Below are 167,776 nucleotides of genomic sequence, written 5' to 3'. Positions count from 1 at the left end.
CTTTACGGGGTCACTTCAGAATGTGGCTTTTTTTGTGCCTGCTGCTTTTGTATTTAATGGGAAGATATTTCGGATATTTTTTAGAAGCACAAAAACAACAAAGCGATTTCTCCAACGAGAGAAACCGCCATCATTTTAATCTTTGTATTGAAACGAACGAACAGCTACAAGTTATGTAGGATGTGAAACAAGATAAGCAGAGCTGCAAACTAGAGCTAAGAGCTCAGCGCGTTATCTCGGCATAGGGTAGTGATAATGTCAGTGATAGCTAATACGATCGTCGACTTCACCTTTTGATTATGTCGCCCCAAGAACATTTCAAGCATTGGGCCAGACATCGTTTCCACCATCTCCGCGTCATATTCGATAGGCATAATACGCTGAATCGCGTGCACCTTGTTGAGCTCAAATATCACATCAACTTCTGTAAAGCTGGTGTCTTCACCCTGTATTTTCGCCCACTCTTTCAAGGTAACGAAAACCTCTAGATCGTCGTAGAGTTCTTTACTGATCACGCCAAGTCCGAGTAGCAACTTAGCACGAATCATGATCTCGCCTAACGGCCCACCACTGTTGAGAAGTGGCTCGACAACGAACTTAATTGCAGTGTCGTCTTTCTTAAAGATGTTTTTTAATACGGCATCTACCGTGTCGTCCAATGCATCATAAGCAGCCATTAGGCAGGCGCTAGCACTCTCAGCTTCCGAAAGGGCTTCGAGTAATTCAGTTTCATGGCTTGTTTGTATTGGCATAACGGCTCGACAATAAGAAAGTGCCACTGGTGTGGCACTTTGATGGTTTATCATTTCAATGCTAGATAAGCTTCTTCCGCTAGTTTAACAACTTCTGAGTCACTATTCAGCTCAGAATAATGCGCTAATGTCTCAGCAAAGCCTTTTTCTGCGAACATTGCTTGAAGTTCAACCGCTTGTGGGTCGTCTTCGTTCTTGTAATGGAACGCAGCAGCGATTGCTTTTACTAGGTGAGCATTCGGTAGGCCGTACTCTAATGTACCGTTTAGAGGCTTAACTAGGCGGTCTTGCGGGCTCAGTTTACGAATTGGCTGACGACCAACGCGGTCTACTTCATCACGTAGGAACGGGTTAGCAAAACGACCTAGAATCTTTTGGATGTAGGCAGCGTGTGCTTCTGGATCAAAGCCGTAACGCTTAATCAGAACCGCACCACTCTCTTCCATCGTCGCTGTTACTTCAGCGCGGATTACGTCATCTTCGATAGAGTCTTTAATAGTCTCATGACCTGCAAGCACACCAAGGTATGCCGTTACCAAGTGACCTGTGTTTAGCGTGAACAGTTTACGCTCAACGAAAGCCATTAGGTTATCAGTGCATTCCATTCCTGGGATGTTTGGAATCTCACCTTTGAATTGTGTTTGATCTACGATCCACTCGCTGAACGTTTCAACCGTTACCGCTAGAGGATCTGTTTCGCCCGCTTCTGCCGGTGGAACAATACGGTCAACCGCAGAATCAACAAAGCCAATGTGCTCTTCAGTGAACGCTTTCATTTCATCAGAAAGGTGCTCTAACACGGCTGCTTTTAATTGGCTAGTACCGCGAACCATGTTCTCTGCCGCGATGATGTTCATTGGTGCAGTGTTGTTTGCTGCTGCACGCTTTTCAATGCCTTGAGCGATAGACTTAGAGATGATTTTAAGAACAGTAGGGCCAACGGCTGTCGTCACAAGATCAGACTCAGCGATGCAATCTACTACAGCGCTTGTCGCTGAGTTTACTGCTGTCACGTTCTTAACCACTTCGACAACACACTCTTCGCCAACAATCTTAACTGGGTATTCTTGGCGTTCAATTAACGCATTTACAACCGTTTCATTTACGTCAGCAAACGTAACCTTCATACCTGCATCAGAAAGAAGCTTACCAATGAAACCACGACCGATATTACCTGCACCAAAATGTAACGCTTTCATAATTTTGACCTTATAAATATTTGAATCTAGATAGCTAACGGCTCAACAACATACCTTGACGATGTGCCTTAGGCATTAAGCAGTAAGCTATTCAGACTGAATCTTGTAAGAAAGATTAAGACCGAAATGAGGCCAGTAGGGGGATACTGGCCTCCTTCACTCAGGAGCTTGACTAGAGCTTTTTAGTTTCCGTTGAGAATACGTAGAACATCAGCAGGGTTTGTTGTGTTCTGTAAGCATTCCACAGCTTCTTCATCATCGAGTGAATTGGTAATCGCCATCAGCACCATGTTGTGCTCATCGCCTTGTGCGGCAATACCGATAACCATCTTCGCGATATCATCTTCATCTTCGCCCCACTGAATACCTTCAGGGTACTGACAGAAAACAATGCCGGTTTTTTGTACATATTGTTTCGCTTCGATTGTGCCGTGTGGCACAGCGATAGACTCACCTAGGTAAGTAGACACAAGCTCTTCACGAGCAAACATGCCGTCTACGTATTCCGGTGATACGTTGCCAAGTTTTACTAATTGTTCGCCAGCAAACTTGATTGCGTCTTCTTTCTGAGTCGCTTTTAGGCCAAGGAAGATGCTGTCGTCTGTCAGTGCAAGCTTGTTGCCTTCTTGTGCTGCAGCTACAGCAGGCGCCGGAGCTTCTACTTTCGCTTCACCACTTTGAGCATCGACAAGCTCAGCAACTAGTTGGTCGTATACGCCGCCGTCTAGGAAGTTGCTTAGAGACATATGCATCGCACCTGGCACAGTGCTACGAGCACGGTCTGTTAGGTCTTTATGCGTAATAACGATTTGCGAATCAGCCGGTAGGTTGTTGATTGCGTAGTTGGTCACTTCAATGTCTAGGCCAGCTGTTGCTACTTTCTTACGTAGTAGACCCGCACCCATTGCACTTGAACCCATACCCGCATCACACGCTACATAAACTGCTTTTACATCCGCTAGGTTTACGTTTGCTTCTGATGCTGCACCTTTAGAAGACGCTTTCATGTCTTTCATTTGTGCAGAAGCTTTCTCTAGTGAATCTTCCTCATCATCTTGCGCTGATGTTTTAAGAAGGATTGACGCTACAACAAACGATACTGCCGTTGCTGCGATAACCGATAGAATCACGCCGATGTAAGAGCCTTTTGGCGTCATCAGTAAGACTGCGAAGATAGAACCTGGAGATGCTGGAGAGATAAGGCCAGAATCGAACACTACGTTAGTGAATACACCCGCCATACCACCTGCGATTACCGCAAGAATTAGACGTGGGTTCATTAGAACGTAAGGGAAGTAAATTTCGTGGATACCACCTAGGAAGTGGATGATAGATGCACCAGCAGCAGATTGCTTCGCGCTACCTTTACCAAACACCATGTAAGCAAGTAGAAGACCAAAACCAGGACCTGGGTTTGCTTCGATTAAGAAGAAGATTGAACGACCAATCTCTTCAGATTGCTGGATACCTAGTGGAGAGAAGATACCGTGGTTGATTGCGTTATTTAGGAATAGAATTTTCGCAGGTTCAACAAAAATAGATGCTAGAGGTAATGCACCTGCTTCTACCATTGCGTTTACGCCAGCAGCAAGTCCGCCAGATAGAATCTTAACCGCAGGACCAATCACGATGAACGCGACGATCGCACAGATCATGCCGATGATACCCGCAGAGAAGTTATTCACTAGCATTTCGAAACCACTCTTCACTTTACCGTGAACAGCTTCATCGAATTTCTTAATTGCGATACCACCTAGTGGACCCACAATCATTGCACCCATGAACATTGGGATATCAGTACCAACGATAACACCCATTGTCGTGATGGCACCCACTACCGCACCGCGGTCACCACCAACCATTTTACCACCGGTGTAACCAATCAATAGTGGCAATAGGTATGTAATCATAGGGCCAACCATTGATGCTAACGTTTCGTTAGGCCACCAACCGGTTGGGATGAATAGTGCAGTAATGAAACCCCACGCAATAAATGCGCCGATGTTTGGCATTACCATATTGGATAAGAAACGACCAAAGTTTTGAACCTTAATCTTTGCTTCTGGTGATAACATAGGTAGAACCCCGTAATGTATTGGTTGGTCAAATGACCGAAAGTGTGTACTCAAAAGTCGATTAAAATGTATCACAACATTTCCAAAATGCACCTTAGCCCAACTTTCGTGACAACCATCACACACGAAAAACACTTTAGGGTTAACAAGAGCACTTTAGATCACAAAAACACCATGAATTTAAATTACAAAGCCAAATTAATGAGAATAAATATCATTAACACAAGATCTAGATCACACTTTATTTTGTAATACTTAAAAATAAATAGTGATCGGAATCACATTTAATAAAATATAGCATCTAAGATCTATATAAACCGTATAAAAGAACATCGTGTCACGTATATAAAATATGCACCCAGATGAGCAAAATCGAGATACCTGTAATTTAATTACAGGTTGAGCTGCATTTTGCTAAACATACAAAACGAGACCTAACGCTCTACTAAAAACATAGACCACTGAACTGCAGTTAGCATTGATAGATGTGATATGGTATTTACCAACGCTATCGCATCATATATATATCCAACACCCATCAGCTGATCACTCCGCTATTTGAGAAAAGACTATGTCAGACAAAATTTCCACATCCGCACTCGCTAAACAAAAAGGCATAGAAGCTAAAGCTTTATTTAGCGATCTAAAAACAGCGGGCTATATAGTGCGTTCACAAGAGCGTTGGATTCTCACAGAACGGGGAGAAAGCTTTGGTGGGGAATATGTCGAACACAAGAAGTTTGGTGTCTTTATTGTCTGGCCAGAGAAACTGCTTATCGATTTGGACTCATTCTCAGGAAAAACACTCACCGCCACCCAGCTTGGCAGTGCCTTTCAACTCAGCGCAAAGAAAATCAACTTACTGCTCAACGAGCTTGGTTGGATAACAAAAGAAGAAGACGGTTGGCATGTCACCTCTACAGGCTTAAAAGCCGGAGGTGAACAAAGAGAAGACAAAGCGACTCAAAACTTATTCGTGGTATGGCACGACTCATTGGTTCGCAATAAACGTTTAAAGCAGTCTGTTGTTGAATTCCTAGGGCATGATGCTGAAAGCCACTCGACCGATGTGTCATTCTCCAGTTTTCGTCAGAAATTTGAGGCGAAGCACCGAAGCTTAGACGGGCATTATGTTCGATCAAAGGGAGAGCTGATCATTGATAACTGGCTTTATATGGCAGGAGTGGTCCATGCGTACGAGCGTCCGCTTCCGATATCAAAAGAAGTGATCAGCGATTTTTATCTACCAAGTGGCAAAGTATACATCCAGTTCTGGGGAACTGATTCTGCGCCAATCGCCGAAAATAAACGTGAAGCTACGAGAAAAATCTATGAAGAGCATGGTTTTGGTTTAATCGAAATCACGCCAGAAGATATCCCCAACCTAGACAGCGTACTTCCGCCATTATTGCGCCAATATGGTATCAAAGCGTACTAAGCTACTGAATCTAGAGATTCCACCTCCATTAAGATCACACTTATTGAATCATTATGGACATTATTAACCATAGTGATTTGATATGTTCGCTATTTTTCCCGAGTCATTCTTCTATTATCTTACACCCATCGACTTGAGCTACCGCAGATACTCGATTTATTGGGGCATGTTCGATAACTATTTAGACGTTCAATCTATTGAGATTCGTTTAAATTGGTTATCCGTTTATTGTTGACGTAACTGAACATAAAACCCTACAACATTTATTATTGATAGATATTAGGATTCAACATGACTCATCCAATCATTACTGATCTAAACACTCGTTACACAGCTAAAAAATACGATGCAGAAAAGCGCATCTCTGCGGAAGACATGGAAGTAATCAAAGAAGCACTTCGCTTGTCAGCTTCTTCTATCAACTCTCAGCCTTGGAAATTCATCATCATTGAGAGTGACGCAGCAAAACAACGCTTCCACAATACTTTCGAAAACATGTTCCAGTTTAACCAACCACATGCGAAAGAAGCGTCACACACGATCCTGTTTGCTCACGATCCTAAGTACACTAAAGAGAAATTCGCGAAGCGTGCTGATACAGAAGTAAGCTCTGGTCACTTACCAGCTGAAATGTACGAGCAATTCTTAGGTGCTTACGCATTCGCAGAAATGAACACAGACGAAACAGGTTTCAACGGTAACTGGACTAAGTCTCAAGTTTACATCGCACTAGGTAACACACTGCACACACTAGCTCGTCTAGGTATCGCTTCAACACCTATGGAAGGTGTAGATGCAGCTATGATCAGCGAAGAGTTTGCTGACGAACTAGAAGGTCACGTTGTTGATGTAGCGCTAGCTATCGGCTACCACAAAGACGGCGAAGACTACAACTACGGCAAACCAAAAGCGCGCCTAGCTCTTGATGAAGTCGTTACAACACTTTAGGGCGTGTTGACCTTTCGTGGTTAAATTTTGTTCGGATGGGGACGCCTAGTCAAAAGCGTTTTAATCGCGGCGAGGGAGAAGTAGCCTAGTCATTCTAAGCAAACCTCCCTCAACAAAGAGTAAAACGCTTTTTGCGGTGGCGCCCAGCCCGAACCCTTCGGGCAGCGTTTGCTGGTCATTTCTACTGCGTTATCGGCTTCTCATGTAGGCTAGCTACACATCGATGCCTCTGCCTTGTATAAATACCCAGCAACTCACTGCAAAAATCAGCTCGAAAGATCAACACGCCCTAGTTATTGATGTGACAGAGCCCTAACCGCAGGGGTATCAGGCAAGAAAACCTCGATAAACAAGAACAAAAAAAGCCAGTCAACAGACTGGCTTTCTTGTATTCATCTTAGTGCGATAAGCACATTGCGTTTAAGTAAAGGCGAACATTAACCGATAAACGAGATGTAACCCTGAAGGATAATCAGGTTAACGATATCGATAAAGAAGGCACCAACAATTGGCACCACCATGAACGCCTGTGGTGAAGGACCAAAACGGTTCACCAAAGAGCCCATGTTCATTACCGCTGTTGGTGTTGCACCTAGGCCGAAACCACAGTGACCACCTGCCATAACCGCTGCGTCGTAGTTAGAACCCATTACTTTGAACGTCACAAAGTAAGAGAAGATACCTAACACAACCGCCTGAACCGCAAGGATAACCAAGAACGGAATCGCAAGGTCAAATATGTTCCAAAGCTTAAGGCTCATTAGCGCCATTGCTAGGAACAGTGACAATGACACCGTACCAAGAATATCGACCGTTTCGCTGTCAGTCTTATGCAGCTTAGTCACTTCAAACACGTTAGTGATGAACACACCGATAAACAACGCGTAAACGAAGTCAGGAATCATCAACCAAGAAATTTCAAAAGTCGCCACCCACTGCTCTAGGTACTTCGCACCCGTGATACAGATAAGAAGGATGAACAACACTTCAATCACCTTCTTCGCCGTCACTTTGTCTTCTTCATACTCGTTGTAAGTAACAAGTTCAGGGAAGCGTTCATGTGTTTGCGTGCCAGTGCCGTACTCAGATTCAAGCTGGTTTTTATCAATCAGCTTTTGCGCCACTGGGCTACCGATAATACCACCGATGATCAAACCAAAGGTCGCTGAAGCCATCGCGATTTCTAGCGTATTTGCAATGCCAAACGTGTCTGCAAAAGTTTGAGACCAAGCCGCGCCTGTGCCGTGACCGCCCGAAAGGGTGATAGAGCCAGCAATCAAACCCATCAAGGGTTCAAGGCCTAGTGCCGTAGCTAAGGTTACGCCTACACCGTTTTGGATAATGATGTAAACCGACGCTACCCCTAAGAATAGGAATACCTTAGCACCACCTTTTATCAGCTGCGTGTAGTTCGCCGCAAGACCGACCGTTGCAAAGAACATCAACATAAACGTGTTCTGCAGGGGCAAGGAAAACTCAAGATCAAGGCCGTTAAAGTGCAGGGCTGTAATAGCAAAAGCGACAATCAAGCCGCCGACAATGGGCTCTGGAATGTTGTACTTTTTGAGAATCGGAAGCTTTGCATTGACGAAATGACCTAGAAACAAAACACTAATCGCGATTAGGAAGGATTCTAGTGGTCCAATTGAAATTAATTGATTCATATAACCTCTATTTTTTTACGTTCTCATCTTCCCTAATGAGTCTAGTTTTATCTGTAATTATTTGTGCTGCTCTACCTATATTTATACAAACTGGAGAGAAAGTGTGGATTCGAAAAGCGAACACATTACTGCGATCGCTTAGTACCATGTTAGTAGCACGTTAACTTTTATAGGAGATAAAAGGATTTGTGACAACAATCACCTCCTAAAAGTTGAAAACGGCGTGAGTATCTATGCCGCTGACTCTGCTTTCTTAATACCTAAAAAAGCAAAAAGGAGCTATTTTTAGCTCCTCTTTCATCACCATCGCTGGTAATTAGAATTTTTTCGGTGCGTAACCAGTCATAACCTCAATGCGAAGTTCTTTACCGATCTTCGTCATTGGGTGAACAATTACGAGTCCTTTAACAGACTTTTTAAGTTTACCCATATCCGCTTGCTCAGCCTTAGTGATCTCACGGCTAAATGGCATATCAACCAGAGACTTACGCTCTTGGTTCACATCATAGCTTTCTTTGTGTTTAAGCTGGGCTATTTTCTTAGTTAGCTTCTTAATCTCTTCCTCGAACTGACGAACAACAGGACGATCATTACGAGTTTTAGCAGCATCTAACTTGTGGCGACACTTGTCTAGACGGTTGTTAATTTGTTGAAGTTCGTTTTTAACACTCATAATAATTTCCTAAGATTAAACAAGCCAATTCGGATTGGGGCGCGGAGTATAGCACAAGGGTTGTGTTGAACCGAAATTTATCTGTTAATTACCAATAGAAACGAATCACATCGACACCGCTCATTCAGCTTACTTATTCTTTGTGGCGAATCTCTAAGCGGATTATTCATTGATAGGATAGCGCCTACTTCAAAAATTGCAGTCCTCGATGCATCAAAATTCCGTCTAAACTTATACTCTAATGCAATAACTAAATCAGGGTACACAGCTTGGAGTTGTTACCCCCAGCACGACTCTGAATCGCAACGTAATCACAAGGATAGCCGATGACATTATTGAAACGAACATTGACCTGCAGCCTAGCCCTGAGTGCAATGTTTGCCACAACTTATGCATCTAGTGAACAAGCCACCCAAAGTAACCTAATCGTCGAGTACTCTACACCGCAAAATACCGAAGAAGAGCAGCTCAAACGAGAGATTCAAAGCAGTGGCGTTAATGACACCGTGGTCGACCTATCAAACCAACTCTTCATGTTTGAGAAGCCATTAACCATTCAATATGGCGGGGAAGAAGGACCACTCTACGATCCACAAACCCATCAAGTACTGATCCCTTACAGTTTTTACGCTGAGTCACTCAATTACTTTGAGAAGAACCAATACGAAAAAGAGTATGGGAAATCTGCGCAAACCGGCGCTATTGATACCTTGCTGCACACCCTGCTACACGAGACTGGGCATGCGTATATCGAAGATCAGAACATTGCCATATTGGGTAAAGAAGAAGATGCGGTTGATAACCTAGCAACCGTGCTACTGCTTAACTACGTAGAGCATGGGGCCGACGCTGCTATCAGCGCTGCAGACATGTTCGCTTTCGAGTCAGAAGACCGCCCAGAGTATTACGACTTGGGGGAATACATCGACGAGCACAGTTTCGACCTGCAGCGTTACTTCTCCACGTTATGCTTGGTGTATGGCAGCGATCCCGATGCCTATAAGAACTTGCTCGATGAAGTGGAAAACGACTATTTGAAAGACAGAAAAGAGTTCTGCGTTGAGCACTTTGACGTGATCAATGAAAATTGGCATCAGTATTTAAAAAAGAGTGACGATGCTTAGATGCTTAAAGGTTAGTGTCGAGAACTAGGAAAACGGCTTTGGCATCAAATTCCAAAGCCGTCACTCGATAGATTGGCTTAAGTCTTACGTGTTAAGAGTTAAGAGTTAAGAGTTAAGAATTAAGAGCTTAAACCCTAGACGTTCACTTTGTACTTCAGATCTTGAGCTTCATCGCCGGTCATCCCTCGAAATCCCCAGCAATGCGATGGCTGTTCCTTAATGGAAATTTCAATATCAATTGGAGAGATAGCTAACTGCTTCTCTATCTCAGAAAATATCTTCTTAATTAAGCGCTTTTTGGTGTTTACCGCTCGACCTTCCATCATATTTATCTCAATGACGGTATAGGCTTCTGTTCTTCCTTCCGGGTAAAAGAAGTCATCTCGTTCCAATGGCACAAACCGATGTGCTCGCTTGTCATCGGGTAAACCCATTTCACTGTTCAAGCACTGCTGCAACACATTAGAGAGCTGCAACTTAATTGGATTTAAGCACTCTTTGATACCATAAATAACAATCATGACCATTCCTTTGATGCGATGTTAGGTATAGAAGAACGTCAGATAGAAGCATCGTCTGGCAACTACCCATTCGCTTACTATTTGTTCATATATTACCTAATGACGCGTATGAGAAAAGGTAAAAACAATGAATTTATGAACAGGTGCAACAAAATATCTATCCCTTTGCGAACATAAGCCGAAGCGAATTGATCGAACACCACCCTCCCCGCGTATATCTTCTCGAATCACATCTGAACTAAGGAGTACTATGTGCCGAATTCACCTAGGAAGACCACGCGGACAGACGCCGAACCAGAAACACCCGTAGAGTCTTCTCTGGAGCTCGCTGTGTTTCCCCTCCCCATCTTCCTTTTACCGGGAGGCAGACAAAGACTGCGCATTTTTGAGCCAAAGTATCTCGCGATGGTCGCTCACGCAGCGCAGGGCGATGGTTTCATTATCGCCACTCAAGACAAATCTAACTCTGATCATCTCAGCTCTTGGGGAACAAAGGTGACCATCGTCGACTTCAATATGTCGGACGACCAGATATTAGAAATTGATGTCGAAGGCGAAAAGTTGGTGCAATTGCATGGTTCGTTTCGAGACGACGATGACCTGATTAAAAGCAACTTCAGCTTGATGCCTCACTGGCCAGCCCATGAATATAAAGTGCCTAACGTGTTTACCGCATTTTTGGTTCAGTTGTTTCGCGACCACGATTCGATAAGAACACTCTATCCCACTCCAGATTTCGAGAGCCCACAATGGATTTGCGCGCGACTACTCGAAATGATGCCTATCCCTTTGGAAAAGAAAACCGAATTTACTGAACCAGCCAGTTTTCCGTCTCTAGTTCCTTTTTTGAATCAAATCATTACGGGGCAATAAGCACTTTTCTCCACTATAATTTTGTATAGTAGAAACTAATTTAAATTAAAGTGATCCCGACTTTCTCCTTTCACGTAGTGCCTATCAAATTCGCATTATGGTTAGTTACTATGCAAGTGGAAAGCAGAAGTTCAGGGAACGGCAAGGAGCATGTCATTATTCCCGATAACAAAGTACCTACAGACAACAAAGTACCGACAGAGCTATCGAGCTGGTTGATGTTGGTTGGTACAGACCGAGACAAGCAGGCGTTCACCTATTTGTTCAAGTTTTTCGCTCCTAAGATTAAGCGTTTTGGTATTAGTAAGTTGGGTGGCGAAGCGGCTGCAAACGAGCTAGTTCAAGACACGATGACTAATGTTTGGAAGAAAGCACATCTTTACAATGTAGACAAAGGCGCAGCGACCACTTGGGTTTACACGGTAATGCGTAATGCAGCGTTCGATATGTTGCGCAAAGTGAAAGCGAAAGCCGAACAAACGATAGCCGACGATATTTGGCCAATCGATGCGATGGTAGCCGAGTCTCAAAGCGAAGATTTGCCATTCGGTGACCATTTGATGAGCCGACACGTAATGACTCAAATAGAAAAGTTGCCTCTCGCTCAGAAAACCATCGTCAAAGGCGTTTACTTTCAAGAGCTCTCTCAAGAGCAACTCGCTCAGCAACTTGGCGTCCCACTTGGAACAGTGAAATCACGTCTGAGACTCGCTTTAGCCAAATTAAAAGTTCACATGGGGGAACAAGACCATGATTAAACATCACCCAAACGCGGCAATCTTGAAAGACTTCGTCGATGGCACGTTGGCTGATTCAGTTTCTTTGATTGTTTCTAGCCATGTAGAGCTGTGTGAACACTGCCAACAACAAGTCAAGCAGCTTACAGCTGTAGCAGCGAATAATGCTTTTGACGCAGAGCCAGTATTCTCAAATGAAGATCTAGACAGCTTCTCAATGGACGACATGGACTTTGATTTTGACGCGATAGAGCAAATCACAGCTGATACTTCTCAGTCTGTTGAAGTGACTCCAGAGGTTCAGAAAGTAACTGTTGCTGACACGACATTCACAATCCCTCGCGCTCTAAACTCAGTAGCGAGAAAGGACTGGATGAACCTAGGCAAAATTTCACGAGCAAGACTCGATTTTGCTGACGAAGCACACCACACCAGCTTGTTGCACATCGACAAAGATGGACAAGTGCCTTGCCACACCCACAAAGGCTTCGAGATCACGCTTCTTCTAGAGGGCAGTTTCGAAGACGAAATGGGCGTTTACAACAAAGGTGACTTCATCTGGTTGGATGGCAATCACACTCATCAACCGGCAACAAAAGAAGGTTGTGTCTGTTTAACCGTTTCAAGTGATGCGCTTTACTTCACAAAAGGTGTGAGCCAACTATTCAATCCACTTGGAAAATATATCTATTAACCCAGTTGCAGGCTATAAATATACAGGATGGCATAAAGCTATCCTGTATATCGTCAATACATCTGAATAAAAACAACTACGGTGTCAAAGTAAAAACACACCCAGCTCTGTAAATACGATTAGCAATGTTGAACTATAAGAAAAAGCTCAGAGCAAGAGCAAAGGAGTTGGCCAATGGAAAAGAAAATCAAAATCGGTATCAGTGCATGTGTTGCTGGACATAAAGTACGTTTCGACACAGGTCATAAACGCTCTCGTTTTTGTACAGACGACCTAGCAGACTACGTGGAATTGGAACCTGTTTGCCCAGAGATGGCTGTTGGTCTTCCAACCCCTCGTCCAACCATTCGTCAAACAAGAATGCTAGATGACATCATCCATGTTTCTCGCCCTGATGGCTCAGGTGATGTGACCAACGAACTGATCGAGTTCGGTCAAAACTACTCAAAGAAAAACCAACACATTGCTGGCTTTATTGTGTGTCAAAAAAGCCCAACCTGCGGCATGGAGCGCGTGAAGGTGTACCACCACCATGGTCGCGGCTCTGAATCGACAGGCGTAGGCATGTTCACCCAACAAATTATGGACGGTAACCCGTTACTCCCCGTTGAAGAAAACGGCCGCCTTAACGATCCCATTTTGCGTGAAAACTTCATGACTCGAGTATTCACATACCAAAAATGGCTCGATCTTGTGGATGAAGGTGTGACCAAACACAAACTGATTCAGTTCCACAGCGCCCACAAGTACCTCGTCATGTGTCACCACGTTGAGGGTTACAAAAGCTTAGGCAAACTGCTAGCGGGTAATGACTTAGAAATCGACGAATTGGCGGCTCAATACATCGAGGGCTTGATGACAGCATTGTCACATCACGCGAACCGAGGGAGTCACGCCAATACGCTGCATCATTTGCAGGGTTACTTTAAGAAACAACTGAGTAGCGCCCACAAACAAGAGTTGACCAACCAAATTGCAGCTTTTCGAGAAGGTGTTATCCCACTGTTAGTGCCGCTGACACTGATAAATCACTACCTGATGGAATACCCGAACGAATACCTAGAATCACAGGTTTACCTAAACCCCCACCCTCAAGAACTTAAACTGAGATACGGATATTGAGCGACATACTATGGATACGACGAGACCTGCGGATTCACGATAACCCAGCGCTCGTCTCGGCAGTTGAAAACGGCGTAACAATCGCCGTTTTCATTTCAACTCCTCAAACGTGGCAGCAGCACCACCTTGCGCCAATCAAAGCTGATTTCATCTATCGTCATCTAAAACAACTCGATTCCCAGCTCGCTGAATTCGGGATAACGTTGCTTCACCTAAAAGCGACCGATTTTGACGACCAATCCAATCAACTCATCGATCTATGCCAGCAGCTTGATGCCAAGTGCGTCTACGCTAACTCTGAACCAGAGGTCGATGAACAAGCTCGCGATAAAAAGCTGATTTCAAGCGGCCTAAACCTGAAGATCAGCGATTGTGACGTTATGCTGCCACTCGGTAGCTTTCTCAACAAACAAGGCGAGATGTTCAAAGTCTTTACGCCCTTTAAGAACGCTTGGTTAAAAGAAGTTCAGGTGAAAGGCATCATCTGCAGTCCAGCTCCTGTCGAGTCAGCTGAACGTTCACAAACACAGCTTCCTGACGACTTACAAGCCTTAACCATCTCTGCTGACTATGATTTCGATTTTCCGCGTGTTGATTCGAGTCGCTGGCCATTAAGCCAAGATGTATTGGGCAATGTGATCCCCAATTTCTTAGGCAATAAAGTCAACGACTACGCACGTCTGAGAGATATTCCCTCAGTTAAAGGAACATCGGGGCTATCACCTTATTTAGCGATTGGCGCCGTGAGCCCACGTTGGTTAGCGATTCAATTGATTCAGCAGCAACCCGATCTGTTATTTGATACGCAATTACCGGCCTTTTGTTGGCTCAATGAATTGATTTGGCGAGATTTTTATAAGCATTTGATGTTCCACCACCCTAAACTGGTCAAAGGTGCTAACTTTCAGCAAAAATACAATGGTTTAGATTGGTATCACGATCATCCTAGCTTCAAAGCTTGGTGCGAAGGAAAAACAGGATATCCATTGGTTGATGCCGCAATGCGTCAACTGGTTGAAACGGGCTGGATGCACAACAGACTAAGAATGGTGGTGGCAAGCTTCCTAACCAAGCACCTGCTTATTGACTGGCGTTGGGGCGAGCGTTTCTTTATGTCGCACCTTATCGACGGAGACTTTAGCGCCAACAACGGTGGCTGGCAGTGGGCTTCAAGTACTGGCTGTGATGCTCAACCTTACTTCCGAATTTTCAATCCAATCACTCAGAGTGAAAAGTTTGATCCAAAAGGAATTTTTATTCGTAAGTACATACCAGAGCTGCAAAATATCCCAGATAAGCATGTACATTTCCCACATGACTTTATCGCTAAAAACGGAATAGACAGCGAATACTGGCAACCCATCGTTGAGCATAAAGAAGCACGATTGAGAGCCTTAGCCTTCTTCAAATAATTAGAGTGAATATTATGGATAACTCTCTATGGCTTGATAACTTTCTCAACATGTATCGAGAACTCGGAACCGACAATTTCGACGTGCTTAAGACGGTTTATCACCCTGATATTGAATTCCAAGATCCGCTGCATCATGTCAGCGGTATTTCGGCGCTTACGCACTACTTCGAGAACCTCTACACCCAAGTAACCAGCTGTTACTTTCATATCGAACACACTTTCGAAGCGAACGACGAAGCTTCCGTTTACTGGACGATGCAGTTTGCTCACAAGCAATTAAATGGGCAAAAGCCAATCGAAGTACAAGGACACAGCCATCTCAAGATGCTCGACGGTCAAGTGATTTACCACAGAGACTACCTCGACGTCGGTTCTATGTTGTATGAACACATTCCAGTACTGGGCTGCGCGATAAAATCCATCAAAAAGAGAGCGAGTCGATAATGCATATTATGATTACAGGCGCGACCTCAGGTATCGGCCAATCCCTAGCTAAAGATTACGCTCAGCAAGGGCATCAGGTGATTGCTTGTGGCCGCAATCCAGACAAACTGCAAGCCTTAGTTGATTCTCACGATACAGACATCGCGCATTCATCAATTACACCGCTCTGTTTCGATCTGACTGATTACCACAACTTTCCAGAACTCGACCAAGACAAGCCGCTCGACCTGCTGATTTTAAATGCAGGTGATTGTGAGTACATCGACGACCCAGTGAACTTTGATGCCGAGCTATTCGAGCGCGTCATCAACATAAACCTAATTTCAATTGGCTACGCCCTTAAAGCTTGGTTAAAAAACATCAAGCCCGGCGGCCGTTTGGTTTTAGTCAGCTCCAGCGCCAGCTTTTTACCTTTGCCAAGAGCCGAGGCTTATGGCGCTTCAAAGGCAGCCCTCACCTACTTAGGCAGAACACTTTCGGTTGATCTGGCAACGCACAACATTCATGTCTCAATTTTGCACCCTGGCTTTGTTGAAACGCCATTAACCGAGCGAAATACGTTCTCTATGCCTATGATTATTAGTAGTGAGGCCGCAACTCAGCGAATCGTAAATGGTATCGCTCAAGGAAAGAGTGAAATTGATTTCCCAAGACGATTCATCATGTTGATGAAGCTACTAAGAATGCTTCCAACTCCAGTTTGGCAAAAACTCGCTTCAAGGATGGTATAACAATGAAGAAAATCGCCATTATTGGTTCAGGTATCTCTGGACTCACTTGCGCGCATATATTAGATAAGCACCACGACGTAACAGTATTCGAAAAGAATGATTACGTTGGGGGGCACACCGCGACCGTTGATATTGAACATCAAGGCTCGGCGTTTTCGATAGATACAGGTTTCATCGTATTCAACGATCGAACCTACCCGAATTTCAATCAGCTTCTAGAACAACTCGATGTCGAAAGGCAACCGACTGAGATGAGCTTCAGCGTCCACAACACGACGACCAAGTTTGAATACAACGGCCACAGCATTAATTCGTTATTCGCGCAGAGGAGCAACATCTTCAAACCTCAGTTCTGGTCTTTAGTGTCTGACATTCTCAAGTTCAACAAGCTGTGTAAGGCTCAGTTTGAAAGCAATGAATTCACACCAGACGTTACCCTTGGCAGTTTCCTACGAGATAATCAATTTTCCGACTTTTTCAGCCAGCACTACATCTTACCGATGGGCGCGGCGATTTGGTCGACAAGCTTGGAAGAAATGGAAGAGTTTGAGCTCAAGTTCTTCATTCAGTTTTTCTACAACCATGGATTGCTCGATATCGCGAACCGTCCTCAGTGGTATGTGATACCAAAGGGATCGCGTTCTTATGTTGAAATCATCCTTTCACGCCTAAGTAAGACTGTTGCACTGAATACATCGATTAAACAAGTGACTCGCCAAGAAACAGGCGTCACGATTGAATTTGAAGATGGCAGCGCACAAGGTTTCGACGAAGTAATCTTTGCTTGCCACTCAGACCAAGCCTTACGCTTGCTTGGTGATGCAACAGAACAAGAGCAACAGGTACTGGGCGAGATCCCATACAGCCGCAATGAAGTGGTTCTGCACACCGATACTCGCTTGTTACCAGACAGAAAACTGGCTTGGGCAAGCTGGAACTACATGTTGGATGGCGACAGTAAACGACCTGCCTGTGTCACGTACAACATGAACATTCTGCAAGGCATCGAAAGCCAAGACACCTTCTGTGTCACCTTGAATCAAAGCGAAGCCATCGACCCAGAAAAAATTATTCGCAGCTTTGTTTATCATCACCCGGTACTTAATTCGAACACGGTCGAAGCTCAGCACAAGCGTGAGCAAATCTGTGGCAAAAACCAGACGCACTTTGCTGGCGCTTATTGGTATAACGGCTTCCATGAAGACGGTGTCCACAGTGCACTCGATGTGACCAAACGCTTCGGTTTAGATTTGAGTACGAGTTCCGCGCTATGAACAGTCAAACCCTGACACCCGAGATGGGGATCGCATCCGAAAAGAGTGAAGAGCTCAGCGGTATCTATTGGGGTAACATCAGACATCGCCGCTTTGGCGACATCACTCATGAGTTCAGCTATCAGCTGTATATGATGGGGTTAGATCTTGATGAGCTGCCCCAAACCACAGCGCGCAGTGCGCTGTTCGGAACTCGTTGGTACAACCCGATTCGCTTTGTCGAATCGGATTATCTCGCTGAAAAAAAAGAAAATGTCACCACGGATGAACCAAAATCACTTAAGCAACGTATAGCTTCCAAAGTGCAACAACTTGGTGGGGTTTGGTCTGATTCAAACCGTGTGACGATGCTGGCTCAGTGCCGCTGTTTAGGTATCTATTTCAGTCCAATCAACTGTTTCTTCTGTTATGACGAGACTGGAGATTGTAAGTACATGTTGGCGGAAGTGAGTAACACGCCTTGGCGAGAAAGACACTACTACCTCATCGACATGCACCAAGAATTGAAGGTAAAAAAAGAGTTTCACGTTTCGCCGTTCATGGATTTGAACATGACTTATTTTTGGAAGATTAAGCCACCAGCGAAACGCACGTTAGTTCACATCGAAAGCCGCCGAGACGACAAGCTTTTCGATGCGACACTAGCCCTGACGAAGCAGTCAGTAACCAAGACAAACATTAGACGAACGGTATTCAAGATTCCGGCGATGACGATAAAAGTCGTGATGGGAATTTATTATCAGGCTCTCAAATTATTCCTGAAAAAAGTACCGTTTGTGGCGCATCCAGACTCAACATCTTAAGCGCTTAAAACAGAAATCATTTCTAGCTTGGGTTCGCTCCAATCAAGGAGCTGAACTCAGCTTAGTTGGCACAAAATATTAGAATGAGTTATCAGCGAGGTTTACATGGAACAGCTTGCCAAACAAAACAACAATATTGAACAACAAGCTAAAGCCGTTGCTGTTTCAAGCAACTGTAAATATCGAGCTTTAATCTTCAAGGTGTTAGAAAGCCTGCAATTCGCAACGCTTGAAATCATTGAGCGCGACCAGCATTCGGTGTTCGGTGATCGAGAAGCAGACTTGAAAGGTCGAATCGTGATTCATGATGCGACCTTTTTTAGAGATGTGGTCATCAACGGCAGTATCGGCGCATCTGAAGCATACATCGATGGTAAATGGACCAGCCCAAATCTAACGCGTGTGATTCAAATCATGGCTCGTAACCAAGCCCAATTGGATGAACTTGATGACAAGACACAATGGATTTCTCGCATCAAAAACCTATTGCTGCGTCGTAAGAATGCCAACACCGAGCAAGGCTCTAAGCGAAATATTCTCGCCCACTACGATATTGGCAACGAGCTGTATGAGCGCTTCTTAGATAGCTCGATGCAGTACTCTTCCGCAATCTACAGCGAAGACGCAGAAACCTTGTCGAAGGCTCAACAAAACAAAATGAAAACCATCTGTGAGCGACTAGAACTGTCTGAGAAAGATAGCGTGGTCGAGATAGGCACAGGGTGGGGCGGCTTAGCCATCTTCATGGCGCAATACTACGGTTGCCACGTCACCACTACCACGATCTCAGATGCCCAACATGCACTTGCTGAACAGAGAGTAAAAGCGCTTGGTTTAACCGACAAAATCACCCTGCTCAAAGAGGATTATCGCAATCTCACTGGTGAGTATGACAAGTTGGTTTCGATCGAGATGATAGAGGCGGTCGGACATGAGTATCTACAAACCTTCTTTGAAAAATGTTCCTCGCTACTTAAGCCCTCAGGCAAGATGCTGATTCAAGCAATTACTATTGCTGACAGCCGTTACGACAAATACCGTAAAGGTGTCGACTTTATTCAGAAGTACATCTTCCCCGGCGGTTGCCTACCTTCTGTTTCAGTGATGACCCAACACCTTGCGACCAGCACCGACCTTGTGGTTCAAGAAATTGATGACATTGGCCTGCACTACGCTCGAACGCTGAATGATTGGAACATCGCCTTTGAAAATAGTTGGGAAGAGCTAGAGTCTCTCGGCTATTCAGAAGAGTTTAAACGCTTATGGACCTTCTACTTCTGCTACTGTGAAGGCGCATTCAAAGAGCGCGTGATCAGCACTCACCATGTAGTCGCAAGAAAACCTCGTTACTTTGGAGCAAAAGATGAAGCGGTTTTGGATTATTAATCTCGTACTGTTTCAAGCGACCTGGGTTTGCAGTGCTTTCTTTACCGCGCAAGCCCCGTTCGTCACACCACTGATTGTAGTGGTTCACTTCCTTCTATCACCGACTCGCAGTAGCGATTTGAAGATACTCATTTTATTACCATTGGGGCTATTGCTTGATAGCCTCTTACTCCACTTCGGCGTGTTTGCCGTCGACTCTGAAATTGCTAATCAATCGTGGTTCCCGGTGTGGCTTGTCTGCCTGTGGATCATGTTCTTAATCAGTTTTAACCACAGCCTAAATTGGCTATTAAAATGCTCGAAAGTGATCTTGTTTGTCATAGGGTTCGTAGCAGGTACTAGTAGTTATTGGGGAGGCATCAAAGCCGGTGCTCTTCTTACTACTTGGCCAGATGCATCGGTAGTTGCTGCCCTTGCAATAAGTTGGGGGATTTTGTTGCCCTTACTGGTGGCCGCCTACTCCAACTTAATACAACCTAAAATGGCAATAACGAGGTGACTTATGGCTTATCCACGCAACCCGACACAAACGTTCAAACCTGAGCGAGGTATTGTTCGCGCTCATCAGCAAGCAAAAAACACACTTCTAAGCTTTATTACTCTCCCGTTAATCTTTGCTGCGCTGTTATTTGCCGGACACGCTAGAGCCTCTGCTGTCGATGATCTGAACAAACGTGGTGAGGGTGAAATGAGTTACCTGTTTTGGACTCTCTACTCGGCAGAATTCTACGCAACTCCAACCAACTCCGAACGAGCTTTGAAGCTTGAGTATTACCGCTCTATCGATAGCAAAGACCTCGTAGACGCTACCGAAGATCAGTGGAACAAGCTTGGCTACTCTGACAGCAACATTCAACGATGGTTGAAACCCTTGTACGCGATGTGGCCGAACGTGGAAGAAGGAAGCACACTCACGATTCGTGTCGCTGAAGATAACGTAAGTCGTTTTTATTTCGATGAACAACCGATCGGCACCATCCAAGACAAGCAATTTGGTGAAGCCTTTCTAGCGATTTGGTTGTCTGAAAACACCTCTGAACCCGGTCTTCGTAAACAACTTTTAGGTTTGAACAAATGAATCCAAAAACAACAATAATAAAATTTGCTCTGGCATTTTTTTCACTCACTTGGCTAGTGGGCTGTGGCTCTGCAAGTTTAGAAGACCATGTCGACACTACGCCAGAGCTCAAGCTTGAAACCTTTTTTAATGGCGAGCTAATGGCCTACGGCATGGTGCTAGACCGCTCTGGTAACTTACTGCGCCGCTTTGATGCCAAACTGATCGCGACTTGGGACGGTGACAACGGAGAAATAAAAGAGTGGTTCTCTTTTGCTGATGGCGAGCGCTCAACTCGCGTTTGGAATCTAATCAAAACGGGCGAAAACACCTATTCTGGGACTGCCAACGATGTCGTTGGAACCGCTTATGGTGAAACCCAAGGTTCTGCGCTGTATTGGAAATATGACTTAGAGATTGAAGTAGACGGCAGCACCTATGAAGTGGTGCTCGATGATTGGATGTTCTTAATGGACGATAAACGCTTGTTCAACAAGACTGAGATGTCTAAGTTTGGCTTTAAAGTCGGAGAGGTCATCTTATACATCGAGAAGATTTGATGTAACTGCCGTTTCTGATTCTTAGTTTTAAAACGATGACTACATCTACAGTACGTAACAAAACAGCCCACAACGAAAATTGTGGGCTGTTTTGTTTGATCCCTCGAATAGCATACCTGCATGCTCAAGCCATTGTGCTAAGATGCGCCACCAGCATACAAATGGACTAGACTGACACTAAGCAGTCCCCATTTGTTTCGCTAAGCGTAGATTCCCTACCATGAATAATTGAAAAGGCTTTAAAGCATGAGCAAGTTGACCTCAGCGGAGCGTAAAGCTCGCGACAATGAACGTTTCTCACAACGCGTAAACGACCGCAGAGAAAAAGGTGAAGACGTAGTTGCTTACGCACTGACCAACAAAAAAGCTGTAAAATTCCTGACTAAGTCAGAGAAAAAACGTTTCAACGAAACGAGAGCGACTCTGCAAGAAGAGAAGCGAGTGAAAGAACAAGAAGAGCTTAACCGAATCGAAGACGCGTTCACGATCAAACAGTTCGACGACGAATAATCACTTATGATTACTCAAAAGCGCTGGCTCTATGCCGGCGCTTTTACTTGTTAGTTCGTTGTTTTTTAACGCTGTTATTTCTTGCTAAACCCGTCGATTCTTAACGGCTTTCCCCCACTCTCTTAGCTCAGCCTTACCGCTCGACCGATCACCCAAGCTATTAACCTATCAACCTATCAACCTATCAACCTATCAACCAGGCTATCGATCAACTTTAGCCATAGATCTCAGAAAATCTTAGCCTAGCCCCTTACTATCTCGAATCAACTCTACAAATTGAAGACAGTATGATTTTAATTACCGGATCAAGCAGCGGTTTAGGCGCAGCTCTCGCGAAACAATATGCTAACGCCGACGCTCAGCGCGTAGCCATTACAGGTCGCAATGCACAACGTTTAGCAGAAGTGGCGCAAGGCCTACCTGCGAATACCATTAGCCAAGCGTGTGATCTCTGTGACCCGCACTCAGTGAGCGAGTTATTGGATGCGTTACCTGAAATGCCGAAGCTGGTGATCCACAGCGCTGGCAGTGGGTACTTCGGTAAGATAGAACAGCAAGATCCAACCATCATCAGCGACATGCTGAAGAACAATATTGAGTCTTCGATCTTTTTGATTCGCGAGCTTGTACAGCGCTACAAAGATCAATCGGTCACCATCGCTGTGGTGATGTCGACGGCGGCACAAGGTGCTAAAGCTGAAGAGTCCACCTACTGCGCGGCAAAATGGGCCGTGAAAGGCTTTATCGAATCGGTAAGGTTAGAGCTAAAAGGTCACCCGATGAAAATCGTGGCGGTTTACCCTGGAGGAATGGCGACCGAGTTTTGGAATACAAGCGGTAAAGGCCTGGATACCTCGAGCTTTATGACCGCGCAAGAAGCCGCTCAGATGCTACAACAGGCGTTGACCAGCACAGAGCATGGCTTCGTATCAGACATCACGATAAACCGCGGCTAGTGCTTAGATAGAGCTACAAGGAAATAGAGCCGCGAGACAATTATTTGTGAGGGTGAGCATGAAAGTGTGCGACAATGCTCGGCGTAAATTCATATTCAAGGTTTATTATGAAACTTCTAGTTCGTAACCTATCGCGCTCTACCTCTGAGCAAGACATCCGTGTGCTATTTTCTGAGTTTGGCTCAGTAAAAGAGTGCAGCCTAGTTTTAGACCAAGAAACTGGCGACTCAAAAGGCTTCGCTTTTGTTGAAATGCCAGAGCAAGAAGAAGCTAAAGCGGCACTAAACAAGCTGAACTTGTCAAAGCTTGGCAAAAACACGATTCGTGTAAAAGTAGCGAACTCTTAATCGATTCAATGCTTCATCAGCCGCATGGCTTAGCTTAACAGCAGCACAGATGATAAAGCCCGTAACGATATGACGTTTTCCAGCGCAATATCGTTACGGGCTTTTTGCTGCTCGCAATTCTCTTTTCACACGATTTGAATACGCCTACAGACCTTCATGTTCATCAATAGCACGTCTTGCTTCGGCCATTGAACATCCAGATTCCATCACCAGCTGAGCCACAGTCATTGAAGGTGTAGCGGCCAACAGAGATGCCAAACACACCACGGGTTTAGGCAGCACTTTGTCGATTGCAATTGCTATCCAACCGTCTTTTTCATGGGTTAACATCGTTTTAAATTCAACGAGTTGATACTCTTGAGCGACCAACAGCCAATTACGCGAACGACGAACTCGTTTCAACTGACATCCACATTCCGCAGCATTCACCATCACTTGGCTTTTATCACTCACACGATGTACAAAACTATTCAATGGGACGCTAAACATAACTCTCTGCTAATCAATCTATTCCTACCATTCAAGAGCTCTCTACCTATCTCTCAAAACTTTCTAACTGTCACTCAATTAAAACCGTACGTAGGATTACACAGACACAAAAAAACCGCCAGTGATGCACTAAGCAACCTCGCGGTTTTTGGATGTTAACGTGTGTGGTTTACGCTTTAGTTTCTACCACAATGTCCGTTTTTACCGAGTTCGCGATAAAGCAGTTTTTGTGCGCCAAGTGGTGCAGTTTGTCGAGCTGCTTGGCGGTGGGCTTTTTGGTACCTAAAAACACAATTTTAGGGCGCAGAGTCACCTTAGTGACCGATGAGCGGCCAGATTCATCTTCTTCCAGCACACCAATCGCATCATCGACATAGGAGTCGATCACGTACTTCTGCTTTGCGGCAATGCCCAAAAACGTCAGCATATGGCAGCTAGAAAGTGCCGCGATAAACGCTTCTTCTGGATCAACATTCGCTTCCACCGAAAACGGCAGTGGCACAACATGTGGAGAGGACGAAGCAGGCACAGTGACACCACCATCGAACTCCCACGTATGACCTCGACTGTATTGATTGTCGCTAAAGACTTCATCTTCTGCTTTTTTCCAGCGAATGATCGCTCCGTATTCAGACATAATTCCTTCCTTTTTTATGCTCAATAAATTAACGATCAGCTGGATGATTGACACCATCGTTGGTCACCACATCACCAATATCAAAAGGGTTCACCCCTTCCAAACAACCAATATTGAACCCGTATTCATTTGGGCTAGAGCGACGTTGATGGTGGGTATAGATACCGCAGTTTGAGCAAAAGTAGTGCTTCGCGGTGTTGGTATTGAATTGATATAACTTGAGATGCTCGGCACCTTTGAGGATCTTGATACCATCCAACGCAACAGAACCAACAATCGCGCCTTTTCGACGACAGATAGAGCAATCGCAGCGACGTGGTTTTTCTATCCCGTTAGGTAAGCTGAACTCTAGTTCAACCGCACCGCAATGGCAGGTTGCCTTGTGAAAAGGTTGGATAACCGTATCTCCGACGACTTTCATTTTTCTCTCCAATCACATCCTTATGTTGGTCGTATCTAACCAGTTCAATGTTCTCTGTCCGTACCCGGGTGTTGAGTTCGAGAGATCTGTCATGCGCTGCTTCTCGGCTAATCTAACTAGACTTTTCAACCAAATCGCCAAACCGCTCAAACAAGAAATCAAGAAACAACCGGATACGCTTGGGCTGATATTTCTTGCTGATGTACACCACATTCAAATCGGCACTCGACACCGACATCGCGGTGTTGAAGTTCTTCATGTAGCCATTAAGCAGCGTCACAAGGCGCTGGTTATTGATGTCGCCTTGCACATCCAGTACCGATTTAAGAGCAATGCCCTCGCCTTTTAATGCCCAGTAGCGAATCACTTCGCCATCGTCTGAAAATCGCTTTGGAACAACCGTAATCGACTTCTTCATATCATGATCTTGGAAGTGCCATATCTTGAGCTCTTCATTGCTGCGCAGCATGGCTAAACAATCGTGATCAACCAAATCTTGTGGTGTTAACGGTGTTCCATGCTTGGCAAGATATTCAGGAGAAGCACACAGCACACGTCGGCTTGGTGACAAGCGTCTGGATATCAAACTGCTGTCGACCAATTCACCATAACGGACCACGATATCCATGCCAGATTCAGCAATGTTCGAGAGGTTATCGTTCAAGTAGAGGTAAGGGATCACGTCGGGATATTGCTGACAGAACTCAGAGAGAATCGGAAGAATGTACTGCTTTCCGATGTCTTTCGGCGCGGCGATTTTGAGTGGACCTTTGACCTCTTTGACGCCATTTTGGATCAGGTTTTCGGCCTCACTGACATTATCCAATATCTCCAGACACGCCTTGTGATACAGCTCGCCAGAGTCGGTTAAAGACACATGGCGCGTACTTCGATTCAACAACTTCACACCATATCGCTCTTCCAGCGCTTGAAGCCTTGCTGTCATGGTCGCAGGTGATAAACCCAGTTCGCGCCCAGCCGCCGCTAACCCGTGATGCTTAACAATACTGACGAACATCGCCATATCTGAAAACTTATCCATACGATTCTCGCTTCCGTCTCTTCGTCTTATTTCTCGATCTTAATGCTCGATCTGAATACTCAGCGACACTATTCAGATTATCCGAATAATGAATTTATATTTTAGACAATTATCAAATTTAGTCGAATACATATAATGACAAACATCAACAGAACAACGCAGGAATTCAGAGCATGACTAACGAATCGACTAATCAAGAGCAGCGCACTTTCGTCATCATTGGTGGCACATCAGGTATCGGCAAAGCACTAGCGATGCAACTAAGAAACGAGAACAACACGGTACATATTGCCAGCCGACACACAGGCGTTGATATCACCGATGAAAAGTCGATTTGTGAATACTTCGAATCGATTGGCGTGTTTGACCACTTAATCGTAACGGCTGGCTCATCCGCTCCCGCAGGAAAAGTAACAGACGTAGCAACCGCAGACGCCAAGACAGCTTTTGACACTAAGTTTTGGGGCAGCTTAAACGTAGCAAAACATGCCTCACGCTACATGACGCCAAACGGCTCTATCACCTTCACGACAGGCATGTTGTCACGCAAGGTTGTGGCAGGCACTTACGTAAAAACCGCCATCAACGCCGCACTAGAAAGCGTAACCAAAATACTGGCGAAAGAGCTATCACCCATTCGAGTCAATGCGGTTAGCCCCGGCCTGACCATGACAGAAGCCTACAAAAACATGGACGATTCCGCTCGTGCAAACATGTACGACAACGCCAAAAACAACCTACCCGCAGGTAAGGTTGGCGAGCCTTCAGAGATAGCCATGGGTTACCTATTCGCGATTAACAACCCATACGTAACGGGGTCAATCATCGACATCGATGGCGGTGCTCTACTCGGCTAACACTTCGCAAAGAAGCAAAGAAGCAAAGAAGCAAAGAAGCAAAGAACAATCGTTAGGGCGTGTATCTAAACGTCCTAACAAACAAGAATTAACACAGGTATTTCACTATGAAACCAGAAGCGATCCATAAAGAAAAGATCCCATTCCAAGTTTGGATACTGACACTCGCAGCTTTTGCCATCGGCACCGCTGAGTTTGTTATCGCAGGCATCCTTCCACAAATTGCCACATCCCTTTCGATCACCGAAGGTCAAGCCGGCTACCTAATTAGTGCTTACGCATTGGCTATCGTTATTGGTGGCCCGATCTTAACCATCTACCTCGCACGTTTTAACAAGAAGATGGTACTGATTGGCTTAATGGCTTTGTTCATCATCGGCAATATCTTGTCAGCCTTAGCTCCTAGCTACCCACTTCTACTTGCAAGCCGCGTTATCGCAGGTTTAGTGCAAGGTCCTTTCTATGGCATAGGTGCAGTTGTCGCGACCAATTTAGTGTCTGAGAAAATGGCAGGTCGTGCTGTTGGTCAGATGTTCGCTGGCTTAACGCTCGCTAACGTTCTTGGGGTTCCCGCAGGAACTTGGGTGAGCTTGCAATTCGGTTGGCACACCACTTTCTTTACCGTGGCAGCACTTGGCACCATCGCCATGATTTCAATCTTAACGTCAATAAAATCTTCAGGTCACAGCGAAGCGAAAGACATCAAAACTCAGCTGTTGGCATTCAAAAATCCAATGCTTCTCATCAGCTTGGCGATCACCGCTTTTGCTTGGTCTGGCTTCATGACGCTTTACGGCTACCTTGCGCCTATCGCCATGCACATCACGGGTTACGGTCAAGAGTCTGTTACTTGGATCTTAGTGATTGTGGGTGTCGGCTTAATTATCGGTAACACCTTGGGCGGTCGCTCTTCAGATAAAAATCTAGGCAAAGCTTCAATGTATTGGGCAGTCGCGATGATCGCTTCACTGATTGTGGTAGGCCTAGTGGTAGACAACAAAATCCTATTCGTTGCAGCTGCATTTGTCTTTGGTATTGCATCATTTGCGAACGTTCCCGCTATGCAACTTCGAGTGATGAACCACGGTGGCGAAGGCCAAGAGTTAGCAGCAACCGCCAATATCTCAGCGTTTAACCTAGCGAATGCCTTCGGTGGATTCCTTGGCGGCATGGTACTCGACAGCCAGTTAGGCGCTGGAATGATTCCATTCGCAGCCGTTGTTGTCCCTGTCATTGGCTTGCTACTTATCGCCAAAGCTAACCGAGCTGAAAAGCCACAGAGCAACTCTATTTTCAGCCCAGCAGAAAGCAAATAACGCGACTTATAGCCCCAATACAAAAAGAAAGATCACAGCATTAAAACAAGGTAGAAACCATGAACAAATTATTCGAAGCATCAGAACTGAAAGGCCTAGCACTACAAAACCGCGTGGTTATGGCACCCATGACACGCGCTCGTACTAGCCAACCTGGAAACGTGCCAAACGACATGATGGCAACCTATTACCAACAACGCGCAAGTGCAGGGCTGATCATCACGGAAGCAACGCAGATCTCTGATGACTCTCAAGGTTACTCATTCACACCCGGCGTTTATACCGATGCACAAATCGAAGGTTGGAAGTCAGTAACAACAGCAGCAAAAGCACAAGGTGCCGCGATATTCTGCCAGCTATGGCATGTAGGCCGAGTATCACACCCTACCTTTCAAAAAGGCGAGTTACCGATTGCACCTTCTGCATTAGCTCCAATAGAAACGCAGGTTTGGATCTCTGATGAGAATGGTAACGGCAACATGGTGGATTGCATCCAACCAAGAGAGATGACCCAAGCAGACATCGATCGTGTTGTTCAAGATTTTGCTAACTCAGCGAAAAAAGCAGTCGAGGCAGGGTTCAACGGAGTGGAAATCCACGGTGGTAATGGCTACCTGATTGACCAGTTCCTAAGAACCAACTCAAACAAACGCACCGACAACTATGGTGGCAGTCGTGAGAATCGACTTCGCTTTCTAATTGAAGTCTTGGATGCGGTAATTGAAGCGATTGGTGCTGACAAAGTGGGCGTACGTTTAGCCCCATTCATCACCTTCAAAGACATGAACTGCCCAGACATCGTGCCAACGATTTTAGAAGCGTCAAAGGAACTGCAAGCTCGTAATATCGCTTATCTGCACCTATCAGAAGCCGACTGGGATGATGCTCCAGTTATCCCTGAAAGCTTCCGTTTAGAGCTAAGAGAGCTATTCTCTAACACCATCATCGTTGCTGGCAGCTACACACCACAACGCGCCGAAGAAGTGTTAAGCAAAGGCTACGCCGACCTTGTCGCATTTGGTCGCCCATTCGTTGCGAATCCAGATCTCGTTTCACGCCTACAAAACGGCAGTGAACTATCCGATCTTGATGGCGCCACTCTGTTCGGCGGCAACGAAAAAGGCTACATCGATTATCCAGTGTTGTAGTGAATCTTAAATTGATAGAACTGCCTTAGATTTTCCTTCAGGCAAAAGAAAGGCTCGCGTGACTAGTGCGAGCCTTATGCAGTTTAGGGGGTAAACCACAATCTGATATTAATTAGGGGTAATTATTTAACTTATGAGCCATTATGCACTTGTGCGCATTGATATTCTATTTTTAAATGATTCACTGCAATTAATCAATCGATAAAAGTTAGCGTTTGGTCAATTTAAACCACATAGGTAACAGTGACTTAGTGAGTGATGTCTAGAAACCATCATAAAACCCATAAAAATCAGATCTATAAACTTCTCATTTGCCAGTAACCTTCACCATTAGTCGCGAGTTGGCTGTGTAAATAATCGAGCGTATCTGCGACCGTTCCCGCAATGCCTTGTGGTGGATTGAACAACAGCAAACCACTGCCGATCAGGCGATCATCACCCTTGGGATCTCGAAGGCGAAGTTCCGACTTGATCGGACTTGGTAGCAAACCATCTTTCACCGCTGTCACGCAGTGGTTCAAAATCAGTGAGCTCTTATCATCCGTGTAAAGCGGGTACCAAATTAATGCTGATACCTTCTCAGACTGCTGATACGCCTTAACCAAGGCATCAATCACTGCGAGATATTCAGAATCAGTTTCGTAAGGTGGGTCAATCACGATCAGGTGGTGGTTATCATGCTTGGCCACATCATCAGGCAGCGCTTTGAGCCCGTCGCCTGCGGTGATAGTTAGCTTACTTGAGACATCAAGATCGCGTTGCAGCTTCTCAATGTTGGTTTGTAATAAGTCGGCTTCATCTTGCTGAATGTCTGAAAAATAGAAGCTATCTTGGCTGCGGCCTTGTTGGTAGGTGATGGCTGCAGAACCCGGATAGAGAGAGATAAGTTGGTTCGGATTGTAGTATTCCAGCACCGACATAAAAGAAGCGAATGCCGGAGGAAGATAAGCCTTGTTTCGCCACAAGTACCCAACCCCTTCAGCAAACTCACCAGCATGATTACTTGGTGCAGTGTTGAGGTCATAACACCCTGTACCAGAGTGCGTGTCGATAACATTGAGGCGTGAATGTTGCTGCATTAATGACCGAACAAGTGCACTCAATACTGGATGCTTTAGCGCATCACCATGGTCGCCTACATGACATTGATGTCGATATTCCATTCCCTTGCCTCATTTCTACGAACGTCATCTAAACATACTTCATATCATGAGGGCTTGCCTGCTCAATCCATCGTTTTTTGAAATAGGCTCTCTTTTCTGTAACTGTTTGACTCTTATAAAAAATAAAGCCCCTCGTTTTACTATAAACGAAGGGCTTTGTTGACGTTACTGACTAAGTTGTACTGTTAACCAATAGATAACCTAAGGGTACTCACCCTCAACTTCTACCGGCGCTTTCACTTGGTAGTGACAAGGCTGTAGACCAAGTAACTTAGGCAGTGTGATACCTACTGAAACTGAAGACCACGTACCGCTGACAATACCTACAACCAGTGCAATCGCGAAACCTTGCAGCGCAGCGCCACCAAGTAGCCAAAGCGCAGATACGGTGATTAGGGTTGTACCTGAGGTCACCATGGTGCGTGAGAAGGTCGCTTTAACCGATTCGTTAAGCAGGTTATCAGTGTCACCATTTGGATTACCACGCAGCATTTCACGAACACGGTCGGCAATGATGATCGAGTCATTCAATGAATAACCTAAAATCGCCAACACAGCCGCTAACACAGTCAGGTTGAACTCGAACTGAGTAAAAGCGAACAGACCCAAGATAAGCGTCACGTCATAGATGATTGCGGCTAGGGCGCCGAGTGCTAAACGCCATTCAAAACGTACACTCAGGTACAGCATGATCATTAGGAAACACACCAATACCGCTAAGCCACCTTGGTCAACCATGTCTTGACCGACTTGAGGGCCAACCACGCTGCTGTTAAGCACTTTTACTTGGTCGCTGACAGAAGACAAAGCATCCACTAAGTTTGGCTGTGGAGCATCTGTCAGTTGGCTATAACGGATTGTCCAGCGATCCTGTTCTGCCATACCAACCACTTGCACATCTTGTTGGAAGGCCGTATCAAGTTTTGTTTTTAACGCATCTTTGGTGACTTGATCAGAGAGCTGAACCTCAGCAACCACACCACCTGTGAAGTCCAAGCCCCAGTTAAAACCTTTCACTGCCACCAGCATCACAGAGCTCATGAACAGCACAATAGAAATCACAGACATCACCTTACGAAGGCGAGTCATATTGCTATTTGAAAAATAGCGGTCTGAAATAGTCATTTTTGAAGTACTCATGCTTAAATCCTTACATCGTGGCGTTGGTCACGCCCCCAAACCAAATTGATGATCGCTCGTGAAGCAAAAATGCCCGTAAACATACTGGTTAGAAGACCTAAGCCTAGAGTTAGAGCGAAGCCCTGAATCGGTCCATTACCAATGGTGTATAGAGCCACAGCAACGATCATGGTGGTGACGTTAGCATCGAAAATTGACGAGAATGCGCTATCGAAACCACGGTCGATAGAGCTAGCAAAGCTGCGCCCTTCTTTCATCTTGTCTCGAATACGCTCGAAGATAAGCACGTTAGTGTCTACCGCCATACCGACGGTCAGTACCAAGCCCGCAATACCCGGCAGAGTTAACACCGCACCCGGTAGCAAGGCAATCAAACCAAACAATGTGGTCATGTTAACCACCAATGCACAGTTCGCGACCCAACCTAAGCGGCGGTACCATAGCGCCATAAACGTTAGCGTAAGGCCAAGGCCAAGAGCCAAAGCAGCAAAGCCGTTGGTTACATTTTCAGCACCCAAAGATGGGCCAATAGTACGTTCTTCAATGATGGTCACAGGCGCAGTCAATGACCCCGCACGCAACAGTAACGCAAGCTCTTGTGCGTCTGCCAAGCTGCCAGCGCCTGTGATTCTGAAGCGGCTACCCAGTTGAGATTGGATGTTTGCCACACTAATCACTTCGCTGTCTTGCTTGCTGTTGCCCGCTCTATCACGGCTGTATTCGCTGTACACCGTTGCCATTGGCTTACCGATGTTATGACGTGAGAACTCAGACATTTTCTTACCACCAGAAGAATCCAGCGTAATGTTGACTTCTGCACTGCCCATCTCACCAATGCCACTGCGAGCATCGATAATGTGCTCGCCACTCAACACTGCCTTGCGGTCGACTACCACACGGTTGCCGTCTGAATCTTTCAGGGTTTGAGTACTGCGAGTGGCATTGTCGTACACCGAATAGAACGCCAAAGATGCCGTTGCACCAATCACGTCTTTCGCAGCTGCAGGGTCTTGTACACCCGGCAACTCGATACGGATACGGCTTTCACCTTGGCGTTGAATCGATGCCTCCGTGATGCCTAGCTCTTCAATACGGCTGCGCATGATTTGCAGGTTTTGTTGAACCGTAAGGTTGCGTAGCGTTCTTTGCTCTTCTTCAGACTGAGTTAACGTTAGCGACTTGTCTGAGCGGTTACGTAGCCATTGTGGGAACTCTTGACGAATCAGCTTCTGGGCTTTTTCGAAATCGGCGTCGGTACGGAAATCAAACTGAACTTGGTTGTTGACCACTTTACCGCGGGCATAACGCACTTCGCTGGTGATCTCGTCGACCATCGCTTGAGCTTGCGCGTGATAAACTGGCTCCATATCCACTTCTAATAAGAACTGCACACCACCACGTAAATCAAGGCCTAGCTGAATCGGCGCGAAGCCCATGTCTGTTAGCCATTTAGGTGCTGCTGGTTCCATCGCTAGCGCAACCGTCGCGTTATCCAATAGGCGCTCATTCAGCACCTCTTTGGCTTTCGCTTGTTGTTCAGCATCTTCTAAGATCACGACTAAACGTTGGTCTTTTTGAAATGCCGATTTAGCTTGGATGCCTTCGCTCGCAAGGTATTGGGTAATTTGACTCGCATCGATGGTCTGTTCAGAACGGTTGTTAATTTGAACCGACGCATTCTCGCCATACCAAGAAGGTAAAGCACTCAGAACCATGATGATGATAGTGGCGATAAGCACCACGTATTTCCACTTTGAGTAGTGGTTTATTTGTTTTCTTTGAATGCGTTTTTTCACAGTCAAGATCTCTTCTTTGAACTAATATTTTGCGAACACGAGCAATGGCTAATCGCAACCAAAACAAGCTGATTGAAAGATAGTGATGCTAAAGCTGATGACGCTATGTTTGTTTTGGTTAATTGGCGAGTTCAACGGGCACAATTGACCATCGATACGACCAATTTAGGGTCAAACGATTAGCTAAGAAGTTCTCGGAAATGCGAGTATTGGATGTTGCCCTCTTTCCACCCAGAAAGCCGGGAGGACGGAGAACTCACAATACTGGTCCAGTGCAGCTTGGAATCCAACAACGGCGTGTTGAAGAGCAGGGAAGCCAGTATTGAGGGGGGAGAGAAGTCAATCAGTAGATGATAAGCAGGCTCAAGATCGGCCACGCTTTCTTGCTCGTTACTGAGCATACGTCTGAAGTTTGCTGCTTGAAGGCTTGATTCGGTGTCGTGATAGTTAGAACTGTCACCAGAAGGCACGGTGCCAAACTGAACCTTATCGCACTCTAAATAAGCCGACGGATTATCCGCAGTTGCCTGTTTACAAAGATTAGTCTGCGAAGATTGCTCTTGAGCCGAATGAATTTGAAATGGCTTAGAAGGAAACGAATAGCCGTTAGAATTCACTAAGCCAAAGCTCAGTAAAAACAACATTAAGACTAATCGGGTACCCAGTTTAAGCAATCTAATATCCAAACAACATTCTCGTAGATCGTCAATCTACAATACAAATGAAACGCTGTCTTGATTTAAAACATTTTTTTAGAAAATGATTCGATGCAACCGATTAAGCACCCTCGCAATTTAGATTTACATAGATCTAAAACGGCTTAACAACTGGTGATGGATAGATGTTATGAATAGTAGAAAAACAAGAAAGCCAAGCGGTGCTCGCTTGGCTTTCAGCTGTCTCTTTCTGTTGGCTTCAAGCTTTAGGCTTTAGGCTTTAGGACGCATGATGTTCTTAACCTTACGGCTATCTTCACCAAAGATGCGTTGGACAAGTTGATTCATGTCTTCCGCAGTAATCGACCTCGCCACTCGCTCAACTTGAGACAAAGCTTCGATATCGTAACCATGAAGTAAATAACGAGACAGGTACCATGCTTGGTCAATAGAGCTCATCTCGAGAGGCGTGAAGTCCGCTTCAAACTGTTTCACGACTGCGTGCATTTCCTTTTCAGAGACGCCCTGTAAAAGGTCTGCAATCACTTTATCGATCGCCACTTCGACTTGGTCAACGTTCTCCGGCGCTACCATCGCCCCGATAACCCACTCACCACTCAGCTCACTATCTGCGGCTGCTGAATACGTATATGGCGAGTAATCTAAGCTCAACTCTTCACGAATATAAGCATCTAAACGAGCCGCCAGCAGTCGTTCTAGCAAGTTTTCCGTGAAGATATCTTTTGCCGTTACGCCTTGATCGGTTTCGGCTTCAGGCTCAGAGAGGACTCGTAAGATGTACTCTGCACTATTCACATTGTTGATCGCTAAATCAATGCGTGATTCAGATGGCTGCTTGTAAGCCACCTTAAATTCAGGAACCTCAGCTTTTTCTAATGGAATCGAAGCCAAGTATTGCTCAACCAAAGGCTTTAATTCACTTGGGTCGATGTCACCCACGATCACCAATTGGTTATGCCTCATTTGACCAAACAATTGCTGATGAAGATTAGCGACGTCTTCCACAGAAACCGCTTCAACACGTTCTTTATCAACAAAGAGGTGGCCACTGTCTTGACGATAGATATTCTGGTTTCTTGCGCGCTCAAACTGACCGACAGGGCTGCTCAAGAAAGATTCTTGACCTTGTACAAACTCCTGTTTCACTGCCTCTAACTGCTCGGGAACAATTTTAGGCGCAGTTATGAAGGTATAAAGCGCAGCAAACGTATCTTTAAGTCCGTCTTTATTGATATTAAATTCAATACCATGACGAGTATTACCAATGAAAGAATCGGCGCTAATATTTTCACGATCAAAGTACGCTAAAAGCTCAGAGCCCGTAAACTCACCGACACCACTTCGAGCGAAGGTAGGTAACGCAACCTCAACAGCTGGGTACAAGCTCGGATCCAAAGCGGCTTTTCCGCCGAGGCTCATGTACATCACCCCAACATCATCACCTGCCTCATAATCACGCAGGTACCACATGTCGATGCCATTGCTTAACGTCCACTTTTGGATGTATGGGTCAATAGACATTTGTTCAGCAAGTACAACCTCGCCTTGCGAGCTAGGTACAGCAAAAGCGCTGGCTGTTCCAATCGCAAGCGGCGCAACTCCCGCCTCGCTATACGTGGCTTTTAAACTATCGAGAGAGTTGATGATCGCGGTTCTGTCTTCGGAGTCATCCATCCCAATAACAATAAAGTAATCATCAGAAAGTAGATTCTTGATGTTGTCGTTAATCACTTCAAGGCTCAAGTTAGCGATGAAAGCTTCCAAGCTTGCTTGATAATCTTTCTGTGATTGGACTATTCGATCATTGACTAACGCACTCACTTTGTAATTCGCGTGTTCAACACTGTCCATTTTATCCCAGTTATGCTCGATGTTATCCAGCAAGTCTTGGTAGTAGTACCGTTCGCCAGCAATATCCGTTTCCGAAACACCAAAATCACGCAATGATGCCAATGTAGAAAGCAGATCTTGTTGGATAACTTCACGGTCTCCAGCCGGAAACCCAACACTTATTGACGAATAGTAAAAAGCGCCCATTCGATAACTATCAGATGCAATCCATTGAGTCGGGAACGCGGCATCATTGAACACCGCTTCTAATCGTCGTTGAATCAATTGCTGAGCGGTTTCATCTAACCTGCGTTGATTCTGCTGAGCATGATTTTCAACTCTATTTAAACCTCGGTTAAACGTCAGAGTGATGCTTGGCGCTTCTCTTCCTGCGTACTCAACATAATCATCTTCATTGAATGAGGTCGTTTTCTGTTTCTCTGGTCTCGGCGTATCGCCACGCTCCCAGCTAGAAAACTTTTCTTCAATAAGTGGAATCACAGTTTTGATGTCCACATCACCAGAAACGACCAGCTCAACTATTTGAGGTTGATACCAAGTCTGATAAAAGTTGGTGATGCCTTGAGGAGTAGCATTCACGATCGACGATTTAGTCCCTAATGCATCTTGCGATTCGTACGGGCCGCCTTCAACGAAGTAATCATAATATATATCTCCGAATGACTTATCATCGAGGCGAGCCATACGGAACTCACCAAGAACCACGCCTTTTTCTTTTTCGACTTCTGAACTTGATAGATCCAGGCCATCACCAATGTCACGCATCCACGTCAAAGCAGACTGCAATTGGATGTTATCTGGCAAATCTAACTGGTAGACCGTCTCTTCATAAGAAGTGTAGGCATTAATATCAGCACCAAAGCTAGCGCCTGCGTCTTCGAATAGACGAATCACATCGTTCTGAGAGAAGTTTTTACTGCCATTGAATGCCATGTGTTCCAAGAAGTGCGCGTAGCCTTCTTGTTGAGAAGTCTCTTGAATCGAACCGGCGTGCACGACTAAACGAACAGATACGGATTCTTCATGATCTGGATAAACATGATAAGTAAGGCCATTTTCTAGTTGGCCTGAAGTCCATGCCGGATCCGGCTGGATTGGCGTTTCGGTAGTTTTTGATGTTGAGCTACAGCCAACTAAGGTGAGGCATAGAGCCGTCGCTAAATAATATGTTTTCATAACAACCTCTTAATGTCATTCATCGACAATATACAGATTGAGCTAACGATTATTATTTAATATTGAACCGGATGAGTATCTTTGTGATCTAGATCTTTATTTTATAAATCACTATACGTTATGTAAGATCGCCTGTGCTCGTTTAAAGCAGCGTTTTGATAGAGCCTAATACATCCATTTAAACTCGCTAACTACATCCATTTAAAATCAATGGCTACATACATTTAAGCTAGTTCGCTACATACCCTTAAAGAGCGCTTGCGAAGCGCGGCTGATCGGTAACTTCTCACCCGACACATAAGCAGACATCTGGCCTGAGAGCCCTTTCTTCACCTTATCAATGGCTGACACTTTCACCACCACCGAGCGGTGGATCTGCCAAAACTCATCCGGGTTAAGCTGCGAAATCAGCTCTTTTAATGATACGCGAAGAATAAATTCCTCTAGCAAACCGCCTTGGCCTTTTTTGAATATCGACACGTACTTGTCTTCCGCTTTGAAGTAAGCCACATCATCGACGGCAATCAGGTGAATGTCTTCTCCGACACTGGCTTTGAGCCACGTGAGATACTGTTGCTTGTTTTGTTGGGAAGACGATTGTGATAGCTGTTGAAGCTGAGCCATTAACGCCGTGATATCAGGTTGTTCAGGGGGATTACCTGTTTGCGTTTGGCTGCTCGACAAACGCGCTTGCACCTTCTGACATGTGGCCAGTAAGCGTTCTTCATTGATTGGCTTAAGTAGATAATCCATCGCATTGTGCTCAAAAGCTTTGACCGCGTATTCGTCATAAGCCGTAATAAACACAATCAATGGCGGTGAATCTAGCTTGTTGAGTTGCTTCGCCAGCGAGATTCCATCCAGCTCTGGCATACGAATATCGAGAAAAGCCACGTCGGGCTTAAGCTGCTGAATACTTTGCATCGCCTCCAAACCGTTTTGTGCCTTGCTGACGATCTCGAGTTCCGGCCAAACCTCAGCAAGGCTCTTGTCTAAGTGGTGCCTTAACAGTGCTTCATCGTCTGCGATAATCGCCGTTACGCTCGGCTGTACTGCTGGGTTGTTCATGGTTAGTCCTTTAAATTCACACTGTAAATCGTCTATTTTTCGTCACTGTTCTGTGCTTTCTGGTCTGTAATTCTAAGCGGCTGCGTCAGTCAGCGGTAACAAAATCGTCGAGACAACCCCGCCTTCAGCTTGCTCTATGATCGTTAGGCTCGCCTTATCACCATACAGAGTTTCGATTCGCTGACGAATATTGCTTAACCCAACACCGTGACCCGTATTCGCAGAAGGTGTTTTCAGCCCTGCGCCATTATCAGCCACTTCAATTTTTAGCTGCTGGCCTTGTTGAGTAATACGAATATTCACTTGGCCACCCGCCGCTTTGGGTTCGATACCGTGCGTAAGTGCATTCTCGACCAAAGGTTGAATCAAGAACGGTGGAATCACCTGCAAATCGCTAATCTCGTGTGTTTCAATCGAGAACGTTAAGCGCTCACCCAAGCGTATCTTCTGAATATTAAGATAAGCGTCTAACAAGTCGACCTCTTGTGCGATGGTCGATTGCTCGGTGCGGCTGTTTTTCAAAGTCACACGCAACAAGTCGGTGAGTTTTTCGAGCATCAACTTGGCTTTCGCGCTGTCACTCTCAATCAATACATTGATGGTCGCAAGCGTGTTGAACAAGAAGTGCGGTTCAATTTGGCTCTGTAGTTGTTTAAGCTGACTCAGCACCACCACCTTTTCTTGGTCTGCCTGACGACGCTTGGCCACTTCCAATTCGTTATCGGCACGTAACTGCTGCTCTCGTGTGTAGAAATAGTAATAGCAAACCGAACAGAAGATCACACCGAGCAAGACTACAGATTTAAGATCCGAGATATTGGCCCCGAAATATCCGTTCAACCAATAGTGCGCGTTCAAGGTACCAAAAGTCATCGCGAACACCATTGAGATACCCACTTCAAGCGTTCTGGATGTTCTCTTAAACAACTTAACCAAGATGAAAGAAGAACCTACCGCGCTGTAGCCAAAACCAAAGCTTATCGCGAGGTTAACCACAAGGTCGCCACCCCAAATAGTTTGAGTGGTGACGGCAATGATAAAACAAAACAAAGTGGTCAGCGTGAAGCTCTTAATCCATGAAAATCGACTGTTTGAAGAAGTGTCCATTAAAATCGTCCTTTGATATTTAAGAGAATCATATGACTATCGGGTAAACTGGCGTAAGCAGAATCACTTTTACCACCTAGAAAGCGTGCAGCAAGTTCCAAATCCAACGATGAATTGCCATTATCTAAAGCCTGATAGTTGAGCCACTGAGTCGCAATAAAACCGCCATCTTGAGGAGACAACATGACATCGAATGTTGGCGTGATATCTTCAAGCCAGCCATGTGTCGAATCCAGAGACCAATGAAACATGATGTTGTGTTGAACCAAATTGGCGTGCTGATAACCTTGAGCATAAGAACCGGCCAACGAAGATGTCATCGGATTAACCGACAAAGACTCTGCACTTTCTATCGCGCTTTGCCACTCAGAATGACTCCACGCTCGGCTATCAAACCAGTATTCCAGCACCACATTATGGCCCGTGTCATTGGCCCATGTTAATCCTGCTAACGCTTGATAAGCCTCGCCCTGCTCTTCAAGATAAACCGGTTTAAGCATTGAATCCGGCTGACTGTAGCCAAGGCTTTGTCGCTGATAAACCACCGAGCCATGAAACTCCCAAGCGAGATTCAACACCGACACTAAACTCGCCCCAAGTAAGCCATGGCGTACATCGTCGTAATAAGCGACCCACTGATATTCGTGGTCGCCAACCAGATTGTAACGACGTATCCCAAAGCCTTGTTGCTGATTCTGCTTTTCGAATTCATTTACGTCTTGGGAAGTCCATGACGAATCGCTGTAAAGCAGTGTCCATTCGCCCGTCATATCGAACAGTGACGCTGAAGCCACACCGGCGCCCTCTTCTGCGACAATGCCAACAGGGTTTTGTCGGTAAGGCTTGATAATGTCTAACGGTCGGTAGCCATAACCAACACCCCAATCTAGGCGAATCTTACCGAGTGTCACATCAAGGTAGTGATCACCGAACGCTGAATTAGACAGTTCAACACCACCTTGCCAAAACAGCTCGCGCGCAATGAATTCCGATTCAAAGCTCGCGTCTTGGTCTTGAGGAGTATTAGTCAAAATATCATTGGCTTTCACGGCAAACAGGCCAAGCCAATTGCCATATCCAACTTCAAGATCCAACAAACCATTGAGTGACTGACGATTATCAGATGCAAAAGGGCTAAATGGCGACTCTCGCGATTCAACGGCTTCAGCACTCAGTTGCCAGTCCCACGCTAGGCTCAGATCGTCCGCTTGAGTCGTGTTACTCACACAAGACAATGCAAGAAAGCTAGCGATTAAAGGCTTAATGTGGAATCGACGACTAAAAGCTCTCATGCCACCCACCTAAAGTCCAGACACGCTATTACGCGATAGGTAAGCAGGGTTGTAGTATTTATCTTCCAAGCTTTGTTCAATCACTTCGCGGTACTCAATCACGGTTTTCTTACTTGGTTGAATCTTATCGAGCAAGGTCATCGACACCACTGTTGGTAATCCATCACGCACGCCTTCGGTAAACCAAGCTTGTTTCGCCAGTTTCCCTGAGCGCAGATACAGATCCGCTTTAACTGGAAACGCTCGATCTGCCGTTAGCCATAGATCAATCGATTGATAGCTGGCACCCTTGGTTTTCGCCACGAGCTTTAGGTGATGGGTATCGAGTATCTCGCCAGTCGGCATCTCAACTTGTTGCTCGGCAACCCACTCACCTTGGTAATCTTCGCTCCAAGTGAGCGTCGAAATGTCCCCTACCGAAGCTTCACCCAAGAGTTTCTGCATTGGTGTGATTCGGATAGGTCGGCGCGATTTCGGCATCAGTAACCAATAGTTGTCCTCTATCATCAGCATCTTTTGACCCGCCTCGACCGCCGACTTGAACACGACCAGCGACTCTCGGTTTGGTCTTGTGTAGACGTTGTATTCGCGGGTTTTGTCTAGTTGCTCGTCTTGATATAGCGCGACCAGAGACACCACTTTCGACGCCTGTTCGCTGTTCAAACGGTAGCTGTCTGCCTTAGCAATCATCTCGGTAACTTGCTGTGAATCGATAGCCCAGCTTGGTGCTGATACTAGAGCCAAGGCCAACGCAGAACCTAAAACAGTGAGTGAACGAGTAAATTTATACATAAACCAGCGCCTCCGTGATTGGCTTATTCACGCCTTTGCGAGCAGAAAAATAAGCAGCCAGCAAACAGATTGTCAGCACGCCTAAAGTAGCGTAACCAACCAGTTCCAATGAGAAGTAAATGTTGAGTGGGTAACCTTCGGTTCTGCCGGGAGGTGGTGGCATTTGGATATCAACCACTAGCAATAACACCGACACTAAGCCACTCACTAACGCGCCGATCGCGCTGCCAATCAGTGCCAACAATCCCGCCTCTTTTAAGAAGCCTGCCACGATTTCAGAAGGGTAACTGCCGAGTGCTGACAAGGTGCCGATTTCACGAGTGCGTTCGGTCACCGACATGGTCATGGTGTTAAACAACGACACAAACACTACCAATGCCATCACCGCGCCCATAATGCCGAAGATCCGGTCATAAAGATCTTTAACCTTGGTGTAGAAAAACGCACGATCTTGCCACGGGGTGATCTCGATCTCTGCGCCTTGATCGCTTTGGCTCGCGCTATTTCGATCTAAAGCAGTTTGGATGCGCTGTTGAACGGTCGAGGTCTTGCTTGTCTCAAATAGGAACACCGACAAGGTACTGACTTTGTCTGAGGCCAAAAGCTCTTGCGCGGTAGTGATATGAACATACAGCTGACGCTTATCCAGCTCTGGCACACCCGTCGAATAGATACCCTGCACCTTAAAATCAAAAGCGCTCAAAGCACCGTCACTGGTGGTGGCTAGCAGCGTTACCCAGTCGCCAACGGCCACTTTGAGGTTACGAGCAAGGTCAGTTCCCAGCATCACTTGTGGCTCTTGGTTATCGTATCTGGGAGATTTCACATCCGATAGGGTTTGACCGCTGCGCACATCAAGGAAAGGACCTTTCATATCGAACTCGCGCTCATTGACTCCGGTGCCCATAAAGATGGTTGACTTGCTTCCGTTAGACACCAAGCCACTAAAGTAAACTCGCGGCTGCACCCCACGCACATCGCTGTCGCCAATAATACTCTTGGTGAGCGCTTGAACATTATCCAGACCATTGCTCAGCGGCATGTCTTCGTCTTGTTCAAAATATCCCGGCGTGCTCAAAGTAAGGTGACCAGTATCGCGTGCGGTCGATTCACGCAGAGATTCATAGGTGTAAAGCCCGTAGCCTCCAGCCGAAGTCAGCGCAAATACCGCGATGGCGATAATCAATACCGACAACAAACTGCGGCGACCGTTTCTCAATAAATTAAGCCACGCTAAACGCACCGAGGTAGGAAGCAAAAAAGTGCTCATTCTTTGTGTTAACTTGCCCATGAGATCGCCTCCGTGGTTGCAACTTGTGGAACCAGTTGGCCATCGATAAGTTCAATCACTCGGTCACAACGCTGAGCCATTCTTGGGTCGTGCGTTGCGACGATAAAAGTCGTGCCCATTTCATGGCCGAGCTCTTTCATAATGTCGATCACAAGGTTAGCGGTGTGACTGTCTAAGCTAGCGGTCGGCTCATCGGCAATGACTAAGCTTGGGTTGTGGATTAGCGCTCTGGCTATCGCGACACGTTGCTGCTGGCCGCCTGAAAGATTGTCTGGGCGATGATGTACATATTCGCCTAGCCCAACACGCTCCAACATCTCTTGTGCTCTGGTCTGCTGTTCTTGTTTCGAACATTGGTTCAACATCAATGGGTAGGCCACGTTCTCAAGTGCCGTCATCACTGGAACCAGATTGAAGCGCTGAAATACAAAACCCAACGACTGACGGCGAAAGCGTGCAGCGGCGATTTGCTCTGTCGGATACGGTTGGCCATCAATATTGATCTGTCCTCGATAGCTCATATCCAACAAACCAAGAATATTCAAAAGTGTGCTTTTTCCAGAACCCGACGGGCCACACAACGCCACCATTTCACCGCGCTGGATATGGCCATCGACCCCGTTTAATGCATCAACACGTTGACCGCCTGTGACATATGCTTTGCCGATATCTTTAAATTCAATCATCCCGTTTTCCTCTGATTACTAACCAACTGTTTAGCTTCCATGCCCTTTATTTCGCTTTCGCTATTAGGGCCTTCGCAGTCATCGTTTCGATGTTGTCGGCATCGGCCGTTTCCATTTGCTCTAGCCACGCTTGTGCTTGCGTTAGGTCTTCAGCACGAATCGATGCCTCAATCGCATAACGGTAAATCCACGATGTCACAGCGAAATACTGTTGCTGGAAAGCATCTTCAGCCAATAGCGAGAGGAACAGGTCATAACCACGATCGAAATGATTAAACATGTCTGGCAGAGAGGTGTAAGTAACGGCGGCCATTGCGCGAGTTAGGTAAGAATCTGGCAGCCCTTGAACACGGGGTTGTTCATGAATTGGTTGGTCTTCGTCTTTCAGCAGCACCAGTGATTTATCAATGGTTGATAAGCCTCTCTCCACATACTTCATCTTGTTCCAAGGTAAGAACGCATCACGCCCCATCAGGGTTTCTGTGCTTCCTAAATAAACTAAAGTCAGTGGCGTAGCGCCGTCTTGTTGCAGCGTGTCATTAAGGCGTTCATAAGCCACCTCAACCAAGTCTTCATTGCCTTGCGCCGCTTGGTTGTAGATATCGAGCACGTCTGAACTCGGGTTCGCTAAAGCTAACGACGGTGCAAACGAAACAAGAGCAATCAGCAATGAACGCTTAAGCACAGAAGTTGTAGAGCCTGAATTAAATGAGTGTGAAGTAGTCATGATTTCTAATCCCTTTCAAATGTTGACGTTGAAAGGTTAACTAGAATTTGTCGTGCAGTTTTACCAATGCGACGAATGGTAATTATAAGGAGTGAATGGTTGAGAGGCGGTGTGAGTGGAAAATTCGAAAAGAAAGAATAAAACAGATGGGTCAAAAAATAATCTGATATTGCCCACTTCAGACTTTAATCAGAACTGACTCATTTCTGCCCCTTTCTAATTTAGAACGATTTTTCACACGATATCGTAATTGATGATTTGACCTGATTTTCCCAATCAGTGAAGTGTCTAATGAAATCGGAGCTTACCAGAATCACAACAACTCAATACTTGAGGCGGCATTTTATTTGGGGCAATAAAAAGCCCAGCGAAGTCGCTGGGCTTTATTAGTTTTGAATGTAAGGTACTAAACGCCGTCAGATGGGAATAGTGGGATTGTTCCACCAATTTCTTGTTTGTCAATCGGTGAATCTGTAATCTCACCTGTGATCTGGTCGATAAACAACTCAGCTGCACCAGAAGCACCATTAGCGATCACTTTGATACCACCTACATAAGTACCAACCTCAAAATCGACATAATCATCGAACTCTTGACGGTCTAAGATGTTATCTGAATGATACTCACCAGTCGTAAGATCAAGATAAGTGAGTCTATTAGGGCTCACATCTGATAAGTAAAGCCTGTACGAATCACCAACACGCGATTCATGCTGCTTACCATTATCAAACTCATACATCACCTCCAGCGGTATAGAGCCATTGCTATTAGTTACATCATCCTTTTGAACACGGAAGTAGCTATGAGAATGAATGTTATCACCTCTTGCATATGCTCCGAAGTAAACGTATTCGTCATCTGAATGCTGGAGGTTTTGCCCTGCACCAAGCAGATCAACCGTCACCTCTTTACCTTCCAAAATGAATGGCGTCAGCTTAAAAGAACTATCCGACTTTGTATTGATAATGACATTACCGTACTCATAGTAGTCTTCACTCCAGATGTTGGTAATGACATGCTCACCCACTTGGACAACTCGACTGTAGTCATATCGTTCAGCAGGAACTGCCTGCAAAGATTCGTCATAATCTGGATAACCACCATCATTCATAAATGCTGGCTGATGCCAGTACCCATAACCACGATTACGCACGAAGAAGAAAGAACTACCATCATACGACCACGAAGCTTTTACGTGCCTATCAATATTATAATCTTCCGTTGGACTCTGGTGAATGGTCTTAACAACACCATCACCATTCCAAAAACCAAGCGTAGGGAGGTTCATTCCATTAATTTCACGTTCATGACCATACATAATCTGCAAACCTGTACCGTCAGTCGTTGGGTTCACATCATAAAGAGTGTGAGCTACTAAATCACTATCAGCGCGATTACCCAACAAGCATTCAGCCAAACCAGTTTCATTTTCTAGTGGCAGCGCAATAAGTGAACAGTGTGCAATTTCATCACCATTAGCATCCGCCAGATTATTGAAACCACCACTTAAAATAAGATGCTCCTTCATCGTATTGACAGACTCAATGTAGCAATTGCTACTATCAGAAGGCATAAATACCTTTTCGGTGACGTAAACATCCGGATCGCCATTATCAACTTCAACTTCAACCACCTTAACTAACTCATCACAAGAGCCAGCATTAGCGGTTAGTGTCGGTGTGGCACTATAACCATTCACTGAACTCATTGTACCCACAGATGCCATTGAGTCACCTTTTGCGAATGCAAAACTAGTAGCCCCTTTAGTATTAGACTCTAGGGGTTTATAGTCAGATGATCCGCCAACTGAATCACCATCGGAACCACCACAACCTGCAAGAATTGCCAAAGTAAGGAGTGTAACCCCTTTATTTAACTTATGTTTCATTCCTATTATATCCTTAATTTATTAATAAGACTGCTGGCTCAAGCATGACATGCATCAGTACGGTTTTTATTGCATATGCAAATTTTGTAATCAAAGGTTGCATATACTTACACTTTTTGCATGCGATGATTATAGATCTGGAGGGGATGCTGCAGTGTCTAGAAAGATTTTGCTTGTGGAAATGATGTAAAAAAAATTTGAGACTGCGATCTCTTGGAAGAATCGCAGTACAGAAATTCTCGATGGCTTCTCTGAATTCTCGTTTATTTTCGAAATATACAATGTTCCTCGAATACTCATACTCGATTTTCCGAAACTCACTTTTGTCCAATAGTGAGTTTCAGTACCAACGCTTTCACTGCATTCCTAAGTTCATACATACAAAAATAGCCGCTAATCCGCGGCTATTTTTAGTTATCTAAACGAAGTTCCTATTACTTCGATCTTTCTACTTCTTTGTCTCTTCAACCACGGCTTTCATCAATACTGATGTATCCATGCGGCCTTGTCCTTCGGCAGACAATGCCTTGTATGCGTTGTTGGTCTTTTCAGTTAGTGGAAGCTGGATGCCTTGGCGCTCAGCTTCATCTAGGCAGAAACCTAAGTCTTTGATCATCCAATCAATGGCGAAACCGAAATCGAACTTGTCTTGCGCCATTGTGGTCGCGCGGTTTTCCATCTGCCACGAGCCAGCAGCGCCGTTTTTAAGGCAATCAACCAGAGTTTGGATATCCAAACCTGATTTTTCAGCAAGTACTAAGCCTTCAGATAAGCCGTTCAATACTCCTGCAATGCAGATCTGGTTAACCATCTTCGCGCGTTGGCCTTGGCCGACTTTACCCATAAGAACTGACGACTTACCGTAAGCTTCGAACACAGGTTGAAGGTCGTTGAAAAGCGCTTGTTCGCCGCCACACATGATGGTTAGCACACCATTTTCTGCGCCCGCTTGGCCACCAGATACAGGTGCATCCATAAAGCGAATACCGGCTTGCTTCGCTGCAACTTCAAGCTCTTCAGACAGAACTGCAGATGTTGTAGTGTGATCGACAAGAATTGCGTTTGGCTTCATTGCTGCCAATGCGCCTGTGTCGCTGGTTGTCATGCTGCGTACGTCATCATCGTTGCCCACACAAACCAATACCACGTCAGCTTCCGCTACACACTCAGCCACAGATTCTGCCGCTTTACCTTGGTGTTTATCAGCCCAGTCTAGCGCTTTGCTGTGAGTACGGTTAAATACCGTTACCTCAAAACCGGCTTTGACTAGGTGGCCTGCCATTGGGAAACCCATAACGCCTAGCCCGATAAAACTTACTTTCATTTCTTTCTCCTTTTATTTGACCAAACCATCACTATGAAAAGATCGAACACTCTCAATCAATGCATCAATAAGCAGGGTCAAAGCCTTTGGCTGATATTTTCTTTCTTTGTACACTAAATACGCTTGGCGATCACCTCGATGATACTCAGGGAGCACTTGAATCAGATTCATGTCGGGATAAGACGAACAATATAATGAAGTTCAGCGATAAATCGCGACCAGAGAACGCTTTGTCAGCCGTACATTATGGAACGATGATCAAAGCTTGATCAATACTCAAAGCATAAAAAAACCGAGCACTAGGCTCGGTTTTTTAATAACTTTTGTTACTGTAAAGATTACAGCTCAGCGTTGTGGTAAACCTGCTGAACGTCATCACAGTCGTCAAGCATGTCTAAGAACTTCTGGAATTTCTCAGAATCTTCTTCAGCTACTGGCGTAGTTGTTTGAGGAACGAAAGTGATTTCCTCAACGTCTAGCGTTAGCTCTGGGAACGCAGTGTTTAGTGCAGTCTTCGTTTTGAAGAACTCAGTCGTTGGAGCGAATACAGTGATTACACCGTCTTCTAGCTCAACGTCAGTCACGTCTACGTCTTCCATCATAAGCGTTTCTAGGATGATCTCGTCATCTTCGCCTTTGAACTGGAATACAGCTTGGTGAGCGAACATGTGAGAAACAGTACCTTCAACACCGATTTTCGCGCCAGTCTTAACGAAACATTGGCGAACGTCTTGGAAAGTACGGTTGCCGTTGTCAGTTAGACAGTCAACGATTACGCTTGTGCCACCTGGGCCAAAACCTTCGTAGCGAGCTGGTTGGAAGTCTTCACCGCCGCCGCCGTTCGCTTTATCGATCGCTTTTTCGATAACGTGTGCTGGTACTTGGTCTTTCTTCGCTTTAGCAATCAGGTGCTTAAGAGGTAGGTTCATGTCTGGGTCAGAGCTGCCGTTCTTAGCCAGTACGTAAATCTCTTTGCCGTATTTAGAATAAACTTTAATTTTTGCGCCTGCAGTTTTCGCCATTGAGGCCTTGCGCACTTCAAAACTTCTTCCCATCGGGATCTTCTCTCTGATTCAATTAACGGTGCAAATTCTAGCAAATTACTGTGTCATTTCAATTCTACAGCACTGCTGGGCAAGGTTTGTCTGCGTTTATGCGACACCCATTACCCGTTTGTATTTTTCTACAGACTGATCAAACCAAGCCTTTTCTTCTGGGTCACCTAGCTTCATTGCTTCTTCAACAATGGCTTCAGGGCCACATTTCGCTTGCTTCAGTTTCCATACAAGAAACGATGCTTGCTTATCCAGTTCGATTTTATTTTTCTCGCTGGGTGGAAGGAGTGAAAGGTTGATAGACATTGCTAGCCTTCGTCTGTAATACACTTGGCCGAGAAATATATCATAGAGCAGCCTCATAAAACCAATACTATGAGTAACAGAAAGGGTTTATGAGACCCGAAACCAAGCAAGTCACTGATGCAGGTCAAGCTAGTTTGGGAAAGTGCGTTTAGCTCAAAGCACCAATAAGTTTGCACGATATAAGCCAGATCTCATATAAAATAAATAAGAAGAACACGGAGCGTCAATAACTGTGATCCTGTTTATTTCTCACTATCAGTGGGAACTCGCGTTAAGCCCTGCTTATTACTCACATTGAAAAACAAAGCAGCATCCCACGAAGACTCCATCAAATGAGAATAGATAGACATATTTTGTTTATTCTTATTTATAAGTAACTCTTTAATCGTGCCCAATGTGTTTGTGTTGGCATCAATCTGAGTCTGACAGTATTTAATAATAATGACAGGAGGAAGAGAGCCACCAACTCGAAATATGATGTATCCATCTCGTTCCAATTCCATACGAGAGTAGATTTTCATACTGTCAGGAGTTCCATCAATATCATTTATAATCTTCTTAAGCTTGCTATAAAACTCTAATCCATCACAAAAACATTTGTCATTAGCAATAAAACCATTGATTTCGTTAGTTTTATTACAATAATCCTCAACGGATTCAGGGGTAACTGGATACCGAGTCTCATTAATAATGTAACTACTTAAAGTTTTTAACAGCTCAGTCTCGCTCTTAGACAGTTTCATACCTAAGTCCAAAGCAACACTTACTAGGTTATGGCTATAAGCTCTGACCTTTTTTTCAAGTAAATCTTTAGGCGCAGATATGAGTAATGACACAACCCCTGATTTAAGTAACAACTCAAGTGCATAGCCCAACATCAAAACACTCGATTTGTAAGCAGCATCTTTGATAGTTAAGACCTCAAAAACATCACTTGATGTGTAAGAGGTAGTAGTCATTAATGATTCAAGTTCTAGTGTTTTCTGATTGCCGTTTTCTCTAAGTAATTTCGCACTAATGAGTTTGCTATCTGCCTCTTTAACCCAATCAAATTTATTGAAGATCCCTTTTTCGCCACTCGATTTTAAAGGTGCTTTCATCAAAGTCCTACTGTCTCGATTCATGTATGTTTAGTTGACTGAATATTGATTTGTAATTGAAGCTTAGAATACCACTGAAATCCGGTCACTAGAGGCATAGTAAGTTGAAGTATGAGCGTATCACTCCTATTCCGGCAACAGATAGCGCGTGCTTCTACCACCAGAACCAGATTTAACTAAGCAGCCATGCTCAATCAAAGCGTTCAAATGACGTGTTGCTGTGGCACTACTCACCTTTGCTACTTTCTGATATTGGCTGGCATTGATACCTTCTGAAAAATCACCATCGAGCATCCTATTCAGCACTTTTACTTGCTCTGTTGTAAGCTTCGTTTGGTCGATGCTTCGCCAATAGTTGGTCTTATAAACGGTTTGATCGACCTCAGCGAAAACCCCTGTAAACGTCTCGTCTAACGTATCTAAGAACCACATCAACCATTCGCTAATATCGAGTCCCCCTTTCTGGGTTCGCTCCAATATCTCGTAGTAATGCTTGCGGTTAGCGAGAATTCCCACCGACATCGCATAGAAGCGTACCGACTGCTGCTCGGCCTGTGCTAACGCCAAGTCGGTCAACAATCGAGTAATACGACCATTACCATCATCTAACGGGTGTAAGGTGATAAACCAAAGGTGAGTTATCGCAGCTCTAAGTAACGGATCGAGTGTAGCGTCGGTAAGTGAATCATTAAACCATGTGATAAATGTATCTAGCTCAGCATCAAGAATGTATCGGCTAGGTGCTTCAAAGTGCACGGTTGGACGATCAATTCTTCCTGATACAACTTGCATCGGAGCTTCACCTCGTAGCTGACCTACGACTACAGGATTAAACATGGTGTAGCCTTGAGGAAACAGTCTATCGTGCCAATGTAAGATCCTATCAAGCGCTAGTGGCTCTGTTAGGTTCTGCACCGCATCCAACATAATTTCAGCTAGGCCATCGGTTTGTTCTGTCGTTGGAAAAGGTCGATCTTCACTGACACCGAGTTTATTGGCTAAAGAAGACCGGACCGAGAAAGCATTAAGCTTTTCTCCCTCAATCGCACTGGAATGGACTATGTTCGCTAATAAGGTGTCGAGCATGGTTTGGGATTGATCTGCCGACTGTGAGGTAATCTTGCCCAATAGAATGCCCTGATTAAGCCGTACTTCTCTTAACCTCACGCCTATTTTCTGATTATCCCAAACAAAGTTTGGCCAATTATCTTGCTGCCAAATCCACATATTACACCCCATGATGCGAAAGTATCACTTATTCAACTCATACTATGAGCTGTTTAAGGCAATTATTCAACTCACCTAATGAGCCGAATAATGAGTTAATCGCATCACAGAGGTTGCAAGAGTAACTTCTAACCTACAAAACTATTCACTCACCGCGAACACATCGCAGCGTGAGGCGCAGATGAAATCATTCTTATGCAAGCCTTTGATTGAGTGGCTCCACCAAGTGACGGTGACTTTGCCCCACTCCAATAAGATCGAAGGATGATGGAACTCTTCTTCTGCCAATTCTGACACTTTATTGCTGAATGCCCATGCTTGTTTGTAGTTCTTAAACTTGAACACCTTCTCAAGCTGGGGGATGCCGTCTCTTTCGATGATCTGCCAATCAGACAACTCCAACAGTAAAGATTGTTGTTCATCTTTATTGAGAGCAATCGCGTCGATACTGCAGGCTTCGCATTTTTGTTCATTCAACATGTGTTGGTTCCTTGGGTTCAAAAAGTGGTGGTAGTAACCCCGCGTCGATGGCGAGATCAGCTTGCTGTAATAGGTTTTTCTGACTGATTTTAAAGAGCTCAGATAGCTCGTCGATCACGTAATATTTCGGCTGCATGATGTCGATTCGATAAGGGGTTCTTAACACCGTTTGCAGATCGAACCGCTCGCGAACGGCCAAATCCCCTCCCAACGCATACATAGTTTCCGCTGGAGACGAAAGAATGCCACCGCCATAGATTTTCAGTTGTTGGCCTTCTTTTACTAAACCGAACTCAACCGTAAACCAATACAAACGGGCAAGATAGGCGCGCTGTTTAGATGTGGCGGCTTGGCCTAGTTTTCCATAATGCTCAGTGAAAGCCGCGAAGTCGGCATTGGTGAGCATGGCACAGTGACCAAAAATTTCATGAAAGAAATCAGGTTCTTGTAAGTAATCGAACTCGTCTCGCGTTCTCAGAAATGTCGCAACTGGGAATTTCTTATTGGCGAGCAAATCAAAGAATCGGTCGAAATCGATCAATGCAGGCACAGGCTGAACTTGCCAACCGGTTGTTTCCATTAGCACTTTATTTATCTCTGGCAGCTGGGGAACTCTGTCTAATGGTAGATCCAGCAAGGTCAAACCGTGCAAATAAGCATCGCATGCGCGGTCACTAATGACGTCCAGTTGCCTTTTCACCAAGTCGTGCCAAATGGCATCTTCTTCGAGGCTCCACTCAACCCATCCCTCTTGGCTCACGGGCTTAGAATGATATTGAGTCATTACACACCTCCTTTCGAATGTCTCACTTTAAGCCTATCTCCACTCCTTATAAGCGCCAATTTGCGCGATTTTTCGAAACAAGCGATCGTGTAACATTTTATTTACACAATTCCACCAAGCGCTTATTTTGCTGAACTTTTGACTTTGTAAAACCTAAATACCAGACTGAAAACGTTAACTTTTTGTTAAAGGTAAAGGAATGCACGAAAGCAATAAGCCCATTTGGCAGCCAAGCGAGCAGCGTATCGCCGATGCCAACTTAACCCGATTTATCGATAGCCTTGAACAGTCTGGGTTAAACCTAGATAGGGACGTAAAAAGCTACACCGAGCTCCATCAATGGTCTGTAGTTCAGCCGGAATCGTTTTGGCAAAACGTGTGGCAGTTTTGTGGAGTAGTCGGCTCACAAGACTCTATTAACAAGGCAGAAAGCGAGACCATCAAAGCTCTAGGTGGGAGCCGCTGGCAGCAGCCTAAATCGAACCGTGATGCGGTTTGGTTTCCCAACGCACAAGTAAACTACGCCGAGAACTTGCTGCGTTTGGCACACACCATGCCTGATGAGCTTGCGATTTGGTTTGAGAATGAACGTGGCGAACAACAGAGTTATACATGGGAAACCCTGTGTGAAGCTGTCTCTAGTGTTCAGCAATGGCTTGTCGATAGCGGAGTGAAACAAGGTGATATAGTTGCTGCGTATACTCCCTATCTGCCACAAACCGTGATAGCCATGCTAGCCGCCACCAGCTTAGGCGCGATTTGGACATCGACCTCGCCTGATTTTGGAGTAGAGAGTGTGATTGAGCGATTCGGACAGGTGAAACCTAAGGTGCTGTTCACCTGTGACGGTTACACCTTCAATGGCAAAACGTTCGATATGGCGGGCAAGAACCGTGAAATCATCGAACACTTAAACGAATTAAAACAGGTGTGTGAGATCGGTTCTTTGAAACCGAGTAATGACTTAGAGAAGAGCGATTTAGAGAAGAAAAAAGTTGAACATGATGTGTCGATTCTAAGCTGGCACAGCATCATTAATCACTATCAGACAAAACCTCTTCGATTTACTCGTGTCGGCTTCAATGAACCGTTGTTTGTACTCTACTCTTCCGGCACCACAGGCAAACCCAAATGTATAGTGCATTCTGTCGGTGGCACTACCATCAACCACCTAAAAGAGCATCAGCTTCATTGCGATATTAAACCAAGAGATCGCGTGTTCTACTACACCACTTGTGGTTGGATGATGTGGAACTGGCACGTATCTGCGCTCGCCAGCGGTGCTTGTTTGGTTATCTTTGATGGTAGCCCGGTTTACCCGCAACCTAACGTTCTATGGGATTTAGCGCAGCGTGCTGACGTATCGACATTTGGCACCTCAGCCAAGTACATAGAAGCGATTGAGAAAGCCGAACTCTCACCAATCGACAGCCACTCTCTGCCTCAATTAAGAACACTGTGCTCGACGGGTTCTGTGCTTTACCCAGAGCAGTTCGATTACGTTTACAAGCACATCAAGCAAGACCTGCATTTAGCGTCGATTTCTGGCGGCACGGATATTTGTGGCTGCTTTGTTTTGGGTAACCCAATCTCGCCTGTATATCGCGGTGAGTGCCAACAGGCCGGGCTCGGCGTCGACATCAAGGTGTTCAATTCGTCTGGTCAAAAGGTCGATCACGAACGTGGCGAATTAGTATGCACCAACTCCCTACCCAACTTCCCCGCTGGCTTTTGGAATGACACCGGAGAGCGCTATCACAGCACCTATTGGGATAGGTTCGACAATGTGTGGCATCACGGTGATGAAGTCGCACAGAGCGAACATAGCGGCTACCTGTTCTACGGGCGAGGCGACACCACACTCAACCCCGGTGGCGTGCGAATTGGTACGGCCGAAATCTATCAGCAAGTGAACACCATTGACGGCATCATCGATTCGATAGCAGTCGGTAAAAACATCGACCGCAATGAACAGGTATGGCTGTTTGTTCAGCTGCAGCAAGGTGTGAGTTTAGATGAAAAGTTACTGACAGCCATCAAAAGCAAACTCAAATCCTCTTGTTCGCCAAGACACGTGCCAAGCCAGATATTTGCGATCAGCGACGTGCCAAAAACACGCTCTGGCAAACTGGTGGAGTTGGCTGTGAAACAGGTGATCAATGGCAAAAATGTAGAAAACCTCGGGGCTATCGCTAACGCCGAGGTTTTGGAAGAGATAAAGAGTGTTGTTTCGCTTTAGTGTTCCTATCTCAAAAAATCCAAGCTAGAAGAAAGTAAAGTAACCAGTTATCTATGCGAAACCTGACGAATATCTGAGTTGATGTCATCAATAAGCTGTCTTGCTGATTCATCTCTTTGCTTCACTAATGCAATGAACAGCAAATCAGTAATAATGTTTTGAGCTGTTCGGGATGCTATCGATGAACTTCGATATTGGCTTTCATCAGCAATCGTATCAAAGGATAAATCCGCGATGCTTCGAAGTTTACTTTTACGAGCGGAGGTAAGAGCGATGACCTTAACACCTTGCTCCTTTGCTGTTTCTGCGGCGATTAACACATCTTTTCTTTCCCCTGAAAACGAAATAACAACTTGGACATCTTGCGGGGTAAGCGTACGGGCTATCGCTATCTGAACGTGACTGTCTTGTTCTGCTAAAGCGGTAATGCCTAATTTCAGCAATTTAAAGCTAAACTCTTTTGCCGTGAGTGCTGAGCCTCCAATACCCACGACTTGCACTCTATTGGCACCATCTAACAGTCGAATAGCTTCCGTGCAGGTATCAAGTGACAGCGCATTGGTTGTCTGGATCATCGCATCGGTTTTTTCTTGCACAAGCTTTTGAGAAATAACGCTGAATGGGTCATCGGCCAGAATATTACTGTGCAGTGGGGTGGTTTGAATGGCGTGCTTTCGACCTATATCCTCCGTCAGCGCTAACTTGAATTCACTGTAGCCTTTAAAACCAATTCGCTGCGTAAATTTCACGATACTTGATTGACTCACGTTGGTCGCTTGCGCCAGTTCTTGGCTTGTCAATGAGGCTGCCTGTTCCACATTTGATGTTATCCAATCCGCAATTTTTCTCGCATTGGCAGAGAGCTGAGTACGACGGCTGACAATTTTATTCACGACTGACACATTTCACCTCGATTATTTTAGAATAAAATATTCCTAATTAAGAATAATGAATATTCAGTTCAAACCGCCACTTAAGTCGGAATGTCTGGGATTTAGTATAAATTTATCACAATTATTCCACCTAAATCACCACTTCAGAATAACTCTAACTGTGATATTTATCACTCAAACGGAATATTTTATTCTCTAGTATCGCCCTCAGTTTGTATTGGGTAAGAGAACAAGTAATGAAGATCGATTTGAACCGTTTGGTTACAGAGAGCCGCAATCCTGCAAGCGCAGACATTGATAAGCTATCAACAATTGACATGCTAGCCGTCATCAACAAAGAAGACCAACGTGTTGCGTTAGCCGTAGAAGAAGTCCTTCCTCACATTGCAAAAGCTGTTGACGCGATCACAAGTGCTTTTGCAAAAGGTGGCCGATTAATCTACATCGGCGCTGGCACTTCTGGGCGCTTAGGCATTTTAGATGCAAGCGAATGCCCACCGACTTATGGCACGAGCCCTGAACAAGTCATTGGCGTTATTGCTGGCGGGCACCAAGCCATCTTAAAAGCTGTAGAGAACGCGGAAGATGATCCTGCGCTCGCACAAGCAGATTTAAAATCGTTGGCGCTAACAGAGTCAGACGTAGTCGTCGGAATAGCCGCGAGCGGTCGAACTCCATATGTGTTGGGTGGCCTCACCTATGCTCGATTTGTCGGAGCGACCACAGTGTCTATTTCATGCAACCCAGATTCACCAATGGCGAATTCAGCAGACATTGCCATTACCCCGGTAGTGGGCCCTGAAGTGGTGACGGGTTCATCAAGAATGAAGGCCGGTACCGCTCAGAAATTGGTTCTTAATATGCTGACTAGCGGCGCCATGATCCGCAGTGGAAAAGTGTTTGGAAATTTGATGGTTGATGTAGAGGCGACCAACGCCAAACTCGTCCAACGTCAAATCAATATTGTGATTGAAGCAACGGGAGTGGATAGCGAACGCGCTGAAGACGCACTTAAAGCTTGTGATAGCAACTGCAAAACCGCAATTCTCATGATTTTGGCTGACATCAGCGCCGAAGAAGCGTGTGAACGCCTTGAAAAAAGCGGCGGCTTCATTCGAGCCGCACTCGTCAACGAATAATTACATTCAGTTATTAAGGTTAATCCAAATGGCAAAAATAACGCCTACTATGATTGAAACTCTACTGTCAGCCGTTGGCGGCGGTGGCAACATTCGTAAATGTGGGAACTGCATGACCCGCTTACGCTTAGCCCTCGTAGACATCAATCAAGCGTCTCTGGATACCATCAAGAAAACCCCAGGCGTTCTGGGTGTGGTAGAGAGTGACGAACAACTTCAGATCATTCTTGGGCCAGGTAAAGCGCAACAAGCTTCTGAGCTGATGAACAGCTTGATGTTTGAGCAGCCTGAAGCGACCGTAAAACAAACTAATGCAGAGGAAGATTTGTCTGCGGTTGCGGCTGAACAAAAAAAGCAAATGAAGAGCAAGCAAACCAGTGGAGTGCAGCGATTTCTGAGCAAGTTCGCCACCATTTTTACCCCTTTAATCCCTGGCTTTATCGCGGCGGGTCTGTTGCTTGGTTTTGCGACCCTACTTGAGCAGATATACATCGTCGATCAAGAGCCAAGCAAGACGCTATTGGATCTTGTCGCCTACATGAAAGTGTTTGGTACTGGTCTTTTTGCCTTTTTGAGTATTCTAATTGGTTACAACGCCATGCAAGCCTTTGGTGGCTCTGGTGTTAACGGGGCGATTCTAGCTTCACTGTTCGTTTTGGGTTATGACCCAGCAGCCACGTCTGGTGTCTACTCTGGGATGAACGAATTCTTCGGATTCTCTATCGATCCTCGCGGCAATATTATTGGTGTGTTGCTTGCGGCAATTTCGGGTGCTTACGTCGAGAAGTTGGTACGTAAGTACATGCCCGATGATCTCGATATGATTCTGACCTCTGTCGTAACGCTTCTGATTATGGGTGCGGTCACCTACTTGATCATCATGCCAATTGGTGGCGAGTTGTTTAAAGGTATGACTTGGTTATTCCTTAACTTAAACGACAATCCATTTGGTGCCGCTTTACTGGCTGGCCTATTTCTTATCTCTGTCGTGTTTGGTATTCACCAAGGGTTTGTTCCTGTCTATTTTGCACTTATGGAAGCGCAAGGCTTTAACTCTCTGTTCCCAATCTTGGCGATGGCGGGTGGCGGTCAGGTCGGCGCGTCAATGGCGTTGTACTTCAAAGCCCAAAAAGACTCTCTTCTTCGCACTCAAGTCAAAGGGGCTATTGTGCCTGGTTTGTTGGGTATAGGTGAGCCGCTGATTTACGGCGTCACACTTCCACGAGTAAAACCGTTTGTTACCGCTTGTATTGGTGGTGCAGCTGGCGGGTTCTTTATTGGCTTGGTGTCTTACTTAGGGATGCCAGTCGGATTAAACACAGTGTTTGGCCCATCGGGTATCGTCGCTGTGCCATTAATGACTTCTAACAGCGGTATTTTTGCAGGGATGGCGGTGTTTGTTATTGGTCTGCTTATTTCGTATGTCGTGGGTTTCTTAGCGACTTACATATTTGGTTCTAAAAACGTTGATTTAACTTAGGTAAAAGCAGTGATGAAATTGAATAAGATTATTTTGAGTACAGTAGTATTGTCTGTTGTCGGTTGTTCGAGTGGCATGAATAAATTCAGTAACCAAGACCTAGAGCAGTACCAGCAACAACCAGAAAAATACGCTGAAACCATCGTTAGCACCATGAACAATCGAGAGATAATTGGTCAAACCCTGATGATGGATTTCCGCTCATGGGGCAAAGATTCCTACACCGATGAAGATATCCCTGTCACTCGAATGAATGACGATATTAGTTCGATGATCACCGACTACCATATCGGCGGTGTAATTCTGTTCCGCCAAAATTTAGTGAACTCGAAGCAAATTGTTGAGTTCACCGATGCTCTTCAGCAAGCAAGCAGCAACTTGCCGCTTCTTATCGCCACTGACCAAGAGGGCGGTTACGTAACGCGTTTGCAAAATGGTACTGAAATGCCGGGTAATATGGCGTTAGCCGCGTCTGGTGATGCGAACAACGCTTACGTTGCGGGCAAGGTTCATGGTGCGGAACTATCCGCTTTGGGCATTAACTATAACTTTGGCCCTGTGGTTGATGTGAATGTAAACCAGAACAATCCTATCATTGGTGTGCGTTCTTACAGCAGCAATGTTGATGTGATCAATGAAATGTCTACCGCCTACATGGATGGTATTCATGAAGCTGGCGTCATCAGTGCACTGAAGCACTTTCCTGGGCATGGCAATGTGAGCGTCGATTCTCACTACGACTTACCAGAAGTGAGCTACTCGCGCGAAGAGTGGGAAGCGATCGACCTTGCCCCATTTAAGTACGCGATTGAGCACGGTACCGATTCAATTATGTCTGCGCACGTGACGCTACCAAGCGTAGATGACACCATGATCAAAGCGACCTTAAGTGACAAAGAAATGTTGATTCCAGCAACGTTCTCTAAACCTATTTTGACAGGGGTTTTACGTGACCAAATTGGCTTTGATGGCCTGATTGTGACCGATGCGCTCGATATGGGGGCCATCGCTGACAACTTTGATCGCAACTACGCGGTTCACGCTTCACTGGTCGCCGGTGCTGATATTGCTTTGATGCCGCTTCAAATTACCAACCAAGAAGAAATCAAACAGTTGGAAAGCCTGTTTGTCTACTTAGAAAGCAAAATGGAAACCAATCCAGAGTTTCTTGAGCGCATGAATGAAGCCGCGACTCGCGTTATTAAGAAGAAGCTTCAAATGGGTCTGGTTTACCAAACCACAGACAAGCAGTTTGCCATCGACTCAGTTGGCTCTGAAGCGCACAAGCTTGAAGAGAAAAAGGTCGCGGATGCATCAATCACGCTTATCAAAAACCAAGATAATGTATTACCTGTCGATCCAAGTGAAGTCAGTAATATCCTAGTTATTTCTGATGAAGATAGCCGCAATGCACTTGTAACCAAGTACCTGAACGTTGTGAAGCAAGAGACAGGTAATTACCCAATGTTCATCAGCGAACTGAAAACGGCATTGGTGGAAGATAACCTGAATGCAGATGAGCTTCGTAGCACCATTGTAAAGTCCGATCTGATTATCATGTCGACATACAACCTAATGGGCCACGCGGCAAATGCTCAGAAAATCGTAGATATCGCGAACGCTGAAGGCAAAAAACTGGTGATGATTTCAACGCGTAATCCTTACGACATTGCCCATGTAGACGGTGTACAAGCGAACATCGCTATTTACGGTATCACAGGGTTCGACGTGACCAACAATGACCGCAATTCACTTGAAGCAAACATTAGCTCTGGTATTCGCACCTTGTTTTTAAACCCTCAAACGGGACTGCCTCTGAACGCACCAACAGGAACTCTTCCAGTAGATGTAAAAAATGACAACGGTGACGTTATTTACCCATTCGGCCATTCAGTGAACTACCAATAATTCGTCCTAGGAATAATAAAAATGATAAATAAAAAGTCTGGAGCTACCCTACTAGCACTGCTTCTACCTAGTCTCGCGCTTGCGACTGAAGACAACGCCGTAAAAGTTGAAACGGAAGAGCTAACCCAAAACTTTACCTCTGAGTGGAACGTTGCGTCGAACATTTACATGGAAATGGAAAAGTTTGAAGGGCACAGAGACCCTGATGGCAATGCAGTGATAGACAAACTCACCCCAGTCGCACAGCTATTCATTAATAGCCCTAACTCCAAATGGAGCTATTTTCTTGAACATAAAGTGGCGCGCCGTTCGATCACTGAGGATCTAAATAACACAGATAACTCGTTTCAACGAAACCGTACTCAGATTGGTGCGACTCGTAACTTAGTTCGCAACGATGATGTGGTCTTTAATCTGAACGCTACATACCGAAAAGAATCTAACGACTCTGCACCGGGAACAGATGCTCGTGGCAGCAACAACCTGTACTGGATAATGCCTAGTGGTGAGTTTAAGATCACCGATAAACTCTCATTCTCTTACTGGGATGCGTTTTACTACTATGATCGCTTCGTAGGAGAGAACGATTACGAGTGGGAAGCGGAGCATGGTTTTGCGTATAAACACAGTGATAGTTTCACAGCAAAAGTCTACCTATACACCGATTGGACTTGGGATAACGACCAAAACAAGAACTGGGAACAAAACCAGATTCGTGGGTACTTCCCAACTAAAATTAATGACAAATGGAGCGTGATGCCTTATTTCCGCTACTTCATCAACGAGAAAATCTATGATGCGTCAAACAACTACAACGTCGTCAATGAGACAGACGACGGGCTGCGTTTAGGTTTGAATATCGACTATAAACTGAGCCCTAAATCAACGTTGTGGGTAGGTATGGCTTACGAAGAAACCAAGTGGGATGAGTCTAAGTCTGCGGGCCTAACCAGTGGTTCAGACAACAGCCAGAAATTCTATCTAGCTCAAGCGGGTTGGAAGTATAAGTGGTAACAGCTTGATTATATTTTCGATGTAACAACATACCAACTGGAGGCGCGTTCTCCGGTTGGTATACTAATGATCATGACTTCTCCCGTTTCATTGATACTAATCTGCACCAATAAAACTGCACACTCAATCAAGCGACTTTCCAATACGTGAAGATATTCGTATATTGCTAAATGAGCAATCAGGCTAGAACAGAATAGTCCAAAAACGGTTTTGGTAGCGTAAGGGAAGAGTATTTACGTTTACATCAGTGAATCTACATGGAATCATTCGCATCCGCTTGATTCTCTGGCATCGCCTCAATAAAAGCAGGTAACTGATTGCACGCTTCGACAATTGAGTTAATCAGCGGATAAGGTGACATATCAACGCCAAAACGCAGCGCGTTATACACCTGTGGCACCAAGCAAATATCGACAATGCATGGTGAATCGGTGAGGCTATACACCGAATCACCGTGTGCTTTTCTGTGCTTTGCCAGTTTCTCTTCTAGAGCACGGAAACCTTGGTTCATCCAATGATGAAGCCAGTCCATTCTCGCCTCTTGCTCGCAAGACAATTCTCGCTCCAAATACTGCAACACGCGCAGGTTGTTCAGAGGGTGAATTTCTATCGCAATATCCTGAGCCATAGCCAACGCTTGATAACGCAGCGGTGTTTGCTCTGGAATGAGCGAGGAGTCAGGGCTGCTCTCACACAAATAGTGTTCATCGAGATATTGAAGAATAGCCAGTGACTGATTGAGTTGAACTTCACCATCCACCAGCACCGGCACTAACTCACTGGCGTTGAGCTCACGATAATGTGGATCATGCTGCTCGCCGCCATTACGCACCAAATGCACCGATTTAGACTCATAGTCGAGTTGCTTTAGGTTCAATCCAATACGCACCCGATAGGCAGCCGAAGAGCGCCAGTAACCGTAAAGTGTCATATTCTGATTCATACAATGATCTCGCTTGAGCTGAATCTTTATAATATGGACTATAACGCTCGATATTGACTGACTTTTTGGTCAATCGCGCCAAAGATCGAGTCACCCGCTTCATCAAACATCTCAAGCTTGATCGAGTCACCAAACGACATGAATTGAGTCGAAGGTTTGCCATCGCGAATCGTCTCAATCATGCGCACCTCGGCAATGCATGAATAGCCCACGCCGCCCTCGGCAATTGAGGTGCCATGGTCAGTGCCTTGCTTATTCGATACCGTGCCTGAACCTATGATCGCGCCTGCCGATAATGGTCGAGTTTTAGCTGCATGCACAACCAACTCTGCAAAATTGAAGGTCATATCTACACCGGCATTCGGACAACCAAAAGGCTGGTCGTTGTAGGTCGATATCAACGGTAAATGTACCTTACTGCCTTTCCATTGCTCGCCAAGCTCATCAGGTGTTACCGCAACCGGAGAGAACGCAGAAGACGGTTTAGACTGGAAGAAGCCAAAGCCCTTGGCGAGCTCTGCCGGAATTAAGCCGCGCAGCGACACATCGTTCACCAACATCAGTAAACGAATCGAATCATGCGCTTGCTTGGCGCTGGCTCCCATTGGCACATCTCCGGTAACAACCGCAACTTCACCCTCGAAATCAATACCCCATTCGTCGCTGGCAAACTCAATATTGTCACGCGGCCCGATAAACGCATCTGAGCCGCCTTGGTACATGAGTGGATCAACCCAGAAGCTTTCTGGCATTTCAGCACCACGCGCCTTACGCACCAGTTCAACATGGTTTACATAAGCACTGCCATCCGCCCATTGATATGCGCGTGGCAGAGGTGATTCACAATACTGAGATGCAAACACTTCACTGCCAGTCACATGCCCGTTGTTTAACGAGGTGTATAACTCTTGTAACTGAGAAGCCACGCTGTCCCAGTTATCCAATGCTACCTGCATGGTTGGCGCTAGATGCATCGCATGGAAAATTTCGGTGGCAGCTACACATTGTTTAAGATCTTTACTTACGACCATCAATAGACCGTCGCGAGTGCCATTTTTCTTGGTTGCTAATTTCATCCTTGCCCCTTACTTCTTATCGTCAGCCATGGTTTGAGAACCTGTCTCTTGCAAACCAGTGTCTTGCCAACTGTAGACATATTCTTTGTTCTCAACGCTATCGAGTTCATCAGAGAACTGCAGCGCGTGGCGAGTATCGATCATCACCGCGACTTCATCAGTGAACTTTTTCTTATACGCTTGCCCTGCCTTAAAGGCTTTTGGGTGAGGCCCATGCGTGAAGCCTGCAGGGTGGAAGGTCACCATGCCCGCTTCAATATTATCGCGACTGAAAAAGTCACCAGCGTGATAGAAAAGCACTTCGTCATAATCGTCATTGTTGTGGTAGAACGGCACTTTCAACGCACCAGGATCGCTCTCAATCGGGCGTGGTACAAAGGTGCACACCACAAAGCCAGCACCCACAAACGTTGTATGCGCGGAGGGTGGCAAGTGGTAGCGATGCGACATCAGCGGTCTGATATCGCGCCAATTCACCTTCACCACGGCCAAATCACCATGCCAGCCAATGGCATCCAATGGATTGAACGGATAAGTGATCACACTGACTTTGTCGTGGCGTTTCACCTGAACTTGGGTTTGAGTTTCTGAGTACTGAGCACGGAATTGGTCATTAATAGAAGGAATCTCAAGAACCGCTGGATCAAACACCGCGTGATTGCCGACCATGCCCTTCTCAGGCAAGGAATAAGCCGCGTCGGTGTTCTCAATCATCAAGATGAACATCGGCTCACTTGGCTCCAAGCGCCAATTGGTTGAGCGCGGGATCATCACGTAATCCCCTTCACTCACCTCTAAATGACCATAGTCGCAATAGAGATCTGCCCTACCTTGGTGAATGAACAGCAGCTCATCACCGTCAGAATTACGCACCAAGAAATCCATCTTCTCATCCATGCGCCACACACGGATTTTGCAGTCCGCATTGTGCAAAAGATGAGGCACCGCCCAAGGGGTTATCTGGCTAGCTTTCTCCACCAGCGTAAAATCAAAAGCGCGAGGACGTAAATCACCCTCCCACTCCGACCAACCTGTTGGGGCATGCTGGTGATGAAAGTGAGCGGCAGGGCCAAAGAATCCACTTCGGCCCGCTTCTCGCTCATAAATTGCCTCTTCGGGGAAGTCGGCGTGCGCTTGTTTAGAGCACACCCCCTCCCGATGAGGAAACGAGATCCATTTATGCATCGTCTAATACTCCTCGACGAATCTGGTCCTCTTCAATCGATTCAAACAGCGCCTTGAAGTTACCTTCACCAAAGCCTTCGTTGCCTTTACGCTGAATGATTTCAAAGAACACAGGCCCAATTACCGTCTGTGTGAAAATTTGCAGCAAGATGCCGTCTTTGGTCGGCGCGCCATCAATCAGAACCCGTAAATCGCGCAGCAGATCGGTGTCTTCACCGTGGCCCTTCACACGCTCGTCGACTTTCTCGTAATAGGTATCTGGGGTTGGCATAAAGTCCATGCCGCGATCACGCAGGGTTTTCACGGTTTTGTAGATGTCATCCGTTGCGAGCGCGATGTGTTGGATGCCTTCGCCGTTGTATTCGCGGATGAACTCTTCGATTTGTGATTTGTCGTCTGAAGACTCATTGATAGGGATGCGGATTTTGCCACATGGCGAGGTCATGGCTCTGCTCACAAGGCCTGTCAGCTTGCCTTCAATGTCGAAGTAGCGAATCTCGCGGAAGTTACCGATGCGCTCATAAAACCCAGACCAAACATCCATATTGCCTTGTTTCACGTTGTGCGTGAGATGGTCGATTTCATACAAGCCAACATTGGCTTCGGCCATGCGCTGTTCCGCATCGTCATAGAATCGGAAATCGACGTCATAGATGCTCTGCTTGCCATAACGATCCACAAAATAGAGCAGGCTTTCACCGATGCCGTAAATGGCAGGAATACTCAGCTCCATCGGCCCTATTTCTGTTTTGTACTCTTCACCGCCACCCTTAAACGCTTGCTCCATTGCAGCTGTTGCTTCGTTGACACGAAACGCCATGCCACACACCGATGGGCCGTGAACTTTAGCGAACGCTTCCGCTTGGCTGTGAGGCTGTTCATTGACGATAAAGTTGATGTCACCTTGTCGATACAGCCAAGCCTCTTTTGAACGGTGCTTGGCGATCTCAGCAAAACCAAGTGACACAAACAGCGCTTTAAGTTGCTCTATTCCCTTGTGGTCAACGGCCGTGTATTCAACAAACTCGAATCCATCTGTGCCAAGCGGGTTGTATGACTCCACCATGAACTTTCTCCTTGTACCTACTGGTTTTGTGTTAAGTGATTTTTGTCCTTGATTAAATTTGGCCCACAAGCGGAAAGATTGGAATGGATGGAAGGAAATGGGCAGTAACGCTGAAAACTCGTCAAGTTGTAAAATATTTGTTACACACAAAACCTCACAACAAGAAAATGAGTGCTATCAAGGGATTGAAAGAGGGTGGTTTGATTTACAGGCGAGCAAGAAATGTTATTGAATTGTTACATGTGGATTTTTAAGCGAAAGGGATAACATCGACTTAGTGCCGCCTTCGATGTTATCGGAAAAAGAAGGCGACTTTTGAACTTCATCAATTTAAAAAGTTACAGACGAGATACTCTTGAACGCATAGAAAGCACGGACATCAAACTGATAAGCACCAATAACCCGGTACCGGCACCACTACGTTCAACATCTTCAGCGCTATCATCACTTCTTTCAGCAATGTCTTCACTTGTTGCTCCAGATATCGGGATAAGTTTCACAGCCACCACCCTCTCGTCACCTACTCCATCATTACAATATGCAAAGTGCGCGGTTGAATCATAAGCCATAGAAGAGGAGCTACTTTCACTCGCAAAACATTGTATTGCCGTCCCTGAGATAACACCCGCATCATTAATGTCGGTTGCGTCCAATATTCTAAAGTGGTTGTTGGCATCACTGTAGTCACCACCGTTAGTTAGGTCGTCTAACCACCAAGCTTGATCATTATATCTTGCACGTCTATCAGCATCGGTACCAATGTCGTTGTAAGGGAAAATGAAGCCGCGATGCCTCCTTTCATTGCCGTCTACTTCAGAGTGAGTTTCTGCGTCAACATAGCCAACAATTTCATTGTAATTATTGATCTCACTTGCTTTTCCTTCTGCACTATCAAAGAAAATGTCTTCACCTAAACTTGCGAAGAATGTAGCTGTTGGCGTTGTGTCATTCGCATCAGCGACAAACATACGATTGTCAGACACACGATCCGACGGATAATCACCATCTCGTTTTGCATAACCAATAACCATCATGTTTTCATTAATATCTGTTGCGACAGAATTACTGTGGATGTATGAATCACTCACTTCTACCGTCGCATTAGCGATAAATGTCGTCGTCCAAGCATTTTCCGAAACGCTGAAATTTGACGTACTGCTTGGCCTAAACACAGCAGCCTGCATAAGAAAGTTATCAGAATCATCTAGCTCTGTATTGTAACCAACTAAAACAGGATAAGAGCTATATGTCCCTCTAGATGAAATCGTTGCAGCCCTCACACTCGCCTGTGCTGAAGCTTCATCATCGTTGTAAGAGTAATAGGTCGAACTGGTTTCCCAATCAGATACTGAGAAACGGTTTCCATCATCATTGGGGCCATTCGCATCGGTTATATTCCAGACAAAAGCTCGATTAGCAAAAGCAAAGTTCTGACACTCTGGATATAAAGCAGGCTCAATATCTTCATCGATACAATTATCTAGATCCTCTGCATCACTGTCGGATGTGTACGGAGAATCATAATCTTTATACTCATCACTGTAATAAAAAGTCGCAACGGACGCACTTCCGACCACATAGCTTTCTCCTCCATAACTGAAAGAATCAAAAGCCATCGTTCTTCCCATTTGGGAGATTATATTCGCTTCGCCGTCAGCATCGCTGATCGTAATGCTGGTATCGGCTTCAGGTTGGAGAACCGTAAATTCAGTGCCTGTATCGTAGTAACCACGCTGCCTATACAACTGAATATATTGGTTGTTATAGCTGTAATAACCACTGCTGGTGTTACCAAGAACAAAACCATTCTCGTCAACTTTAGTGATCACCTTCTCCTCTGTTCCATCAACAAAGGAATAACTATAACGGCTCACATCAGGTGGATTACTGCCAACATCAGGGATATCACTTAACGAATAAGAGTCATAGAAAGCCGTGGAATTCGTCTGATAGCTCAGCTCGTAATATGCATCACGCTCATTTCTCAAGCCTCCAATGCCTGCATCCTCATCGCCATACCACAACAAAGAACTCCAAGCTTCACAAGTCGCGTAGCCAAGTTCACTTGTGCAGTAGCTATAGATATCGTCATAATCCAAATAGTAGAACGTGTTGTCGATACCAAAAGGGACCTCCTCTTTAAAGGAAAAACCTGGTTCTGCATTTTGAGCTTCCCCTGCGAATGCGTAATCGGTGTCACCACAACTGGTACTAAAGCAATCCGTTGTACCAAGCTCTGGTTCAACTGCAACCCCATACACCGATTCCGTTTCTACTGGTGATTCCTCCAAAACCACCCTATAAAGAGCAGCGTTACTATAAGAAGCAACCAACAACGTAGAAGAGACAACGACTGATTTTTTTACCATTGCCTTCATTCTACGGCTCCTAAAAAATAATCCATTTCAATACCAACGATAGCTTTCTGCCTTTATTGCTAAAGGCATTAAATTCATGAGTTCAATAATGGACTAGGATAAAAATAGAAAATGTGGAAACTATGTAGAAACAATGGAGGTTTAAACAACCTGACTTGATGGGCTGATGAACTGATGCCCTATTAAAGTTAAACGCTAACTTTCATCTCCTAGATTTATCCATTTTCTCTGCTAATTTGATCGCTAACCTATTTGCGTCAAAGAAATACACTTATATTTGGTTACGAATAGGAATTAAATTATGAAAAAAATCACGACAGCATTACTTTTACTGACATCGATATTCGCGCTTCAAGCGTGTGCTGAAAGCCGTGAAGGTCCAAGAGAAATGCCAAGTTTTGAAGAAATGGATGCAAACGGTGATGGCGAGTTACAATTAGAAGAGCTCAGAGGTCCACTCGCCGATGACTTTGACAAACTAGACGCAGATGGAAGCGGTGGTCTATCGGAAGAGGAAGTTCCGCCGCCACCACCAAGACGTCAATAATTGTTAGAGGGTTATCCAAAAATAGTGATAATTCAATGCGAGCTGATGGGGTATAGCACCCTGTCAGCTCGCTATTCGTTTCTAACAAAAAGATGCTTATACATGGCCTAAGATGAATAAAGAAATCAATGTCCACATTTCCCACACGATTGGTGACTAATATTGGTTTAACTCACTTTTGTCTTAATTCATTTTACTGTCCTAATTCACTTTAACTTCTGGAGAGAACGTGCGCATATCAATTTTCACTAAACTGTTTGTTTCAATACTAATGGTATGCGTGACCATGCTCTTTGTACTGACCTATTTTATTAACTCCAGTTTTCAAAGAGGGCTCCAAGATTTCACAAATAATAATGAGATTGCCCTAGCTCAAGAACTCGCCAATAACTTAAAGCAATATTACTCACCTTCCGAAAAGTGGAGGCGGCTAGAACGTGAACCACATTTAATCGCCAGTAGCATTGGTGGCCCCTCACGACCACATGCTCGTGACAGACACCCATCGCCACCACCATTAAGAGAGCCGGAAGCGCCAGATCTTCAACCTATTTGGCAACGACTCAACATTTTAGATCAAAACGGGCGAGCTATAATTGGACCTCCTGAAAACCTACATCACCTTGAAGATGGTCAGCATCAAGCACTAGTCGAAATAACACGGGATGATCAAGTGATTGGGTATATCTCCATCGTCCAGATGGATGAAATATCAGGGCCTTTGGCAGAAAGCTTTTTCAAACAACAAACGACGCATGTAAGCACTATCGCTTCGATTACCGTGTTGCTTTCATTCCTTATCGCTTTATTTCTTGTTAGGCGATTTTTGAAACCATTGCGTGCTTTGTCGAAAGGTGCCAAATCTATCGAAAATGGCGATCTCGATTTCTACATTGAAAAAAGCGGCAATGATGAATTGTCCGATCTCATCGGAATATTCAACGGTGTAGTCGAAACACTAAGAAAACAAAAAACACTTAGAGAACAGTGGTTATCGGATATTTCACATGAACTTAGAACGCCTATCACCGTGCTAAGAAGTGAACTAGAAGCGCTACAAGACGGTATCCGATCTCCTGAGCCAAAATATATCGACTCGTTACATCAACAAATCATCACACTGGGTCAACTCGTTGAGGATCTTCATCAACTCTCCCTGTATGACATCGGATTTAACCTCAATGTTAAAAACAACGTTGATATACATAAACTGATTGATTCTGTGATCGTTCAAAACTCGATCCGTTTAGAACAGAAAAGAATCACATTAACAAAGCACTATGACCATTCAGCCCCACTGTTTACCTCGTGTGATGAGAGATTACTGACACAACTGTTTGTGAATCTGTTGGAAAATAGCGCACGATACACTAGCGATAATGGGCATGTATCGATAGATGTTACCGACATTAGTGATAGTATTATTATCAACGTTGAAGACAGTGATCCAGGTGTACCTGATGCATCACTTCCGCGTTTGTTTGAGAGGCTTTACCGCGTTGATAAATCGCGCAGTCGCTCAAGTGGCGGTTCTGGGCTTGGCTTATCTATCTGTAAAAATATCGTTGAAGCGCACCAAGGACACATTACTGCCGACCACTCAGAATTGGGTGGACTACGAATCATCATAGCGTTACCAAAGGAAATAAAATCGTGATCTTAGTCGTCGAAGATGAGCCTGCATTAGCAAGTGTACTGTGTGAGTACTTAGAGCACTCTGGCCTTGAAAGTCATCATATTATCGATGGTAATCTTGTCATTGACTGGGTAAAACAAGCATCGCCTAAACTCATTATTCTCGACCTAATGCTACCCAATCGAGACGGGTTGGATATTTATCGAGAGCTGAGAACGTTCAGTGACATCCCTGTGGTTATGGCGACAGCCAAGGTCGAAGAGATCGATCGACTCGTTGGGCTTGAATTGGGTGCAGATGATTATATATGTAAGCCGTACAGCCCGAGAGAAGTAGTCGTGAGGGTGAAAAATATTTTGCGCCGTTCCAACAAGCCCCAAGCCACGTCAGCAACGAACGCCATTGATATTGATGAATTGAGTATGACCGCCGTCCTATGTGGTATTAAGCTAAGTTTAACGCCAGCTGAGTTTCGGCTTTTGCACCTTCTTTATCAAAATGTTGGCCGCATTTATAGTCGCGATCAATTGATTGATAAAATCTACGACGATAGAAGAGTGGTCAGTGATCGCACTATCGATAGCCATATTAAAAACTTACGTAAAAAAATGGTCTCGATAAATGAAAAATGTGACTACATTAAATCCATTTACGGGATAGGTTACAAACTAGAAATAGAATAATACGAACGAAAAAGCCGCTTTCATCAGCGGCTTTTTCGTTCTAAAGCGAACATAATTCAAAGATGGGATCAGCGTCAATCCCAGTTGAGAATCGACCAATTCGGTTGATCAGCCAGTGATTTCAAACGAGGGCATGGATTCACCAAGTAAGCAAAGTCCGCGTGTTCGCATAAAGGTAAGTCGTTGATTGAATCGGTATAAAAGTGGATATCTGAGTAGTTGGTTTCTTGATTGTCTAACCACTCTTTCAAACGCGTTACTTTGCCTTCACGGTAGCTTGGTACGCCAAAGATCTGAGACGTGAAACGGCCTTGGTTTTCGACCAAATCGATACCGAGTGCATTCTCGATACCAATCTTACGGCCGACCGCTTCTACTAAGAAAGTGACGCTGGCTGAGATGATCAACATGTCGATATCGTCACGCTCTAACTGCTCAATCAAAGGTTTCGACTGCTTGAACTGTTTAGGCAAAATATGCTGTTCAACACACTCTTCCACCAAGGCGGTGACTTGCTCTGTTGGCATATCGGCTAATGGCTGCATGGAAAACGTGAGGTAATCTTCCATGTTCAGTTTGCCTTCCGAATACAGGCCCATTAAGCGTTTATCTTCATCAATAAAGTTGGGCGCAGTGGCAATGCCCTTTTCAACCAAGAATTCATTCCAAAGCATCGCTGCATCGGCATTGATCAGCGTTTCGTCCATATCAAATACATACAAAGGTTTGAACATCTTAGGCTCTCACAGGTTGAATTTCGTTAAGGTTAAACAGGAGTTCAAGTTGGCTGCCGTTTGCCAACAGTCGCTCAGAGGAACGGTTAAGTAAATCGACAGTTAATTCACATTCATCGACGTCCACTTGGTAGCGAATCACATTACCCAAGAGCTGGTGGTTACGAATTGTGCCCGTTTTCGGCGCAGAGATATGCTCGCCATACTGTCGGCCTTGCTCTTTCACGTAGATAGATTCAGGGCGAATCGCCACTTTCCACTCGGTTTCAATATTGAAAAGTTGCTTGGCTTTGTTCGCTTGCACCAGATTGTAGTGCCCCATGAACCCAGCAACAAACTCATTGGCAGGTTGAGTGTAAATCTCTTCGGGTGTCCCCGCTTGTACGATCTCACCTTTATTCATCAAGAAGATGCGGTCAGACATGATCATCGCTTCTTCCTGATCGTGGGTCACGAAGATCGTGGTCAGGTTCATCTCTTTTTGAATATCTCGGATCTGTTGGCGTAGGTGTTTACGGATCTTGGCATCCAGTGCAGAAAGCGGTTCATCGAGCAATAGAATACGCGGCTTGACCACCAAGGCTCTTGCCAAGGCAACACGCTGACGCTGACCGCCCGATAACTGATGCGGGTAGAACTTCTCTTTGCCCGTTAAGTCCACCAGCCCAATCACTTTCGCGACTTCACGTTTAATCTCGTCGGCAGCAAGCTTTTTCATCTTAAGGCCAAACGCAATATTGCCTTCAACCGTCATGTTCGGGAACAGCGCATAAGATTGAAACACCATGCCGATGCCACGCTGTTGTGGCACTTGGTGAGTAATCTCTTCACCGTTGACCCAGATCTCGCCACCATCAACAGGATTCAGGCCTGCCAAGCTGCGCAGTAGAGTCGATTTACCACAGCCACTTGGGCCAAGCAGAGTAATGAATTCGCCCTTCTCGATGGAAAATTCAATATCTTCAAACACCGTGTTGTCACCAAAGCGCTTGGTGAGGTTTTTCGCATTTACATAGCTCATTATTTTGTTCCCTGGCTGAAACGACTTGCCAACCAAGTCAGTAAGAAAATAAACAGGAAGTACGTCATCACTAGGGCTGACGTGAAGTGGCCGCTGGTTTGACGCATGTTGTATAGGTAGATTTGCAGTGTCTCGTAGCGTGTTCCTACCAAGATGTTGGCGAACACGAACTCGCCTAATAGGAACGAAAACGATAAGAACAGCGACGCCATTAAGCCTTTCTTAAGGTTTGGCAGAATAATCAATAAGAACGCCTTGGTGGTGCTTGCACCGAGCAGGTGAGCAGCGTCCATCAAGTCGTGCAGGTTGATCGCTTCAAAGCTATTGGCAATCGCGCGATACATGAATGGCAGCGCGATGGTGAAGTAAGTACCAATCAGAATCCATGGTGTACCTATCAGTGAGATTTCGCTATCGGCATACAGCTGAAGCAAACCCACCGACGACACCACTGGCGGCACTGCGAACGGCAATAAGATGAGGATATTCATCACCTTGTCGAGTTTCGGGAAATAGTAAAACACCACGAAAATCGCAGGCAGAACCAACACCACACTCAATGACAGCGCAGCCACACAGATAAACAGTGAACGACCAAAGGCTTGTAAGAAGCGAGGATCGGTCAGCAGGTTGATGTACCAATCTAACGTGAAGCCATCCGGCAGGATAGTGGCGCCCCAACGCGAGGAGATCGAGTAGATAAAGGTCGCTAAGATCGGAATCATCATGGTGCCGACAATCGAATAGACAACCGTTTTATGAAAGCGAGTATTTACGGTGTTCATTACGTTCTCTTCCCTGCGTAGCTTTTGCTGATCAGCCATTGGTTAATCACGGTGATGAAGGCCAGCATCGCCATCAGAATCACGGAAATTGCGGCAGCTAGGTTGGGTTCTAGGAACAGGTCGCCCGATACCAAGCTCGCAATTCGAATCGTAATCACGTTGTAGTTGCCCGAGGTCAACGCATACACGCTCGCATACGCACCAATCGCATTGGCAATCAAGATGATGAAGGTGCCGAACAAAGCCGGAGATAGCACAGGCAGCGCTATTTTGGTCCAGTACTGCCAAGTTTTCGCACCAAGCAATGCCGAAGCTGCTTGCCAATTGTCACTCAAGGCATCAAACGCGGGATACAGCAATAAAACCGCTAACGGGATCTGGAAGTAGATGTAAATCGCTAGCAAACCCCACTTACCGTACAAGTCAAAATCACCCAGTAATCCATACTGCTTGAGCAATAAGGTGATCGCACCATTAGTGCCCAAGATGATGATGAAGGCGAACGACAAAGGCACACCAGAGAAGTTGCTGCTCATGTTTGTAAACGCAATCACCGCATCGCGGATTTTAGAATCAACGCGGCGCAATGAAGAAACGAGCAGAGTCGCAATCGCTAAGCCAACAATGCTCGACCAAATCGACAGCCATAAACTGTTACCGAAGGCCTGCATCATGAAGGCAGAGTCGAATATTTCAGAATAGTTTTCGAGAGAGAGCTCATCATCATAGAAGAAGCTGTTGATCAGCACCCAAACCATAGGTGCCAGTTGGAACAGGTAGAAGAACAGCGCGAAAGGCGCAAGCCACAAAGCGGGCTTGAAACGTTGAAACAAAGATTTGGTTTTGGGTTTAAGCGCAGAGCCATCGCTCTGCGTGATTACAGAACTGCTCATAGGGCCAACAATTCCTGAGTGTAAGATTTATCGTGTTCAAGGTTGAGTAACTGACAGACGCTGCCGCAGATATCGGTCTGTTTCACTGAACATTCTTGGTGTGTGAACTTATCGCCAATCACAAAGAATGGTACTTCACGCTCTTCAGGCAGAATGCCACCGTGAGACAAGTCATTGTTCATGCCGTGGTCACTGGTGATGATCACTTGATAACCATCATCTACCCATTTCTCAAGATAGTTTGATAGGTAGATATCCGCGCCACGTGCACTATTGCGGTACTGGCGAGAATCCAACCCATGCTTGTGTCCAATATCGTCAATGTTCATTGGGTGAATCAACAAGAAGTCCGGCTGATGAGTGACACGCAGGTGCTCAGCATCCAAGAACAAGGCTTCATCTGGGTAGTGGTCCCAGTGGTAGAAACAACCGTGTTGGATGTTCATGGTTTCATCGTTGGTGAAACGGTCACGTACTGCATCAAATGGCGCTCGGTTATATAACTCGCTCACCCAATGATATGCCGCTGCAGCCGTCACTTTGTTCTGCGACTTCGCCAAGCTAAATACCGACTCGTGATTCGATAAACGCACGATTTGATTGTTGACGATGCCACTCTCGACAGGGCGAACCCCAGTTAAAATGCACTCATACAGTGGACGGGACATAGATGGCAGCTCACACTGCACAGGGTAAAGCGTGGCGCGCAGCTTGTTTTTTTGCGTGCTCTGCGAAGTGCTCTGTTTATTCTGCAAATCGCCCTGTTTCTCATGCATATCGCTTAGTTCTAGAAGACCGTTCAGGTAGCCCATGCAATCACGGGCTACCTGATAGTTCAGTCCATCTAGAACAACAAGGATAACCTTATTGCTCATGGTCTATTCTCTATTGCTTGTTTCTATAAGCCACCTATTGAAGGTGGTGTGTTAAGCGGGGTTATTGCTGGTGAATCAATACGCTTTCTTGCCATTGACGTGGCAGGCGACGTGCTGATTTTTCCCATGCTGAGAAGTCAGTCACTGGGTGAACATTGCTGTATTCATCGTTTGAGATCAGCTTGTCTTGTACTGATTGAGGTAGCGTAACGCTGCTACGGATTGGGCGCGCGTAACCTTCTGCTAGGTTGATTTGGCCTTGGTCGCTGAAGATGTATTCACGAGCCAGCTTTGCCGCGTTCGGGTTTTTCGCGTATTTGTTGATGATGGTGGTGTAACCAGAGATCACTGAACCATCTTGTGGAATACTTACGGTAAAGCGCTCACGGTCGATCTTGTCGCGGTAGTTCAGTGCGTTGAAATCCCACATGATTGCCACTTCCACTTCGCCTTTTTCAAGGTTCGCGATACTTGGATCTGTGTAAGACAGACGGCCTTGTTTCGCTAGCTCACCAAAGAATTTAATCGCTGGTTTTAGGTTCGACTCGTCACCACCGTTAGCAAATGCAGCCGCTAGAATTGCGTTGTTTGCTTGCGCGGCTACGCCTACATCACCGACTGTGACTTTGTAGTCACCTTCTAGTAAGTCACTCCAAGTTTTCGGCGCATCTTCAACAAGGTTGTTGTTGGAAATGAAAGAGATGGTGCCTGTGTAAGCCAGAGCCCAATGACCATCTTTGTCTTTTGCCCAGTCTGGAATGTCATTCCAAGTAGTTGGTTTGTATGGCTGAGTGACGTTTTTCTTTACAGCCACACGTGCGAATGCGAAACCCACATCACCAATATCAGCGGTTGCGTTTTTCTTCTCTGCTTCAAATTTCGAGATCTCCTGAGCCGAGCTCATATCGGTATCCTGATGCTTCAAACCGTAGTTTGCTTTCAGGTCAGTCCATGTGCCTTTCCAGTTTGCCCAACTGTCTGGCATACCCACACTGTAAACTGCACCCTCTTTTTGAGCGGCTTCAATCAGTGACTCAAGATCAGCATCCTTCGCCATCGCTGGCATTGAAAGTGTTGCCGTAAGTCCTGTTACACCAATCAATTTAGCGGTTGTGCCTATCAATTTTGCAGGTGAACCGATTAATTTAGCTGGCGATACAGTTGAACGGCTAAGCAAAGTTTTCATTGTCTCTATCCTTCTGGACTAGGTCAGTAAGTTCGTTTTGTATGCTATAGCCGGAATGTGACGGTTTGCCGTAAGTTATTTGACAGTTCGAGTGCATTTACGTGGCAGTTATATTTCACTCATATGACAATAAGCCATTGTTTACTGTCACATTCCTGTTAACTCCATGGTTTACCTTATTAAGCACACGAACTTATGGACTAGATCAGTAATGAGAACATTGGGCACCGGGCAATCAGGGACACAGTTAGGAAGAATTAAGGCGAGTATTCGAGAGCAGCTTCAATCAGGTATCTTCATTGAAGGGCAAAAACTGCCATCCGAAAGAAACCTTAGCGAGCTGTTTTCCACCACACGAATCACGCTCAAAGATGCATTGGTGTCATTAGAAACCGAAGGTTTGATATACAGAGAAGAGCGCCGTGGCTGGTATGTGTCACCCGAACGTGTTCGCTATAACCCATTGTCACGTTCTCACTTTCATCAAATGATTCGCGAACAACATCGTATTGCAGCAACCAAGTTGCTCAGCACCCGCACAGAAATGGCCGCAGGCGATTACGCCAAAGCATTAGAAATAGAACAGATAACCCCGATACACGTGATTGAGCGATTACGCTTTATTGATGGCAGAGCGGTGCTGTTTGTTGAAAACGTCTTAAAAGCGCCGTTGTTTGAGAAGGTGTTGTCAGAAAACCTCACCATGTCGCTGACAGGCATCTACCGAGAAAAATACGGCTACGAGACCAAACGATCGCGCTTTGATGTGATACCCACCTCTGCCCCTGCGCATGTCGCCAAGGCATTAAATTTGGCTGAGGGTCAACCGGTGCTGAAGATCTGCCGTGTGAACTACAAGCAAGATGGCGAGTTGATGGACTGCGAGTTGGAATACTGGCGACCGGACTCTGTGGTCATTCATATTGACAGTATTGGTTAGCATCACATAACCATTTGCCTAGTTTTAGGTTTAAGTTTGGGTTTGGGAAGAAAAAACGAGCACAGACAAAAACTCCGACTGATTAGGTCGGAGTTTTGGATTTAGCGATCAAACATTAAGGTGCGCGAATCATCTAGCTCATGAATCAAGCTTGAGGAACTTCCTTACCCTTGTTGAATCTGGGTTAGTGAAGAACTTCTCAGGGTTGGATTTCTCAATCAAGATGCCCTTCTCAAGGAATACCACCTGATCCGACACCTGACGCGCGAATTCCATCTCATGAGTCACCACCACCATGGTGTAACCCTCTTGCGATAGCTTCTTCATTACCAGTAACACCTCTTCGACCAATTCAGGGTCGAGCGCGGAGGTTGGCTCATCAAACAGCAATACATCCGGTTCCATCGCGAGAGCTCTGGCAATCGCGACACGTTGCTTTTGCCCACCCGATAACATGCTTGGGTAACTCTCTAGTTTGTGTGACATCCCAACCTTGTCGAGTTGCTTACGAGCCATCTCCTCGGCGTCTGATTTCGCTATCTTCTTAACATGAACCAGCGCTTCCATGACGTTTTGCAACACGGTGAGATGCGGCCATAAGTTGAAGCTTTGGAAAACCATTCCAAGACGCTCTCGAAGTTTCGCCAACTCTTTGTATTTGAGTGGCTTACCCGTTTCAGAGTTGATACCAATACGCTCATCACCCATAAAAATCGTGCCGCGCTCTGGCTGCTCTAACCAGTTCATGCAACGCAGTAGCGTCGATTTCCCCGAACCTGACGAGCCGAGAATACTCACCACATCGCCTTTGTTGATGTTGAGGTTGATGTCTCGCAGTACTTCGATGCCATCAAACTGTTTCGACAGGTTTTCAACCTTGATGATCGTCTCTCGTTCTTCCAATAGTGGCTCGCACTCAATCACTTCCAAATTCACGCCCAAAGAAGGGTTAATCGGTGCTTCCGTTTCAATAATCTCTGATTGTTTAAGCATGGCTAAGTCCTCTAAGTTCAACTTTGGTTTGGATTCGTTTGGTGATGCTTTCAAGTGCAATACTCACAGCCCAGTAGAGCGCGATAGCAATGATGAACGCATTCAATGGGATGAAGTACGTTGATTGAATGCTGTTGGCGGCCGCGGTAATTTCTGCGACGGTGATGATGCTAAGAAACGCAGTGTCTTTTAAGCAGATGATGAGTTGGTTCGTGATCAGTGGAACCGACTTAAACAACACATTTGGGGTAATAACTCGGGTAAATGTTTTGAATTTAGAGAAGCCATAAGCGTGCGCCGCTTCGATGTAACCTGGCTCTAATCCTTTACGAACACCTCGGAAAATCTCACAAAAATAGGTACCGTGATAGAGACTTAGCGCGATGATTCCCGCTGTAATCGCATCGAGTCGAATACCAACCTGCGGCAACCCGTAATAGAGCAGGTACGCTAAGATAAGAAACGGCAAGGTGCGCATCATGCCTATCAAACTATTGATGGTGTACTTCACACCAAGTTTTGAGTTTTCGAGGCAATACAACAAACCGATGCCAATGATGAAACTCAAGATTGAAGACGAAACAAAAAGATAAAATGTGGTCACAAACCCTGAAGCAAACAGCTCTTTTTGTTGCCAGATAATATTCCATTCTTCCATATTTACTCCTTAAACTTACCCGCTCAATAACGCATCACAAGCAGGTAAATGGTGTTTCTGACCAAGTAGCCATGACGGCTAAACTGTGGTTGTTGTTGATAGCTGTGACTGAGGTAGATTACTGATAGCCACACTTACTACTGCAGATAAGTAGCTCGGTTTTCAGCCACCGCTTGCAACTTCACCAACACGCCAATAATCAACATGTAAATGGCACCGGCACATAGAATCGGCCCAAGTGGTTCATAGGTAACCGCAGAGATTCGATTGGTGACACGAGTTAGGTCGACGATGCCGATCACCGCAATCGCTGGGCTGCCTTTGATTAAGAACGACATCTCATTGACTAGCGCTGGTAGGCTCATGATCACCATTTGCGGGAACATGATGCGGCGAAAATAAGTGATGCGTCTCATACCAATGGCTTCTGCCGCTTCCATTTGTCCTTTTGAAAAGTTAAGAAAGGCATTGCGCCAAATCTCTGCATTGAATGCCGATGTATTGAGTGTGAGAGCTAAAATAGCAGAAACGTGTTTATCTAAATTGATGCCAAATGACGGAAAAGAAAGGAAAATAAACAGAGCCAGTGTCACCAAAGGCGTTGCTCGTGCCCAGCTGACATAGATACCCAACATTTGATCCACAAACGGGATTTTCATCATTCTAACTAAGGCAATCATTAGGCCGATGACGACACCTAATACAATCGATACTGCCGATATCCATGCCGTTGCCCACGCGCCCTGTAGCAACTGTTCCCAAGCGTAATAATCCATAAACGACCTCTTTGATCAGCGACTTCTTTCGATAGATTGTGCGCCAATGACTCATGGGTTAAACCGCTTTGAACCCATTGGCATGGACACAAACAGCCGTTAACTGTTTGTGTCAGCGCATGCTTATCCATCTATTGGACTGCTGTTAGCTTGTGATACTGCTCAACGGAAGTGATGGCCTCTGAAGGCAGTTGGTCGAACGACTCACCGAACCACTTCTTCTGCAACTCCGCCATTTTTCCTGTTTGCTCTAGGTGCAGGAAAAACTCCGTTAGGTATGCCAAAAGCTCAGGGTTCTCTTTAGGAACAGGCCAGCTCACGAAACCAGGACCAGACACCGCCTCGCCTTTTTTGAATACCTTTGACTTGGATTTCACTACCTCGTTAACTGAAACCACACTGTTGATCACATAGTCTATTCGGCCGATTGCCAAGTCGGAATACGCTTCTGGGTAGGATTGATACTGCACCACTTTACCCAAAGATTTGCCTTGTGCTTCGAGCATCACTTCGAGCTCTGGAAGCCTTTCTAGCAAAGCACTGCCCGCTTGTAAGCCCACTGTTTTTCCATCTAAATCGGCTACCGTATTAATATCTTCCGCGTCAGCTCTGGTTAAGAAGTAATGCTGCGCTGAAGCGATAGGTGGAGTGAAATCAAAGGCCTTCAAGCGAGCATCGGTAATGATCGCGCCAGTTAACGCCACATCATATTGACCCGCAGATACCGAAGCGAGTAGTCCTGTCCAAGGTAAGATCTCTTGTTCGATATCGAACTTCGAATATTCACGTAACTCATCAAGCAAATCTTTGTTAATCCCCGCAGGCTTACCGCGGTCGATATAGTTGAATGGAGAGTAGTTGTCTTCTGTCGCCACTTTCATGAAGCCTTGCTTTTCGATGGCTGCAAGCTCCGATGCTTGTGCGACTCCAAAACAACCCAGTACAACTGTCGCTGCCGCTGTTGAAACCCATGCCTTCATCGTCATTCCCTGTTTCATACGCTTTCCTTATCGAGATTATTTGCCTGCCTTTACTTTATGAACGGAATGCATCGGAGACGTAGAGCCAATTTAATTTTCAGGTTGGGACAGAACGATTTTCTAGTTTGGGACAACGTAATTTTCGGGGTTGAGAGAGAGCAAAACACACTCTTAAAACATCAATATGAACTCTGGCGCATTTCTTGCTCTTTTATACAAATTGGACTGAGGTTCACTGAGAATAAGGACTGTATCTCATGGCGATAAATCACAATTGTTTCATCGAGTTTGATTCCAAAAGAAGCCTGCAAGAACAAGTACGTAGCTATTTGGTGACGGCGATATTGAATGGTATTTTTCCGGCTGAACAAGCGCTTCCGTCTTGTCGTAAGCTGTCTAGCCAATTGGGTGTTTCACGCAATACTGTCTCGTTGGTGTACGACAGTTTGCTCGACGATGGCTACCTCATCAGTAAGCCTCGCAGTGGTTATTACCTTTCAGAAAAGTATGAAAACCCGAGTGATACTATCGACGCGAGTTTGGATCATTTTGAATCAGCCGACAGCGACAATGCACCGGATTGGAGCAAACGCGTTAAGCTGCAATTGGGCCAATACCCACGCATCGTCAAACCCTCGCATTGGAGTTGTTACCAATACCCATTTATTTTTGGCCAACCCTCTATCAATGACTTCCCATTAGCTCAATGGCGAGAAGCGACAAGAAAGGTCACCTCAGACCCACATGATCACCGCTGGCTTTGCGACAAGGTCGATAAAGACGTCGACATGCTGGTCGAACAGATACGCACAAGGGTGCTCCCACAGCGCGGTATTCATGCCCAAAGTGATGAGATCCTCATAACCTTAGGTTCGCAGAATGCGCTGTATTTGATTTCGACTTTGCTCATGAACCATCAGAGTCGAGTCGGAGTCGAGAACCCCGGCTACAAAGAAGCGAATCACATCTTCAATCTCGCAGGTGCGCAGTTACACCCGCATCAAGTAGATGAACAAGGATTGAGATTCAATGAACACTCTTCACTGTGTGATCACTTCTATGTCACGCCCAGCCACCAAGCTCCAACCGGCGTCACCATGAGTGACGAACGTCGAACTCAGTTACTGGAAATGGCCAAAGCCAATGACGCGGTCATTATCGAAGATGACTATGACGCCGAGTGCAACGTGGAGTGGAACCCTAAACCCGCGCTAAAAGCCAGTGACAAGGAAGGACGTGTCATCTACGTCAGCAGCTTCTCTAAGCTATTAGCACCCGGCTTGAGGTTAGGCTACATCGTGGCACCTGAAGAGTTGATCTACGACCTTAGAATACTGCGTCGCTTGATGTACCGACATGCGCCAAGCCGCGTTCAGATGGAAGTGGCGCACTTTATTGAACAAGGCTACTACGACAGCTTTGTGAGGCGCTTTAGGGAAAACACGCGCCAGCGCTGGAAGCTTATCAACGATGCAGTCTTGAAGTACCTACCTGACTGCAAGCGACTGGCTCAAAGCGAGCAGGCCAACTCTCTGTGGCTACAAACGCCCAGTCATATCAATAGCCAACGCTTAGCGTCACGAGCCGCACAAAAAGGGATTTTGATTGAGACAGGGTATTCTCACTTCATGACCGATCCTGAAACGAAGTTGAGCAATGAAACTTCATCCGAATTTGATCCTAATTCTTATTTCAGGTTGGGCTTTCACGCCATCGACAAAGACTTGATCGCCCCCGGCATCAAAGAGCTGTCAGAGGTAATGAAGAGCTAGCATCACAAAGGGTTATGTAGACGTTGTTATTCAAGACAATGACGTAAAAAAGAGCATCAATCGATGCTCTTTTTCGACTATACCTAACCAATTGGAAGCTAGACACTCAAAAGCCAAGCACTCAGGAAAAATAAGCACTTTGAAAAGAACGGGGAATCCTTTGCCAAAGTGCCTGTGTTTCTGTGTCAGCTATATTTTGAAGAATTAAGAAGCAAGTTCAAACAACACTTCATCAATGATCTTAACGCCTTTCTTTATCTCGCTTGGCTGAATAACCAAAGGTGGCGCAACGTGAATGCGGTTATTCACAATGAAGGTCAACAGGCCTCGCTTGGTCAATTGCGCTTTCAATTGCCCCATTTTTTCATTGCTCAAAGGTGTTTTACTTTCACGATCTTCCACCAGCTCTACAGCCCAGAACATCCCTTTGCCGCGCACATCACCAATCATAGGGTGCAACTCTTGAAGGCTCAGTAGAAGCGGCCCTAAAACGCTGTTACCGACGTTATCAGCGTGTGTGACAATGCCCTCTTGCTCCATCACATCGAGCGTTGCAACGATAGAAGCCATCGCCAAAGGGTGACCTGAGTACGTTAAGCCGCCCATAAAGAAGTTTGACTTAAAGTACTCAACGATCGGTTCGCTGACCACCACGCCACCAGCCGGCACATAACCCGAGTTCACCCCTTTCGCGAAAGTAATCAGATCCGGCACGACATTAAAGTGCTCAAACGCAAACCACTTACCCGTGCGGCCAAAGCCGACCATGACTTCATCGAATATCAACTGAATGCCATGTTTGGTTGCCAGCTCACGCACGCCGATAAGGTAATCTTTGGGCGGAATGAGAAAACCAGCCGTTCCCGGAATCGTCTCTAGGATAATCGCCGCAATCGCCGTTGGTCCTTCGCATTCAATCACTCGCTCTAAATGCTGCAGGGCACGCTCACTCTCTTCTGCCTCAGTCGCCGCGTTGAATTCGCTTCGATAGAGAAATGGATTGAAGAAGTGAACGTGCCCACGGCTATACTCGTTTGGAATTCGACGAAAATCCCCCGTCGCAGCAATAGCAGTACCTGTATTGCCATGGTAAGAACGGTAAGCAGATAGCACCTTATCGCGCCCTGTGAATTGTCGCGCCATGCGAATCGCATTTTCGTTGGCATCTGCCCCTGCATTGGTAAAGAACACCTTCTTAAACGAGCTTGGCGCTTTCGACAAGATACGCTTAGCCGCCAAACCACGAGTGAGGTTGGCGGTCGCAGGGGCAACGGTCACTAATGAATCAGCCTGATCTTTAATCGCTTTGATCACTTGTGGATGCTGATGACCAATGTTGGTGTTAACCAGTTGGCTACTAAAATCAAGGTATTCTTTACCTTCGTAGTCCCACATTTTGCATCCTTGCCCACCCGCAATGGCGATAGGCTCCGCTGCTTCTTGAATCGACCAAGAATGAAATACGCTCTTGTCGAGGTCGATAATATCTTGGTTCACAAGCTGTTCTGTTGATACTTCCATTTCATCGTCTCCATTAACAACACTAGATTCACAGCCGCTCGTGCTTGGCTCGTCTTCGAGAATGAAAGACACAAAACACGACATTGAAAAGGCTGCGCTATCGGATGGAATAATCTTCATCCCAAACAGGGCGGAGGTCATAGTGTCAGTTTCAACAAAACATTGGGCCAGTACATCAGCCCAAGTCTCATCCCCGATCCAACAAACAGCCTGACCCAATCCAATCGTCGATCTGGCTCTATTCAAAACTCTTAGGTGTGAATAGATTGAAAGGCAGACGAGACAGGTCTCATCGAACGCTAATTAACGCAGCAGCAATATCAAAAGCAAAGAGGTGAGCAAGAGTGGAATTAGGATTAGCGATGACATTGATTCTGTTTGCAGGAGTAGTTCGAGGCTATTCAGGATTTGGGTTTGCGATTATCGTAGCGCTTTCCCTCAGCTTTATTGTTCCACCATTGCAAGCGGTAACCATCGCTATCTTGTTGGACTTTTTAAGTGCCTTTCCTCTGCTCAAGCGAAGTAAAACTACCATCAATATCCGGCTTATTGCGCCGCTGTGTATTGGCATGTTGGTTGCGGTGCCTTTCTCGCTGTATTTCATTAGCACGATATCGGAATCAGGCTTGAAGGCCTTTATCGCGATGATGTCTTTGGTCGCTGGCACGCTGATTATTTTGGACTTACGCCTCACTTGGTTGCACCAACGACACGCGTTTTGGGCGGGAGCCATTTCGGGGTTTAGCATGACCACCGCTTCTTCTGGAGGTCCGCCATTAGTGACGTATTTGATGAACCTGACCATTAAAACCAGTGAACAGAGAGCCACCGCGATTGTGTTTTTTCTGCTGAGTTCAGCGATTTCACTGATCGGCTTCATATGGATTGGCGCATTTAACCAAGAATCGTTCATCACAGGTTTATGGCTATTACCGGCAGCTTTGATTGGCAATGTACTGGGGCAAAAACTGTATCTATCAGTACCGAACTTGTCTGCAAAAACAACGACCGCGCCGATTTTGATCGGCATGGCACTACTTATGTTAATTTCAAATTAGAAGGATGTATTTATGGATAAGATAGCGTTCATTACAGGGGCAACCTCTGGTTTCGGCAAAGCGGCAGCAAAACGTTTCGCAGAAGATAACTGGTCGTTAGTGCTGTCTGGTCGTCGAATCGAAAGGCTACTCGACCTAAAGGAAGAATTAACGGTGCCTGTGCATGTAATTCAACTCGACGTTCGAGACGCAGACGCCGTAAAACAAGCCATTGATTCACTACCTGCTGAATTCTCATCGATCACCGCATTGGTCAATAATGCTGGGTTAGCTTTGGCACCAGAAGGCGCGCCTGATGTGGACTTGAAAGACTGGCACACTATGATCGATACCAATGTCACAGGCTTGGTTAATGTTACTCATGCGCTGTTGCCTACGTTAATTAAAAAAGGCGCAGGAAGCTCAATCATCAATGTTGGGTCAATCGCCGGACAGTGGCCTTACCCAGGAAGCCATGTGTATGGTGCCAGCAAAGCGTTCGTAAAGCAGTTCAGTTACAACCTACGTTGTGACTTACAAGGCACAGGGGTACGAGTGACTGACCTCTCCCCTGGTATTGCAGAAACGGAATTTACTCTTGTAAGAACTAAAGGTAACCAGACGGCTTCAGACAACCTTTACCAAGGCACTACACCGTTGTCAGCAGAGGATATTGCCGAGCAGATGTTTTATATCGCAACCTTGCCAGATCACATCAACATTAACCGAGTCGAAGTGATGCCGACACGTCAAGCATGGTCTGCGTTCGCAATCGATAGAGATTAAGTTCAAACCGACACATACAAAAAAGGTGGTCTTTTCAGACCACCTTTATCATTTCTTTCACACGATACTTCAAATATAACCAACGGCATAAAAGACTATGTCTAATTCGCCTCATTACTCTTTTAATGAAAGTAAGATTAGAGATACTCAACTAAACAATGTGCTGCTCATGTTCTTTGTTTGATTCCGTCTCTTTCGACAAGAAACTCGCTACGATCTCTCTCAGTTTGCCTTGGTTAACCGGTTTAGGTAAAAACTCATCCATGCCTACATCGAAGCACAAATGCTTGTCTCGCTGCACGACGTTGGCCGTCAGCGCAATGATTGGAATATGCTTTGCAGACCCTTCTTCGAGCGCTCGGATCTGCTTGGTCGCTTCGAAGCCATCGAGAACCGGCATCTGACAATCCATAAAGATCATCTCGTATTCGTTGGCCTTGAATTTATCGACACCAATTTCACCGTTGTCGGCAATATCAACGTCAAAGCCAAGTTTCTTGAGCATCATCTTTGCGACTTGTTGATTCACTCTCGAATCTTCCACAACTAAGACTTTGCCACTAAAAGAGGCCTTAACCGCCGCAGGTTTTGACTCTGCTTGAACTGGAGCTTGTTTACCGGCTTGTGGGGCGTTTACAGAGACATTGGGATCCTCTTTAACAACCGCCGCAGGTTTGATTAGCGGCACAGGCTCATTGTCTTTAAACGCAACCTCGCCTCTGTTCGGATAAGTAAAGACTGAAGTATCAGCGGCTCTCGCGAGTACCTCACTGATCGTCCATTTAAGCTGATTATCTTGGTAAGGACGCGCAATGTAGGCAACAAAACCGACTTGTTTAGCACGAGCCTCATCTTGCTTTCTAGGGTCAGCAGAGATCATCACTAACTTGGGACACTCACCACCAAAGCGTTCAACTAAGCTTCTTGCCAGTTGAAAGCCATCAACGGACGGCATCACTTTATCTATCAGCACAAGATCATAAGGTGATGACTTAGCCACAGACTCTGAAACCAACTCTAACGCTTGGCTTGCCGTTTCACAGCACTCAGACTTAACACCAAAGGATTGAAGCTGTGTAGACGTTATACGCATGTTCAGCTGGCTATCATCCACAAGCAGAACCGAAACCTTATTGAAATCGATATTGCTTTCATCGGCTTCTAAACACGGGTCAAAGTCAGCCGTAAAAAAGAATGTGCTGCCCTTACCTTCAACACTGGTGAGTTCAAGCTTGCTGCCCATCAATGTCACGATCTTCTCGCATATTGTTAGACCAAGCCCTGTGCCTCCGTAAATACGTGTGGTACTGCCGTCGGCTTGTTGAAACTTATCGAACACCGATTTCTGTTTGTCTTCTGCAATACCGATACCGCTGTCGACAACCTCGAACTTCACTCTGAGTTTTTGTTCAGGCTCAACCACCTCTTCCAAACGAAGCGAGAGCGTGACGTGGCCGTGCTCGGTAAATTTAATTGCGTTGCCTACTAAGTTATTTAGGACTTGTCTTAGTTGAGTACCGTCGCCAATCACCATGGTTGGGATCTTAGGGTCGATCGCTAATTGGAATCGAAGCCCTTTCTGCTCCGCTTTCACTCGGAAGGTTGATTCAACGTCGGCCGCAATGCCCATCATTTTCATCGGCTCTTGCTGAAGCTCTAGTCGCCCCGCTTCGATCTTCGAGTAATCGAGAATGTCATTGATTAAGTCGAGCAAAGTAAGCGAAGAGGTATTGAGCATGTTGATATACTCTTTTTGCTCTTTCGGCATATCCATTTCAGAAAGCAAAGACGACAACCCGATAATCCCATTCATTGGAGTACGGATTTCGTGACTCATGTTGGCAAGGAATTCACTTTTATTACGGTTAGCCACCTCAGCAACGTCTTTGGCTTTTTCCAGATCTTGATATTGTTGACGAATACGTTCTACCGATCGGTTATAGCTACTCTCTAGAGTCGATATCTCATCTTTATAAGTAGAGTGAGTTGGCGTTATAAAGCGCGGTTTGTTGTCTTCGACCTGTTGCTGGTTGATTTGGGAAGACATGGTCATCAAACGTTTTACGACAAGACGATAGACGATGGTTAAACATACGAGAGACAACAAGAAGATTTTAACGGCTTCGAAGGCGAGCAACAATAACACTCGTTCTTCAAAGTCATCTAGGATCATGCTCAAGTCTGATTGCACCGTGAGCGTCGCCAACGGGAAGTCTGTGCCGCCCATCTGGTGCACCATTTCCCAAGACTGAGAATAAGATTGGCCTTCGGTCTTTTGACCTAACTCTAGAATTTTTTCATCGGGACTTTCGATAAGAAGGTAACTGACCGAAGGGAGGCGAGAGATGCCTTCGGCTTGCACAAACAATTGCTCTCGATCTTCAACCCACAAACTTGCCGTTAAACCAGAAAGGTAGCCAGCCTTGACCTGCTCGATCTGAGAGCTGATAAAAGAAACTCGACTTTGGTACTCTACATACAACCCGAGACCTGTCACTATAACTGTGAATAAGGTACTGATCGCTATTATCATCCCGATCAACTGTCGGGAGAGTCCAACGTAGCGTTTTCCTTTTGTCACCATACACAAATTACCATTATTGTTATCCTAGCAAACTACAATTACTCAACTAGTATAATAGTAGTCATTCATCAAATAACTAGGGAAGGTTATGAAAAAACATCTTATCGTTGCATCCATAGTCAGTTTGTTTTCAAGCAGTTATGCTTCTGCAAGCGAACCTCTTCACTACTACATTATTGCGAGCCAAGCGCAACCTTTTCAAATCGAAACTGACGGGTCATCTCACAGAGGAATTGTTTCAGATATTGTGGAAGCCGTTTTTGATGACAGCCAATATGAGATCAACTACCACACCTACCCTTTTAATCGAATGATCGACAAGCTCGATGCGAGAGAGAATCCAAACTGGGTTACCTATGGCAGCCCTAGTTGGGGGAATATTCAATCTGCGAACCTATCTGAAGACCCGATTTACAATGTAAAACACGTATTACTCAGCAGCGGTAAAAAGCCATTTGAGTTCAATACAATCGATGATCTCGATGGGAAAGCCGTGGTATTGCTGAAAGGATTTGAGTATCCGAACTTGGAACCTTATATCCAACAGGGCAAGCTCAACGAGATTCGAGTAAAAGATTACACTGCTGCGTTTCGTGTCCTGAACCGAGCACCTGGCGACACCGTGTTTGTGGAAATGGAATCACGAATCAAATACAACCTAAACGAGCAAAAACTGAGTATTGATGATTACCAGATGCATGAGTTTGGTTCTGTCATCAATAACTACCCTATCCATTTGGCGTTTGACCCTGAGATGGATCCTAAGCTGCAAAGCTTCATCAACCAACGCCTAGACCAAATGAAAGACGATGGACAGCTTGACGACATCGTACAGAGTTACTTATAGCACCAGCGTAACGTAGAACTTATCAACGCATAGCTTAGTCACGTACGTTAACTCTCGTTGATGCCTGACTCTCTAAAACCGAAAAGGCCGCCCTGCTTCATACTAGATAGCAGGGCGGCCTTTTAAATGCGTCTAAGGAGTAATGATAAGCATGCCGCTATCTGAATCGACGAATCAGTGCGAAGCAATTAAATGCAGTTGCTGAGTGCGAAGCTGGTGACGCACTACCATCAGAATCTTACCCAAATGGTTCTCGCCGGTTCCATCGCCACCATCGCCCCAGAAGTGGTCTTTGTGCGAATGTTCTTTGATCACCGAATCTCCGGTGTTGGTAAGAAACAGCGCAAACTGTGGATTCTGTCTGAACTTCTCCGTCACAATAAACTGCATCACTTCAACACGAATGTCATACCAATCGTCGCGAACTTGGTCTTCGTAGTCACGACTTAAAGAGAACGCTTCAGCAGGTGTACTGGCTTCCAAAATGGTATTACGTAGCGCTTCGGAGGCAAACTTCATCGCTTGATAATAATGTTCGCTGGTTGCCCAAACTTGATCACCTACCTTGATAGGACAAGCGGCAAAATTTGACAGGTATCCGTTCGGATCTTCGGGTTCGTAAAACAGCACTTCTTTAACTTGAGCCACAGAATTAGACATAGCCTTCCCCTTACCAACGACATCGCATATTTTTGCTTTAACTTTAAAATTAGTGGCGTTGAATATGACTGTCAAACAACTTGGTTCAAGAGTATGCCATGTGCATGTTTTTCATCTGAAAAGCGTAATATCACAAGGGATAGGCTAAACGGAACAGTGAGCCAAAGAATCAAGGAGTTGATTAAATCTGGATAGGGAACATGAAAAAACACTTATAAATCAAAGGGTGGCGTTGTGCCACCCTTCTAAATGCAATGGGGATTATTAGTGAATAAGACCTAGCTCCCTCGCTTCTTCCAGACTCAAACCGCTTTCTCTAATTTCTCTTAGAGTCTCGATACGACGACGAGCTTCAGCAGACTTCATTTTCTTTTCTGGTTTGAAAGATACTTCTTCTTCAGCATCCCACTTGTTTGCAATATTTGTCATTTCATCATGGTTGATAGAATTAATGGACATGTTTTCCTCCGAAAAGCACCATGTAATGGACAGGTAATCTGTAGCAAATGCTTTTTCGCTTGTTAAGAAATTCTGTACTGAAGTGTGATGATTCCGACGCTTCACAAAGCTAATTAATAAATGCCTCATTTAAACTTTGCCAAAGCCATTTTCTGCAATTATATTTAAAAGATTCCCCATAAGAAATGTGGTTTGATCCAACTCTCATTTTCCCCTCTTTCAATGCAATCAAATCCGTTAGCTTTCACATAGGCTAAGGCGAGATTTTCGGCTTAGCCGGAGAATCAGGCTGCGGGAAAAGCACCTGCGCACGATTGATGACCAAGGTTTACCCTGCGACAGAGGGAGAGATACTGTTCAAAGGCAGAGACATCTCTACGCTGAAAAGCCGTAAAGATATCTTGGATTATCGCAGCCGTGTGCAAATGGTGTTTCAAGACCCCTTTGGTTCACTTAATCCCACTCACACCATTGAGCACCATTTAACGCGCCCACTTAAGATCCATAAACAGGTAGCCACTAAACAGGCTCTCACAGAACGCCTCAAAGAGTTATTAACGCTGGTGGAGTTACCCATCGAAACGCTAGCCAAATACCCGCACGAGCTCAGTGGGGGCCAAAGACAGAGGGTTAACCTAGCCAGAGCACTGGCCGTTGGCGCTGAGGTTATTCTTGCTGACGAACCCACCTCGATGTTGGACGTTTCGATTCGACTTGGCGTGTTGAACCTGATGCAAAAAATGAAGCAAGAGTTGGGGATTGGCTTTTTGTACATAACCCACGATCTTGCCACAGCACATTACATCGCAGAAGAGACAGCGGTTATGTACAAAGGACAGATCGTCGAATGGGGATCAACCCAGTCGATCTTAACCAATCCACGACACCCGTACACTAAGTTGTTGATCTCTGCGGTACCAGATCCCGATCTGCCATTTGGCGAACTCGTCAAAAATGAGCCAAACTATTCAATAGACGCTGATCGTATTCGAGAGCAGAGCAGAGCAGTGAAATACAGCATGAAATCAAACAAGTTTCTGATAATCACTTTGTAAAACAGTGGGATAACGTTGCATGAATGAACTAGACACTTGGTTAGAGCGGATCGGAGATTGGTACAAAGACCGAAAGCATGATCAAGTGGACCGGTTAGAACCTTTGATCTTAACGCCTCCAGATGCGCTCTGGGGGCCATTGATCACGGATGAGCAGAGCAAAGGCATCGCATGTTGGCTAGACGGATGCCTGAGAATCTTTACTTTCTATCGCCACCTCGCGGATTCATCGAATCCGGACTTGGCTTCGCAGGAGGCCAACAGCTCAAGCCATCAAGATAAAGCCTACCAATACCTAATGTTTGCCTACAGTAAGCTGCAAGCGGTGTCATGTGACCCAAAATCAGAAGCAGGATTGCAAGAGTGGTGTACACAGCGGCTACAACACTTGTGTGTATTGGCTTTGGAGTTTACGAACCAACAGCAAGAACCACGTTGGAAAGCAGAGTCTGAAAAATTGATCGAGTCGCATGTACGCTTTATGGCAACCCATCCCCGAAACGATGATCAAGGAATTATTCAACGCCATCTCCACTGATCAAGCCCTTCTCGATCAAGCATCAAATCAGAATCTCACCAGAGCTAGATCCGTAGAAAGCATGATCGAGCCTTGATCATGCTTCGGCGTTTAACTCTGTAAGCTATTGAATTTTAATGATTGACTGAATTTTAGGCAAAAAAAAGCGAGTCCCTTGGGAACTCGCAAAAATCTATTCAGTATGATGTAACAAAATATGAGCCAATCTATTAATCACAAGAAAGGACAAAGGTTGTCTATTCGGGATAAATAATAATCAACTAGATGCGCTACTTTGTCATCACTTTGTCATCACTTTGTCAGCGTTAGGTGCGATTTTAATCAGCACCTAATGTGTTCAAAACTATCCATTCAGCGACGGTAAAACAGGCTTATCGCGATAGGATAATGACTAGTGGCCAATCGCCATTTCATCGAGCGCAAGGAACACGTTTTCGTCTAAATGACCTTCATGAACTTGTTTACACACTTTACGACGCACCGCTAAACCAGAGATCAAACGTTCAATGGACAGATGTCGATTGCTGGTGCTATCTCGGTCGTTATATAGCTCAATCAAGCGACTCAGTGTTTCGTATGGGATAACGTCCTCCCCTACTCTCAACCAATCAAGCTTCTCAATGAGCTCTGAGCACTCTTCTTTGATTGAGGCATGTGAGTGCCCTGTCATAGCAGATAAAGCCGTTATGCTGCGTTCTAGAGCCTCCGCAGAGGTATATTTAGAGAGAGTAATCATGATCTCGTCAGCATTGATCTCAACAGAGTGTTTACGCTGCTTAACTCGACGTCCCAATTTACCTCTTGGCGACGGTGCTTTACGCTGAATTGGCTCAAACTCACCGTCGATAATCTCAGACAGCTCTTCCAGTTTCTGCTTAGACACCATTTCGTTACGAAGTGGGTTCGGCAGCGTTGGTGCCATATTACGCTTACCCGCGTTAGTGGTACGCGCTCTTGAGTAACGTAAGACCTCTTCCACATTACATTTGATATCTACCTGATAATCGGTCGTTTTCCCTTTTTCGATCAACGCGGTGATCGTCAAGTGATAACCCCAAAGATTAACCAGGAAGGTATCTTCTTGATCCCCGACTTCACCCAGCTTTCTGAGCTCGCGGATCAGATCCATCGAGAAACGACGCCAATCGATGTTACGCGCCAATTTCTGGTTGAGCTCACTGAGCAACATGCTATCTGAATGGCGACGTGCCATGCGGCTTCTAAAGTACGAATACACTTGGAAAACCAAGGTATGTTGCTTCAGGATTTCTGGCGGAAATAGGAAGAAATAGTCACGCGTCAGCAGCTCTTCGTAGAACGAAGGTTCCCAAACCAGGATGTATAGGTTCGGTTTAATGCGAATTTCGCCGTCAGAGCCTTCTGTAGGCGCTTCTTCCGATGCGGTAATGGTTCTAGCTAAGAATCGGAAACGATCACTCTTAAAGCCTTCTGGCATGTTCTCACTAAGCCAACGGCCTGTAAGCTCGTGCAGTTGGAAATCCGTGAATTCGATACGATCAATACTGTCGCGGATAGAATCACGTGCAGGGCCGCTGTCTTTCTTGCCACGTAAAGACAAAATATCAGTGATGTAGAGTGGTGTTTTGTTTGGCGTGTGTTTCGCGTCTAGATGGTAATCATCTTGGTGATGATCATGATATTGAACGGTGAGAGTGAATAACGCGAATAGCGTCATCAGATCGTCAACGGTCATGATATTTTTAGAAGATCGTGTCTCGATCACAGCGCGAGTGCCAGAGATCGAAACCATGGATTTCTGGTAGCTCTTACGAGTTCTAGGTGGCGCTAACGCTTGATCAATAATCCCCGCCCAATTGGTTGGCGAAACAATGAATTGATCCGCTTCATCTTTCATCGTTGGTGGGGTATTCAACCCATGTTCATTCAGTAAGCGCTTGTTTACTTTGGTTTGAGCTAGGGCTTTAGAGCGCTTTTGCTTTTCATTTTGCTTCACGCTTTCTGTTACTAAGCTGGTGGCACCCAGCACCGATATCAATTGGTTTGGGTTCACAAAGCGATGCAACATGGTTTTACCAGCAAGGCCTTCTTCAAAGCGAACGGGGATTTGTTTGAACAATCCGATATTAACTGCAGCTCTCAGCCTTTGCTGTAAGGCTGCGCGAGTGACTTGACCATCGGTTGATTCAATAATCTCAGTGGTGGAAACGTACCCGTCTTTACTGCTAAACCCACGAAGTGAAATTAGGTTAAGAAGCTCAACTATGCTTTTGGTGACACCTTTGAAGTGTTGATATTGTTCTATCCATTCAACGGCTGTTTCAGATACCTCAAATAAATGACCATCTTTGTGGCTTCGTGCCTTAATTAACAATTTCTCTTCTGGTTTCATTTTTGATCCGTATCACACTAACCGTAATTTCACTATAGTTCCTGAATGATAAAGAAAGAATGATCATAAATAAAGAGAATTTATTGGCTTTTAAATAACTGATCTTTTTGATTAATATGATCTTAAATGATTAAGTGATCTAATGATCTGGACGTAACTTTGCTTATAAGTGGCTGAATTTAAAGCATTAAAATAAACCGCCTTGGAAAGCATGATCATAAAGGTTCCGAAACTATGATCATTAAACTTAAGAAAGCATGATCACAGAACATCAGAACTATGATCATTAAGTCATTGTAAGCATGATCATTATTGGTTCGAAAGCATGATCATTATACTTATACAGCTTATCCACAGATCGGAATTCAACATCGGTTTCTAAGTCGCTTTTGACTTGTCTAAGTGGACACTTGTGGTGGCCAATCTATCGGAACAATGATCAAGAGAGCATACTTTTTTATCGTTCCTACCCTATTGAGTGCAAAATTTAGTCTGTATCCGCTGGAAATGGATTGCTTTGATGTATTTAGAGCGGGTGGGTCTTAACTAGGAAGCATGATCATGAAATTGTCATGTTTGTGTATTCTTGGTCTGTGTCGATTGAATTTTCAATCATTGAGCCCTTATAGGCGTTGAATCCCCATTCCAAAAGCATTTGTCCGTAACTTAGTTCATAAATTACATGCTTCCGGAACTATGTTTACTTGATCATTTTTCCGGAGGTTGATCATTTCCAATCTGCAGTTGCTCGGATCAATATTGCTCAGTTTACGCCTTGATCATGCTTCATAATTTGGCGTTATCAATTATCTTACACTGGATGTGTTCCATGATCATTCTTCCGGTTAGGTTCCAATCCTCTGTTGTTTTTTGACACCCCATCTTCTCTTCTGTTTTGAATTTTTTGGTCATTGAGTGTTTTTTAATTTTTATTGGATTGAAAATCTATAAATTCGAATGCAAATCACACCAACCGTAATCTACGGTTGTATTTCAATCGTTCCGAAGGTTTTTCGTTGAAATTTCATTTACATTGTAAATAAGTGATGCTGTAACATTTAAAATGTAGACTAGAAATAGCATGGTTATACATGATAGAAACAGTCATTTTTGTGTTTGTCTAAGGCGATGTTTCATCAAATTGTAAAAACGCGGTCTATTTTATGTGATTTTACTCATAAATGTATGTTCATGTTTTTGTTGTGTTTGTTGTTAATCGCTGTACAATTTGTACTTAGTTAATCATTACGGAAACTGGCAATGAAAAGAGAACAAACGATTGATAAGCTCTATCAGCTAGCCGAACAAACTCAACAAGTTCAGGCTGACCGAATTGAGATTATTTTGGAAGAGCGAAGTGATGAACATTTCCCTCCAATGTCTAAAGCTATGATGGAGACTCGTTCTGGTTTAACGCGTCGTAAGCTCGATGAAGCGATCACTAAACTTGAAGCTGATGGCCATCAGTTCACAAAGAACAACGCTAATCATTACTCGATTTCATTGACAGAAGCTCACATGTTGATGGACGCGGCAGAAGTGCCGAAGTTCCATGAACGTAAGCAGCACGCTGACAATAAGCCATGGATTATCAACGTACAAAACCAGAAGGGTGGTACGGGTAAATCAATGACAGCAGTTCACTTAGCCGCTTGTTTGTCTCTGAATTTGGATAAGCGCTACCGTATCTGTCTGATTGACTTGGACCCACAGGGCTCTTTGCGTCTGTTCCTAAATCCACAAATTAGTGGGGCAGAGCACGACAGCATCTATTCTGCCGTCGATATCATGTTGGACAATGTGCCTGAAGGCCAAGATGTCGATTTAGAGTTTCTTCGTAAGAACGTACTATTGCCAACTCAGTATCCAAACCTGAAGACAATTTCTGCTTTCCCAGAAGATGCGATGTTTAACGCTGAAGCGTGGCAAAGCCTTTCACAAGATCAGTCACTTGATATTGTTCGTCTGTTAAAAGAGAAGCTTATCGACAAAATCGCCGATGACTTCGATGTGATTATGATTGATACCGGCCCGCACGTTGACCCTCTAGTATGGAATGCAATGTACGCGTCGAACGCACTTCTGATTCCATGTGCAGCTAAGCGTTTGGATTGGGCTTCAACGGTTAACTTCTTCCAGCACTTACCAACGGTTTACGAAATGTTCCCGGATGACTGGAAAGGGCTCGAATTTGTTCGTCTAATGCCAACCATGTTTGAAGACGACAACAAGAAACAGGTGTCAGTTCTGACTGAAATGAACTACCTGTTGAATGACCAAGTAATGATGGCAACCATTCCAAGAAGCCGTGCTTTTGAAACCTGTGCCGACACTTACAGCACGGTTTTCGATCTAACGGTGAGCGACTTTGAGGGCGGTAAGAAAACTCTAGCTGTTGCTCAAGACGCAGTACAAAAAAGTGCTCTAGAATTAGAGCGCGTATTACATAGCAACTGGCCTTCACTTAATCAGGGATAACAACAATGGCAATTAAAACATCTGACTTAAATGCAAAGCTATTTGGTAAAGCAAACAAACGTCGCGTAGCAACACCACAAGAAGCGCAAACAGCGGCAAAAGAACAGGCTCAAGTGATTGAGCTTTCTGTTGCTGGCGAAGATTTGGTTTCATTTGAATTGGTTCGAATTCCTGCGGCTGAAGTGGCAACTCGAACGGTTGTTTTTGAAGAGAATGCTCGTGAGCAATCTTTCTTAAACGAGCATGCGCTTTCTGATGTTCTTACAACATTGAAAGAACGTGGTCAGCAATACCCAGCAGTTGGTCGTAAGAACAAAGACGGTAAAATTGAAGTTCTTGATGGTAGCCGTCGTCGTATGTCATGTATTTTGGCTGACAAAGAGTTCCTAATCTATGTTGCTGAAAACATTAACGGCGAACACGCTAAATTCCTATCAGACGTAGCTAACGCTCATAAACCGCTTTCTCTTTATGAGAAGGGCAAAGAGATGCAAGCGAAGCTAGATAAAGGCGAAGCTGAAGACCAGAAAGCACTGGCAAAAATGTTCCAGTGCAGTGAAGCTTTGGTGAGTGGTGCATTGAAAGCAGCCGCTTTACCACTTGAATTGCTACAAGCTTACCCAAATGTGAGCGACCTTGGTCGTCCAACCATTGTTAAACTACACAAGCAGTTTGGTGGATTGACGAGTGAACAGCAGCAAACACTGCTGACTAAGTGTGATGCTTCTGAAGGTTTTGTATGGCAGCGTAGCGAAGCTCAAGGCGTAACTCGTCTAACCAAAGACGTGACAGAAACTTTGGAAGGTTGGATTCTTGAATTGGCGCCAGCGCCAGCGAAGAAAGCTTCTCCAAAAGTTGAGCTTATTAAGGGCCGCGCATCATACAGCCGCAAGGGTTCAAACTTGGCGTTGAACCTTAAGAAAGTTGATGATGCAACAATGGAAGAAATCCTCGCCTTCATTCAATCGAAGCTCGACTAAGTCGACGACTTTTCATTACTCCTCTAAAGCCGCTTAATGCGGCTTTTTATTTGGCTGTGATAAACTGTGTTTAGATGAATCTGGACGCTAACTATGACAAACCCAACCAACACTTTTCTACATACACTTTCTAATATTGCTCAACATAACGATCACCGTTACGGCGTGGTCTTTGATGGCGATTTTGATTGGCAAAACTCTGCTGTTTTTTCTTTCCTTCAAGACTCACACAGTCCGAGCATCTTCCAGATTGGCGGTACGCCATTTGAAGGTGTGATTCATGCTCCAGTAAAAAAAGGCCAACAACTGCTTGGTCGTGAGTGTCAGGTTCTTGTTTGTGATTTTAGAGAGCAGTTCGATGCGAATGGTTTTAGTGCCGCGTTGGGTTCGTTAGTTGGTGGTGGGCTGTTGTTGGTGTTGCCGCCAAAAGTTAATGCCTCTGAAGATAGTGAAAACTTTGGTCAACGTTGGTTAAAACGTCATTTCGATAAACTGATGTCTGTTTCACAACACAATGAAGCCTGCGATGTAGTTCAAGAAACTCACGTTCTTCCTCAGATGCAAAGCGCCCAAAACGGATTGGATAAATTTGAACAGCAAAACACGGCTGTTGAATTAGTCAAAAAAGTGGTGTCTGGACACCGTAAACGTCCTTTGATTCTCACTGCGGATAGAGGGCGTGGTAAAAGTTCGACATTGGGTATTGCCGCTGCGCAGCTGTTAGTTGAGCGTCACGGGTTTAATATTGTTGTTACCGCACCTTCAGTGAAAGCGGTAGAGCCGGTATTTTCCCATGCTAGCCAAGGGTTGGAATCTTGCGAAGTGGTAAACGCTACTCACATTCGCCATCAAGGGGGAAGTTTGAGATTCGTCGCGCCAGATGAATTACTTAAATCCAAGCCCGATTGTGACCTTCTATTTGTTGACGAAGCAGCTGCAATTCCAATTCCGATGCTTAAATCCATGGTCGACATCTATCACCGTATGGTCTTTTCAACCACGGTACATGGTTACGAAGGCAGTGGGCGAGGGTTCGGTATTAAGTTTGAGTCTTGGCTTTCTGAGCATCGTCCGGGGTGGAAAGGCTTTAAGCTCGAACAACCGATTCGTTGGAATAACAAAGATCCGCTAGAGGATTGGTTGTTTGATTGCTTTCTACTTGGCAATGACGCATCAGTCACTGAATCGGCGGTTGATGAACTCGATGGCTTTTCTGCTGACGCAATCAACCAATTAAACTTGGGCGAGTTATCAAAATCAGAATGCTTGGCTAATCCTGAGCAGCTACAACAATGTTTTTCTCTTCTCGTGGATGCGCACTATCAGACCTCGCCAAATGACTTAATGCAATTTCTCAACAATCCAGCAATCCGTTTATACGCCGCTTGGCAGCAAGATAAATGTTTAGGTTGTATGTTAGTGACGGAAGAGGGTGGTTTGGACAGCGAGTTGATTGCTCAAGTTCAACTTGGAAAACGCAGGCCTCAAGGTCACCTTGCCCCTGTATTACTGGCAAACCAATTTGGCTGTACTCAGGCGGCGACCAGTCGGTGCCTTCGAGTTATGCGCATTGCTGTTTCAGCACGTCATCAAGGTTTGGGTATTGGCCGTTGGATGTTGGCTCAGTTATCACAGCAAACCAGCCAAGCAGATTATCTGGCGACAAGCTTTGGCGCGACCAGCGAATTGATATCTTTTTGGCGTGGTAGTGAATTTGAAGCTGTGCACATCGGCCACCAGCGAGATCAGGCCAGTGGCTGTCACTCGGTTCTGATGGTTAAGGCGCTTAACTCAAACTCTCAAGGCTGGATAAACCAAGTTCAAAATCACTTCGAGCGTAGCTACTGTTTTCTTGTTTCAGGTTCTTTGGTTTCACTTGAAACCGATATGGTGCGAGCACTGCTGCCAAAGAGTGTTCACACCGTTAGTGAGTTTGAAACTCAGTTAGTTAGAAATTACGTGAACGGTGGCAACAGTTATGATGCGATCAGCTTCAGCGTACTGAACTTGATTCTACTCAGTAACGATCGAAACATAGGTATTTCTGACTTACTCATCGCAAAGGTTGTTCAGCAGAAAGAGTGGGGGACTTGTGTTGAACAGTTTAATCTTGTTGGTCGTAAACAAGCAGAGATTCAGTTTCGTAAAGATGTCGATGCTCTGTTAGCAAATTTACAGTGTAAATAGGCTAGCCATCATTTAAATAGACTGACCGCAACAAATTAGATTTACAGTGTAAATTAGAATATTGGATTTACACTGTAAACTGAAGCTCCATATTGAAACCCGTTTTTACCCTGATTATCTGTTACATCATTTCTGTTTCATCTCTCCATGACAGCAGATCATAAAATGTGTAAGTCTTATTTATGAGTCATGTTTGCAGAATCGAAAGTAAGTGATGTGACGCTGATTATTCTAATAATGTGATACTCAGCGCAGAATGAATTATATAGACTGAATAACAACTGAGTCATTAGGGATACTCAATTCGAATGTGGGATAACATCGTTACATTGTCGGAAGACAAGCAACAAGTAATGGCATGTCTGCCAACCGGGACTGTGGTTGACGCAAGCTTTGATAACAAGACGCTGCCACCAACCTTGGAAGCTTTGAATGCATCAAACTATTTTCTTTTCGAAGAAGAGGTGTTGCGTTTCGTTACTCTTGCTAAAGAAGGTAAGGGTGAAGCTTATGAAGGAATCTTGATTGCTGAAGTTCGAAATGCCACTGTTGCGGTCGAACTGTCTGATGATGAGATGTTGGCGAGTCTCGTGGTCACTGGTCCCTACAATGGACACCCACTGCGTGGTAGCGACATCATTCAGTGCTTATCTCTAGCTCAAATAACAAAAGGAATAAATAAGTTAGCGCTCAGAAAAGTTCTGATGATGAGTAGCAAACTTAAGCCCGGGGAAAAGTTTACTCAGCCCGTCGCTAAAGGGACACAACCAGTAAAAGGTAAGGATGCTAAGTTTGCCGCTTTGGTTGAAGACATTACTCGCCAAGTCTTGAAGCCTCGCAGCAAAGACGAAGGCAAGATTGATATGCGAGACTTGGGACAAACCATTACCGTTGGTCAAAATGATCACTTAATGAAACGTACCCCCGCTACCAAAGGTATCGCTGGCTTTACCGTTCAAGGCCGAATTATCCCACCGCTTCCTGGACAAGACAGTTTAATCAAGCCTGGAAAGGGCACTTACATCTCCCCTGAAGATCCCAATTTACTACTCGCCTCACACCCTGGATTGCCCATCATTAAAGACCGAACCATCGAAGTGGATGACGCCTTATGTGTCAGCAACGTCGATGTCTCAACTGGGCACGTTAAATTTAAAGGTAATGTCTTTGTCTCTGGCAACATCGAGCCGGGGATGATCGTCAAGGCGACCGGAAGTGTTACGGTTGGTGGCTTTATCGAATCGGCCGAAGTGCAAGCTCAGGGGGATATCAAAGTCGCGAAAGGCATTATCGGCCACACGACCAAAGAGGGTGAGCCAAAAAGTTGTAAGGTATTCAGTAAAGGCTCTATCACAGCAAGCTACGCACAGAATGCCGAGCTACAAACGGCCAATGACCTTCGACTTGGTGTGCACAGTATGAGTAACGACATTCGCTGTGGTAACAACCTTATCGTGATGGACAGCTTGAAAAAACACGGCACGCTAAGCGGTGGTGAAGCCAAAGTTGGCGGAAAAGTAGAATGTGTCTTCTTAGGTGTTGAGGGAGACACCGCAACTAAGGTACATGGTTTTGCGCGCTACGATGGTTACCGCCAAAAGATAGCTGAGCTGAAGGAAACTTATAAATACACTCAAGAGCAAACCATGGGTGTGATTCGCCAAGAGTTAGAATTTAAGAAGCGCCCGAAAGCAGAGAGAAGCGAAGAGCAAGCCCTAGAAATAGAGCAGCAACGTGAGAAGAACAACCTCGCAATAGAAAACACAAAGTCGCAGCTAGATGCACTCGAAGCAGAGTTTGAAACCAATCTTGCTGAATGCACGGTAGAGGTACACGAAAAAGTGTATACCCGAGTGACGATTCAATTTGGTGATGAGACAGTCACAACCAAGCGGACCCACGGCGGAAGTGTTTTCTCATTCAACCAATACGAGATCCAATGTTCGTTTAAGATGGAGCAAGAGGATATTGCTTTGTAGACTTTTGTGCTGAACACAAAGTGACGTATTGTCTAGGTGTCGATACTGACAAATAGAAAAAGGGGAGTTGATGCTCCCCTTTTGCTTTCTACTGATAATGATTTATTTAGGTGGATTGCGCGTTTTAGCTAACCGCTCTCACTCGGCCTTGTTTAAGGTCTGAAAGAACCTGTGCTTTAGGACCATCTGCAATGATGCAGCCTTTCTCCATTACGATCACTCGATCGACAATGTCCAACATCGACGTTTTGTGTGTAATCAGAATTAACGTCTCGCTTGGTAGCAATTGGTTAAGTTGGTGTTTGATGTGCATCTCTGAACGGTTATCCATAGCACTGGTCGGCTCATCCATCAACAACACTGGCGGACGGCCAAGGAAGGCTCTAGCAATGGCAATTGACTGACGTTGTCCACCAGACAGCAAGGCACCACCTTCACCCACTTGGCGTTCCAAACCTGCAGGATCTTGTTGAGTAAACGCGGTTACCCCTGCACGGTTTGCTGCATCCATCACGTCACGGTCATCCACCAAAGGACGACCTAAAGTAATGTTGTCTCTTACTGAACCGTAGAACAGGTTACTGTCTTGCGGAACACAACCTATATTGCGTCGTACGTCGACATGATGCAGTTGCTCCATATCCGTGTCATCAATACGTACATGGCCTTCTGTGGGCTTGTACAGGCCCATAATCAGACGTTCTAGTGTGGTTTTACCTGAACCAATACGACCAATGATTGCTACTTTCTCACCAGGACTAATATTGAGGGTTAAGTCTCTAATTGAAGCCACTGGTGAATCTGGGTAGTGGAACGTCACTTTATCTAGCGCGATATGGCCCTGAATAATCGGACGGTGAATGTAGCGTTTACCTTCTTCTTGTTCATCAGGCATCGACATCACTTGCTCAATCAGAGTCATTGATGACTTTGCTTGGTTGTAACGAGTCGAAAGCAAAGACAGCTGAACAAGCGGGCCAATCGCTCGGCCGCTCAACATGGTTGCAGCGATCAAGCCACCCATCGTAAGTTCACCTTCTGCAATTAGATATACGCCAAAGATGATCATACCAACGTTAGTACTTTGCTGAACAAAGCCGGCGGTGTTTTGGATGCTGTCAGTGATGCGTCGACTTTTGATATTCCAATTCGCCATGTGAGCAACGGCTTCTTCCCAACGGAATTGGAATTGGCTTTGCGCACTGAACAGCTTAACCGTCTCTAACCCTGCCAAACTCTCGATTAAGTTCGCGTACTTCTGCGAAGCAAGACGAGAGCCTTCCTCAATGGTACGGCGCAGTGGACCTTGGATTAGCAATGCATAGACGATCAAAATGACCACGCCAGCAACGGGAACAAACACAAGGTTTCCAGCCATTAACCAAATTAGCGCTAAGAACATCAGTGCGAAGGGGAGGTCGATTAACGAGCCAATGGTTGCAGAGGTAAAGAATTCACGAATGGATTCGAACTCTTGCAAGTTTTTAGCGAAAGCACCGACAGAAGCAGGCTTCGCTTCCATACGAATCCCCAGTACTTTACTGAACAGTTTGGAGGAAATGAGAATATCGGATTTCTTACCGGCAACGTCAATGAAGTAGCTGCGCATCAATTTGAGCAGCAAATCGAATAGGAACACGACAAAGATACCACTTGCCAGCACCCACAAAGTTTCAAAGGCGAGGTTGGGAACTACCTTGTCGTACACCAAGCGTGTAAACATCGGCGCGGCAATCGCGAAGATGTTGATAAGAATGGAGGCAATCAACACATCTCGGTAGATGTTTTTAGATTCCCAAATCGTGCTCCAAAACCAATGCCCTTTACGTGTTTTTAGAACTTCTGGTGAACGTTCATCATAACGGAACTGTTTCTTTACCAAGAAGTAGCGGCCGATGAATTGTTCTTTCAGCTCTTCGACAGGAATGATGATTGGCACCATTCCGCTTTCCGCAGTAATGATTTCCGCTTCTTGCTTCTCTAAATCGATACTGTTGAGAACGCACGCCTCACCTTGTTTAAGCAATAAAACTGCAGGCAGAATCAGGTGAGGGATCTTTTCTAAGTCGGAACGGTTTTCTTTCGCCACCAATCCTGCTCGCTCAGCTGAACGAGGGAATAGGAAAGGGGTTAGCTTTCCGTCTGATAGTGGTAGCCCATTGATCAACGCTTCGGGCGAGTTAGCTAACCCGTAATACCGGCTAACGTAGATCAGTGAGTTCAATAGTGGATCTTGCATGTGATATAACCCTTACAACTATTTATCAACAATGAAGCCTTGGAACACTTCTACGTAGTTATCAGACAGGATATCTAGCTGAGTCTGAGTTTCTATTCGAGACGCAATGGTGGTGACGCCTAGGTTGTGAGCGGTTCTAGAGATCGACGTTAAGGTGAACTTCTGTTTTTCGTCATCAAGGTTATGTGTGAACAGGTAATCTAGCTTCACATAGCTTGGACGGTATTCGTTGATGTAATCCAGTGATTGGAAGTTACGTCCGTAGTTATCGACACCAAACACCGCTTCAGCGTTGCGAATGGTGTTACACAAGAGTGCCGTGTAGTGCGGAACGTTGATGAAGCAGTTTTCTGGAATCTCAAAGTGCAACAGGTGAGCGATTGAAGCATTCTGTTCAAGCGTCTTACCGATCCAACGGATGAAGCTTGGTTGAGATATACTGCTTGGCGAGAGATTAATAGCGACTGGGCTGGTTACTTCTTTTGCATTGAGCTTTTCAACCATCTTCTCAATAACGTATTGGTCGAGAATGTGGCTCATTTCAAGCTGTTCTAGCGCGTATAGATACTGGTTAGCACCGTAACGCACGCCATCTTTTTCAATCGCAGAGAACACCTCTTGGTGATACGTTTTACCAAAGGCATTGTTTGCAGCCTGCAGACGGAAGGTAATGAGGTCGTTGATGATCGCTTCTTCAACCAACATACGCCATTGTTGTTTGCCCATCACTGCGCCGTGATCGTCTGCGGTTACGTAGCCGTAAGCAAGTTCTCGATTCGCCTTGGCACTTGAGAGTGCGTTATCCACCAGCGACATGATTTCAGTACTGGTTTTACGCTTGTTGCTGTAGGTCACACCAAGAGCAATATGTGGATTCGCAGTGCCTGTTGGGTCTGAACCTAGGCTCTGGATACAGTTTACGATGCTGCTCGCGACAAGTTTCAGTTCGCTCTCATCAATGTTTGGCATGATGAAACCGAACTCGTCACTAGAAATACGAGCGATGGTGATATCTGGAGATGAAATTGAAGCTTGCAGCTGTTCAGCCAGTTGATGAACCAAGGCATCACCTTCTTGATAGCCCTTTTCATTGTACTCTTCACTGATAAACTCCGCTTTAAGTACCGCTAAACCACCTAAGCTCGACTCCTCTAACCATTGAGTTAACTGAGACATGTAGTAAGCACGGTTACCTAGCTGAGATACAGGGTCGATATATGCTCTTTCACGTAACTTCTGAGCTTCTTTCGCTTGGTTTTTAAATGCCAGTTCAACTTGAGTCGACATGTGGTTGATACCATCGACAACCAAGGTGAGATCTTTTGTCTTTGGACGAGCCAGAGGTTCGCCAAACTGATTCTTGGCGATCTGATCCATCTTGGTAATGATCAACGAGAGCGGGCGTAAAGCGCGCTTAAGGATCCAAGAGATAGACACCAAACCGAGCAAGAAGATCGTGCCAAATATGCTCAGTAAGCGGATGAATGCTTGCCAAAGTTGATCGTAGGCAGGGCCTGGGTGACTTACGATCTCGACCTCGGCCAATTGCATCCAGCCACTGGTGATCACGCGGCGGTCATGAACAGGCTCGAACAGGTTTAGGTTGGTAAACCACTCTGGTACGCCAGTTGGCTTTACAGGGTATGAGCGGAGAATGTCTTCACCGCTATCGAGAAAGATCAATCGAACGACTGAGTAAGAACTGCCATCAAACAGGGCGTTGATAACAGACTCCACTGCCACCTTGTCCTTTTCTTCTAGGTAAGGGGCGAGAGCCAGTCCAACAGTATTAATGGTATTACTTACCTCAGAGCGTTGCTGCTCCTCTAAGTATCCACGGGTGGTATTGAATTCGATCATAAAAACTGACGTCATCAGCAGTATGAACACTGCAACCATCCCGACCACAAGCTGTTTATATAAAGTCATTGTACCTACTCATCGTAATTGATAATGGGTTTGTTTAATTTTAGAGAGCGCTCACGTGAACGTAAGTCGTTCCATAAGCTCAATCTTGAAGATTTCCCTGCCAACTTGCCGCTGCCTGCTGCCGACTTGATCAACCAAAGGTTTTTACCGTTAAAACTGTAAATTGGTCTTAGATCTGGGCGTTTGGAACCGCGTTTAATTTCAGGGTTTAAGTTGTCCAAAATTAATGGCTCTGCACTCGGTGTTGAGTAGTAAGCTAACACCATGTGGAACTGGTTTAGTTCCAGTGCTTTTACGTACACTAATCGTAATTTCTTATCTGGGACGCCCAGTTCAAGCAAAGAGAAGTATTTTGCGATTGTGAAGTCTTCACAATCACCGGCGTTGCTGCCTAAAAATTCCAGTGGTGTTGCCCAGTAATCATTCTTTCCCCACAGTATGTTGTCATCGACAAAGTACATCTGGTTGAAGAACTGGTTCACCGACCTGAGCTTCTCTTTTTCACTTAATCCGTCGTATGACGTCATATTTGAGCGCCATGTTGCCACTCGCTTTCCGGCTCTATCGCCGTAGGTTTTGGTCACTGCATCTATCCACCGTTGGTCGCTCTTGTTGAGCGCCACAGAGGTGAAAGAGGTGAGGACCAGCAGCAATAGCGAAATCCGAGACTTCATAGCCTCTGCTCTTGTCTATTTGCTGTGTATTGAAAGGCGTTATCAAACATCAAACGTCATTACTCTTTTAATGCATTGTTTTGAGCGCTTAATAGTGGCTTCAACATGTACTCAAGCACGGTTCTTTTACCCGTGATGATATCGACAGAGGCGGTCATACCTGGAATGATTGGCAACTCTTCGTTCTGTCCAAAATTGTGTTTTTCGGTGCGCACGCGCACGATATAGAAGCTATTGCCTTCTTCATCTTGAGTGGTATCGGCACTGATGTGCTCTAACACGCCTTCTAGACCACCGTACTTAGTGAAGTCATAAGCACTGAATTTAACGATGGCAGTCAATTCTGGGCGTAGGAACGCGATATCTTGCGGGGCGATTTTCGCTTCAACCAATAGAGAGTCTTCTGTTGGTACAATCTCAACGATGTCCATACCCGGTTGGATAACCCCGCCGACAGTATTAATACCCAATGTTTTAACGGTGCCTGTTACAGGAGAAACCACCACGGTACGGTTTACTCTGTCTTCTAGGCCAACGGCAGATTCGGTCATTGCAGAGAGCTTGTCTTGGGCTTGATTGAGTTTTTCTTGTTGTTCGGAGCGGAAGTTCAGTGCGGCGTCAATACGGCTGAGCATGGATTCTTTGATTGCTGAGCGTAAAAGAGGAATTTTTAGCTCGCTCGAAGTCATTTCTCGGCGAGTGTCGTTCACTTGTCTTTGCAGTTTAAGTAATTCAATTCGTGGTACCACCCCTTCATCGGCGAGAGGTTTGGTGATATCCAGTTCTTGGCGAGCAAACTGGTAGCTCTGTTTTAGGTTTCGAACACGCGCTTTAATCTCAACTAGGTCTTGCTGTTTCTGTTCAACTTGTTGATCAAAAACGGAAAGCTGGTTTCTCAGATTATTGAGATCTTGACGGTATTCTGCTTTTTGACGATTAACCAGTTGAGGTTGAAGTTCATAGAATTTAGGTGGGAACGCAAGCTTGCCATAATCGAGAGTGACACTTTTCTTCCATTCTTTTTCAGAGAATTCTTCGTTGATGACAACACTGGTCAGGGAAGCGGAAAGCATTAACACGTTGGCGGTCAAGTTCGCGACTTGTTGTTCACGTTCGCGGAAGTCAGAACGGAATCGTGTGTCATCGATTAACAGCAGTTGTTGACCTTTTTGAACGCGTTGGCCTTCTTTAACTAAGATCTCTTTAACCAAGCCACCTTCAAGGTTTTGTACCACTTGGATCTGAGAGGAGGGGATCACTTTGCCTTGGCCAACGGTAACTTTGTCGATCTCTGCCCATGCAGACCACCCAATAGCAGCAATAAAAAACAGAACGATCACCCACAACATAATTCGCGCACTGGTGGGCGTATTGAGGAGTAGTGCCGCTGTTTTATCATCGACATACTCAAGCTCGGTCTCGTTCAATTTGCTGAAATTTTTCTGACTCATAACAGTCCTTGTTCGCTAAATAAAAGTGCAAGCCTATTGAGTGTATTCTTACTTTTGATAAATGTTAAGATTTTGCTCATTTAAATCTTTGAATTTATATATTTTTTAAGACTTATCGGTTCTTGAAATCTGTTTTATCGAGTTGGTGCTTTCTTAGTTTGTCATACAGTGTTTTTCGCGACACCTGCAGCTCTTGTTGTACCTCTTTTAAACGACCTTGATGGCGATGTAGCGCCTCAATCAAGATAATTTGTTCAAAGCTATCGGTGCGTTGGTTCAACGACTGTTGTTGCTCTTCAATGCTCATATCGAGTTCATTTTGCTCATCAGTATCGCTGTCGAGCGACGGCTGCTTAATTTGAGTCAGCACTCTGAGTTCAGCATGTTGGCGAAGCTGACGAATGTTCTCCGTCCAATGCGTTGCAATGAGTCGCTGAATCTCTTTTTCTGTAATGACGGGTGGCGGCAGTTGATAGCGACTGGCTGCACCACGAGCAAAGTGTTTGAACAAAGAGCCAATATCTTCCGTTCTTTGCGCCAAGGGTAGTAAATTAAATCGGCGCAGTTCACCTGTAATTGTAGTAGGAACTACTGTAGTTGCGATAATGATACAAGTTGCATTGGTCTTGCATGAGTTTTCATGAAGTAGAGTGGGTTTTAGAGCGGCTAACCATAGCCATTGCTGCGAAGTTAACGCTTCTGTTTCATGGATATAGAGTGTTCCACCTTGATGCTTTAAGAACAGTTGCAAAACAAACTGATGGAATGTCGCTTCGTCACTGCGTGGCAAATTAAACGCCGCGACAGGGCAAAGCTCCGCGGTTTGATGACTGTGTAAATCATGGGTGTATTGTGCAGTGACCCTTTTCCCCGTCCCTAAATCACCGACAAACAATAGAAGTGGGTTAGTTTTGGTATCTAGGGTGATCAATTCTCGGCGTAATGCCTGCATTGATGGTGATTGACCAATCAGTTTCGGGCCAACCTGATTTTGCATTGCCAACTCTTTACGCAATAGGTTGTTCTCTTCAACCAGTGCGAGCTTATCTGCGGCTTTTTTAACGGCAGTGAGTAGGGCATCGACCACAAATGGCTTTTCCAGAAAATCGTAAGCACCGGCTTTCATCGCTGATACCGCGGTTTGCACGTCACCATGTCCGGTAAGTACGATGACCTGAAAATGAGGATTTTGGCTCAGCAACTTTTGCGTTAATTGAATGCCATCCATTACCGGCATGTGAATATCGGTGATGACAATTCCGGCTTGCGTGGTATCTATTTTCTTTAATGCCTCAATAGCATTGGGAAAGCCGACGATATCGATACCTTCAATGAGCATGGCTTGTTCTACGGAGTCTCGAATGGCGGGTTCATCGTCGACAAAATAGAGTTTAGGCATAGAGTGCAAAAGCCGATTCCTTAGCTGTAGGTGAGATTAGCAGTAATGTGAAATTCGTTTTCCGTTAACAATAACAACGGCGTGTTAGCGCTTATCGTTATATAACGGGATGTTTAGCGAGAATACCATGCCTGAAGGCTCTAACCGGTTCGCGCTGATCGTGCCGTGATACGCTTCAATAATCCGTTTCGATATTGAAAGCCCTAGCCCTAAACCTTCCGGTTTGGTGGTGAAAAACGGGTCGAACAGCTGTTCTAGCTTATCGTTCGGCATGCCAATTCCGTTATCCCAAATGATCAGCTGACAAGCGTTGTGATGAAGTTGCCATTCGATGCCTATCTGTGGGCTAGCCTGTTGGTCAACGCTTTCCAGGTTTTGTGGCTCCTGCAAGATTTTCTGTTCAAGAACTTGTTGTTGCAGCGATTGAATCGCGTTGTGAATCAGGTTCACTAGTACTTGTTCGAGTTCGGTTGGATGAATCGCAATATTGATGTCATCTGGCACCGTGCTTAGCCTTAGCGTAATGCCTTGCTTGATCATCAGCGCACTGAGAATGCTAGTGGCGTTATTGACCGCTTGATGCAGGTTCGCCACATGATGTTCTTGTTTAGTGACCTTGCGAGTAAAGACTTTGAGTCGCGCGATGATGTCGGTAATGGTGTTGTTGAGGCCAATCATTTTCTCAAGATTGCTTTTCACTAAATCGGTTCGTTCCATTTCCAGTAGCTTTAAGCTGTTTTCACTGTAGGTTCGCAGTGCTGCAAGCGGTTGGTTGATTTCGTGGTTAATGCTGGCTGACAGCTCACCGAGTACCGCTAGTTTCGCGGTTTGTGTCAGCTCTTGTTCTGTCTGTTTCAACTTCGACTGCGACTCTTGGTATTGAAAAAGGGTTTGTTGCAGCTGCTGATTGGATTGCTTCAAGTAGTGGGTACGTTTATCAACGGTTTGCTCTAGGTTTTGGTTGAGTCGGGTCAACGCCACTTTCGCGAGATAAGTCTGGCGCCACGACCAAGCGATGAGCATCACCAAGCTATAAATCACCACGAAGATGACATCGATCTGAAAGATTTTAATAAGTTCAGCTCTGGTCTCTTTTAGTGCGACAACTTGGTACTGGTTGTTGCTGACCGTTGCAGGGTAAAGATTAAAAGCACCAAGCTTGAATAACTGGTTGGCGGTGAGCTCTTTTCGGATTTCATTGGATTGAAGGTTGCTAGATTGATTGGTATTGCTCGCTTCTGACTGAGAGCTTGAAGGACGAAAGGCTTCGATGATCGAAATTTCGCTTTGACCGTATTGGCGTTGAAGTGCGATATCCGTTTGTTGTTGCTGCGTTAATGGCAACAATGAATGGTAAAGCCACGGAGCTTGGCTTGATAGAAAGACCACTTGGTTAGAGTCGAGTACTACGATCTCAAAATCGTCGCTGGTCAGGATGTTTTCGAGATTTTCTAAGCTCACTTTTACGGTGATAACGCCAACAACTTCCTTGTCGATATACAGAGGTGAAGACAGAAAACAACCGCGTACGTTCGAGCGAGCGCCTAGCGCGACATATTGTGTGTTGTTACCTTGAATGGCAGAAGCAAAGTAGGGACGAAACGAGAAGTTCTCACCGACAAAGGTACGAGGCTTTTGGTAATTACTGGAAGCGACCACAGTACCACTCGGGTCATGAATATAGATGGTGTCGGCTTGGCTTTGATTCGACCATTCAAACAGCAATTGATTGAGCTGCGCAGCGGAAATCTTGTCTGCTCGTTGTGTTGAGTCAAAATAAGAGAGCAAGCGAGGGTCATGGCTGAGCAAATCCGGGATCTGTTTGAATTTATCCAATTCAGAGTCGATTTGTAGATTGGCTTTACTTGCTGCTTCATCGAGTTGCTGAGTGACGATTTTTTCTTGGAATTGCACTGCCATAAAGTGGGTTGCGGTCAGCCCTGCAGCTCCCAATAACAATGAGAATAAAACAAAGGGTGTCATTAGGTTAGGCAGTATTTTGGTCACTCGGATCTCAGCTTGTCATCGGTTTGTATAAAGATTATCAATATGATGGAGAGAGTACCGAGATCTTGTTAACACAGAGCACCTTCTGTGAGACAAAACCATGGCTTAGACTTGTGTTTCAAAGGATTACGGCGCAAAATCACAAAAAAATTTAAAGGAGCAAGCAAATGGAACTGACAGATATTCGTCGCGAATACGCTAAGGGTGGATTGAGACGTAAAGACTTGGCCGCAGACCCGATTGAGCAATTCAATTTATGGCTAGAGCAAGCCATTGAAGCGAAGTTGACGGACCCTACTGCCATGACAGTTGCTACGGTTGATGAAAATGGTCAGCCATTCCAACGCATTGTTCTGCTGAAGAATGTGGATAAAGACGGTTTCGTTTTTTACACCAACCTAGGTAGCCGTAAAGCGCACCAGCTTGAGCACAACAGCAAAATCAGTTTGCACTTTCCTTGGCATCCACTTGAGCGACAAGTTCATATTACGGGCACGGCTGAAAAGCTGACGGCTATGGAAAATATGAAGTACTTCTCGTCACGTCCAAAAGAGAGCCAATTGGCCGCGATTGCAAGTAAGCAGAGTAGCCGCATCTCAGCGCGTGGAATTTTAGAAGGTAAGTATCTAGAGCTTAAACAGAAGTTTGCCAAAGGAGAGATTCCTGTGCCTTCTTTCTGGGGTGGCTTCCGAGTTCGTGTGGATAGTATTGAGTTCTGGCAGGGTGGTGAACACCGCTTGCACGACCGTTTCTTGTTCTCACGCCAAGACAACAGTTGGGATATTGATCGCCTAGCGCCTTAGGCTGCTTGATCGCTTAGCTGCTTAACAGATCCAAAAATGCCGTTGATTAGACTGATCAAATCAACGGCATTTTTTTGTCTGCATTTTCAGCTGAACAGTCAATCAGTCACTGTGAAGAACAACAGAGATCTGTTTTTTGAGTAGAGTTTCTGGGATCACTGAGCCCAATCCTGAATCCAACGCATACTCAATCAATTGGCTTTTACTGCGTGCATCAAACTTCTGTTTCAATCTAGCGACATGACCTTCGACCGTTTTGATTGAAATGTTTAACGTCGACGCGATGTACTGTGGTTTCTTGCCGAAAAGCAGTAAGAACAGCACCTCTGATTCTCTCGAAGTCAGCCGCTTTTGCAGCTTAGACACGCGCGGCTCTGACCCCGCAAGCGATGCCTGATCGCCTTTTGTTCCTGTGGCCTGACAAACCCAATGACCGACCTCTAAGATCGCGGTATCGGTAAGCTCTTGGCCATAGAAGATGGTGCCTTGGACGTTGTCGTCGTCATCAAGCCATGGTGTTTTAGTAAAGATATGAGCGTGCCAGCGTCCGTCTGGATAGGGGTGAATATCGAGAATCTTAAGGGTACTGCGTGTATCCATCACATGTTTGTCTTGAGCTCTGAAATCTTGTGCGCACTCCGTGGTTTGACTGGGCATGTCGAAGTCGGTCAAGCCAGTACAAGTCTCATTGGGTTTTAAGCCAATCAATTGGTTGTAAGCAAGGTTGGCGTACACGAAGACCGAGTCAGTATCTTTGCAGCCCCAGCAGCCTGGAAGTTGTTCGAATAAAGAACGATGTATGGAGTTGAGTGGATCTGGCAAGGTTTTATCTCGTGTGTTGCGATGTTGCAATAATATCAGTTTCTTATAGCGCTGCAATGGCAATTAGAGTTTGTACTCTGCTCGAAAAATAGGGGGTGAATGACAGTTAAACAGATTGTTGACTAACTGCTTCAATCACGGGGAATCGATGGGCAGAAAGGGTGATAAACAGGCAAAAAAAAGCCAGCCTGAAGAGGGGCTGGCTAAAGACAAGATATGCCTTGTCGACATGTAGAAGATTTTCAGCTTAATTTACGAGGGTCAGGTAAATTAAACTGAGGCATCAATTTGATACCCAGAGTGACTTACTACTCTATCGACGAATCTACTCCTAGGAGTGCTTATGCATAAGGGGGGAATTCCCCTATAAATGCTGCTCAATGTGATAATTGAGAACCTAGAGTAAATATTTGGGATTCTGAGCCTGTGATTGGGAGCCTACAGCTCTCGTACTACTCGGAATCCTAGATAGTTCGCTGCCGTTGAAGGCGGTACGTACAGTTCGTTAAACACTTTTGCTTCTTCAGGAGAGAAGCTCCACGCGCCACCTTTTGCTAGGCCTTTCTGAACGGTTGTCCATTCCCATACATTACCCACCATGTCTTAGAAGCCTGTAAAATGTTTTTCGTGTTCGTGTTCGTGTTCGTGTGATTGCTTGTGAAGCCCCTAAATTCGCCGGAACGATTGGTTTTACAATGCCCGTAGTTTGTACGCTCTTGATCATCTTTCCGGAGGCATGATCAAGATGATTGCGGTAATGATCTTCTGTTTATGGTGAGGAAATGACTCTCATGATCATTTACAAATTCATCTTGTGCAGATTTCAGAGTATTATTCTCACTATGTCGATCTGAGTACTTTGCTGTCATGCCAAAACCTTTACCCTTTCCAAACCTAGACTTGTCCCCGCTAGGCCTTACTGGCCCTCGCCCTGCGGAGATCATTACTTTGCCTTCGCATATGGATTGTCACGATCACCACTATTCGCAAGTCGTGATTGGTTTAAATGGTCAGGCGGAATTTGAAGTTTGCGGTAAAGGTAATCTTATCGGGCCGGGTCAAGGTTGTGTGGTAACAGCGAGCTCTGATCATGCTTTCGGTGGGGTGGTTGGTCAGTCGGATATCCTAGTGCTCAATATGCCTGTGCCAACCGATGATGACCCTCTAATGTTAGAGAAGATTAACCAGTTAGAATCATCGAACGTCTACTTCCAATTAGACGCGCAAATTCAAAAGCTTATCCATATGTTGGTGCAAGAAATGCAGGCGAGCCCGGATGATCTATTGTTAAGCCGTGCCTGCAATGACACGGTGATCGCTCTGATGCAAAGGCACATATCGGCATTTGAAACCTCAATTAAAGACTCGCGTTTTGATCTTGAAGCACTGGATCGCTACATCGAGCAACACCTCGCGAATAAGATCTCTGTCGCTCAGCTTGCGGGCAGCGTGTTCTTGGGCGAAAGCCAGTTCCATATGCTGTTCAAAGAGCAAATGGGCATTACCCCTCACCAGTATGTTCTTGGTAAGCGTATCGATCGTTCTCGCCGTTTAATTGAACAGGGTAACCTTAGCCTTGGTCAGGTCGCAGAACTGGCTGGTTTCTCCGGTCAATCCTCTTTTACTCACACCTTTTCACGCCTTCAAGGCATGTCTCCATCCCAATACAAAAAGAAAATTTCTGTTAAATAGTGAAACAAAACGGCATATTATTTTAAAGTTTCATATGTGACGTTGTGTTTGTTTTGTTAATAAAGCGAGTTTTTAGCAAAAAACTCGGAGTTTTTGACAAGTAATCCTTATATACTCTAAATACACTGCAGCCATTGTAGAGATCCCGGGCTAATTCCGGGTGTGAGATTAAGGAAAACGCATGTTTACAGCTACTGATGTGTTAAAGCCAGAATTCAACGAGCAGTCGCTTGATGATCTATGGTCGCTTATCTCACCATTATATATGGTGGATGAAACCCAATGGCTAGAGCAACTTCTGCCACTAGCTACCCCTTCTGAGTCTGAAAAGCAGCAAATTACAGACAAAACGACGTCGTTGATTGAGTCTATCCGTGCGGATAAAACATCTATTCAGATGATCGACGCCTTGTTGCTTGAATACAGCTTAGATACTCAAGAGGGCATCTTGCTAATGTGTCTGGCGGAAGCCTTGATGCGTATTCCTGATTCGGCAACCGCTGATGCGTTGATTCGCGACAAACTTAGCGTTGCGGATTGGAAATCTCACCTGAAGAATTCTGACTCGGTTTTTGTTAACGCATCAACTTGGGGCCTAATGCTAACAGGCAAGGTGGTTGGACTTTCATCTAAAGAGCAGAGTGCAGGTCAAGCGGTTAACCGTTTAGTGAACAAGCTTTCTGAGCCGGTGATTCGTAAAGCGATGCACCAAGCGATGAAGGTGATGGGTCACCAATTCGTTCTTGGTCGCAGCATTGCTGAAGCGCAGAAGAACGGTAAGTCTATGCGTGACAAAGGTTTTACCTACTCATACGACATGCTAGGTGAAGCGGCACTGACCACTGCTGACGCAAACAAATACTTCAAAGATTACCTAATGGCGATTGAAGCCGTAGGTCGAGACACTTATGTATCTTCAAAATCGAGCCCTGCGCCATCGGTATCTATCAAGCTTTCTGCGCTTCATCCACGTTACGAAGTAGCGAACGAAGACCGCGTACTGACTGAACTTTGCGACACGCTAGAGCAGCTATTGCGCCGTGCAGTAGAGCTAGATGTTGCAATTACGATTGATGCTGAAGAAGCGGATCGCCTAGAGCTTTCTCTTAAATTATTCGAAAAACTGTACCGCACTGACCTTGTAAAAGGTTGGGGTAAATTTGGTCTGGTTATTCAAGCATACTCAAAGCGTGCGTTACCGGTTCTAGTTTGGCTAAACCGCCTAGCAAAAGAGCAGGGTGACTTAATCCCACTTCGCCTAGTTAAAGGTGCTTACTGGGATAGTGAGATCAAATGGTCACAACAAGCTGGTTTCGATAACTACCCAGTTTACACACGTAAAGAAGCGACAGACGTAGCTTACCTTGCATGTGCGCGTTACCTATTGAGCCCAAGCGTTCGTGGCAATATCTTCCCGCAGTTTGCGAGCCACAATGCTCATACGGTTTCTGCTATTGCCGTCATGACCGACCATAAAGACTTTGAATTCCAACGCTTACACGGCATGGGTGATTCTCTGTACAACCATGCGATGGAAGCTTACCAACAGTCGGTACGTATCTACGCACCGGTTGGCAGCCATAAAGATCTACTGCCATACCTAGTACGTCGCTTGCTAGAAAACGGCGCAAACAGCTCGTTTGTCCACCGTCTAGTTGATGCGCGTTGCCCTGTGGCAGAGCTGACTCAACACCCTGTCGATATGCTTCTGGCATTCGATACATTGCACAACACTAAGATTCCTCTGCCTCCAGCGGTATTCCCTGAGCGTAAGAACTCTTACGGTGTGAACATTGATATCGAGAGTGAAGCGCATCAGTTTGAAGAGCAAGTAAAAGGCTTCTTAAACAATCAATGGACTGCTGGACCTGTGATCAACGGCGAATCTCTTGCCGAAAGCATGATCAAGGCTGCTCAGAATGTTGAACAAGTAACAGCACCTTATGATCGTCGAATTAATGTGGGTCAGGTGGCTTTTGCAAACCTTGATCATGTTTCCGCAGCGATCACTGGTGCAGACGCCGCATTTGCTGATTGGAATGCGACATCGGTTGAAACCAAAGCCGCTGCGCTTGAGAAGCTGGCGGATCTGATGGAAGAAAACCTGGCTGAGCTGGTGGCAATTTGTCATCAAGAAGCGGGTAAGACAATTCACGACAGCATTGATGAAGTGCGTGAAGCGGTCGACTTCTGTCGTTACTACGCAAAACAAGCGAACAACCTACAAGGTTTTGAGCTAAAAGGCTTTGATGGTCTAACTCGAATCGCTTCGCGACAAGGTCGTGGTGTATTCGTTTGTATCAGCCCTTGGAACTTCCCATTGGCGATCTTCCTTGGCCAAATTACAGCTGCACTAGTGGCGGGTAACACGGTTGTGGCGAAACCTGCAGAGCAAACAAGCTTAATTGCAGCTCGCGCAGTGGAATTGATGAATGAAGCGGGTTTCCCTGCTGGCACGATTCAGTTACTACCGGGTCGTGGCGCTGAGATCGGCAGTGCGCTAACCAGTCATGATGCGATTGCGGGCGTTGCCTTTACGGGGTCAACACCAACAGCACAACGTATCAACGTGTCATTGGCGAGTCGTAACGCTAAGCCTGTGCCGTTTATCGCGGAAACCGGTGGTCAGAATGCGATGATCGTCGACAGTACCGCACTGCCTGAACAGGTAGTCCGTGATGTTATTCGTTCGGCATTCGCTTCTGCAGGTCAACGTTGTTCTGCGCTACGTGTGCTTTACATTCAAGAAGACATTGCAGATCGCGTGGTTGGATTGATTCACGGTGCAATGGACGAGTTGAGTGTTGGTATTCCACACCTTCATAAAACCGATGTTGGCCCTGTTATCGACCAAAACGCAAAACAGAAGCTAATGGCGCACTTAGAAAACATGACCAATACCCAGAAGAAGGTGGCTCAACTTTCTTTAGGTACGGATTGTGAACATGGTGACTTTGTTCCACCAAGTGCATTTGAAATCGATGACATCAGCTGTTTGAAAGAAGAACAGTTTGGTCCTGTACTGCATATCGTTCGCTTCAAAGCGAGTGAACTGGCGCAAGTGGTAGACCAAATTAACCAAACCGGTTTTGGCTTAACCATGGGCATCCACAGCCGTAACGAGACAACTTACCGTTGGATCGAAAAACACGTTCGTGTGGGTAACTGTTACATCAACCGTGACCAGGTCGGCGCTGTTGTTGGTGTACAACCATTTGGTGGTCAAGGCTTGTCTGGTACTGGCCCTAAAGCGGGTGGTCCTCACTACCTATACCGCTTTACTGATGTTCATTTCTCTCAATCACAAGACAAGGCATAAGGAGCAGTATCATGGTTCATCAAGTGACAGGTTTTTCTGATGCTTTGTTAGCGTGGGAACAATGGAATCTTACCGATTTTGATCATAAGAGTGCTCAGGTACTTGCATTCAAATCAGAGATCGAAAGCCAATCTACGTCTTTGGCGGCAGTGGCAACTTATCACCTAGAGCAGGCCTCTGCGCTGCTTTCTGAGCAGCACCTAATGGCTGGCCCGACTGGTGAAACAAACGAGCTGTATGCTGCAGGACGTGGTGTGGCTTTGGTGATTGTTGATGATTGCCAAGACAAAGAGCCAGCACTGCAAACAGCAACCGCGATGATTACCGCAGCACTATTAGCGGGTAACAGCGTGCAATTGTGCAGTGATGACGTGCAATTCAACACCTTGATCGCTGATGCAGCGAAACAAGCGAATTTACCGACGAACTTGGTGCAGGTTGCTTCGTACGACGCGGCTCAACAGCTGCTGTCTTGCGATGTACGTAGCGCAGGTTACGTAGGTAACTCACAAACGGCTCAAGCTATCAATTTACAACTTGCTAAGCGTGACGGTGCCATCGTCAGTTTAGTAGCTGAAACGGATCTGACAGCAATGCATGTTGCTCACGATCCACACTTATCGCTGCGTTTCATTACCGAGCGTACGCGAACTATAAATATAACAGCCGTGGGCGGTAACGCGACCTTGCTCGAACTTGGAAGCGAAGCTCACTAACCTTCAGTAACATTGGCTCTAAGCACTTTTGTTTTCTCCATTGTTGGTTTCACCATCTTTGGATTTAACTCATAGTGCCTTGGAGCCTCAATACCTAACTCAATGCACTCGCTTGCCTTTACGGTGAGTGTCTTGCATTGAATTAGGCATGGAAGGCTTTTTACAAATGAGGACTATCAAATGATAGAAAACAGTTTTGCAATAACGACGACGTTCATTGCGTATCTAATTATGATGCTGGCAATCGGTGTTATTGCTTACAAACGTACTTCTAGCTCGACAGACTACTTCCTAGGTGGTCGTTCGCTAGGCCCATGGCCTGCTGCACTTTCTGCTGGTGCATCAGACATGAGTGGTTGGCTACTACTTGGTCTACCGGGTTACGCTTATGCTGCTGGTTTTGAAGCATTCTGGCTTGCTGGTGGCCTGCTAGTTGGTACTTGGGCGAACTGGTTAATCAGTGCTAAGCGTCTGCGTACTTACAGCATTACAACAGAGTCACTGACGCTACCTGAGTTCCTATCTCGTCGTTTCAATGATAATTCTAAGCTGATCCAAACAATTTCTGCTTTCTTTATCCTTTTATTCTTCCTTTTCTACACAAGTTCTGGCTTGGTAGCAGGTGGTAAATTGTTTGAAACAGTATTCGGCCTAGATTACACAACAGCTGTAATCATCGGTACAGTATGTGTGGTTTCTTACACGCTATTTGGTGGTTTCCTTGCGGTATCTTGGACGGATTTGGTTCAAGGTCTGCTGATGTCTGCTGCGCTATTGATTGTACCAATCGCAGCGATGAACGGTGGTCTTGGTCAGCTATCGACTGATCTTCACAACATCAACCCAGAGCTTCTCACGCTATGGAATGATGTGAAAGGTGAGCCACTTTCTGCTATCGCGATCATCTCGCTAGCGGCATGGGGTCTAGGTTACTTCGGTCAGCCACACATCCTTGCTCGTTTCAAAGCAACACGTAGCAACAAAGACCTAACAACAGCGCGTCGTATCGCGGTGGTATGGTCTGCTCTGTCTATGGTTGGTGCAATGCTAGTAGGTCTTGTTGGTCTAATCTACGTGACTAACTCTGGCGCGCCTAAGCTAGACGATGGCGAGAAGATCTTCATGCTTCTTGTGAACGCGATGTTCCACCCAGTAATCGCAGGTATCTTACTTGCTGCAATCCTAGCGGCAATCATGAGTACTGCGGATTCACAACTTCTTGTTTCTTCATCTGCGATGGCAGAAGATCTATACAAGCAAGTACTTAAGAAAGATGCGACGTCTGAAGAGATCGTTCGTGTAGGCCGCTTCGCGGTAATCCTAATCTCTCTAATTGCACTTGTGCTAGCGATGACGCCAGACAGTTCAGTTCTTGGCCTTGTATCTTATGCATGGGCTGGTTTCGGTGCTGCATTTGGTCCAGCTATCGTGTTGAGCCTATACTGGTCTCGTATGAACCGTAACGGCGCTCTAGCGGGTATCGTTGTTGGTGGTGTTACGATTGTACTTTGGAAACAGTTCACGGGCGGTTGGTTCGATGTTTACGAAATCGTACCGGGAATCATCCTATCAACTATCTCTATCGTTATCGTGAGCCTAATCACTGGCGAGCCAGAAGACGAAGTTAAGAAGCAACACGCTGAGTTCGAGAAGAACCTTGTTGAGCTAGACTAATTTACATTGTAAAAATACCAATGAATTAGCAAAAGACATGAACAATAGAGTCACTTCGGTGGCTCTATTTTTTTATGTGAGTACGACCTTTGTCTTATTTCAAATTAAGTTTATTCGAGGTTTTCTGATATTGAAATGGGGGTTTACAATGTAAATCGAAGCGGTAGGATCTTGCGTGAGAAGGGAAAGATCAACTTACTCAATGGCGTGTGATGTCAAAAAATAAAACAGAAAAATGGCTATTTTTTGAACTTGGCGCTCACTTTTGTCATTAGCTCGGTGAATTGTGGAACCGAATTGGACATGATGTGTCAATTGTCAGTAACCACTAAAGACCTATAGGACAAAGGTATGCCTGATCTCTATTGCAAAGGATGTAAAAAAACAACACTACATAAGTCTATAATGAAACGTTGTGAATCAGAGCCCGAGACAGCTTCTGGCCGTATGATGCAATGGACGTCAAAACTATTTAGTGGAAACCTGTACTACGATATGGAAACTCAGCACTTCTGCCGCACGTGCAATTGTCGTTGCGAAACTGGAAGTGCTGTTCCCCAAGTTGGCCTAGCCTAACTCATAGTAAGTGCTTACTAACTTTATTCAAAAAACCTCCGTGCTAGGAGGTTTTTGTGTTTCTAAGCAGCCTTGAGTGCAAGCTCAGCTTCAATGGCATTGCCATCAATCTTCACTTCCCATCCATAGTTTGAGTATTCACTTGCTAGTGCTTGAGCAACATCTTTTGATACCGTTACGTGTGTCCATGAACCAATACCGTAAGGTTTATATGCGAGTTCTTGCGTTTTCATAATAGAGTCATCCTTTCTCTTTGATAATTATATTATTCACTTTGGCCTATATCCTTTCTTTCGTTTCCGGCTCAACTTATTTGTTAATCGGGTCATTTCAATAATAATTTGTTAATAACCAGAGTTTGATTTATAAGGGTTCTTATCTATTTGTATGTGTTTATATCTGGCGTGAATATCATCCGTGCATTTAGTTTTTAAATGTGTGAGCGGGGTTTTCTTCGATCGCTCTTGGTATGGAATATACTGAGCGGAATTTAGAATGTTTAAGGAATGTTATGTCTCAGCATCAGCTCGATCGTATCGATAAAGAGATACTAAGAATTCTGCATATGAAAGGGCGTTTACCTGTTGTTGAACTGGCAAAACAGGTCAACCTTACGACGTCACCTTGCTCTGATAGACTCAAGCGATTGGAGAAAGAGGGCTACATCACGGGCTATCATGCTGAGCTTTGTTCAGAAAAGCTGGGACTCGATGTTCAAGTCTTTATCCATATCCGTCTCGATCAGACTAGCTTTTCGATCTTCGACAAATTTGCCCAAGCCGTGGAAATGATGCCTGAGGTGGAAGAGTGCTACTCACTGTCGGGTGACTTTGACACCATGATCAAGGTTCGAGTGAAAGACATGAAGGCGTACCAAGCGTTTATGGCAACGAAGTTGGGCACCTTGCCTGGTGTGATTCAGACACGTAGTGAAGTGGTGATTGAAGAGCATAAAAAGGGCTTCGGCGTGAACCCTGAGTTGTTGGCAACTCTAAAATAGTGGCCTAATTTCGCTTACCAACGTGATTTAGATATAAAAAATGGAAGCAATAAGCTTCCATTTTTTGTTGAGCGTCAGATAAAGAGCAATCCGATAAACTTGTTCGCCTTAAAGCGTAATGGCCGCAGAGATTAAGCCAATCACACCACCGAATACACCGCCCCAAACCACAAGCCAGCCAAGGTGCTTCTTGATCATGGTTTGAACCATCTCTTTTACAAGCTTTGGTGTCAGTTCATTCAAGCGCTGATCGATGATCGCTTCAATGTTCTCTTTGATTTCGTCCATCATCGCTGGAGATTCTAGCTCTTCTTTGATGGCATTTTTTACCGAATCGCTCTTGCTGATTTCAATCACAGACTCTTGCATCTTCTCAACAAACGGCGCTTTCATTGGCTCTAGCGCTTCAGTACCGCCAAACATTGCCAACATGCCACCAAATTGAGAGTTCTCGATGACATGGACCAGTGAATCGAATGCAGGGTTAAAGTCGATCTTCTTAATCACAGGTTCTAGGTTCAGTGATTGGCCGCCAGACATCTCGCTGCTTAGGAAGCGGTCGATGTTACTTTCAGTAAAGAACTGCTCCATCATCAGTTGTTTGATGGCTGCTTTGAACTCTTCGAAGCGTGCTGGGATAACGCCAGAACCGTATAGGCCGGGTACTTTCTCGAACAACATGTGAATCGCAAGCCAGTTGGTGATGGCACCAGAAAAGGCGAATAGGCCTGCGTAAAGCAAGTATTGGTTTGCTGTCGCATAGCCGCCAGCAAGCAGTGCTAACGCAATAACGTTAGTTAAGACACTTTTGTTCATGGTTGATCTCTAGAAAGAATATTGCGCGCATTTTAAGAAAAAAACGCCAAGAAAAAAACAAAAGGATCGATGAAGTTTATTGGACAGGTAGCAAAGAGCGCCAAATAGCAGGCATAAAAAAGGCTAGCCTCCCCCCGAAGTCTAGCCTTATTCCAGAACGCGCAAGCGAGGCGTCTTTGGTGTTAATGTCATTATATAATTACGACATAACATTCTGCCATGTGTAATTTACCGCTAATAAACAAATTGGTGTGAATCACATCGCACTTTTAAAATAGCACAAAAATTAAGCGTTCGTAGCTTGCTCAAGATCATCGGCAATAAAGCCACCGGTCTGGTGATTCCACAATTGAGCATAGATGCCATTTTGTGTAATCAGCTCTTGGTGAGTGCCTTCTTCAACGATATTGCCTTGGTCGAGTACGATCAGGCGATCCATCGCTGCAATGGTCGACAGGCGGTGTGCAATCGCAATAACCGTTTTGCCTTCCATTAGCTCAATTAAGCTCTCTTGGATGGCCGCTTCTACCTCAGAATCGAGTGCAGAAGTTGCTTCATCGAGAACCAATAGTGGTGCATTTTTCAAAAGAACACGTGAGATAGCGACACGTTGACGCTGACCACCAGAAAGCTTAACGCCACGTTCACCTACTTGAGCATCGTAACCAATGTTGCCAAACGGGTCGGTTAGCGTTTCGATAAACTCATGCGCGTGTGCTTGTTTAGTTGCCGCGTATACTTCTTCGTCTGATGCCTCTGGTCGACCGTAAAGAATGTTGTCTTTGATCGAACGGTGCAGCAGTGAGGTATCTTGGGTCACCATACCTATGTTGCTACGCAGAGAATCTTGAGTAACGCTCGAGATCTCTTGGTCATCAATCAGGATGCGACCACTTTCTACATCGTGGAAACGCAGTAGTAAGTTAACTAGGGTCGATTTACCTGCACCTGAACGGCCAACCAAACCCACTTTTTCACCCGGTTTGATGTTGAGGTTTAGGTTGTTGATCACCCCCTTATTCTCACCGTAGTTAAAGCTTACATTGTCGAAGTTGATACCGCCTTGTGGAACCTCCAGAGGCTTCGCGTCTTTCTTGTCTTCAATAGCAATAGGCTTAGACAGAGTTTTAATGCCGTCAATCACGGTACCAAGGTTCTCAAACAGACCACCAATTTCCCACATGATCCATTTCGACATGCCGTTAATACGCAGAGCCAAGCTGACCGCAATCGCGATTGCACCCACGGTGATTGCGCTATCTAGCCATAGGTAGATAGAGATACCCGCAATGCTGAACACCAATAGATAGTTAGCGAATTCCACGCAGATGTTGAAGCCGGTTACCAAGCGCATTTGGCGGTGCACAGTATCTAGGAAGCCTTCCATGCCTTCTTCGGCGTATTCGGTTTCTCTTTTACTGTGTGAGAACAATTTCACCGTCGCGATGTTGGTGTAGCTATCAACAATACGACCTGTCATCAGTGAACGAGCATCCGCTTGCTCTGAAGACACGTCTTTTAGCTTTGGCACGAAGTGCAGTTGAATACCGATGTAAACGAATAGCCAAATCAGCATCGGAGCCATCAAGCGCCAATCTGATTCAGCAAGCATGAACAGCATCGCCGTGAAGTAAACCGTCACGTAGACAAACACATCGACCATCTTGGTCACAGTTTCGCGCACTGCAAGCGAGGTTTGCATCACTTTGGTCGCGACACGTCCGGCGAAGTCATCTTGATAGAAGGACAGGCTTTGCTTCAAAAGGTAGCGGTGTGCTAACCAACGAATCGACATTGGGTAGTTGCCCAGCAAAGTTTGGTGAAGCAATAGCGAGTAAACACTGATCAAGATTGGCATCACAACCAACAGCAGAATACCGAGCCCCATCAATGTCGATTCGTTGTCTGCTAAGAAAGTGTCTGGGTTGCTTGTTGATAGCCAGTCGACCAATTGCCCCATGTAACCGAACAGCGCGACTTCGATGATCGCGATGGTCATGCTCATCAACCCGAGCAAAATCAATGGTTTTTCGAAACCTCGAGTGTAATGGCGGCAGAATGCCAGTATGCCAGTAGGAGGTTGTATCGGCTCTCCCTTTGGAAAGGCTTCAGTAAAGCCTTCAAATTTCTTGTACATAGATTTCCCTTTATAAACTAGTGCATCTATAAGCGACTGCATCGTTGGTGCAGCTTTGTTTTTATGGTCTTGATTCGAAATTTAACTGTCTTAGTTTGAAATTATATAAGCGCCCATGGGTTCTTATCAGTATTAAGTCATTCGATGGATTTTGTTCTAGCGCCTATTTAGGCACTTGGCTTTAAAACACTAAAACTTTGTCTAAGCGATGCAGGAAAGGTCCAAAGAGTGTCTTTCATGACGCTTATTTTAGATTGAATTAGACAGGAAAAGTTAAGCTGATTTCAAACGTAATTGATTGTTATGCAACGGTGATAATCCTAACGTTAAATGGATTGAATTGTAATCAAAACTCGTGATGGGCGAGAAAATGGAATCAGAATATTTATCCATAAAGTGACTTAACGAATATGCATACAGTTGGTTCTTTCTGATGTGCTGTTATCTTGCAGTAAAAATTACCGATTAATCTAAGATCTGCAGTAATTGTTTGGGATAAATATTCAAATCAATATTCTTTTCAGTGAATCTTGTCGTAACAAGTTGTTTACAATTCTGAAGTAAATAAAAGATAGGGACGGTTGAAATGTTAAACCTACACAAAAAATCACTTCATATCACTAATGTTCAAAACGCCAATTGCGTTGTTATGGTGCCACCAAAAGAGTTTAAATTTAACGAAGAAACAGCACGTGATAACGAATTTCAGCACAGAGTTAATCTGACCGAAGCTGAGGTGAAAGTAGAAACGATGGCCGAATTTAAAGCTATGGTCGCTTCGTTGCGTAAAGAAGGTGTGCAAGTTGTAGAGTTTGATTACCCAGAATTGGGCGTTGAAACTCCGGATGCTGTTTTCCCAAACAACTGGTTCAGTACCTGTAGTGATGGAAGCTTATTCACGTTCCCTATGGCGTGTGAAAACCGTCAGAATGAAGTTAAGCCAAATGCTCTTATTGAAGCGTTAGAAGCGTCGGGTCGCATTGTTAACCATAGCGAGTCTCTAGAGTCTTACATCGCGCAAGGTTCTTATCTAGAGAGCACGGGCGTGATGGTGATCGACCATATCAACAAGACCATCTACGCTGCGCTTTCTCAGCGTTGTGACCGCGAAGTGTTAGAAGATTATGCGAAGCGCATTGGTTATTCTCGCGTGGTCTCGTTCCAAACGGCATTACCGTCTGGCCAACCGATTTACCATACCAATGTGATGATGGCGATTGGCGATAACTTCTGCGTGATCTGTGATGAAGTGATTCCTGAGTTTGAACGCCGCTTTGTGGTGAAGTCGCTTGCTAAAGATAAGCAGGTTATCTCTATCTCAATTGATCAGATGAACCGTTTCTGTGGCAACATCCTGCAGCTTGAAACCGTGAATGGCGACAAGGTGATCGCGATGTCTCAATCGGCTTACGATGCGTTTTCTCCAGCCCAGTTAGCTCAGCTTTCGACGCATGGAAAACTGCTGCCATTTAACGTGAAAACGATTGAAGACATTGGTGGTGGTTCGGTGCGATGCATGTTGGGTGAGGTGTTCCTACCAACACGAGTTAATCGCTTGTAACAAGTATAGAAAGTATAACAAGCACTCACTTTCAGTAATGAATCTTTGAATACCACTCTTATCGCAGAGTGGTATTTTTGTTTTTGTCTTTCACATATAAGAGAACAGAGCTCGATACAGGAGTCAACGCGCAAAAGCTAATGGAAATAAGCTATGAAGCGTCCTTAAAAGCTCTGTGTTCGATGAACTGAGCTGACAGTGTTACGACTTCTTTGGAGTAGACGAGCGCCGTGTGGTTGAGTTTGAGGGCGTAAGTATCCGTTGCTCCTCTCAGGTTGGCGTCTTCGAGTGTGACTGTGCCATCGCCCGGGTTTCTTCCCAGAACAATACGTCCGACTCCGGCGTCGTAGGTACCTGTAATCACGCCAATCGGCACATCAATATCGTAGTCACCCAGGCCATCGCTTAAGATCATTTTGCTCGAACCAAATATAAAACCAAGCCCATGATTCGACAGTGTTTTGGCGATAGTTGCCCCATTGTGCGGCGTCCCTGCGGTAATAATGCAGGTGTCGGCAAAATTGGGCTGATAAAACTTAAAGTAGTGACGAATGAGTAAGCCACCGAGTGAGTGACCAAAGAAATAGACCTCATCGTATTCATTAAAGCGAGCATTCACGAAGCGATTGAGGCGTTTGGCTGCAGAAGGGAAACGCAGCGAGTTGTAGGCAAACTTGTGCGTTGTAAAGCCGCGTTTTTTGAAGTTTCTATCCAGATACTGCATGATCAACGCAGGCATATATAGACCATGAATTAAAACTATATGTTTGTTTTTATTATTCATTTTTGTCCTCCGTCTGATGATGTCCCCAGTATATTTAGTCGCAATTCTAAACTCAATAAAACTTGCTACGAATGAGACACAAAAGGCAGAGGTGTAAGTTATAAACAGTGCGTTCGTCATAGAGAAAAGGTGGGTTAGTCAGATCTCACTCCACCATACACATCTATGGTTAATCCGCCTTGTTTGGCGTAAGTATTGGGTGTTAGACTTTTTACCTTATTGAAGCTTCTCTCTAATGTCCTTTATCGCCAAGTTTTGCAATCCATGTCGAACTAAGCTCTTTTAATATCTTACGAATCAGTTCGCTGTGTCTATCTGTTTGACTTGCCGATATCTAAGGCACCAGTAGATCTTATGATTCTGAATTTTCAGTTTTGGTTAGCTCAGTATCACCTGCTTCACTTTTTGCTTCCGGTTCAACCAAAACTTTGATTACGCCTTTTTGTAGGATCAGGTTATTAGGGTAGGTGATAATGTTGCCCGAACTGTGTCGAAGAATAACATGGAACATGGTGATATCGATGATCACACCGCTGATGTCTTCGTCTTTCTCCGCGACTCTTACTCTGTCGCCAATGCGATAAGGGAAGACGAAAAATATTAGTACGCTGGCTGTGAGGTTACTTAGAATCGACCATTGCGCGAATAAAGCGACACCCAGCACCGCAAATATCGAAGACAAGAACAGAGAAATATCACCAAAACCCAAGTTAAGAACAATCGTAAACACAGCGATGAAGAGTAGAAACAGAACAATATTGAAACACTTAATCACGAACTGCTTTCGCTTCAATTCGACACGTTTATTTTCCGCTAATGTTTCTATCCAGTTCTTACCTAAGCGTTTGATCACCCAATACACAGTGATAAGAAGTAAACCTAAAACTACTTGTCTAAGCCACATATTGGATTGCAAAAACTCAACCATTAAATAAACCTCAATTTTTTCAAAATAACGACCTCTGCCGCTATGACCACGAGCAGCCCAACGCAAAATAGTGGAAATGCTATCGGGTTATCTGTTCCGGGTATCCCAGCGATATTGACACCCAGTAAACCGGTGAAAAACCCAGCAGGGAGGAAAATACCTGCAATGATAGAAAATAGGTACGTATTTCTATTCATTTTTTCAGCTTGTTGCTGACTTAGGCTCGCTAAAAATACATTAATTTGTTCGATGTAAAACTCAACAGACTCGTTAATTCTCAGGATGGTATCAAGGCTGTTCTTTATATGACTGTTGTGCTTACTCAATGGCGCAGGTAGGTCACTCATTAAATCTTCAAAAACGTATTTCTGTGGCTTCAAATAACGCCTTAGTCTGAGTAGCCTTGAATGTAGAGCGTTAATGGATCTTATGTCGATATTGGATGTAGATTCTAACTCGTCAATTAATAGTTCGACGGGTGCTAGGAAGGTTGAAATACTGTGGTTGATTCCACGGATCATGCCCAACAACACATCAGGTAATGATGTAGGGCCTTGGTTTTGTTTGAGATCAGATATCAGATTACTGACCGCTTTTGAAGGAACTTTACGTGTCGATATTAAAGTGCCTTTGTACCATAAGATGCGTAGGCTAAGCATGTCGTCAGGGTTAGCACCTTCGTTTAGATTAATGCCTCGCAGAATCATCAAAAAACAGTCGTGGCCAAATTGTTCGAACCGAGGGCGGGTGTCATCGGTGAGTAATGAATCGATGATGGCATTTGGAACCGTATTACTGTGGAGCCATTCTCTCAAACCGTCAGCATCTCTTTGGCAGTGATACCAAGTTGATTGCTCGAATGAGGCTGGGCTGGTGGTGTGTTCATGTGCCACCCCCTCAGAAAATTGCCAGCTTGAAATTATGAAAGCGTCCATTCATTTGTCCTTAATGATATGACGTAAACATTGATATTATGCGCCATTCAGGCGCGGTATTGAACTGAGCTTAATCGTGGTAAGTTCAATGAGCGATGTGAGTGAGATGAAGTCTAATAAGACATGTTGGTCTTTGGAGTACGACGGACTCTTCCATTATTGTCTCTATTAAATGTAGCTCATTGTTTCGTCGTTATAAATTAGCACTCTGGCTCCATGTTAGCGACGAAAAAAAGAAAAGACCGAGGTCTTTTCTTTTTAGGGGAAGTTGAGGAGAGCTTGTTCAGGCAACTCGAGTTTTCCGATGGTTTACATAAGTAAAAGCACTACCGACACGCAGCAAAAATGTCTTGGTTTTCTCGGTATTCTTTGGTTTGTACATCCATTAGGCCGAGTAAAGAGTCGAACAGGTTATCTTGGGAGAAGCTCTGTTCTTTGCCTGCCTTTCTTAAGCAGGTCTGGTTTATCCCTTTCTGCTCGGCGAAACCATCAGACATCCACATTATCATAGGCACATGGGTTTGCTCTTTCGGTGCCAATGAATAAGGCATGCCGTGTAAGTAGACGCCATTTTCTCCCAATGATTCTCCGTGATCGGAAATGTACATCAGCGCAACATTGTACTTATCGGTGAGTTTCTCTAGCTTCTGAATAGCCTGTGATAGAAAGAAATCTGTGTACAAGATGGTGTTGTCGTAGGTGTTGACCACTTGCTCTTTGGTGCAGTTTTCGATATCAGAACGTGGGCAGTCTGGCACAAACTTCTTATGATCTTCTGGGTATCGCTCAAAGTAAGTTGGGCCGTGAGATCCGGAGATATGATAGAAAATGATGCTATCTTGTTTAAGAACTTGAGTATCTTGTTCGAAGTTCTCTAGCATGGCTGTGTCATAGCACACATCTTTATTACACAGCGGGTCGCTGTCTTTGGCGACGAGAGTCATCTCTTTGATTCGATGTGCGACCGCCTTGTCTCCACCATCGTGCTCTCGCCAGATAGAGTGAATGCCCGCGCGGTTCATAATGTCGACTACGTTATCTTGGTTGTAGGCTTTGTCGCGATCGTAGTTGCTTCGGTTCATGTTAGAAAACATACACGGCACAGAAACCGCAGTGGCTGTTCCGCACGACTGAACATCAGAGAAAAAGATCGGATTATAGGGTTTGGTATGAGCATTGGTTTCTTTCTCATAGCCATAATATTGGTAGTTATATACACGTGCTGTTTCACCAAGAACAAACACCAATAAGGTCGGTTTGGTTGCCGCTTTTGCTTGTGGCTTGAGTTGAGCATCTAATCCCAATTCTTGATAGGGGATGGGCTGTTTGATGTAGGTGTTATTGATGTATTTGACTGTTGATGCTACGTATTCGGTCGGAATGATCATCTTTTTAAGATGAGAGTTATTACGACCAATCGACACATAATCTTTGTAAAACAACCCGGCAATGATGGCAATGACGATCAACGAAGAGAGCAATCCAATCGCCTTCCCAATAGCAAAATCTTTCCAAGATTCTCTTTCAAGATCCGTAAATAAAAGCAGCAGTGACGGGACTCCTCCCATCAGAACAAACCATAAAATAGAATAGCTGCTTAGGTAGCTAGCAGCCTCTCCGCTGTTGGTTTCGAAGACGTTTTCTATCATTCCATAGTCTACAAAAATGCCGTAGTTGAACATGCTGTAGCTGACTAAAGAGGAAGTAAGTAGTAACAAGATAAAAAAAGCTTTGGCGAATATCGGCCAGTTGAATACTTGAAAGATAAAGTTGAATGCGGCGAGAAAGAAAAATGGGATCGAGATGATAAACCCAATGCTTTCGGCTTGTGAGGCACTAAGAATATTGAACAGTTCGCGTGAGATAGGCAAGTTAATGACAAGCAGGTAATACACTGCCAAAACGAAAGGGAGTTTGTTTATCGACATGTTTAAGCGTGGTAGATTCATAGGTCTTGTCTTCCTGTGTCACTTATCCCTTTATTTTAGTCTCGCTACCAAGAAAGCTCTAATATCAACGCATAAAGCTCAATCAGTGATGGTGAGCGATAAACTGGCTAAAGTGAAATGACGCTAAGGTGTGTAGATACAAAAAATTTACTTTACTGAGTGACCTTCATGACAAGGTGGAACAGCAAAGTGAATTAGTATGTTCAGCTTATTCTATGTGGTTCAATCACATTAGAAGTTGTATGAACCACCGAAGCTAATGCTTTTGAAGGCAAGCGTGTGGTCACCAGCTGATATCTGAGAGTTCTTAAATTGGACCGTGTCGTCTACGCTTACTGCATCCGCTTGCGAGATTAAGCGTAGCGTTAGGTGTTCGATTGGCGTGTATTCAACACCTACACCAAAGTGGAAACCCGTACCGCTGTCATCAGCGTAACCAGCACTCTTATTTGCGTTTAGGTCAACAGAGCTTAAACCAGCCAATACGAATGGGCGGATTGTGTTGTCGAATGTGTAACCAAGATTTGCTGACAAAGAAACAGACGTCGGAGACAGCTTTTCAGCGCTATTTTTGTAGTTTGCGTAATCTGTGTAGCCAAGTTCAACACCTACGATACGGTTGAATTGGTAGCCGCCGTATAGGTTGTAGCCCATGCCATCTGAATCTAAGCTACCGTGACCGTCTGTGTCAGAATCTTGGTAGACACTAAGTCCGCCACCAATGTACGCACCGCCGTCAGTACCTGCTGCTAAAGCTGGAAGAGAAACTGCGCTGATTAAACCCAGTGCTAATGCTGATTTCGTTATCTTGTTCATCTTTGTTACTCACTCTTAAATGTCATGCCAGTATCAATAATTTTTATTTTGCGACCTTTCGACCGTTGGTGAGTATTATTCCGTAGTCTTGTATGTATTACTGTATGGCTTTGTAAGCTGAATCGTTACATAGTAGAAAAAATACACATCAGGTTGCTTAGTGAGTCAGGCTGTTTAAAACAAGGAATAAACATGCTAACGAAACAAAACACAGGTTTGGTGGTTGTGGACGTACAAGGCAAGCTCGCACGCCTTGTTGATGAGAGCGATACGCTGATTGCTAATTGCGGGAAGTTAGCTCAAGGAGCGCAGGTTTTGGGGCTGTCAATTATTCGTTTGGAGCAGAACCCAGAGAAGCTAGGTGCTACAGTCGACGAACTTAATGACTTGCTGAATGATGCAAAGCCGATACCTAAATTCACTTTCAACGCGTGTGATGAGCCCAAGTTTGTTGAGGCGGTTCAAGCCAAGGATGTAGAGACTTGGTTAGTGTGTGGTATTGAGGCTCATATTTGTGTTTATCAAACCGCAATGGGGTTGTTGGAACTTGGGTACAAGGTTCAGGTAGTTGGCGACTGTGTTAGCTCACGAACGGCACTCAACAAAGATCTGGCAATCCGTCGACTAATGGATGCTGGTATCCAAATCACAGGATTAGAAATGAGCTTATACGAGCTTGTGAAAGACTGCCGCGCGCGTGAATTTAAGCTCATTCTATCCTTGATTCGTTAATCACCGAGAGGCTGTCTATCGCCACCGCCTCGGTAAGAATCGAGCGCAACTTTCAAGCGACGCAGTTTGTCGCGCGAGCGGTTCTTGTGATTGACTGCGATTCCCATAGAAAGCACATCCACTAACGCCAACATAGCGTAGCGAGAAGCCGACGGCTTGTAGATGAAGTCGGTTTCCATATGCTTGATGGGTAACAAGATATCGGCAATTTTTGCTAGCGGTGTATCTTGTGGGGTAATCGCAATGATCTTGAGTCCGTACTGTTTCGCCAGCTCTGCAGTTTCGGTGATCACAGGCGTGAAACCGGTCGCGGAGATCATCACCATTACGTCATTAGCATCTGCCGTGGCAGCAACCATACGTGACATCAAGCCATCGTTGTACGACACCACTGGGTAGCCTAAACGAAACAGTCGATGTTGCAGCTCTTGAGAAGCAATGGTTGAACCACCACCCATACCAATAGCAATGATCTGTCTGGCGTTATGCAGCCAACTGACTGCGGTTTCAACGTCTTGCTCTTTGAACAAGGTGCGGTTGATGTCTAGGCTTTGCTTGATCGATTCGTAGATACCTTGATAACCCGTTTGGTCAACCGGTTCGAGGATAAAGCGCTGGCCAACGGTTAGCGTCTGAGCCAACTTAATCTTCATATCACGTACGTTGCTGCAACCGATCGCTTTAGCAAAACGTGTAATGGTGGCTTCACTCACTTGAGCGCTTTCAGCAAGCTCTGTGATGCTGGCATTGGCAGCAAAATCAATGTCGTCCATGATCAGCTTAGCGACTTTTTTCTCTGCATCACGAAGAGCGGGAAAACGCTCCGTTATCTGTGAAATGATATCTACTTCTAAACTCAAGAATCCTGATCCTTTGTTGATGGGGCTAATCGTTATCACCTAGTTATTAAGAACCTAGCTCGTAAGAAGTAAGCTCTTTAGCTTTTTAGCCATTTAGCCGTTTAAAACTAAGCGTTAGCCCCGTTAGTATATCTTATTGTTTCGCTGATTCTAGCTTATTGAAAAATCGAACTAGAAGCAGGTTTCCACCCAGTTTGTTACCTGATGGTCGTCATCGCTGATGGCAATGTGGCGCCACTTATCGAAGGTTAAACACGGGTGTGAGGTTGAGAATGCAATCATGTCGCCCACTTCAATTTCAGAAGAGCCGTCCGTTTCAACAAAGGTATGCTGATCCATCACGGCGGTCGCAGTCAGCCCTTTCACAGAGATAGCTTCGCCATTGCGATAGCCGCGTTCGGCAATAGGTAACCCCGCATCAAAGGCCACATCACGCTTGCCTAGCCCAACAACTAGTTTGGTCGGTTCTGGGCGAGAGATTACATACGCCCATACCTCAAGTGCCGATTCCAGATCTCCACCCAATTCGCACGCGTAACCTTGGTTTACTTGGGCACGCTGCAACACCTTGCTTTGAGCGTCTAGGTAGATACCTGTGTCGTGAATCGCGTAACAGCCCGGGCGGATGATCGCCAAGTAATCGGTTAGGTTCGCTAAACATTCTGCAACCACGTCATACCAAGCCGAACCTGCACCAGTGATGATAGGTTGACCGGTAATTAAACCGTCTGATGCGAGGCTTTCGACCGAGGTCAGCGCTTGGTTTAAGAAGGTACGAATGTCTTGCTCGGCATTGTCGCCATGAATCACGCCCTCATACACCTCAATACCCGCTAGCGAAAGTGCAGGCGTATCTTGAATGGTTTGAGCCAGTTCTAAAACTTCTTGAGGTGAACGACAACCACAACGGCCACCCGGAACACCAAACTCGATTAGAGCTTTTAGCGTCTGCTTTTTGTTGGCGAAGTATTGGTTGAGTTGCTGCACGTTTACCGATGAATCCACACAGCAATAGAAATCAACGTCGAACTCACTAATAAGCTGTTCGATGATCGCCATGTTGGTTTTACCTACCAATTGGTTAGCCATGATGATTCTTTTTGCGCCTGCCATTGCTGCAATTTCTGCTTGTGCAGGTGTCGCAACGGTAATTCCCCAAGCGCCATTTTCTAGCTGTTGACGGAAGAAATCAGGCGTCATCGATGTTTTGCCATGTGGCGACAATTTAACCTGATGATGATCGGCGAATGATTGCATCCAATTCAGGTTATTGGTCAACGCTGATTGTTTGATAATTGCTACCGGAAGCGAAATGTCTTCATCAACCAGTCGATAAACACCGTTCTCAGATTGTGATACAGCTCTCCCTTTTTGGCCTTTTTCAGTCAAGATGAAACTATCTTTTTGATACTTTATAACATCTTTTTGTGCAGGGTTATGTTTCATTGCTGATTCCTAACATGATTTAAGTGGTTGTTATTTAATGTTTAAATATATCTGTAATGTGTTTTGTGATAGAAACTATCACACAAATTAAAATATTATGTGTGTTTTGTCACTGAAAATAATCGGCTGGATTTCTAATATAGCTCCATCAACAAAGTGGATTGAGAGAGTGAGAAATGTTGTTCGATACGATAATTAAAAATGTAGAGGTGTTTGATGGCACCGGCGAACAATCGTTTTGTGCCGATGTAGCAATCCGAGATGGAAAAATCGCCGAAATTGGCAAAATCGATCATGAAGATTGCAGCCAGTTGGTTGAGGGAGCAGGCTTAGCATTGGCTCCTGGATTCATCGATGTACACACACACGACGATACCAATGTTATTCGTTACCCTGACTGCCTACCAAAGATCAGCCAAGGTGTGACAACCGTGATTGTTGGTAACTGCGGTATCAGTGCATCACCTACAGTTTTGGCCGGCGACCCACCAGACCCAATGAATCTTTTAGGCGCGCAGGTTGATTTCAAATACCCAACCTTTGCCGCGTATGCACAAGCAGTGGAGCAGGCGCAACCAGCGGTGAACGTAGCAGCGTTAGTTGGCCACACCACACTGCGTAACCAAGTGATGGACGACCTACAACGCACCGCAAGCGAAGAAGAAATTGCAGCAATGCAAAGCAACCTTGATTTAGCAATGGAGCAGGGCGCATTAGGCTTGAGTTCTGGTTTGGCTTACGCAAGTGCGAAGCAAGCCAACGCGAATGAGGTGATGCAGTTAGCCAAAGTGCTGTCTAGCCATGGCGGCATCTATACCACGCATATGCGTACCGAATTTGAAGAGATCTTAAGCGCGATGGAAGAGGCGTTTGAGACAGGCCAATACGCGAAAGTACCGGTTGTTATCTCTCACCTTAAATGTGCAGGTGCAGGCAACTGGGGCAGAACTGTTGAAGTGCTTGATTTGATGGACAAGGTTTCAGAGCACCAAGATGTGTCTTGCGACTGCTATCCATACTCAGCGAGCTCTTCGACATTAGATCTGAAACAGGTGACAGACGATTTCGACATCTTCATCACTTGGTCTAAAGCAAAGCCTGAACATGCAGGCAAAACGCTTAAGCAGATTGCTGATGAGATGAACCTACCACTGATGGACGCAGCAAAAGCGCTTCAACCAGCCGGTGCGGTTTACCACTGCATGGATGAGAACGACGTAAAGCGCGTATTGAAATACAAGCTGACCATGGTTGGTTCTGATGGTTTACCAAATGACCCGCATCCACATCCAAGATTGTGGGGCACTTTCCCGAAAGTCTTAGGCCACTACTGCCGAGATGAAAAACTGTTTGCGCTGCCAGAAGCGATTCACAAAATGACCGGAATGTCTGCGAAGCGCTACAACCTCGCGGGAAGAGGTGAGATTCGCCAAGACGCATTTGCCGATTTAGTTTTATTTGATCCAAAGAATATTAAAGACACAGCAACATTTGAAAATCCTATGTCAGTTGCTGAGGGAATCGAAAGTGTATTTGTAAATGGTGAGTTAACTTACCAAAAAGGAAAAGTGAAAAATAATCGTTCAGGCGTTTTTATTTACCGTAATTAGAATTTAATTATTTTATTAGATATACAGTAATAAGAAAACGACGAATTAATTTAAATATATTGGAACAGAACCAATATTATCTATAAAGAAGTGGAGTTAAAAAATGACTATTAAACGTTACGGTGTTGAAGGCGGTACAGGTACAGGCGGACAACATTTACCATTTGCACGCGCAACTGAAGCGGGTGGTTTCCTATACGTTTCTGGCCAGACACCGATGACAGATGGTGAAGTGGTAGAGGGTGGCATTGTTGACCAGTCTCGCCTAGCGATCCAAAACTGTGTCGATATCATGACTGAAGCGGGCTACGGCCTAGAAGACGTAATGCACGTAAAGGTTGTGCTAACGGATTCTCGTTACTTCCAATCTTTTAATAAGGTATTCAAAGAGTTCTTCGGTGCTAACCCACCGGCTCGTATCTGCATGGTCTGTGACCTAGTGGTAGACGTGAAGGTTGAAGTAGATGTGACTTGCTACCGCGCGGATCGCGTTTAGTAATAACCTAATCACAATTACCTACTTAGAGAGTATTAGGGGTTAGTCATCCCTGTTATTATCCTTTAATACTCTCACCCTACATTTATAAAAATTACTTTAATTAAAATAGATAAAATCAATAAAGTAATTATATGAAATATAAAAATGAATGAATCATAAATAAAGTTCAAGAATGAACTTAATATTTCACTGAGAGGTGTCAAATGAACAGCACACTTTTTCTTACAGGCTTCGGCGTGTACGTATTATTTTTAATTTGGTTAGGCTGGTTTGTCTCGCGTAATCAAAAATCTGGCGAAGATTTCTTATTAGGTGGCCGTGGCCTGCCATTATTCTTAGTATTGGGTACAACCGTCGCGACTATGGTCGGCACGGGCTCAAGTATGGGTGCGGTTGGCTTCGGCTACGCGAATGGTTGGGCTGGTGCTCTGTACGGCATTGGCGGTGCTATCGGCATCCTATTGCTAGCCCTTTGGTTTGCTCCGGTTCGTAAACTGAACTTCATGACCATGAGTGAAGAGCTGGCTTACTACGTAGGCGCTAACCGAATCGTGAAAAACGTGGTTGGCCTACTTATCTTTATCGCGTCAATCGGTTGGTTAGGTGCGCACATTCTAGGTGGTGGCATGTACCTAGCGTGGATTGCAGACATCGACCTTAACCTTGCAAAAATCATTATTGCTGCAGCTTTCACTATCTACGTTGTTATCGGTGGTTACACAGCGGTTGTATGGACCGATACGATTCAAGCAATTATCCTTTTTGCGGGCTTCATCCTAATGGCGGTAATGTCTGTTGATCACATCGGTGGCATGGACAACCTTTACGCTGCGATGGACCCTGCTGCTACAAGTTTTTTAGCAATCGATAAACTGGGCATTCTGCCTGCTGTTTCTCTGGCTGTGGTTATCGGTGTGGGTGTACTTGCAACACCTTCATTCCGTCAGCGTATCTACTCTGGTAAAGATGTTTCAACTATCCGTCGCTCGTTCGTTGCTTCTGGTGTGTTGTACCTTTTCTTCTCTATCATTCCAGCAATCATTGGTATGGCTGCACACGCAATCGACCCATCATTGGATAACCCGAACTACTCGTTCCCTTACGTAGCTGCAACGGTTCTTCCTGTTGGCGTAGGCATGATTGTTCTTATCGCAGGCCTATCTGCAACCATGTCGAGCGCAAGCTCAGATGCGATTGCCGGTGTATCTATCCTACTGCGTGACGTGTACGTGATGTTCACAGGCCGCGTACCAAACAAAGAATCAATGTTGAACTACTCTCGTCTAGCTTTGGTTGTGGTGATTGGCTTCGCACTACTGTTCGCACTGACGTCAAACGACATCATTGGCTACATCACTAAGATGATTTCAACGGTTATGTCGGGCATGTTTGTGTGCGGTATGTTGGGTAAATTCTGGAAACGCTACAACTGGCAAGGTGCGCTTGCAACACTAGCAGGTGCTTCTGTAGCTTCATTCGTAGTAATGCTAAACGCTGACTACACAGCCTTCTGGGGCAATCCTGTAATCCCATCATGTCTGTTTGCTCTAACGGCAGGTGTGGTTGTGAGCCTAGTGACTCCGGCTAACCAAGTAACACCTGAAATGGCAAAAGCGATTCTTGATGACGAGCGTGCTCTGATGGAGATGGAAATGTCTGAGACTGGCGTACTTGAAGAAGAAGCGGCACCTCAACGTCCTGCAAATCAAACAAGCTAAACCTAGTCTCCACAACTGGTTTGCTTAATTCAGGTCCTGCTTAGTGGCAGGGCCTTCTCCCACATATATCTCTCTATTTTAGGATCGGCTATGCCTGCATCTTCTCATTTCAATATTGCTTTCTTCGGCGAATGTATGGTCGAAATAAGCGGCTCTCCATTAACCAAAAAATTTGGCGGTGACACGCTCAATACCGCGCTTTACCTTTCTCGCTTAACCCAACATCAAAACCTGTCTGTTCATTACGCGACTGGTTTGGGTAGCGATGAACTGTCTCAAAACATGATTGATAGCTGGCAACTAGAAGGCATTCAAACCAATTTCGTTGAACGTATTCCAAACAAGTTGCCCGGTTTGTACATGGTAGAAACGGACGAAACGGGTGAGCGACATTTCCACTATTGGCGCAATGACGCGGCAGTAAAATCTTACTTTCAAACTGACGACCTGAATAAGCTTGAAATCGCGCTGACAGAGAAACAAGTCGACGCGGTTTACATCAGCGGTATCAGTATCGCGATTTTAGATGACACCTCACGTGAACGTCTGTTGAAAGCCATTGGTGTGTTCTCAAATCAAGGCGGAAAGCTGATTTTTGATAACAACTATCGCCCGCAACTTTGGACGACTGAACAAGCTCAGCATTGGTACGCCAAGTTACTACCATTGGTCGACATTGCACTGATTACCGAAGACGACGACCTGCTGGTTTGGGGCAATGGCGAGATCGTTCAACAACGCTGCCTTCGCTTAGGCTGCCAAGAGATCGTCATCAAACGTGGCTGTGAGCCATGCAAGATTGTTCAAGTTGAACAAGGCGATGTTGTTGAGAGTTATGTATCCGCGACTCGTGTTTCTAACGTGGTCGACACCTGCGCTGCGGGCGATTCATTCGCTGCGGGTTATTTAGCTGCGCGTCTTACTGGCGAGAGCGCCACCGACGCAGCCGAATTTGGCCACCAACTGGCTTCCATCGTTATTCAATACTCTGGCGCAATAATCCCTATGAGCGCTATGAGCCAACTGATTAAAAAATAAAAACCGGAACTATTATGTCTCAAGAAATGATCAACACACTTAAGCAGTTCAAAGTTATCCCTGTTATCCAAATCAACAAGGTGGAACATGCGATTCCACTAGCAAAAGTGTTGGTAGAAAACGGCCTGCCAGTAGCAGAAGTGACGTTCCGTACCGAAGCGGCAGCGGATTCGATTCGTGCGATGCGTGATGCCTACCCAGAGATGTGTATCGGTGCAGGTACAGTACTCACACCTGCGCAGATCGACCTTGCGAAAGAGGCGGGCAGCGAATTCATCGTAGCACCGGGCTTGAATCCCAACACAGTAAAACGTTGCCAAGAGATCGGTATGCCAATCGTTCCTGGCGTAAACAACCCAAGCCAAGTAGAGCAAGCGTTGGAGCTAGGTCTTAACTTTTTGAAGTTCTTCCCAGCAGAAGCGTCTGGTGGGATCAATATGGTGAAATCTCTGTTAGCGCCATACGTTGATGTGTCTTTAATGCCAACGGGAGGTATCGGCAAGCACAACGTGAATGACTACCTAGCCGTGGATCGCGTGGTGTGCTGTGGCGGTACTTGGATGGTATCTCCGAAGATGATCGAGAATGAACAGTGGGACGAGATCGCGGAGTTAGTTAGAGAAGCGGTCGCTCTTGTGAACTAACGAGAAGCGTTTGGAATAAAGATAAGTGTTTTAAATAAAGATAAACAACAGCAGTGGTTGATGGTTCTGTTTTGTGAATTGCCTCCGATAAACAAAACAGAACGCCCGTTATATAGGAAAACTAATAATGAAAAAAACTATATTATCCCTATTGATTTCAGGTTCAGTAGTGTCCCCAATGGCGTTAGCAATGGCTCCAAGTACCGATCTAAATTTAATGCCGTACCCGCAAACAGTCGAGCTGAAAGCTGGGCAGGTTAAGGTTGATGGCAACTTCAAGGTTTACATCAAAGGCTTTAACTCTGACCGTGTTGAATACACGGCGAAACGCTTTATTGACCGCCTTGAGCGCCAGACTGGTGTACCTATTCTAAACTGGCAGGTTGATAGCGCCGACCAAGCGAACCTGATCATTGATATCGACGCGGCGCCAAAATCTGAAGTACAAAACATTGATTCTGTGGAGTCCTACAAAATTACGACTCAGGGCGAACAAATCACGCTGAGCTCTCCAAGCCCATACGGCACAATTCACGGCATCGAAACCCTTTTACAGCTCGTTGAAACCACAGCGACTGGCTACCACATTCCTGCTGTCACGATTGTCGATGAGCCTCGCTTCCGCTGGCGTGGTGTCTCTTACGATACCTCTCGTCACTTTATCGAATTCGATGTGCTGATTCGTCAGTTAGATGCGATGGCATCGGCGAAGATGAACGTTTTCCATTGGCACTTCTGGGACGACCAAGGTATTCGCATTCAAACCGAATCATGGCCACGTTTGTGGTCTGAAACCGCTGATGGTAACTACTACACCAAAGACCAAGTCCGTTACTTAGTGGAATACGCGCGTAATCTTGGTATTCGTGTGATTCCAGAGGTGTCTCTTCCGGGTCACTCTTCTGCGGTTGCTTATGCTTACCCGCGCCTGATGTCGGGTGGTGAAGGTCAAAGCTATGAGCAAGAGCGTGGTTGGGGCGTGTTTGAACCATTAATGGACCCATTGAATCCAGAGCTCTATGAAATGCTGGGCGACGTATTTGATGAAGTGACCGAGCTGTTCCCAGATGAGTATTTCCACATCGGTGGCGATGAGCCGAACTATGCGCAGTGGAAAAACAGCGAAAAGCACCAACAGTTCATTGAAGAGAATAATATCGATGGTGAGCGTGGCCTGCAGTCTTACCTCAATGTAAAAGTTGAGAAGATGCTCGAAGAGCGCGGTAAGAAGATGACGGGTTGGGATGAGATCTGGCATAAAGATCTGCCAACTTCTATCGTGCCCTTGCCAACTTCTATCGTGATTCAAAGCTGGCAAGGGCACGATAGTATCGGTCGTGCAGCGAAAGAGGGCTACCCAGGTATTCTTTCTACGGGTTACTACCTAGATCAACCTCAGCCAACTAGTTACCATTATCGCAACGATCCAATGCCAAGCGGTATCACGGTTGACGATAAGCTGCACAGTGGCGAAAATTTCGTGACATACCAATGGGAGAAGCCACGTTCAAAAGGCAGCCCACGTAAGGGAACGCTGACTATCATTGAAGCGAAAGACGGTACATTCCGCGCGTTCAGTGATTACAACGGTAAGTCTCGTGAAGAGATCTACATCCTTGATTATGCGCCGGGTAAAACCTTTGTCGGTCACTTCGATAACTTCATGTCTTATACTGAGTTCAACTTGAATCTGAATCCAAATGGGTTTGCTGAAGGCAGCTACCAGTTGATTGGTAACGTGCGTTGGCCAACCACAGGGGAAGTGATTGCGAGCAGTGATGTTGAAGGCAGCGTGATTCCTGAACCTAATGGTGGTTACCCTGCGGAGCTAACCGACAAAGAAAAAGAACTTATCCTAGGTGGCGAAATCACCATGTGGCTAGAGAACAAAGACAGCCTCACGGTAGAAAACTACCTATGGCCGCGCAGCTATGCGATTGCAGAGCGTTTCTGGTCTGATGCAGAACTGACAGATGAGCGCAGCATGTACAAGCGCATGAAGGCGATGGATACATGGTCTGAAGTGTCGGTTGGACTTCGTCATCATGCGGATGCTGACATGTTGTTAAAACGCATTGCGAAAGGCCAAGATATCCACGACCTACGCGTGCTTGCAAAATACACCGAGCCAGCACAGTACTACGCTCGCAACTGGGAAAAGTGGAACTCCACTGAACCTAAGGGCACTTTATACAGCCAATACGAGCGTCTAAACCGCTTCGTTGATGCGTTGCCAGTGGAAAGCTACGCTGTGTATGAGATGCAAGATTTGGTCAATGACGTGGCGACGGGTAATCAACAAGCACTTAAGCAACTTGCAGGTCATTATCAGCAAGCTAAATCGGCAGCTCTTGCGGCAGAGACAATCTTCGCTGGTAACGTGTCTTCGGCAGAGACTGTGGTTGTCGCAGAGAAAACCGTTGAAGTCGCAGACTTGGCGCTAACTTTGATTGCGAAAGTACAAGCAGGCGAGAAAGTAAGAGCAGCAGACATGAATGCCTATCAAGCGATACTGTCTGATTCGGCGAAAATCTACGACGAATCGATCATCGCGATTGTTCGGCCTACAGAGTTACTGTTAAAGCAGCTAGCTGAGTAAGTCGCTAACTGATGAGCTGATAAGTCACACGCCAATAAGTGATTCAAAACCGCCCTCTGTGGGCGGTTTTTTAGTTCTGGCTTCTTTATGAGGTGCGATTTAATGCTTTTTGTTAGTAATTACTTACTCTCTATATTCTTCAGCGTTAACGTGAGTGTCATGCCTTGGTCTGAGTTGTTCTTCGCTATTAATGTGCCTTGTATATCGCGCACGTTGTTCGCTGTGATAGCCAACCCGAGCCCCAAGCCTTCGCCCATCTTTTTGTTGGTATGAAATGGTTCGAAAATGGTTTCGAGTTGATCTTCAGACACACCACAACCGTTATCTTGAACCTTGATGATCACACGTTGTTGATCGGTATGTGCACTGATAACAATGGTCGCGGGTGTTTGATTCTGAGTAGCATCGATGGCGTTTCTAAGCAGGTTACCAAGCACTTGGCGAAGTCGCGCCTCTTCTCCCATTACCATCGAAATATTGGAAGCGACACGCACGCGAATATCGACGTTTTCCAGTTCGGCTTGATGAATTCGCAGGGTTTCTTGCAGTGCGTCTGTCAGTGAAACTGGGTAAGGCTTTTCAAGTCTTTGGAAGGCGAACGACTTCAATTGGCTGGTCATGTTAGCCATTCTGTCGATCAGGCTCATGACTAAGTCCATGTTCGCTTTCAACATCTTGGTCTCGCCTCTTTCCATCAATAGCTGGTTACTTGAAAGTAGCGTTTTTAGGCCAGTAAGCGGCTGATTGAGTTCATGAGTAATCGCACTCGACATCCGCCCTAGTGCAGCCAGTTTGCTAGATTCGACAAGTTCTTGCTGCGCATCTTTTAGATCTTGAGTTCGCTCTTCGACCCGCAGTTGTAGCGTTTTATTGGCGTTTTGCACCGCAATTTCGGCTTTCTTACGTTTGCTGATATCGATTACGGTACACAGGTAGTAAGTCGTCGCATGCCAAGGAAAGGCGCTAATAGAGAATAAAACAGGGAAGTAGCTGCCATCGCTGCGTCTTGCCATGGTTTCGACGCTAGTTATCTCGGCCAGCTCTTGATGCTGCTCTAAGTTTTTGAGCAGTTGCAAGGTGGTTGAATTCGGGTTACCTGCCTCAAATAACTGCCACGCCTTGATGTTATTGATCATTGAATCAGATAGTGAAAAGTAGTTCTTCGCCATCAGGTTGATATCGTGAATGCGTCCGTGTTTATCGATCAGTATTAACCCAACATGGGTTTTATTGATCATCCCAGACAGTCGTTTCTCAGACTCTTCGATAAGCTTTTGGATTCTCAGATTGCTGAGCTTTTTCTGGCGTCTTTGGTAAAGAATAACCAACAGTAACAGAATGAAAAGACAGCCAACCGCCACACTCCAGCTGATCCAGTTCGTGGTCTGGTTGAGGCTGGTTAATGGCGTTAGGTAGGTTAAACGCCAATTCAGATCGTCTAACTTGATGGACTGAATTAGGTAATCTTTATCTTGCAATCGCCACACGCGAATATGGGTTTGGTCATACAGCTCACGTTTTGTCGCTGTGGGCTGAGAATTGAAGGTGTCATTGAACCAATCGGCACTCAACCTGTTGTCACTGGAGAGAAAGAACTGATCGCGAGGGTTCTGAAACAGTATCGCCTCACCATCGGCAAACCATTGATCGGTTAACAATGACAAATCGATTTGCACCGCGACAATGCCAACCACATCAGAGGCTCGATATACGGGTGCCGCTATGAAGTAATCGGGTGTCACGCCTTTGTTTTTTGTCACCACTGAAATCGCACCACCTTGTTGGTGGATCTTCGAAACAATTGTACTGGCGTTCTTATTGCTCAGTTTGCTTCTTTCAACACTCGATACCAACAAGTCCCCTTCGCCAGAAAGCAGATACCAGCCCTTGGTGTTGGCGGCTTTATCCAATTGAATCAGCTGCTTCTTAATGCGTTTTTCTAGGCGGGCTTCACCATCAATGAAGCGCACACTGGTTTCATCATTGGTTACTAGGTAGGGCAGATAATAGAAACGCTTAAGGGTTCGCCTTGCTTCGGCAATGTAGCCAAGGAAGCGCTGTTCGGCATAGCGTTGGGCTTGTTCAAGCTTCCACTGGCTGATGCCATTCTTGGTGGTGACCTGCACCAAACCAATCAATAAACAGGTACACAGGAATAACCAATATCGATTGTTATTCATCATTTCTGATCAAATCCCTTTAAAATTAGTGGCTTGCCTCTTTGAGCTAGTGGTTTGACAAGGTTTTATGTTTGCTTTTTAAGCGAATGGAGAGTGAGACAAATCGAAGCTAACAAACATTATTAAACTGTTAAAGGAGTGTTATTCAAAGTGGGAGCTAGCTCCTTTTCGTCTGAGGTTTTTTTACATACCGTGGACGATATTAATCAGATGTAGAGTGGCGGAACCAAACTATGCAGCGTATTGCTTTAATTGAAGATGACGCGATTGTGCGTCAAGCAACCAGCCAATGGTTGCAGCTGGCGGGCTTCGATGTCACCGCATTTGAAGTAGGACAAGATGCGTTAAACGCCGTAGAGCAGGGTGATTTTCAAACCATTATCACCGATGTTCGTTTACCTGATATTGATGGTGTTGATCTGCTAGGGCGTTTCAAAGGTCTTGTGCCAGATGTGCCTGTTATTTTGATTACTGGGCATGGTGATGTCGATATGGCGGTGAAAGCCTTACAGCAAGGTGCCTATGACTTCATTGAGAAGCCATTCGACCCAGAGCGTCTGTCTCAAACGGTATCGGAAGCGGTAGATAAACATCAAAGTGGCCAAGACAGAAACAGTCGTCAGAACTATCTGGATAACCTTAAGGGCATTGAACAGGTGCTGATCGGTCGCAGTAAAGTGATGTGTGAACTGCGCGAGCAAATCCAGAAAGTCGCTTCCATAGACACCAACGTGATCATCTATGGTGAAACGGGTTGTGGTAAAGAGCTGGTCGCCTCTTGCTTACATGAATTCAGCCAACGTAAAACCCATCCGTTTGTTCCGCTCAACTGTGGCGCAATCCCAGAAAATCTCTTTGAAAGCGAGCTGTTTGGACACGAAGCCGGAGCGTTTACTGGTGCGGCCAAACGACGCATTGGTAAGCTGGAATTTGCCGACAAAGGCACAGTGTTCCTTGATGAAATAGAGAGTATGCCGCTGTCGATGCAGGTAAAAGTGCTGCGCACCTTGCAAGATAATGTCGTCGAACGCGTGGGGGGGAATCAGCAACAACATGTTGATCTACGAGTGGTCTCTGCCTCGAAAAGCGATCTACTGAATCACCCCGACTTTCGCCAAGATCTATTCTATCGTTTGAATGTTGCCCAGCTGCATTTGCCTCCACTCAGTGAGCGTGAAGAAGATGCCTTACTTTTGTTTGAACACTTCACCCAAGAAGCCAATTCCGAAACACGTATAGCCAGTGAGGCTGATCGCTATGCACTGCTCTCGTATGGGTGGCCGGGCAATGTGCGTGAACTGCGTAATGTTGCGATTCGTTTTGCGCTGGATGAAAGCCTGACCGTTGGGGATATTTTGGCGTGTCGTCCCAATTCTGTCACAGAGTCCACAACGGCGGGCATCCCTTTGGCGGTTCAAGTGCAGAGCTTTGAACGGAAAGTGATTCATGATGCGCTAGTTCGTTATCAGGGACGCATCAATGATGTTATGCAAGATTTGGATTTACCTCGTCGAACATTGAACCAAAAGATGGTGCGTTATGGGTTAAATCGAAGTGACTACGTCGATTCTCAATGATCGGTTTGACAGTCGTGTTTATTGGATATTGATGAGCAATAAATGGCTCATCATATATTTATAAAGTGATAAATATTGATCACATAAATATAACATGATGTGACCTGACCACCTTTAAGGGGATGTTAACTGCGGCTTTGTATAAGCAAAAAACAGCTTACTCATTAGTAGTGAAATAAGCAAAAAACGGCTTATTTTAAATAGGTTTTAAAATAAAAGTAAATTAAAACAAATGGTTAAAAACTGGCATTGTGCTTGCTATCTAGTGATTGTTGTTAACAAAAATATAACGTGAATAACCCTGCATGGAGAGTAACAATGAAATACAACAAGCTAGTTAAAACTTTAGCGATAGCAATGGCTTCTCTTGGCCTTATCAGTCATGCGTCAGCTGAAGAAGATCGCAGCTATATTTTAGCGACGGCCTCAACGGGTGGTACTTACTATCCGGTAGGTGTGGCCTTAGCGACATTGAGTAAAGTTAAGCTTGCGCCTAAGCAGCACTTTTCTTTAGCGGCTATCAGCTCTGCGGGCTCGGGTGAGAACGTAAAGTTGTTGAACGAGAACGAAGCTCAGTTCGCTATTCTACAAGGTTTGTATGGTGCTTGGGCTTGGCAGGGTTTGGGGCCATATGAGAAATCTGGCAGACAAACTCAACTGCGTTCAGTTTCCATGTTATGGCAAAACGTAGAACACTTTATTGTGCGTTCAGATCTAGCAAAAACAGGTACGGTAAGCGATCTAGAGAACCTAAACGGTAAGAAATTCTCTATCGGTAAGAAGAACTCTGGGACTGAAAACTCAGGTCGTCAAATCATGCAAGGCTTATCCGTGGACCCAGAACAATTTAAACTCGCCTTTATGGGTTATGGTGGCAGTGCGAGCGCATTACAAAATGGCACAATTGATGGTATGAACACGCCTGCTGGTGTTCCTGTTGGTGCGGTGACGCAAGCCTTTGCAGCACTGGGTGAAGATATTCAAATCTTGTCGTTTACCGATGCACAAATCAAACAAGCGAATGGTGATTACAATATTTGGACCAAGTATGAGATCCCAGCAAACACTTATCCAGGTGTCGATAAACCAATTACTACGATTGCCCAACCTAACTTCCTAGCGGTTCGTGAAGACATTTCTGAAGAAGATGTGTATCAACTGACCAAAGCTATCTATGAAAACCTACCTTTCCTACAAGGTATCCATAAAGCAACCAAAGCAATGGCACTTGAGAAAGGGATCGCAGGTCTGCCTGTTCCTCTTCACCCAGGCGCTGCACGTTATTATCGAGAGATGGGCATCGAGATCCCTTCTGAGTTGATCGTTAACTAGCTTATCTTTTGTCAGGTAACTATTGGTTCGTGAGCTAATGATTTGTCGCGAACTAGCTGTTTGTCATCAACTAACCCCTTCGTGACTTAATTGCTTGGTGCACGTTCGCTCAAGAATGTGTTCGTGCACCTCCTCACTTTATGGATTTTCTCTTCGTGTTTGCTGCGGAGAGCAGGAGTTTTCTATGAGCGATTCGCTGCAGCAGGAACTGAAAAAATTTGAACTGCCGACCCGAACGGATTTTCCGTGGGTGGGCAAAGCAATAACGACAATGGGAGTGCTCCTCTCGTTGTTACACATTTGGTTTAACACCTTATCTACCTTGCCTGAGCTTTGGATCTCGGCGACCCACTTCGCTGGCTTTGCGATCATTTGTGCACTCTGGTATCCCGCTCATATCTCGCTGAAAAATAGCAAGATAGCGCTGGCTGTCGACATCGGAATTGCCTTGGCGGCTCTGGCTTGTCTTATCTATATCCCCTTCGCAGAAGACGCCCTTTATGACCGAGGCGTAAAATTTATCGCCAGTGATTGGTTTTTCTCTATCTTGGCGATTGCCATCGTCATCGAGCTGATTAGACGCACTATGGGCTGGTTCATTCCAGTGCTTATCTTAGTGTGTTTAAGCTATGTAGTGCTTTGGGGACAATGGACCAGCGGTATTTTTCATTTTCCGGGTTTAAGCCTTGAGACGTTACTTTATCGAAGCTTTTATTCATCAGAAGGGATGTTTGGTTCGATCTCAAGAATCAGTTGGACCTTCGTGTTCATGTTCATCTTATTTGGCGCATTTTTAGTTCGATCTGGTGTCGGCGACTACATTATTGATGTATCCCGTGCCGCGGCGGGCAAAGTGATTGGTGGCCCTGGTTTCATTGCCGTTATTGGCTCCGGCTTGATGGGCTCAGTCTCCGGGTCGAGCGTAGCAAACACAGTATCGACGGGCGTGATCAGTATTCCCTTGATGCAAAAGGCAGGTTTCCCTTCGCGCTTCGCGGCAGGTGTTGAAGCGGCTGCATCTACTGGCGGGCAGCTGATGCCACCTGTGATGGGTGCGGGCGCGTTCATCATGGCCTCTTACACGCAAATTCCTTATGTCGATATTATTGCGGTTTCCTTCGTTCCTGCGCTTATCTACTTTTTGTCTGTGGCATTCTTCGTGCGCATCGAAGCAAAACGCAGTGGTGTGCAAAAGGTGACTTCTGGCTGTGAGCCTCTATTGAAAGTATTGCTGTCGGGTTGGCACAACCTGATCCCATTAGCGGTGTTAGTGACTCTGTTGGTGAAGGGCTTTACGCCGACTTACGCTGCGGGCATCTCGATTCTGTCTGTCGTGGTGGCTTCATGGTTCTCTAAAAATCACAAAATGGGTCCAAAGGCGATCATCGAAGCGCTTTCTCAAGGCGCAAAAAACATGGCGACCACGGCTGTGTTGCTAGTGGGCATTGGTCTGGTGATCAACGTGATCAGCACGACTGGTATTGGTAACACCTTCTCGTTGATGATCAATAGCTGGGCGAACGGCGATTTGTTGGTGATGATCGCCTTAATTGCACTGGCGTCTTTGATTCTGGGCATGGGGTTACCAGTAACCGCGGCTTATATCGTGTTGGGTACTCTGTCTGCACCAGCTTTGTATAAACTGATTGCTGAAAGTCAGTTGCTCGACCTGTTGGTTTCGGGACAGTTACCGGAACAGGCGAAAGCTATCTTCATGTTGGCTGCGCCAGATAAGCTTGATTTGCTGAACGCGCCAATGGCACTTGAAACAGCCAAAGAGATGATTGCGTTAGTCCCTGCTGATTTTGTGGAAACTCTGCTTGAACAGAGCCTTGGCTTAGAAGCGATCAGCCTTGCACTGCTTTCTGCCCACTTGATCATTTTCTGGCTATCGCAAGACAGCAACGTGACTCCGCCTGTTTGTTTAACTGCATTTGCGGCTGCAACCATTGCTAAAACACCCCCGATGAGAACGGGATTAATGGCATGGAAGATAGCCAAAGGCTTGTATTTAGTACCATTGTTGATTGCCTACACTAACTTGGTAAGTTGGGATGTGATCTCCGTGTTAGTCACGGGTGGCTTTGCTGTTATTGGTACTTACGCGTTTATCGCGGCGATTGAAGGTTATCTAGAGAGCGAAGTTAATATTATTACTCGAGTAGCGTTGGTTGCGGTAGGTATAGCTCTAGTATGGCCTGATGTTTCAGTCGTGATCCGTTTGGTATGTGTTGCCATTTTTGTTGGCATATTTATCTACAGCGGTCGTAAATACGATGCTAATCAAGTGAAAATGGAATCAGAAAGTGAGGAAAAAAAGTTACCTCAAACCGGGTCTAACACTGTCGCGTCTTCCCTATAATTAAAAGGATTGAATGTAGGAATATTATGAACTCAATATACGACTATATTATCGTTGGTGGCGGCATTGTTGGCGTGTCGACGGCTTGGCAATTACAGCAAGCTCACCTTGATAAAAGTATCCTTTTAGTCGAGAAGGAACGTGGTTTCGCGCAGCACCAAACTGGCCATAATAGCGGGGTGATTCATGCTGGTGTTTACTACGCTCCGGGCAGTTTAAAGGCGGATTTTTGTAAACGCGGCGTAGAGCGCACCATCGCCTTTTGTAGCCAACACGATATCCCCGTCGAAAACTGCGGTAAGTTGTTGGTCGCGACCAATGAGCAAGAAGTGGAGCGAATGAATGCGCTCTATCAGCGTTGCCACGATAACGATATTGATGTTGATTTGTTGGATCAAGCTCAGCTCAAACTTGCCGAGCCAAATATCACGGGTTTGGGTGCGATTTATGTCAAAACCACCAGTATCGTCGACTACAAAAAAGTCACCGAAGTGATGGCTCAAGAGTTTGTTGAGGCGGGTGGTAAGCTCAGCCTTGGTACGGAAGTGATCATGGCCGATGAGCAAGAAGATGAAGTGCAGTTAACGTGCAAAGTAGATGGTCAGACTCTTCAACTGAACAGTCGATTCTTGATTACGTGTTCTGGCTTGATGGCCGATAGAATGACCAAGATGTTAGACATCGAAACCGACTTCCAAATCGTGCCTTATCGCGGTGAGTATTATCAGTTAGACGCTAAGCACAACCAAGTGGTGAATCATCTTATCTATCCGATCCCTGACCCAGAACTGCCTTTCTTGGGCGTGCATTTAACACGCATGATTGATGGCTCCGTAACAGTAGGGCCAAATGCAGTTCAAGGCTGGAAGCGAGAAGGTTATGGCAAGCTTAACTTTAGCTTCAAGGACACTTGGCAGATGCTGAGCTTTGTGGGTTTTTGGAAAGTGACTGCGAATCACTTGAAAACGGGTTTGGTCGAGTTTAAGAACTCGTGGTGGAAACCGGGATATCTAAAGCTAGTGAACAAATATTGCCCGAGTATTACGGTTGATGATTTTAAGCCTTATCCTGCTGGGATTCGTGCTCAAGCGGTACTGAAGGATGGCACCTTGGTCCATGATTTCCTGTTTGCCGAAAGCCCAAGAAGCTTACATGTATGTAACGCGCCATCACCGGCTGCGACCTCTGCAATGCCGATTGGTGAGTACATCTGTGGCAAGGTAATGAAAAAGACGGCTTGATGATAACTAAAGGTTATTAAGTTGAGATGCTCTCCGAAGACAATAAAAAATCCGCAAGCTCCAATCTATTTATGATCGTGGGCTTGCGGATTTTTAGTTTTAGCCGTGTTTGCTAGGTTTAATTGTTAGTCAATTAACCAACCTTAAAGCCAATCAGGAACGAAGTTAGCGACGATGGTGACATCGTTAAAGTTACGATAACCACGCACCATGATGTTGAATTCCCCCGCAGGCTTGTTCAATACACACTGTTCGTTGCTGCTGTTCTGGTATGGACGGCAATCGTAGCTCGCTTTCGATACGGTACCATTGTGTTTCACGTAAAGATCGGCATCGCCACTACGAGGGCCTGTTAATGTTACCGTTAACTGACCTGCACTTTCCGTCGTAAATGTGAAGAACTGCTCTTCACCATACCCTGCAGTAAGTCCTTCAACAGGCTCGTCATTTTGCAGCTCTTTAGGGCCTGCAACGGGTGAATCAAGGCTGGTTTCGACAAGGTAAGCAATGGCTAGTTTGGCGAACTTGGTCGCGTGTGTCGCCGTAGGATCGGAGTTCTCAAGCGTGTCGTGCTCAGTGTGAATACTTGGGTTGTAATCATTGAACATGCTTTCGAATGGCATGGCAGCTGGGTAGCCAACATTGTGCCAAGAGGCGTGGTCAGAACAGGCATAGCCACAATCATCGAAACCGTAACTGATGTCGCTCGCGTAAGTGTCGATCAGCTCGCTTAAATAGGCGGTGAGGTTGCTGTCGGTGTAGTCTGTGATGAAGGTGATATCGTGCGCTGAACCGTTGTAGTTGGTCATGTCTAATTGCAATACCGATACAACGTTGGCTTGCTCATCTCTTAAAGCGTTGGCGACATCTTGTGAGCCACGTAGCCCTACTTCTTCAGCAGCATAACCATAGAACTTAATGGTTTTGTCTGGTTGAATACCACTGGCGATCATCAGGCGAAGCGACTCTGTTACCGTTGCAATGCCAGACGCATCATCATCGGCTCCCGGTGAGATGGTGCCTTCGCTTGTCCAAGATCCAACGGTCGAATCAAGGTGTCCACCAACCACGACGATCTCTTCAGGATATTTAGCGCCAAGCAGTGTCACTTCAACGGATTTCTGTGGGTATTCGGCATGCGTGATCTGGCGTGCAGACGCATACGGCACATCTTTAATTTCCGTCTCCCAACGTTCTAAAAGCCAATCTGAAGCAGCGACACCAGTAGAAGTAGTATAAAAACGGTTGGTGAAGTTGGTTAGATTTTCGATGGTCGTGACCATGTTGTTCGGCTCGACCTGAGCGAGAAGGTCGTTCACCGTATCTTGATGGCTGATAACTGGCTTTTCGAAGTTGCTCATGGTCAGTGGCATAGCTGCCGCTTTGAGTGCGCTTGCTTTGTCTTCGTGCACCATGTAGCCACCACAACGGTGAGTTTCTTCGTGCATGTGGCTGGAGAGTTTCGCCAGCTCTTTCTGGTTGATTTTCGCGACGATGGAATGCTTGTTTCCTGTCACGCCTGGGTAAACCGTTGCGCCATGTTGAGTCATAATATGTTGTGCGTCCGCATCGGTGGTGATCCAAACCTCTTCGTTCGCTGGTGGTGTGATACCTAGGGATGCGTAAGCCGAAGTACTGTTGATTAAGGCTAAAGAGCCTCCGAGCACAGCCAAAGCTAGCATGCTTTTTTGAATAGCCATTTATCGTCCTTTTTATGGTGAGTATTGTTATGTTGATGGGGGTGATTTTTGTGTAATACGTGGATGTTTTTGTGTAGATGTTTCATTTTCTGAACAGTTAACCGCGAAAAGGGCCCCTTTCGGAGCCCTGAATTTACTATCGATTATTGTGTTTTAATGAAACGGTAATGCTTGGTTTCTGAACAGATATCGCTTGAGGTACACACTTGGTACTCCACATCTACTGTTCCGTTATGACGGAACTTGTCGACGTATGAGTTGAAGTCTGTTGCACCAACATTCTTGCCATTGCGCTTAATCACGAAGTAGTCGTTGGTGTCGTAATCCCATGCCAGCTTAACGCGAGCTTTGCCGTTCGGGTTTTTGTTACCAAACTTCAGTTTTAGCGGGAAGCCTTCTGCTGAGTCACCTTCAATCGTGATCGACTTTCTGGTTGATGTTGCAACGCCTGCATCGTCAGTCACGGTTAGAGTTACCACGTAGTCGCCAGCTTCAGCGTAGGTATAACGAGTCACTTCACCGGTTTGCGTGTTGCCATCGCCTAGGTTCCATTGGTAAGAGACGATCTGGCCATCGCTGTCCGAACTTGTGCTACGCAGCTCTACTTCTTTACCGACAATCGTGTGTTCGAAAGAAGAGACGGGCGGCACGTTAGCGCTGCCTGATTCGTACGACGCTTTCAGATTTGCACCTGCGTAATCTGAGTAACCTAGAACGTTAACCGTGTAACGACCTGCGGTTGGGTTTTCAATCACACACACTTCATCGGTCACGGTTTCGCTCTTACAGATATTCTCCTGAGAGCTTGGCGCATAATCTAGGCCGACATAAATATCTGGGTCACCCGTAGACACAGCAAGATCAATCGTCAGTTTCTCTTGGCCTGATGGTACTTCGATATCAAAGTAAGTTTTCGAACCTGTTTCACCAGCAACTGCGGCTTCAACACCATTTTCAAGGCGTTGATATTCCGGTTCTGGTGGCAGTGGTGGTTCGCCACACGGTGACACACCCACTAAGTTAAACGCAGAAACAACATCATCGGCACTGTAGCCAAGGTCGGTTGCTGAGTTTTTCACGCCACAAGCACCCTGCCAGAAGTCGCTGTTTTCAGACCAGTAGATCTGGTTGGCTAACACGAACAGTTCGAACGCTTTCTTGGTATCCCAACCTTGTGTGGTTGCAAGATGGTAGAACGCCTTGTTGAACACGCCAGAGCTGTAGTGCACGTTTAAGCCATCGTAGTACTCGGATGCATTGTTGATTGAAGAGCCATCGCGTGATGGATCGTCCATGTAACGCAGTGCACCTTCGCCTTTAAAGATATTGCGTCCGACCATCCAGTCGTTGGTGCCTTTCATGTAGTATTCAGCCGCTTCACCCGCCATGTCCGAGAATGCTTCGTTCATACCGCCGGATTGGTTTGCGTATATCAAACCTGAGTTTTGCTCAGTGAAACCGTGGCTCACTTCATGGGCTGATACATCTAGGCTAACAAGCGGGTAAAAGAAGCTTTCACCATCACCAAACGTCATGGCTCTGCCGTCCCAAAATGCATTCTCGTAGTTTTCACCGTAGTGAACACGCATCATTAGCTTGAAGGAGAGTGGCGCTGTGTCGAACCAGTTTTTATACATATCGAACACGATGTTGCCAAAGTAATGGGCATCGTTGAGTGGTGAGAATGCGCCGTTCACTGCTTTATATTCGTTACGAGGACATTCATAGCTGTAAGTGGTGTCGCCGTCGGTCGCGCCATTAAGGTCAACGGTAACGACATTTTCAGACTCCATTACACACTCTGTGCCCACTTCTTGAACATCAAGGTAGTGGTAGTCGGTGCCGTATTCGTACATGCCGGTTTTTTCGTTGCCGCCAGGGCCAGTACCGATCTGAGCATGGGCAATACCTTCCCAGCGGTCGATGACTTTGCCTGTGTGCGCGTCTAGCATGGTGAACGGTCGAGTCGGCTGTTCACTGCCTTCTACTAGGTAAGAGACAACGTACACTAGTCGTGTTTTATCTACGCTTTGCTGTCCGATGCCTTGCTTCACAGAGCCTTGATAGATAAATAGCTGATGTTGAACGTTGTCTAGAGATTTGCTGGTTAAGCCTTGAGTCTTTAGATCTTTACTTGCGAGTTCAACCGCTTGAGCGCTGTTGATTGATGGCTTAACAAAAGATCGCTCTAAGGTCGTTGTTTTAAGGTAGCGACCTTGAACGGACTTAAGTGCGCCACCTTGGACACTTTGGGTGGCATTTAGGTAATGTCCCCATACCGGTGTTCCCCAGATGTTCTGCTGGATCTTAACTTTATAGATACCACGCTTTTTCAGGTTTACTTCTTTCACCATCTTGAAGCTAGAGGCGTTACTGACTCCTAACTGAGCGTTTAACCCAGAGAAGCTAGTAAAGTTGATCGGTTGATCGATTTGAACGGATTCACTTGCATGCACTGACAAAGACATAGCACTGGCTATAGCAACGGCAACTAAACGTTTTCTTATTTTCATTGTTGTTTTCTCTTTCCATGTAAAATCCAAGAAAACGTAACAAATTAATCACAGCGAATTTACATCATTCGATCTGATTAATTAGTAGCATGGCAATGATCTCTTTTATTCATGAAACTTATATTTCTCGTATTTACAGATAGTTATCATTTCTGTTTATTTTTGAACGCACCTATATGTTTATTTATAAAATCGTGACATTTTTATTAAGTGTTTATTTCTCTTGGAAATTAAGATTTTCGAGTAAATTGATCTGTGCCTCAATTAACGGATTCTGGGTTGATAGAAGGATCAACGATTTGAAAGTGTCACTTTAAACAGAAGGCCATTTAGCGAATTTAGGGGCAATTTTGATAAGAAATCGAAGACTTTTCGGCTTATTTTTCGAATTGTTAGTTAAAAGAGGGAAGGGGAATCGGGCACTTGTTTGGCACAGAGCACAAAATCTGCTGGATGAAAAAAGCCAGCGACGGGTCACTGGCTTAGATTAACTTAGTTTGTGCAGGCTACTGAATATAGGTAGGCAACTGCGACACTTAATTATGGTACGTGGCTAACGTCACTATAGCGAATTACTGCTTTTTACCGCCAACTTGTACGTAGTCGATACCGATAATACGGTTGATGATACCCAGAACAGAGCTCGTATCAGAGTTTGTTGAGCGAATCGTATCAACCGTTGCACCTTCAGGTACTAATTCCATTGCGCGGTCTTGAGTGTTACCTGGCACTTGGAAACCGACAATGTTAAAGCTCTCTGCGTGCGCTGTGTACACTTCTTCGTTGTGGCTGATACCAGAACAACCCGCTAGAGAAACAATGCCTAAAACAACTAATAACTTTTTCATTAAAATACCTTAAGAATGATTGGAACCTAGATGGCAAGGCACAAAGGCAGTGGCATGATTATCTAGATTTAATAAGTTCATGGGAGACAGCATCTCCCGACCGATGTTGAACATTATTCCAGAGGTGTTTTGTCGTTACTGTATGGGTTTGTCAGCTGAATCATTACATAGCTGAATGGTTATGGTGAATACTGCACCCTTTAAGGCTTGGCTCTGACCCACTTCCACAGTTGCGTTATGTTGAGCACAGATCTTCTCGACGATAGATAACCCTAACCCATGGCCGCTCTTGGCCTTGTTACGCGCTTTGTCGCCAACGTAAAAGGGTTCGAACAGGCGAGCTTGATGTTCTTGTGCCACGCCATCACCATCATCATGTACCGCGATCTGTAGCTTATCTTGATGCACGCTTGCTTCAATCGACACTTGCGAACGTGCGAATTTCATTGCGTTACGAACGAGGTTATCTAGTGCTCGGTTGAGTAGCGTTTCGTCTGCCATTATCGAGCTAGATTGCTCAGGTAATGAAAGGTCGATGTTGAGTTGAGTGTCTTTACTCCAACGCGTCATTGCGTGGTCGAGAAAGTCTCGAATCTCTAATGGCTTTTTTAAGTTTTCTAGGTCAGTGCTATCGAGTTTGGCGTAATACAATAGTTCATCGACCATCTTTTCCATCTCTTCCGTGTCTTCGACAATACTCTCAATCGTGCTTTCTTGCTCTGCGTTTAGCTGGGTGTCTTTCAACATTTCAGCTTGCCACTGAATACGGAATATTGGCGTGCGCAGTTCATGAGCGACAGCATTAGTGAGTGAGCGATTACTTTCTACCAAGCGATGAATTCGGTCGGCCATTAGGTTGAAGGATTTGTTCAGTGAACCAATCGCAATACCACTTGAAGTCTCGGCTCGTGTCGAGAGATCGCCCTCCGCAAAACGCAGAGTGGCAGCCTCAAGCTTTTTAACTCGGCGGAAGATAATAAATAGATGACATAACCCATATAAGATAAAGCTCGCTAAAAAGAACAACCAAATGAGGTCATCCTCCAACTCTATTTTTTGCCTAACGAACGCTTCACTGTTGGGGAGGTAGTGATAGGTATTGTCACTGCTTGCTAAGCGAAACCATAGGTCCCGTTCATCATCGTGAAAAACAAAGGTATTCGGATTCGTGCTGAAGAACTCTGAAACGGGGCTGGGTATTTCATCGTCTGGGCTGAATGTAACCAATTTATTTCGTGTGGTTTCTACAAACTGGTTTATCGCTTGATGAGCCGCTTCAAGGCCTTGATTTTTAGCGATGTTCTCGATCAATTGCTGGTGGGCAGCCGCTTCGTAATCTTCCAGTACGTATTCGTAGTCGGTATTGAGCTGATAGACGCTAATCTCGTAGGCGACAAGGCCGGCCATAAAGCAAACTAACAGCCCTATTAAGGACTCCAAAAAGATACGTCGCATAATCGCTCTCTTTTATTACGCTCGTATTGAGCGAGGTTAACGCCAGGCGGTCGAAACAAATAAGTAACCCTTCCCGCGAATGGTCTGAATTTTCTCTGCTGGTGTGTGGTCGTCGCCCAAAATCTTTCTTAGACGTACAACCTTGTTGTCAATCGTCCGGTCTATTCCGTCGTACTCAATCCCGCGCAATGTTTGCGTCAAGTAGTCACGAGATAACGGCGTGTCTGGGTTGCTTGCCAATAACCAAAGTAGGTCAAACTCGCTGTCAGTGAGTGATAAAACCGCACCTGAAAGTTCACACTTCTTATAAGTGTTTTTCAGAACGAGTTGATCGAACTGAAGGGTGTCTGAGTCATCGACTGAAGCGGTATTGGTGTCTTGGCGGCGTAATAGCGAACGAACTCTGGCCAGCAGAACTCTTGGTTTGATTGGCTTGGTGACATAGTCATCAGCCCCTGTCTCTAAACCAGCGACGTGGTCAAAGTCGTCATCGCTAGCAGTGAGCATCAAGATTTTACCTTTATAGTGCGTACGCGTCTGTCGGCAGATTGTAAGTCCATCAGTTACAGGAAGCATCAAATCCAGCAGTACGATGTCAGGTTGCTCCGTGAGGATGGTGTGTGCGGCATCACTGCCATCGTCCAACACCGTGACATCAAAATCTTGCGCGACGAAGTAGTCCTGCAACATTTTCTGAAGTTTCAAATCGTCTTCCACGATGATCATTTTAGGTTTTGTCATTCCATTATCAGCCTTGTCGTGCGTTTCACTTATTGAGATTAGGTGAGCGAGTCTTCGTCGTGATGAACCATTACGATTATACGCTATTGCATATAAGTTCAGATGCTTCGCCAAATACCTAAAGCGAATGATTAAACACTTTATAAGTTAGTTCAATGATGAATTGGCATTTATAGGAAAATAAAAAACATCGTTCAAATAGGCTCGACATTCTCATACATTTCCACGACAGATAAATTCAGCGCTAAACAATAGAATTTTCTCATCAAACATTTTGGGAATAACGGTATGAACGACTATAGAAATGCATTACTGGCGTTACCTTTGATTCTGTTAGCGGGCTGTAATTCAAGCTCTAACTCAGGTAAAGCTGCCACCAAAGTGCAAGCAAAACCTCAAGCGGATTACGTATTTTCATCAGCGAAACTGGGTGAGTTGTATAAAGAGCGACAAGAGGTCCAAGAATCCATAAAACTTGATTACAACGGTGTGCAGTATGAAATCGTTCTGTTTGCGGAAGATATTAGTGATAAGCAAAAAGTGGTTAGGCTTGCGGATAGTTTAGGTCAGAGTGTGGATCTGTACCTCCCTGATGCAGGATTTGATAGCTGCGGTATCTACACAGAGAGCAAGGGTTTGGACGTGTTTGATTGTGGTGCGGCTCAACGCTCAATCGGCAATGACACCACGTTAATTAACACGACGACGAATACTCATAAGCCCGTCGAGCTTGAGTATCACAATGAACTGGTTCAATACGTGACTAGCCTTGGGTCTACCATTCTGAGTAACAATAAAAGTGGGAACAAGGTAACGATAACCACCTCGTTTGCTTTCAACGCTTTTTACCGTGATGTGCTCAACGAGACTGGCGCTGTTGATCGCATTACTTCCACTCTAGGCGCATCAACCTATTCTCAGCTTTTTGATATCGTGAAATTGTATCAAGGCAGTGAGATGACGTTGAAGTTTACCAACCATATTGGTGGAAGTGCCGACGATGATATCAATATGTACACCGGTCGCATGATCCACAGTAACAACATGACGACGATCGTAACGCCTACGGGGTCGGTGTTCTCTGGCGGCACGGATCTTTTCGCTGCGGGTAACCCACGAGTTTTGCAACGAGCAGATACCACTAAAGCCATTGAGCTTAATAAGCAGGTTGGTGTGCACAGTTGGGCTGAGGATGATAAAACAGCCAAAGACTTCCCATACACGAACGAAAGCCATCGCAAGCAAGCGACCTACTTTAAAAAGGTAATGGGAGACAAAGGAATCGACTTCTATATCTTTACGTTAGATTCTGCTCCGGCTTCTGGTGAACACTGGGTGACTAAGGCTGAGTCAGATAAATACGACTTCATCACTCGCATTGAGTAGCTTAGGCTCGTAATAACATAAGAAACGACTTGATAAGGTTGGTGATGACGTTGTTGTCACCAACCTTTTTTGTTCATTTTTTGATTCGTTACCTGTGTTGATTGTGGATTTCCTTGTCTTAAATTTCAGTATGAAAATTCCTTGATACTTCCTTTCCACTCCCTCCCCAAAAAGTTTCTACAAGGACTCTCACTGATTGATTCTTGAACTTTCTAAACAAAAACATTTGACCAATAACTATCACACCTCAAATCTTTAATTGTTTTCGTTAGTGCTCTAAATGATATTTAATTTATTGTTTTATAATGGTTTTTGTTGATTTGAGTGCTGTATTGTTGCGAGTTTGTTTTAAATAATCATTTGAACCCTAACTAAATTTCTGTCATTTTATATTTAACTGAACGTTCAATATAAACTAAAAGGACTAAGAAATGCCGAAGGTTGGGATGCCTGATATACGTAAACCACAGCTTGTTCAAGCCACCATGACGGTGATTGATCGAGTGGGTTTGCATGCCGCGAGTATTGCGTTGATCAGCAAAGAAGCGGGAGTCTCCACTGGCATTATTAATCACTATTTTGGCGGGAAGCATAGGCTGCTCGAAGAGACCATGCGTGAAATCCTTCGCCAACTTTCTAATACCATCACCACGTCACTAAAAGCACTTCCTGTTGATGCTCACCAACAGAGAATCAACGCGATCATCGATGGTAACTTCGAAGGTTACCAAGCAGAAAATAAGGTCGCGAAGGCGTGGTTGGCATTTTGGTCATATTCAATGCATGACGAGCAGCTGAAAAGACTGCAAGGTGTGAATGAAAAACGTTTGATTTCACACTTACGTCTTGAGTTGAAAGGTATTTTGAATCATGAACAAGCGGATCTCGTTGCTCACGGGATTGCGTCTCTGATTGATGGTTTGTGGCTGAGAGGCACATTAAACCCAGATGGTATCGATGCTCAAAAGGCGCGTGCCATCATCAATGATTATCTAGATAAACAACTTACGTTCTACTCGTGTCACAGCCAATAGATCGCAGTGGCAGCGCTAGACCTAAACCTAGAGCTAGGTCTAGAGCAAGAGCTAGAACGACCACTATTCGCACCCAATACTCACATATAGACCAGTAGAGTCTAATAACAATAATTAAGTCAGAATCTCAAATGGAAATGAACTCGCTATACATCGATGGCGCAGCGGTTAAAGCAACCTCTGGTGAAACCTTTGATAGCATTAACCCTGCAAACGGTGAACCTATCGCGACGTTAGGCCAAGCATCTTCAGCGGATGTCGACAGTGCTATTGAATCTGCGAAGCGCGGGTTTGCGGTATGGTCAGCAATGACCGCTGTGGAACGCAGCCGTATTCTTTTGAAGGCAGTGGAAATACTTAGAGCTCGAAATAATGACCTTGCAAACCTTGAGGTTGTTGATACGGGCAAGCCGCTGCAAGAAGCGATTGAAGTAGATGTGGCGTCTGGCGCTGATGTTATTGAATACTTTGCTGGCTTGGCACCAACGCTACAAGGCGACCAACAACCGCTGAGTGAATCTCAATTTTTCTACACTCGCCGCGAACCGCTAGGCATTTGTGCGGGCATTGGTGCGTGGAACTACCCCATTCAAATCGCGATGTGGAAATCAGCTCCGGCATTGGCCGCGGGTAACGCGATGATTTTCAAACCTTCAGAAGAAACGCCGCTCACAGCTCTAAAGCTTGCAGAGATCTTTACTGAAGCTGGTCTTCCTGATGGCGTGTTTAACGTGGTTCAGGGCGATTACCGTGTTGGTCAGATGCTAACGGCGCACCCAGACATCGCGAAAGTGTCGTTCACGGGCGAAACTGGTACCGGTAAAGCGGTAATGGCAGACAGCGCTAAGACGCTGAAATCAGTCACTATGGAACTTGGCGGAAAGTCACCAATGATCGTGTTTGATGATGCGAAATTGGATGATGCAGTTTCAGCTTCGATGGTGGCTAACTTCTACACCCAAGGCGAAGTGTGTACTAACGGTACCCGTGTTTATGTACACGAAAACATCTACAACGCATTCATCGATCAACTTAAAACACGCACTGAGAAGCTGATCATTGGTGATCCAATGGACATGGAGACTCAGATCGGCGCGTTGATTTCTAAAGAACACCTTTCAAAAGTCCTTGAAGCCATTGAGCTAGCTAAGCAGTCGGGTGCAACCTTGCTGACGGGTGGCTATCAAGTGACAGATAACGGCTTAGCAAACGGCAACTTTGTTATTCCTACGGTATTCACAGATTGCCATGACGACATGCCTCACGTTCAGCAAGAGATCTTCGGCCCTGTGATGTCAGTGTTGAAGTTTACGGACGAAGACGATGTGATTCGCCGCGCTAACGACACCAAATATGGCCTAGCGGCTGGCGTGTTCACGCAAAACCTTTCTCGTGCTCACCGCGTGATCCATCAAATGCAGGCTGGTATTTGTTGGGTTAATACGTGGGGTGACTCACCTGCAGAAATGCCGGTTGGTGGTTACAAGCTTTCGGGTATTGGCCGTGAAAATGGACCAGAAACCCTACTTCACTATACGCAGACTAAGAGCATTCTTATTGAACTTGGCGACTACGCCAGCCCTTATGCCTAACGCGTAACACTCAATTTTATGGGTTAGCTTAACAGAGCTAGCCCTACTGACTCATCTCAGGGAAATCAAAACATGGAACAACGCTACGATTATATTATCGTCGGCGCGGGTTCGGCCGGCTGTGTGTTAGCGGATAGGCTAACGGAAAGCGGTGAACATAGCGTTTTATTACTGGAAGCTGGTGGTACGGATAAGAGCATTTTTATCCAGATGCCAACCGCGCTTTCTTACCCAATGAATACTGAAAAGTACGCTTGGCAATTTGAAACAGAGAAAGAACCGGGCCTTGATGGACGTGAACTGCACTGCCCACGTGGCAAAGTGTTAGGCGGCAGCTCATCGATCAACGGCATGGTTTATGTTCGTGGCCACGCGTGTGATTTTGACCAATGGGAAGAAGAGGGTGCAGCGGGTTGGAACTATCAAGCATGCTTGCCTTACTTCCGCCGCGCTGAATCATGGAACAAAGGCGGTGATGAATACCGTGGTGACAATGGCCCTGTCGGCACTTGTAATGGTAACGATATGGAGCTTAACCCGCTTTACCAAGCATTCATCGATGCAGGTAAAGACGCTGGTTACCCAGAAACCAACGATTACAACGGCTACCAGCAAGAAGGCTTCGGCACTATGCATATGACGGTAGACAAGGGTGTTAGAGCCTCAACCTCTAACGCTTATTTACGTCGAGCATTGAAGCGTTCAAACCTGACCTTGAAGAAAGGTATCGTGGCGCGTCGTTTCCTACTTGAAGGACAAGACTCAAATGGTCAATCGGGCTTGAAAGCGGTTGGTGTCGAGTTTGAAAAGTCAGGCAATACCCAGGTGGCTGTGGCGAACAAAGAAGTGATCTCTTCTGCGGGTGCTATTGGCTCGGTTCAACTGCTGCAGCTTTCTGGTATCGGCCCGAAAGCCGTGCTTGAAAAGGCCGGCGTTGAAGTTAAACACGAACTAAGCGGTGTCGGTGAAAACCTTCAAGATCACCTAGAAGTGTACTTCCAATATCACTGCAACGAACCGATCACACTCAACAGCAAGCTTGGCTTGGTGAGCAAAGGCATGATTGGCGCGGAATGGATTCTGACTCGCAAAGGTCTGGGTGCTACTAACCACTTTGAATCGTGTGCGTTCATTCGCTCTCGTAAAGGATTGAAGTGGCCAAACATTCAATATCACTTCCTGCCAGCAGCGATGCGTTACGACGGACAAGCGGCCTTTGATGGTCACGGTTTCCAAGTACACGTTGGGCCTAATAAGCCAGAAAGTCGCGGTACGGTTGCGATCACTTCTGCTGATCCGCATGCCAAGCCAGAGATCATTTTCAACTACATCTCGACTGAGCAAGACCGCCAAGATTGGCGCGATTGTATTCGTCTAACGCGTGAGATTTTGTCTCAACCTGCGATGGATGTTTACCGAGGCGAAGAGATTCAGCCGGGTCTAAGTGTGACTTCTGATGAAGCAATCGACGAATGGGTTAAGCAGAACGTGGAAAGTGCGTATCACCCTTCATGTGGCTGCAAAATGGGCGCTGATGATGATCCAATGGCAGTGCTTGATGAAGAGTGTCGCGTTCGCGGTATTGATAATCTGCGCGTTGTTGACTCATCTGTTTTCCCTGTTATTCCGAACGGAAACTTGAACGCCCCGACCATCATGGTGGCTGAGCGTGCTTCCGATTTGATTTTGGGTAAACCAATGCTCAAAGAGCAGGACGTTCCAGTGTGGATTGCACCTGAATGGCAAGAGAAGCAAAGAATCAATAAACCAGTAAGAGAAGCGTAAGCCTCTGTTATTGAGATAAAAATAATAAAAAGTAACAACCAAAATTAGTCAAAAGTCAGCAAAACTGCCCTGATTAGTATGAGTTAGGGCAGAAAAAGGAAAGATAAAAAGGAATCATTATGACGACTCAACATAAACAAACCGCTACAAAAAAGGTATTAGCAACATTAGCCATCAGTTCATTTGCATTTGGTGCTAACGCTTCTATTGAACCACAGCAATGTGAAAACGTCCGCTTCGCTGATGTAGGCTGGACTGACATTACCGCAACAACCGCCGTTACTTCTGAACTATTAAAAGGCCTTGGTTACAAAACCAAAACCGACCTACTTTCAGTACCGGTGACATACTCTTCAATGGCGAACGGCGATATTGACGTATTCCTAGGCAACTGGATGCCAACCATGGAAGGCGATATTGCTAAGTACCGTGAAGAGGGCACGGTTGAAACCGTTCGTGCCAACCTTGAAGGCGCAAAATACACGCTAGCCGTACCAAAATACGTGTACGACTCAGGTGTAAAAAGCTTCGCCGACCTAGCAAAACATGCCGACAAATTTAAAGACCGCATCTATGGCATCGAGCCGGGTAACGACGGTAACCGCCTAATACAATCAATGATTGATTCAGACGCGTTTGGCTTGAAAGATTTCAGCCTAGTGGAATCAAGCGAAGCGGGCATGGTGTCGCAAGTATCTCGCGCTGCTCGTCGTAGCCAGTGGATCGTTTATCTAGGTTGGGCGCCGCACCCAATGAACAGCAATGTTGAGATGGAATACCTATCAGGTGGTGACGACTTCTTTGGCCCTAACTACGGTGGCGCGAATGTTTACACTAACGTTCGTTCAAACTACCTGTCTGAGTGTGCAAACGTCGGTCAACTTCTACAAAACCTAGAATTCACTCTAGAGATGGAAAACCAGTTGATGGAAGAGATTCTTAACCAAAAAGTGAAGCCAGAAAAAGCAGCTCAACAATGGTTGAACAACAACCCTCAACAAGTTGAAGCTTGGTTAGACAACGTAAAAACGCATAAAGGTGAATCAGCGACTCAAGCCGTCACTGAATACTTAAAGCAAGTTAAAGCTTAGTTCTACCTATCTCAACAGCTACATAAATAATAAAGGTGGGCTTGCCAATTTATCGATTGGTTTGAAGTAGCCCACCCATAATAAAAGGCAATATTGTGAATTTTATTACGGAAAACAAAATCCCTGTCGGACAATGGATGGAAGCGGGTGTTGATTGGCTAACAATCAATGCAGCAGGATTCTTTGACGCTATTTCGATTTTTCTAGAAACCGTCATTATGTTTTTAGTCGATGTATTTAAGTGGATGCCGCCTGCTCTGCCAATCGTGATGACTGCTGCTATTGCATGGTACTTACACCGTAAACCTTCGCTGGTGATCTTTGTGGTCGCAGCACTGCTGACTATTCTTAACCTCGGCTATTGGCAAGAAATGCTGGAAACCTTTGTTCTCGTCTTTGCGGCGACAACGATTTCCGTATTAATTGGCGTACCGGTTGGCATCATGGCTGCTCACCGTCCTTGGCTCTATACAGTTTTGCGTCCAATTCTTGATTTGATGCAGACAGTCCCAACTTTCGTTTATCTGATTCCAACTCTGGTTCTATTCGGCTTGGGTATTGTTCCTGGCTTAATCTCTACCATTATTTTCGCGATAGCTGCACCGATTCGTTTAACCTACTTAGGCGTCACTAAAGTGCCTGAAGAGTTGATTGAAGCGGGTAAAGCGTTTGGTGCCGGCCGCATGAAATTGCTGATGAAGGTCGAATTACCGGCGGCTCTACCAAGCATCATGGCGGGTGTAACCCAATGTATTATGTTGTCGCTTTCGATGGTGGTTATCGCCGCTCTTGTCGGTGCTGACGGACTTGGTAAACCTGTTGTTCGTGCATTGAACACAGTGAACATCTCACAAGGTTTTGAAGCTGGATTAGCGATTGTATTAGTCGCAATCATCCTTGACCGCTTGTGCAAAACACCAAACCAGAAGGAAGCTTAATCATGTCTAACTCTCAGGGAAAAAAGACAATGGACGCGATTACCATTAAGAATCTCGATGTTGTGTTTGGTAATAAATCGAAACAAGCGCTTGAGCTACTCGACCAAGGTAAAACTCGCCAAGAGATCATTGATGAGACTGGCCAAGTGGTTGGCGTAGATAATGTGTCGCTGACCGTTGAAGAAGGCGAGATTTGTGTGCTGATGGGGTTGTCTGGTTCTGGTAAATCATCTTTGCTTCGCGCAGTTAACGGCCTGAATGAGATCAGCCGTGGCTCATTGGCGATCAAAGATGGAGACAAGCAGGTTGATTTAGGTGAACAGTGCGACGAAGCGACCTTGCGTCATCTTCGTACTCACCGCGTTTCTATGGTGTTCCAAAAATTTGCCCTAATGCCTTGGTTAAACGTGTTAGATAACGTGGCGTTTGGTCTAGAAATGCAAGGCGTAGCCAAAGATGTTCGTCGTGCTAAAGCGCGTGAACAACTTGAAATGGTGGGTTTGGCAGAGTGGGAAACCAAGTATCCGCATGAGCTTTCTGGCGGTATGCAGCAACGTGTTGGTTTGGCGCGTGCGTTTGCAATGGACACCGACATTCTGTTGATGGATGAACCGTTTTCGGCGCTTGATCCACTGATTCGTGCTCAGCTGCAAGATGAACTGATCACGCTGCAAAACAAACTCAACAAGACGATTCTGTTCGTGAGTCACGACCTAGATGAAGCACTGAAGATTGGTAACAACATCGCGATCATGGAGTCAGGAAAGCTGATTCAACACGGTAAGCCTGAAGAGATCGTATTGACGCCAAAAACAGAATACGTAAAAGACTTCGTTGCACACACCAATCCATTGAATGTGCTTAAAGGTCGTTCTTTGATGCAGCCTCTTGATTCACTGACGCAAGAGAATGAAAGCTGGAAGATCTGCGATTCTAAAGATCTCTGGATTGAACAGAATGAAGGTGCTTTATCTGTGAAAGGTGAATCTGCTTTGGCGCTTGTCGAGTGGAGCGAGTCTGACGACCTAACCGCGATCAGCGCGTCGAGTGTGGTCGTGGCAAGTCCGGAAATTGGCATGCGTGATGCGATTAAGCTCAAGCAGATCAGTAACCACCCGATTTTGCTGGTGGAAGACAATCAACTGGTCGGTATTCTGGATAACAGCGAGTTTTACAACGCACTAAGGCTTTGTTGCGTAATTCA

The 167,776-nt window shown here is 45.4% G+C and carries 139 protein-coding genes and 4 pseudogenes; 66 read left to right on the top strand and 77 right to left on the bottom strand.

The annotated features are described in order from the left end of the window. Positions 1–215: 215 nt before the first annotated feature. The 3 genes from AB4384_RS11415 to AB4384_RS11405 all read right to left on the bottom strand — a co-directional run bounded on the left by AB4384_RS11415 (position 216) and on the right by AB4384_RS11405 (position 4,026). Positions 216–752 (bottom strand): MltR family transcriptional regulator, encoded by a 537-nt coding sequence (locus AB4384_RS11415; protein ID WP_198592367.1) that lies wholly within the window; start codon positions 750–752, stop codon positions 216–218. Between the two features lie 50 nt (positions 753–802). After that, positions 803–1,951: a mannitol-1-phosphate 5-dehydrogenase gene (locus AB4384_RS11410; protein WP_009846102.1), complete on the bottom strand. Its 1,149-nt coding sequence runs from the start codon at positions 1,949–1,951 to the stop codon at positions 803–805. A 182-nt stretch (positions 1,952–2,133) separates the two neighbouring features. Next, positions 2,134–4,026: a PTS mannitol transporter subunit IICBA gene (locus AB4384_RS11405; protein ID WP_372129572.1), complete on the bottom strand. Its 1,893-nt coding sequence runs from the start codon at positions 4,024–4,026 to the stop codon at positions 2,134–2,136. Between the two features lie 571 nt (positions 4,027–4,597). Here AB4384_RS11405 and AB4384_RS11400 point away from each other — a divergent pair. After that, a complete protein-coding gene (locus AB4384_RS11400; RefSeq protein WP_017070219.1) occupies positions 4,598–5,464 on the top strand; it encodes a hypothetical protein in 867 nt (288 codons plus the stop codon). Positions 5,465–5,755: 291 nt separating this feature from the next. After that, entirely contained in the window at positions 5,756–6,412 is a 657-nt protein-coding gene (locus tag AB4384_RS11395; RefSeq protein WP_017061511.1) for an NAD(P)H-dependent oxidoreductase, read from the top strand. 437 nt (positions 6,413–6,849) lie between these two features. On the opposite strand, the gene gltS is transcribed toward AB4384_RS11395, so the two are convergent. Then, complete coding sequence (gltS, locus tag AB4384_RS11390; protein WP_017060972.1) at positions 6,850–8,076, bottom strand: sodium/glutamate symporter; 1,227 nt, start codon at positions 8,074–8,076, stop codon at positions 6,850–6,852. Positions 8,077–8,392: 316 nt separating this feature from the next. Then, on the bottom strand, positions 8,393–8,749 hold the full coding sequence (locus AB4384_RS11385) for a YibL family ribosome-associated protein (RefSeq protein ID WP_017060971.1): 357 nt from the start codon (positions 8,747–8,749) through the stop codon (positions 8,393–8,395). A gap of 326 nt (positions 8,750–9,075) precedes the next feature. Here AB4384_RS11385 and AB4384_RS11380 point away from each other — a divergent pair, with 326 nt between their 5' ends. Beyond that, positions 9,076–9,873, top strand: coding sequence for a DUF4344 domain-containing metallopeptidase (locus AB4384_RS11380; RefSeq protein ID WP_017060970.1), 798 nt, complete (start codon positions 9,076–9,078; stop codon positions 9,871–9,873). A gap of 134 nt (positions 9,874–10,007) precedes the next feature. Here the strand turns inward: AB4384_RS11380 and AB4384_RS11375 are convergent, their stop codons facing one another. Next, positions 10,008–10,394 carry a tautomerase family protein gene (locus tag AB4384_RS11375; RefSeq protein ID WP_017072356.1) on the bottom strand — a complete coding sequence of 129 codons (387 nt, stop codon included), beginning with the start codon at positions 10,392–10,394 and terminating at the stop codon, positions 10,008–10,010. 252 nt (positions 10,395–10,646) lie between these two features. Between AB4384_RS11375 and AB4384_RS11370 the strand changes: the two genes are divergently transcribed. The 16 genes from AB4384_RS11370 (at position 10,647) to AB4384_RS11295 (ending at position 23,302) form a co-directional block, all read left to right on the top strand. Further along, a complete protein-coding gene (locus AB4384_RS11370) occupies positions 10,647–11,267 on the top strand; it encodes an LON peptidase substrate-binding domain-containing protein (protein WP_372129571.1) in 621 nt (206 codons plus the stop codon). 110 nt (positions 11,268–11,377) lie between these two features. Further along, the gene (locus AB4384_RS11365; RefSeq protein ID WP_372129570.1) at positions 11,378–12,025 is read left to right on the top strand and encodes a sigma-70 family RNA polymerase sigma factor; all 648 of its coding nucleotides are present in this window, start codon (positions 11,378–11,380) and stop codon (positions 12,023–12,025) included. Further along, on the top strand, positions 12,018–12,698 hold the full coding sequence (locus tag AB4384_RS11360; RefSeq protein WP_017060966.1) for a ChrR family anti-sigma-E factor: 681 nt from the start codon (positions 12,018–12,020) through the stop codon (positions 12,696–12,698). Before AB4384_RS11365 ends, AB4384_RS11360 begins: the two co-directional genes overlap by 8 nt. A gap of 174 nt (positions 12,699–12,872) precedes the next feature. Next, positions 12,873–13,820 carry a DUF523 and DUF1722 domain-containing protein gene (locus AB4384_RS11355; protein WP_017070215.1) on the top strand — a complete coding sequence of 316 codons (948 nt, stop codon included), beginning with the start codon at positions 12,873–12,875 and terminating at the stop codon, positions 13,818–13,820. Next, positions 13,817–15,232 carry a deoxyribodipyrimidine photo-lyase gene (gene phrB, locus AB4384_RS11350; RefSeq protein ID WP_372129569.1) on the top strand — a complete coding sequence of 472 codons (1,416 nt, stop codon included), beginning with the start codon at positions 13,817–13,819 and terminating at the stop codon, positions 15,230–15,232. Before AB4384_RS11355 ends, phrB begins: the two co-directional genes overlap by 4 nt. Positions 15,233–15,246: 14 nt before the next feature. Next, positions 15,247–15,678: a nuclear transport factor 2 family protein gene (locus AB4384_RS11345; protein ID WP_050647550.1), complete on the top strand. Its 432-nt coding sequence runs from the start codon at positions 15,247–15,249 to the stop codon at positions 15,676–15,678. Next, a complete protein-coding gene (locus AB4384_RS11340; protein WP_372129568.1) occupies positions 15,678–16,409 on the top strand; it encodes an SDR family NAD(P)-dependent oxidoreductase in 732 nt (243 codons plus the stop codon). Before AB4384_RS11345 ends, AB4384_RS11340 begins: the two co-directional genes overlap by 1 nt. A gap of 2 nt (positions 16,410–16,411) precedes the next feature. Continuing rightward, a complete protein-coding gene (locus AB4384_RS11335; protein WP_102428126.1) occupies positions 16,412–17,683 on the top strand; it encodes an NAD(P)/FAD-dependent oxidoreductase in 1,272 nt (423 codons plus the stop codon). After that, the gene (locus AB4384_RS11330; RefSeq protein WP_372129567.1) at positions 17,680–18,486 is read left to right on the top strand and encodes a DUF1365 domain-containing protein; all 807 of its coding nucleotides are present in this window, start codon (positions 17,680–17,682) and stop codon (positions 18,484–18,486) included. The genes AB4384_RS11335 and AB4384_RS11330 overlap by 4 nt, the downstream gene beginning before the upstream one ends. 105 nt (positions 18,487–18,591) lie before the next feature. Beyond that, positions 18,592–19,872, top strand: a complete 1,281-nt coding sequence (locus AB4384_RS11325) for a class I SAM-dependent methyltransferase (protein WP_372129566.1) — start codon at positions 18,592–18,594, stop codon at positions 19,870–19,872. After that, positions 19,850–20,371, top strand: a complete 522-nt coding sequence (locus tag AB4384_RS11320) for a DUF2878 domain-containing protein (protein WP_017061278.1) — start codon at positions 19,850–19,852, stop codon at positions 20,369–20,371. Before AB4384_RS11325 ends, AB4384_RS11320 begins: the two co-directional genes overlap by 23 nt. A 3-nt stretch (positions 20,372–20,374) precedes the next feature. Further along, positions 20,375–20,950: a chalcone isomerase family protein gene (locus AB4384_RS11315; protein ID WP_017061277.1), complete on the top strand. Its 576-nt coding sequence runs from the start codon at positions 20,375–20,377 to the stop codon at positions 20,948–20,950. Further along, positions 20,947–21,489, top strand: coding sequence for a DUF3833 domain-containing protein (locus AB4384_RS11310; RefSeq protein WP_017061276.1), 543 nt, complete (start codon positions 20,947–20,949; stop codon positions 21,487–21,489). The genes AB4384_RS11315 and AB4384_RS11310 overlap by 4 nt, the downstream gene beginning before the upstream one ends. Positions 21,490–21,735: 246 nt before the next feature. Then, positions 21,736–21,999: a hypothetical protein gene (locus AB4384_RS11305; protein WP_017061275.1), complete on the top strand. Its 264-nt coding sequence runs from the start codon at positions 21,736–21,738 to the stop codon at positions 21,997–21,999. Between the two features lie 287 nt (positions 22,000–22,286). Then, a complete protein-coding gene (locus AB4384_RS11300) occupies positions 22,287–22,955 on the top strand; it encodes an SDR family NAD(P)-dependent oxidoreductase (RefSeq protein ID WP_372129565.1) in 669 nt (222 codons plus the stop codon). Between the two features lie 107 nt (positions 22,956–23,062). Next, positions 23,063–23,302, top strand: a complete 240-nt coding sequence (locus AB4384_RS11295; RefSeq protein ID WP_017061273.1) for an RNA-binding protein — start codon at positions 23,063–23,065, stop codon at positions 23,300–23,302. 144 nt (positions 23,303–23,446) lie between these two features. Here the strand turns inward: AB4384_RS11295 and AB4384_RS11290 are convergent, their stop codons facing one another. The 4 genes from AB4384_RS11290 to AB4384_RS11275 form a co-directional block, all read right to left on the bottom strand. After that, positions 23,447–23,791: a ribosome recycling factor family protein gene (locus AB4384_RS11290; protein ID WP_017061272.1), complete on the bottom strand. Its 345-nt coding sequence runs from the start codon at positions 23,789–23,791 to the stop codon at positions 23,447–23,449. A 169-nt stretch (positions 23,792–23,960) separates the two neighbouring features. After that, complete coding sequence (locus AB4384_RS11285; RefSeq protein WP_017065091.1) at positions 23,961–24,428, bottom strand: OsmC family protein; 468 nt, start codon at positions 24,426–24,428, stop codon at positions 23,961–23,963. Positions 24,429–24,456: 28 nt separating this feature from the next. Beyond that, complete coding sequence (locus AB4384_RS11280; protein ID WP_102320400.1) at positions 24,457–24,849, bottom strand: GFA family protein; 393 nt, start codon at positions 24,847–24,849, stop codon at positions 24,457–24,459. A gap of 112 nt (positions 24,850–24,961) precedes the next feature. Then, complete coding sequence (locus tag AB4384_RS11275) at positions 24,962–25,891, bottom strand: LysR family transcriptional regulator (RefSeq protein ID WP_372129564.1); 930 nt, start codon at positions 25,889–25,891, stop codon at positions 24,962–24,964. 173 nt (positions 25,892–26,064) lie between these two features. Between AB4384_RS11275 and AB4384_RS11270 the strand changes: the two genes are divergently transcribed. From AB4384_RS11270 to AB4384_RS11260, 3 genes are all read left to right on the top strand, one after another. Beyond that, the gene (locus AB4384_RS11270) at positions 26,065–26,748 is read left to right on the top strand and encodes an SDR family oxidoreductase (protein ID WP_372129563.1); all 684 of its coding nucleotides are present in this window, start codon (positions 26,065–26,067) and stop codon (positions 26,746–26,748) included. 107 nt (positions 26,749–26,855) lie between these two features. Next, positions 26,856–28,064, top strand: coding sequence for an MFS transporter (locus tag AB4384_RS11265; RefSeq protein ID WP_171732647.1), 1,209 nt, complete (start codon positions 26,856–26,858; stop codon positions 28,062–28,064). Between the two features lie 59 nt (positions 28,065–28,123). After that, a complete protein-coding gene (locus tag AB4384_RS11260; protein ID WP_372129562.1) occupies positions 28,124–29,212 on the top strand; it encodes an alkene reductase in 1,089 nt (362 codons plus the stop codon). Positions 29,213–29,508: 296 nt separating this feature from the next. Here the strand turns inward: AB4384_RS11260 and rlmJ are convergent, their stop codons facing one another. The 21 genes and pseudogenes from rlmJ to phhA form a co-directional block, all read right to left on the bottom strand. Then, the gene (gene rlmJ / locus AB4384_RS11255; RefSeq protein ID WP_372129561.1) at positions 29,509–30,375 is read right to left on the bottom strand and encodes a 23S rRNA (adenine(2030)-N(6))-methyltransferase RlmJ; all 867 of its coding nucleotides are present in this window, start codon (positions 30,373–30,375) and stop codon (positions 29,509–29,511) included. Positions 30,376–30,576: 201 nt separating this feature from the next. After that, positions 30,577–31,515: a protein translocase subunit SecF gene (gene secF, locus AB4384_RS11250; RefSeq protein WP_004732672.1), complete on the bottom strand. Its 939-nt coding sequence runs from the start codon at positions 31,513–31,515 to the stop codon at positions 30,577–30,579. Between the two features lie 2 nt (positions 31,516–31,517). Next, positions 31,518–33,317 carry a protein translocase subunit SecD gene (gene secD / locus AB4384_RS11245; RefSeq protein WP_171732650.1) on the bottom strand — a complete coding sequence of 600 codons (1,800 nt, stop codon included), beginning with the start codon at positions 33,315–33,317 and terminating at the stop codon, positions 31,518–31,520. Between the two features lie 173 nt (positions 33,318–33,490). After that, entirely contained in the window at positions 33,491–33,955 is a 465-nt protein-coding gene (locus AB4384_RS11240; RefSeq protein ID WP_372129574.1) for a hypothetical protein, read from the bottom strand. A gap of 285 nt (positions 33,956–34,240) precedes the next feature. Next, positions 34,241–37,015, bottom strand: coding sequence for a M16 family metallopeptidase (locus AB4384_RS11235; RefSeq protein ID WP_372129560.1), 2,775 nt, complete (start codon positions 37,013–37,015; stop codon positions 34,241–34,243). 237 nt (positions 37,016–37,252) lie between these two features. Next, positions 37,253–38,083 (bottom strand): LytTR family DNA-binding domain-containing protein, encoded by an 831-nt coding sequence (locus AB4384_RS11230; RefSeq protein WP_054541988.1) that lies wholly within the window; start codon positions 38,081–38,083, stop codon positions 37,253–37,255. A gap of 72 nt (positions 38,084–38,155) precedes the next feature. Next, positions 38,156–39,190 carry a sensor histidine kinase gene (locus AB4384_RS11225; RefSeq protein ID WP_135383508.1) on the bottom strand — a complete coding sequence of 345 codons (1,035 nt, stop codon included), beginning with the start codon at positions 39,188–39,190 and terminating at the stop codon, positions 38,156–38,158. Next, entirely contained in the window at positions 39,190–40,482 is a 1,293-nt protein-coding gene (locus AB4384_RS11220) for a hypothetical protein (RefSeq protein WP_372129559.1), read from the bottom strand. Before AB4384_RS11220 ends, AB4384_RS11225 begins: the two co-directional genes overlap by 1 nt. A 9-nt stretch (positions 40,483–40,491) precedes the next feature. Then, positions 40,492–41,274, bottom strand: a complete 783-nt coding sequence (locus AB4384_RS11215; RefSeq protein ID WP_372129558.1) for an outer membrane lipoprotein-sorting protein — start codon at positions 41,272–41,274, stop codon at positions 40,492–40,494. Continuing rightward, the gene (locus AB4384_RS11210; protein WP_372129557.1) at positions 41,267–42,565 is read right to left on the bottom strand and encodes an ABC transporter permease; all 1,299 of its coding nucleotides are present in this window, start codon (positions 42,563–42,565) and stop codon (positions 41,267–41,269) included. The genes AB4384_RS11215 and AB4384_RS11210 overlap by 8 nt, the downstream gene beginning before the upstream one ends. Next, positions 42,553–43,251: an ABC transporter ATP-binding protein gene (locus tag AB4384_RS11205; RefSeq protein WP_372129556.1), complete on the bottom strand. Its 699-nt coding sequence runs from the start codon at positions 43,249–43,251 to the stop codon at positions 42,553–42,555. The genes AB4384_RS11210 and AB4384_RS11205 overlap by 13 nt, the downstream gene beginning before the upstream one ends. 46 nt (positions 43,252–43,297) lie before the next feature. After that, entirely contained in the window at positions 43,298–43,978 is a 681-nt protein-coding gene (locus AB4384_RS11200) for a hypothetical protein (RefSeq protein WP_372129555.1), read from the bottom strand. 406 nt (positions 43,979–44,384) lie between these two features. After that, on the bottom strand, positions 44,385–45,866 hold the full coding sequence (locus tag AB4384_RS11195) for a hypothetical protein (RefSeq protein ID WP_372129554.1): 1,482 nt from the start codon (positions 45,864–45,866) through the stop codon (positions 44,385–44,387). Between the two features lie 448 nt (positions 45,867–46,314). Beyond that, entirely contained in the window at positions 46,315–47,190 is an 876-nt protein-coding gene (locus tag AB4384_RS11190; protein ID WP_372129553.1) for an NAD(P)-dependent oxidoreductase, read from the bottom strand. 12 nt (positions 47,191–47,202) lie between these two features. Then, positions 47,203–47,367, bottom strand: a pseudogene (locus AB4384_RS11185) (LysR family transcriptional regulator); the annotation flags it as partial. Positions 47,368–47,528: 161 nt separating this feature from the next. Then, complete coding sequence (locus AB4384_RS11180) at positions 47,529–48,245, bottom strand: YebC/PmpR family DNA-binding transcriptional regulator (RefSeq protein WP_010432326.1); 717 nt, start codon at positions 48,243–48,245, stop codon at positions 47,529–47,531. A 96-nt stretch (positions 48,246–48,341) separates the two neighbouring features. Next, positions 48,342–48,551: a DUF3283 family protein gene (locus AB4384_RS11175; RefSeq protein ID WP_004732615.1), complete on the bottom strand. Its 210-nt coding sequence runs from the start codon at positions 48,549–48,551 to the stop codon at positions 48,342–48,344. A 242-nt stretch (positions 48,552–48,793) separates the two neighbouring features. Then, on the bottom strand, positions 48,794–49,651 hold the full coding sequence (locus AB4384_RS11170) for a hypothetical protein (RefSeq protein WP_372129551.1): 858 nt from the start codon (positions 49,649–49,651) through the stop codon (positions 48,794–48,796). Positions 49,652–49,777: 126 nt separating this feature from the next. After that, positions 49,778–50,878 (bottom strand): Fic family protein, encoded by a 1,101-nt coding sequence (locus AB4384_RS11165; RefSeq protein WP_372129549.1) that lies wholly within the window; start codon positions 50,876–50,878, stop codon positions 49,778–49,780. 141 nt (positions 50,879–51,019) lie between these two features. Further along, a complete protein-coding gene (locus AB4384_RS11160; protein ID WP_048610196.1) occupies positions 51,020–51,358 on the bottom strand; it encodes a 4a-hydroxytetrahydrobiopterin dehydratase in 339 nt (112 codons plus the stop codon). Further along, a complete protein-coding gene (gene phhA, locus AB4384_RS11155; protein ID WP_017061247.1) occupies positions 51,348–52,142 on the bottom strand; it encodes a phenylalanine 4-monooxygenase in 795 nt (264 codons plus the stop codon). Before phhA ends, AB4384_RS11160 begins: the two co-directional genes overlap by 11 nt. A 199-nt stretch (positions 52,143–52,341) precedes the next feature. On the opposite strand from phhA, the gene AB4384_RS11150 reads away from it, so the two are divergent. After that, the gene (locus AB4384_RS11150) at positions 52,342–54,381 is read left to right on the top strand and encodes an acetoacetate--CoA ligase (protein ID WP_372129548.1); all 2,040 of its coding nucleotides are present in this window, start codon (positions 52,342–52,344) and stop codon (positions 54,379–54,381) included. Between the two features lie 47 nt (positions 54,382–54,428). Here AB4384_RS11150 and AB4384_RS11145 read toward each other — a convergent pair whose 3' ends face one another. Further along, on the bottom strand, positions 54,429–55,283 hold the full coding sequence (locus tag AB4384_RS11145) for an SIS domain-containing protein (RefSeq protein WP_017065115.1): 855 nt from the start codon (positions 55,281–55,283) through the stop codon (positions 54,429–54,431). 227 nt (positions 55,284–55,510) lie between these two features. Between AB4384_RS11145 and murQ the strand changes: the two genes are divergently transcribed. The 4 genes from murQ to AB4384_RS11125 are packed head-to-tail and all read left to right on the top strand — an operon-like array spanning position 55,511 to position 60,815. Next, positions 55,511–56,413, top strand: coding sequence for an N-acetylmuramic acid 6-phosphate etherase (gene murQ / locus AB4384_RS11140; RefSeq protein ID WP_372129546.1), 903 nt, complete (start codon positions 55,511–55,513; stop codon positions 56,411–56,413). Between the two features lie 28 nt (positions 56,414–56,441). Further along, positions 56,442–57,893 (top strand): PTS N-acetylmuramic acid transporter subunit IIBC, encoded by a 1,452-nt coding sequence (gene murP, locus AB4384_RS11135; RefSeq protein WP_372129544.1) that lies wholly within the window; start codon positions 56,442–56,444, stop codon positions 57,891–57,893. A 12-nt stretch (positions 57,894–57,905) separates the two neighbouring features. After that, positions 57,906–59,801, top strand: a complete 1,896-nt coding sequence (locus AB4384_RS11130) for a glycoside hydrolase family 3 protein (protein ID WP_372129542.1) — start codon at positions 57,906–57,908, stop codon at positions 59,799–59,801. Between the two features lie 21 nt (positions 59,802–59,822). Beyond that, positions 59,823–60,815: an OmpG family monomeric porin gene (locus AB4384_RS11125; protein ID WP_017065119.1), complete on the top strand. Its 993-nt coding sequence runs from the start codon at positions 59,823–59,825 to the stop codon at positions 60,813–60,815. A gap of 253 nt (positions 60,816–61,068) precedes the next feature. On the opposite strand, the gene maiA is transcribed toward AB4384_RS11125, so the two are convergent. From maiA to AB4384_RS11100, 5 genes are all read right to left on the bottom strand, one after another. After that, complete coding sequence (maiA, locus tag AB4384_RS11120) at positions 61,069–61,758, bottom strand: maleylacetoacetate isomerase (RefSeq protein WP_372129540.1); 690 nt, start codon at positions 61,756–61,758, stop codon at positions 61,069–61,071. Positions 61,759–61,796: 38 nt separating this feature from the next. Continuing rightward, entirely contained in the window at positions 61,797–62,834 is a 1,038-nt protein-coding gene (locus tag AB4384_RS11115) for a fumarylacetoacetate hydrolase family protein (RefSeq protein ID WP_372129539.1), read from the bottom strand. Positions 62,835–62,843: 9 nt separating this feature from the next. Further along, positions 62,844–64,019, bottom strand: coding sequence for a homogentisate 1,2-dioxygenase (locus AB4384_RS11110; protein WP_372129538.1), 1,176 nt, complete (start codon positions 64,017–64,019; stop codon positions 62,844–62,846). Further along, entirely contained in the window at positions 64,012–65,085 is a 1,074-nt protein-coding gene (hppD, locus tag AB4384_RS11105; protein WP_372129536.1) for a 4-hydroxyphenylpyruvate dioxygenase, read from the bottom strand. Before hppD ends, AB4384_RS11110 begins: the two co-directional genes overlap by 8 nt. A 338-nt stretch (positions 65,086–65,423) precedes the next feature. Continuing rightward, complete coding sequence (locus AB4384_RS11100) at positions 65,424–67,463, bottom strand: DUF3466 family protein (RefSeq protein ID WP_372129534.1); 2,040 nt, start codon at positions 67,461–67,463, stop codon at positions 65,424–65,426. Between the two features lie 301 nt (positions 67,464–67,764). On the opposite strand from AB4384_RS11100, the gene AB4384_RS11095 reads away from it, so the two are divergent. From AB4384_RS11095 to AB4384_RS11085, 3 genes are all read left to right on the top strand, one after another. Beyond that, on the top strand, positions 67,765–68,010 hold the full coding sequence (locus AB4384_RS11095) for a hypothetical protein (protein WP_349663075.1): 246 nt from the start codon (positions 67,765–67,767) through the stop codon (positions 68,008–68,010). Positions 68,011–68,296: 286 nt separating this feature from the next. Further along, positions 68,297–69,667 (top strand): ATP-binding protein, encoded by a 1,371-nt coding sequence (locus AB4384_RS11090; protein WP_016767944.1) that lies wholly within the window; start codon positions 68,297–68,299, stop codon positions 69,665–69,667. Then, positions 69,664–70,329 carry a response regulator gene (locus tag AB4384_RS11085; protein ID WP_010432275.1) on the top strand — a complete coding sequence of 222 codons (666 nt, stop codon included), beginning with the start codon at positions 69,664–69,666 and terminating at the stop codon, positions 70,327–70,329. The genes AB4384_RS11090 and AB4384_RS11085 overlap by 4 nt, the downstream gene beginning before the upstream one ends. A gap of 74 nt (positions 70,330–70,403) precedes the next feature. Here the strand turns inward: AB4384_RS11085 and AB4384_RS11080 are convergent, their stop codons facing one another. From AB4384_RS11080 to AB4384_RS11055, 6 genes are all read right to left on the bottom strand, one after another. Then, positions 70,404–71,063, bottom strand: coding sequence for an HAD family hydrolase (locus AB4384_RS11080; RefSeq protein ID WP_372129532.1), 660 nt, complete (start codon positions 71,061–71,063; stop codon positions 70,404–70,406). A 1-nt stretch (position 71,064) separates the two neighbouring features. Continuing rightward, positions 71,065–72,084 carry an ABC transporter ATP-binding protein gene (locus tag AB4384_RS11075; RefSeq protein ID WP_004732593.1) on the bottom strand — a complete coding sequence of 340 codons (1,020 nt, stop codon included), beginning with the start codon at positions 72,082–72,084 and terminating at the stop codon, positions 71,065–71,067. Further along, entirely contained in the window at positions 72,084–72,869 is a 786-nt protein-coding gene (locus tag AB4384_RS11070; protein WP_102332327.1) for an ABC transporter permease, read from the bottom strand. The genes AB4384_RS11075 and AB4384_RS11070 overlap by 1 nt, the downstream gene beginning before the upstream one ends. Next, complete coding sequence (locus AB4384_RS11065) at positions 72,869–73,762, bottom strand: ABC transporter permease (protein WP_372129531.1); 894 nt, start codon at positions 73,760–73,762, stop codon at positions 72,869–72,871. Before AB4384_RS11065 ends, AB4384_RS11070 begins: the two co-directional genes overlap by 1 nt. After that, positions 73,759–74,637, bottom strand: coding sequence for an alkaline phosphatase family protein (locus AB4384_RS11060; protein WP_372129529.1), 879 nt, complete (start codon positions 74,635–74,637; stop codon positions 73,759–73,761). The genes AB4384_RS11065 and AB4384_RS11060 overlap by 4 nt, the downstream gene beginning before the upstream one ends. A gap of 61 nt (positions 74,638–74,698) precedes the next feature. Beyond that, positions 74,699–75,823 carry an ABC transporter substrate-binding protein gene (locus tag AB4384_RS11055; RefSeq protein WP_137001616.1) on the bottom strand — a complete coding sequence of 375 codons (1,125 nt, stop codon included), beginning with the start codon at positions 75,821–75,823 and terminating at the stop codon, positions 74,699–74,701. Positions 75,824–76,034: 211 nt separating this feature from the next. On the opposite strand from AB4384_RS11055, the gene AB4384_RS11050 reads away from it, so the two are divergent. Beyond that, the gene (locus AB4384_RS11050) at positions 76,035–76,763 is read left to right on the top strand and encodes a UTRA domain-containing protein (RefSeq protein ID WP_017065129.1); all 729 of its coding nucleotides are present in this window, start codon (positions 76,035–76,037) and stop codon (positions 76,761–76,763) included. A gap of 138 nt (positions 76,764–76,901) precedes the next feature. On the opposite strand, the gene AB4384_RS11045 is transcribed toward AB4384_RS11050, so the two are convergent. The 4 genes from AB4384_RS11045 to AB4384_RS11030 all read right to left on the bottom strand — a co-directional run bounded on the left by AB4384_RS11045 (position 76,902) and on the right by AB4384_RS11030 (position 80,188). Next, the gene (locus AB4384_RS11045) at positions 76,902–77,756 is read right to left on the bottom strand and encodes an amino acid ABC transporter ATP-binding protein (RefSeq protein WP_017065130.1); all 855 of its coding nucleotides are present in this window, start codon (positions 77,754–77,756) and stop codon (positions 76,902–76,904) included. After that, complete coding sequence (locus tag AB4384_RS11040; protein ID WP_372129526.1) at positions 77,749–78,414, bottom strand: amino acid ABC transporter permease; 666 nt, start codon at positions 78,412–78,414, stop codon at positions 77,749–77,751. The genes AB4384_RS11045 and AB4384_RS11040 overlap by 8 nt, the downstream gene beginning before the upstream one ends. Before the next feature lie 137 nt (positions 78,415–78,551). Continuing rightward, positions 78,552–79,190 carry an amino acid ABC transporter permease gene (locus AB4384_RS11035; RefSeq protein WP_017061227.1) on the bottom strand — a complete coding sequence of 213 codons (639 nt, stop codon included), beginning with the start codon at positions 79,188–79,190 and terminating at the stop codon, positions 78,552–78,554. Positions 79,191–79,321: 131 nt separating this feature from the next. After that, positions 79,322–80,188, bottom strand: a complete 867-nt coding sequence (locus AB4384_RS11030) for a transporter substrate-binding domain-containing protein (RefSeq protein ID WP_017061226.1) — start codon at positions 80,186–80,188, stop codon at positions 79,322–79,324. A gap of 239 nt (positions 80,189–80,427) precedes the next feature. On the opposite strand from AB4384_RS11030, the gene AB4384_RS11025 reads away from it, so the two are divergent. Further along, positions 80,428–81,942, top strand: a complete 1,515-nt coding sequence (locus AB4384_RS11025) for a PLP-dependent aminotransferase family protein (RefSeq protein WP_372129524.1) — start codon at positions 80,428–80,430, stop codon at positions 81,940–81,942. Positions 81,943–82,146: 204 nt separating this feature from the next. Here the strand turns inward: AB4384_RS11025 and AB4384_RS11020 are convergent, their stop codons facing one another. Next, the gene (locus AB4384_RS11020; protein WP_017065135.1) at positions 82,147–83,463 is read right to left on the bottom strand and encodes an aspartate aminotransferase family protein; all 1,317 of its coding nucleotides are present in this window, start codon (positions 83,461–83,463) and stop codon (positions 82,147–82,149) included. A gap of 362 nt (positions 83,464–83,825) precedes the next feature. Here AB4384_RS11020 and AB4384_RS11015 point away from each other — a divergent pair, with 362 nt between their 5' ends. Together AB4384_RS11015 and AB4384_RS11010 are read left to right on the top strand one after the other, a co-directional pair. Then, positions 83,826–84,521 (top strand): sulfite exporter TauE/SafE family protein, encoded by a 696-nt coding sequence (locus AB4384_RS11015; protein ID WP_017061223.1) that lies wholly within the window; start codon positions 83,826–83,828, stop codon positions 84,519–84,521. 12 nt (positions 84,522–84,533) lie between these two features. Continuing rightward, complete coding sequence (locus AB4384_RS11010; protein WP_017061222.1) at positions 84,534–85,286, top strand: SDR family NAD(P)-dependent oxidoreductase; 753 nt, start codon at positions 84,534–84,536, stop codon at positions 85,284–85,286. A 151-nt stretch (positions 85,287–85,437) separates the two neighbouring features. Here the strand turns inward: AB4384_RS11010 and AB4384_RS11005 are convergent, their stop codons facing one another. After that, the gene (locus AB4384_RS11005) at positions 85,438–87,870 is read right to left on the bottom strand and encodes a response regulator (RefSeq protein ID WP_372129523.1); all 2,433 of its coding nucleotides are present in this window, start codon (positions 87,868–87,870) and stop codon (positions 85,438–85,440) included. A gap of 88 nt (positions 87,871–87,958) precedes the next feature. On the opposite strand from AB4384_RS11005, the gene AB4384_RS11000 reads away from it, so the two are divergent. Further along, on the top strand, positions 87,959–88,717 hold the full coding sequence (locus AB4384_RS11000) for an ABC transporter substrate-binding protein (protein ID WP_136974558.1): 759 nt from the start codon (positions 87,959–87,961) through the stop codon (positions 88,715–88,717). A 174-nt stretch (positions 88,718–88,891) separates the two neighbouring features. On the opposite strand, the gene AB4384_RS10995 is transcribed toward AB4384_RS11000, so the two are convergent. Both AB4384_RS10995 and AB4384_RS10990 read right to left on the bottom strand, forming a co-directional pair. Beyond that, positions 88,892–89,452 carry an NADAR family protein gene (locus AB4384_RS10995; protein WP_372129521.1) on the bottom strand — a complete coding sequence of 187 codons (561 nt, stop codon included), beginning with the start codon at positions 89,450–89,452 and terminating at the stop codon, positions 88,892–88,894. Between the two features lie 189 nt (positions 89,453–89,641). After that, complete coding sequence (locus tag AB4384_RS10990; protein WP_017061218.1) at positions 89,642–89,836, bottom strand: hypothetical protein; 195 nt, start codon at positions 89,834–89,836, stop codon at positions 89,642–89,644. A gap of 185 nt (positions 89,837–90,021) precedes the next feature. Here AB4384_RS10990 and AB4384_RS10985 point away from each other — a divergent pair. Together AB4384_RS10985 and AB4384_RS10980 are read left to right on the top strand one after the other, a co-directional pair. After that, positions 90,022–90,914: pseudogene (locus AB4384_RS10985) on the top strand (ABC transporter ATP-binding protein). After that, a complete protein-coding gene (locus tag AB4384_RS10980) occupies positions 90,911–91,429 on the top strand; it encodes a transcriptional regulator (RefSeq protein WP_102320933.1) in 519 nt (172 codons plus the stop codon). The pseudogene AB4384_RS10985 and the gene AB4384_RS10980 overlap by 4 nt, the downstream one beginning before the upstream one ends. A gap of 391 nt (positions 91,430–91,820) precedes the next feature. On the opposite strand, the gene AB4384_RS10975 is transcribed toward AB4384_RS10980, so the two are convergent. Beyond that, positions 91,821–93,800, bottom strand: a complete 1,980-nt coding sequence (locus AB4384_RS10975; protein WP_017061215.1) for a replication initiator protein RctB domain-containing protein — start codon at positions 93,798–93,800, stop codon at positions 91,821–91,823. A gap of 1,260 nt (positions 93,801–95,060) precedes the next feature. Here AB4384_RS10975 and AB4384_RS10970 point away from each other — a divergent pair. From AB4384_RS10970 to AB4384_RS10955, 4 genes are all read left to right on the top strand, one after another. After that, positions 95,061–96,278: a ParA family protein gene (locus tag AB4384_RS10970; RefSeq protein ID WP_017061213.1), complete on the top strand. Its 1,218-nt coding sequence runs from the start codon at positions 95,061–95,063 to the stop codon at positions 96,276–96,278. Positions 96,279–96,283: 5 nt separating this feature from the next. Beyond that, on the top strand, positions 96,284–97,258 hold the full coding sequence (locus AB4384_RS10965) for a ParB/RepB/Spo0J family partition protein (RefSeq protein ID WP_372129520.1): 975 nt from the start codon (positions 96,284–96,286) through the stop codon (positions 97,256–97,258). Between the two features lie 93 nt (positions 97,259–97,351). Beyond that, on the top strand, positions 97,352–99,445 hold the full coding sequence (locus tag AB4384_RS10960) for a GNAT family N-acetyltransferase (protein WP_372129518.1): 2,094 nt from the start codon (positions 97,352–97,354) through the stop codon (positions 99,443–99,445). Between the two features lie 308 nt (positions 99,446–99,753). Beyond that, positions 99,754–101,424 (top strand): DUF342 domain-containing protein, encoded by a 1,671-nt coding sequence (locus AB4384_RS10955; RefSeq protein WP_372129516.1) that lies wholly within the window; start codon positions 99,754–99,756, stop codon positions 101,422–101,424. A 124-nt stretch (positions 101,425–101,548) separates the two neighbouring features. Here the strand turns inward: AB4384_RS10955 and AB4384_RS10950 are convergent, their stop codons facing one another. The 6 genes from AB4384_RS10950 to AB4384_RS10925 all read right to left on the bottom strand — a co-directional run bounded on the left by AB4384_RS10950 (position 101,549) and on the right by AB4384_RS10925 (position 111,123). Next, a complete protein-coding gene (locus tag AB4384_RS10950) occupies positions 101,549–103,663 on the bottom strand; it encodes a type I secretion system permease/ATPase (RefSeq protein WP_017061209.1) in 2,115 nt (704 codons plus the stop codon). 18 nt (positions 103,664–103,681) lie between these two features. After that, a complete protein-coding gene (locus AB4384_RS10945) occupies positions 103,682–105,592 on the bottom strand; it encodes a LapD/MoxY N-terminal periplasmic domain-containing protein (protein WP_372129515.1) in 1,911 nt (636 codons plus the stop codon). Positions 105,593–105,597: 5 nt separating this feature from the next. Next, on the bottom strand, positions 105,598–106,266 hold the full coding sequence (locus AB4384_RS10940) for a transglutaminase-like cysteine peptidase (RefSeq protein WP_019823329.1): 669 nt from the start codon (positions 106,264–106,266) through the stop codon (positions 105,598–105,600). A gap of 59 nt (positions 106,267–106,325) precedes the next feature. Then, on the bottom strand, positions 106,326–107,717 hold the full coding sequence (locus AB4384_RS10935; protein WP_017061206.1) for an HlyD family type I secretion periplasmic adaptor subunit: 1,392 nt from the start codon (positions 107,715–107,717) through the stop codon (positions 106,326–106,328). Between the two features lie 112 nt (positions 107,718–107,829). Further along, positions 107,830–109,116 (bottom strand): sigma-54-dependent transcriptional regulator, encoded by a 1,287-nt coding sequence (locus tag AB4384_RS10930; RefSeq protein ID WP_372129573.1) that lies wholly within the window; start codon positions 109,114–109,116, stop codon positions 107,830–107,832. 84 nt (positions 109,117–109,200) lie between these two features. Further along, the gene (locus tag AB4384_RS10925) at positions 109,201–111,123 is read right to left on the bottom strand and encodes an ATP-binding protein (protein WP_372129514.1); all 1,923 of its coding nucleotides are present in this window, start codon (positions 111,121–111,123) and stop codon (positions 109,201–109,203) included. Positions 111,124–111,290: 167 nt separating this feature from the next. Between AB4384_RS10925 and pdxH the strand changes: the two genes are divergently transcribed. After that, complete coding sequence (gene pdxH, locus AB4384_RS10920) at positions 111,291–111,926, top strand: pyridoxamine 5'-phosphate oxidase (protein WP_017061203.1); 636 nt, start codon at positions 111,291–111,293, stop codon at positions 111,924–111,926. Between the two features lie 102 nt (positions 111,927–112,028). On the opposite strand, the gene AB4384_RS10915 is transcribed toward pdxH, so the two are convergent. Then, the gene (locus AB4384_RS10915) at positions 112,029–112,811 is read right to left on the bottom strand and encodes a helix-turn-helix transcriptional regulator (RefSeq protein ID WP_032546410.1); all 783 of its coding nucleotides are present in this window, start codon (positions 112,809–112,811) and stop codon (positions 112,029–112,031) included. Positions 112,812–113,186: 375 nt separating this feature from the next. Continuing rightward, positions 113,187–113,351: pseudogene (locus tag AB4384_RS10910) on the bottom strand (SUMF1/EgtB/PvdO family nonheme iron enzyme); the annotation flags it as partial. 264 nt (positions 113,352–113,615) lie between these two features. Between AB4384_RS10910 and AB4384_RS10905 the strand changes: the two are divergent. The 4 genes from AB4384_RS10905 (at position 113,616) to putP (ending at position 120,149) form a co-directional block, all read left to right on the top strand. Beyond that, positions 113,616–114,440: an AraC family transcriptional regulator gene (locus AB4384_RS10905; protein ID WP_017061200.1), complete on the top strand. Its 825-nt coding sequence runs from the start codon at positions 113,616–113,618 to the stop codon at positions 114,438–114,440. Positions 114,441–114,621: 181 nt separating this feature from the next. After that, a complete protein-coding gene (gene putA / locus AB4384_RS10900; protein WP_372129512.1) occupies positions 114,622–117,759 on the top strand; it encodes a bifunctional proline dehydrogenase/L-glutamate gamma-semialdehyde dehydrogenase PutA in 3,138 nt (1,045 codons plus the stop codon). Positions 117,760–117,770: 11 nt separating this feature from the next. Continuing rightward, positions 117,771–118,475 (top strand): 1-pyrroline-5-carboxylate dehydrogenase, encoded by a 705-nt coding sequence (locus tag AB4384_RS10895; protein ID WP_017065152.1) that lies wholly within the window; start codon positions 117,771–117,773, stop codon positions 118,473–118,475. A gap of 183 nt (positions 118,476–118,658) precedes the next feature. Beyond that, positions 118,659–120,149: a sodium/proline symporter PutP gene (putP, locus tag AB4384_RS10890; protein ID WP_102320958.1), complete on the top strand. Its 1,491-nt coding sequence runs from the start codon at positions 118,659–118,661 to the stop codon at positions 120,147–120,149. Positions 120,150–120,787: 638 nt separating this feature from the next. Here the strand turns inward: putP and AB4384_RS10885 are convergent. Beyond that, positions 120,788–120,958 (bottom strand): hypothetical protein, encoded by a 171-nt coding sequence (locus AB4384_RS10885; protein WP_017071239.1) that lies wholly within the window; start codon positions 120,956–120,958, stop codon positions 120,788–120,790. A 278-nt stretch (positions 120,959–121,236) separates the two neighbouring features. Here AB4384_RS10885 and AB4384_RS10880 point away from each other — a divergent pair, with 278 nt between their 5' ends. Beyond that, positions 121,237–121,725, top strand: a complete 489-nt coding sequence (locus AB4384_RS10880) for an Lrp/AsnC family transcriptional regulator (RefSeq protein ID WP_004732526.1) — start codon at positions 121,237–121,239, stop codon at positions 121,723–121,725. A 108-nt stretch (positions 121,726–121,833) separates the two neighbouring features. Here the strand turns inward: AB4384_RS10880 and AB4384_RS10875 are convergent, their stop codons facing one another. Together AB4384_RS10875 and AB4384_RS10870 are read right to left on the bottom strand one after the other, a co-directional pair. Beyond that, on the bottom strand, positions 121,834–122,541 hold the full coding sequence (locus AB4384_RS10875; RefSeq protein WP_136982554.1) for a DUF445 family protein: 708 nt from the start codon (positions 122,539–122,541) through the stop codon (positions 121,834–121,836). A 286-nt stretch (positions 122,542–122,827) separates the two neighbouring features. After that, positions 122,828–124,678 (bottom strand): ABC transporter ATP-binding protein, encoded by a 1,851-nt coding sequence (locus AB4384_RS10870; RefSeq protein WP_017065156.1) that lies wholly within the window; start codon positions 124,676–124,678, stop codon positions 122,828–122,830. 586 nt (positions 124,679–125,264) lie between these two features. Here AB4384_RS10870 and AB4384_RS10865 point away from each other — a divergent pair. Continuing rightward, complete coding sequence (locus tag AB4384_RS10865; RefSeq protein ID WP_017061193.1) at positions 125,265–126,239, top strand: arginine deiminase-related protein; 975 nt, start codon at positions 125,265–125,267, stop codon at positions 126,237–126,239. Between the two features lie 151 nt (positions 126,240–126,390). Here the strand turns inward: AB4384_RS10865 and AB4384_RS10860 are convergent, their stop codons facing one another. The 6 genes and pseudogenes from AB4384_RS10860 to AB4384_RS10835 all read right to left on the bottom strand — a co-directional run bounded on the left by AB4384_RS10860 (position 126,391) and on the right by AB4384_RS10835 (position 131,651). Then, entirely contained in the window at positions 126,391–127,023 is a 633-nt protein-coding gene (locus tag AB4384_RS10860) for a triacylglycerol lipase (protein WP_050647609.1), read from the bottom strand. 134 nt (positions 127,024–127,157) lie between these two features. Next, positions 127,158–127,357, bottom strand: a pseudogene (locus AB4384_RS10855) (AraC family transcriptional regulator); the annotation flags it as partial. Between the two features lie 18 nt (positions 127,358–127,375). Continuing rightward, the gene (locus AB4384_RS10850) at positions 127,376–127,951 is read right to left on the bottom strand and encodes a mechanosensitive ion channel family protein (protein WP_017070158.1); all 576 of its coding nucleotides are present in this window, start codon (positions 127,949–127,951) and stop codon (positions 127,376–127,378) included. Next, the gene (locus AB4384_RS10845; RefSeq protein WP_017062015.1) at positions 127,951–128,886 is read right to left on the bottom strand and encodes a CorA family divalent cation transporter; all 936 of its coding nucleotides are present in this window, start codon (positions 128,884–128,886) and stop codon (positions 127,951–127,953) included. The genes AB4384_RS10850 and AB4384_RS10845 overlap by 1 nt, the downstream gene beginning before the upstream one ends. A 326-nt stretch (positions 128,887–129,212) precedes the next feature. Next, positions 129,213–130,835, bottom strand: coding sequence for a phosphoethanolamine transferase (locus AB4384_RS10840; RefSeq protein WP_372129510.1), 1,623 nt, complete (start codon positions 130,833–130,835; stop codon positions 129,213–129,215). A gap of 231 nt (positions 130,836–131,066) precedes the next feature. Beyond that, a complete protein-coding gene (locus AB4384_RS10835) occupies positions 131,067–131,651 on the bottom strand; it encodes a porin family protein (protein ID WP_065584469.1) in 585 nt (194 codons plus the stop codon). Positions 131,652–131,843: 192 nt separating this feature from the next. Between AB4384_RS10835 and AB4384_RS10830 the strand changes: the two genes are divergently transcribed. Further along, positions 131,844–132,383: a hydrolase gene (locus AB4384_RS10830; protein WP_017065162.1), complete on the top strand. Its 540-nt coding sequence runs from the start codon at positions 131,844–131,846 to the stop codon at positions 132,381–132,383. On the opposite strand, the gene AB4384_RS10825 is transcribed toward AB4384_RS10830, so the two are convergent. Together AB4384_RS10825 and AB4384_RS10820 are read right to left on the bottom strand one after the other, a co-directional pair. After that, positions 132,380–133,243 carry a MurR/RpiR family transcriptional regulator gene (locus tag AB4384_RS10825; protein WP_017062019.1) on the bottom strand — a complete coding sequence of 288 codons (864 nt, stop codon included), beginning with the start codon at positions 133,241–133,243 and terminating at the stop codon, positions 132,380–132,382. The genes AB4384_RS10830 and AB4384_RS10825 overlap by 4 nt on opposite strands. Positions 133,244–133,414: 171 nt before the next feature. Beyond that, a complete protein-coding gene (locus AB4384_RS10820) occupies positions 133,415–134,689 on the bottom strand; it encodes an amino acid deaminase (protein ID WP_017067117.1) in 1,275 nt (424 codons plus the stop codon). A 176-nt stretch (positions 134,690–134,865) separates the two neighbouring features. On the opposite strand from AB4384_RS10820, the gene AB4384_RS10815 reads away from it, so the two are divergent. The 6 genes from AB4384_RS10815 to AB4384_RS10790 all read left to right on the top strand — a co-directional run bounded on the left by AB4384_RS10815 (position 134,866) and on the right by AB4384_RS10790 (position 142,797). Next, on the top strand, positions 134,866–136,299 hold the full coding sequence (locus AB4384_RS10815) for an amidohydrolase family protein (RefSeq protein ID WP_017067118.1): 1,434 nt from the start codon (positions 134,866–134,868) through the stop codon (positions 136,297–136,299). A 103-nt stretch (positions 136,300–136,402) separates the two neighbouring features. Continuing rightward, positions 136,403–136,795, top strand: a complete 393-nt coding sequence (locus AB4384_RS10810) for a RidA family protein (RefSeq protein WP_017065166.1) — start codon at positions 136,403–136,405, stop codon at positions 136,793–136,795. 206 nt (positions 136,796–137,001) lie between these two features. Next, positions 137,002–138,516, top strand: a complete 1,515-nt coding sequence (locus AB4384_RS10805; protein ID WP_372129508.1) for a sodium:solute symporter family protein — start codon at positions 137,002–137,004, stop codon at positions 138,514–138,516. A 90-nt stretch (positions 138,517–138,606) separates the two neighbouring features. Beyond that, the gene (locus AB4384_RS10800) at positions 138,607–139,554 is read left to right on the top strand and encodes a sugar kinase (protein WP_372129506.1); all 948 of its coding nucleotides are present in this window, start codon (positions 138,607–138,609) and stop codon (positions 139,552–139,554) included. Positions 139,555–139,568: 14 nt separating this feature from the next. Continuing rightward, entirely contained in the window at positions 139,569–140,198 is a 630-nt protein-coding gene (locus tag AB4384_RS10795; protein ID WP_017070148.1) for a bifunctional 4-hydroxy-2-oxoglutarate aldolase/2-dehydro-3-deoxy-phosphogluconate aldolase, read from the top strand. Between the two features lie 127 nt (positions 140,199–140,325). Next, positions 140,326–142,797: a family 20 glycosylhydrolase gene (locus AB4384_RS10790; RefSeq protein ID WP_372129505.1), complete on the top strand. Its 2,472-nt coding sequence runs from the start codon at positions 140,326–140,328 to the stop codon at positions 142,795–142,797. A 119-nt stretch (positions 142,798–142,916) separates the two neighbouring features. On the opposite strand, the gene AB4384_RS10785 is transcribed toward AB4384_RS10790, so the two are convergent. After that, positions 142,917–144,980 (bottom strand): ATP-binding protein, encoded by a 2,064-nt coding sequence (locus AB4384_RS10785; RefSeq protein ID WP_372129504.1) that lies wholly within the window; start codon positions 144,978–144,980, stop codon positions 142,917–142,919. Between the two features lie 230 nt (positions 144,981–145,210). On the opposite strand from AB4384_RS10785, the gene AB4384_RS10780 reads away from it, so the two are divergent. The 4 genes from AB4384_RS10780 to lhgO all read left to right on the top strand — a co-directional run bounded on the left by AB4384_RS10780 (position 145,211) and on the right by lhgO (position 151,489). After that, positions 145,211–146,554 carry a sigma-54 dependent transcriptional regulator gene (locus tag AB4384_RS10780; RefSeq protein WP_102428879.1) on the top strand — a complete coding sequence of 448 codons (1,344 nt, stop codon included), beginning with the start codon at positions 145,211–145,213 and terminating at the stop codon, positions 146,552–146,554. Positions 146,555–146,872: 318 nt separating this feature from the next. Next, positions 146,873–147,886 carry a TAXI family TRAP transporter solute-binding subunit gene (locus tag AB4384_RS10775; RefSeq protein WP_108117226.1) on the top strand — a complete coding sequence of 338 codons (1,014 nt, stop codon included), beginning with the start codon at positions 146,873–146,875 and terminating at the stop codon, positions 147,884–147,886. Positions 147,887–148,070: 184 nt separating this feature from the next. Further along, positions 148,071–150,248 carry a TRAP transporter permease gene (locus AB4384_RS10770; RefSeq protein WP_017061065.1) on the top strand — a complete coding sequence of 726 codons (2,178 nt, stop codon included), beginning with the start codon at positions 148,071–148,073 and terminating at the stop codon, positions 150,246–150,248. A 26-nt stretch (positions 150,249–150,274) separates the two neighbouring features. Beyond that, positions 150,275–151,489 (top strand): L-2-hydroxyglutarate oxidase, encoded by a 1,215-nt coding sequence (lhgO, locus tag AB4384_RS10765; protein WP_372129503.1) that lies wholly within the window; start codon positions 150,275–150,277, stop codon positions 151,487–151,489. 143 nt (positions 151,490–151,632) lie between these two features. Here lhgO and AB4384_RS10760 read toward each other — a convergent pair whose 3' ends face one another. The 5 genes from AB4384_RS10760 to AB4384_RS10740 form a co-directional block, all read right to left on the bottom strand. Then, positions 151,633–153,189 (bottom strand): M28 family metallopeptidase, encoded by a 1,557-nt coding sequence (locus AB4384_RS10760; protein ID WP_372129502.1) that lies wholly within the window; start codon positions 153,187–153,189, stop codon positions 151,633–151,635. Between the two features lie 143 nt (positions 153,190–153,332). Further along, positions 153,333–155,702: a M4 family metallopeptidase gene (locus tag AB4384_RS10755; RefSeq protein WP_372129501.1), complete on the bottom strand. Its 2,370-nt coding sequence runs from the start codon at positions 155,700–155,702 to the stop codon at positions 153,333–153,335. 572 nt (positions 155,703–156,274) lie between these two features. Next, the gene (locus AB4384_RS10750) at positions 156,275–156,550 is read right to left on the bottom strand and encodes a hypothetical protein (RefSeq protein ID WP_017065177.1); all 276 of its coding nucleotides are present in this window, start codon (positions 156,548–156,550) and stop codon (positions 156,275–156,277) included. Positions 156,551–156,685: 135 nt separating this feature from the next. Beyond that, on the bottom strand, positions 156,686–158,005 hold the full coding sequence (locus AB4384_RS10745; RefSeq protein ID WP_372129499.1) for a sensor histidine kinase: 1,320 nt from the start codon (positions 158,003–158,005) through the stop codon (positions 156,686–156,688). A gap of 36 nt (positions 158,006–158,041) precedes the next feature. Then, positions 158,042–158,746 carry a response regulator gene (locus tag AB4384_RS10740; RefSeq protein WP_029235682.1) on the bottom strand — a complete coding sequence of 235 codons (705 nt, stop codon included), beginning with the start codon at positions 158,744–158,746 and terminating at the stop codon, positions 158,042–158,044. Positions 158,747–159,034: 288 nt separating this feature from the next. On the opposite strand from AB4384_RS10740, the gene AB4384_RS10735 reads away from it, so the two are divergent. The 7 genes from AB4384_RS10735 to choV all read left to right on the top strand — a co-directional run. After that, the gene (locus tag AB4384_RS10735; protein WP_372129497.1) at positions 159,035–160,132 is read left to right on the top strand and encodes an alpha/beta hydrolase; all 1,098 of its coding nucleotides are present in this window, start codon (positions 159,035–159,037) and stop codon (positions 160,130–160,132) included. A 431-nt stretch (positions 160,133–160,563) separates the two neighbouring features. Further along, positions 160,564–161,166: a transcriptional regulator BetI gene (gene betI / locus AB4384_RS10730; protein WP_372129496.1), complete on the top strand. Its 603-nt coding sequence runs from the start codon at positions 160,564–160,566 to the stop codon at positions 161,164–161,166. A 131-nt stretch (positions 161,167–161,297) separates the two neighbouring features. After that, on the top strand, positions 161,298–162,758 hold the full coding sequence (betB, locus tag AB4384_RS10725; protein ID WP_372129494.1) for a betaine-aldehyde dehydrogenase: 1,461 nt from the start codon (positions 161,298–161,300) through the stop codon (positions 162,756–162,758). 72 nt (positions 162,759–162,830) lie between these two features. Continuing rightward, the gene (gene betA, locus AB4384_RS10720) at positions 162,831–164,543 is read left to right on the top strand and encodes a choline dehydrogenase (RefSeq protein WP_372129493.1); all 1,713 of its coding nucleotides are present in this window, start codon (positions 162,831–162,833) and stop codon (positions 164,541–164,543) included. Between the two features lie 119 nt (positions 164,544–164,662). Beyond that, positions 164,663–165,634, top strand: coding sequence for a choline ABC transporter substrate-binding protein (locus AB4384_RS10715; protein WP_017070132.1), 972 nt, complete (start codon positions 164,663–164,665; stop codon positions 165,632–165,634). 95 nt (positions 165,635–165,729) lie between these two features. Then, positions 165,730–166,572, top strand: coding sequence for a choline ABC transporter permease subunit (gene choW / locus AB4384_RS10710; RefSeq protein WP_372129492.1), 843 nt, complete (start codon positions 165,730–165,732; stop codon positions 166,570–166,572). 2 nt (positions 166,573–166,574) lie between these two features. Continuing rightward, positions 166,575–167,776 (top strand): choline ABC transporter ATP-binding protein (gene choV / locus AB4384_RS10705; RefSeq protein ID WP_372129490.1); only part of this gene is annotated, 1,202 nt, incomplete at its 3' end.

Origin of the sequence: Vibrio sp. 10N.261.51.A4 (genome assembly GCF_041471945.1) — a bacterium.
Lineage (GTDB): Bacteria > Pseudomonadota > Gammaproteobacteria > Enterobacterales > Vibrionaceae > Vibrio > Vibrio crassostreae_C.
This window is presented reverse-complemented; position numbering and strand designations above follow the sequence as displayed.

Coding starts and splice junctions, on each gene's coding strand:
- AB4384_RS10815 (WP_017067118.1), top strand. CDS start 134,866: ATGTTGTTCGATACGATAATTAAAAATGTAGAGGTGTTTGATGGCACC.
- betA (WP_372129493.1), top strand. CDS start 162,831: ATGGAACAACGCTACGATTATATTATCGTCGGCGCGGGTTCGGCCGGC.
- AB4384_RS10740 (WP_029235682.1), bottom strand. CDS start 158,746: ATGACAAAACCTAAAATGATCATCGTGGAAGACGATTTGAAACTTCAG.
- betB (WP_372129494.1), top strand. CDS start 161,298: ATGGAAATGAACTCGCTATACATCGATGGCGCAGCGGTTAAAGCAACC.
- AB4384_RS10955 (WP_372129516.1), top strand. CDS start 99,754: ATGTGGGATAACATCGTTACATTGTCGGAAGACAAGCAACAAGTAATG.
- AB4384_RS11275 (WP_372129564.1), bottom strand. CDS start 25,891: ATGGATAAGTTTTCAGATATGGCGATGTTCGTCAGTATTGTTAAGCAT.
- AB4384_RS10935 (WP_017061206.1), bottom strand. CDS start 107,717: ATGAGTCAGAAAAATTTCAGCAAATTGAACGAGACCGAGCTTGAGTAT.
- AB4384_RS10905 (WP_017061200.1), top strand. CDS start 113,616: ATGCCAAAACCTTTACCCTTTCCAAACCTAGACTTGTCCCCGCTAGGC.
- AB4384_RS11050 (WP_017065129.1), top strand. CDS start 76,035: ATGAGAACATTGGGCACCGGGCAATCAGGGACACAGTTAGGAAGAATT.
- AB4384_RS11055 (WP_137001616.1), bottom strand. CDS start 75,823: ATGAAAACTTTGCTTAGCCGTTCAACTGTATCGCCAGCTAAATTAATC.
- AB4384_RS11115 (WP_372129539.1), bottom strand. CDS start 62,834: ATGAAATTAGCAACCAAGAAAAATGGCACTCGCGACGGTCTATTGATG.
- AB4384_RS11415 (WP_198592367.1), bottom strand. CDS start 752: ATGCCAATACAAACAAGCCATGAAACTGAATTACTCGAAGCCCTTTCG.
- AB4384_RS10945 (WP_372129515.1), bottom strand. CDS start 105,592: ATGACTTTATATAAACAGCTTGTGGTCGGGATGGTTGCAGTGTTCATA.
- AB4384_RS11065 (WP_372129531.1), bottom strand. CDS start 73,762: ATGAGCAGTTCTGTAATCACGCAGAGCGATGGCTCTGCGCTTAAACCC.
- gltS (WP_017060972.1), bottom strand. CDS start 8,076: ATGAATCAATTAATTTCAATTGGACCACTAGAATCCTTCCTAATCGCG.
- AB4384_RS11405 (WP_372129572.1), bottom strand. CDS start 4,026: ATGTTATCACCAGAAGCAAAGATTAAGGTTCAAAACTTTGGTCGTTTC.
- AB4384_RS11360 (WP_017060966.1), top strand. CDS start 12,018: ATGATTAAACATCACCCAAACGCGGCAATCTTGAAAGACTTCGTCGAT.
- AB4384_RS10735 (WP_372129497.1), top strand. CDS start 159,035: ATGAACGACTATAGAAATGCATTACTGGCGTTACCTTTGATTCTGTTA.
- AB4384_RS11375 (WP_017072356.1), bottom strand. CDS start 10,394: ATGATTGTTATTTATGGTATCAAAGAGTGCTTAAATCCAATTAAGTTG.
- AB4384_RS11080 (WP_372129532.1), bottom strand. CDS start 71,063: ATGTTCAAACCTTTGTATGTATTTGATATGGACGAAACGCTGATCAAT.
- AB4384_RS10960 (WP_372129518.1), top strand. CDS start 97,352: ATGACAAACCCAACCAACACTTTTCTACATACACTTTCTAATATTGCT.
- AB4384_RS11340 (WP_372129568.1), top strand. CDS start 15,678: ATGCATATTATGATTACAGGCGCGACCTCAGGTATCGGCCAATCCCTA.
- AB4384_RS10870 (WP_017065156.1), bottom strand. CDS start 124,678: ATGTACAAGAAATTTGAAGGCTTTACTGAAGCCTTTCCAAAGGGAGAG.
- AB4384_RS11180 (WP_010432326.1), bottom strand. CDS start 48,245: ATGGGAAGAAGTTTTGAAGTGCGCAAGGCCTCAATGGCGAAAACTGCA.
- AB4384_RS10865 (WP_017061193.1), top strand. CDS start 125,265: ATGTTAAACCTACACAAAAAATCACTTCATATCACTAATGTTCAAAAC.
- AB4384_RS11210 (WP_372129557.1), bottom strand. CDS start 42,565: ATGGGCAAGTTAACACAAAGAATGAGCACTTTTTTGCTTCCTACCTCG.
- AB4384_RS10990 (WP_017061218.1), bottom strand. CDS start 89,836: ATGTCCATTAATTCTATCAACCATGATGAAATGACAAATATTGCAAAC.
- AB4384_RS10785 (WP_372129504.1), bottom strand. CDS start 144,980: ATGATGAATAACAATCGATATTGGTTATTCCTGTGTACCTGTTTATTG.
- maiA (WP_372129540.1), bottom strand. CDS start 61,758: ATGAATCAGAATATGACACTTTACGGTTACTGGCGCTCTTCGGCTGCC.
- AB4384_RS11215 (WP_372129558.1), bottom strand. CDS start 41,274: ATGTATAAATTTACTCGTTCACTCACTGTTTTAGGTTCTGCGTTGGCC.
- AB4384_RS11160 (WP_048610196.1), bottom strand. CDS start 51,358: ATGTTGAATGAACAAAAATGCGAAGCCTGCAGTATCGACGCGATTGCT.
- AB4384_RS10880 (WP_004732526.1), top strand. CDS start 121,237: ATGTCTCAGCATCAGCTCGATCGTATCGATAAAGAGATACTAAGAATT.
- AB4384_RS11330 (WP_372129567.1), top strand. CDS start 17,680: ATGAACAGTCAAACCCTGACACCCGAGATGGGGATCGCATCCGAAAAG.
- AB4384_RS11005 (WP_372129523.1), bottom strand. CDS start 87,870: ATGGTGACAAAAGGAAAACGCTACGTTGGACTCTCCCGACAGTTGATC.
- AB4384_RS11385 (WP_017060971.1), bottom strand. CDS start 8,749: ATGAGTGTTAAAAACGAACTTCAACAAATTAACAACCGTCTAGACAAG.
- AB4384_RS11045 (WP_017065130.1), bottom strand. CDS start 77,756: ATGCTTAAACAATCAGAGATTATTGAAACGGAAGCACCGATTAACCCT.
- AB4384_RS11040 (WP_372129526.1), bottom strand. CDS start 78,414: ATGGAAGAATGGAATATTATCTGGCAACAAAAAGAGCTGTTTGCTTCA.
- AB4384_RS11170 (WP_372129551.1), bottom strand. CDS start 49,651: ATGAAAGCACCTTTAAAATCGAGTGGCGAAAAAGGGATCTTCAATAAA.
- hppD (WP_372129536.1), bottom strand. CDS start 65,085: ATGGTGGAGTCATACAACCCGCTTGGCACAGATGGATTCGAGTTTGTT.
- AB4384_RS11305 (WP_017061275.1), top strand. CDS start 21,736: ATGAGCAAGTTGACCTCAGCGGAGCGTAAAGCTCGCGACAATGAACGT.
- AB4384_RS10930 (WP_372129573.1), bottom strand. CDS start 109,116: ATGCCTAAACTCTATTTTGTCGACGATGAACCCGCCATTCGAGACTCC.
- AB4384_RS11270 (WP_372129563.1), top strand. CDS start 26,065: ATGACTAACGAATCGACTAATCAAGAGCAGCGCACTTTCGTCATCATT.
- AB4384_RS11035 (WP_017061227.1), bottom strand. CDS start 79,190: ATGGATTATTACGCTTGGGAACAGTTGCTACAGGGCGCGTGGGCAACG.
- AB4384_RS11015 (WP_017061223.1), top strand. CDS start 83,826: ATGACATTGATTCTGTTTGCAGGAGTAGTTCGAGGCTATTCAGGATTT.
- pdxH (WP_017061203.1), top strand. CDS start 111,291: ATGGAACTGACAGATATTCGTCGCGAATACGCTAAGGGTGGATTGAGA.
- AB4384_RS10835 (WP_065584469.1), bottom strand. CDS start 131,651: ATGAACAAGATAACGAAATCAGCATTAGCACTGGGTTTAATCAGCGCA.
- AB4384_RS10970 (WP_017061213.1), top strand. CDS start 95,061: ATGAAAAGAGAACAAACGATTGATAAGCTCTATCAGCTAGCCGAACAA.
- phhA (WP_017061247.1), bottom strand. CDS start 52,142: ATGACTCAATATCATTCTAAGCCCGTGAGCCAAGAGGGATGGGTTGAG.
- AB4384_RS11295 (WP_017061273.1), top strand. CDS start 23,063: ATGAAACTTCTAGTTCGTAACCTATCGCGCTCTACCTCTGAGCAAGAC.
- AB4384_RS10820 (WP_017067117.1), bottom strand. CDS start 134,689: ATGAAACATAACCCTGCACAAAAAGATGTTATAAAGTATCAAAAAGAT.
- AB4384_RS11100 (WP_372129534.1), bottom strand. CDS start 67,463: ATGAAGGCAATGGTAAAAAAATCAGTCGTTGTCTCTTCTACGTTGTTG.
- AB4384_RS10845 (WP_017062015.1), bottom strand. CDS start 128,886: ATGGACGCTTTCATAATTTCAAGCTGGCAATTTTCTGAGGGGGTGGCA.
- AB4384_RS11195 (WP_372129554.1), bottom strand. CDS start 45,866: ATGAAACATAAGTTAAATAAAGGGGTTACACTCCTTACTTTGGCAATT.
- AB4384_RS11235 (WP_372129560.1), bottom strand. CDS start 37,015: ATGAAAACATATTATTTAGCGACGGCTCTATGCCTCACCTTAGTTGGC.
- AB4384_RS11025 (WP_372129524.1), top strand. CDS start 80,428: ATGGCGATAAATCACAATTGTTTCATCGAGTTTGATTCCAAAAGAAGC.
- AB4384_RS11335 (WP_102428126.1), top strand. CDS start 16,412: ATGAAGAAAATCGCCATTATTGGTTCAGGTATCTCTGGACTCACTTGC.
- AB4384_RS11075 (WP_004732593.1), bottom strand. CDS start 72,084: ATGAGCTATGTAAATGCGAAAAACCTCACCAAGCGCTTTGGTGACAAC.
- AB4384_RS10800 (WP_372129506.1), top strand. CDS start 138,607: ATGCCTGCATCTTCTCATTTCAATATTGCTTTCTTCGGCGAATGTATG.
- AB4384_RS10980 (WP_102320933.1), top strand. CDS start 90,911: ATGAATGAACTAGACACTTGGTTAGAGCGGATCGGAGATTGGTACAAA.
- AB4384_RS11325 (WP_372129566.1), top strand. CDS start 18,592: ATGGAACAGCTTGCCAAACAAAACAACAATATTGAACAACAAGCTAAA.
- AB4384_RS11095 (WP_349663075.1), top strand. CDS start 67,765: ATGAAAAAAATCACGACAGCATTACTTTTACTGACATCGATATTCGCG.
- AB4384_RS11280 (WP_102320400.1), bottom strand. CDS start 24,849: ATGAAAGTCGTCGGAGATACGGTTATCCAACCTTTTCACAAGGCAACC.
- AB4384_RS11260 (WP_372129562.1), top strand. CDS start 28,124: ATGAACAAATTATTCGAAGCATCAGAACTGAAAGGCCTAGCACTACAA.
- AB4384_RS10965 (WP_372129520.1), top strand. CDS start 96,284: ATGGCAATTAAAACATCTGACTTAAATGCAAAGCTATTTGGTAAAGCA.
- AB4384_RS10715 (WP_017070132.1), top strand. CDS start 164,663: ATGACGACTCAACATAAACAAACCGCTACAAAAAAGGTATTAGCAACA.
- AB4384_RS11070 (WP_102332327.1), bottom strand. CDS start 72,869: ATGAACACCGTAAATACTCGCTTTCATAAAACGGTTGTCTATTCGATT.
- AB4384_RS10805 (WP_372129508.1), top strand. CDS start 137,002: ATGAACAGCACACTTTTTCTTACAGGCTTCGGCGTGTACGTATTATTT.
- AB4384_RS11320 (WP_017061278.1), top strand. CDS start 19,850: ATGAAGCGGTTTTGGATTATTAATCTCGTACTGTTTCAAGCGACCTGG.
- AB4384_RS11395 (WP_017061511.1), top strand. CDS start 5,756: ATGACTCATCCAATCATTACTGATCTAAACACTCGTTACACAGCTAAA.
- AB4384_RS11315 (WP_017061277.1), top strand. CDS start 20,375: ATGGCTTATCCACGCAACCCGACACAAACGTTCAAACCTGAGCGAGGT.
- AB4384_RS10745 (WP_372129499.1), bottom strand. CDS start 158,005: ATGCGACGTATCTTTTTGGAGTCCTTAATAGGGCTGTTAGTTTGCTTT.
- AB4384_RS11000 (WP_136974558.1), top strand. CDS start 87,959: ATGAAAAAACATCTTATCGTTGCATCCATAGTCAGTTTGTTTTCAAGC.
- lhgO (WP_372129503.1), top strand. CDS start 150,275: ATGAACTCAATATACGACTATATTATCGTTGGTGGCGGCATTGTTGGC.
- AB4384_RS11190 (WP_372129553.1), bottom strand. CDS start 47,190: ATGAAAGTAAGTTTTATCGGGCTAGGCGTTATGGGTTTCCCAATGGCA.
- AB4384_RS11010 (WP_017061222.1), top strand. CDS start 84,534: ATGGATAAGATAGCGTTCATTACAGGGGCAACCTCTGGTTTCGGCAAA.
- AB4384_RS10830 (WP_017065162.1), top strand. CDS start 131,844: ATGCTAACGAAACAAAACACAGGTTTGGTGGTTGTGGACGTACAAGGC.
- AB4384_RS11410 (WP_009846102.1), bottom strand. CDS start 1,951: ATGAAAGCGTTACATTTTGGTGCAGGTAATATCGGTCGTGGTTTCATT.
- AB4384_RS11240 (WP_372129574.1), bottom strand. CDS start 33,955: ATGTTGTTTTTACTGAGCTTTGGCTTAGTGAATTCTAACGGCTATTCG.
- AB4384_RS11300 (WP_372129565.1), top strand. CDS start 22,287: ATGATTTTAATTACCGGATCAAGCAGCGGTTTAGGCGCAGCTCTCGCG.
- AB4384_RS10840 (WP_372129510.1), bottom strand. CDS start 130,835: ATGAATCTACCACGCTTAAACATGTCGATAAACAAACTCCCTTTCGTT.
- AB4384_RS11265 (WP_171732647.1), top strand. CDS start 26,856: ATGAAACCAGAAGCGATCCATAAAGAAAAGATCCCATTCCAAGTTTGG.
- AB4384_RS10775 (WP_108117226.1), top strand. CDS start 146,873: ATGAAATACAACAAGCTAGTTAAAACTTTAGCGATAGCAATGGCTTCT.
- AB4384_RS11230 (WP_054541988.1), bottom strand. CDS start 38,083: ATGAACAACCCAGCAGTACAGCCGAGCGTAACGGCGATTATCGCAGAC.
- AB4384_RS11220 (WP_372129559.1), bottom strand. CDS start 40,482: ATGAGAGCTTTTAGTCGTCGATTCCACATTAAGCCTTTAATCGCTAGC.
- AB4384_RS10790 (WP_372129505.1), top strand. CDS start 140,326: ATGAAAAAAACTATATTATCCCTATTGATTTCAGGTTCAGTAGTGTCC.
- AB4384_RS11285 (WP_017065091.1), bottom strand. CDS start 24,428: ATGTCTGAATACGGAGCGATCATTCGCTGGAAAAAAGCAGAAGATGAA.
- AB4384_RS10950 (WP_017061209.1), bottom strand. CDS start 103,663: ATGCAAGATCCACTATTGAACTCACTGATCTACGTTAGCCGGTATTAC.
- AB4384_RS11310 (WP_017061276.1), top strand. CDS start 20,947: ATGAATCCAAAAACAACAATAATAAAATTTGCTCTGGCATTTTTTTCA.
- AB4384_RS11290 (WP_017061272.1), bottom strand. CDS start 23,791: ATGTTTAGCGTCCCATTGAATAGTTTTGTACATCGTGTGAGTGATAAA.
- AB4384_RS10750 (WP_017065177.1), bottom strand. CDS start 156,550: ATGAAAAAGTTATTAGTTGTTTTAGGCATTGTTTCTCTAGCGGGTTGT.
- AB4384_RS10770 (WP_017061065.1), top strand. CDS start 148,071: ATGAGCGATTCGCTGCAGCAGGAACTGAAAAAATTTGAACTGCCGACC.
- AB4384_RS10795 (WP_017070148.1), top strand. CDS start 139,569: ATGTCTCAAGAAATGATCAACACACTTAAGCAGTTCAAAGTTATCCCT.
- AB4384_RS11110 (WP_372129538.1), bottom strand. CDS start 64,019: ATGCATAAATGGATCTCGTTTCCTCATCGGGAGGGGGTGTGCTCTAAA.
- AB4384_RS11165 (WP_372129549.1), bottom strand. CDS start 50,878: ATGTGGATTTGGCAGCAAGATAATTGGCCAAACTTTGTTTGGGATAAT.
- AB4384_RS10810 (WP_017065166.1), top strand. CDS start 136,403: ATGACTATTAAACGTTACGGTGTTGAAGGCGGTACAGGTACAGGCGGA.
- AB4384_RS11030 (WP_017061226.1), bottom strand. CDS start 80,188: ATGAAACAGGGAATGACGATGAAGGCATGGGTTTCAACAGCGGCAGCG.
- AB4384_RS10760 (WP_372129502.1), bottom strand. CDS start 153,189: ATGGCTATTCAAAAAAGCATGCTAGCTTTGGCTGTGCTCGGAGGCTCT.
- AB4384_RS10940 (WP_019823329.1), bottom strand. CDS start 106,266: ATGAAGTCTCGGATTTCGCTATTGCTGCTGGTCCTCACCTCTTTCACC.
- betI (WP_372129496.1), top strand. CDS start 160,564: ATGCCGAAGGTTGGGATGCCTGATATACGTAAACCACAGCTTGTTCAA.
- AB4384_RS11020 (WP_017065135.1), bottom strand. CDS start 83,463: ATGGAAGTATCAACAGAACAGCTTGTGAACCAAGATATTATCGACCTC.
- putA (WP_372129512.1), top strand. CDS start 114,622: ATGTTTACAGCTACTGATGTGTTAAAGCCAGAATTCAACGAGCAGTCG.
- AB4384_RS11345 (WP_050647550.1), top strand. CDS start 15,247: ATGGATAACTCTCTATGGCTTGATAACTTTCTCAACATGTATCGAGAA.
- AB4384_RS10895 (WP_017065152.1), top strand. CDS start 117,771: ATGGTTCATCAAGTGACAGGTTTTTCTGATGCTTTGTTAGCGTGGGAA.
- rlmJ (WP_372129561.1), bottom strand. CDS start 30,375: ATGGAATATCGACATCAATGTCATGTAGGCGACCATGGTGATGCGCTA.
- murQ (WP_372129546.1), top strand. CDS start 55,511: ATGAAGATCGATTTGAACCGTTTGGTTACAGAGAGCCGCAATCCTGCA.
- AB4384_RS10780 (WP_102428879.1), top strand. CDS start 145,211: ATGCAGCGTATTGCTTTAATTGAAGATGACGCGATTGTGCGTCAAGCA.
- AB4384_RS11225 (WP_135383508.1), bottom strand. CDS start 39,190: ATGGACACTTCTTCAAACAGTCGATTTTCATGGATTAAGAGCTTCACG.
- AB4384_RS11400 (WP_017070219.1), top strand. CDS start 4,598: ATGTCAGACAAAATTTCCACATCCGCACTCGCTAAACAAAAAGGCATA.
- AB4384_RS11175 (WP_004732615.1), bottom strand. CDS start 48,551: ATGTCTATCAACCTTTCACTCCTTCCACCCAGCGAGAAAAATAAAATC.
- AB4384_RS10850 (WP_017070158.1), bottom strand. CDS start 127,951: ATGGTTGAGTTTTTGCAATCCAATATGTGGCTTAGACAAGTAGTTTTA.
- secF (WP_004732672.1), bottom strand. CDS start 31,515: ATGAGTACTTCAAAAATGACTATTTCAGACCGCTATTTTTCAAATAGC.
- AB4384_RS11200 (WP_372129555.1), bottom strand. CDS start 43,978: ATGACTACTTCACACTCATTTAATTCAGGCTCTACAACTTCTGTGCTT.
- AB4384_RS11125 (WP_017065119.1), top strand. CDS start 59,823: ATGATAAATAAAAAGTCTGGAGCTACCCTACTAGCACTGCTTCTACCT.
- AB4384_RS11355 (WP_017070215.1), top strand. CDS start 12,873: ATGGAAAAGAAAATCAAAATCGGTATCAGTGCATGTGTTGCTGGACAT.
- AB4384_RS11060 (WP_372129529.1), bottom strand. CDS start 74,637: ATGAGCAATAAGGTTATCCTTGTTGTTCTAGATGGACTGAACTATCAG.
- AB4384_RS11205 (WP_372129556.1), bottom strand. CDS start 43,251: ATGATTGAATTTAAAGATATCGGCAAAGCATATGTCACAGGCGGTCAA.
- AB4384_RS11130 (WP_372129542.1), top strand. CDS start 57,906: ATGAAATTGAATAAGATTATTTTGAGTACAGTAGTATTGTCTGTTGTC.
- murP (WP_372129544.1), top strand. CDS start 56,442: ATGGCAAAAATAACGCCTACTATGATTGAAACTCTACTGTCAGCCGTT.
- AB4384_RS11380 (WP_017060970.1), top strand. CDS start 9,076: ATGACATTATTGAAACGAACATTGACCTGCAGCCTAGCCCTGAGTGCA.
- AB4384_RS10875 (WP_136982554.1), bottom strand. CDS start 122,541: ATGAACAAAAGTGTCTTAACTAACGTTATTGCGTTAGCACTGCTTGCT.
- AB4384_RS11365 (WP_372129570.1), top strand. CDS start 11,378: ATGCAAGTGGAAAGCAGAAGTTCAGGGAACGGCAAGGAGCATGTCATT.
- AB4384_RS10975 (WP_017061215.1), bottom strand. CDS start 93,800: ATGAAACCAGAAGAGAAATTGTTAATTAAGGCACGAAGCCACAAAGAT.
- AB4384_RS11090 (WP_016767944.1), top strand. CDS start 68,297: ATGCTCTTTGTACTGACCTATTTTATTAACTCCAGTTTTCAAAGAGGG.
- AB4384_RS10885 (WP_017071239.1), bottom strand. CDS start 120,958: ATGAAAACGCAAGAACTCGCATATAAACCTTACGGTATTGGTTCATGG.
- AB4384_RS10860 (WP_050647609.1), bottom strand. CDS start 127,023: ATGAATAATAAAAACAAACATATAGTTTTAATTCATGGTCTATATATG.
- AB4384_RS10755 (WP_372129501.1), bottom strand. CDS start 155,702: ATGAAAATAAGAAAACGTTTAGTTGCCGTTGCTATAGCCAGTGCTATG.
- AB4384_RS11150 (WP_372129548.1), top strand. CDS start 52,342: ATGCACGAAAGCAATAAGCCCATTTGGCAGCCAAGCGAGCAGCGTATC.